The following is a 230,686-nucleotide window of genomic DNA, read 5'->3' on the forward strand; positions in this document are numbered from 1 at the left end:
GAGGTCGGCAAGATCACCAAGTCGACCCCGATGGGATCGCTGGACCACCCGTTCAACCCGGTGTCGTTGGCCCTGGGCGCCGAGGCGACCTTCGTCGGCCGCGCGCTTGACTCCGACCGCAACGGACTGACCGAGGTGCTGCGCGCCGCCGCCGGGCACCGGGGTGCCGCCGTGGTCGAGATCCTGCAGGACTGCCCGATCTTCAACGACGGCTCGTTCGACGCACTGCGCAAGGAAGGCGCCGAGGAGCGGGTCATCAACGTCCGCCACGGTGAGCCAATTGTGTTCGGCGCCAATGGCGAATACTGCGTCGTGAAGTCGGGCTTCGGTCTGGAGGTGGCCAAGACGGCGGACGTGTCGGTCGACGAGATCGTGGTGCACGACGCGCACAGCGACAACTCGGCCTACGCCTTTGCCCTGTCGCGGTTGTCGGACCAGAACCTCGAACACACGGTGCTGGGCATCTTCCGCAACATCAGCCGGCCCACCTATGACGACGCGGCGCGCTCGCAGGTCCAGGCGGCCCAGTCCGCGAAGCCGTTCGATTCCGCCGCGCTGCAGTCGCTGTTGCGCGGGCGCGACACCTGGACCGTCGACTGACGTGGGCGAGCAGATACTCGACACGGATCAGGCCGTGTCGCTAGCGGGAATAGCCCTGGCCGGCGGTGAATCGCGGCGCATGGGCCGCGACAAGGCCACCCTGCCCGGCCCTGGGGGTGCCCCCACGCTCCTCGAGTATGTCGCCGGGGTGCTCGCACAGCGCTGTGAGCCCGTTTTCGTGGTGGCCGCACCGGGGCAACCGTTGCCGACCGTGCAGGCGAAAGTCATCCGCGACGAGGTGCGCGGCCAAGGGCCGCTTCCGGCGACCGGACGAGGGCTGCGGGCGGCCGCGGAGGCGGGCGCCCGGTACGCCTTCGTCTGCGCGGTCGACATGCCGCTTCTGTCTGCGGAATTGATCGACGACCTGGTGCGGCTGGCCACCGAGACCAACGCCGAGATTGTGCTGCCCTGGGACGGCCGCAGCCACTACCTGGCCGCGGTGTACCGCACCGATTTGGCCAAGCGGATCGAGGGCCTGGTCGCCGGTGGCGCCCGCTCGATGCGCGCCTTGATCGACGCCTCGGACGCGCAGCAGATCGTGCTGCCGGAATCGCGCTTCCTGGCGAACGTCAATACGGAGAGCGACCTGCTCGCCCTCGCGCAGTCGCGGGGCTGAAGGTGTAGCGCCGGGTCGATCAGCCTGGCGGACATTCACTTAGCCGCAATTCGGCGCCGCTGGTATCGCGCTGAACACACCGGCACTTGTCACCTCGATAATTTCCGCGATAGTCATTGCGCGATTCCGCATGCAGTCGGTGCCGAGCAATCCTGCAGCGCGGCGGCCGCTAGCGTGATCGGTTGCGGCGGTGGTGATTTGAAGCGATCGCCAGAGCGCTTATCGATTTGCGGGGCGGGCTGCGGTCGGACTTTGTCGAAGAATCCCCCGCCTTATCGACGAAAGGCATTGCAGCCCTTTTGCATCCCTTGATGTGTGAATGAAAAATATTGTCTAGCAAGCGGATACAAACTGATGTGCTTGGTTCGGCAGAAACGAACCGGGGGCGACTCATGATTCGGCGTCGAATTATGCTGCTGGGCAGGGAAAGTCGATACCGTTCGATTTTGCATGGTTTCGGCGTCTGAAGTGCGCAGAAGTTGCGGTACTCTACGCCGGCCCGCAGCGGGGATCCGGATCCGTTGAATGCCTGGAGAATCGGCTCGCTGCACCGGAAATAAACGTGCGCCAGCTCACAAAACACAGGTGATTCGGCTCACCATTCGTTTGGCTGATCCGATCGAGCTTCGATCCCGAAAACGCCGCAATAACCTGGGTAAATGGAGCCGCTGCCGCGGCGTGATCGACCCGTTACCGAAACGAGATACCCGATTTCTCAAGATGACTAACGCGTCGAGGTTCTCTACGGTCCCTGTTAGCCCACAACGGGTTACGGAAGAGTAATCAAATAATTGAATCCACGGACCCGCGTGCGAGCGGCGCCACGGACGGCGAGAGCCCGACCGTGGTCGGTGGGTAATACCCGCTGGGCATACTTGGCCCGCCGCTGCCGTGCCTGACCCAGACGGCACGTTTCAAAGCAGGCAATAACCAGACAGCTTCAGCCCACATCCGTGGGCTTGCTTTGGCGCGCGCACCGCGAAAGGAAGATTCTTGAAGAACGTCCGAAAGACGCTCATTCTCGCCGCGGTCACGGGCACGCTCGTGACCATCCCGTCGGCCACCGCTCACGCGGACGAGGTGCCGGCGGGCTTCGACCCGAACGCGCCGGTCGTCGGCCCCGCTCCGGACGCTCCGGCCCCGGACGCTCCGCCGGCCCCGGACGCTCCGCTGCCGCCGGCTCCGGACGCTCCGCTGCCCCCGGCTCCCGACGCTCCGCCGCCCCCGGCTCCGGACGCTCCGCCGCCGCCGGCTCCCGACGCTCCGGCGCCTGGCCCGGACGTCCCGCCGCCTCCCGTCCACCGGGCGTACAGCGTGAACTGGGATGCCATCGCGCAGTGCGAGTCGGGTGGCAACTGGGGGATCAGCACCGGTAACGGCTTCTCCGGTGGCCTGCAGTTCACCCCGAGCACCTGGCGCGCCAACGGTGGGTCGGGCTCCCCGGCCGGCGCGAGCCGCGAGGAGCAGATCCGGGTCGCCGAGAACGTGCTGCACTCGCAGGGCATCGGCGCTTGGCCGGTCTGCGGGCGCCGCGGCTGAGCCGCAGCCACAATCGACGGCTTCGCTGTCATACATCTAAGAAGTGCCGGGCCTTGTGCCCGGCACTTCTTGGCTCCGGGGGCGCTTGATCGTCCAAACAGCCATAGACGGTCCCGAAGCGATTCTCGGTGGTTCACCGCGTTTCGCGTCGTGTGCGATATTCAGGCGTAGGTCAGCTTCGGACCAGATGGTATAGCCGGTAGCTGGCATCCCCGTCACGCAGCCCTGTCTGGTGCCAGGACCCCTCCGCCGGGGCGCCCTTGCGCATCCGGGACCGCAAGAACGGGATTGGTGAGAGGTTCTCCGACACCGCAGACAGGTAGCGGCTGTTCAAGCCCATGCCGCGAGCGACATCATCACTGATGTCACGCCATGACGCGATCTGCAAGCCTGGCGCAGCGGCTAGGTCCGCCTCCCAGTCGCCACATTCCGCACGCTTGCGAAAATCCGTATACAGAAGCGACCCCTTTGGCGCCAGCACCCGTGATACCTCACTCAGGAAGCGGTCGAAGTGCGGGTAGCAGTGCGACGATTCCACGTTCATCACCACATCGAAGGACCCTTCAGCGAAGGGCAACGCTTCCGCGTCGCCTGGCGTGAAACTCAGCCGGGGCACACCGTGATGGCGGCGGCGACAGAACCGGATTCCCGTGCGGTTGCGATCCAGGCCCTGATATGACGCCGGCCCGAAGGTACGCGCCAAATACGACGCCCCGCCACCGTGCCCGCAGCCGACCTCGAGCACCCGCTTACCGGACAGTTCACCTTGCGCAGCCGTCGCGTGGTAAAGCTGAATCGGGTACCGGTGCTTTTCATCCTCGTCCGAAAGCGGAATGCCCATCGGCGGCTCTTCCTCGTACGCCCAGTTGAAGAACAGCATGTCGTCGTCAGCGCGCCGCGTGAAATACGGGTAGAAGCCCTTCCACCACAACGAGCCCACCCGCTGCATCAAAGCCACCATCGCCCCCCATGTTCGTGTCGAGTGAAGTAGGAGCGCAGCAACCCGACCGCTGGCTAGACCCCCGAAGTATTCAGGGGTACCCAATCCCCTGGAAGACAGTGCGGCGCGGAGGGATCGGCAGGGAGTTCACAGCAGGACAGCAGTTGACGCCGTCGACGAGCTCTTCGTCATCGCCGGCATATCTCTAGCTTCGCGTCATACATCTAAGAAGTCCCGGGCCTTGTGCCCGGCACTTCTTGGCTCCAGGGGGTGTCGCCCACATCGTCGGGTAGCGTCGGGCCCGTGACCGCAACGCCGCGCGAATTCGACATTGTGCTGTATGGGGCGACCGGCTTCGTGGGGAAGCTCACCGCCGAATACCTGGCCAGCTCGGCACCGGACCGGCGGATCGCGTTGGCCGGCAGATCGCCCGACAAATTGCGCGCCGTCCGCGACACGCTGGGCGACCCCGCGCAGTCCTGGCCCATTCTGAACGCCGACGCCTCGTCGCCCTCCACGCTCAATGAGATGGCGCCCCGTACCCAGGTCGTCATCACCACCGTCGGGCCTTATACCCGCTATGGGCTGCCGCTGGTGGCCGCCTGCGCCGCCGCCGGCACCGACTACGCCGACCTGACCGGCGAGGCGATGTTCGTCCGCGAAAGCATCGACCTCTACCACAAGCAGGCCGCGGACACCGGCTCCCGCATCGTGCATGCGTGCGGATTCGATTCGGTCCCTTCGGACCTCAGTGTGTATGCGCTCTACCGGGCGGCGCGGGACGACGGCGCCGGCGAACTCGGCGACACCGACTTGGTGGTCCGGTCTTTTTCCGGCGGCGTGTCCGGGGGAACCGTCGCGTCGATGCTGGAAGTGCTCGATACCGCATCGCGCGATCCGGATGCCCGCCGTCAACTCGCCGACCCGTACACGTTGACCACGGATCGCAGCGCCGAACCCGAAATCGGCCCACAGCCCGATTTGCCGTGGCGCCGTGGTGGTCGGATCGCGCCGGAGCTGACCGGGTTGTGGACGTCGGGCTTTCTGATGGCGCCCTATAACACCCGAATCGTGCGGCGCAGCAACGCATTGCTGGACTGGGCCTACGGGCGCCGGTTGCGTTACAGCGAGAGCATGAGCCTGGGCTCGTCGCCGTTGGCTCCGGTGGCATCGGCTGTGGTGGGCGGGGTCGGCGCGGCGACTTTCGGATTGGGCAGCCGGTATTTCCGGCTGCTGCCGCGCAAACTGGTGGAGCGCATCGTGCCTAAGCCCGGAACCGGCCCGAGCGACGCGGCCCGAGAGCGCGGCTACTACCGGATCGAGACCTTCACCACCACAACCACCGGCGCGCGTTACGTGGCGCGCATGGAGCAGCGTGGCGACCCGGGCTATAAGGCGACGTCGGTGCTGTTGGGGGAGTGCGGCCTCGCTCTGGCGCTGGACCGCGACAAGCTCCCAGATCTGCATGGCGTTCTCACCCCCGCAGCCGCGATGGGCGACGCGCTGCTCGACCGATTTCCCGCCGCGGGTGTGACATTAAAGGTCCAACGACTGGATCAGTGACCCGGCTCACGCATTTGGGCGCTTACAGGAGAGCAAATACCGCTCCCTAGAATTGACGGGTGACCGCCAGCCGCAGCCCCGCCACCGACCTGCCCAAGTCGTGGGATCCGGCCGCGGCCGAAAGCGCCATCTACCGGAAGTGGGTGGACGCCGGGTACTTCGTGGCCGATCCGAACAGCGCCAAGCCCGGGTATTCGATTGTGCTGCCGCCGCCGAACGTGACCGGCAGCCTGCACATGGGCCACGCACTCGAACACACGATGATGGATGCCCTGACCCGCCGCAAGCGGATGCAGGGCTACGAGGTGCTGTGGCAGCCCGGCATGGACCACGCCGGCATCGCGACGCAGAGCGTGGTGGAAAAACAGCTCTCGGTCGACGGCAAGACCAAAGAAGACTTCGGTCGAGAGCTGTTCATCGACAAGGTATGGGACTGGAAGCGGGAGTCCGGCGGCGCCATCGGCGCCCAGATGCGCCGCCTGGGCGACGGCGTGGACTGGAGCCGGGAACGCTTCACCATGGACGAGGGTCTGTCGCGGGCGGTCCGCGCGATCTTCAAGCGCCTCTACGATGCCGGACTGATCTATCGCGCCGAGCGACTGGTCAACTGGTCGCCGGAGCTGCAGACGGCGATCTCGGATATCGAGGTCGACTATCAAGAAGTCGAAGGCGAGCTGGTGTCCTTCCGGTACGGGTCGATGGACGACTCGCAGCCACACATCGTGGTGGCCACCACCCGAATGGAAACGATGCTCGGTGACACCGCGATCGCGGTGCATCCCGACGACGAGCGCTACCGGCACCTGGTGGGTAGCAGCCTGTCGCACCCCTTTGTGGATCGTCAGCTGGTGGTGGTCGCCGACGAGCATGTGGACCCCGAATTCGGTACCGGCGCAGTCAAAGTCACCCCCGCGCACGACCCCAACGACTTCGAGATCGGCCTGCGGCATCAGTTACCGATGATTTCCATCATGGACACCAAAGGCCGAATCGCCGACACCGGAACACAATTCGATGGCATGGACCGGTTCCAGGCCAGGGTCGCGGTGCGCGAGGCGCTGGCGAGCGAGGGCCGGATCGTCGAGGAGAAGCGGCCGTACCTACACAGTGTGGGCCACTCCGAGCGCAGCGGCGAGCCGATCGAGCCCCGGCTGTCGCTGCAGTGGTGGGTTCGGGTGGAATCGCTTGCCAAGGCCGCCGGCGACGCGGTGCGCAACGGGGACACCGTGATTCACCCCGCCAGCCTGGAACCGCGGTGGTTCGGCTGGGTCGACGACATGCATGACTGGTGCATCTCGCGCCAGTTGTGGTGGGGCCACCGCATCCCGATCTGGTACGGCCCCGACGGCGAACAGCGCTGCGTGGGTCCTGACGAGGCACCACCGGAAGGCTGGGAGCAGGACCCCGACGTCCTGGACACCTGGTTCTCCTCGGGCCTGTGGCCGTTCTCCACTCTGGGCTGGCCGGAGAAGACTCCGGAACTCGAAAAGTTCTATCCGACAAGCGTTCTCGTTACCGGTTATGACATCCTGTTTTTCTGGGTAGCCAGGATGATGATGTTCGGCACGTTTGTCGGCGACGACCAGGCCATCACCCTGGACGGCCGTCGCGGTCCGCAGGTGCCGTTCACCGATGTCTTCCTACATGGGCTGATCCGCGACGAGTCCGGCCGCAAGATGAGCAAGTCCAAGGGCAACGTCATCGACCCGCTGGACTGGGTGGAGATCTTCGGGGCCGACGCCTTGCGGTTCACCCTGGCCCGCGGCGCCAGTCCTGGCGGCGACCTGGCGATCGGTGAGGACCACGTCCGGGCGTCGCGCAACTTCTGCACCAAGCTGTTCAACGCCACCCGCTACGCGCTGCTCAACGGCGCGAAGCCGGCCCCGTTGCCCGCGCCGGGCGAGCTTACCGATGCCGACCGATGGATTCTCGGACGACTGGAAGAGGTTCGCGCGGAGGTCGATTCGGCGTTCGACAGCTACGAGTTCAGCCGCGCGTGTGAGGCGCTCTACCACTTCGCGTGGGATGAATTCTGTGACTGGTACGTCGAATTGGCCAAGACCCAACTGGCCGAAGGGCTCACGCACACCACGGCCGTGCTGGCCGCCACGCTGGACACCCTGCTGCGGTTGCTGCATCCGGTGATCCCCTTCATCACCGAGGCCCTGTGGAAGGCACTGACCGGCGACGAGGCCCAACACGAGTCGCTGGTGATCGCCGATTGGCCGCAGCCGTCCGGTATCAGCCTGGATAGGGTTGCCGCGCAGCGGATTACCGACATGCAGAAGCTGGTGACCGAGGTGCGGCGGTTCCGCAGCGACCAGGGACTGGCGGACCGCCAGAAGGTGCCGGCCCGGCTGAGCGGCGTCGACGAATCCGATCTGGACACCCAGGTGAGCGCGGTGACGTCGCTGGCTTGGCTCACCGCCGCGGACCCGGATTTTCGCCCGTCCGCGTCGGTCGAGGTGCGCCTGCGCGGCGGCACCGTCGTCGTCGAACTCGACACCTCGGGCACCATCGACGTCGCGGCCGAACGTCGCCGGCTGGAAAAGGATCTCGCGGCCGCGCAGAAGGAATTGGCTTCGACCGCAGCCAAATTGGACAACGCGGACTTTTTGGCCAAAGCGCCCGAACAGGTCGTCACCAAGATCCGGGACCGTCAGCGTCTGGCCCAGGAGGAAACCGAGCGGATCAACGCGCGGCTAGTCGGGCTGCAGTGAGTGTCCGATGACTGAGCCGTCCGAGTGGCAGGACCCCGATTGGCCGCGGGACGAGGGTCCGAGCGAAATCCCCGACCCGGCCCCCACGCCCGACGAGATCGCATCACTGCTACAGGTCGAGCACCTGCTGGACCAGCGCTGGCCGGAGACCAAGATCGAGCCGAGCCTGACGCGGATCAGCGCGCTGCTCGATCTGCTGGGCTCGCCGCAACTGGCCTACCCGTCGATCCATGTCGCGGGCACCAACGGCAAGACCTCGGTGGCGCGGATGATCGACGCTCTGATCACCGCACTGCACCGGCGCACCGGGCGCACCACCAGCCCGCACCTGCAATCGGCGGTGGAACGCATCTCGATCGACTCCAAGCCGATCAGCCCGGCGCAATACGTGGCCACGTATCGCGAGATCGAGCCGTTCGTACAGATGGTCGACGCGCAGTCGCAAGCTTCACCTTCTGGGGCTGGCCCGCGCCTGAGCAAGTTCGAGGTGCTGACCGCCATGGCGTTCGCCGCGTTCGCGGACGCCCCCGTCGACGTCGCCGTGGTCGAGGTGGGGATGGGCGGACGCTGGGATGCCACCAATGTGATCAACGCCCCCGTCGCGGTCATCACCCCGATCTCCATCGACCACGTCGAATACCTGGGCGACGATCTCGCCGCCATCGCGGGGGAGAAGGCCGGCATCATCACCCGGGCGCCCGAGGGCGCGCCCGACACCGTCGCGGTCATCGGGCGTCAGGCCCCCGAGGCGATGGAAGTGCTGTTGGCCCAAACCGTCGAAGCCGATGCCGCGGTCGCCCGGGAGGATTCGGAGTTCGCCGTCCTGGGACGTCAGGTCGCGATCGGTGGGCAGGTGCTGCAGCTGCAGGGTCTGGGCGGGGTGTATTCCGACGTGTACCTGCCGCTGCACGGCGAACATCAGGCGCACAACGCCGCGCTGGCCCTCGCTGCGGTCGAGGCGTTCTTCGGCGCGGGGGCGCAGCGTCAGCTCGACGTCGAGGCGGTTCGCGCCGGTTTCGCCGCCGTCGCCAGCCCCGGCCGGCTGGAGCGGATGCGCAGCGCACCCACGGTGTTCATCGACGCCGCGCACAATCCCGCCGGTGCGCAGGCGCTGGCGCAGACCCTGGCCGGTGAATTCGACTTCCGCTATCTGGTCGGGGTGCTCAGCGTGCTCGCGGACAAGGACGTCGACGGCATCCTGGCCGCCCTGCAGCCGGTGTTCGACGCTGTCGTGGTGACCCACAACGGATCCCCGCGAGCCATCGACGTCGAATCGCTGGCCCTGGCCGCACGCGAGCGGTTCGGCCCCGACCGGGTCAGCACGGCGGAAAACCTGCGCGATGCCATCGACGTCGCGACGGCGCTGGTGGATGACGCCGCGGCGGACGGCCCGGCCGAAGCCTTCTCCGGCACCGGCATCGTCATCACCGGCTCAGTGGTCACCGCCGGGGCAGCGCGCACCCTGTTCGGTCGTGATCCGCAATGACCGGCGTGCCAGAGAACCCCGAAGAGCAGGCCTCGCCGCCCGCGGACCCGTGGCGGAGCTTCGGCGCGGTGATGGCCCTGACCCTGTTTCTGGAAGCGATCGTGGTGCTGCTCGCCATCCCGGTGGTCGGCGCGGTCGGCGGCGGACTGACGACGGCGTCGCTGGTCTACCTGATCGGGCTGGCCGTCCTGCTGATCCTGATGGCCGGCGTGCAGCGCAAGTCCTGGGCGATCTGGGCCAACCTCGGCGTGCAGGTGATCCTGCTCGCGGGCTTCGCGGTCTACCCCGGGGTGGGTTTCATCGGCGTGCTGTTCGCCGGGCTGTGGGGGTTGATCGCCTACTTCCGGGCCGAGGTCCGGCGCAGGCAGGGATAGGCCGGCAATCCGGGCGGCGTGGACGGCCCGAGCAGGCCCCACCACGGTCATCCGACCCCACGCCTGCCGATTATGTACGCTGTCCGCCGTGACCGAACGGACATTGGTACTGATCAAGCCCGACGCCGTGCAGCGGCAGCTGGTGGGGGAGATCATCGGCCGCATCGAGCGCAAGGGCCTGTCCATCGCCGCGCTGGAGCTGCGGCCCGTCGGCCGCGATCTCGCCGCCCAGCACTACGCGGAACACGACGGCAAGCCCTTCTTCGAGTCGCTGCTGGAGTTCATCACGTCGGGACCGGTGGTGGCGGCCATTGTGCAGGGGCCGCGGGCGATCGCCGCATTCCGGCAGCTCGCAGGCGGTACCGATCCCGTGGAGAAGGCGATCCCCGGCACCATCCGTGGCGATTTCGGGCTGGAAACCCAGTTCAACCTGGTGCACGGGTCCGATTCGGTCGAGTCCGCGAAGCGCGAAATCGCGCTCTGGTTTCCCACCGCTTAGACCTGCGGCGATGGCAGGCGGGAGACGGCACTGAACAACTTCGCCGAATCGGCTGCATCATGTGTGGCTGGGGCGGCGGCGTGATGTGGGATACTGGTCTCGGGTGAACGTCGCCGGACCGGCGTCAGACACTCGAATGAAGACTTAGACAAGCGCGACCAATAGCCCCGTCGCCTTGGTTCGCTGCATGTCAGGCCGTCATTCAGCACGGCGCCGAGTGGGTCTGTGATCCTGGGCCGCTCGGGGCGAGACCATCACAAGCCCGGGAGAAGTAACCCGGGTCCATAGCGAAGCCCTCGCGTGGCCGCGTCGCAATGACGCGCCCGGGGGCTTGAGGAGAATACGTGGTAGACGGTGCACCGACTGCAGACCCATCAGAAGAATCGACTCGGCCCGGAGAGCTGCCGGACCGCTTGAGAGTTCATTCGCTGGCCCGAACGCTGGGGACCACCAGCAAGCGGGTGCTGGACGCGCTGAGCGAACTGGACGGGCGAATCCGCAGCGCACATTCCACCGTGGACCGCGACGACGCGGTGCGGGTACGGGACCTGCTGGCGTCCGCGGAGCCCCCGGCAAGCGCGGAGGACGCCGCGGCCACCGAAGCGAGCGACGCCGACGAACCGGAATCCCGGCTGCTGCTCGAGAGCCCGGACAAGGCCGTCGAGCGCCCGCATTACATGCCGCTGTTCGTCGCGCCACAGCCGATCGATGCCCGAGACGAAGACGCCGGTACCGACGACAGCTCGGAATCCGACGATTCCGACGGCGACGATGACGAGCAGGCCGACCGGCCGTCGAACCGGCGGCGGCGTCGCGGCCGTCGTGGTCGCGGCCGCGGACGCGGTGAACAAGGCGGATCTGAAGGCCAGGGCGACGACGGCGACGACGACGACGACCAACCGCGGGGCAAGAAGGGCGGTCAACCGGACGCGGCAGACTCCGAGGACTCCGACGGTCAGGATTCGGACGACTCCGACGACTCCGACGACTCGGACAACGGTGACGACGGTTCGGCGGACGGCGGCAATCGCCGCCGGCGCCGGCGCCGGCGGCGCAAATCCGGAGCGGGCGACGACAACGACGAGGGGTCGTCGTCGCCGGATGACCCGCCAAACACGGTGGTGCACGAGCGGTCGCCCCGCAACGGCAAGGGCGGCGGCGACGACAGCGCCGGCTCGAACAACGAGATCAAGGGCATCAACGGCTCCACTCGGCTGGAGGCCAAGCGGCAACGCCGCCGGGACGGCCGCGACGCCGGTCGGCGCCGGCCCCCGGTGCTGACCGAGGCCGAATTCCTGGCCCGCCGCGAGGCCGTCGAGCGGGTGATGGTGGTGCGCGACCGGATCCGCACCGAACAGCCGCATCAGGGCTCGCGCTACACCCAGATCGCGGTGCTCGAGGACGGCATCGTCGTCGAGCACTTCGTCACGTCGGCCGCGTCGGCCTCGCTGGTGGGCAACATCTACCTGGGCATCGTGCAAAACGTGCTGCCGTCGATGGAGGCGGCGTTCGTCGACATCGGCCGGGGCCGCAACGGTGTGCTCTACGCCGGTGAGGTCAACTGGGAGGCCGCCGGTCTCGGCGGATCCGATCGCAAGATCGAACAGGCGCTCAAGCCCGGCGACTACGTCGTCGTCCAGGTCAGCAAGGATCCCGTCGGGCACAAGGGTGCGCGGCTCACCACCCAGGTGTCGCTGGCGGGTCGCTACCTGGTCTATGTGCCGGGGGCGTCGTCGACCGGGATCAGCCGCAAGCTGCCCGACACCGAACGCCAGCGGCTCAAGGAGATCCTGCGCGAAGTGGTGCCGTCGGACGCCGGGGTGATCATCCGGACCGCGTCCGAGGGCGTCAAAGAGGAGGACATCCGCGGCGACGTCACCCGGCTGCAGGAGCGCTGGAAACAGATCGAGGCCAAGGCGATCGAGATCAAGGAGAAGGCCGCCGGCGCCGCGGTGGCCCTCTACGAGGAACCCGACGTCCTGGTCAAGGTCATCCGCGACCTGTTCAACGAGGACTTCGCCGGCCTCATCGTCTCCGGTGACGAGGCCTGGACCACCATCAACGACTACGTGAATTCCGTTGCCCCCGATCTGGTTTCGAAGCTGACCAAGTACGAGGCGCCCGCCGGTCCCGAAGGGCAGGCCGGGCCGGATGTTTTCGCGGTGCATCGCATCGATGAACAGCTCGCCAAGGCGATGGAGCGCAAGGTGTGGCTGCCGTCGGGCGGCACCCTGGTGATCGACCGGACCGAGGCCATGACGGTGGTCGACGTCAACACCGGCAAGTTCACCGGGTCCGGGGGCAACCTCGAGCAGACGGTGACCAAGAACAACCTCGAGGCGGCCGAGGAAATCGTGCGTCAGCTGCGGCTGCGCGACATCGGCGGCATCGTGGTCATCGACTTCATCGACATGGTGCTGGAGTCCAACCGCGACCTGGTGCTGCGGCGCTTGACCGAAGCGCTGGCCCGCGACCGCACCCGTCATCAGGTGTCCGAGGTGACGTCGCTCGGTTTGGTCCAGTTGACCCGCAAGCGGTTGGGCACCGGCCTGATCGAAGCCTTCTCCACATCGTGTTCGAACTGCGGCGGGCGCGGAATCCTGCTGCACGCCGATCCGGTGGACTCGGCCTCGTCGAACGGGCGCAAGTCCGAATCCGGCGGTGGTGGCCGCCGGGGCAGGCGCAAGAAGAACAAAACCGAAGAGCAGGTGGTCGCCAAGGTGCCCGCCCACGCTCCCGGCGAGCATCCGATGTTCAAGGCGATGGCCGCCGGCTCCTCCGCGCAGTCCGAGGATGACGAATCCGACGAGACCACCGAAGACACCACCGACGAGCTCGACCAGGAGGCTGCCCGCGCCGGCGACGTCGCCGACGCCGAGGACTTCGACGACACCGACGACGAGGACTCGGACGACGATTCGGACGATGACGACGACCTGGACGACGACGACGAGGACCTCGACGACGAAGAGGACCTCGGCGACGATGACGAGGATCTCGAGCTCGACGACGACGATCTGGACACCGAGGACGAGGATTCGGACGACAACGGGCAGGATTCCGCTGGAGCCGACCAGGCCGTCGCGGGACGCTCCCGGCGCAGACGCGCCGCAGGGAGGCCGGCCGGGCCGCCGATCCACGCGGATTGAGCCGCCTGAGCAGAAGGCCCCGGTGGTGTCCGGTTTGACCCTGTAGCCGCTGGTCACGTACCCTTGGACAGTTGTCGTCAGGCCGGGCGAGGAAAACTTCGGCCGGCGGCAGCGGGACTCCCGGGGAATCGGCGCAGGCCCGCAACCCAGACCCACCACGTGCACCGCGGTTGGTTCGCGCGCGACGCGCAGAGCGGCGGTTAGAGAAGGAGCAGGAGCGACGATGGCGACCTACGCAATCGTGAAGACGGGCGGCAAGCAGTACAAGGTCGCCGTCGGGGACGTGGTCAAGGTCGAGAAGCTCGAATCCGAGCCCGGCTCGAACGTGTCGCTGCCGGTTGCCCTGGTGGTGGACGGCGCCAAGGTGACCACCGATGCGGCCGCGCTGGCCAAGGTCGCGGTGACCGGCGAGGTGCTCGAGCACACCAAGGGCCCCAAGATCCGCATCCACAAGTTCAGGAACAAGACCGGCTACCACAAGCGTCAGGGACACCGTCAGCAGCTGACGGTCCTGAAGGTCACCGGAATCAAGTAGCGAAGGCGACAGACATGGCACACAAGAAGGGCGCTTCCAGCTCGCGCAACGGTCGCGATTCCGCCGCGCAGCGGCTGGGCGTGAAGCGATTCGGCGGCCAGATCGTCAAGGCGGGCGAAATCATCGTCCGGCAGCGCGGCACCAAGTTCCACCCGGGCGTGGGTGTGGGCCGTGGCGGGGACGACACGCTGTTCGCCAAGGAGGCCGGCGCCGTCGAGTTCGGCATCAAGCGCGGCCGCAAGACCGTCAACATCGTGGCGGCCGGACAAGCCACCGACTGAGGTGTGTTTCCGGGTCCAGCCCGGTGATTTCGGCGCCCGGTGGTAGGTGAGAGGACCCACGATGCCTCGGTTCGTCGACCGCGTCGTCATCCACGCGCGCGCCGGTGCCGGAGGTAACGGCTGCGCCTCGGTCCATCGGGAGAAGTTCAAGCCGCTCGGCGGCCCCGACGGTGGCAACGGCGGCCGCGGCGGCAGCATAGTCTTCGTCGTCGATCCGCAGGTGCACACCCTGCTCGACTTCCATTTCCATCCGCACGTCACCGCGCCCTCGGGCAAGCAGGGGATGGGCAACAACCGCGACGGCGCCGCCGGCGCCGACCTGGAAGTCAAAGTGCCCGACGGCACCGTCGTCCTCGACGAAAACGGTCGGCTGCTGGCCGACCTGGTCGGGGCCGGCACCCGCTTTGAAGCCGCCGCGGGCGGTCGCGGCGGGCTGGGCAACGCCGCTCTCGCGTCGCGGGCGCGCAAGGCTCCCGGCTTCGCGCTGCTGGGCGAGCAGGGCCAGACCCGCGACCTCACCCTAGAACTCAAGACCGTCGCCGACGCCGGCCTGATCGGTTTTCCCTCGGCCGGCAAGTCTTCACTGGTGTCGACGATCTCGGCGGCCAAGCCCAAGATCGCCGACTACCCGTTCACCACGCTGGTGCCCAACCTCGGCGTGGTGTCGGCGGGCGAGCACACCTTCACCGTCGCCGATGTGCCCGGCCTGATCCCCGGTGCGTCCGAGGGCCGCGGCCTGGGGCTGGACTTCCTCCGCCACATCGAGCGATGCGCGGTGCTGGTGCACGTCGTCGACTGCGCCACCGCGGAGCCCGGCCGTGATCCGATCTCCGATATCGACGCGTTGGAGGCCGAACTCGCCGCGTATACGCCCACGCTGCAAGGGGATGCGACGTTGGGTGATCTCACCGAGCGGCCCCGCGCGGTGGTACTCAACAAGATCGACGTTCCCGAAGCGCGCGAGCTTGCCGAGTTCGTTCATGACGAGATCGCACAGCGTGGCTGGCCGGTGTTCCTGGTTTCGACTGTCGCGCGAGAAGGTCTGCAGCCGTTGATCTTTGGGTTGTGGAAGGTGATCTCGGAGTACCAGGCCGCACAGCCGGCGATCGTGCCGCGCCGACCGGTGATTCGTCCCGTTCCTGTCGACGACAGCGGTTTCAGCGTGGAGCCCGATCCGGGGCAGCCGGGCGCCTTCGTGGTCAGCGGCGCGCGCCCCGAACGGTGGGTCCGGCAGACGAACTTCGACAACGACGAGGCGGTGGGGTATCTCGCTGATCGGCTGGCGCGCCTGGGTGTCGAAGAGGAGTTGCTGCGGCTGGGTGCTCGGCCGGGTTGCGAGGTGACGATCGGGGACATGACCTTTGATTGGGAGCCGCAAACGCCTGCCGGGCAACAGGTTGCGCTGTCAGGCCGCGGAACCGACGCGCGGTTGGAGCGCACCGATCGCGTCGGCGCCGCCGAGCGCAAGGCCGCCCGGCGCCAGCGGCGCGCCGGCGACGATGCAGAGCGCGGCGATGCTGAGGAGCGGCGCAGAACCACAGAACGCGGTGAGGAGCAGTGAGCGCCCACCGAGAGGCCATTCGCACCGCTCGCAGCCTGGTGGTCAAAGTGGGGACCAACGCGCTGACCACACCGGCGGGCGTGTTCGACGCCGGCCGGCTCGCCGGGCTCGCCGACGCCATCGAGACGCGGATGAAGGCGGGCACCGACGTCGTCATCGTGTCGTCGGGAGCCATCGCGGCCGGCATCGAGCCGCTCGGATTGTCCCGTCGTCCCAGGGATCTGGCGACGAAGCAGGCCGCCGCCAGCGTCGGCCAGGTGGCGCTGGTGAACTCGTGGAGCGCCGCGTTCGCCCGCTATGGCCGCACGGTCGGGCAGGTGCTGCTGAGCGCGCACGACATCTCGATGCGGGCCCAGCACACCAACGCCCAGCGCACGCTGGATCGGCTGCGCGCGCTGCATGCGGTGGCGATCGTCAACGAGAACGACACGGTGGCCACCAACGAGATCCGGTTCGGCGACAACGACCGGCTTTCGGCGCTGGTGGCTCATTTGGTCGGCGCCGAGGCGTTGGTGTTGCTGTCCGACATCGATGGGCTCTACGACTCGGATCCGCGAAAGACCGACGGCGCGAGGTTCATTCCGGAGGTGTCGGGTTCTGCGGATCTGATCGGCGTAATCGCCGGGCCCGGAAGCGATTTGGGTACCGGCGGGATGACCTCGAAGATGTCCTCGGCGCTGCTGGCCGCCGACGCCGGTGTGCCGGTGCTGCTTGCCGCCGCCGCCGACGCCGCGACCGCGCTCACCGACGCCTCGGTCGGCACCGTGTTCGCCGCGCGTCCGGTGCGAATGTCCGCACGCCGGTTCTGGGTGCGATACGCCGCCGAGGCGGCCGGCGCGCTGACCCTGGACGAGGGTGCCGTGCGCGCGGTCGTGCGGCAGCGTCGCTCGCTGCTGCCCGCCGGCATCACCGCGGTGGCCGGGCGGTTCTACGCCGGCGATGTGGTCGAACTGCGCGACCAGGACGCGGTGATGGTGGCCCGTGGCGTGGTCGCTTATGACGCGACGGAACTGACGACCATGATGGGCCGCTCCACCTCTGAGCTGCCCGGCGAGTTGCGCAGGCCCGCGGTGCACGCCGACGATTTGGTGGCAGTGTAGGAGCGCGTTCGTCGGCGCGGGTGACTGGGGTCTGGGTCAGCGCTCCGAGGTTGGCTTGAGATACAGTGCGCCCCAAACGATCTCGGCCAGGGTCGCGGCTAGTTCGGCGTCGTAGTCGGGTGGCTTCGCCGGCAGGTTCTGCTGGCAGGCCCGCTCGACCATCCACGTCAGCGCGCTGGCGGTGGTGACCGCGGCCAGCTCCGGGCGGATCGAGCCGTCCGCCTGGCCGTCCTCGATTACGTGGGTGAGCTGCTCAGAGATGCCGGTCAGCAGTTCGCGATATGTATTCGCCGTCAGCGGGTCGTAGGCGGCCATTTCGTTAAGCGCGACCAGCACCGCCTGATGCCGCCGGTAGGTGGCGATGATGCGGCTCATCGCGGTCCGCACGTCGTCGGGGTCATGGCGCCCGGCGACGCTCCACCAGCTTCGCGCGCCATCGGTCAGATCACCGAACACCTGGCGCGCAAGCCGGCGCAGCAGATGACCCTTGTCCTCGAAGTAGATATAGAAGCTGGCCCGCGAGATGCCGGCCTCGCCCGAGAGCCGATCCACGCTGAGCTCGGTGAAGCTCGCGCCATCGCGCATCAGCCGCTCGGTGGCGTCGAGCAAGCGGCGCTCCATTTGCTCGCGCCGCTGTTGGCGCCCCACGCTGCGACCCTGCGGCTTGCGGGTGAGTGACGGCATGCGCCGAGCATAGCCGAGCTCGAGACATATTGACTAGACATAGTGTCTAGGCATATCGTCACGAGAGTCTGTGACCGGTGTCATACGAGACGGAGGATCGCCACCATGGCCGTGCTGACGGGTAAATCTGGCACCGACAAATCCGGCCGTGCCTACGACGAGGTCGATCTGTCCTCACGCGCGTTCTGGTCCACCACCGCGGCGGATCGGGAACGCTCCTTCGCCGTGCTGCGGGCCGAACGTCCGGTGAGCTGGCATCCGCCGGTCGAGGACTCGTTGATGCCGGATCCGGCCGACCCCGGCTTTTGGGCGGTCACCCGGCGCTCCGACATCGTCGCGGTCAGCCGCAACAACGACGTGTTCCTGTCCGGCCAGGGCGTGATGTTCGAGAGCATTCCGGTGGAGCTGCTCGAGGCGTCGCAGTCTTTCCTGGCGATGGATCCGCCGCGACACACCAAGCTGCGCAAGCTCGCCCACGCCGCGCTCAGCCCGCGGCAGGTCCGCCGTATCGAAGACTCGATCAAGGCCAACGCCTCGACCATCGTCGAGGAGCTGCGATCGGCCGGCAGCGGCGCTGATTTCGTCGACCGCTGCGCCAAGGAACTGCCCATTCGCACCCTGTCGGACATGATGGGGATTCCGGAGTCCGAGCGTGAGCGCATGGCGCACGCCACCGACGCGCTGGTGTCCTGGGGCGACCCGGAATTCCTCAACGGACGTCCAGCGATGGAGGTCCTGGTGGAAAACCAGCTGTATCTGCACCAAGTCGTCGGCAGCCTGGCCACCGAACGTCGCGCGCACCCGGGCGAGGACCTGATCAGCAGCCTGGTCACCGCCGAGGTGGCCGGCGACCGCCTTGAGGACGCGGAGGTGGCCGCTTTCTTCGTCCTGTTGTCGGTGGCGGGCAACGACACCACCCGGCAGACCATCAGCCACACGCTGAGGGCGCTCACCGACTTCCCCGGCGAAAAGGCTTGGCTGTCTGAGGATTTCGACAACCGGATCGGGACGGCCATCGAGGAGTTCATTCGCTGGGCGACGCCGGTCATGACCTTCCGACGCACGGCCGCAACGGATGTCGAGCTGGGCGGCCAACGAATCGCCGCGGGCGAAAAGGTGGTCATGTTCTACCCGTCCGGCAACTGGGACACCGAGGTGTTCGACCACCCGGAACGTTTGAACTTGAGCCGTGACCCCAACCCACACGTCGGCTTCGGCGGCGGCGGACTGCACTTCTGTTTGGGCGCGCACGTGGCACGCGCCCAGCTGCGGGCCATCTTCGGCGAGCTGTTTCGTCAGCTGCCCGACATTCGGGCGGGCGAGCCCACCTACTTGGCCGGCAATTTCGTGTACGCCATCCGCAGCATGCCGTGCACCTTCTAACGCGTTGACAGGGGCGCTAATTCGTCGGCGAGTAGGGTCAGCAACTCCGAGCACCCGCCGTCCACCTTGACGGTGGCCAGGTCGTCGCCGCGGGTACTGCCACGGTTGACGATGGCCACCGGAATGCCCAACGCCGCGGCGTGCCGCACGAACCGGTAGCCGGAGAACACCGTGAGCGACGAGCCGGCGACCAAAAGCGCATCCGCCCGCGCCACCAACTCATACGCTTGCGCCACAACATCTTTGGGAACGCTTTCGCCGAAGTAGACGATGTCCGGCTTCAGCATCCCGCCGCAGCGCTCGCAATCCAGATAGTGGAACGACGCGGTATCGGCGATCACGGCGTCGGCGTCGGGAGCCACCGCCAAACCACCGATCGCTTCGGCGCGCTCGGTGAAGCCGGGGTTGAGCGCCTCGAGCCGCTCGCCCAGGGCGGCGCGCGTCATGGTGGTTCCGCAGTCCAGGCAGATCACCTGCGCGTAGGTGCCGTGCAGGTTGATGACGTTTCGGCTGCCGGCCTTGGTGTGCAGCAGATCGACGTTCTGGGTGATCACGCCGGGGACCACCGACGCGGCCTCGAGCGCGGCGAGCGCCCGGTGGCCCGCGTTGGGCAGCGTGCCGTCCATGTGCCGCCAGCCGACGTGGTTGCGTGCCCAGTACCGCTGTCGAAATACCGGATCGCTGATGAACTGGCGGATCGTCATGGGATTGCTCGGCGGTGAATCGGGCCCGCGGTAGTCGGGAATGCCCGAATCGGTGGAGATGCCCGCTCCGGTCAGCACCGCGACCCGGCGACCGGCCAGCAGAGTGACCAGTTCGGGCGATTCTGCGCAGCCGACGGTCACTTATTCAGAGTAGGAGATCAGTTCAGGCAGTCGGCCGCCGTCGTGAGCTCGGCAGACATGTTCTGCTGCATCATCTTGCACGCCGCCTCGCCCAGATCCGGGTCGATGTGTGCCACGGCATCGGTCGGGATCACGACGGAAAAGTGCCGCACATACGCATCCAGTGCCGTGTAGAGGATGCACTGCTCGGTGACCTGACCGGTGATGATCAACCGCTTGGTTTCCAGCCGGTTGAGCAAGTACGCCAGCGCCGTCGCATAGAACGCGCTGTGGCGGACCTTCGTCATCACGCGGCCTTCGTCCTTCGGCAGGATCGGCTCCACCAGGTCGGGCCGCGCGCCCTCGCATGCGGCGCCGACGATGTCGGAGAACTGCGCGGTGAAATCGCCGTAGTTGTCGTTGACGTATATCAGGTCGACGCCGTCGGATTCGCGGGCCCGGCGAACCAAATCGGTCAATGGCTCGATGATCTTCTCGACATTGGGTATTAGATTCTCAGCGTCGGGATGCTGATAGGTGTTCATCATGTCGACCACCAAGACAGCCGTGTCGCTCATGGCGTCGGGAATACCCGGCAACTCCGAGTTGACACGCATGGGACGACAATGGAAGGGCGATGGACTTCTACAACGCTTACAGCCAGGGCTTCGCCCGCGTCGCCGCATGCACGCACCGCACGGTCATCGGCGACCCGGCCGCGAATGCGGAATCGGTCCTGCGAATGGCCAGGGAGTGCCACGACGACGCCGTCGCCCTGGCCGTCTTCCCGGAACTGACGCTGTCCGGGTACTCCATCGAAGACATCGTGCTGCAGGACCTGTTGCTCGATGATGTCGACAAGGCCATCGCGGAGATCGTCGCGGCCTCGGCCGAGTTGTTGCCGGTGCTGGTCATCGGCGCCCCGCTGCGGCATCGGCACCGGATCTACAACGCCGCCGTAGTCATCCACCGCGGCGAGGTGCTCGGGGTGGCGCCGAAGTCCTACCTGCCCACCTATCGCGAGTTCTACGAGCGCCGCCAGATCGCACCGGGAGACGACGAGCGCGGCACCATCCGCGTCGCCGGCGTGGAGGTGCCGTTCGGTCCTGACCTGCTCTTCGAGGCTTCCGACGTGCCCGGCTTGGTGCTGCACGTGGAGATCTGCGAGGACATGTTCGTGCCGATCCCGCCCAGCGCCGAGGCCGCGCTCGCGGGTGCGACGGTGCTGGGCAACCTCTCCGGCAGTCCGATCACGATCGGCCGCGCCGAGGACCGCTGCCTGCTGGCCCGTTCGGCCTCGTCGCGATGCCTGGCCGCCTACGTGTATTCGGCTGCCGGGGAAGGTGAATCGACCACCGACCTGGCGTGGGACGGTCAGACCATGGTGTTCGAAAACGGTGTGATGCTGGCTCAGTCCGAGCGCTTCCCCAAAGGGGAGCGGCTCAGCATCGCCGACGTCGACATCGAACTGCTGCGCGCGGAACGGCTCCGCATGGGCACCTTCGACGACAATCGGCGCCACCACCGGACGACGACGGACACCTACCGGCGCATCGAGTTCCGGCTGGACCCACCGGGCGGCGACATCGGGCTGCGGCGCGAGGTCGAGCGATTCCCCTTCGTTCCCGCCGATCCGGAACGGCTGGAACAGGATTGCTTCGAGGGTTACAACATCCAGGTCGCCGGTCTCGAACAGCGGCTGCGCGCACTCGATTTCCCCAAGGTGGTCATCGGGATCTCCGGTGGGCTGGATTCCACGCATGCGCTGATCGTCGCCGCACGCGCGATGGATCGCGAACAACGCCCGCGCAGTGACATTTTGGCGTTTACCCTGCCCGGCTTCGCGACCGGCGACCACACCAAGCGCAACGCGGCCGAGCTGTGCCGCACGCTGGGTGTGACGTTCGCCGAGATTGACATTCGCCAGACCGCGGAATTGATGCTCAAGGAGATGGATCACCCGTTCGCCCGGGGCGAGAAGGTGTATGACGTCACCTTCGAAAACGTTCAGGCCGGTTTGCGCACCGACTACCTTTTCCGGCTGGCCAACCAGCGCGGCGGAATCGTCCTGGGCACCGGGGACCTGTCCGAACTCGGGTTGGGCTGGTCGACGTACGGTGTCGGCGACCAGATGTCGCACTACAACGTCAATGGCGGTGTACCCAAAACGCTTGTCCAGCACCTGATCCGCTGGGTCATCTCGTCCGAACAGTTCGAGCCGGAGGTCAGCGAGGTGTTGCAGTCGGTGCTTGACACCGAGATCACCCCGGAGCTGGTTCCCAGCGGCGAGGAAGAAGAGCTGCAGAGCAGCGAGGCGAAAGTGGGTCCGTTTGCGCTGCAGGACTTTTCACTTTTCCACGTGCTGCGCTTCGGATTTCGGCCGTCGAAAATCGCTTTCTTGGCCTGGCATGCCTGGTGCGATCCGAATCACGGCATCTGGCCGCCAGGCTTCCCCGAGGACAAACGGCCGTCCTACTCGCTGAAGGAAATCCGGCACTGGCTGCAGGTTTTCGTGCAGCGGTTCTACTCGTTCAGCCAGTTCAAGCGCTCGGCCCTGCCCAACGGACCCAAGGTGTCGCACGGTGGCTCGCTGTCGCCGCGGGGGGATTGGCGCGCACCGTCCGACATGTCGGCGCGAATCTGGCTCGACGAGATCGAACGCGAAGTCCCCGAGGACTAGCTCGCACACTCGCGGGCCCGCCCGGGAGCACCGAGCGGGCCCTGAGCAAATCGGCCTCAGGCCTTGGCCCGGCGCCAGCCCTGGTACTGCAACTCGGCGAACACCAGCGTGTAAACGCCGGCCGCCAGGTTCAACACCACGCCGGTCGACGTCAACGGGAAGACGTCGGCGAGCACGAGAACGATTGCGGCCACCGTGTACGCCACGTTCGCGATGATGACGCCCATGCCGGCGCGCCGCACCGACGGCAAGGTGGCCAGCCCGAATACCACCACGCCGTACGCGATCAGGAACGCGGCCATGCCGTACTCGAACGCCTTGGTGGTGCCCGAGAGGTCGGCGAGCCAGCCGGCCACCGGGATGCCGGCCAGGCCGACCACCGCGCTGATGGCGGCGTCGGCGCGCATGGCGAGGCGAAGCAAGCCGTCGCGGGTGCCCGTGCGGTCGATCGTGGTAGCGGACATGATGTTCCTTTCTCGATGGCGGACTGCGATCACCACCGACGCTGCTCGCAAACCACTGCCAGATCGACGCCAGCCGCTGCCAAACGCTGCCAACCGCAGGTCAGCGGGGCGACGTCGGCGGGCAGAGCGGCTAAGACGCGTCTCGCAGCGCCTTATCGATCGCCGCGGCGTCCGGTGCGCAATCACCCGCCCCGGCCACCAACGTCGCCAACGCGCCCGCTGCGCAGGCACGCCGCAACGCGAGCCGGCGCTGATCCGGCGAGCCCGGCTTGGATGGCCAATTCGCGGCCAGCACACCGGCGAAGACGTCACCGGCCCCGGTGGTGTCCACCGCATCGACCGCCGGAGCCGACACGGTGTACTCGCCGTCGGCGCCAACGTAACGGGCGCCGCGCGCACCGAGCGTGACCACCAGATGCTCCGGGCGCCAGGGCCATTCGTTGGCCTCTTCTTCGTTCGTGATCACCACGTCCGCGGCGGCCGCCAAGTCGCCCAACGAGTGGGGATCCTGACCGGCCGGCGACGCGTTCACAATGACGACCGCTCCCGCCGACCGCGCGTGTTGCGCCGCAGCGACAGCCGTCTCCACCGAAATCTCTAGCTGGGTCAACATCACGTCGCAGTTCGCGACGACCGCACGGGTCTGGTCGTCGGTCAGTCTGAACCGACCGTTGGCACCCGGCGCGACCACGATCGTGTTCTCGGCGTTCGCGTCGACCATCACGATCGCCGTGCCGCTGGGGCCGGGAATTTCGACGGCGCCGTCCAGCCCGACGCCATTGGCCTCGAGGTGCGCGCGCAATTGCCCGGCGGCCGCGTCATCGCCCACCGCTCCGACGAATTGCACCTGCGCGCCCGCGCGCGCCGCCGCCACCGCCTGGTTGCCGCCTTTGCCGCCGGGGGCGTGCGACAACGACGACGCCAAAACCGTCTCGCCGGGCCGAGGAAGGGCATCGACAGTCAACGACAGATCGAGATTCACACTGCCCACTACACAGACGCCCGCCATGACGCCGACGTTAGTCGCGCCGGAATGGCAAAGCACACCAAAGGACACCGGCACTTCCGGCGCCGAATCGCTTCATGGCAAACCCCGAATAACTCGATGTCCGCGCGATATTCTGCTGCGTTAGGGGTGCTGAAACCCAAGAAAAGGGGTAGGCGATTGACCACGAGCGAGCTCACAGACGCTGAACCCCATATCGATCCAGAGCCGGCTCACCCGGCCGCAAAGCGCACGCGCCGAAGCGCCCTGACCCGATTCCGGTTCGGCATCCAGTCCAAAATTCTGATCACCATGCTGCTGTCGAGCATCCTGGGGGTGGCGGTGATCGGCGCCATTGGGGCGGCGTCCGGGCGCAACGCGCTGCGCCAGGTCGAATCCGAACGCCTGATCGAGATGCGCGAATCCCAGAAGCGAGCTGTGCAAGCGCTGTTTCGTGAGGTGTCGAATTCGCTGATCATCTGGAGTGGCGGGTTCGGCATCAACCAGGCGACGACGGCCCTCACGGCGGACTTCGCTCAACTGAACAATGCGCCGATCTCACCCGCCCAACAACAGTCGCTGGTCGATTACTACGACAACGACATGATCAAACCGATCAAGCAGATCACCGGGGACACCATCGACATCAGGGCCGTCCTGCCAAGTTCCAACGCGCAGAAGTACATTCAGGCCTATTACACCGCCCCGCCCCGGGCGAACCCCGATGCGTTGCCCGTCCTGGACGCCGGCGACGGCAGCGCCTGGTCGGCGTCCAACGCGCGCTTCGACTTCTACATGCGCGGCATCGTCAACCGGTTCGACTATCGCGACGCGCTGTTGTTGGACATGCAGGGCAATGTCGTCTACAGCGTGCGCAAGGGTCCCGACCTCGGAACAAACATTTTGACCGGCCCGTATCGCGAATCGAAGCTGCGGGAGGCATACCAGAAGGCCTTGGCCTCCAACGACGTCGACTTCGTCTGGATCACCGACTTCCAGCAGTATCAGCCGGCACTGGATACGCCCACGGCGTGGGTGGTGTCACCGATCGGCATGAATGGCAGGTTCGAGGGAGTGATGGCGCTGCCGGTGCCGGTCGCGAAGATCAACAAGATCATGACCGCCGACAAGCACTGGGACGCGGGCGGAATGGGACCGGCGACCGAAACGTACCTGGCCGGTCCCGATGATCTGATGCGGTCCGATTCAAGGGATTTCATCGAGGACCCGAAGGATTACCGGCGTTCGGCGATCGACGCCGGCACGCCCCCCGACGTGGTCGACCGCGCGATCCGGCTGGGCACCACCACCCTGGTGCAGCCGGTCGATACCGCCGGTCTTCGCGCCGCCAAACGCGGCGAGACGGGCGTGGTCAGCGCGACCGACTACATGGGCAACAGGGAGCTGGAAGCCTATGCCCCGCTGGCCATCCCCAACTCCGACCTGCACTGGTCGATCCTCGCGACGCGTGACAACTCCGACGCATTCGCTCGCCTCGGCCGGTTCAGCAAGAAGATGGTGATCGCCGTCGCGGCGATGATCTTCGCCATCTGTGTGGCCTCGATGTTGGTAGCGCAGGCCGCGGTGCGACCGGTCCGGCGCCTCGAAGAGGGCACCCGCAAGATCAGCTCCGGGGACTACGAGATCAACATCCCGGTGAAACGACGCGACGAAATCGGTGATCTGACAGCGGCCTTCAACGAGATGAGCCGCAGTCTGGCAATCAAGGAAGAGCTGCTCAACGAGCAGCGCCGGGAAAACGACCGCGTGCTGCTGGCGTTGATGCCCGAATCGGTGTTGCGACGCTATCGTGATGGCGAGGAGACCATCGCCCAAAAACACCAGGATGTCGCCATCATCTATGCCGACATCGTCGGCCTGGACGAGATCTCGAGCGACCTGCCCGAAGACGAGTTGGTCGCCACCGTCGACGACCTCTTCCGGCAATTCGATTCGGCCGCCGAAGCCCTTGGCGTCGAACGGATTCGCACGTTCCACAACGGCTATCTGGCTAGTTGCGGGGTGGTCACCCCCAGGCTGGACAGCATGCATCGCGCCGTCGACTTCGCGCTCGAAATCGGCCGCATCATCGACCGATTCAACACCCAATCGGCGCACCAGCTGGGCCTGCGGGTAGGTGTCAACACCGGCAACGCGGTGAGTGGGCTGGTCGGCCGCTCCAGCCTGGTCTACGACATGTGGGGCGGAGCGGTCAGCTTGGCCTATCAAATGCACAGCGGCGCACCGCAGCCCGGCGTCTATGTCAGCTCGCAGGTGTACGAGGCGATGCGGGACGTCCGGCACTTCACGCCCGCCGGCACCATCTCCGTCGGGGGCGCCGATCAGGCCATCTACCGGTTGCAGGAGCGCTGATGAACCTGTTCAACTCGACGTGGTTCTACTGGGCGATCGGCATCGCGGTCGGGCTGCCCCTCGGGTTGATCGCGCTCACCGAGCTGCACGACGCGCTGCTGCGCAGGAACAGCCCGCTGGCCCGGCAGGTCGGCCTGCTGCGCAACTATGTGCTGCCGCTCGGTGCGCTGTTGCTGTTGCTGGTTCAGGCCTCGCAGATTCCGGCCGGCGACGTTCCGGTGCGTGTCCTCACCACGGTTTTCGGCCTGCTGGTGCTGGTGCTCGTGCTGTCCGGTTTCAACGCGGCGATGTTCGAGGGCGCACCCGAAAACAGCTGGCGCAAAAGGCTGCCCGCCATCTTTCTGGACTGCGCCCGGTTGGCCGTCATCGGTGTCGGTCTGGCGGTGATGTCGTCCTACATCTGGGGTGTGCGCATCGGCGGTATTTTCACCGCGCTGGGCGTCACGTCGGTCGTCATCGGTCTGATGCTGCAGAACTCTGTCGGCCAGATCGTGTCGGGCCTGTTCATGTTGTTCGAGCAGCCGTTCCGCATCGATGAATGGCTGGACACGGGCGCGGTCCGCGGCCGCGTGGTCGAGGTGAACTGGCGCGCCGTGCACATCGACACCGGCAGCGGCATTCGGGTCACGCCGAACTCGGTGCTGGCCAGCAACGCGTTCACGAACCTTTCTCGCCCTCCCGGCGCGCACAAGCTGTCGGTGACGACCACGTTCTCCAGTGCCGACCCGCCGGACCAGGTGTGTGCGCTGCTGTCCCGCATCGCCGGGCGGTTACCCCAGCTCAAGGCGGGCAGCGTGCCGCGGACTGTCCCGGTAGGCGCGACCGAGTACCGCACCACCATCGGTTTGACCTCACCAGCGGACGACGGCGCCGCCAAGGCCACCTTCCTGCGCTGGGCCTGGTATGCGACGCGGCGGGAAGGCCTGCACCTCGATGACGCCGACGACGACTTCTCCACCGCCGAACGTGTAGAGCATGCGTTGCACACGGTCGTGGCGCCGGCGTTGCGGATCGGCGCCGAGGAGCAGCGATCGCTGCGGTCTGCCGCGAGGATCGTCCGCTACGGCGCCGACGAGGTGGTGGAGTACGCCGGCCAGGTCCCCACGACCATGACGTTCCTGGTCTCCGGGCGCGTGCAGTTGACCGCGACCGCCGACGACGGCTCGCTGGTGCCGATCAGCACGCTGGTCGAAGGGTCGTTCCTGGGGCTGACCGCGCTGACCAGGCAACCGAACCTGGCCAGCGCGTACGCGCTCGAGGAGGTCACGGCTCTGGAGATCGATCGGGAACACGTTGAGCACCTCGTGACGCGTGCGCCCTTGTTGCTGCAGAGCTTCGGCAACATCATCGAAGAGCGGCGCAGCAAGGTGCGCAGTGCGCGGCGCGGTGAGCGGGTGAGCTAGTGGCGATCGCGAGCGCGGCGGTGCCGGGCGATGCGGGTCGCCACCATTGGGGTAGTGGCGATCGGGTCGCCTCACCCGCGGTTTTGCCGCCCGATACCCTGGTTTGATGAGTCTGCAAGCACCATCGCTTCCTGACTTGCGCCAGGAGGTGCACAACGCGGCACGCCGCGCCCGCGTTGCCTCACGTGTCCTGGCATTGTTGCCGACGGTTGCCAAGGACCAGGCACTGCGATCCGCGGCCGACGCGATAGCCGCGCACAGCGATCTCATCCTGTCGGCCAATGCCGACGACCTCGACGCCGCCCGGGCCGCCGGCACGCCGTCCGCGATGCTCGACCGGTTGGCGTTGGACTCCAAACGCGTTGAGGCAATCGCCGCCGGCCTGCGCCAGGTCGCCGGGCTGCCCGACCCGGTCGGGGAGGTGTTGCGCGGTTACACGCTGCCCAACGGGTTGCAGTTGCGTCAGCAGCGGGTGCCGCTGGGCGTCGTCGGGATGATCTACGAGGGCCGGCCCAACGTGACCGTCGACGCCTTCGGTTTGGCGTTGAAGTCCGGCAACGCCGTACTGCTGCGCGGAAGTTCGTCGGCGACGCGGTCCAACCAGGCTCTGGTTCAGGTGCTGCGGGCTTCGCTGGTCAGCGAGGACCTGCCCGCCGATGCGGTGCAACTGCTTTCGGCCGATGACCGCTCCACGGTGACGCATCTGATCCAAGCCCGCGGCCTGGTCGACGTGGTGATTCCACGCGGCGGGGCTAGCCTGATCAACGCGGTGGTCCGCGACGCGCACGTGCCCGCCATCGAGACCGGCGTCGGCAACTGTCACGTCTATGTGCACGAAGGCGCCGACTTGGATGTGGCGGAGCGAATCCTGTTGAACTCCAAGACCCGTCGGCCGAGTGTCTGCAACGCCGCGGAGACGCTGCTCGTCGACGTGGCGATCGCCGAAGACGCGCTGCCCCGGCTGTTGACCGTCCTGCAAGACGCCGGCGTGACGGTGCACGGTGGATTCGCGAAGGATGCGCACGAGGACGATTTGCGTCGCGAGTACCTGTCGATGGACATCGCGGTGGCGGTGGTCGACGGCATCGACGCGGCGATCGCTCACATCAACGAGTACGGCACCGGGCACACCGAGGCCATCGTGACCACCAATATGGCTGCGGCGCAAAAGTTTACGGACGGTGTGGATGCGGCAGCGGTGATGGTGAACGCGTCCACGGCGTTCACCGACGGCGAACAGTTCGGTTTCGGCGCCGAGATCGGCATCTCTACCCAGAAACTGCATGCCCGCGGTCCGATGGGACTGCCCGAATTGACCTCGACCAAATGGATTGTGTGGGGAGACGGACAAACTCGTCCGGCCTGATACCCGCGTGGCGAAAGCGTCTTAGGAGAACCGATTGTGAGTGTGCCCGCCCGGTCCAAGCCGTTGTTCGACGACATCGACGACGTGTCGCGGCGGCTGGCCGAGACCGGCTACCTGCCAGACACCGCGACCGCGACGGCCGTGTTCCTGGCCGACCGGCTCGGTAAGCCGTTGTTGGTGGAAGGTCCGGCCGGCGTCGGCAAGACCGAACTCGCCCGCGCCGTCGCGCAAGCCACCGGCTCGGGACTGGTGCGCCTGCAGTGCTACGAGGGCGTCGACGAGGCTCGCGCGCTCTACGAGTGGAACCACGCCAAGCAGATCCTGCGCATCCAGGCCGGTTCCGGGGACTGGGATCAGACCAAGGACGACGTCTTCAGCGAGGAATTCCTGCTGCAGCGCCCGTTGCTGACCGCCATCCGGCGCACCGAGCCGACCGTGCTGCTCATCGACGAGACGGACAAGGCCGATATCGAGATCGAGGGCCTGTTGCTGGAGGTGCTGTCCGACTTCGCGGTGACCGTTCCGGAACTGGGCACCATCACCGCCGAGCGGACGCCGCTGGTGGTGTTGACCTCCAACGCCACCCGCGAGCTCTCCGAGGCGCTCAAGCGTCGCTGCCTGTACTTACACATCGACTTTCCCAGTCCCGACCTGGAACGCCGCATCCTGTTGTCCCGGGTCCCCGAGCTGCCCGCGCATCTGGCCGAGGAGCTCGTTCGCATCATCGGCGTGCTGCGCGGAATGCAACTCAAGAAAGTTCCGTCCATCGCCGAAACCATCGACTGGGGCCGCACGCTGCTCGCGCTGGGCCTGGACACCATTGACGACGCGGTCGTCGCGGCCACGCTCGGGGTGGTGCTCAAACACCAATCCGACCAGCAGCGCGCGACCGGCGAGCTGCGGCTGAACTAGGACGACTGATGGCCACCCGCCGCACCCGCCCCTCCCGGCCGCTCGCCCCGCACGGGCTGCCCGGTCACTTGGTGGGATTCGTGGAAGCGCTTCGCGGGGCCGGGATTTCGGTCGGGCCGTCGGAGACAGTGGATGCGGGCCGGGTGATGGCGACGCTCGGCCTGGGTGACCGGAAGGTGCTGCGGGAGGGCTTGGCGTGCGCGGTGTTGCGGCGGTCCGATCACCGCGAGACCTATGACGCCATGTTCGACCTGTGGTTCCCGGCGGCGCTGGGCGCACGCGCGGTGGTCACCGACGACGAGGCCAACGAATCGCCCGACGACAACGCGCTGCCGCCCGACGATGTCGAGGCGATGCGCCAAATGCTGGTGGACCTGCTGACCGAGAACCCCGATCTCGCCGACATGGACGAGCGCCTGGTCGCGATGATCGCCCGGATCGTTGAGGCCTACGGCAAATACAGCTCCAGTCGCGGCCCGTCGTTCTCGTCGTATCAGGCGCTCAAGGCGATGGCGCTGGACGAGCTCGAGGGCAAGCTGCTGGCGGGGCTGCTCGCCTCGTACGGCGACGAGCCCACTCGCAGCCAGGAGGAGATCGCCAAAGCGCTTGCCGCGCAGCGCATCACCCAATTGCGCAAGATGGTCGATTCCGAGACCAAACGGCGCACGGCGGAGCAGTTGGGTCGCGATCACGTCCAGATGTACGGCATTCCACAGCTTTCCGAGAACGTGGAATTCCTGCGCGCTTCCGGTGAGCAGCTGCGCCAGATGCGCCGGGTGGTCGCTCCGCTGGCCCGAACTCTGGCGACCCGGCTGGCGGCCCGCCGACGGCGCGCCCGGGCCGGGTCGATCGATATGCGCAAGACGTTGCGCAAGTCGATGTCCACCGGCGGGGTTCCGATCGACGTGGTGCTGGCCAAGCCGCGTCCGGCACGCCCGGAGCTGGTGGTGCTGTGCGACGTGTCCGGCTCGGTCGCCGGGTTCAGCCACTTCACCCTGCTCCTGGTACATGCTCTGCGCCAACAATTCTCGCGTGTTCGCGTGTTCGCCTTCATCGACACCACCGACGAGGTGACCCACATGTTCGGCCCGGAAGCCGACTTGGCCGTGGCCATTCAGCGGATCACCCGGGAGTCGGGCGTTTACAGTCGCGACGGCCATTCCGATTACGGCAACGCGTTCGCGTCGTTCATTCAGGCGTTCCCCAATGTGCTGTCACCGCGTACCTCGCTGCTGGTGCTCGGGGACGGCCGCACCAATTACCGCAACCCGGAGACCGAGCTGCTGTCGCACATGGTGACCGCCAGCAGGCATGCCCATTGGCTGAACCCCGAGCCCAAGCACCTCTGGGGCAGCGGCGACTCGGCGGTGCCGCGCTATCAAGACGTCATCCCGATGCACGAGTGCAGGTCGGCCAAGCAGCTGGCCGCGGTGATCGACCAGCTGCTGCCGGTGTAGGCGCGGGCGTCCCGTCGTTATCCGCTCCCGGAGCCCCTTCGCGTTGCCCAGCGTCACGCCAGCGTGACCGCGAGAGCAGAGCGTCACACCAGCGTGACGCACGCAGCGGGCGTTGCGCTCACGCCCGAGGCTGGTGTGGCGCATGTGACCAACGCCTGGGAAATCCGGCCGTAACGCCGGCTCAAGTAAGCTGGCAAATCGTGCAAAAGCAGCTTCGCAGGCTAGGGGTGATGGGTGGGACGTTCGACCCCATCCATTACGGCCACCTGGTTGCCGCGAGTGAGGTCGCCGACCTGTTCGACCTCGACCAAGTGGTGTTCGTGCCCGGCGGGCAGCCGTGGCAGAAGGAGCGGCACGTTTCTGCTGCCGAGGACCGCTACCTGATGACGGTGATCGCCACGGCGTCCAATCCCCGCTTCTCGGTCAGCCGGGTCGACATCGACCGCGCCGGGCCCACCTACACCAAGGACACTCTGCGCGATCTGCACGCCCTCAACCCGGACTCCGAGCTGTACTTCATCACGGGGGCGGACGCGCTGGCCTCGATCCTGTCGTGGCAGGGCTGGGAGACGGCGTTCGAGCTGGCGCGCTTCGTCGGGGTCAGCCGGCCCGGCTACGAGCTGCGGCGCGAACACATCACCGGGGTGCTGGGCGAGCTGCCGGACCATGCGCTGACCCTGGTCGAGATCCCGGCGCTGGCCATCTCTTCGACCGATTGCCGTCGCCGCGCCGCCCAGCGGCGGCCGCTGTGGTACCTGATGCCCGACGGCGTCGTGCAGTACGTCTCCAAACGCCGGCTCTACCGCGACGACGACGGGCCGCCGGTGGTCGTGAACGAAAGTCGCCTGCACACAGGGGAACACCCATGAGCGCCACCGACGAGGCCATCGACATGGCGACGGTCGCCGCCGGCGCCGCCGCCGCGAAGCTGGCCGACGACGTCGTCGTCATCGACGTCTCCGCCCAGCTCGCCATCACGGACTGCTTCGTGATCGCCTCGGCGTCCAACGAGCGGCAGGTCAACGCCATCGTCGACGAGGTCGAGGAGAAGATGCGCAAGGCCGGTTACAAGCCGGCCCGTCGCGAGGGCACCCGGGAAGGCCGCTGGACGCTGCTGGACTATCGCGACATCGTCGTACACATCCAGCACCAGGAAGACCGGGACTTCTATGCCCTGGACCGGTTGTGGAGCGACTGCCCGGTGGTGCCGGTAGACCTGGACGAGGGCCGTGACGACTCCGAAGAGCCGGGCGCGCAATGAGGATACGTCGTCTGATCATGTTGCGGCACGGGCAAACCGAGTTCAACGCCGGCAGCCGGATGCAGGGCCAGCTGGATTCCGAACTCAGTGAACTCGGGCGGGCGCAGGCCGTTGCGGCCGCCGAGGTGCTGGGCAAGCTGCAGCCGTTGCTGATCGCATCGTCGGATCTGCATCGCGCCTATGACACCGCGCTCAGGCTGGGTGAGGTGACCGGCGTGCCGATCCGGGTGGACCAGCGGTTGCGAGAAACCCATCTCGGCGACTGGCAGGGGATGACCCACACCGAGGTCGACGCGCAGGCCCCCGGTGCGCGGCTGGCCTGGCGCGAAGACGCCACCTGGGCGCCGCACGGCGGCGAGAGCAGGGTCGACGTCGCGGCGCGCAGCGTGCCGTTGGTCGCCGAACTGGTTGCCGGCGAGCGGGAATGGGGTGATCCCGACGGGCCGGATCGCCCGGTGGTGCTGGTGGCCCACGGCGGTCTGATCGCCGCGCTGTCGGCCGCGCTGCTGAAGCTTCCGGTCGCCAACTGGCCGATTCTGGGCGGCATGGGCAATGCCAGCTGGGTGCAACTTTCCGGGCACAACGACGATCCCGCCGACGAATTCGACAGCATACGTTGGCGTCTCGATGTGTGGAACGCTTCGGCGCAGGTGTCCAACGATGTCCTCTGAGCAGCGGCCGAAGCCCACACTGCTGATTTTCGCCGACTCGTTGGCCTATTACGGGCCCACCGGGGGCCTTCCCGCAGACGATCCCCGCATTTGGCCGAACATTGTTGCGGCACAACTTGGTTGGGATGTCGAGTTGATTGGACGCATCGGTTGGACGTGCCGCGACATCTGGTGGGCCGCGACCCAGGACCCGCGGGCCTGGGCGGCGCTTCCGCGGGCCGGCGCGGTCATCTTCGCCACCGGCGGCATGGATTCGCTGCCGTCGGTGCTGCCCACCGCGCTGCGCGAGCTGATCCGGTACGTGCGGCCACCCTGGCTGCGGCGCTGGGTACGTGACGGCTATGGCTGGCTGCAACCCAGGCTCTCGCCGATCGCCAGGCCGGCGCTGCCTCCGCACCTGAGTGCTGATTATCTCGAACAGACCCGTGGCGCAATCGATTTCAACCGACCCGGTATCCCGATCGTGGCCTCGCTGCCGTCGGTGCATATCGCCGACACCTACGGCCGCGCCCACCACGGACGTGCGGGGACGGTGGCCGCCATCACCGAATGGGCGCAAAACCACGAGGTGCCCTTGGTCGATCTCAAAGCCGCTGTCGCCGAGCAGATTATGAGTGGCCGGGGAAACCCCGACGGCATTCACTGGAATTTCGAGGCTCACCAGGCGGTCGCGGAGTTGATGCTCAAGGCGCTGGCCGAAGCCGGGGTACCCAACGAGAAACCTCGCGGGTAGCGCTCGTGGCTGTCGTGGTGGTGACCGACTCGTCGGCGCGCGTGCCGGCCGAGCTGCTCGAGAAGTGGGGGATACGCGTCGTTCCGCTGCACATCCTGCTCGACGGCAATGACCTGCGCGATGGTGTCGACGACGTTCCCGACGACATCTACAAGCTGGCGGCCACGACCGCGGCCGCCACTCCGGCCGAACTGGCCGACGTGTACCAGCAGGCACTGGCCGACAGCGGCGCGGACGGGGTGGTGGCCGTCCACATTTCCGCTGCGCTGTCGGGCACCTGCCGGGCCGCCGAACGCACGGCCGCCGATCTCGATCCGAACGTGTGCGTCGTCGACTCCAAGTCAGCCGCGATGGGCACCGGTTTCGTCGCTTTGGCCGCGGCGCGGGCCGCGGCCGACGGTGGCGACGTCGAGACCGTCGCGGCCGCGGCGCGCGCGGCCGTGGACCGCGGACATGCGTTCATCGTCGTGCACCGGCTGGACAACCTGCGCCGCAGCGGACGCATCGGCGGGGCGAAGGCCTGGCTGGGCACCGCGCTTGCGCTCAAGCCCCTGTTGCGGATCGATGACGGCAAACTCGTTCTGGCCCAACGGGTCCGCACGGTGAGCCATGCGACGGAGACGATGATCGACCGCGTCTGTCAAGTCGTCGGGCAGCATGCCGCCGCGCTGGCGGTGCACCATGTCAACAACCCGGACGGCGCACGAGAGGTGGCGACGACGCTGGGCGAACGGCTGCCGGCGTGCGAGCCGGCCATCATCACCGAACTGGGGCCGGTGCTCGCGTTGCATGTCGGCGCGGGCGCCGTCGCGGTGAGCCTAAGCCTCCCAGCGGATTAGGCGCTCACCGGCCGTCGCGCGTTGTCACCCCGCGGGTGCACGACTTGCGGCCACCAGAACCACCGTCCGAGCAGAGTGGCGATCGAGGGCATCAGCAACGTGCGCACGATCAGCGTGTCGAGCAGCAGGCCGATGCACACGGTCGACCCGAACTGACCGAGCACGCGCAGATCGCTGCCCAGCATCGACGCCATGGTGAAGGCGAACACCAGACCCGCGGCCGTCACCACACCACCCGTGCCGGCCATCGATCGGATGATCCCCGTCTTGAGTCCGCGATGGATCTCTTCACGGAACCGGGAGACCAGTAGCAGGTTGTAGTCCGACCCGACGGCCAGCAGGATGATGACCGACAGCGCCATCACGATCCAGTGGATCCGGATGCCGAACAAGTCCTGCCAAATCAACACGGACAGACCGAACGACGCTGCGATCGAGCTGGCCGCCGTGCCGACGATCACCAGCGCGGCCACCACACTTCGAGTCAGCAGCAGCATGATCATGAAGATCAGGGTCAGGGCCGACACCACCGCGATCATCAGGTCGTACTTCTCGCCGTCGGCCATGTCCTTGAAGGTTGCGGCGGTGCCGCCGAGATAGACCCTGGCATCCGACAGCGAGGACTGCTTCAACCCCTCCTGCGCCGCGGTGCGTTCGGCGTCGACCCGCGCGATGCCTTCCGGAGACATCGGGTCGCCCTGATGGGTGATGAAGAACCGCGCCGACTTGCCGTCCGGCGACAGGAACATGCGAAGACCCGTCTGGAAGTCCGGGTTGTCAAACGCTTCTGGCGGCAGGTAGAAGAAGTCGTCGTTCTTGGAGTTGTCGAAGCTTTGCCCCATCACGATGGCGGTGTTGCTCATCGCCTCCATCTGGTTGATCATCGCCTGGAACGTCTGGTAGAGCGTCAGCGTGATGCCCCTGGTGTTCTTCAGCGTGTTGATCAGTATGGGAAACAGTGCATTCAGGTCGTGTGTGGCCTTGGCGGTGTGCGCGATATCGGTGGTGAGGTAGTGGAACTGCTCGGCGAGCTGGTCGAACCCGTCGAACGTGTCGAAGAGGGACCGCAGCCCGATGCACAACGGAATGTCGTAGCAGTGCTTCTCCCAGTAGAAGTACGTGCGCACCGGCCGGAAGGTGTCGTCGAAATCCGCGATGTGGTCGCGCAGGGTGTCGGTGATCTGCGACGTCACCGCCGTGGTCTTCGCGCTGTCGTCGGCGGCGCCCGCCAGGTCTAGCGACACCTCGTACTGGCGCTGCGTGGTGTCGATCTGGGTTTGCAGGTCGTCGGCCATCTTCAGGATGTCGTTCATGCGCTCCTTGAGGAAGCCCATGTTCTGCATCGTGGTCTGGCTTTGGACGCTGTTCTGGAACGGAATCGAGCTGTGCTGGATCGGAATGCCCAGTGGCCGCGTGATGTCCTGGACCATGGCGATGCCGAGGGTGCGCATCTCGTTTTTGGCCACCCGGTCCAACACCAGCATGTCCGCCGGGTTACGCATGTCATGGTCAGATTCGACCATCAACAGGTCGGGGTTCATCCGTGCCTCGGAGAAATGCCGGTTCGCGGCCTCCTGTCCTTGGTTGGACGGGGCCGACAGCGGCAGGTAATGGCGGTCGTTGTAGCTCGTGTGGAAGCTCGGCAGGGCGATCATGCCGACCAGCACGATCGCTGCGCTGACCGCCAAAATCGGTGCGGGCCAACGCACGACGGCGGTGCCGACCCGACGCCACAGCCGACCGCGCTTGGCCTGCCGTTCGAAGAGGTGGAAGCGACTTCCGACGAAGACCACCGCCGGGCCCAGCGTGATGCCGGCCAGCACGACCACCAGCATGCCGATCGCCACGGGCGCGCCCATGGTGTTGAACCACGGCAACCGCGAAAAACTCAGGCAATAGGTCGCGCCCGCAATCGTCAGGCCCGATCCCAAGACGACCGGGGCGACGCCCTTGAATGTGGTGTAGTACGCGGTTTCTCGGTCCTCGCCCGCGGCCAACGCCTCCTGGTATCGGCCGACGAGGAAGATTCCGTAGTCGGTTCCCGCGGCGATCGCCAGCATGGTGAGGATGTTGGCGGCGAAGGTGGTGAGCCCGAATGCGTTGTGGTAGGCGAGAACCGCGACGACCCCGCGCGAACAGGCCAGCGCGACAAAGGTCATGAACAGCTGCACGAGCGTGGTGACGATCGACCGGTAGACCAACAGCAACATGATCGCGATGGCGCCCAGGGTGAACAGCGTGATCTTGGCCAGGCTGGCGTTACCGATGATGTGCATGTCGTCGGACAATGCCGCGGGACCGGTGACGTAGGCCTTGACGCCGGGCGGCGCCTTATTCTCGTCGATGACCTTGCGAACGGCGTCCACCGACTCGTTGGCCAGCGTCGTGCCCTGGTTACCGGCGAGGTTCACCTGCACATAGGCGCTCTTGGCGTCGGCGCTCTGCGCGCCGGCGGCGGTGAGCCGGTCGCCCCAGAAGTCCTGTATGTGCTGAATGTGCTTGGGGTCCTGGCGGAGTTGCCGGATCAGCTTGTCGTAGTACTGGTGCGCGTCCGGGCCCAGCGCGTGCTGACCCTCCAGGACGATCATGACGGTGCTGTTGGAGTCGAACTCGTGGAAGTTGTGGCCCAGGCGCATCATCGCCTTCATCGACGGCGCGTCCAGCGGTGTCATCGGCGCCGAGTGCGCCTCGCCGACCTTCTCCAGGGTGGGAACGATGACGTTCACCAACACGGTGACGGCCACCCAGCCCAAAATGATCGGTATCGCGAAGATGCGAATCGCGTGGGGCAGGTAAGGCCGGTGGCCCCGTTCGGCCTTGGACAGGCGTCCAGTTTTGATCGGGCCGGTGTCGGCGGCGCTCAGGTCGCGCTCGGTCTTGCTGTTCACTTCGCTCATGCGGACTTCACCAGGCAGAAGGTCTGGGCGTTATGGCCATCGGAGTTCTGGTTGTCGCGGACGATGCCGTCCACGGTGATCTTGCAGGTGATCGTGCTGCCGTCGCTCTGCGCCATGATGTTGGCGCTCACCGACGGCAGCGTGGTGGAGATCGTGGTCGACCACGGCAGCGGGGCGTTGTTGACCTGATGCGTGTTGGCGTTTTCGTCCCAGTAGTTGATGTTCGCGGTCGTACCCGGGGAGCCGGAGATTTCGTAAACGACGACCTTCGGGTTGAACTGCACGATGTCGATTCCCTTGCCGGCGTTCGCGTTGAGATCTTCCGAACCGAAGATCCTGTGCAGCCGCGACACGATCAGCGCCGAGGTCGCCAGAACGACCACCAGCACCAGCGGGATCCACCCGTGTTTGAGCGCGCGGGTCAAGAAGCCGGGGCGGGAATCTGAGTCTGGACTAGTCACCACCTGACCGCCTTCCGCAAAGCTCACCAACCGTCGCCGACGACACCACTGTCAACGGAACATTTGCTCGGTTAGGGATACTAACCTTAGTGCACGCAAGCGTTCCTCCCGGGGCCGCCTGTTGTGGCGAACGGCATAGCCGCTAGGGGGCCAGCCGACCGGTGACCGGAGGCAAATCCGCCAGCGTCACGATCCCGGCCGGGGCGGCCACCACCGCCGGGACGGCATTGGTGACCGGCATGGCGGTGTAGATCATTCCCAGTCCCATGAACCCGGGCTCGGTCCAATCCTTGGGCGGCAGGCAGTGCAACACGGTCCGCATGTTGGGCAACCCGAAGACCTGAATGACATGGCCGTGCTCGAGTGGCTTGGGCGGGACGACGTGGCTGCCCATGGTCCAGTTGAACCCGACGCTGACGACGTTGCGGTCGCCGACCCAGCCGCGGTGGTATCCGTAGACGCTGCCGACCGTTCCGGCGGGAATCTTCATGAAGCCCAGATCGGAGTCACCGGTGGCCGCGGTGAAGGTGACGTCGAAGGTCATCTTGTCCAGCTTCGCGCCGATCGCGTCGGCCATCATCGCGGCCGATTCCGCGAAGACCTCGCTTTCCCGCCGCACGTTTTCGGCCAGCCCAGGAGTATCGGGATCTTGCGAAAAACCCATTGCCGTCTGGGTTTCCGCCGATTCGTAGGTCGAGCAGTCGACCGACTCGGTGATCCGGATCTCATCGACGCGCTCGCACGAGGCGGACAAAACCATGCCCACCATATTCGTCATGCCCGGGTGCGCTCCGCTGCCGAAGATCGTCGAATTGCCCTTCTGGCAGGCATCCTCGATGCGTTTGCGGTCCTGCGGCGTCTGCTTGCCGCCGGTGATCCACGCGGCACTGGTGCACACGTTGACTCCCGATTCCAGCAGCCGCACCAACTCATCGATGTTGGGCCACAACGGGTTATAGCAACACGCGTCGGCGCCCAGGGCCAGCAGCGCGTCGATGTCGTTGGTCGCCCGCACCCCGGTCGGCTCCGGCCAGCCCGCCAGATCGGCGGCGTCGACGCCAACCTTGTCGGCGCCATGCGCATACACCCCGGCCAGTTCCAAGTCAGGCCGCCCGATGATGGCGTGCAGGGAACGGCGCCCGATGTTTCCCGTCGTCCACTGGATCACCCGCAGCGGACGGTCTGTGCTTGCCTTGCTGCTCATCGCGGCTCCTTTGCCGTGGGGCGAACTAGTTGCTGATGTCGAATCCCGCGTTGACCTTGGTCGGGCGCACCCGCACCACTAATTCACCTGGAACGGCGTTGCGACGGCCGAATTCTTCGGCGCGGTCGGCACCCATGTAGCGGCGCCCCGTGCGGGTGGCGATGTCCAGCACGTCCTGCACGTCCTCGCTGACCGTGGCCACGCCCTGAACCTGGACGAACGAGTACGGCGGGTGGGGGTCGTCAACGCAGATCACCACTCGCGAATCCCGAGCCAGAGCACGGCCTTTCGACGTGTCGCGCCCGGTGTTGAACGCCAGTTCAGCGCCGTCTTGCCCGACGTCGACCACGAACCACACCGGCGCGACCAGCGGCCGGCCGTCGGCGGCGACGTAGCCCAGCATCCCGGTGCGGGTGCCGGCCGATAGGAACTCGATGACCCTCTGGCTTAATTCCGCGCGCTCGGCCATGCCTTAGAGACGGGCCAAGTCGTAGTCGCCGACATGATCAATCAGGTTGTGCAGGTGCTCGCCCGAGGTGCCCAGGGTGTTTTCGATCGCGGTGAGCCGGGCGGCGTAGTGGCTGACCGGGTATTCCGCCGTCACCCCGATGCCGCCATGCATCTGGACCGACTCCTGCGCGATGTGCCGGCCCGAGCGACCGATCTGCAGTTTGGCCCGCGAGGCGATCAACGGGTCGAGCTTGCCGTCGGCGATCGACATGGCCGCGTACAGGGTCATGCTGCGCGCCATCTCCAGCGACACGTACATGTCCGCGGCGCGCTGTGTGAGCGCCTGGAACTTGTTGAGCGTGACGCCGAATTGCTTGCGGGTCTTGAGGTAATCGGTGGTCAGGCGCAGCGATTCCTCCATTGCCCCAAGCGCTTCGGCGCACAGCGCCGACTGGATGCGCACGACGGCGTCGCGGATGGCACCCGATGCGTCGCCTGCTTCGCCGAGGGGTTCGGCGGCGGTGGAATCCAGGTCGATCTGGGCGCCGCGCTGTCCGTCGAACGTCCGGTACGGGTGCCTGGTCACCGATGCCGCATCGACCAGGAACAGCCCCGTGCCGCCGTTCGGCAGGCCGGCACTGACCACCAAGGTGTCGGCGCAGTCCCCGGCTAGCACCGGGTTCTTGCGTCCGGTCAGCGTCCACGAATCCCCTTGCTGCGCAGCCTTGGTGCTCACCTCGGCGGACGGCTTGCGCTGGCCCGGCTCGAGGTGGGCGGACGCCAGCAGCCGCTGTCCGCCAGCGACCTCCTCGAGCAGTTGCTTCTGCTCAGCGCTGCCCAGCTCGGCGATCAGCGCACCGGGCCCCAGCGCGGCATGCAGCACCGGTTCGGGGGCCAGTCGGCGCCCGATTTCGTGAAGCACCACCATGATCTCGATCTGGCCGGACTCCTCGGGCTCGAAGCCGAGACCCAGAATGCCGGTGTCGGCGAGCTGATTCCACACCTCGCGGCTCCAGCCGAGATCGGAGCCGATGATCTTGTTGCGGCTTTCCGGGTCATAGGTGCGCGACAACAGGTCGCGGGTGGTGTCGCGGAGCAGGGCTTGCTCGTCGCTCAACTGAAAGTCCATGGCTGCCTCACAATCCCAGAATCGTCGACGCGATGATGTTGCGCTGCACCTCGCTGCTACCGCCGTAGATCGACGTCTTGCGATAGTTGAGGTAGTGCGGCGCACTGTGTTGCGCCCAGGGCGGCGACGAAATGTCTTCGCCGTCGGCCGGCAGCGCATCCGGTCCGGCCACCTCGACGAGCAGTTCGGTGGCGACCTGCTGAAGTTGGCTGCCGCGCAGCTTGAGCACCGACGAGGCGGGGTTGGGCTGTCCGTCCGCGGAGTCCGTGACCACTCGCGACTGCGTGAGTTCCAGTGCCAGCAGCTCGTTTTCGGCCTCGGCCAGCCGCGCCGCGAACAGCGGGTCGTCGAGCACCCCGGTAGCCGTGGCGTGCTTCTTCACCTCGGCGAGGCGCACCTTGGTCCGCCCCACGCCGGCGATGCCGGTGCGCTCGTTGCCCAGCAGGAACTTGGCGTACGTCCAGCCCTGGTTCTCTTCTCCGACAAGCTGATTGGCGGGCACCCGGACGTCTTCGAAGAAGACCTCGTTGATCTCTTGTCCGCCGTCGATCGTCTTGATGGGCCGCAGGGTGATGCCCGGCGTATCCATGTCGAACAGCAGGAACGAAATGCCGGCCTGCCGCTTGGGCGCCTGCGGATCGGTGCGGACCAGGCAGAAGATCCAGTCCGCGTATTGGCCGAGCGTGGTCCAGGTCTTCTGGCCGTTGACGACGTAGTTGTCGCCGTCGCGGACCGCGGTGGTACGCAGGGACGCCAGGTCCGAGCCGGCCTCGGGCTCCGAAAAGCCCTGGCACCACCAGATGTCGAGGCTGGCCGTCGGGGGCAGGAAGCGTTGTTTGACCTCCTCCGAACCGAATTCGGCGATCACCGGGCCCACCATTTTGGTGTTGAAGTTCAGCGGCTCGGGCACGCACGCCAGCTGCATCTCGTCGGCCCAGATCTGGTGCTGGGTCGGCGTCCAGTCCTTGCCGCCCCACTCGACTGGCCAGTTCGGTACCGCCAAGCCGTGCTCGTGCAGGATCTTGTGGCTGGTGACGATGTCCTCGTGGATCACTGCCGCCGACCCCTGGCGCACCCGCTCGCGCAGCTCCTCGGGAATCTTGGTGGTGTAGATGTTGCGAAGCTCGTCGCGGAACGCGGCTTCCTCGGGTGTGAGCGCCAGTTGCATCGGCAGCCTCCTGTCGTTTCGGGTGAGGTGTGACCACGCAGCGCCCAGAGCTGCTTTCTGGCGATGCCGGTCGTTCGCTCGACTTCCATCTTGACCCATCCCTCGCGGACTCTGTGCACAGCCTCGGGTTAATCCACAGATCGGCCCGGTGGCGCCGCTGAGCGATGCCGTCGGGGCGGTGCGCGGACCTACCGTCGGCCCATGCGAACAGAACTTCCGGCGGAGCGCCTACAGCGACGGCTCAACGCTGAACCGGAGACCGAAGCGCCCGTCGAGCCCGGCGACGCGCCCTCGGCCTCGACGGAGGAGGCTCGCGATGACGACCAGAATTCGCTGTTGCCGCGGTGGCTCCCCGACGCGTCGCAGGACCGCGGCTGGGTGGCCAGGGTGCGTGCCGACCCCGGACGGGCCGGCGCCATCGGGTTGGCGATCGTGGCGGCGCTGGCGGTGCTGGTCACGGTGTTCACATTGCTGCGCGACCGCCCGGCGCCGGTGATGTCGGCCAAGCTGCCACCGGTGGAGAAGGTCTCGACGGCCGGCCCCAGGTCATCGGCCGGCCCGGGTGCCGCACAGCCGCCGAGTCCCGACCGCCCGGTGGTGGTCAGCGTGGTCGGCCTGGTGCACTCGCCGGGTCTGGTGACCCTCGCACCGGGCGCGCGCATCGCCGATGCGCTGTCGGCCGCCGGCGGCGCCGTGGACGGCGCGGACACCATCGGATTGAACATGGCCCGGCCGGTCGGTGACGGCGAACAGATCGTGGTGGGTCTCGCCCCGGTTCCCGGGCAGCCGACGGCGCTGGGCAGTTCGGTGGCAACCGGAACGACACCCACATCGAAGGCACCGCCATCGGCGCCGGGGTCGGTCAAGCCGAAGCCCGGCCAGACCGTCGACCTGAACACCGCGACCGCTCAGCAACTCGACGATCTTCCCGGGGTCGGACCGGTCACCGCGGCCGCGATCGTGGCGTGGCGGCAATCCAACGGCAAATTCACCAGCGTCGACCAGCTCGCCGAAGTCGAGGGCATCGGGCCGGCGCGGCTGGAGAAGCTGCGCGCCCTCGTCCGTGTCTGACCCCGGTGGTTCATCCCGGACCGGGCGAATCGCCTTCCGAGCATGCCGATGTGCGCCTGGTGCCGGCCGCGTTGACCTGTTGGGTGGTGACCGCCGGCGGGGTCTGGTGGCAGGCCGGCCCGATGCTCGCCTGGTGCTGCGTCGGGTGGATTGCCGCGTCCGGTGCGCTGGCGTGGCGTGCGGCGCACCGGCCCGGCCGGAATGCGCGGCTGCGATCGATCAGCGCCGGCCTCGCGGCGGTCGGTGTGGTGGGGGCGGGGTACGGCTTCGCCATCGCGCTGCGCACCGACGCCGTCGTTCACCACCCGATCACCGCGGCCTTCGGCAGCAGCGCCCAAGTCACGGTCACCCCCACCGAGAGCACGGTGTCGCTGGGCAGCAGCCGGTTGATGTTTCGCGCCACCCTGCAGCGCTTGCGCACCGCCGAAACATCCGGCCGGGTGGTCGTTTTCGCGCGCGCCTCGGACTTCGCCGCCGTGGTGGTAGGCCAGCCGGTGCAGTTCACCGCGCGCATCACCCGGCCGACCCGTCGCGACTTGACGGTCGCGGTGCTCAACGCATCGGGGCGGCCGACCATGGGCGCCGCAAGCGCCGTGCAGCGGGCCGCGCACGGGGTGCGCGACCGATTCGCCGTCGCCGCCCGCGACGCGCTGCCCGGCGAGCAGGCAGCGATGCTGCCCGCGCTGGTGCTAGGCGACACCTCGGCGGTGCCGGGCGACATCAACCGCGATTTTCGCGCGGCCGGCATGACGCACCTGATGGCCGTGTCGGGCGCGAACGTGATGATCGTGTGTGGCGCGGTGCTGTTCTCGGCGCGGTTGATCGGCCCGCGGGCGGCTGTCGCGCTTGCCGCGCTGGCCCTGGTGGCCTTCGTCATCGTCGTGCAGCCCACGGCGAGTGTGTTGCGGGCGGCGGTGATGAGTGCCATCGCGCTGGCGGGCATGTTGTCTTCACGCCGGCGCCAGGCCATTCCGGCCCTGGCCGCCACGGTGCTGGTGCTGCTCGCCGTTGCCCCCGCGCTGGCCGTTGACGTGGGGTTCGCGCTGTCCGTGGTCGCCACCGCCGCGCTGGTCGTCATCGCGCCGGTCTGGTCGCGGCGCCTGGTCGGCAAGGGATGGCCCAAGCCGCTGGCCGATGCGCTGGCCGTCGCCTGGGCCGCGCAGGTGGTGACCGCGCCTCTGGTGGCGGCGATCTCGGGCCGATTCAGTGTGGTTGCCGCGCTCGCGAACCTCGTGGTGGCCGCCGTCATCGCGCCGATCACGGTGTTAGGCACCGCCGCGGCCGCGGTGTGCGGGATATGGCCGGGCGCCGCGCGGCTGCTGATCCGGTTCACCGGTCCCGAGTTGTGGTGGGTGGACCAAGTCGCCCGCTGCGCTGCCAACATGCCGGGCGCGACCTTGCCGGTGCCGCAGGGTGTGCCCGGCACGATGATCGTCGGCGGGGTCACGGTGCTGGCGGTGGTGTTGTGGCGGTGGCGGCCTTTCCGCGTCGTGGGGGCAGTGGCGGCGCTGACCGGGCTGGCCTGGGCGCTGTCCGGGCTGTGGTAGCACGGATTGCTGAGCCGTTGGATCCCCGGGCGGCGCAGTCGGTGGGGCGTGACACCATCGTGGGGTGAGCGAGGTTTCGCCGTTGCACCTGGTCCTGGGAGACGAGGAACTGCTGGTCGAGCGGGCGGTGGCTAACGTTTTGCGGTCGGCGCGCAAACGGGCCGGCACCGACGACGTTCCGGTCAACCGAATGCGCGCCGGCGATGTCAGCACGTATGAGCTCGCCGAGCTGCTGAGTCCGTCATTGTTCGCCGACGAACGCATCGTCGTGCTCGAGGCCGCCGGCGAAGCCGGCAAAGACGCTGCGGCGGTGATCGTTTCGGCCGCGAGTGACATGCCGACGGGCGTGGTGCTGGTCGTGGTGCACTCGGGTGGCGGGCGAGCCAAGGCGCTGGCCACCGAGCTGCAATCCCTGGGCGCCGAGGTGCATGCGTGCGCGCGGATCACCAAACTCAGCGAACGGATCGACTTCGTCCGCAAGGAATTTCGCGGTTTGCGGGTCAAGGCCGACGAGGACACGGTGACCGCGATGCTGGATTCGGTCGGTTCTGATCTGCGGGAGCTGGCTTCTGCCTGCTCCCAGTTGGTGGCCGACACCGGCGGGCTGGTCGACGCCGCTGCGGTGCGCCGCTATCACAGCGGCAGGGCCGAGGTGAAGGGCTTCGACATCGCGGACAAGGCGGTGACCGGCGACATCGAAGGAGCCGCCGAGGCGCTGCGGTGGGCGATGATGCGGGGGGAGCCACTGGTGGTGCTGGCCGATGCGCTTGCTGAGGCGATCCACACGATCGGCCGGGTCGGCCCCCTGTCAGGTGATCCCTACCGGCTCGCGTCACAGCTCGGGATGCCGCCTTGGCGGGTGCAGAAGGCCCAGAAACAGGCGCGGCGTTGGTCGAATGACTCGGTGGCCTCGGCGATGAAGGTGGTGGCGGCGCTCAACGCGAACGTCAAGGGAGCGGTGGTGGACGCCGACTACGCCCTGGAATCCGCGGTAAGGCAGGTTGCCGAGCTGGCCGCCCAGCGCGGTCGCTAGAGGGTGGGCGTCGCTGGCCGGTAAGGCCTCAGATTTTGTTGAGGGCCTGCGCCAGCGCCGACTTCTTGTTCGCCGCCTGGTTCTTGTGGATGACGCCCTTGCTGGCGGCCTTGTCCAGCTTGCGGTTGGTCGACACCAGCAACTCGGCGGCCTTCTCCTTGTCGCCGGCGTGGGCGGCCTCGCGGAAGGCGCGGACAGCGGTACGCAGCGACGACTTCACCGACTTGTTGCGCAGGCGAGCGCGCTCGTTCGTCTTGTTGCGCTTCTGCTGCGACTTGATGTTGGCCACGCTGGAGTTCCTTCTTCGATTAGACGTTTTGTGGGGCGCCGGATATCACCACAGCGATTGCCCAGGTTATCAGTGAGTTACGTTTTCTCCCAAAACGGGAACACGTGGGCTGCCAGAACGTCGACTTGAGGCAGCATCTGAACAGTGAGTCTTACGAACCAGCTTGACGACACCAAGCGGGGTTTTCGCGCTGCCCGTTCTGAACGCATTTTCGGCGGGTACAACGGGTCTTCGGACGCCTACGAGATGGCGTTCGACGAGATGTTCGATGCTCAGGGCGCCGTCCGCGGCCCGTACCGGGGTATCTACGCCGAGCTCGCGCCGTCGGACGCCTCGGAGCTGAGGGCTCGCGCCGAGGCGCTCTCCCGCGCCTTCCTCGACCAGGGGATCACCTTCTCGCTATCGGGCCAGGAGCGGCCGTTTCCGCTGGACCTGGTGCCGCGGGTGATCTCGGCGGCCGACTGGATGCGCCTGGAACGCGGCATCACCCAGCGGGTCAAGGCGCTCGAGATGTACCTCGATGACATCTACGGCGACCAGGAAATACTGAACGACAGTGTCATCCCGCGCCGGCTGATCACCTCTTGTGAACATTTCCACCGCCAGGCGATGGGCATCGTCCCACCCAACGGGGTGCGCATCCACGTCGCCGGCATCGACCTGATCCGCGATGACAAGGGCGTCTGGCGGGTTCTCGAGGACAACCTGCGCTCGCCGTCCGGTGTGTCCTACGTGATGGAGAACCGGCGCACCATGGCGCGCGTCTTTCCCAACCTGTTCGCCACCCACCGGGTGCGTGCGGTCGACGACTACGCCTCGCACCTGCTGCGCGCTTTGCGCAACTCCGCGGCCACCAACGAGGCGGATCCGACCGTGGTGGTGCTGACCCCGGGCGTCTACAACTCGGCCTATTTCGAGCATTCGCTGCTGGCCCGCCAGATGGGCGTCGAGCTGGTCGAAGGGCGCGACCTGTTCTGCCGCGACAACCAGGTGTACATGCGCACCACCGAGGGCGAACGTCAGGTCGACGTCATCTATCGGCGCATCGACGACGCCTTCCTGGACCCGCTGCAGTTCCGCGCCGACTCGGTGCTGGGCGTGGCCGGCCTGGTCAACGCGGCCCGCGCCGGCAACGTCTCCATCTCCAGCGCGATCGGCAACGGCGTCGGGGACGACAAACTCGTCTACACCTACGTCCCCACGATGATCGAGTACTACCTGGGCGAAAAACCCCTGCTGGCCAACGTCGAGACGTTGCGCTGCTGGCTCGACGACGAGCGTGAAGAGGTGCTGGACCGCATCGACGAGCTGGTTCTCAAGCCGGTGGAGGGATCCGGAGGCTATGGCATCGTGTTCGGTCCGGAGGCCTCGGAGAAGGAGCTGGCCGCCGCCGCCAAGAAGGTGCGCGACGATCCCCGGAGCTGGATCGCGCAGCCGATGATGGAGCTGTCGACGGTCCCGACGCAGATCGGCAACACCCTGGCCCCCCGCTACGTCGATCTGCGACCGTTCGCGGTCAACGACGGCAACGACGTGTGGGTGCTGCCCGGCGGGCTGAGCAGGGTGGCCCTGGTCGAGGGGTCGCGGGTGGTCAACTCCAGCCAGGGCGGAGGCTCCAAGGACACGTGGGTGTTGGCGTCGCGGGCGGCGGCCGGCGACCACGAACTCGAGGCGGCGGAGGTGGTGCGTTCGCTGCCCGCCTCGATGCCCGACCCGTTGGAAGAAGCGCAACGGCTGACATCTCAGCAGGCGCAACCCACCGAACTGCCCCAGCGCGAGCAGCTCGAGCAGCAGCAACAACAAAGGGCGGTGCACGATGCTGGCACGTAACGCCGAGGCGCTGTACTGGATCGGCCGTTACGTCGAGCGCGCCGACGACACCGCCCGCATCCTGGACGTGGCGCTGCACCAGTTGCTCGAGGATTCCAGCGTCGACCCGGACCAGGCATCGCGCCTGCTGCTGCGGGTGCTCGGCATCGACCCACCGGATCACCACCTGGACGTGTGGTCCTTGACCGACCTGGTGGCCTACAGCACCAACGCCCAGGGTGGCTGCTCGATCGTCGACGCCATCACCTCGGCACGAGAAAACGCGAAATCGGCGCGCGAGGTGACCTCCAGCGAGATCTGGGAGTGTCTCAACACCACCTATCACGCCCTGCCAGAGCGGGAACGGGCCGCCAAACGCCTTGGGCCGCATGACTTCTTGTCGTTCATCGAGCGTCGTGCTGCGATGTTCGCCGGCCTGGCGGACTCGACGCTGTCCCGCGACGACGGCTACCGGTTCATGGTGCTGGGCCGGGCGATCGAACGGGTCGACATGACGGTGCGGCTGCTGCTGTCGCGTGTCGGTGACAGCGCCTCGTCCCCGGCGTGGGTCACGCTGTTGCGTTCGGCCGGCGCCCACGACACCTACCTGCGCACCTACCGCGGTGTGCTGGACGCGGGCCGGGTGGTCGAATTCATGTTGCTGGACCGGCTGTTTCCGCGTTCGGTGTTCTACTCGCTGCGGCTCGCCGAACACAATCTCGACGAACTGGTCCACAACCGGCAGAGCCGGATCGGGGCCACCGCCGAGGCGCAGCGGCTGCTCGGCCAGGCCCGCAGCGAGTTGGAGTTCGTCCAGCCCGGCGTGCTACTGGAATCGTTGGAAAGCCGGCTGGCCGGGCTGCAGCGGACCTGCCGTGACGTCGGCGAGGCGTTGGCGCTGCAGTACTTTCACGTCACGCCCTGGGTGGCGTGGTCGGATGCGGGGCAGCGCGCCCGGCTGGTCAGCAGGAAGGGGGACGGCTGATGTGGCGGCTGCGGGTGGTGCACACCACCGGATACGCCTACCAGTCGCCGGTGACCGCCTCTTACAACGAGGCTCGCCTGACCCCGCGGTCGAACACCCGGCAGAACGTGATCCTCAACCGCGTCGAAACCATCCCCGCGACGCGGTCCTACCGCTACATCGACTACTGGGGCACCGCGGTCACCGCTTTCGACCTGCACGCGCCGCACACCGATCTCACGGTGATGTCGTCCTCGGTCGTCGAAACCGAGCGGGCCGAGCCACTCTCGACGGATGTGGACTGGAGCGACCTGCAATCGGAGACGGTGATCGATCGCTACGACGACCTGCTTCGCCCCACCGAGCATGCCCCGGCCAGCAAGCGCGTCGCGTCGGTTGGCAAGAAGATCAGCAAAACCCACAAGCCGGCCGAAGCCGTTGTGGCGGCAGCCGATTGGGTACGCAACGAATTGGAATACCTTCCGGGGACCACCAGCGTGCACTCGTCCGGGCTGGACGCGCTGAAGGCGGGCAAGGGTGTCTGCCAGGACTTCGTGCACCTGTCGCTGATGTTGTTGCGCAGCATGGGAATTCCTGCGCATTACGTATCGGGCTATCTGCATCCCAAACGCGATGCCGTGGTCGGGGACACCGTAGACGGGCGAAGCCACGCCTGGATCGAGGCGTGGACGGGCGCGTGGTGGAGCTATGACCCCACCAACGCCACCGAGATCACCGAGCAGTACGTGGGCGTGGGCGCGGGCCGCGACTACGCCGACGTCTCCCCGTTGAAGGGCATCTACTCCGGGGAGGGCGCCACCGACCTCGACGTGATCGTGGAGGTAACTCGGCTCGCCTAGCCGGGGTGATACTCAGGCACGGGGATAGCGTTGCGGGAATGAACGATTCGGCCGGGGTCGCGGCTCGGCGCGACGGGAACCCAAGTCGTAGCGGGTGGCCCCTTGCGCCGCTGTCCCTGGGCTGCATCGCGCTGCTCGTCGGCGGCATCGCCATCGGGGTCGCCGTAGGCGGCGTCATGCCGTTGCCATACGGCCCGCCGGCCGCCGTCACGAACTACGTCCGGGCTCAGCCGGCGGCCGTACGGATCATCGCCGTCGGGACGTTTGTGTCCTCGGTGCCGCTGGCGCTCTACGGTGCGATCGCCGGTGCCCGGTTGCGGCAACTCGGGGCGAGGGCCGGATCCGCGTCGGTCGCGCTGACCGGTGGCGTCCTGGCCGCCGGTGCGCTCGGCCTGGCCGGGCTGCTGGGCTGGACGTTGTCGATACCGGAAGTGGGGGCGAACCAGGCATTGGTGAGGGCGCTTTACTTGCTGGTGTTTCTCACAGGCGGTCCGGCGCACATCGTGGCGTTGGGCCTGCTGGTCGGCGCGATCGCGGCCTCCGGGAGGGCAGTGCTGCCCAAACCGCTCGCCGGGATCGGTTTGGCGACGGCCGTTCTCGCCGAGGCGGCGGCGGTGGTGCTGATCTGGCCGGCGCTAGGCGTCATTTTGCCGGTCGCGCGGGTGCTGGCGCTGACCTGGATGATGGTGGCAAGCTTTGCGTTATCCCCTGCGGCGCAACGAGGTTCGGCAGACCGATAAAGCGGCGGCCGTCACGTGTGTGCGTCGATCTGGACCCGGTGCAAATCGTCACCGAGTTCGATGCGTCCACCGAAATTCGTGGCCGCCAGCGCACGCCATTGTTCTTCCTGGCCGGGCACCGGTGCGGGGACGTAATGCGTCATCACCAGGGTGGCCACCCCGGCCCGGGCCGCGGTCGCCGCCGCTTCCTCCACCGACGAGTGGTAGTCACAGATGTCCTGCAGCCGCTGCTGGGGGATGGTGGCGACGATGTCCTTGCGGATAACGGTGTGCACCAGCGCGTCGGCACCTGCCGCCAGCTCGTCCAGGCCGGCGCACGGGACGGTGTCACCGGCGAGCACCACCGAGGCGCCCTGATATTCGACCCGAAAGCCGATGGTCGGGGACACCGGCCGGTGGTCGGTGGGGGCCGTGCGAATGGTTACCCCGTCGCGATCCCAGACGGGGCCCTCGGTGTATTCGTGGACGTCCACCGCCGGCGGCTCGCTGATGTCCTGGTGGTGGGCGATCCGGTAGCCGATGTCGTGGCGGAACGCGTTCAACGTCGCCGCGACCGCCTCGGCGGTGCCGGGGGGTCCGATGATGGGCAGCGGCGGGGGATTGGGCGTGAAAGTGCTGATCCACCGGGTGATGAGCACGTCGCCGAGGTCTCCGATGTGGTCGCTGTGCAGGTGGGTGAGTAGCAACGCCGACAATCCGGCCGCGCCGACCCCTACTGCGGCGGCGCGCTGCAGCACGCCGCGCCCGCAATCGACCAGGAACGCCTGCCCTCCGGCGCGCACCAGGGTTGAGGGTCCGGCGCGGTTCGGATCGGGGATCGGACTTCCGGTACCCAGCAGCGTGACCTCGATCATGGCCCTATCTTGCAAGCCCCGGCGTGCCCGCAGGGGTCCAATCGCCCGATCAGCGGCGCTTTCACCGATTTGGACACGATCTGTTTGCAGGTTCTCTTGGCGGCTTTCCCGCCGCGCGAGGAAGCCGTAGCCTGATGTGAAGCGGATCACAACCCGGCTGGAGGCCCCATGCGGATAGCGGACGTCTTGCGGAACAAGGGCGCGGCGGTGGTGACCATCAACCCGGACGCGACGGTTCGCGAGCTGCTTGCGGGGCTGAGCGACCAGAACATCGGCGCCATGGTGGTGGTCGGCGACGAGGGTGTGGTGGGCATCGTGTCGGAACGCGACGTGGTGCGCCAGCTGCATACGCACGGCGCCAGCGTGCTGTCTCGCCCGGTATCCAAGATCATGACCTCGATGCTGGCGACCTGCAGCAAGACCGACGAGGTCGACGCCATCAGCGTGTTGATGACCAAGAACCGGGTGCGGCACGTGCCGGTCCTGGACGGCAAGAAGCTGATCGGCATCGTCAGCATCGGTGACGTGGTGAAGACCCGGCTGGAAGAACTCGAGGCAGAGCAGCGGCAGCTGCAGTCCTACATCACCCAGGGCTGAACGAGCGCTTCTCCGGCGCCACTCGCGCGGCGCCACTCGCGGCGCCGCTCGCGCGGCCCACTCGCGCGGCTCCGCTCGCCGGCGTCACTCGCCGAACGTGCACTCACGGCGAAAATCTCGGCGTTTTCTCGCCCTGAATGCACGCTCGGCGGCGCACTAACGCCCTGAGTGCACGCTCGGCGGCGCACTAGCGCCAGGAGTACTCGGCACGCAGCCGCGCGGCGACCACATCGAAGATCTCGCGATCCAGGATGGCTCCTTCACGCCGAATGCCCTCTTCGGGCACGTCGAGCACCCGGTCCAGCCGGACCCAACTTCGTCTGCCCTCGTAATCCCAAGGGCCAGAACCGATTCCAACCCAGTCGTGATCCGCGGCGTGACGCTCCTGGCTGGACACCATCAACCCCAGCAAGACGCTGCGGTCCCGTCCCACCACCAGGACGGGGCGGTCCTTGCCCCGGGTGGGGTCGTCCTCGTAGACCACCCACGTCCAGACGATCTCGCCCGGATCGGCCCGGCCGTCCAGGCTCGGCGCGTACACCAGCTTGCGGGCCCGCTGCGCGGTCGGCAGGCTGGCGTTGGTCACCGGCCGGCCGGTGACGGGCGTATCGGCGGGTGCCGGCGACACCGCGGCGATCACGTTCGCGGTGATCCGCACCGCCTGCTGCAGCTCACGCAGCACGGTTTGGGAATTCTGCACCTGCCGGGCCAGGCGAGGGGCGTTGTTGAACACCAGATTCTCGGCGAACCGCTGAAACGTCTTCCACTGGGATTTCCGGGGGGACGCCATATTCGCAGCATAGACGCGAGGGGCGGGGTGCGATTGTGTCCAAGTAGGTCAGCGCGGCCCGGTCTGGATACGCTGGACATACCCGCGAACCGCCTTAGAAACGGCGGCAAAGCACCCCGTCAAGCTTGCACGCACCAGGAGATTCCCATCAGCAGTTTCGCCGACAAGACCTTCACAGCGCCGGCGCAGATTCGGAACTTCTGCATCATCGCCCACATCGACCACGGCAAGTCCACGCTCGCCGACCGGATGCTCCAGCTCACCGGCGTCGTCGACGAGCGGTCGATGCGCGCCCAGTATCTGGACCGGATGGACATCGAGCGCGAGCGGGGGATCACCATCAAGGCCCAGAACGTGCGCCTGCCGTGGAAAGTCACCGGCGGCCCCGACGCCGGAAAAGATTACGTGCTGCACCTGATCGACACCCCCGGCCACGTCGACTTCACCTACGAGGTGTCGCGCGCGCTGGAGGCATGCGAGGGCGCGGTGCTGCTGGTCGACGCCGCACAGGGCATCGAGGCGCAGACCCTCGCCAACCTCTACTTGGCGCTGGACCGCGACCTGCACATCATTCCGGTGCTGAACAAGATCGACCTGCCGGCGGCCGACCCGGATCGCTACGCCGCCGAGATCGCCCACATCATCGGTTGCGAGCCGGGCGACGTGCTGCGGGTCTCCGGCAAGACCGGAGACGGCGTCGCCGACCTGCTCGATCACGTGGTGCGCGAGGTGCCACCCCCGCAGGGTGAGGCCGACGCGCCGCTGCGCGCCATGATCTTCGACTCCGTCTACGACATCTACCGCGGTGTGGTGACCTACGTCCGGGTGGTCGACGGCAAGATCACCCCGCGCGAGCGCATCGCGATGATGTCCACCGGCGCCACCCACGAACTGCTCGAGGTCGGCATCGTCTCGCCGGAGCCGAAGGCCAGCGACGGCCTGGGCGTGGGGGAAGTGGGTTACCTCATCACCGGCGTCAAAGACGTCCGCCAATCCAAGGTGGGTGACACCGTGACGACGGCACGCCACGGTGCCGCCGAAGCGCTGACCGGATACCGCGAACCCAAGCCGATGGTCTACTCAGGCCTGTATCCGGTGGACGGTTCGGACTACCCGGTTCTGCGCGACGCCCTGGACCGCCTGCAACTCAACGACGCCGCCCTGACCTACGAGCCGGAGACATCGGTGGCGCTGGGCTTTGGATTCCGTTGCGGCTTCTTGGGTCTGCTGCACATGGAGATCACCCGTGAGCGCCTGGAGCGCGAGTTCAATCTGGACCTGATCTCGACGTCGCCCAACGTGGTCTATCGCGTGATCAAGGAGGACAGCACCGAGATCTGGGTGACCAACCCGTCGGACTGGCCGGAGGGCAAGATCCGCGAGGTATACGAGCCGGTGGTCAAGACCACGATCATCGCCCCCAGCGAATTCATCGGCACCATCATGGAACTGTGCCAGTCGCGTCGCGGCGAGCTGGGCGGCATGGATTACCTGTCACCCGAACGGGTCGAGTTGCGCTACACCATGCCGTTGGGCGAGATCATCTTCGACTTCTTCGACTCGCTGAAGTCGCGCACCCGGGGCTACGCCAGCCTCGACTACGAGGAGGCCGGCGAGCAAGAGGCTCAACTGGTCAAGGTCGACATCCTGTTGCAGGGCGAGGCGGTCGACGCGTTCAGCGCGATCGTTCATAAGGACGGGGCATCGGCCTACGGCAACAAGATGACCACCAAGCTCAAAGAGCTCATCCCGCGCCAGCAGTTCGAGGTGCCCGTCCAGGCCGCCATCGGATCGAAAATCATTGCGCGCGAGAACATCCGCGCGATCCGCAAGGACGTGTTGTCCAAGTGCTACGGCGGCGACATCACCCGTAAACGCAAGCTTCTGGAAAAGCAGAAGGAAGGCAAGAAGCGGATGAAGACCATCGGGCGCGTCGATGTGCCACAGGAGGCGTTCGTCGCGGCGCTTTCCGCCGACGCCGCGGGGGACAAGGGCAAGAAATAACCATGCGAATGCGGGGAATGGCGACGGTGCTGATGGCCGTCGCCGCAGTGGCGACGGGCTGCGGTGACGTCGTGGCCGGCACGGCGAAGCCGGCGGCGAACCTGAAGCCGGCACCGCTCAGCGGCGCGACGGTCAAGCAGGTGCTCCTCGACGGCGCGACGCTGTCGCGGATGCTCGATCAGACCTTCGTGGCGCGTGATCCGGCCTCATTCGGCGGGCCCGAAAAGCTTTATCAGGTCAAGCGATCGACAACGCAGGCCGGCTGCCTGGGGGTGACGGCGATGTTGCAGCAGGGCGTGTACCGGTCGGCCGACGTGAAAGATGTTGCGTCGGAGTCGTGGTGGAACAACGGCCAACCGGCGCAGGTGATCGTGGTCGAGGAGGGCGTGGTCACGCTTCCGTCGGCCACGCAGGCCCGGGCGCTGTTCGCTCAGTTCTCGGGGCAGTGGCAGCAGTGCAACGGCATGACGACGTCGGAACAGTCCGGTCCGATCAGCACCACGAACGTCATCAGCGATGTCCGCGCCACCGAATCCACCGTCGCGGCAACCAAAACCGCGACATCCATACTGCCCAACATGCCGCCCCTGCGACCGACCCCGCAGGCACGCGCCATCGGCATCCGGTCGAACTGCCTCGTCGAGGTGCAGGTGGTGTTCTTCGGCGGACGCCGGTCCTCTGACCCGGGATCGGCGGACATCAACTCCAGCGCGATCGACGTGGCGCACGCCCTGATGGACAAAGTCAGCGCGCTGGGCTGACGTCGCGCCGGGGAGGCAAGGAACGAAGTGACAAGCAGCGGGCGCCCGCTGGCCGCTTTGGTTGCGGTGCTGCTGGCGAGCGGGTGCACCAAAACCACTTCTGGCACAGCCACTCTGGCGCCGGACGCGGGGCGGGTGCCGGCCATCAAGCGGGCCTTGTTCGACGGCACCGCGCTGGCAAGGCTGCTCGGTCAGCCGTTTCAGCCCTACCCGCACTACTCGGAGTTCGGGGGCACGGACAAGTTGGGAAGCAACTGGGACAACGGCCAGCCCGCCGACTGCATCGGAGTCGTTCACCTGATGCAGCGGGGCACCTATGGTTCAGCGCCGATCCAAGACACTGCCGCCGAAATGTGGGTGCACAAGGGTGATTCCGTGAAGGTCGACAGCATCCAGGAAGGCATCGTGGCGTTGCGCACGACCGAGGACGCCAGCGCGTTGTTCGCCAAATTCACCGCGCAGTGGCAGAAGTGCGACGGCACCACGCTGACCGTCGAGCCCATCGACATATGGGGTTCGGACGCCATCTCCGACGTACGCGTCCGGGATTCCGTTGTCGCGGCTACCGTTTCGATGGGGTCCGGCCCACACGGGGGTTTGAACGCAATCCCCACCGCGCGGGCCCTCGGCGTCAAGGGGCCTTACCTGGTCGAGGTCACCGTCGACTTCATTCCGATCTATACCCCGGCAGACGCGGGGAACGCCGATATCAACTCGACGGCCGTCGACCTCACCCACGCGCTCATGGACAAGCTCAGCAGCCGCGGCTGACGCGCTGCGGGGTCTGATGGTGGCGACCCGCTTCGCCCGGCTCACGCCGCGCTTGCGATCGCCACGTCACATCGGAGCGTTCGCCGGCTGGAACATCCCGGAGCCGTCGGCTTCCTCCTCGGCGCGAATGACGTGCACCACTGCGTTGATCAGCGCCAGGTGGGTGAACGCCTGCGGGAAGTTGCCCAGCTGCCGGCCGGTGCGCGGCTCGATCTCCTCGGCGTAGAGGTGCAGCGGGCTGGCGTAGGACAGCAGCCGCTCACACAGGCGTTTGGCGCGCCGCACCTCACCGATCTCGACCAGCGCCGACACCAGCCAGAACGAGCAGATCGTGAAGGTGCCCTCCTCGCCGGACAGCCCATCGTCGGTCTCCTCGACCCGGTAGCGCAGCACCAAGCCTTCCTGGGTGAGCTCGTCGGCGATCGCCAAGACGGTGTTGCGCACCCGCGGGTCATCCGGTGGCAGGAACCGCGTCAGCACCACCAACAGCAGCGAGGCGTCCAGCGCGTCACTGCCGTAGCGCTGGGTGAAGACCCCGCGCGAGTCCACGCCGTGTTGCAGGATGTCGTTCTTGATCTCCTCGGCGATCGCCCGCCACTGCTGGGCATAGCTCTTCTCGCCCTGCCGCTCGGCCAGCTTGGCTCCGCGGTCGAGCGCCACCCAGCACATCACCTTCGACGACGTGAAATGCTGCGGTTCCCCGCGCACCTCCCAGATGCCGCGGTCCGGCTCGCGCCAGTGCTTGATCGCCTCCTCCACCTGCTTCTTCAGCACCGGCCACAACGTCTCCGGGACCTGCTCGCGCGACTTGGCGTGCAGGTAGAAGGAATCCAGGATGGAGCCCCAGATATCGTGCTGGATCTGGTCGTAGGCGCCGTTGCCGATTCGCACCGGTCGGGCGTGGTCGTAGCCCGATAGGTGATGCAGCTCTTCTTCGACCAGGCTGCGTTCGCCACCCACGCCGTACATGACCTGCAGCGGGTGCCGCTCGTTGTGGTTGGCGCCGGAGACGTCGGCGATGAAAGCGAAGAAGTCGTCGGCCTCGCGGTCGAGCCCCAGTGTGTACAGGCCCCACAACGCGAACGTCGAGTCGCGCACCCACGCGTAGCGGTAATCCCAATTGCGTTCGCCCTGCGGCGTTTCCGGCAGCGACGTGGTGCTGGCCGCCAGCAGCGCACCGGTGGGCGAATACGTCAGGCCCTTCAGCGTCAGCGCGCTGCGCTGCAGGTACGCCCGCCACGGGTGGTCGGGGAAGTTACCGATGTTGATCCACTGCCGCCAACACTCGGTGGTCTGCCACATTTTCTCGGCGGCCTCTTGGTAGGTCTGCGGCGCCGGGTGCTTGGTCCAGCTCAGCGCGACGAACACGTCGTCGCCCTCTTTCATCCGGGTGCGCGCGCGGGCCTCCCGGCCTTCGAGCCCAATACGCAGATTGCTCGTGAGCCGCATCGTCGGGTGGGCGTCGGGATCCTTGGTGGCGCGCGCGACGGCCTCGCCATACGCGTTGGCCGAGTACTCCCAGGCGGCGCCGACGCGGTGGTAGTCGAACGCCGGCTCGCAGCTCATCATCAATTCGACGGTGCCGCTGACGCAACGCACGGTGCGCAGCAGGATGTGCTCGGCATCCCAGTCCATCGGCGTGCGGCGATGGGTCCGCGACCGCCGCTCCAGGTCGTGCCAGGGCCCCATGACCAGCGCGTCACGCACGATCAGCCACCCGGTGTGGGTCTGCCAGGTGGTCTCCATGATGAGGCTGCCGGGAAGGTAGCGGCGGGCCGAGGGCACCGAGACGCCGTACGGCCCCAGCCGGAAGTGGCCGGCGCTGCGGTCCAAGATCGCGCCGAACACGCTGGGGGAGTCCGGCCGCGGCACGCACAGCCATTCCACCGACCCGGCCGGCGAGATCAGGCAGGTGGTTTCCCAGTCCGACAGGAATGCGTAGTCGGCGATCGGCGGAAACGGATTCCGCAGGGCCGCACTGGGAGCGAGCGGCCCGGCCGTGCGCAAGTCGATCGACGAAGACGCCGCCGACGCGGCCGCGGGAAACGCGTCCTCGGGCGCGGTGTCGGTCGGCTGGTCTTCGGGTTGGGCATGCAGAACCATCTGGACATCATCGCTGCTCAGTGATCGCGCGTCCAACCTTTCGGCGAGGTGGCGTGGCGCGCGCCGGGGCAGTCGTGCGCCGACCTTTCGCGCATTGGTCTTCGGCAGCCGGGCCGAATAAGGTGGGCCCCGTGAACGCGTTCCTCAATTGGTGGGACGGCAACGAGCTTTGGCTTTCGGGGCTTCCTTTCGTAGTGCAGGCCATGGTGGTCATGCCGATCGTGCTGGTGGTGGCCTACGCGGTGGCGGCCGCGTTGGATGGCCTACTCGGCAAGGGTATCGAACTGATGCGCCGCGCCCGCCACGCCGACGGGGCGCCCGAGTAACGCGCATGCCTCGATCACACGTGACGCTGATCCTTGGCATCCTGGTGGCGCTGGTGCTCGTCACGTGGTTGGTCACCCACCTGGTGCACCACTAGGGGCCGTGGCCCGGTCGCCCCCCGTCGCGGTGGCGGCAACGTCAATTCCTGTTAGGCTTCCCGCCATGCGCGTGGCATTCGGCATTCCGGGCTGCTATCCCTTCGTGCACTGTTGTCGCTGACTCCCAAACCCGTACGCGGTCTGGTCTGGAGTTATCGAATTCTCCTGAAGTTCTAGGTGCCTATCCGCAGAAACGGGACCGAAATCCCCTACGTTCCGCATCGGAAGGCCCTCAATGGACATCAGGACCGCAACACAGTGGCGGCCCGTCCTCGCCCTTGCCCTGCTTGCCGGCCTCATCGCCGGATGCCACGGCGGTGCCAGTGATGCCGTCGGTGGCGGCGGGCTGGCCAACGCGCGCACCAGCATCACCCTGGTGGCCTACTCGGTCCCAGAACCGGGGTGGAGCAAGATAATTCCGGCGTTCAATGCCTCCGATGAGGGAAAGGGCGTGCAAGTCGTCACTTCCTATGGGGCATCCGGCGACCAGTCCCGCGGCGTCGTCGACGGCAAGCCGGCCGACGTCGTGAACTTCTCCGTCGAACCCGACATCGCTCGTCTTGTGAAGGCCGGCAAGGTTTCCAAGGACTGGAATGTCGACGCCACCAAGGGAATTCCGTTCGGCTCGGTTGTCACACTGGTGGTGCGAAAGGGCAATCCGAAGAACATCAAGGATTGGGATGACCTGTTGCGGCCGGGCGTCGAGGTCATCACCCCGAGCCCACTGAGTTCCGGATCGGCCAAGTGGAATCTGCTCGCGCCGTACGCCGTCAAGAGCGAAGGGGGCGCCCATAGTGATGCCGGCGTGGATTTCATCAAGAAGCTGGTGACCGAACACGTCAAACTGCGCCCCGGATCTGGGCGCGAAGCCACCGATGTTTTCGTCCAGGGCAGCGGTGATGTATTGATCAGCTACGAGAACGAGGCCATCGCCACGGAGCGGGCGGGAAAGCCGGTCGAACACATCAATCTGGCGCAGACCTTCAAGATCGACAACCCGGTGGCCGTGGTCAACACCAGCCCGCACCTGGACGCCGCCGTCGCCTTCAAGAACTTCCAATACACCGCCGCGGCCCAAAAGGTCTGGGCGCAGGCCGGTTTCCGTCCGGTCGATCCGGCCGTCGCCGCCGATTTCCGAAACCAGTACCCGGTACCGGCGAAACTGTGGACCATCGCCGACCTGGGCGGCTGGACCACGGCGGATCCGCAGCTGTTCGACAAGAACAGCGGCAGCATCACCAAGATCTACACGAAGGCGACCGGATGACGGCCATCACGCCGGACCCGCTGGCGATCCGGCCCGAGCTCAGCGGTGACGCACCACCGGGACCGCTTCCCGGGCGCGGCCGCGGGACCACCGCCCTTCGGGTCGGAGCGGCCACGGTGTGGCTGTCGGTGATCGTGCTGCTGCCGCTGGCGGCCATCGCCTGGCAATCCGCCGGTGGCGGCTGGCACGCCTTCTGGCTCGCGGTCTCCTCGAACGCCGCGGTCGAGTCGTTCCGGGTGACCCTGACGATCTCGGCCGGGGTGACCGTGCTCAACCTGGTCTTCGGCCTGGTCATCGCCTGGGTGCTGGTGCGTGACGACTTTCCGGGCAAGCGGCTGGTCGACGCGATCATCGATCTGCCGTTCGCGCTGCCCACGATCGTCGCCAGCCTGGTGATGCTGGCGTTGTACGGCAACAACAGCCCGGTCGGCCTGCACCTGCAGCACACGTCATGGGGTGTGACGGTGGCGCTGGCCTTCGTCACCCTGCCGTTCGTGGTGCGCGCCGTCCAGCCGGTGCTCTTGGAATTGGATCGCGAAACCGAGGAGGCCGCGGCGTCGCTCGGTGCCAGCGGCCCGAAGATCTTCACCTCCGTGGTGCTGCCGTCGCTGCTGCCCGCGTTGTTGTCCGGTGCGGGCCTGGCATTCTCCCGGGCCATCGGCGAATTCGGATCCGTGGTTCTCATCGGGGGTGCGGTGCCGGGCAAGACCGAAGTGTCGTCGCAGTGGATACGCACCCTGATCGAGAACGACGACCGCACCGGCGCCGCCGCGATATCGATTGTGCTGTTGGCCATTTCGTTTGTCGTGCTGCTCATCCTGCGGATCGTGGGCGGGCACGCGGCCAAGCGAGAGGAGCTGTCCGCATGACATCGTCTGCGGGAGTGCGCTATTGGTTGCGGTTCATCGCCCTCGGATACATCTTCGTCCTGCTGGTCGTCCCGGTGGCGTTGATCCTGTGGCGCACGTTTGCGCCCGGGCTCGGCCAGTTTTACGCCTGGGTGAGCACCCCCGCCGCGATATCGGCGCTGAATCTGACGCTGCTCGTGGTCGCCATCGTGGTGCCCCTCAACGTCGTCTTCGGCATTCCCACGGCATTGGTGCTCGCGCGCAACAGGTTTCGTGGTAAGGGCGTGCTGCAGGCCGTCATCGACCTGCCGTTCGCCGTCTCGCCCGTCATCGTGGGCGTCGCGTTGATCGTGTTGTGGGGGTCGGCCGGTGCGCTGGGGTTCGTGGAGCAAGACCTCGGGTTCAAGATCATCTTCGGCCTGCCCGGAATCGTGCTCGCCAGCATCTTCGTCACGCTTCCTTTCGTGGTTCGCGAAGTCGAGCCGGTGCTGCACGAGCTGGGAACCGACCAGGAGGAGGCGGCGGCCACCCTGGGTTCGGGGTGGTGGCAGACCTTCTGGCGGATCACCTTGCCGTCCATCCGGTGGGGCCTGACCTACGGCATCGTGTTGACTATCGCACGTACGCTCGGGGAATACGGCGCAGTGCTCATGGTGTCCTCGAACCTGCCCGGGAAGTCGCAGACACTGACGCTGCTCGTCTCCGACCGCTACAACCGCGGCGCGGAGTACGGCGCCTATGCGCTGTCCACGCTGCTGATGGGAGTCGCCGTGCTGGTGTTGGTTTTCCAGGTGGTGCTCGACGCGCGCCGCACACGAGCGGCCAGACAGGCATGACGAGGGGAATGACCGTGACCGACGCCGGCTCCAACCGCGACGACCTCGCCATCATCGTGCGTGATGCCAACAAACGCTATGGCGATTACGTCGCCCTGGACCACGTCGACTTCGTCGTGCCCACCGGCTCGCTGACGGCCTTGCTGGGTCCCAGCGGTTCGGGAAAGTCGACCCTGCTGCGTACCATCGCCGGCCTCGACCAGCCCGACACCGGAACCGTCACCATCTACGGCCGCGACGTGACCCGGGTGCCCCCCCAGCGCCGCGGCATCGGATTCGTGTTCCAGCACTACGCGGCGTTCAAGCACTTGACGGTCCGCGACAACGTGGCCTACGGGCTCAAGGTCCGCAAGCGACCCAAGGCCGAGATCAAAGCCAAAGTCGACAATCTGCTGGAAGTGGTTGGACTGAGCGGGCTTGCGGCCCGTTACCCCAACCAGCTGTCCGGCGGTCAGCGCCAGCGGATGGCACTGGCGCGGGCGCTGGCCGTCGATCCGCAGGTGCTGCTGCTCGACGAGCCGTTCGGAGCGCTGGACGCCAAGGTGCGCGAGGACCTGCGAGCGTGGTTGCGGCGCCTGCACGACGAGGTGCACGTGACCACGGTGCTGGTGACCCACGACCAGGCCGAGGCATTGGACGTCGCCGACCGCATCGCGGTGCTCAACCAGGGCCGCATCGAGCAGATCGGTTCACCGACCGACGTCTATGACACCCCGGCGAACGCGTTCGTGATGTCGTTCCTCGGTGCGGTCTCCACCCTGAACGGCACCCTGGTACGCCCGCACGACATCCGGGTGGGTCGCAACCCCCAGATGGCGATCGCCGGCGGGGACGGCACCGCCGATTCCGTCGGGGTGGTGCGCGCCGTCGTCGACCGCGTGGTCACGCTGGGTTTCGAGGTACGGGTCGAGCTGACCAGTGCCGCCACCGGCGGCTTCTTCACCGCCCAGATCACCCGCGGCGACGCCGAGGCGCTGGCCCTGCGCGACGGCGACACCGTCTACGTGCGCGCCACCCGCGTTCCGCCGATCGCCCTTGATTCCGCCGACGCTAGCCGCGCGCACGGGGCCGACGAAGATGACAACACGCTGACGTCGGCGTAACCGCCGAGGTCGCCGGGGTGCACGCGGGAGCTAAGAGGCGTGCAATCCGCATTCCGTCTTGGCGCGTCCCTGCCAGCGACCGCTGCGCGGGTCGGCGCCCGCCAGCGGCTTGGCCGTGCAGGGCTCGCAGCCGATCGATGAATAGCCTTCGTAGATAAGCGGATTGACCAGAACGCCGTGCTCGTCGATGTAGTTCTGCACATCTTCGTCGGTCCACGTCGCCATCGGGTTGACCTTCACCAGCTTGAAGCCCTCGTCGAAGCCGACCACCGGTGCGTTGGCGCGCGTCGCCGTCTCCGACCGGCGCAGCCCCGTCACCCACGCCGAGTACCCGCGCAGCGTCTTGCCGAGCGGCTCGACCTTGCGCAGCCGGCAGCATTCTCCCGGGTCGCGCGCGAACAGATCCTTGCCCCGCAGTTTGTCCTGCTCGGCGACGCTCTGCTCGGGAGTGACGTTGAGCACCCGGATGTCATACACGGACTCGATCGCGTCCCGGGTGCCGATGGTCTCCACGAAGTGATATCCGGTGTCCAGGAACACTACCGGCACACCCGGACGCGCCTTGGCCGCCAGATCGATCAACACGGCCTCCTGCATGCTGGAGGCCACCACATAGTTGCAGGTGGCCCAGCCGCGGGGCCCATTGACGCCGCCGAATGTCTGGTCAGTCCACCGCAACACGTCGGCGGCGGTGGCGCCTTCCAGCTCGGCCGCGCCGCGAGCGGCAAGCGCGCGCAGCTCGGCTTCCGGAAGCCTGGTCGTTCGTTCGCTCATCGCAAATCGTCCTCGTCTGCCCTCATAGCCCACTGTGCGAAACGTTCACCCTCACCGCGATATTTCAGGAAGTTGCGTGTTACCCGCTCGATGTAGTCGCCGAGCTCGTCGCTGGTGACCTTGTGCTGGCGCAGCTTTCGGCCGAACCCGCTGTCCAGGCCCAGGCTTCCGCCCAGGTGCACCTGGAAAGCCTCGACGGAGCCGCCGTTTCCGTCGTCGACCATTTGGCCCTTGAGCCCGATGTCGGCGACCTGAATGCGCGCACACGAATTGGGGCAACCGTTGAGGTTGACGGTGATCGGCACGTCGAGTTGCTCGTTGACGTCCGCGAGGCGGCGCTCCAAGTCGGGCACCAAAGACTGCGCCTTGACCCGGGTTTCGGCGAAGGACAACTTGCAGAACTCAATCCCTGTGCACGCCATCACATTCCGGCGCCAATGTGACGGCTGAGTGTGCATGCCGAGCGCCTCGAGGCCCGCGATCAGCTCGTCGAGCTTGTCGTCGGGCACGTCGAGGATGACCAGCTTCTGGTACGGGGTGAGCCGGATCCGGTCCGACCCGGCCCCCTCGGCGAGGTCGGCCACGGCGGTGAGGATGGTGCCCGACACCCGTCCCGCGATCGAGGCGACGCCCACCGCGTTGAGCCCGTTCTTGAGCCGCTGCACGCCGACGTGGTCGATCGGGCGCTTCAGCGGCTCGGGAGCCGGGCCGTCGATCAGCGGACGCTTGAGGTACTCGGTTTCGAGGACTTCGCGGAATTTCTCGATGCCCCAGTCCTTGATGAGGAACTTCAGCCGCGCCTTGGACCGCAGTCGTCGGTAGCCGTAGTCGCGGAAGATCGAGGTGACCGCGTTCCACACGTCGGGCACGTCTTCGAGCGGCACCCAGGCGCCGACCCGCTGGGCCAGCATCGGGTTGGTCGACAGCCCGCCACCGACCCACAGGTCCAGCCCGGGGCCGTGCTCGGGGTGGTTGACGCCGATGAACGCGATGTCGTTGACCTCGTGCACCACATCCTGCAGGCCCGAGATCGCGGTCTTGTACTTGCGCGGCAGGTCGGCGAAGTCGGGCTGGCCGATGTAGCGGCGCGCGATCTCCTCGATCGCCCAGCTGGGGTCGAGCACTTCGTCGAGCGACTCCCCGGCCAGCGGTGAGCCCAGGATCACCCGGGGGCAGTCACCGCACGCCTCGGCGGTCTGCAGCCCGACCTCGGTCAGCCGCCGCCAGATTTCGGGGACGTTCTGGACCTCGATCCAGTGGTACTGCACATTCTCGCGGTCGGTGATGTCGGCGGTGTCGCGGGCGAATTCGGTGGAGATTTGGCCCACAGTGCGCAGCGCGGCCGCCGAGAGCGCGCCGCCGTCGCAGCGCACCCGCATCATGAAGTACTTCGCCTCCAGCAATTCGGCGTTGTCGTCGCCGGTGAACGTGCCGTCGTAGCCCTGTTCGCGCTGGGTGTAGAGGCCCCACCAGCGGAAGCGCCCGCGCAGGTCGCTCTTGTCGATGCTGTCGAAGCCGTCGCGGGCATAGATCGTCTCGATGCGCTCCCGCACGTCCAGCGGGGCGCCGGCCTGCTTCATCTCTTCGTTCGGGTTCAGCGGCTCACGATTCCCCAGTGCCCATTGGCCCTCGTTACGGGCCTTCGCGGGTCGGGCGGTGGTCATCGGAAGTTCTCTCCTTCAACAAGATCGCCAGCGCGGCCAGCACAGTTCACCGGCACTTTTGGGCGGCGCGGAACCTCGGCCAGCTGGAGACACAGGGGGCTGGGTCTACCACGTCAAGGCAGACAGATACAGCTGCAGACGCGCTTGAGATCAATGTGCCGTCGCGCCACGAGCACCATGTGCGGGCTGGGCTGGGCGACAGTCACGCCACCATTGTGCCATGGATGCCGAAGGGCCGTGCGAGCAGGTCAAATCTCGGCTCACGGTGATTAAAAATACCGTGCAATTCTGGTAAATCGCACTCGCATACCCTTCAATCCGATCCTTCGCTGAGGGCGGCGGGTGCCGCAGCCGAACCGACGGCCCGGGGCCGACACGTTCGTCGTGGGATCATTTGGCATGGCCATTCGCGAGAAGCCGGTCGACCTGCCCGACATCGGGGTGGTCGCCGGGCGGCCGTTTGGGATTTACGTGCATGTCCCGTTCTGCGTAACACGTTGCGGCTACTGCGATTTCAATACTTACACCCCGGCCGAGCTGGGTGGCGTGAATCCGGACGCCTGGCTCAGCGCGCTGGGGGCGGAACTGGAACTGGCCGCCGCGAGATTGCAGGCGCCGCCGGTGAATACGGTGTTCGTCGGTGGCGGGACGCCTTCGCTGCTCGGGGGACCGCGGATGGCGACGCTGCTGGGCATGGTGCGTCAGCACTTCACGTTGGCTCCGGATGTTGAGGTCACCACCGAGGCCAATCCCGAGTCGGCATGGCCCGATTTCTTCGACGCCATCCGAGCGGCCGGCTACACCCGGGTATCGCTGGGGATGCAGTCGGTGGCGCCGCACGTGCTGGGTGTCCTTGACCGCATCCACACGCCGAACCGGTCAGCAGCCGCGGCCCGCGAGGCGCTGGCCGCGGGATTCGGGCATGTCAGCCTCGATTTGATCTACGGGACTCCGGGGGAGTCCGACGACGACCTGTTGCGCTCGGTCGATACCGCCGTCGAGACCGGCGTGGATCACGTGTCCGCCTATGCGCTGGTGGTCGAGGACGGCACCGCTCTGGCTCGGCGAGTCCGGCGCGGCGAACTGGCCGCACCGGATGACGACGTGTTGGCGCATCGCTACGAATTGGTGGATGCGCGGCTGTCGCAGGCGGGACTGTCCTGGTACGAGGTGTCCAACTGGTCGCGGCCCGGCGGTGAGTGCCGGCACAATCTCGGCTATTGGGACGGCGGCCAGTGGTGGGGCGCTGGGCCGGGCGCACACGGGTACGTCGGTACGACGCGTTGGTGGAACGTCAAGCACCCCAACGCTTATGCGGAGAGGTTGGGCGCCGCGGCGCTGCCGGTGGCCGGGTTCGAGCAGCTCGACGCCGACACCTTGCACACCGAGGACGTGTTACTGAAAACCCGGCTGCGTCAAGGCCTTCCAATTGACCTGCTGAGCGCTGCCGAGCGCGGCCGCGCCCAGGGTGTGGTTGCCGACGGGTTGTTGGTGTCCGACGGTGAGAGGCTGGTCCTGACTCCGCGGGGACGGCTGCTGGCCGACGCGGTGGTGCGAACGCTGTTGGCCTAGCGGCGTTGTCCGTGCGGTCAGACGCCGAACCAGTGCTCGAAGGCGCGGGCTATCTCGATGTAAAGCGGGATCCCCACGGTGACGTTGTAGGAGAACGTCAGGCCCAGGGATGCGGCTAGCGGTAGCGTCGGGCTCGCCTCGGGGATCGCCAGGCGCTGCACCGCGGGGACCGCGATGTAGGACGCCGCGCCGCACAGAACGGCGAATAACACGTATGTCCCGGTCTTGAAGTCGGTGTGGGTCAGCGATGCGTAGCTGCAGGCGACGATGATGCCCAGTGTCGCAAAGACATTCGGCGCCACAGGCCGAAGACGATGAAACCGGGACCCGCGCTGCGAAGGTCCTTCAACTTGCGCGACGCCGTCATTCCCATCTCGAGCAGGAATAGACACAGCACGCCCTGGAAGGCCAGCACGAAGAATTTGTCGTCGTCGGCGACGACCTTCTGCCCCTGCAGTCCACTGACCAGGCCGATGATGATGCCGCCCATCAACAGGACGAGGCCGGGATTGAGGAAAACCTCCTGGAACAGCTCCCGGGAAAAAATCGGCACCCGCTTGCCCGTGGTGCGCGCAGGCCTCGGATCGGGCTCCCAATCGGCGTGTTCCAGCTTTTCCAGCGAGAGCTCCAGCTCCTGCTCGATGGCGGCTTCCTCCTGGCTCTCGAGGCTCTGGCCCTGCGGCGGACGCGCGGCGGTGCCGGGCCCGACCCCGACCTTGACGGGCGGTGTGTAGCCGGCCTCGTCGGGCATGTAGCCCGCGGAATCCATGCCCCGATGGCGAAGTCGCGCCACGAAATACAGCGCGACCAAGCAGCCCGGGATCTCCATCACCGCCAGCATCACCGGCATGTAGGCGTTGAAAGCGACGTTCACCGCGGCCAGGACGGCCACGCAGGTGGCGAAGGTGCCCGCTGAATCCGACCCGTAATAGCCGGCGATGGTTGCGCGATCGACTTTTCGGAGGGATTTGAGTCGGCTGAGGCCCAGGTAGGCCAGGCCGCCGATCAGGCAGTTCAGTGCGAAGCCCAGGACCATGAACCCCACGATGGCCCCGACGCTCGATGCGCTGACCTGTGCGAGTTCTTCCCCGCCGTGCCAGCCGATGGCCAGCAACAGATACATGGTCAACCCCTGATAGATGACGTAGGGGAACTCGAACCGCACTTTGAGAATGGGAATCAGGAACCCGAAGTAAAAGAACAGCAGTAGCGGTTTGAACAGGTTATGGGTGAAGTTGTGCCAGAACTCCTGCAGCATCGATGCCTCCGTTGGTTAGAGCGCTGATCTGGGGAAGCACCGTCCGCAAGCGGAGCAACCACGAAACATCGCGACGACCGTCAAGAATTTATCCCCGCCGCTGACTGGTCGCCACTCGAACACGCGCCGGGCAACGACGCCTTCATCGCCTGCCCACGGTCGCCAAAACGCAGGTCAAGACGAAATCAACCCGGCAAGAGTTCTCTTGTTTTCGGCCCTCGGACGCCACCAGTTTGGTGTGAGAATACTGTGCATTTACTGTGGAGTTAATTCGCTCTGCGTTTGGAATTGAGCTAAGAAAAGTCTGGCTGTCGAAGCCGCTTATTGTGCGGCGGCGATGTAAACGACTGGGAAACACTCGGAGTCGCGATCCGCACAGCCGCTCGCATCTGGGCGGGCAGAACTCAGGCAATCGGGGCACTGTTCGGGGGATCGGTTGCGCGTGGCTACATAGGTTAGGCTACATTTACTAACCGTGACCGAGGTCAGCGTCGAGACAAGTTCCGCCGGCTCTGAGTCGCCGTCGATTCCGCTCCCCTTGCATATCGATCCGGCCGATCTTGCGGCCGAGCTCGTCGCGAAACTGTCCGAGCGCGCCGGCGAAGAGTATCTGCTCTACGAGCGCGGCGGTGAATGGGTGCTGGCCACGGGCATACGCGCCATGATCGAGCTGGACAGCGACGAGCTGCGAGTGAGCCGCGACGGCGTGACCCGAAGCCAACAATGGTCGGGCAGGCCCGGGCCGGTTCTCGGCGAGGCCATCGACCGGCTGTTGCTGGAAACCGACCAGCTCTTCGGCTGGATCGCCTTCGAATTCGGCGTGTACCGCTACGGGCTGCAGCAGCGCCTGGCACCGGGAACCGCACTGGCCCGGGTGTTTTGGCCGCGTGGCCGCATCGTGGTGACCCGGGAGGAGGTCCGGCTGTTCGGTGCGTCGGCGAGCCACCGGGACGAAGTGCTGGGCGTGCTGGCCGCCGGAGTGCCCGACGTGCGCGTCGCCTCGGCGGTCGACGTGGGGGCTGACCCGTCCGCCTATCGTGATCGGGTGGCGTCGGCCGTCGGCGAGATCGCCGCGGGCCGCTACCACAAGGTGATCCTTTCCCGGTCCCTCGAAGTGCCTTTCCCGCTTGATTTCCCGTCCACCTATCGGCTGGCCCGACGGCACAACACCCCGGTGCGGTCGTTCCTGCTGCGGCTGGGTGGCATTCGCGCCGTCGGTTATAGCCCCGAACTGGTCGCCGCGGTCCATCGCGACGGGCTCGTGGTAACCGAACCGTTGGCGGGCACCCGTGCGCTCGGCCATGGCGAGGTCCGTGACCGCCAGGCGCGCGACGACCTGGAGTCCAATTCCAAAGAGATTGTCGAGCACGCTATTTCAGTGCGAAGCTCGCTGCAGGAAATGGCCGAGATCGCCGAGCCGGGCACCGCCGTCGTCACCGATTTCATGACGGTGCGGGAACGGGGGAGCGTGCAGCACCTCGGCTCCACGGTCAGCGGTCAGCTGGGTACGGGAAATGACCGGATGGATGCGCTCGAAGCACTGTTCCCGGCCGTCACCGCATCGGGCATTCCGAAAGCGAATGGGGTAGAAGCGATCATGCGCCTCGACGAGGGGCCTCGCGGCCTGTATTCGGGTGCGGTCGTCATGTTTTCAGCCGACGGTGGGCTTGATGCGGCGCTGACGCTGCGGGCAGCCTACGAACACGACCGCAGGACCTGGCTGCGGGCAGGTGCGGGCATCATCGGGGAGTCCACACCCGACCGCGAGTTCGAAGAGACCTGCGAAAAGCTCTCCACACTCGCGCCGTATCTGATTGCGCGCCAAGAGCTTTAGCGTGGCTTGACAGCCACGTGCTCAGGCCGAGGAGCTCGATTCCAGGTAGTCGGCCAAGATGCGGCCGACGAGCGATTCGATACTGGATTCGATCGACGAGGCGAGCGTGGCGGTGACGGTCGCCACGGCTTGCGTTCGGAAGCGCACCAGCATGGTGATCAGCTCGGCGATTTCGGCGTCGGCCGGCAGCGGTTCACCGGGCTTGATGCGATCCAGCACGTGTTCGGCCCCGGCACGCACCAGCATGTCGCTGATCTTGTCGATCTCCGGGACGATCTGCTCGTGGAGGTCGATGAGCTTGTCGATCTCGACGCCATAGCCGCGTATTTCGTTGAAGGCTTCGATGAGCTTCGGGCGGGTGACGGTGGCTTGCGTCCCGTCGATCCGGATCACCTGCAGCGCCACCAGGCGTTCGAACGCGTCGGGGTCGTCGACCAGTCGCCGGGCGTCGGCCAGCGTCATCGTTTCCGGCTTTTCGGTGGTCCAGGCGCCGACGATCGCGGTCTCGAGGCCCAGCACGTCGCCGAGGTTCTTGCCTTCTTCCCACGCGCTGAGCATTTCTCGCACGTGTGCGATGTTGTACCCGCGGTCGAGCATCGAGGTGATGAGCCGCAGCCGGGTCAGGTGGGTGTCGTTGAACAGCGCGATGCGGCCCACTCGCAGGGGTGGCGGCAGCAGCCCGCGGTCGCGGTAGACGCGGATGTTGCGGGTGGTGGTACCGGCCAGCCGGGCCAGGTCGTCGATCCGGTATTCGCCGGAGTTTGCCGTGCCGTGCGGGTGCCGGGCCGCCGCATCGAAGAGCTGTGACACCGCCCCCTCGATGAGTTGGCGGTATTCCCGCGATTGGCGCCGAACCCGTTTGGGTGCGCGCCGCACGTTGTGCAGCACGCTGGCGATGGTGCCGGGTTCGGGCCGCGCGGCGCGTTCGGTGGCCATGTCAGTACGGCATCTCAGGCCGACGCGGTGGCCTGTGCCTTCGCGTGATGTGCCACCGCCTGATAGTCCTGGTACCGGAAATCCCGCATCTGACGAAGATACTGCGTGGCAAACCCGGGGTACATCGAGACGTTGCGTCCGTCCTTGGTCAAATACCAACTGCTGCAACCCGACATCCAGGTCGTCTTGGTTAGCCGCCGCTGAATGCGTTCGTTATAGCGGCGCTGTACGTCCTGGCGAACGTCGAGGTAACGCAGGTCGCCCTCCAGAATGGTCGTGATGCCACGGACGGCGTAGTCGAGTTGCCCTTCGATGTAGACCAGCAGCGAATTGTGACCGGGCCCGGAGTTCGGGCCTGTCATGAAGAACAGGTTCGGGTAACCGTGCGCGCTGGCGCTCTTGTAAGCCTGTGCGCCATCGGCCCATTCGGCGCTCAGCGAACGTCCACCCAAACCGGTGACCGGGAACGGCGGACCCGTCAGATGCACGTCGTAGCCGGTGGCGAACACCAGGCAATCCAAGTGGTGTTCGATGCCATCGCTGGTGCGTAGACCGACCGGGCTGAGCGTCGCGATCGGCCAGTCGATCAGCTTGCAGTTGTCGCGTTGAAGGGCGGGGTAGTAGTCACTGGACACCAGCATCCGCTTGCAGCCGGGGGTGAAGTCCGGCGTCAGCTGGCGGCGCAGCCATGGGTCTTTGACCTGTCGGCGCAGGTGCATCTTGCCCAGCCGGGCGACCACCGAGGTCAACGGCGTGTTCCACACCAACGCCGTCGCGCTTGCCTCGTGCCCCCAATACAGCGCCTGGCGCGCAAGCTGTTGCAACGCAGGCGCTTTGGCGAAGGCCTCCTGTACCGCGGGCGGCGTCGGGAAGTCGAAGCGGGGAAGCACCCAACCCGGCGTGCGCTGGAACACCTTGACGAACTCGGCCTGCTTGACCAGTTCGGGGATGATCTGGATCGCACTGGCACCGGTGCCGATGACCCCCACCCGCTTGCCGGCGAAGTCGTAATCGGAGTCCCAGTGGGCGCTGTGAATCTTGTGGCCCCGGTAGGTCTCGATGCCGCGGATGTCGGGGAAGCTGGAATCCGGCAGCGGGCCGGACGCAAGGATCACCGTGCGGGCCCGAAAGCGCTTGCGGGCGGCCGTGGTTGCGGTCCACACGCCGGCGTCCTCGTCGAAGGACAGCCCGGTGACTTCCTGCCCGAACTGAACGTGGCGACGGATGTCGAATCGGTCGGCCATCTCTTCGAGGTGGTTGCGGATCTCGTCGGCGGGCGAGTAGGTCCGCGACCAGGTCGGATTCTTGACGAACGAGAACGAGTACAGCAGCGACGGAATGTCGCAGCTGGCACCGGGATAGCTTGTGTCGCGCCAGGTTCCGCCGACTCGGTCGCTGCGCTCCAGGATGACGACGTCGTCGACGCCGGCCTGGGCGAGCTTGATCGCCGCGCCCAGACCGCTGAAGCCGGCTCCCACGATGAGCGTCGCGTAGGTGTGTGCCTTTGCCATGGTCATGCCGCCGGCTCGTGAGTGACTTCGCGGACCCAGGTGGGTACCGACGGCAGCAGCGGCCGCGGGTACCGCTCGGACAGCCAGACCATCGAATTGGCCAGCAGGTGGTAGGGGTGGCGGGGATTCGTCACCACTCCGGCGTAGCGCCTCAGGAACCGGTAGGTCGGTACCCGCCTGGCGTGCTCGGCGCGGTCGCCCAGTTCCTTGAATCGCTTGACGGCCCTATAGAGTCGCTCGGGCTCCATGCCCATGGCGACGATCTCGTTGCGGATTCTGTTGATCAGCGGTGCCCCCATCACCGCGCCGATGATGAGGCCCGGGGTTGCGTTGTGGCCGATGAAGTCGATCAGCATTCGTCGGATCTTCGCGTGACCGATCATGTCGAGAACTTCGAAATCGACCACTAGATGGCGTGATTCGTCGTTGTTGATTTTCTCGAAGACCCGATGGCACACCGGGTCGTGTACCTCGTCGAGGAGGAATTTCAGCAGTGCGCCGTCCAGCGCGACTTCCAGCATCGGGATGACGGTGCCGAGCAGTGACAGTGGCATGTCGTCGGCCCAGCGGTCCAGCCAGTCGATCGCCAGTCGGATGTTGACGTTCGGCTCGGGAACCTCGCCGTCCTCGAGCATGCCCCAGCGCTTCATCAGCGCTAGTTCGGCGTTGGCGTGCCGCTGCTCCTCGGCGTGGAAGTAGCGGTAGATCTCGCCGATGGTGGGGGTGGGTGCCTTCTTGGCCAGCGCCGCGAATCCTCTGGCGCCGATGTTTTCGATCCAGCACAGGTCGGCCATGAACGCCTTGAGTTGGGGCCGCTGCTCATCGGTGATCGTGTCGGCACCGGGTGCGTCCCAATCGATGTCGGCGAGCGCCCACTGTCGATCCTTGATCTTGGCGAGCATGGCTTCCATGTCGATGGCCATCAAAACGCTCCTTTGCGTCGGGTGATCAGGGCAGGTTGATTCGGGACACCCGGCCGGCCGCACGCGTATAGGTCTGTGGGGCCAGGCGTTTGATGTTCCAGCCGATTTTGGCGTCGAACTGTGGCATGCAGTACAGCTCGCCGCGGTCGTGGGCGTCCAAGCAGGTGCGTGCGACCTTCTCCGCCGATAATCCGGTCCAGCGCATCAATTTTCCGGCCAGTTCGCTCGACTGCTCGCTGATGCGGCCGGACTCGATGATGTTGGTCTTGACGAAGGTCGGGCACAGCACGGTGACCCGCACCGGCGTGCCGGCCAACTCCGCGGCGAGGGTTTCCGAGAGTGAGAGCACACCGGCCTTGCTGACGTTATAGGCGGCCATGCCGGGCGCCGCACCGAACGCCGCGGCGGAGGCCACATTGATAATGCCCCGCGGCGCGTGCGACGGTTCGGCCTCGCGCAGGATCGGGGTGAACACGTGGCAGCCGTGAATGGGGCCCCACAAGTTGATACCCAGGGTCCACAGCCAGTCGTCCAGCGGCGCTTCGCCGATGGCGGCGCCGCCCGCACCGACGCCGGCGTTGTTGATCACCAGAGTGGGTGGCGCGGCGAACCAGGACTGCGACTGTTCGGCCAACGCTTGTACGTCGTCGAATCGCGATACGTCGCAACGGATTGCGACCGCCTTCGCACCGTGCTCGTTGATCGTGTCCGCCGTCCGCTGCGCGGCCGCTTCGTCTATGTCACTGCACACCACTGCGCCGCCGCGCTTGCCGAGTTCGATGGCGAAGGCGGCACCGATGCCGCTTCCGGCGCCGGTCACCACCGCGGACGCGCCGCGGCTGGTTTTCGACCGATCGAACAGTCTGTCCAGGGGGCCGAACATGGTCAGTGGACCTCCTCGGTGACGGCGCGCGCATCCTGCAGGGCGTGAGCGATGAATCGCGCCACGTAGGCCATGGCCTTGGCGGCCTCGGGCGTCATGCGCGGCAACGCCTGAAAGACGTGCACCTGATGGGGCCAGATCTGCAGTTCGCATCTGCCGCCGGCGGTGCGGATGTCGGCGGCGAGCTGGCGCGCGTCCTCCTGCAGCATTTCGGCGCCACCGGCCTGGACCAGGGTGGGCGGAAGCGCGGCGCCGCGGGCGACGTCGAGCGTCAACCGCTGGTGGGTCAAGTCGGTGCCGCTGTGATAGAGGCCGACCAGGCGGACCGCGTTCGCCGCCCGGGTGGCGGGATCGGGGCGTATCCGTTCACGGGCCAGCGCCAGTTCGAACGTGAGGTCGTACAGGGGGGACAACAGCACCATGGCGGCGGGGTGCTCGACCTCGGACTGCAGCAGCAAGTCCACCGACAGGTGACCGCCCGCCGAATCTCCTGCTATCACAATCTGTTTCGGGGAGACGCCACAGGTATTGACCAGCCAGTCCCAGCCCGCGCGGACGTCGTCGGCAGCGGTGGGGAAGCGATGACGCGGTGCAAGTCGGTAGTCGATGCAGAACACCGGAAGGCCGGTCAGGGCGGATAGCCAGGATGTCAACCGTCGGTGCGTCTTTGGCGAACACACGGCGTATCCGCTGCCGTGGACGTAGTAGATCGCACCCTCGCTGATCGATGAGCGCTCGGTTTCGCTTGTGGGTGTTCGCGGCCCATAGACCCATTCACCCTTGACGCGGCGGCCGTCGGGAAGCCTGACGTCTACCGGCTCGACACGGGTGCCCGCGAGCGACGGCCCGAAGGTCCCCATGATTCTGGCAACGATCTGGCGCGATAACCACAGCCCCCAGGCGCGTTCGGGCGGAATCACGCTGGTGATCGGCCGAAGGGTGTACGTACTTACCGCTGCCGCGCCGCGGGACCTCAACGACCCGCGAGCCGGAACGCCGTCCGTCATACAACGCAGTCAACATCAAATGGTGACATTGGTCAATGGCAGCTTTTGAAGATGCGCGCTGACGGCGATCACAACCTGCTCCGGCAGTGGCGACGCTGGCATCAGCTGACTGCCGAGTTCGCAGCGGCGCAGTTGTTCGAGCGGTCGCCTAAGCAGTAGCGGTCCGATCAATCCTGTTTCGCCTCGTAGCGCAGCAGCACCGTGCCGCCCGGAAAGGTGCGGTTCTCCAAGAGCCGCAGCGAGATCCATGACGGCAGCGTTGGAAAGAACGGGGTGCCGCCGCCCACGGCGGCGGGTGCGACCACGATCCGGTATTCGTCCACCAGTCCGGCCTGCACGATCGGTGCGGCCAGCGTCGCGCCGGCGACCTCCAGCCTGCCGTCGGTTTCGGCTTTCAGCTTCGTCACCACCTCGACCGGGTCGCCGCGTTCCAGGCGGGAGTTCCAGTCGACGGACTCCAGGGTGTGCGAAAACACGACCTTGGGCATGTCGCGCCAGATGCGGGAGTAGTCAACGATCAACGGGCTAGCATTCGCGGCCTCGTCGGCACTGGGCCAGTACGCGGACATCAGTTGGTAGAGCCGCCGCCCGTAGAACGACAGGGCGGTCTCGCGCTCCAAGTCATTCCAGTACTGGTGCAGTTCCTCGCTCGGATCGGCCCAGTCGATGTTGCCTTGTGCATCGGCGATGTACCCGTCCACCGACACGTTGAAGCCATAGATGAGTTTGCCCATCCAGTTCAGACTGCACCGGCGGGCAAATCTCATCGCGACGACACACCAGACATCGATGAATCGTGGATGGCCAGCGTCAGGCGGCATCCTGTTCCGTCTTGTCAGCGCCCGGTTCATTCGGGGCGCTCGACGAGCTCGCCGTCTTCGAACGTGGCGCCGCCACGAACGAGGGTGATCAGGTGCGGCGCATGCCAGCGGGCTGGAGGCACTTGATCAGCTTGTGGGCCATGGCATCCAGCCATCCGCGAGCCCGACCCCTGGGTGCTTTGCTGCGGTTGCGCACGGTCGCGAAGGGGAGCCAGCCTGTCCCGCCCGCGACGGAACAGCCCAAGCCTTTGCCGCCCCTGGCAACTGACCGGTGTTACGGCAGCGCTAGCCGACTAAAGTTTTTTTAAGCGATCCGGTTAAACCGTTCGGCCGAGATTTTCGTGATCAAGGGGTGGGGGATCAAAGGGTGGGGGAAATTAGTGTCATCGCGGGCGTGTCTGGTGCGTTGCCACCGCATCGCTATTCCCAGCGAGAGCTCACCGACCTTTTCCTCAGCATCCCAGGGTTCGACGATTACGAAGACATCATTCGACAGCTACACGCCAGCGCCCAAGTCAACAGTCGGCACCTCGTTCTGCCCAAAGAGCAGTATCTGGCACTGGCCGACTTCGGCCAGGCGAACCGGATCTTTATCAAGAACGCCGTAGACCTCGGGTGCGAGGCGCTGATCGGCGCGCTCAACAAGGCGGGCCTGCAACCCCAAGACCTCGACGCGCTTATTACGACGACGGTCACCGGACTGGCGGTGCCGTCGCTGGATGCTCGCATTGCCGGGCGGCTGGGCCTGCGCGAAGATGTGCGGCGGGTACCGCTGTTCGGCCTGGGCTGCGTGGCCGGCGCGGCCGGGGTAGCACGGCTGCACGACTACCTGCGCGGTACACCCGACGGTGTGGCAGCCCTGATTTCGGTCGAGCTGTGCTCACTTACCTACCCCGGGTACAAGCCGACGCTGGCCGGTTCGGTGGGCAGTGCGCTATTTGCTGACGGGGCTGCGGCGGTGGTCGCCGTCGGCGAGCGTCGCGCTGAAGATGTCGGCGCCGCCGGCCCCGATATCCGCGATTCACGCAGTTGTCTGTACCCCGACTCGCTGCACGACATGGGCTACAACGTGGGCACCGCAGGGTTTGAACTGGTCTTGTCAAAAGACGTCGCGACCGCACTGCAGCAATACATTGGCCAGGACGTCATCACGTTCCTGGCCACGCATGGCTTGACTACCACCGACATCGGCGCCTGGGTCGTCCATCCCGGCGGCCCCAAAATCCTCGAAACGATCAACAAGGCCCTCGACTTATCACCGGATGCCCTCGCACTGAGCTGGCGCTCGCTCGGCGAAGTAGGCAACCTGTCGTCGGCGTCGGTGCTGCACGTGCTGCGCGACACCCTCGCCATACCGCCGCCCAGTAAGAGCGCGGGCATGATGATCGCGATGGGTCCTGGCTTGTGTTCTGAACTCGTGTTGCTGCGCTGGCACTGAGGAGCGGCGTTCCTTGCTCGTTGCGAGGACCAGGTCGCCGCTGCGCTGCCAGCGCTGCGCGCTCTCGTGGCACAGCTTCCGGCCGGACAGGCGTTGCAACGCCGGATCACCGACAAGAACGCTGCTAGCTAGATCATTTCGCCGCCTCAGGTCGCGTCGGCACACCCAGCGGAATTCGATCGGTGGACCGACGGGCGCGCCCTGATCGCCACTGGGTCACCCTTCGCGCCGCCGCACCCAAATTGCGCCAAAGACGTTGTAGCTCAGTGCAATAACGACCAATGCCTTACCCGCCATGGGACCTCGCCGTGACCGCCGTCCCATCGATCCCGCGTCACCGGCGAGACGATGCGGAGCGCCCTTGACTTCATACATGCAGTGTGTATGTTAATACATACTGTATGTATCTGAAGGGTAGGGGCATGAGCACCACAATCGACGCCATGACGGAAGAACGCTGAGTCGTGTTGGATCTTTGTTCGAAGATGCCGGATGCGATGTGGGAGAAAGACAGTCGATGCCCCGGCTGGTCGGTCCAGGACCTCGTGTCACACATGGCATGCAGCTTCTGGCTGGCCGTCGATCCGTCGACGCTGCCCAGCCCGGGCGAAATACCTGCCGAGCGCGCGGCGGATCTCTATGTCGCCTCGCGGCGTTCGATGACTCCCAAAGAGGTTGTGGCCGATTATGAATCGGTCAGCGCGCGAGGGCTGGAGATGCTCGCAGCAATCGAGACTCAGGACATCGATATACCGATAGGCGACGTCGGGACCTATCCGGCATCGATCGTTCCGACCACGTTCGTCTTCGAGTCCTTCATTCACACCCGGTTTGACCTGTTTTCGCCGGATGGGCCATTGGAAGGCGATCCGCCGCCCGTCGACGAGCTGCGGCTTGCCCCCACCCTTGACTGGATCGAAGCGGCGCTGCCGCAACAGAACGTGCACTTACTCAACGACTTACACACCGGAGTAGAAGTGAGCCTCGACGGGCTGTGCGGGCGCACCCTGCACATCGGCGGCCACTGCGATGTCGCTGCGCGTGTCACGTCGGATTCGCAGGCCTTCGTCCGGTGGATCACCCAACGCGGCAGTTGGGAGAGTCTGGGCGTTCAGGCCGAGGGTGACTCGTCATCGCTGGACATTGTTCGCCGGCTCAGGGTGTTCTGAGCTGGGCGCAGACGGCGACGCGACATCGGCCGGTAGCAGAATCGCGGACCTTTCATGCGGTATGCATGAAATGCATACGCAGAAAGGTATGGGTTGATGGCGAACGACGGTCGCCGCACGCAGGCCGAACGTGCGGCCGAGACACGCGATGCGTTGATCGGTGCCGCCCGGCCGTTGTTTGCGTCAGTGGGATTCGCCGACGCATCCCTGGAAACGATCGTCCGCAACGCGGGGGTAACGCGTGGGGCCCTGTACCACCACTTCACTGACAAGACAGAGTTGTTCGCAGCGGTATTCGAGCGGGTGGAGGGTGAGATGGCCGCCCGGATGGGGGAGGCCGTCGCGGCCTCGGGACACTCCGATCCGGTCGAGATCATGCGACTGTGTTCGGGTCTGTGGTTGGACGCGTGCGCCGAACCCGAGATCCAGCGCATCGTCCTGCTCGAGGCGCTGGCGGTCCTGGGATGGGAACGGTGGAGCGACATCGGCCACCGCTACAACATCGGGTTCGTGACCGGACTGCTCACCGACGCCATCGAGTCCGGCGGCATTCCGGAACAGCCCGTCGAGGCGACCGCCCTGACGATCATGGGGGCGCTGCGCGAGGCAACGCTTTATATCGCCCGCGCGAAGGATCAGGGCCAGGCCCGCGCGGACGCCGGTGCGGTGATGGATCGTCTGATCGATGCGTTGCGCGCCAACACTTCTGGCGGGCCCGCGACACGGTGAGCGGATGGTGAGCAGCCGGGAAAGTGCCGGGTTGTCAGCTGCCTGGCTCCACATGGTATCTTCGCCGACGTGAATATCGGCGTGCGCAAGTATTGGCGCTTTATCGTGGCTCCGGGTGGAGCCGGCGAGACAGCGTCTGGTTGACGCAACCGCACGACTGATACCCGGAGCCCAGCAGTGACCATACGGTCGCTGCTTTTCGTTTTTCAGGGCATCGGGAACCAGCGGGCGTGCCCTGGGAGCCAGCAGAGAAAGGCACACACCCTCCATGTCCATCCTCAATTGCGACACGGCGACCATCGATACGTCCGATCATCGGATCGTCTCGTTCCGGGAACTCTCGGCCCCTGCCGTGATCCGCACCGAGCTGCCGTTGACGGCTCGGCGTGCCCAGACCGTCCAACGCGATCGCGAGGAGATCTCGGCGATCCTGGCCGGTGGTGACGACCGGCTATTACTGGTCGTTGGGCCCTGCTCGGTGCACGATCCCGCCGCCGCCCTCGATTACGCACGCCGACTTGCGCCGGTCGCCGCCGAATTCGCGGATCGGCTGAAGATCGTGATGCGGGTCTACTTCGAGAAGCCGCGCACGACTGTCGGCTGGAAGGGACTCATCAACGATCCCAACATGGACGGCAGCTTCGACGTCGAACGTGGGCTCCGCATTGCGCGCGGGCTATTGCTCGACGTCATCGACGTCGGCCTGCCGGTGGGATGTGAATTCCTGGAGCCCACCAGCCCGCAATACATCGCCGACGCGGTCGCCTGGGGCGCGATCGGCGCCCGGACCACCGAGTCGCAGGTTCACCGCCAGTTGGCGTCCGGGCTGTCCATGCCGGTGGGATTCAAGAACGGCACCGACGGCAACGTCCAGGTCGCCATCGACGGTGTCAAAGCCGCTGCGGCAGCACATCATTTCTTCGGTACCGACAACGTCGGTCGCGCGGCCGTCGTCGAGACCAAGGGCAATCCCGACTGCCACGTGATCCTTCGGGGTGGAACCGCCGGGCCCAACTACGACACCGCCTCGGTGACCACCGCCGTCGAACGGCTCAGCAAGGCAGGGCTTTCCACGCGGGTGATGATCGACTGCTCACATGCCAACTCCGCCAAAGACCATGTGCGGCAGGCCGAGGTCACCGCGGAGGTTACCGCACGCATCGCGGCGGGCGAGCGCGGTATCGCCGGCCTCATGCTGGAGAGCTTCCTGGTGGCCGGCGCGCAATCGCTCGGCGGCGAACTGACCTATGGCCAGTCCGTGACCGATCAGTGCATGGACTTCCGAACCACGGCGGGCCTGCTGACCGAGCTGTACGCGGCGATGGGCTGACGCGGGCCGTGGGAGAGCGCGCAAAGCTAGTGTCGCGCGGGTGCCTGTTGCGCCGAAACCCGGCGCGCAATGGCCTTTTTGTCGATCTTGCCGATCGGGGTGGTGGGCAGCGCCGTCATCGCAACCAGAACGTCGGGGCGGGCGTGCGCGGCCACCCCACGCTCGTCGAGATAGCCGTTCAATTCCGGCAGCGATAGCTCGGGGCCACTGAAAACCACGGCCGCACAGATCTTCTCGCCCAGGTAGGAGTCTGGCAGCGCGACCGCGGCCGCCGAGAAGATCGACGGGTGGGTGTGCAGCTGCTCCTCGAGGTCCGCCGCGGAAATCGTTTCTCCGGCACGACAGATCACGTCTTTGACGCGACCGGTGACCACCAGATAGCCGTCGCCGCGTAGCCGCACCACGTCACCGCTGCGGAAGAACCCTTGCGCGTCGAAGCTGCGTTCGTTGTCGCGCTCGGCCCGGAAATAGCCGTTGAACGTGTACGGCCCGCGAACCAGTAGCTCGCCTTCCTCGCCCGGCGGCACCGGCTCGCCCTGCGCATCGACGACGCGCAGTTCGTCGGCGGCCGACAAGGGCCGTCCCTGGGTGTGTTCGGTGAGTTCCGGGGGATCGTCGAGCCGGGTGTAGTTCAGCAGCCCCTCGGCCATCCCGAACACCTGCTGCAGGCCCGGGGTCAGGGCGCTGCGCACCAACCGGGCATCCTCGGGTTCCAACTTCGCGCCACCAACCTGCAAGAGCCGCAACGTCTTTGGTGTCACGGGTTCCCAGTCGCAGGCCTGCGCCCACAGCTTGGCCAACGCCGGCACCAGGGCGGTCACCGTGACGCCGTGGCGGTCGATGGCGGCGAAGGCCGCTTCGGGACTGGGGTCGGTGCCGAAAACGGTGGTGGCGCCGACGGTCATCGCGCCGAGCAGGCCCGGGCAGGCCAGCGGGAAATTGTGGCCGGCCGACAGCAGCGCCAAGTAGACGTCGTCCGAGGTGAGCCCGCAGAGTTCGGCGCTGGCCTTCGCGTTGAAAACGTAGTCGTCGTGGGTGCGGGGAATGAGCTTGGGTGTTCCGGTGGTACCGCCCGAAACCAGTAGCAACGCAGGCGATCCCGGGTCAGGCGGCCGGGGCGGCGTGGACATCGCCGCCTGATCGCGCAGCTGCGCCCATGGGATGAACGGTCCCGGGTCGCCGTCGACGATGACGTGCTTCAGCGCGCCGTGCTCCTCGGACAGCGCGCGCGCCATCGCCCGATAGTCGAAACCCCCTGCGGCGTCTGCGATCAGGAGCCCGGTGGCCTCGCTGACCGCGGCGAAATGCCCGAGTTCGGCGGCCCGGTGCCCGGGCAGGCACATCACCGGGATCGCTCCCGCCCGCAGCAGCCCGAACAGCGCCACCGCGAACTGGCAGCCGTTCGGCAGCTGCAGCAACACTCGGTCGCCCGGCGCAATACCCGCGCGCAGGAGTCCACCGGCCGCGCGGTCAGCCTGGTCGTCGAGGTCCGCATAGGTAATGCCGGCACCGGCCATCGCGTCGCGGACGGCGATTCGGTCGGGCCATTGCTGGGCCGCGTCGCTCAGGATGGTGTCCAAGGGCCGCCCCGTCCAGTAGCCGGCCGCTCGATAGGCGGCGGCCCGATCGGCGGGAAACGGCACGAACCCATCGAGGCCTCCGGCCGGCGGCTGCGGTGTGTTGACGCTCATTGGGTCCTTCAGCAGGGGGCTTCGAAGGGGCTAGTAGCGGGGACGCCGGGAGTAAGGATAGGGTAACCAAAAAATTAGGGCACCTGTGCTAATCAGGGAGGGTCTGTGGTGCACGCCTCGGCACGCTCGGAGGACATCCGGGCGGAGGTGGCCGAACTGCTCGGCGTCGACGTCGATGCAGTCCAGCCGGGTAGCAACCTGATCGGCCAGGGCCTGGACTCCATCCGGATCATGACGCTGGCCGGCCGCTGGCGCCGCCAAGGCATCGCCATCGACTTCGCCACACTTGCCGAAACCCCGACGATCGAAGCCTGGGCCCGCCTGGTCGAAGACGGCGGGCAAGGCGCCGACCAGCAGATCTTTACCGCCGATGCGCCCGGCGACCCATCCGGGGAGGACGAGCCATTCGCCCTGGCCCCCATGCAACACGCGATGTGGGTCGGTCGCCATGACCACCAGCAACTGGGTGGGGTTGCCGGTCATCTCTACGTGGAGTTCGACGGCGGGCCGATCGACGCCGAACGCCTGCGCACAGCGGCCACCGCGCTGGCACGTCGTCACCCGATGCTGCGGGTGCGGTTCCTGCCCGACGGAAACCAGCGCATCCCCCCTGCCGCCGAGAGCGGCGACTTCCCGGTCAGCGTCGAGGACCTGCGCTCGTGGAGCACCGACGAGGTCGAGCAGCGGCTCGCCGCGATCCGCGACGCCAAATCACACCAGCAGCTCGACGGCGCGGTGTTCGAACTGGCGGTGACGCTGCTTCCGGGCGAGCGCTCCCGGCTGCACGTCGACCTCGACATGCAGGCCGCCGACGCGATGAGCTACCGCACCCTGATGGCCGATCTGGCTGCCCTCTACCGCGGCCGCCACCTCCCGGAGCTGAGCTACACCTACCGGCAGTACCGCCAAGCCATCGAGGCCGAGGACGCACAACCGCAGCCGTCGCGCGAGGCCGACCGGGCCTGGTGGGCCCAGCGCCTCGCGGAGCTGCCAGACCCGCCCGCATTGCCGTCGACCGGCGGCCGCGGTGCGAACCGGAGCACCCGGCGCTGGCATTGGCTCGACCCGCAAACCCGCGATGCGCTGTTCGCCCGCGCCCAGGCACGCGGCATCACCCCGGCGATGGCGCTGGCCGCGGGATTCGCCAACACCGTGGCCCGCTGGTCGACCACCTCGCGCTTCCTGCTGAACGTCCCGCTGTTCGGGCGCCAGGCTCTGCACCCGGACGTCGACTCGTTGGTTGGTGACTTCACCTCGTCGTTGCTGCTCGACATCGATCTCGTCGGCGCAGACACCGCCACGACGCGGGCACGGGCGGTGCAGGACGCGATGCGTGCGGCCGCCGCCCACTCCGCCTATCCCGGGCTGTCGGTGTTGCGCGACCTCAGCCGCCATCGCGGCACCCAGGTGCTCGCGCCGGTGGTGTTCACCAGCGCGCTCGGGCTCGGCGAACTATTCAGCCGCGACGTGACCGGCCAATTCGGCACGCCGGGATGGATCATCTCCCAGGGTCCGCAGGTGCTGCTTGACGCGCAGGTCACCGAGTTCGACGGCGGGGTCATGGTGAATTGGGATGTGCGCGAAGGCATCTTCCCCTCGGACGTCATCGACGCCATGTTCGCCTACCACATCGACGAGCTGCACCGGCTGGCCGCCGCCGACGACGCGTGGGACGCGCTGGGCCCCTCGCCGCTGCCCGAGGCGCAGCGTGCGGTGCGGGAGGCGGCCAACGCCCGCACCGCCGAACCCAGCGGAGAAGCGTTGCACGACGGGTTCTTTCGGCAAGCCGAGCAGCGACCCGACGCCCCGGCCGTGTTCGCGAGCAGCGGTGATCTCAGCTACGCGCAACTGCGCGACCAGGCGTGGGCGGTGGCCGCGGCGCTGCGCATCGCCGGCGTCGCGGCCGGCGACACCATCGCGGTGATGGGCCCGAAAACCGCCGAGCAGATTCCGGCGTTGCTGGGCATCCTGTCCGTCGGCGCCGTTTACCTGCCGGTCGGTGTCGACCAGCCGCGTGACCGTGCCGAGCGGATCCTCGAAACCGGTCGGGTGAGCCTGGCGCTGGTGTGCGGTGGACAACGGCTGTCCCTGCCGGTGCCCGAGCTGGTACTCGCCGAGGTGCTTCGCAACCCCTCCGTCGGCGCCGAGATGGCCTCAGCGAGAATCGATCCCGACGAGCTCGCCTATGTGTTGTTCACCTCGGGCTCCACCGGCGAACCCAAAGGCGTTGAGGTCACCCACGACGCGGCGATGAACACGGTGGAATTCATCGGTCGCCACTTCGAGATCGGTCCCGCGGACCGATGCCTGGCACTGTCGACCCTGGAAGGCGACATCTCGGTGATGGACGTGTTCGTCACCTTGCGTACCGGCGGGGCCATCGTGGTGGTCGAGGAAGCCCAGCGGCGCGATCCCGACGCCTGGGCACGGCTGATTAACACCCATAAAGTCACCGTGCTGCATTTCATGCCCGGCTGGCTGGAGATGCTGATCGAAGTCGGAAGCGGGCGCCTCTCCTCGGTGCGGGTGATTCCCACCGGAGGCGACTGGGTGCGCCCCGAGGTGGTACGTCGCCTACGGGCCGAAGCGCCGAACCTGCGCTTCGCGGGCCTCGGCGGTGCGACCGAAACCCCGGTGCACAACACCATTTTCGAGGTAACGGGGGTGCTGCCGGACGATTGGGCGGCCCTGCCCTTCGGCATCCCGCTCCCCAACAACGCCTGCCGCGTCGTCAGCGACACCGGCGCCGACTGCCCCGACTGGGTCCCGGGGGAGCTCTGGGTGTCCGGCCGCGGCGTCGCGCGCGGCTACCGCGGACGTCCCGATCTCACTGCGGAACGCTTCGTCCAGCATGACGGCCGAACCTGGTACCGCACCGGCGATTTGGTGCGTTACTGGCCGGACGGCGTCCTCGAATTCGTCGGCCGCGCCGACCACCGCGTGAAGATCAGCGGGTATCGCGTCGAGCTGGGCGAGATCGAGACCGCGTTGCGGCGCGTGCCCGGGGTGCGGACGGCGGTGGCCGCCTTGATCCCCGTATCCGGGCAATCCGACGTGCTCGCCGCGCAGGTGTGCACCGACGACGCATCTTTGACCGCCGAGCGGATGCGGCGGCGCCTTGGTGAGCTGGTTCCCGCGCACATGGTCCCACGCCACATCACGGTGGTAGAGCGGATCGGTTTCACCGATGCCGGAAAGCTCGACCGGCGGACCGCCGCACGCGAATTGGAGACCGCCGCCTCGCAAGCGCAGCGGCCCGGCCACCGCCGCGCGTCGACACCCTTGGAATCGGCACTGGCGATGATCGTCGGTGATCTGCTCGGCCGCGAAGACGTCGGAGTCGACGACGACTTCTTCGCGCTCGGCAGCGATTCGGTGCTCGCCACCCAGGCGGTGGCGAGGATTCGGGCGTGGCTGGACGCACCGGACATCATCGTCGCCGACATCTTCGCCAACCGAACCGTGTCGGCGCTGGCCGCGGTGCTCAGCGCCGCAGAGAACGACCCCGGCAGGCTGGATCAGGTCGCCGAGCTGTACCTGGAAGTCGTCGGCATGGACGCCGAATCGGTTCTGGCGGCGTCTCGTCCGCCTGCGAAATCGTATACGGCGCAATGACTGTGAATAACTTGATCACCGTGTCTTCCACGTTCCCGTCCTGGATCAAGCTGACCCCTGGCCGCGGCAACGGATCGTCGACCGGTGCCACCGTGATATTTCCGCACGCCGGCGCGGCCGCCGCGAGCTACCGGGTACTGGCGGCGGCGCTGGCCGCCGGTGGCGACACCTACGTCGTGCAGTACCCGCAGCGGGCCGACCGCCTCACCGAACCGGCGCACGACAGCGTGCACGACCTGGCCGTCAGCCTGTTTCGGGCGGCGCCGTGGCCAAGCGTCGCGCCGCTGAAGTTGTTCGGGCACAGCATGGGCGCCGTCGTCGCCTTCGAGTTCGCCCGCGTCGCCGAAGCGTACGGCGCGGCCGTGCAGAAGCTCTGGGTATCGGCCGGTCCGCCGCCCTGCGTCGTCGCCGACATGCCCGAACTGCCGACCAGTGACGACGGACTGTTGGCCGATATCGCCGATCTGGGTGGTACCGACCCCGAACTGCTTGCCGACGAAGAGTTTTCCGAATTGCTGACCACCGCCGTACGCGCCGACTACCGCGCCTTCAACGGGTATGAACCCAGCCCCGATGTCCGCATCGGCGCCGACATTCACGTGCTGGGCGGTCACGACGACCACCGCATCGCCGCCGTCGTGCTCAAGCAGTGGGAAAGGCACACCGCCGGATCGTTCGCGGTGTCGCTGTATGACGGCGGGCACTTCTACGTCTATGACCACGTCGAGGCGGTCGCCGCGCAGGTGAATGCCGGGTGATGCCGATGTCTGACAATGCCTTTGGCGAGGGTCCACACGACGACGGCGCCGATCCCGTCGTGATCGTGGGAATGGGTGTGGAGGCGCCCGGCGGCATCGAAACCGCAGAGGACTACTGGGATCTGCTGGCCCACGGCCGCGAGGCGCTGGGTCCGTTTCCCACCGACCGCGGATGGGCGGTGCGCGAACTGCTCGCCGGCTCGCGCCGCAGCGGCTTCAAAGAAATCCATGACCGCGGCGGCTTCCTCACCGGGGCAACCACATTCGATCCAGAGTTCTTCGGCATCTCGCCCCGCGAGGCCGTCGTGATGGACCCGCAGCAGCGCGTGGCGTTACGGGTGGCCTGGCGTGCGTGCGAAAACAGCGGCATCAATCCCGACGACCTGGCCGGGCACGATGTCGGCTGCTTCGTCGGCGCCTCGGCCACCGGCTACGGACCCGACATGGCCAGGTTCTCCGAACACAGCGGTCATCTGCTGGCCGGCACCGCGCTCAGTGTGATCTCGGGCCGCATCGCCTACACACTGGGATTGACCGGGCCGGCGCTGACCCTGGACTCCTCGTGCGCGTCCGCGCTGGTGGCGTTCCACGTCGCCACCCGCTCCCTGCAGAACGGCGACTGCGACCTGGCCATCGCGGGTGGGGTCAACGTGCTGGGTTCGCCGGGCTTCTTCGTCGAATTCTCCAAACAGCACGCACTCTCCGACGACGGATACTGCCGCCCTTACAGCGCGCAGGCCAGCGGAACCGTGTGGGCCGAGGGAGCGGCGATGTTTGTGCTGCAACGTAAGTCGGCCGCGCTGCGCGCCAGTCGGCGGATCGTCGCCGAGGTGCGGGCCACCGCCATGAATCAGGACGGGCGCAGCGCCGGTCTGAGCGCGCCCAGCGGTGATGCCCAGGTGCGGCTGTTCCGGCGCGCGATCGGCCAGGCCGGGGTCAAACCCGCCGAGGTGGGAATGATCGAGGGGCACGGCACTGGCACGCGCCTCGGTGACCGGACCGAGTTGCGGTCGCTGGCCGAGACGTACGGCGAGACCGAACCCGGCCGCGGGGCGTTGCTGGGTTCGGTGAAATCCAACGTGGGCCACTCGCTGGCCGCGGCGGGTGCGCTGGGGCTGGCCAAGGTGCTGGTATCGGCCGAACACGGCGCCGTACCAGCCACCCTGCACGCCGGCGAAGCGAGCCCCGAAATCGACTGGGACACACAAGGGTTGCGGTTGGCCCAGACGCTGACACCGTGGCCGGCCATCGACGGGCAGCGCACCGCCGCGGCGTCCGCGTTCGGCATCGCGGGCACCAACGCACATCTGATCGTCACCGTCCCCGAGGTCGCATGATGCGGACCCATCGACTGCCGGACGGGCGCGTCCCGGTGCTGCTCAGCGCCCACGACCCAGAGTTGCTCCGGCGGGACGCCTTGGCGATCGCGGACTACCTTGGTCGTGCCGACGACTCGGCAGACCTGACCGCCGAGGTCGCCGCGACCCTGCTGCGGTTGCGCCGCGTGCGACGTCACCGCGCGGTGGTACGAGCGGCGGACAGCGCCGAGCTGGCCGCCGGACTGTCCGCGATCGCTCACGGCGAAGAACACGAGTTGGTGTCGCGCTCCGCCCAGACGACGCCGCCGCGCATCGCGTTCGTGTTCCCGGGCCAGGGCAATCAATGGCAGGCGATGGGAGCAGAGGCCTACCGGCGGCTGCCGGCCTACCGCGAGGCCGCCGACCGGTGCGCACACGCGTTCACATCCGCCGGATTTCCTTCTCCGCTGCCATATCTGGTGAGCGACGACGAGCGCAACTGGTCGCGAACCGAGATTCAGGCGGGGCAGTTCACCCACGCGGTGAGTCTGTCAGAAGCGTGGCGATCCTACGGGGTGCTGCCCGACGTCACCATCGGCCACAGCCTCGGCGAGGTGGCGGCCGCCTATGTGGCCGAAGCGCTTTCGCTACCGGACGCCGTCGCACTGGTGGTTGCGCGCGCGACCGTTGTGGACCAACTGACCGGCCGCTACGCGATGGCGGTGCTCGGGACCGGCCTCGACATCGCGCAGTCGCTGCTGGCCGAGACGCCCGGCTGGCTGGAAGTCTCGGCGGTCAACGGGCCGTCGTCGACCGTGGTCGCCGGCGATCACGAGGCGGTGGTCGCCGCAGTGCGGCTGGCCCAGCAGCGTGGCATCTTCAGCCAGCAACTCTCCGTCGACTATCCCGGACACACCAGTGCGCTTCGACCGCTGCGGACGAGTCTGGCCGAGCTGACGCCGAAGTCGGCGTTCCGGGACGCGCCGGTGAGATTCATCGGCTCCACGCTGGGAACCGAGTTGGGCGACACGACCGATTTCTCCGACTATTGGTATGAAAACCTCTGTGGCACTGTGCGGTTCGACCTCGCCGTGGGATATGCCCGCGCCTGCGGGGTCGACGCGTTCGTCGAGCTTTCGGCGCACCCGTCGCTGCTCTACCCCCTGGGCGGCATCGTCGACGACGAGTCGACCGTCATCGTCGGCTCGGGGCATCGCGACCGATCCATCACCGATTCGCTGTCGGCGAGCATCGCCGCCATCGCGACCGCGGACCCCGGCTGCAAATGGGCCGACGCCGTCCCGATCAGCGGCCGGCCCGCGCTGCGGGGATTCCCGAACGCCCCGATGCGCGCGGTGCACCTGTGGGCGGCACCGGAACGACTGACCGAAGCGGCGCCGGCGCAGCCGCTCACCGCGGCCGTCGAGGACTGGCGGCCGATGACGGCGCCGATCACACCGGTGGCTCCCGCCGTCGACATCGGCTTCTCCGGTGCGGGCGCGCTGACGCAGCGACTCGTCGATGCCGTTGCTGCACACGGCGACTGCCGAGCGGTGTCACCGAATCAAGCGGAAATCCTCGTGGTGGCCGCTGCGGAAATCGACGAACTCGACACGTCCGCCGCAATCGATCGGATCGCGGGCCGGCCCGATGCGGGTCTCCCCGATTATCCCGCGCTCATCGGCCCTCGATGCCGGGCCGTCTGGTTGCTCACCGCCGGCGCCGAACAGATCGACCGGGATGACGCAGGCGTCTCTCCGGCTCAGGCGGCGCTGGCGGGCATGCATCGCAGCGTCGGCTTCGAGTTCGCGGATCAGGCCTTCGGGCACCTGGATCTCGCGCACCGCGATCTCGATCCCGCGACGGCACAGGCCGCCGTCGAGGTGCTGCTCGGCGAGGCGGCCGAGGTCGCGCTGCGGGGCGGCGAATCTCCGCGACGCTACGCCCGGACGTTTCGCGCGTGCCGCGAACCGGTGACTCGGCGACCACTCGAGGCCGCCGCGCTGGAGGACGTGGTGATCACGGGCGGCAGCGGAGCCATCGGGCTACAGTACGCGCGGTATTGCCTGGACCGCGGCGCCCGCACCGTTACCCTGTTGAGCCGCAACGGCGTTGACCCGGCCGTACTGCGTGAGCTCGCCGACCGGCATGACGCCGAGGTCCGCGCCCCGCAGTGCGATATCACCGATCGCGCCGCGCTTGCCGCGGTTGCCGCCAATGCGGGGTCGGGTGCGTCATTACTGATCCACACCGCGGGCATCGCACGAGCGCGCTCGCGTGCGGATCTCACCGGTGCGGACGTCGCGGCGGTCTGCGGGGCCAAGGTCAATGGACTGGCCGCGCTGGTCGATGTGTGGCCGCTGCGGCCGGACTGCCGGATCCTGGCCTGCTCATCGGTATTCGGAGTTTGGGGCGGCTACAGCCACGCGGCGTACGCGGCTTCCAACCGGATGCTCGACGTATTGGCCGCGCAGTTGCGTGCCGCGGGCCGCGACTGCACGGCGATCCGATGGGGCCTGTGGCAGGGCGCCGGGGTAGTGGTGGGTAACGAGATCACCCGCACCGAGCGCTCCGGTCTGGTGGCAATGGAACCGGAGCGGGCGATCGAGGCCAGTCTGTATCGCTACGAGGGCGATCCACTGATTTTCGATGCCGACTTCGAGCGGCTCCGGGTCTTCTTCGAAAGTCAGGGAATGCCAATGCCGTTCGTCGCCGCCCGCACCGGCGACGACGACGACGGCCGCGAAAGCCCGGTTGAGAAGCCACTCGCCGAGATAGTCGGGGCCGAACTGGCCGCGACGTTGCACCTGGGTGATTCGCCATCGATTGACCCTGGCACGTCGCTCATTGACCTGGGTGTGGACTCGTTGCTCGCACTCGACCTGCGTAAGCGGCTGCGCCGCACGCTAGGCAAATCGGTTCCGGTGTCCCGCATGCTCGGCGGCATCACCGTGACCGAGCTGATCGAGGCGTTGCGTGCAGACTCGACCGGCGGGACCGTAATGCCGCCGTCATTCGAGCGCCCCGGCGCCGCCAACGGTGCGCACCACTCAACGCTCGCGATGCTAGAAAGGTTGGACTCCTAGCGTGACAGACACCACCGGCGTCAGCACCCATCTCGACGATGAGCGCCTGGAATTACTGCGCCGCAAGCTCACCGAGCGTGGCCTGGCCAGGACGACGGCCGTGGCGCCGGTGGCGGGCGACGGCGAGCCGCGTATGTCGGTCGGGCAGCACCGGATGTGGTTCGTCCAGTCCGTTGATCCCGACAGCGCGCTGCTCAACATCTGCGTCTCCTACCGCCTGTCCGGCACGGTCGACACCGCGCGATTGCACCATGCGCTCGACGCCGTCGCCGCGCGGCACCCCGTGCTGCATACGACGTATGTCACCGACGGGGAGGGTGACCCACATCCGGTGATCCGCGCGAACCTGCAACCCGAATGGGCCGAGCACGACCTGACCGGGCTGACCGATCAGGCGCGCCGGTTACGGCTGGATGTGCTGGCGCAGCGGGACTTTCGCCGGCCTTTCGATCTGAGCAAGGATTCACCGTTGCGAGTCACGGCGGCGCGCCTGGCCGACGACAAGCTGATGCTGCTGATCACCGCGCACCACATCGCCTGGGACGATGGCTCGTGGACGCCGTTCTTCGCCGATCTGACTCGCGCATACGCCGAACCGGACGTCTTCGCCGATACCCGAGCGCTGGTGGATCATTCGGCGGCCGCGACCGCCATCCGTCAGGCAGACCTGGACTATTGGCGACCACTGATGGCCGACCTGCCGGAGCCGCTCGAGCTTCCCGGGGCCAATGGTTCGGTGGTTCCCACCACTTGGCGCGCGCAGCGCGCGTTCACGCGGTTGTCGGCGGACACCGTCGATCGGGCGGCCGCGCTGGCCCGCGAGACGGGCGCCACTCCGTACCTGGTGTTGATGGCCGCGTTCGCCACGCTCGTGCACCGGTACACCCAATCGACCGACTTCCTGGTGGCGGCGCCGGTCCTCAACCGCGGCGCGGGCACCGAGGATGTGATCGGGTATTACGGCAACACGGTGGTGATTCGGCTGCGGCCGCAACCGCACCAGACGTTCCGCGAGCTGCTGGCCCAAACGCGTGACGGCGCGGTAGGCGCCTTCGCGCATTCGCGGGCCGACCTGGACTGGCTGGTGCGCGAGTCGAATCCGGATCGTCGCCATGGCGCCGACCGGATGACCCGGGTGAGCTTCGGGCAGCGCGAGCCCGACGGCGCCGGCTTCTGCCCGCCCGGCGTGCGTTGCGAACGCGGCGAATTGCGCGGGCATTTCAACCAATTGCCGCTGAGCTTGATGGTCGAGCTGAACCGGACGTTCGACGGCTCGAGCGGCGGCATGCTCGAGGCCGAGTACCTGGTTGAGGTCATGGATCAGCAACTGGTCGAGCAATTGCTGCGTCACTACGCCGCCCTGCTCGACGGCCTGCTGTCCGAGCCCGACGCGAAGCTGTCGGCATGCGCGTTGATGAGCGCCGAAGATGCCGAGTGGCTGCGCGCGGTGTCGACGGGCGAGGAATTCGTCACCCCGGCCAGCACCCTGCCCGAACTGGTCGGGCGCAGGGCGGGGCAGACGCCCGATGCCGTCGCGGTCGTCTACGAGGGTCGCGCCTACAGCTACCTGGAGATCGACGAAGAGTCGAATCGTGTGGCGCACTGGCTCATCGAGCAGGGCATCGGCACCGAGGATCGCGTCGCGGTGCTACTGGACAAGTCACCCGAATTGGTCATCACCGCACTCGGGGTGCTCAAAGCGGGCGGGGTCTATCTGCCGGTGGATCCCACCTACCCGGAGGACCGGCTGACGTTCATCCTCGAGGATGCGGACGCCAAACTGGTTGTGCGCGGACCGGTTACCGACGCGGGGCACTATCCGGCCACCGCGCCCGCCGAGCTCATCCGACCGCTGAGCCCGCAAAACACCGCCTACCTGATCTACACGTCGGGTTCCACCGGGCTGCCCAAAGGCGTTCCGGTGTCGCACGCACCGATCGCCGAGTATTTCGTCTGGTTCGGCGACGAATACCGGGTTGACGACACCGATCGCCTGCTGCAGGTCGCCTCGCCCAGCTTCGATGTGTCGATGGGTGAAATTTTCGGCACGCTGATCATGGGCGCCCGCTTGGTGATTCCGCGTCCCGATGGACTGCGCGATATCGGCTACCTGACCGAACTGCTGGCGCGTGAGGGCATTACGTCGATGCACTTCGTGCCGTCGCTGTTGGGTCTGTTCCTCTCGTTACCCGGCGTGGGCCAGTGGCGGACCCTGCGGCGCGTCCCGATCGGTGGAGAGCCCCTGCCCGGCGAGATCGCCGACAAGTTTCACGCCACCTTCGACGCGTCGCTGTACAACTTCTACGGGCCGACCGAGACGGTGGTGAACTGCACCAGCTATCCGGTGGAGGGCGCCCAGGGCACCCGGGTGGTGCCGATCGGCCGGCCCAAAATCAACACGCAGGTGCATCTGCTCGACAACGCGTTGCAGCCGGTTCCGGTCGGGGTGATCGGTGAAATCTATATCGCCGGAACGCATGTCGCCCATGGCTATCATCGCAGGCCTGCGCTGACGGCCGAGCGTTTCGTCGCCGACCCATTCACGCCGGGCGGCCGGATGTACCGCTCGGGTGACCTGGCCCGCCGCAACGCCAACGGCGACATCGAGTTCGTGGGCCGCGCCGACGAACAGGTGAAGATCCGCGGTTTCCGCATCGAGTTGGGTGAGATCGCTTCAGCCATCTCGGTCGACCCCAGCGTCGGGCAGGCGATCGTGCTGGCGATGGACCTGCCGCAGTTGGGCAAGAGCCTGGTGGGATACGTGACGCCGGCCCAGGGCGCCGGCACGGAAACGGTTGACGTCGAGCGCATCCGGGCCCGGGTTGCCGCGGCGTTGCCGGACTACATGACCCCGGCCGCCTACGTGGTGCTCGACGAAATCCCGATCACCGCACACCAGAAGATCGACCGCGCCGCGCTGCCGCAACCGCACATCGCGGCGGCCACCGAATACCGCGATCCCACCACCCCCACCGAACAGCTTGTGGCGCAACTGTTTTCCGGGCTGCTCGGCCACGAGCGGGTGGGCGCCGACGACTCGTTCTTCGATCTGGGCGGCCACTCGCTGGTCGCCACCAAACTGGTCACCGCCATCCGCGGGGAGTGCGGCGTGGAAATCGGCATCCGCGACGTGTTCGAACTCGCTACGGTCGCAGCGCTGGCCGAGCGGATCGACCAGCTGACTTCGGGTGAACTGACGCCGTCGCGGCCCAGGCTGATCACCACCGCGCACGACGAGCCCATGCCGCTCTCGGCGTCACAGCTCCGCAGCTGGTTCGCCTACCGCGTCGACGGGCCCAGCCGGGTCAACAACATCCCCTTTGCGGCGAAACTGACCGGGCCGTGGGACATCGATGCGCTGATCGCCGCCATCGGCGACGTCGTCGCCAGGCACGAAATTCTGCGCACCAGCTATGTCGAGCTGGACGGTGTGCCGTATCAGGTCGTGGGTCCGGCCGGCGTCGAAATTCCGGTTCGCCGCGAGGTGGGACCCGACGACGCCTGGCTGCAACGACAGCTCGACGTCGAGCGGTGCCATTGCTTCGAGCTGGACGCCGAATTGCCGATCCGGGTCGCGGTGCTGCGCACCGAGAACGCGGGCGAGCACGTGCTGTCGGTGGTCGTGCACCACATCGCTTCCGACCATTGGTCGGCCGGCGTGCTGTTCTCCGACGTGATGACGGGCTACCGGGCCCGGCGCGGGGGAGAAGCGCCGTCCTGGGCCCCGCTTCGGGTGCAGTACGCCGACTACGCGGCGTGGCAGCGGACGTTCCTGGGGGACGCCGGCGGGCAGGAATCCGCGATAGCCGCCGACCAGCGGGAGTATTGGACGCGGCAACTGGCCGGGCTGCCGGAGGACACCGGGCTGCGCCCGGACTTCCCGCGCCAGCCGGTGCCCAGCGGCGACGGGGAATCGGTCGATTTCCACATCGACTCGGCCACCCGCGCCAAGCTCGGTGAGCTGTGCCGCGAGCTGGGCGTCACCGAATTCATGCTGCTGCAAACGGCCGTCGCCGTGGTGTTGCACAAAGCCGGTGGCGGAACCGACATCCCGCTGGGCACCCCGGTCGCCGGCCGCACCGAAGCCGAGTTGGACCAGCTGATCGGGTTTTTCGTCAACATCCTGGTGCTGCGCAACGACCTGGACGGCAACCCGACGTTGCGTGAACTGCTCAAGCGGGCCCGGGAGACCGCGCTGGCCGCCTACGCCCACCAGGACCTGCCGTTCGACCGCGTGGTCGACAGCGTCAGCCCGGTGCGCTCGCTATCGCGTAATCCGCTGTTCCAGGTCGTCGTGCACGTGCGGGATCACCTGTCCGCCACCCGGGTCATCGAGACCGCCGCCGCGGGCAGCGGCGAACGGGACACCGTGTGCACCTCGCTGGACCCCATCTTCGATATGGCGCACGCGGATCTGAGCGTCAACTTCTTCGGCACCGACGGCTCCGGCGACATCGGCTACCACTGCAATCTCATCTACCGCACCGAGCTCTACGCCAGGACCACCATCGAGCGGCTGGCCGGGTGGCTGACCCGGGCGCTCACCGAGTTTGCTGAAGACCTCGATCGGCCTTTGCGGGACGTGCGGCTGATCGATGCCACGGAACAGCAGCGCATTCTGCGGGACTGGAGCCGCGGCGAGCAGCCGCCGCACGACCGGCCGCGCACCATCCCGGAACTGCTGGAACCCAGCCGGGCGTGGGGCACCGGCCGCATCGCGGTGCGCTGCGGCGAGCAGAGCATCGATTACCCTGCGCTGCACCGTCGTTCGGATAACCTGGCCGCGCTGCTCGTCGGGCACGGAGTGGGCCCTGGGTCGCTGGTCGGGCTGTCGACCCGGCGCAGCATCGAGCTGGTGGTGGCGCTGGTGGCCATCATGAAGGCGGGCGCCGGCTACTTTCCCATCGACCCCGGCTATCCGCTGGCGCGAAAGCAATTGATGCTCGACGACGTCACGCCGCCGGTCGTGGTCGCGACGGACGAAGCGGTGGACACCATGCCGCAGGTGCCCGGCATACAGCTGATCTCGCTGGACGATCCCCAGGTACGCGCCGTGGTGAACGGCGATGACGCGGCTCCGCGGTCGGGGGCCTTGCCGCTGCCGCACCCCGACGACCCGATGTATCTGGTGTTCACCTCCGGGTCCACCGGCAAGCCGAAAGGCGCGGTGGGCACGCATCGTTCGATGACCGCCCGGCTGGACTGGCAGCTGCGGCACTACCCGCCGCGAACCGACGACGTGCGACTGGCGCAGGCCTCGATCACCTTCCTCGAGGGCGGCATGGAAATGCTGGCCGGCCTGGCGGTCGGCGCGACCATGATCCTGGCCGACGACGCCGAGCACCGCGATCCAGAGGCCCTCGGGGAGCTGATGAACCGGTATTCGGTCGCTCAGGTCACTGCGGTGCCCAGCCTGGTGTCGGCGTTGGTGGACAGCCGGCCCGCCGCCGTGCGCTCGCTGTCACGGCTGGTGTGCGGTGGCGAACCGGTGAGCGCGGGGCTGCTGCAGCGGCTGGTGTCGGTGTGCGCCGACGAGGACGGCGCCGGCATCGAGTTGCTGAACAACATCGGCTCCACCGAGACCTCCGGCGCGGTGTCGCGGGGGCGGCTGGTCCTGCCGAATCCGCTTGTCGGAAAGCCCGTCCCGGGCGCCGAGGCCTATCTGCTCGACGATGGATTGCGTCCCGTGCCGGTCGGCGTGGTGGGCGAGCTGTACTACGCCGGTGACCAGCTGGCTCGAGGATATTGGAAGCGGGCGGGCCTGACCGCGACGCGGTTCATCGCCAACCCCTATGGTGCAAAGCCCGGTTCGCGGTTGTACCGCAGTGGCGACCTGGCCCGGTGGACCGAGGACGGCCAACTGGAATTCATCGGGCGTTCCGACCACCAGGTGCAGGTGCGCGGTTTCCGCGTCGAGCTCGCCGAGGTCGAGGCGGCGCTGGCCGCAGCCGACGGCGTCGCCGCCGCGGCGGCGCGGACGTGGGAGGTGCACGGCGGCACGTCGCTGGCCGGATATGTTGTGCCGCAACGACCGATCACCGACGATGCCGGCAAGTCGTCCTTCGCGGCGGACGTGCGTGCCGCGATCGCCACCACATTGCCGGGTTACATGCTGCCGTCGTCGCTCACCGTGCTCGACGTCCTCCCGAAAACCGAATCGGGCAAACTCAACCGGCCGGGACTGCCGCGGCCGGCGGTCAGCACCGGCGGCCAGACCGAACCCGCGCGCACGGACACCGAACGGGCGCTGGCCCAGGTCTTCGCGGAGTTGCTGTCTACCACGGAAATCGGGCGATTCGACGACTTCTTCGCGCTCGGCGGCGACAGCATCCTGTCCGTGCAGCTCGCCTCGCGGGCGCGGGCGGCCGGCCTGGCCGTGAGTCCGCGCATGATCTTCGAGAATCCGACGGTGCAGCAGTTGGCCGCGGCGTTGGACGCCGTGGGCGACGAAGGGGCCGACATCGAACAAGGCGCCCAGGTGACCGACACGCGTTTCGAGCCGATGAGTACCTCCGGACTGTCGCCATCGGATCTGGCTGCCGTGACGCAACTTTTCGCGTCGTCGCGCGAAGGCACGACATGACGGCCGCCAAAACCGAGGTCGCGCCCGACATCGACGACGTGATGGCGTTGAGCCCGCTGCAGGAGGGCTTGTATTCGCTGACCACTCTCGCCGAATTCGCCGACGGCGAAGCGGCCGACGACCCGTACGTCATCGGCATCGCGGCGGACATCTCCGGCGAACTCGATGTCGCGCTGCTGCGTGACTGCGCGGAGCAGATGCTGGTGCGCCACCCGAACCTGCGGGCCAGCTTCTTCAGCCGGGGAATCCCGCGACCGGTACAGGTTGTGCCGTCTCGCGTCGAGCTGCCGTGGCGCCTGGTCGCCGCGACACCCGCCGACGTGCCGGCGCTGGAAACCGGCGAGCGCCGACGCCCGTTCGATCTGGAACAAGGGCCGGCGATCCGCTTTCTGTTGATCGAATTGCCAGGCGCGCAATGGCGTTTGGTGCTCACCGCCCATCACATCGTGATCGACGGCTGGTCGTTGCCGGTGTTCGTCAACGAGATGATGATCCTGTATCAGGCCGGCGGTGACCCGTCGGCGCTGCCGGTTGCCCCGCGGCCCTACCGCGACTACATCGGCTGGCTGGCGAATCGCGATCCGGAAACCAGCCACAGAGTGTGGCGCGAGCACCTGGCGGGGATGCCGGGGCCCACCCTGCTCGCCGCATCGCTGGGATCCGTTGAGACCACCGAGGGCCGGCAGACGGCGCTGCCGCGCACCACGGGGCTGCGAATGCCGGCCGATACCACCGCCCGGCTGATCGACGACAGCCGGGCCCGCGGCATCACCGTCAACACCCTGGTGCAAATGGCATGGGCGCTGGTGTTGTCGCGGCTGATCGACACGCAGGATGTGGTTTTCGGCGTCACCGTGTCCGGTCGGCCGCCCGAACTGACCGGCGTCGAAACCATGGTCGGTCTGTTCATCAACACCGTGCCGCTGCGTGTGCGGCTGGACCCGGCAGCGGCGGCCGGCGAGCAATGCCGAGCCGTCCAGCGCGACGCCGCGCTGCTGCGCGAGCACAGTTATCTGGGGCACGCCCAACTGCGGGCCCTCGGCGGGGTCGGGGAAATGTTCGACACCCTGCTGGTCTACGAGAACTTCCCGATGGACGGCCTGACCGCGGGCGGCGAATTCACCGCTGGTGCAGCGACATTTCGCCCGTCCGCCCTGCAAACCCTGTCGCACTTTCCCATCGCCATCGCCGCTCACATGGAAGGCGGCGAGCTGGTGGTGCTGGTCGAAGCGATCGACGGAGCACTGGGTGCCGTCCCCGCCGCCACGCTGGGCCGGCGGGTGCTCACCACCGCCGAGAGGCTGTTGCAGGGCTGGGAGCGTCCGCTGCGCGACGTCAGTGTCCTGCTTGACGATGAGGCGCACCCGCTGGGCGCCGCTGGTACGCCAAAGCCACTGCCGCCGTTGAGCATTCACGCCCGCTTCGCCGACGTTGTGGCCAGGACACCGGACCGCCCGGCGGTCAGCTGGGCGGGTGGCGCGCTGAGCTATCGCGACCTCGACCTGCACAGCACCCGGCTGGCGGCGCGACTCGCACACCGGGGGGTCACGCCCGAAACGCCGGTGGGCATCCGGCTTTCCCGGGGCCCGCGGTACGTCATCGCGATACTCGCCGTGCTCAAGGCCGGCGGCATGTGCGTGCCGATGGAGCCGGGAATGCCCCCCGAACGGGTGAACTCGATCCTGCGTCAATCGGGCGCCCTGATCGTGTTGGACGAAGAGCTCACCGAGTCGCTGCTGGAGCACGGCGAACCGCGCGACGACCACTTCATCGCGGTGGACGTTCCACCCGCCCAGGCCGCGTACGTCGTGTTCACCTCGGGCACCACCGGAGAACCCAAGGGCGTCATCGGAACTCACGGCGCGGTGGGCGCCTACGCCGACGATCATCTGGACCGCGTGTTGCGGCCGGCGGCCGACAAACTGGGCCGGCCGCTGCGGGTCGCCCACGCGTGGTCGTTCGCCTTCGATGCCGCGTGGCAGCCGCTGGTCGGTTTGCTCGACGGGCATCGCGTGCATGTCGTCGACGAACACACCCAGACCGATGCCGAGGCGCTCGTCGCGCTGATCGCCGCGCAGGGAATCGACATGATCGACACCACCCCGTCGATGTTTGCTCAACTGCACGCATTTGGTTTGCTGACCGAGGCGCCACTGACGGTGCTGGCGCTGGGCGGCGAGGCGGTCGGCGGTTCGGCCTGGGCCCGGATCCGCAACACGTGCGAAACGACGTCGATGACGGCCTACAACTGCTACGGGCCGACCGAGACCACGGTCGAGGCGGTGGTCGCGGCCATAGCCGAGCACGACGAACCCTCCATCGGGCGGCCGACCCGGCACACCCGCGGCTACGTGCTGGATTCCGCGCTGCGCCCGGTGCCCTGCGGGGCGACGGGTGAACTGTATCTGGGCGGTGCCCAGCTGGCCCGCGGCTACCTCGGCCGCGCCGCCGAGACCGCGGCCCGCTTTCTCGCCGACCCGTTTGGCCGGGCCGAACGGATGTATCGCACCGGCGACCTGGTGCGCCGGTTGCCCAGCGGCGCACTGCAATACGTGGGCCGCGCCGACGCCCAGGTGAAGATCCGCGGCCACCGCGTCGAACCCGGCGAGATCGCCGCCGCCCTCGAATCGCACCCGGCCGTGCGGCACGCGGGTGTGTTGGTACAGCAGCGCCGGGGCATCGCCCGGCTCACCGCGTACGTGGCCACCGACACGGCCACCGCCCGGCCGGCAACCGCCGAGCTGCGGAGCATGCTCAGCACCCGGCTGCCGCGCTACATGGTTCCACATCGCATCGTCCTGGTCGACGAAATCCCGTTGACCGCCAACGGAAAGCTGGACGAAGCCGCGTTGGCGGCTCTCGATCACGCCGAGTCCGAGGTTGGCGCGGCGACGCCCGAGACCGACACGGAAGCCGCGCTGTCCGAACTGCTCGCCGAGCTGCTCGGGCAACCGCGCATCGACGTCACCGCAGACTTCCTGCAGCTCGGCCTGGACAGCATCATGGCGCTGTCGGTGGTACAAGCGGCCCGTGCACGCGGAATTGCGTTGCGCGCCAGGCTCATCCTCGAGTGCAGCAACGTTCGCGAACTGGCCGAGGCGATCGACTCGGAGACCGCGGCCGCTGCCCAGCAGGTTGACACGGGCACCGGGCCAATGCCGTTGCTGCCCAACGGCCGGTGGCTCTACGAATTCGGCAACCCATGCAGGCTCGCCCAGACCGAAGCCATCCGGCTGCCCGAGACGCTGCACCGCGAGCGGTTGCATGCGGCTTTGGCCGGGATCATCGAGGGCCACGAAGTGCTGCGCACCCGGCTCGACCGGTCCAGCATGACCCTGGTGCCCGTGCCGGCCGCCGATACCGCCGACCTCGTCAACGAGGTTGAGGTGGTTGACGATCTGGCCGGCGCCGTGCCGGCCCACGTCGCCCAGGCCGTCGACCGCCTGGACCCCGAACGCGGAACGCTGCTGTCCGCGGTGTGGTTACGACCGCCGGCGGGAGGCAGCGTTCTGCTGCTGGCCGCGCACGTCGTCGCGCTCGACCCGGCGTCGTGGCGAGTCATCCTCGGCGAACTCGCTGCCGCCCTGACGGCCTCGGCCTCCGGCCACGCGCCCGCACCCGTCCGCGAACACACGAGTTATCGGCGCTGGGCAGCCGCGCTCACCGCGCGGGCACACCGGCTGGACACGGTCGAATTCTGGGCGGCGCAACTGGACGGCGACGATCCTGACCTCGGCGCCCGGCGCGTCGATCCAATCCGCGACCGGGCTCGCAATGTGCTCGTCCGTAACGTCGTCACCGACGCCGAGGTCACCCGCCGGCTGCTGGAATCGGACCTGTCGTTGCCCACGCTCCTGGTCGCCGCGACGGCCGCGACGGTGACGCGCTGGCGCGAGCTGCGCGGCCAAGCCACGCCCCCGCCGCTGCTCGCACTCGAAACCCACGGCCGTGCCGATAGTTTGGTGGACGCGCCGGGTGCACACGCCATCGACACCGGCGACACGGTTGGATTGCTCAGCTCCATCTACCCGGTGCGACTGGACTCGACGGATCCGCACAAGGTGGGGGAGAAGCTGTCGGCCATCCCCGGCGATGGCCTCGACTACGGGCTGTTGCGCTACCTGCGCGACGACACCGCCGAGCGGTTCGCCGCATTTTCGCCCCCGCAACTGCTGCTGAACTATCTCGGCGCCGCCCACACCGGCGGCGGCATGGGGCTGCGGCTCGAGCGCGAGTTACTCGCCGGGACGTCGCCGGTGCCCGAGCCGGAGCTGGCGGTGCGCCACGAGCTCACCATCGCGGCGATGGTGCTGACCTATGACGGCGAGCGGGTTCTCGCGGCGCAGTGGCGCGCCCTGCCCGACGTTCTCGATGACGCGGATATCGCCGCGCTACAGCAACTTTGGATCGATTCGCTGCGGGAGGCGGTGAGATGAGCACACTGGCGATCGTGGGAGCCGGCGCCAAGGCGGTGGCCGTGGCGGCCAAGGCCTTCGCGCTGCGCGAAATGGGCGTCGAGGTTCCCGACGTGGTGGCCGTGGAGCGGATCGGCGTCGCGGCGAACTGGCAGGCCAGCGGCGGCTGGACCGACGGTGCGCACCGGCTGGGCACCAGCCCGGAAAAAGACGTCGGGTTCCCCTACCGGTCGGCGCTGGTGCCGCGCCGCAACGCCGAACTCGACGACCGGATGACCCGCTACAGCTGGCAGTCATATCTGATCGCGACCGCGTCGTTCGCCGAATGGATCGACCGCGGCAGACCGGCGCCGACGCATCGCCGGTGGAGCCAGTACCTGAGTTGGGTTGCCGACCACGTCGGAATGAACGTGGTGCACGGTGACGTCGAACGATTGGCGATCACCGGGGACCGCTGGGCGCTGCACACCCACGAGACGACCGTGCACGCCGATGCGTTGATGATCACCGGTCCCGGCCAGGCCGAAAGGTCCTTGCTCCCCGGCAATCCGCGCATGCTGTCGATTGCCCAATTCTGGGACCGCGCCGCCAATCACGACCGGATCAATGCGGAGCGGGTGGCGGTGATCGGCGGTGGCGAGACGGCCGCGGCGATGCTCTATGAACTGTTCCGCCACCGCGTGTCGAGCATCACCGTGATTTCCCCGCAAGCTACGTTGTTCACTCGCGGCGAGGGGTTTTTCGAGAATTCGCTGTTCTCCGATCCCACCAATTGGCCTGCCCTGACCCTCGCCGAGCGCCGCGACGCGCTGGCCCGCACCGACCGTGGGGTGTTTTCGTCCAACGTGCAGGAAGCTCTGCTGGCCGACGATCGCATCCACCACCTGCGTGGCCGCGTCGCGCACGCGGTGGGCAAGGAGGGGCAGATCCGGTTGACGCTGTCCACCAACCGCGGCAGCGAGAACCTCGAGACGGTACACGGGTTCGATCTCGTGATCGACGGCTCCGGCGCTGACTCCCTTTGGTTCGCACCGTTATTCAGTCAGGACGCGCTGGATCTGCTCGAGCTCGGCCTGGGCGGGCCGCTGACCTCGGAGCGGCTGCAGGAGGCGATGGGTTATGACCTGGCCGTCACGGATGTGACGCCCAAGCTGTTCCTGCCGAACCTGTCAGGACTCACCCAGGGTCCCGGTTTTCCCAACCTGAGTTGCCTTGGCCTGCTGTCCGACCGGGTGCTGGGGTCCACCATCGGCCCGTCCAGGCATTCGGTGAGAACTAGACACGATGAGCGCCAGACCCTTTGACGACGCCGGTCGAATTTTGTGCGGCTACCTTCTTGCGGCACAGCTCGTTTAGCATGTTCGACACGTTGCGACCGTAGCGTCGTCGTAACGTGACCCACCTGAGACACAAATTCCGGACTCACGGTGCACACTTACACCATCTTCATCCATTGGAGACGTGTGACCGCGTGCGGCCGCCCGCAAGGTATCCGCCACGGTCCATGTGCATCGAAGGGGGACCTGTGATATCCGTGAAGTCCATTGCCACGGGCGTGGCGGCCTTGACCGCCATTGGCGGCGCCGCCGCCGGTGTGGCTTCCATCGCCGCACCGATCGGCCTCGATCAGGTGCAACTGGCTGCGGTCGGCGCGCCACTGCCGCAGGACCCGCCGCCGCCACCGGGAGCGCCGGGGCAGCTGCCGACGGCTGACCAATTGGCCAACCTCTGCACCCAAGCAACCGACCCCGGCGTCAACTACCGGGACAAGGCCAACCTCGTTGAAAACGGCATCCCTCAGAACGAGGGCATGGTGGCCGACCACGACCTGCGGAAGGCCTACCGCAACGGGAATTTCCCCGAGCAGTTCAACGTGACCAACATCGCGCCGGCGGGTCCGAACATGGCCCAGGCCGACGTGGGCATCACAGGGCCGAAGTTCGCCGGGCCGGTCAACAAGCACCTGGTGTTCGTCAACCAGAACGGGAACTGGGTCTTGCAACACGACGCGGCGCTTGCCCTGCTGCAGGCGGCGACGGCGACCAACTAAGGCAGATCGGCGTCGAGTAACACCGACGTTTCACACCAAACCCCATGCGCCCCCGGAAGGCGGCGCATGGGGTTTGGCGCTTCGCCCGCGCACTGACTGGTCGCCCCGGCGGCATCAACGCATGTTCTCGCACGGCCGGCGCACAATTCACTGATGGTTTTCCCACATCGGATCGCCGTAACGTATCGGCGCCCCGACGCGAAGTATCAGACGCAAAGGGCACGCTGACACCTCCACGCCGCCACCACATGGGCGGTTCGGACGGCGGATCGTGCGTGCAGACGTGCTCGTTCAAGGGGGAAGCATGAAAACCGTCAAGATCATTGCCACCGGCCTGGCAGCGCTGGCCATCGTCGGCGGCGTCGCCGCAGGCGTGGCCTCGGTCGCGACACCGAGTTCGCTCGCCGCCGGAGTGCGACTCACCACAGGGGACGCGCCGCTTCCGCAAGATCCGTCCGCGCAGCCCGTGACGGCCGCAAACGTGCCCACCCCCGATCAGCTGACCGGCGTGCTCACCACCCTCGCCGACCCCAAGGTCTCCTTCACCAACAAGAGCAACCTGGTGCAGGGCGGCATCAGCGGAATGGCAGCGCATGTCGCCGACAAGAAGCTGCAGAAGGCGGCCAAGAACGGCGACCTGCCGCTGTCGTTCGGTGTCACGAACGTCCAGCCGGCCGCGGACGGTTCGGCGACCGCCGACGTCGCGGTCTCCGGCCCCAAACTGACCTCGCCGGTCACGCAGAACGTCACGTTCGTCAACCAGGGCGGCTGGGTGCTGTCGCGGGCGTCGGCGATGGAGTTGCTGGAGGCCGTCGGTCAGTGATCGGCGCTTAAGGCCCGCAGGTCCAATCTGGCGATGCGCGCCGGATCCGCCAGCACGTCGATGGCGCGGATCCGGCCGTCGCGCACCACGAAACCCATGACGGCAGCCGCACGACCGGCGAGGAATATCACCGCTCCGGCGGCACCGTTCACGGTCGCGCTTCGCACCTCGCGTTCCGGCCCGGCGTAACTGCGGGCCAGCTGGGCCACCGACGACGCCCCCTCCGCGCGGAAGACGGCCGTGGCCGAGCCGAAGTCACCACGCAACACCACGTCGGGATGGAGCACCGCCACCAGGCGGTCGAAGTCGCCGCTGCGCCCCGCCGCGAAGAAGGCGTCGACAACCTCGCGTTGGGCGACCAAGGTGCCGTCGGGAACCGGGTCGGCCTGCTCGATCCGGCGCCGGGCCCGGCTGGCCAGCTTGCGGGCCGCCTCCGGCGTTCGATCGACAATGCCCGCGATCCGATCGAACGGCACGGTGAACACGTCGTGCAGCACGAACGCCAGCCGCTCGGCCGGCGGCAGCGTATCCAGCACCACGAACAGTGCCAGCCCCACCGCGTCGGCCAGCATCGCGCGGTGCTCGGGGTCGAATTCACCAACCGCCTCCACGAGCGGATCCGGCAGGTGACCGATCAGTTCCTCGTGGCCGTGAGTCCGGCGGTCGCGCAACATGTTCAGGCAGATGCGCGCGACCACGGTGGTCAGCCAGGCGTCCAGGTTGGCGATGCGGTCCACGCCGTCCGATTCGGCGCTGCGGTTCAGCCGCAGCCACGCCTCCTGCACCGCATCCTGAGCGTCGTCGACCGAGCCCAGCATGCGGTAGGCGATGGCGCCCAGCTGAGGTCGGGCCGCCTCGAAGCGAGCCGCCAGTGACGGATCCGCCTTCACGGCCGATCGGGCTCGGGCAATGCGCACACCCGATTGGCCGAAAAGCCCGACGACCCGATACCGAGGGCGATGTTGAACCGGGCGCGCATGTTGCCCAGGTTGATGACGTGGGTCAGGCCGACGAGCTGGGGTGTGTCGAAGTGGACACGCAGCGCGTCGAACAGTTCATCGGTCACCTCGACCGGGGTGCGACTCATCGCGGTGGCGTAGTCGAGGATCAGCCGGTCGACGTCGGAGAAGCACACGGCGTTGCGGTAATCCGCCATCGCCAGCAATTCTTCGTCGGTGATGCCCCACTGCCGGGCGATCTGTGAGCCGAGGTCGATGCAGTACTCGCAGCGCACCGTCGTCGCGGCCTTGAGCTCCGCCAGCGCACGGTGGCGGGGACTGAGGATGTCCAGTTTCGACTCGGCCTGCTCCAACTTGCCGTATGCGCTGAGCAGTCGGGGGATGTGCGCATACATCCGCAGCGGCTCCAGCATCCCTGCGGTTTCGAGCCCGGCCATCTGTGCGAGCTTGCGTCTGGTGAAGAAGAACGCGATCTTGGCGCCGAGGCCGGCGTCGCGGTCCGAGACTCCTTGCAGCCGTGGCATGGCGATCCTCCTGGCAAGTTGTGGCGGGAAGCCAACGTCCTTACTAGGTCGACACGCGGCGAGGCCCGAACGTGACACTTATGCGGGCGAGCCCAGCGGTATATCCATATCGAATACCCGGGCGTGCAGCACGGTGCGGTTCCGTAGGGCGGCGCGCACCGCACGGTGCAGGCCGTCTTCGAGATACGTGATGCCCTTCCACCGCACCGCGTGCGGAAACAGATCGCCGTAGAAGGTGGAGTCCTCGGAGAGCAAGCGGTCCAGTGCGAGCACCGTTGTGGTGGTGACCAATTCGTCGAGCCGGATCTGCTGCGGCGGTATCTGGGACCAATCCCTATAGGAGAGGTTGTGCTCGGGATACGGCTTGCCGTCGCGCACGCCCTTGAAGATCATCGGCCGACCTTTCTCGATTCATTGCTGTGGCCCGACCGGTTCATTCTGGAAAGGCTAGCCGGACTGATGCTCGGCAGCACCGGTGCGTTCCGAGAAAGTTTCCAGCAGCCGGCGCGGCCATCGCCGAACCGCTGCTGATCACGGTCGGCATCGGCTCAGCCCGTAAAATGAATCCGGTCGACGCGGTATAGAAGGAGGTGGCGGCCGGTGGGAAGTGCCGATGACCGTCGGTTCGAGGTGTTGCGCGCCATCGTCGCCGACTTCGTCGCCACCAAAGAGCCGATCGGTTCGAAGGCGCTGGTGGACCGACACAACCTGGGCGTCTCGTCCGCCACGGTCCGCAACGACATGGCGGTACTCGAGGCCGAGGGCTACATCACCCAGCCGCACACCAGCTCCGGCCGCGTGCCCACCGAGAAGGGCTACCGCGAATTCGTCGACCGGCTCGACGACGTCAAGCCGCTGTCCTCGGCCGAACGGCGCGCGATTCAAAGCTTCCTCGAGTCCGGCGTCGACCTCGATGACGTTTTGCGGCGGGCGGTCCGGCTGCTGTCGCAACTGACTCGGCAGGTGGCCGTGGTGCAGTACCCGACGCTGTCGTCGTCCACCGTGCGCCACCTCGAAGTGATCGCCCTGACCCCGGCCCGGCTGCTGATGGTCGTCATCACCGACTCCGGCCGCGTCGACCAGAGGGTCGTCGAACTCGGTGACGTCATCGAGGATCACGAACTTTCTCAACTGCGGGAAATGCTCGGCCAGGCGCTGGTGGGCAAGAAGCTGTCGGCCGCCTCCGTCGCGGTGGCCGACCTCGCGGGCCAGCTGAGCAGCCCAGACGGCTTGGGCGACGCCGTCGGCCGATCCGCGACGGTGTTGCTGGAATCGCTGGTCGAACACACCGAAGAGCGCCTGCTGCTGGGCGGCACCGCGAACCTGACCCGTAACGCCGCCGATTTCGGTGGCTCGTTGCGCTCCATCCTGGAAGCGCTCGAGGAGCAGGTCGTGGTGCTGCGGTTGCTGGCCGCCCAGCAGGAAGCCGGTAAGGTGACGGTGCGAATCGGCCACGAGACGGCCGCCGAACAGATATTGGGCACCTCCGTGGTGACCACCGCCTACGGCACCTCCGACACCGTCTACGGGGGAATGGGTGTGCTGGGGCCCACCCGGATGGACTATCCGGGAACTATCGCCAGCGTTGCTGCGGTTGCCCTATATATCGGCGAAGTCCTGGGTGCTCGATGAACGCGCACCTGCAGGGTGGGTAGGCGCGGGGATAGACCAGGTATAGGAGAGTCAAGCGTGGCACGCGATTACTACGGGCTGCTCGGCGTGAGCAGAAACGCCAGCGACGCGGAGATCAAGCGCGCTTACCGCAAGCTCGCCCGCGAACTGCATCCCGATGTCAACCCCGACCAGGCCGCGCAGGCGAAATTCCAGGAGATCAGTGCCGCCTACGAGGTGCTGAGCGACCCCGAGAAGCGGCGGATCGTCGACCTGGGTGGGGACCCGCTGGAGAACGCGGCCGCGGGCGGCGGTTTCGGCGGATTCGGCGGCGGCCTGGGCGATGTCTTCGAGGCTTTCTTCGGCGGCGGCTTCAGCGGCGGCGCGACCTCGCGCGGCCCGATCGGGCGGGTGCGGCCGGGCTCGGACTCGCTGCTGCGGATGCGGCTCGACCTCGAAGAGTGCGCCACCGGTGTGACAAAGCAGGTCACCGTCGACACCGCGGTGCTGTGTGACAGGTGCCAGGGCAAGGGCACCAACGGCGATTCGGCACCGGTGCCCTGCGACACCTGCGGTGGCCGCGGCGAGGTACAGACGGTGCAGCGCTCGCTGTTGGGGCAGGTGATGACGTCGCGACCCTGCCCGACCTGCCGCGGGGTCGGCGTCGTCATTCCCGACCCGTGCCACCAGTGCATGGGCGACGGCCGGGTGCGGGCCCGCCGCGAGATCAGCGTCAAGATCCCGGCCGGCGTCGGCGACGGCATGCGGGTGCGGCTCGCCGCGCAGGGCGAGGTCGGGCCCGGTGGTGGGCCGGCCGGTGACCTGTATGTCGAGGTGCACGAACAGGCCCACGACGTCTTCGTCCGCGAAGGCGACGACCTGCACTGCACGGTGTCGGTGCCGATGGTTGACGCGGCGCTGGGCGTCACGGTCACCGTCGACGCCATTTTGGACGGCGTCAGCGAGATCACCATTCCGCCCGGCACCCAACCGGCTTCGGTCATCACGCTGCGTGGCCACGGCATGCCGCACCTGCGGTCCGGCACCCGGGGCGATCTGCATGTGCACGTCGAGGTGGTAGTGCCGGCCCGGCTGGACCACCGCGACACCGAATTGCTGCGCGAGTTCAAGACGCGCCGCAGCCGCGACGTGCCCGAGGTCCGCTCGACCCACGCCGGCGGAGGCTTGTTCAGCCGGCTCCGCGAAACCTTCACCGGGCGCTAGCCGGCGCCCGGAAGCGCGCACATGGTCGCGACCCTGTTTTACCTCGACGATCTGCCCGAGCCCGGCTCGCTCGCCGTACTGGGCGGTGACGAGGGATTCCACGCCGCCACCGTGCGGCGGATCCGTCCCGGCGAGCGGCTCGTTCTCGGCGACGGCGCCGGAGCCCTGGCCCACTGCGAGGTGGAACATGCCGGGCGCGACGGGTTGCGGGCACGGGTGCTCGAGCGCTGGAGCGTCGCGCCGGGGTCCCCGCCGGTGACGGTGGTGCAGGCGCTGCCGAAGTCGGAGCGTTCGGAGCTGGCCATCGAGCTGGCCACCGAGGCCGGCGCCGACGCGTTCGTGGCGTGGCAGGCCGCCCGATGCGTGGCCAACTGGCAGGGCAATCGGGTCGAAAAGGGCTTGCGCCGATGGCGTGCCGTCGTCCGGTCGGCGGCCCGGCAATCCCGCCGGGCGCACATCCCGCCGGTCGACGGTGTGTTGTCCACCGGGGAGCTGACGCTGCGGATCCGCGACGAGGTGGCCGCCGGAGCGACGGCGCTGGCCTTGCACGAGTCGGCCACCGAACGACTCGCGGATATCGAGCTGGCACAAGCGAAATCGCTGCTGCTGCTGGTCGGTCCAGAAGGCGGGATCGCCGAGGACGAGATGGCGGCGTTGTCCGGCGCGGGCGCGGCGGCGGTGCGGCTCGGTCCCCAGGTGCTGCGGACGTCGACCGCCGCGGCGGTGGCCTTGGGCGCGCTCGGCGTGCTGACCCGGCGCTGGAATCAGCCCGGCGAGGTGCCGGCAAACGGCGTTTCGCAGCAGATTCGCGACACCGGCGCGCCGTCGAGTACGTTGCGCAACACTGACCAAACCGGGCCTTCGGCGTAGACTGAGACGGCCCAACAACCGCCGACAAGCCGAGAAAGCAGGCATCGAGAGCCACGTGACACCCCGCGAGACCAGCGCTGCTGACGCAGCCGGAGCCGTCCCGGACTCTGCTCAGGTTCGCAGCAGCATCGATGTTCCGCCCGATGTCGTGATGGGCTTGTTGGGTTCGGCGGACCAGAACCTGCGGGCCCTGGAGCGCAGCCTGAATGCCGACCTGCACGTGCGCGGCAACGCGGTCACCCTCGCCGGCGAGCCCGCCGACGTCGCGCTCGCCGAGCGGGTGATCTCCGAACTGGTGGCCATCGTTGCGGGCGGTCAGCCGCTGACCCCGGAGGTGGTTCGGCACAGCGTCGCCATGCTGGCCGGCACCGACAACGAGTCACCGGCCGAAGTGCTGACGCTGGACGTGTTGTCGCGGCGCGGGAAGACGATCCGGCCCAAGACGCTCAACCAGAAGCGCTACGTCGACGCCATCGACGCCAACACCATCGTCTTCGGGGTCGGCCCGGCCGGCACCGGCAAGACGTATCTGGCAATGGCCAAGGCGGTCAACGCCCTGCAGACCAAACAGGTCAGCCGCATCATCTTGACCCGCCCCGCCGTGGAAGCCGGTGAGCGCCTTGGCTTTCTGCCCGGCACGCTCAGCGAGAAGATCGATCCGTATCTGCGGCCGTTGTATGACGCCCTGTACGACATGATGGACCCCGAACTGATCCCCAAGCTGATGTCGGCCGGAGTCATCGAGGTGGCGCCGCTGGCGTACATGCGCGGGCGAGCTCAACCGGTGTTCACCAAAGTGTTGACTCCGAACGGTTTTCAACCGATCGGTCAACTGCGGGTAGGGGATTTCGTGATCGGTTCTGATGGCCGACCCACGGAGGTTTTGGGTGTTTATCCGCAGGGCTTCAAGGAAATCTATCGGGTTTCAACGCAAGATGGTTCCTCGACGCTCGCATCCGGTGATCATCTTTGGTCGGTCTACACACGATCAGACAGGCGGCGTAACAGGCCTGCCCGTGTGCTCCAAACGAAGGAGATGATCGGCAACCTTCGTGCCGCTCACTATCACCGCTACGAGTTGCCGCTGTTGAGTTCGCCGGCGAATTTCGAAACCCGACCCGTGCCCCTCGATCCGTATGCTCTGGGTCTGCTGCTAGGTGACGGGTGCCTCACGTGCGCAACGACGCCCTCGTTCGCGACGACGGACCCCGAACTTGCCGAATCCCTCGAACGTCTGATTCCCGGCATCGAAGTACGACGCAAGTCGGCTGTGGATTACATCCTGAACCGGTGTCGTCACGAAATTGCCGGCCGAGAGAACCCAGTTACCAGCGCTCTTCGCCAGCTGGGTCTAGCCGGTAAGCGGTCCTCCACGAAATTTATTCCTCGGGATTACCTCATCAACTCGCCCGATGTGCGGCTGGCTTTGTTGCAAGGGCTCCTTGACTCGGATGGAGGCCCGGTCACCCAGCAGGGACGAACATGCCGGGTCCAATTCACCACGGTGTCGGCTCGGCTCCGCGATGATGTGGTGTTCCTGATTCAGTCACTCGGCGGGGTCGTTTACTGGCGCACCAGACGTGCCGACGGGCGAAAGTCCGGACTTGCTCGAGGTAGGCAGGTGCATCACCGCTCGGACGCATACATCCTGGACCTCCGGCTTCCGGACGGGCTTATGCCATTCCGGCTGGCCCGTAAGGCCGCGAAATATGACCTGACCGGTGGCGGTCGGCCCATACGTTTCGTCGATCGGATCGAACCGGCGGGCACCGAGGAGGCAGTGTGCATCCAGGTCGCAGCCGCAGATTCGCTGTATGTCACCGAAGATTTCTTGCTGACGCATAACACCTTGAACTCCGCGTTCATCGTGCTCGACGAGGCGCAGAACACCACCGCCGAGCAGATGAAGATGTTCCTCACCCGACTCGGCTTCGGCTCGAAGATCGTTGTCACCGGTGACATCACGCAGGTCGACCTTCCGGGCGGCGCCAAGTCGGGCCTGCGCTCGGCGATGGAAATCCTGGACAGCGTGGATGACATCCATGTCGCGGAGCTGACCAGTGTGGATGTGGTCCGCCACCGCCTGGTCTCCGAGATCGTCGACGCCTATGCGAAGTTTGAAGAGCCCGGCCTGACGATGAACCGGGCGTCGCGGCGGGCGGCGGGCTCGCGTGGTCGTCGATGATGGTGCGGTGAGTGGGTTCTATGAGCATTGAGGTATCCAACGAATCGGGTATCGACGTCTCTGAGGCCGAACTGATCAGCGTCGCGCGGTTCGTCATCGCCAAGATGGACGTCAACCCGGCTGCCGAGCTGTCGATGGTGCTGCTGGACACCGCAGCAATGGCCGACCTGCACATGCGCTGGATGGACCTGCCCGGCCCGACCGACGTGATGAGCTTCCCGATGGACGAGCTCGAGCCCGGTGGGCGACCGGACGCCCCCGAGCCGGGTCCCTCGATGCTGGGCGACATCGTGCTGTGCCCGGAATTCGCGGCCGGTCAGGCCGCCTCGGCGGGCCACAGTCTGGGGCACGAGCTGGCGCTGCTGGCCATCCACGGCGTGCTTCATCTGATCGGCTACGACCATGCCGAGCCGGACGAGGAGAAAGAGATGTTCGCCTTGCAGGACCGGCTGCTCGAAGAATGGGTCGCCGATCAGGTCGAGGCCTACCATCAGGACCGCCAACAGGAGCGGGACCGCCAATTGCTCGACGAATCAAGGTATTTCGACAATTGAGGTCACTCAAGATTCTAGCGGCAGCCGCCATCGCGTTCGCACCGTTGCCGGTGTGGGTCACCACCGACACCGAGGCGCGGGCGGCCCCGTGCGCGGGTGCGGGATCGAACCCCGTTGCCTGCGAGCACTGCATGTTCTACGTGAACGCCTACCACACGGCGAACGTGTGCAACGAGGACCGTCACGGCGTGCAAGGGCCCCCGAGCAACGCGCCCTCACCGGTTCCGCACGTCCCCGTTCCGGTTTACGAGCCGCCCCCCCTCCCGTCGCCGGTGGAGGGCCCGCTGGTACTCCCGCCGCCGAATTCCGGTCAGAACCCCGTCCCGGTGGTGGAGATCAATCCGCCTGGCCCGGACGCACCACGCAACGCCCCGGTGGTGGCGCCCCCACGGGGGCTGGATGCGCCGTCGCTGGCGATCGCGGCGGCCAAGGCCGCACCGCCGACGCGAGTCGACCCCGCCAACCCGCCGAAGCCGCCCACCCCGGCTGATTTCAACCAGCAGGTGCAGAACGTCGTGACGTCGCACCGGGACAACGTCGACATCCTCAAGGTTGACGATCAGAAGTTCATCCGGCCGCGCCACTGGGACTATCTCGACTACGACGACGCCTACCGCCGTCCGACGATCTACAACCCGCTCAGTCAGCCGGTTACGTTCCGCTACTTCTACAACGGCGCCTACCAGGAGGCGTATTTGCCGCGCGGAGCGCGCATGGTGCTCGACGCCAGCACCGTCGGCGTCGTCCCGTTCACCGCGGTCAGCGACAGCTACGTCGCGGCGGGCAGCTTCTACGGCGGGGGTTCGATACCGCCGAACGAACCCAACGGCGCGACGGCACCGGACCGCAAGCCGGCGCCGCCGAAGCTCTACGAGAACGTCACGGTGTCCGTTCCCGCCAAGGGCGAGATCGTCGAAGTGGGCCACGTGGCGGTGGTGGGTCACGACGGCGGCCAGCCCGCGGGCGGCCAGGACACCTTCCTGCTCGACGACTCCACGCTGGCCTGGGGGCAAATCGACAACTCCAGCAGCGCCCCCGCCCAGATCAGGGTGATCAAGACCCAGCCGACCCCGGGCGTCGGGCCGACCGACGACGGCAGCTTCTTGGTGTTGCTGGCCGTCCACCACCAGGAGCCCGGCCTGCCCCACCAATCCGGGTGGACCCTGCCGCTGCGCTTCGGCGGGTTTGCGGTAGTGGTGGGCCTGATCGCCTGGCTGCTCAACCGCCGGAATCGCAGCGAGGAGCAAAGAGCTGAGGAGCAGAAGGCTGAGGAGCAAAAGGCTGACACCTAGCGCGCGCCGGTCTGGGCACCGGCAAACCGCCATGCCGCGGGTCAAAGCCACAGGGGAGTCAGTGACCAAGTCGAGGTATGTCAACAATTGACGGGCTGGTCTGAGCTGCTCGGTGCAGTCGCACTGATCGCCCTGGGCGGGCTATTCGCGGCGATCGACGCGGCCATCAGCACGGTGTCGCTGGCCCGGGTTCAGGAGTTGGTGCGCGACGAGCGGCCCGGCGCGGTGGCGTTGTCCAAGGTGATGTCGGAACGGCCGCGCTACATCAACCTGGTGGTGCTGCTGCGGATCGCCTGCGAGATCACGGCGACCGTACTGCTGGTGGTGTTTCTCTACGACAACTTCGGGCTGAAGTGGGGATTGTTCGGCGCGGCCGCCATCATGGTGGTGACCAGCTTCGTCGTCATGGGGGTGGGGCCACGCACCCTCGGCCGGCAGAACGCCTACTCCATCGCGCTGACGACAGTGCTTCCGCTGCAAGCGATCTCGTGGCTGCTGATGCCGATCAGCCGGTTGCTGGTGGTGCTGGGTAACGCGGTGACTCCGGGCCGCGGCCTGCGGAACGGGCCGTTCGCCTCGGAGATCGAACTGCGCGAAGTCGTCGATCTGGCCCAGCAGCGGGGCGTGGTCGCGGCCGAAGAGCGCAGGATGATCCAGTCGGTCTTCGAACTCGGTGACACCCCGGCCCGCGAGGTGATGGTGCCGCGCACCGAGATGATCTGGATCGAAAGCGACAAGTTCGCCAGCCAGGCCATCAACTTGGCGGTGCGCAGCGGCCATTCCCGCATCCCGGTGATCGGCGAGAACGTCGATGACATCGTTGGCGTCGTGTATTTGAAAGACCTTGTCCAGCAGACGGTTCTGTCTGGCGACGGCGGCCGGACCCCGCCGGTGTCGAAGGTGATGCGTCCGGCGGTCTTCGTGCCGGACTCCAAACCTCTGGACTCGCTGCTGCGCGAAATGCAGCGCGACCGCAACCACATGGCTCTTCTCGTCGACGAGTACGGCGCGATCGCCGGCCTGGTCAGTATCGAGGACGTGCTGGAGGAAATCGTCGGTGAGATCGCCGACGAGTACGACGAGGCGGAGACGGCGCCGGTCGAAGACCTGGGCGACAAGCGCTTCCGGGTTTCAGCGCGGTTGCCGATCGAAGACCTGGGCGAGCTGTATGACGTGGAGTTCGACGACGATCTCGACGTCGACACCGTGGGCGGCTTGCTCGCACTGGAATTGGGCCGGGTACCGCTGCCGGGCGCCGAGGTCGTTTCGCACGGCCTGCGGCTACGGGCCGAAGGCGGCGCCGATCACCGCGGGCGGGTGCGGATCAGCACCGTGCTGCTCAGCCCGGTCGACCCAGGCGATTCATCCAATGGCGAGGAACCCGGGCAGCATGACTGAATTCCGTTCCGGCTTCGTATGTTTGGTGGGCCGCCCCAACACCGGGAAATCGACGCTGACGAACGCGCTCGTCGGGAGCAAGGTCGCGATCACCTCGATGCGGCCACAGACCACCCGGCACACCATCCGCGGCATCGTGCATCGAGACGACTTTCAGATCATCCTGGTCGACACGCCGGGCCTGCACCGCCCGCGCACGCTGCTGGGCCAGCGGTTGAACGACCTTGTGCGCGACACCTATTCCGAAGTCGACGTGATCGGGCTGTGCATTCCGGCCGACGAAGCGATCGGTCCGGGGGACCGTTGGATCGTCGAACAGATCCGTTCGACCGCGCCGAGGACGACTCTGGTCGCGATCGTCACCAAGATCGACAAGACGCCCAGAGACCGGGTAGCCGCGCAGCTGGTGGCGGTCAGCGAGTTGGTCGGTGACTCCGCCGAGATTGTCCCGGTGTCGGCGCTGACCGGGGCGCAGGTCGACATCTTGATCGACGTGCTGGCCGCCGCTTTGCCGCCCGGGCCGGCGTACTACCCCGACGGTGAGCTGACCGACGAACCCGAAGAAGTCCTGATGGCCGAGCTCATTCGCGAGGCCGCGCTCGAAGGCGTTCGTGACGAGCTGCCGCACTCGTTGGCGGTGGTCATCGACGAGGTCAATCCGCGGGCGGACCGTGACGACCTGATCGACGTCCACGCCCTGCTCTACGTCGAACGCGACAGCCAGAAGGGGATCGTCATCGGCAAGGGTGGCGCCCGGCTGCGCGAGGTCGGGACCGCCGCGCGCGCCCAGATCGAGAAGCTGCTGGGTACCAAGGTTTACCTCGACCTGCGGGTCAAGGTCGCCAAGAATTGGCAGAGCGACCCCAAACAGCTTGGCCGACTTGGGTTTTAGGGTTCACATCCGACCAGCGCGTGGACCATGTGAGTGTCGGTGCGCACGCTCATGTCGCGGTGACCCGGCGGTGTAAACCCGTAGCGATTCTTGGCCCGACAATCGGCCAGCGCATCGAGCAGGGGAGCGGTCGACTGGTCCATCGCCAACGGATACCCCCGCTGGCGGCGGCTAATTCGCGGCGACACCTGCGAAAACGCGCCCTGGCACGTCAGCCGTTGGTTGCGGAGGCGCCGGGAGCGTCTGTGGTCTGGTCCCACCACGACTGCGGCTGTTGGCTAACCCATCCGCAGACGGCTTCCAGCTCGGCGGCCAGCGAAATCAGCATGCCCTCGCTGTTCGCCGGACCCATCAGCTGCACACCGATCGGCAAGCCGTCGGAGGTGAAGCCGGCCGGAACGTTGATCGACGGCCAGCCCAGGACGTTCCACGGGAACGTCAGCGGGCACGCCGCGATCATGGCGCGGTCGGTGCCGAAGCCGCTCAGCCGGTCGAAGGCGCGCGCCAGTGGCGGCGGTTGGGCGGTGGTCGGCGCCAACACGACGTCGACGATGTCGAAGATCGAACCCACCCGCCGCTGGTCTTCCACTTCGTGGCGGCGCGCACTGCGCAAGATCGCCTGTCCCAGTACGGCGCCCAAGCGCAGATTGGACAGAGTGCGGGGATCCAGCACGACACCGTCGCCCAGCCGCTCCTCCCAGTCCCGCAAGCCCGAGGTGGACCGGGCGAGAAAGTCCCAGGACAGCCGCACGCCGTAGTCCGGGTTGCCGGACACCACGGTATGGCCGAGCAGTTCGAGTTGCTTGCCGACGACTCGTGTCGCGGCCAGGATCTCCGGGTGCAGCTTCGGCCGGAAGCCGGTGAACGGGAAGCGGGTGGACAGCGCGATGTTCAGCGGGCCGGGCGCTTTGCCCACGTAGTCGGACGCGGTAATCCGCGGCGGCTTGTGCCGGTCGCCGTTGACGTTGCCGGACGCGGCGTCGAGCACCAACGCCGCATCGGCCACGGTCCTGGCCAGCACGCCGTTGACCGTGATGCCGTTGAACGCCTCCGGCAACGGCCAGGTCGAGATGCGTCCACGCTGCGGCTTGATGCCCACCAGATGCGTCCACGCCGCCGGGATGCGGATGCTGCCGGCGCCGTCGGAGCCGATCGCGGCGGTGACCAGGCCCGCCGCCACCGCCGCGGCACTGCCGCCCGACGATCCGCCGGGGGTGTGCCGGCGCGACCACGGGTTGCGGGTATGCCCGAAGCCGGGCCCGCTGGTGAACGGCCATTGGCCGAGCTCGCAGGTGTTGGTCTTGCCGACGATGACGGCACCGGCCGCTTTGAGACGGCGCACCACCTCGGCGTCGTGCGTGGCCTTCGGGACCGACCCCTCGGTCCCGAAGGCGGTGGGCACCCCGGCAACGTCGACGTCGTCTTTCACGGCGATCGGGATCCCCAGGAGGGGGGCGGTGTCCCCGGCCGCGCGCCGCCGGTCGGCTTCCGCGGCGTCGGCCAGCGCCGACTCGGTGAGCACCACCCGGAAGGCGTTCAGTGTGGGCTGGCTGGCGTGAATGGCGTGCAGGGAGCGACCCACCAGGGTGGTGGATGTCACCGAGCGGCTGGCCAGCTGATAGAGCAGGTCAGTGAGTGTGGGCAGGCGCCGGTGGCCCGATCCGGAAATGGACCCGGAACCCAACCCCGAAGCGCCGATCACGGGGTACGAGACTAACGGCGCGGATACCCGTAATGTCGCGGCGGGGTGCAAAACTATTGTGATGCGGCTATACCGAGACCGAGCTGTTGTGTTGCGCCAGCACAAGCTCGGCGAAGCCGACCGGATCGTCACCTTGCTTACTCGTGATCATGGACTGGTCCGCGCGGTCGCCAAGGGCGTGCGCCGCACCCGCAGCAAATTCGGTGCCCGGCTGGAGCCGTTCGCGCACATCGACGTGCAACTACATCCCGGCCGCAACCTCGACATCGTCACCCAGGTCGTCTCCATCGACGCGTTCGCCACCGACATCGTCAACGACTACGGCCGTTACACCTGTGGCTGCGCCATGCTGGAAACCGCCGAGCGCCTCGCCGGCGAGGAGCGGGCGCCCGCCCCGGCCCTGCACGGGCTCACGGTGAGCGCGTTGCGGGCGGTGGCCGACGGCCGCCGGTCCAGGGGCCTCCTTCTGGACGCCTACCTGTTGCGCGCGATGGGCATCGCCGGATGGGCACCGGCGCTGGGCGAGTGCGCCCGGTGCGCCACGCCCGGCCCACACCGGGCATTTCACGTCGGCGCCGGCGGTAGCGTCTGCACGCACTGCCGCCCGGCCGGTTCGACGACGCCGCCCCCGGGGGTGCTGGACCTGATGTCCGCGCTCCACGACGGCGATTGGGACTTCGCCGAAAAAACGCCGCAATCGCACCGCAACTACGTCAGCGGCCTGGTGGCCGCGCACCTGCAGTGGCATTTGGAGCGCCAGCTCAAGACGCTGCCGCTCGTGGAACGGACGTATCACGTCGATCGCACCATCGCCGACCAGCGCGCGGCGCTGATCGGGCAGGATATGGACTGTGGCTAAACTCTGGGCCGGCGGCTCGGGTCGAAAGTCCGAGTCCGCCACGGCGTCAGCCGATTTCCCGCAGCTGCCCCCCGCTCCGGACGACTATCCGGTGTTTCCCGACAAGTCGACCTGGCCGGTCGTCTTTCCGGACCTGCCGCCGGCCCCCGACGGGGGGCCGTGCCGGCCACCGCAGCACATCTCCAAGGCGGCACCGCCCAGAATCGAGGCCGCCCGACTGCCCAATCATGTGGCCATCGTGATGGACGGCAACGGCCGCTGGGCCACCCAGCAGGGCCTGACCCGCACCGACGGCCATAAGGCGGGCGAGGCGGTAGTCATCGACATCGTCTGCGGTGCAATCGAACTCGGCATCAAATGGCTCAGCCTTTACGCCTTCTCCACGGAGAACTGGAAGCGTTCCCCCGAGGAGGTCCGCTTCCTGATGGGGTTCAACCGCGACGTGGTGCGCATGCGCCGCGTGAATCTGAAGACCATCGGGGTCAAGATCCGGTGGGTGGGTTCGCGGCCGCGCCTGTGGCGCAGCGTGATCAAGGAGTTGGCCATCGCGGAGGATATGACGAAGGACAACGACGTCATCACCGTGAACTACTGCGTCAACTACGGCGGGCGCGCCGAAATCGCCGACGCCACAAAGGAAATCGCGCGCCTGGCGGCCGCGGGCAGACTGAACCCCGAGCGCATCACCGAGTCAACCGTGACGCAGCACCTGCAGCGACCCGACATTCCCGACGTGGACTTGTTTTTGCGAACCTCGGGGGAGCACCGGTCCAGCAACTTCATGCTGTGGCAGGCGGCCTACGCCGAGTACGTATTTCAGGACAAGCTGTGGCCCGACTACGACCGCCGCGACCTATGGGCGGCGTGTGAGGAATACGCTTCTCGTAACCGCAGATTCGGGAGCGCATAATGCCGTCGTTGCAGGAACGCCTGGCTTCGATACTCGGCGACGTCCTTCCCCTCGAGGAGGAGCCGGACGGCGCGGTGACGGTGCGCCACGACGGCACCATCGCCTCGTTGCGCGTGGTGAACATCGCCGAGGGCCTCGATTTGGTGTCGCTCACCCAGATCCTGGCGTGGGATCTGCCGCTCACCAAGAAGGTCGGCGAGCAGGTGGCCGCGCAGGCGCGCGACAGCAATTTCGGCAGCGTGACCCTGATCGAGAAGCTCAATGAGAAGGCTGTGCAACGTAATTCGAGCAAGCGCGCGTCGAAAACCGCCGACGTGATGCTGCGCTACAACTTTCCCGGCGGCGGCCTGACCGACGATGCCCTGCGGACGCTGATCCTGTTGGTGCTGGACACCGGCGCCGGGATACGCCGGACACTGATGGCGTAGTCGGCTATCGGCCGTTGCAATCCGAACAGGTACCGAAGATTTCGATCGTGTGGCTGACGTTTGAGAAACCATGTTTGGCGGCCACTTCCGCCGCCCACTCCTCGACCTCGTGATCGCCCACCTCGATGGTGGCGCCGCAGCTGCGGCAGACCAGGTGGTGGTGATGGTGCTCGGAACACCTGCGGTAGACCGACTCACCGGTGTCGGTGCGCAGCGTGTCGATCATTCCGGCCGTGGCCATCGACTGCAGCGTCCGGTAAACGGTGGTCAGGCCGATGTTCTCGCCGCGGCGGCGCAGCTCGTCATGCAGCTCTTGGGCCGAGCGGAACTCGTCGAGCGTCTCCAGCAGCGTGGAGATGGCCGCACGCTGCCGGGTGGAGCGGACGCTGACCCCGCTCATTGGCGCCACTCCTTCTCATTGCTTCGCGCTGCATCGTCGCTGGCGCGGGTCATTGGCGCGGTTCCTCACTGGCGTGCGCGACGGCGTCCACCACGATGTGCGCGAGGTGATGATCGGCGAGCCGATACAGCACCTCGCGGCCGGATCGCTCCCCGGCGACCACGCCGGCGGCCTTGAGAATCTTCAGATGCTGGCTGACCAGCGGCTGGGGCACGCCGAGCGCATCGACCAGCTCGTGGACGCAGCGATGGGACTCGCGCAATTGCAACACGATGGCGATACGCACGGGCGCTGCCAACGCACGCAACAGCTCACCGGCGGCATCGAGGATGTCCCGCGGCGGCGGCACGGGGTAGGCGGCCGAACCGGAGTGCCCACCGGCGCCGAGCGCGTCGGGGTCGTGGCCGACCACGCCCAGGTCGGCGTCGCCGTCGTCGGCGGCCGGCATCGAGGCAGAAGGTGACGGGGACGTCATCATGGGAGCGGCATCACCTCGAGAAGTGCCAGGTAGTGGGAAAAGTATCCGCCATTGAATGTCGTTATCGGCTGCCATCCACTGTCACATGCATGATGACGCATGTCAAAGACCGTCGCGTCGATCGTTACCATGACTGATGCTCTGCGCACCGGGGTTGATCCCCGCGTGTGCCCATCCAACCCCGGAAAGGGAGTGCACCGCCCCGTGGCGTCCGTCATCGACACCGTAGTGAACCTGGCCAAACGGCGCGGCTTCGTGTTTCCCTCCGGGGAGATCTACGGCGGCACCCGGTCGGCGTGGGACTACGGTCCGCTGGGGGTGGAGTTCAAGGAGAACATCAAGCGGCAGTGGTGGCGCTCGGTGGTCAGCGGTCGCGACGACGTCGTGGGCCTGGATTCATCGATCATCTTGCCGCGGCAGGTGTGGGTCGCCTCCGGCCACGTCGAGGTCTTCCACGACCCGCTGGTCGAGTCGTTGATCACCCACAAGCGCTATCGCGCCGACCATCTCATCGAGGCCTACGAGGCCAAACACGGGCACCCGCCGCCCAACGGCCTAGCCGATATCCGCGACCCAGAGACCGGCGAGCCGGGTCAGTGGACCGAGCCCCGCGAGTTCAACATGATGCTCAAGACCTACCTGGGTCCGATCGAGACCGAGGAAGGCCTGCACTATTTGCGCCCGGAGACCGCGCAGGGCATCTTCGTCAACTTCGCCAACGTGGTGACGACCGCGCGCAAGAAGCCGCCGTTCGGTATCGGCCAGATCGGCAAGAGTTTTCGCAACGAGATCACCCCGGGCAACTTCATTTTCCGGACCCGTGAGTTCGAACAAATGGAAATGGAGTTCTTCGTCGAGCCATCGACCGCGAAGGAATGGCATCAATACTGGATCGATGCCCGGCTGCAATGGTATGTCGAGCTGGGCATCGACCCGGAGAACTTGCGGTTATTTGAACATCCGGCCGACAAGCTGTCGCACTACTCCGATCGCACCGTCGATATCGAGTACAAGTTCGGTTTCGCCGGTAATCCCTGGGGCGAGCTGGAAGGTGTCGCCAACCGCACCGATTTCGACTTGTCGACGCACGCAAAGCATTCCGGCGTGGACCTGTCGTTCTACGACCAGGTCACCGACACCCGGTACACGCCGTATGTCATCGAGCCGGCCGCCGGCCTGACGCGGTCGTTCATGGCGTTCTTGATCGACGCGTACGTGGAGGACGAAGCCCCGAATGCCAAGGGCAAGATGGAGAAACGCACGGTGCTGCGGCTCGACCCGCGCCTGTCTCCGGTCAAGGCTGCGGTGCTTCCGCTGTCCCGCCACGCCGACTTGAGCCCCAAAGCGCGAGACTTAGCCGCCGAGTTACGCAAATCGTGGAATATCGATTTCGACGATGCCGGCGCGATCGGGCGACGTTACCGGCGCCAGGACGAGATCGGCACACCGTTCTGCGTGACGGTGGATTTCGACTCACTCGAGGACAACGCCGTGACCGTGCGCCAGCGCGACGACATGTCCCAGGAACGGGTCGCGATGAATGCCGTCTCCGAGTATTTGGCGGTGCGCCTCAAGGGCTGTTGATCGTGTCGTCTTTGACGATTTCTGTTCGGCGCAACGGGTCGTCGCGCCAGCGTGGCGATGCGTCGTCACTGGCGCCGGGTGTCGCGAAATAAGGTTGTATAAGATTCGGCCTTTCCCGCATGGGTGCCTTAAGATCCCCTACTGGGCAAAAGTTTGGTGGCTAATGGCCGCGGGTGGACATCGAGCCGCCCAGGGCAGCGGCCGTTGACTCGGTCGGTTGGGGTTTGCGATTGATTCCCGCGTTTGTGTTCTTCCCTCCCGAGATCAACTCGGCCTTGATAGTTGGCGGTCCGGGGGCCGGACCCCTGTTCGAGGCGGCCTCGGCGTGGGATGGGCTGGCCGCCGAGCTGTCCTCCTCGGCATCGTCGTTCAACACCGTGATTTCGGATCTGGCCAGCGGTCCCTGGCTGGGCCCGTCGTCGACGTCGATGACCGCGGCCGCGGCCCCGTACGTGGAATGGCTGCTCCTTGCTGCGGCACAGGCAGAGGTGGCGGCACTGCAGGCCCGGATGGCGGCCCTGGCTTACGAGGGGGCTCTGGTGGCGACGGTGCCGCTGCCGGCGGTGCTGGCGAACCGGACCCGGCTGCTCGTCTTGATAGCGACGAACTTTTTGGGCGTGAACACCGCGGCGATCGCGCAGACCGAGCTCGAGTATGTCGAGATGTGGGCGCAGGATGTGGCCGCGATGTTGGGCTATCAGGCCGGGGCGCAATCAATGGCCCAGGCATTGCCGAATTTCGGCGTGCCACCCGCGGCCCTCGGGGAGGGCGCACCGTCCGCGGATGTGGCGGACCTGGCCGGATTGGTGACCGCACCCCTGAATTTTGCGTCGCAGTTCTTCCAGGGCTTGTCCTCGCTGGGCACCGCGTTCACCTCCCAGCTGCAGTCGGTGTTTTCGGCGCTCTCGCCGGCAATCTCGTCCTTGACGTCGCTGCTTTCGTCGACGCCGGTGGCCGGATTGACGACCGCCGCGCAGGCCGCGGCCTACCCGGCAACCGCGTTGATGACGCCCATGGCGACGCTCGCGCAAAGCGCCGGCCCGGCGGCGGCACCCACGCCGACGCCGTCGCCGGCGCCGGCGTTTGCCGGTGCCACCAGCGTCCCCCTCAGCGCGCCCCATAGCGCGGGTAGCGCGTTAACCGACCTGCAGCCGTTGGCCGGTGGGGGGTTGGGCGCCCTGGGCGTTGCGACGGCGGGGCTGGGCGGCGCGCGATTCGTCGGGGCGTTGTCGGTGCCCGCCGAGTGGGAAGGGTCGATGCCGGCTTACATCGCCGCTCCTGCGATGTCGGGTGTGGGCTCTGGCGCGCCGGTTGGGGCGGCAGCCGCGGGGTCGGGCAACGGCGCGCCGATGGCGGCGATGCCCGTGGACGAGAAGCGCCCCAAGGGTGAGGACCGCGGGACCAGGGCGCAGGTGGTGAGGTCTCGTCCCAAAGTGGTTCCACGCGGCCGGGGCGGATAACGCGACGGTGCTGCTGTTGCAGGCGTGGATATTGTGCAAAGCGGCGAGAATATGCATTCTTGGATTTGTCAACATGCGCCGCAACGTGCATTGCGTCGCGACGCGGAAATCGTCTGACGTTCCTAGCAAAATCGGCAACTCCGCTTTTTTCCTTCTGTTTGTCTTACGATGTGAGCCGGTGGGTGTGAATTCGATTCGCCACAGCGCCCGAACGCTCTGATCGGCTGTGGAAGGGGGCAGGGGTGCTTTTGCCTCTCCGTTCGCCGTTGCCGGATGACACGGTGTCGGCAGTTCGCGGTGAGTCCGGCATGCTCGGCGGTCTGTCGGTCCCGCTCAGGTGGGGCGTCGTCGTCCCGCCAGACGACTACGACCATTGGGCGCCGAAGCCGGAAATCGACCCCGAACCTCCCGAAGATACGCCCGACGATGGCCGCCCGGCTGCGGCTACAGAAGGAGCGCGCAGCGGGCGGGAGGGCGACACGATGCCGCGGAAACCGGGCGTGATACCGCATTCCCCGGCAGCTGGTTGAGACCGGAGAAAACCCAAAGCCGTTGCGAGCGCCGATGTCCGGCGCTGCTCAGAAGCGGCCGCCGCCACCCATGAAGCCGCCGCCGGACGCACTTGGGCTGCCGCCGAACGAGGTCGGGCTCCAGCCGCCGAATCCACCCCGCATCCCTCCGGCCAGGACGTTGCCGATGATGATGCCGCCGAGCATCGCACCCATGTCGCTGCCGCCGCGGCCCAGGTAGGCGCGCTGCGCCAGTTGCACGTCGTCGTTGGCCAGGGACTGCGCCGTGGCAGCCAGCGTCGACGCCGCATTCGCGTGCGCGATCGCCTCGGTCGGGAGTGTTGATCGTTTGTCTTGTGCGGCTTGGAGGTGCCGCTTGGCTTCGGCCAGCCGGGTGCGCGCCTCGGGACCGATGCTGCCCCGACGCGTGTCGACGTAGTCCGACACCGCACGCACTCGCGACTGCGCGGTGAACAACGCCTGCTCCAATGACCGGTTCAGCTGTTCGGCGGCGGCCTGCTCCTGGGCCAGCGTGGCGAGTAGCCCATTGAGGTTCGCGTCGGCCTTGGTCAGCTGTCCGAATTCACCCAGCGGATCGTCCGAAGCACCGGCTCGTGCGCTTTCGACGGCCCTGATGGCCGCGTCGCGCGCCGCGGCCAGATCGCTGGCGTGCGCGGTTTTGAGGTTCGATGTCTTGTGCCGCAGTTCGTCTGCGCGCGTGATGTCGTTCTGGATGTCGGTCATCGCCGACGGCAGCCGGTCGATGGCGTGCTGGATGTCGCCCGCCGCGTGGTCGACCGCGTCGAGCAACGCGCGCGCTTGGCCGAGCGCCGACTCGGCGGCGCGCACGGCGTCGACCAGAGGGGATTGCTGTCCGCTGACGGCGTGGGCGGCAAGCTCACGCGCAGCGCCGATGTTGCGGTCGGCGAACGCCAACCTCTCCTTGGCGGTCGTGACATTGCCGGACACCGAAGTCAGCGCGGCAGCGCTGAACTCCTTGTGCAGTGCGGCAAGTCGTTGTTCGGCCGGCGCGACGCGGGTGGTGAGTTCCACGTACTGCTGCGTCAACGAGTCCAGGCGGGCGGGGGCGTTGATCACCAAATCGCGCAACTTCTCGAACGCCTCGGTTTGCGACTCCAGTTCGCGGTCGGCGCGCGCCGCCGAGACGACCACCCGGGTGAGCAGGTCGCGGCGCTGCGCGGGGGTTTCGGGCATTGCGTCGTCGAGCTGCTGCCGGATCGTGAATGCTTGAGACAGAGCCGCTTTGGCGTTCGTCACCGCCTGCGTGAATGGGCGGGTGCGGTCTTCACCGAATTCGGCGACCGCCAGGTCCAATTCATTGGCGCTGGTGCGTATCGCGTTGTCGACGTCCACCACCAGTTCGCGGGAGAGATCGTCGAGTGCCTGCGGCGGCACCTCGGCCAGCGCGGTGGCGTCGGTGGGATCGACGCGGCGTGCCGCGGCCAACGCCGCGGCGCGCCGGCGCCTGCCGCGATGACGCATGACCAGCAACAGGACTGTCAGCGCGAGCAGAATGCCCGCCAACACGGCCAGCAGGGCCACTCGGCCCGACGATCCCGGCGAGGTGTCCAACCCGTTGGCCGCCGCAACGGCGGCACCGCTCCAATCGCCGTTGTGCAGGTCGGGCTCGATGCTGTTGCGCCGCAACTTGTCGACCTGATTCGAGTTGACGCTCTTGATCGTGGACGGCACCAGGAAGGCGTACTGACGGCTCACGGTGCCGACGGCCAGCAGCGCGTCGTAGTCGCCCAGGTCGCTACTGCTCAGGGTGCGGCGTGCCCAGTCTGCGGCGGGCTGCCCGGAGAAGTCGTCGACGTAGACCACCCACAGCCGGACGTGGCGGTCGGTGTACAGCTTGTTCAGGGCGGTGTTGACCGCGCTGCGCCCGGAATCCGACAGCGCGCCCGCGCGGTCGGTGATGTAGTCGGCCAACCGGAATGGGGGCTGCGCGCCGGCGGTCGGCGCCGGCAGCAACCCGCCGCTGAGGCCGACGGTGAGGATCGTCGCGATCACGGCGATCAGGCGAGCGGTGCGCATAGGGTCAATCTAGCCCCGCGACGATGCAGGCCAGTAGGCCTGAGTCGAGCCGGACTCCGGCAGGCAATCCCTGGCAGACTGTGCCTCGGTGACCGGGAATCAGCACGACCCATACGACGACTTCGACCGTCAGCGACGGGTGGCCGAAGCGCCGAAGACTGCCGGTCTGCCGGGTACCGAGGGTCAGCACCGCACCGACTTCGCCCGCGATCGCGCGCGGGTTCTGCACAGCGCCGCATTGCGTCGATTGGCCGACAAGACCCAGGTGGTCGGGCCCCGGGAAGGTGACACACCGCGCACCCGGCTGACGCACTCGCTCGAGGTGGCCCAGATCGGGCGGGGGATGGCGATCGGGCTGGGCTGCGACCTCGACCTGGTCGAGCTGGCGGGGCTGGCCCACGACATCGGCCACCCGCCGTACGGCCACAACGGTGAACACGCGCTGGATGAGGTCGCAACGGAGTATGGCGGCTTCGAGGGCAATGCACAGAACTTTCGGATCCTGACCAGCCTCGAGCCCAAAGTCCTTGATGCGCAAGGCAATAGCGCGGGGCTGAATTTGACGCGCGCATCGCTGGATGCGGTCACCAAGTATCCGTGGTTCCGCGGCGAGGGGCGGCGCAAGTTCGGGTTCTACGACGACGACCGTGAGCCGGCCGCCTGGGCCCGGGCGGGTGCTCCGGAGGGCCGGATGTGCCTGGAGGCGCAGGTGATGGACTGGGCCGACGATGTGGCGTATTCGGTGCACGACGTCGAGGACGGTGTGGTGTCTCAACGCATCGACCTGCGGGTGCTTGCCGACGATGACGAGGCCGCCGCATTGGCCGCGCTGGGGGAGACCGAATTTTCGCGAGTGCGCGCCGACGACCTCATGGCGGCCGCGCGGCGGCTCTCCGCTTTGCCGGTGGTCGCGGCCGTCGGCAAGTACGACGCCACGCTGGCGGCGTCGGTCGCGCTCAAGCGGTTGACCAGTGAATTGGTCGGTAGGTTCGCCTCGGCCGCCATCGCCACCACCCGCGCGGCGGCCGGTGCCGGACCGCTGGTGCGCTACCGGGCCCAGCTGCAGGTTCCCGACCTGGTACGTGCCGAGGTCGCCTTACTGAAAATCCTGGCGCTGCAATTCATCATGTCCGATCCGCGGCATCAGGAAACCCAGGCCGGACAGCGTGAACGCATCCACCGGGTGGCGCACTGGCTGTATGCCGGGGCGCCACGAACGCTCGACCCGGTCTTTGCTGCGTCCTTCAACACCGCTGCCGACGACGCCGGCCGGTGGCGGGTCATCGTCGATCAGATCGCGTCGTACACCGAGGGCCGGCTCGAACGCATCGACGTCCGCCAGGTGCGGCCGTAGTGGCCGGTGGGCATCAAGTCGTCCGGTCCGGGAATCAGCAGACCCGCCGCGAGTTAGGCTGCCCGGCATGAAGAAATTCAGCGGCTCGCCCTTGGTGGCCTCGTTCTTGATGGGACTTCCCGTCATCGCCATGACTGCCTGCAGTTCACCGCAGCACGCGAGCACCCAACCGGGCACCACGCCTCCGGTGAAAAGTGGCGCTCCGGCGTCGTCCGGTGAGACGACCACCCCGGCACCCGCCGGCGGCTCGCTCAACGCGGAACTGAAGACGCCCGACGGCCGCTCGGCGGCCACCGCGACCTTCGACTTCACCGGCGGCTATGTCACCGTCACCGTCAAGACGGTGGCGCCCGGCATCCTGACGCCGGGCATCCACGGCCTGCACGTGCACGAGATCGGCAAGTGCGAGCCGAACTCGGTGGCGCCCACCGGCGGTGCGCCCGGCAACTTCCTGTCCGCCGGCGGTCATTACCAGGCCCCCGGCCACACCGGTAAGCCCGAAAGCGGCGACCTCGCGTCGCTCGAGGTCCGCCAGGATGGCTCGGCATACCTGGTCACCACCACCGATTCGTTCAACCGGGACGATCTGCTGGCGGGCAACAAGACCGCGCTGATGCTGCACGGCGCCCAGGACACCGAGAACGCGATGGATCGGGTCGCCTGCGGTGTCATCGGTACCGGCTAGCATTCGCCGTCGCGCCTTAGACTGAGCCGATGTCAAGCCCGGCAGGTTCACGCGCCGAGGGCGATGGCCGTTCCCGGGGTCGCGGCCGGATTCCCGACCGCGATATCGCGGCCATCCGCGAACGGGTGCGCATCGACGAAGTCATCGGCGATTACGTCCAATTGCGGCGCGCCGGCGCCGATTCGCTCAAAGGCCTGTGCCCATTTCACGACGAGAAGTCGCCGTCGTTTCACGTCCGCCCCAACCACGGCCACTTTCACTGCTTCGGCTGTGGCGAGGGGGGCGACGTCTACGCGTTCATCCAGAAGATCGAACACGTCAGCTTCGTCGAGGCCGTCGAGCTGCTGGCCGACCGGATCGGCCACACCATCAATTACTCCGGCTCAGCAACCAGCGTCCAGCGCGACCGCGGTAGCCGCAGCCGGCTCGTCGCGGCCAACGCCGCGGCAGCGGAATTCTATGCGGCGGCGCTGGAATCCGACGAGGCCGCTCCGGCCCGGCAGTACCTGGCCGAGCGGAACTTCGACGCCGGCGCGGCCCGTCACTTCGGTTGCGGCTTTGCACCGTCGGGCTGGGATTCGCTGACAAAACACTTGGTGCGCAAGGGTTTTGAGTTCAAAGAACTGGAAGCGGCCGGCCTGTCGAGGCAGGGACGCCGAGGACCGATGGACCGCTTTCACCGCCGGTTGTTGTGGCCCATCCGGAGTTCCGCCGGCGAGGTGATCGGCTTCGGTGCCCGGCGGTTGTTCGACGACGATCCGATGGAAGCCAAGTACATCAACACGCCCGAGACGCTGCTGTACAAGAAGTCCAACGTGATGTTCGGCATCGACCTGGCCAAACGCGACATCGCCAAGGGGCACCAGGCGGTCGTCGTCGAGGGCTACACCGACGTGATGGCGATGCATCTGAGCGGGGTCACCACCGCCGTCGCCTCGTGCGGCACCGCGTTCGGCGACGAGCATCTGTCCATGCTGCGCCGACTGATGATGGACGACAGCTTCTTTCGCGGCGAACTGATCTACGTGTTCGACGGTGACGCGGCCGGGCGGGCCGCCGCGCTGAAGGCCTTCGGCGGCGAGCAAAACCTGGCGGGGCAGTCGTTCGTGGCCGTCGCGCCGGACGGCATGGACCCGTGCGATCTGCGGCTGAAGTCCGGCGACGGCGCGCTGCGCGACCTGGTGGCGCGGCGAACGCCGCTGTTCGAATTCGCGATTCGTTCCGCGCTCGCCGAGATGGATCTGGACAGCGCCGAGGGCCGTGTCGCCGCGCTGCGCCGCTGCGTGCCGATGGTGAGCCAGATCAAGGACCCCACCCTGCGCGACGAGTACGCCCGTCAGCTCGCGGGCTGGGTCGGCTGGGACGACGTCGCGCAGGTCATCGACCGGGTGCGCAGCCAGGCGAAGTCCACCAACACCCAGGCCCGCGGCGGTTCTGCGCCCAGGGCTTCCCGCCGCGTGGCCGAGCCGGCGCCGGACGCAACCCAGGCCGCCGCCGCCAGCCGTCCAGACCCGCGCGACCCCACCCTGTGGCCACAACGGGAGGCGCTCAAGGCGGCCCTGCAGTACCCGGCGTTCGCGGGGCCGGTGTTCGACACGCTGACCGTCGAAAGTTTCACCCATCCCGGGTACGCGGCCATCCGCGCGGCCATCGAGACCGCGGGCGGTACGTCGAGCGGTGTCACGGGCGCGCAGTGGATCGAGGCGGTGCGTGATCAGGCCTCGTCGCCCCTGACGGCCGGCCTCGCCAGCGAGCTGGGCGTCGAGGCCATCCAGGTCGACGAGGAGAAGCTGCCGCGCTACATCGGCGGTGTCCTGGCCCGGCTGCAAGAGGTGTGGATGGGCCGCCAGATCGCCGAAGTCAAGTCAAAGCTGCAGCGCATGTCCCCGATCGACCAGGGCGACGAGTACCACGCCCTATTCGGCGACCTGGTGGCGATGGAGTCCTACCGTCGCAGCCTGCTGGAGCAGGCTAGCGGCGGCGATTAGACGGTGCCAGCGCGGCGTCGGCCGAGCCGGCGACGTCACGTTCCATGATGGCCGTCTGGTCGTCGATCTCCGTCAGCGTGACAAAACCGGCGTCGGGGGAGATCCGATTGGCGACCCTGCGCCGTCCCCCTTCGATCATCGACTTGGCCACCGGACTGCTGGTCAGCGCGCGATAAGTGCCGACCAGCTGCTCGTACCGGCGACGCCCGGCCTTCGAGCCCAGCACGTAACCCAGTCCAAGCACCACGACATACCGGATCAAAACGTTCCTCCCGACGATCGATGGCTTCCATCCTGCCTCACCGGCGGCCGACGCGCTGCGCCGCGCAGGCGATCGAGGCGGTCCACGCTAGTTGGGTGCGGTCGTGCCAGTACGCTAGAGTCGTCCCGCGATCGGGTTAGTCCCCTGTAGCTCAATTGGCAGAGCATTCGGCTGTTAACCGAAGGGTTCCTGGTTCGAGTCCAGGCGGGGGAGCATTTCTCAGCCGACGGCGGCCTGATGCGCCGTCTGCCCCGGGGTGGGCAACAAGCCCAGATGCTCGCGCAACGTGTGGCCGCGGTATTCGGTACGGAAGCTGCCCCGCTCCTGCAGCAGCGGGACCACCCTGTCTACGAACTCGTCGAGGCCGTGCGGCGTCAGGTGCGGCACCAGGATGAAGCCGTCGCAGGCATCCGACTGCACATAGCGATCGATCTCCTCGGCCACCTGCGCCGGAGTCCCGACGAACTGCTGGCGGCTGGTCACTTCGATGATCAACTCGCGGATCGACAGGTGCTCGGCTTCGGCTCGGGCGCGCCAGGTTTCGGCGACCTTCCGGGGGTCGCCGTGCCGGACCCGCCCCCGGGTGATGTTCGGGTTCTCCACGGGCTCGACGGCCGGCAGCGGCCCGTCGGGGTCGTAAGACGAAAGGTCCACACCCCACACCTGCTCGAGGAACGCGATCGCGGTCGGACCGCTGACCTGCTGCTCGCGGATATGACGGGCGTTGTCCTGCGCATCGGCGGGGGTGTCGCCCAGCGCGAACGTCGCGCCGGGCAGCACCTTGAGCTGGTTGGGGTCCCGCCCATAGGCCGCGGCACGGCCCTTCACGTCGGCGTAGTAGCGCTGGCCCGCCTCGAGCGACCCGTGCAGCGTGAACAGGGCGTCGGCGTGCTTGGCGCCGAAGTCGCGACCGTCGTCGGAGTCGCCGGCCTGCAGGAGCACCGGATGGCCTTGCGGTCCGGCGGGCAGCGAGGCGACGCCGCGGACGCGGAATTGCGGACCGTCGTGTTCGATGCTTCCGATGAGGGCCGGATCCGCATAGACTCCGGCGTCGACGTCGGCGGCCACTGCCTCGGGCGCCCAGCTGTCCCAGAACCGCCGCGCCACGGCGATGAACTCCTCGGCTCTGCGATAGCGGTCAGCATGGGCGAGAAACCCGCCGCGCCGGAAGTTCTCCCCGGTGAACGCATCCGAGGAGGTGACCATGTTCCAGGCCGACCGCCCGTCGGACAGGTGGTCCAGCGTCGCGAATTGCCTTGCCACCTCGTAGGGTTCGTTGAACGTGGTGTTGATGGTGCCGGCGAGGCCGAGGTGGTCGGTGACCGCGGCGAGCGCGGCCAGCACCGTGAAGGTGTCCGGCCTGCCGACGACGTCGAGGTCGTGAATTTTGCCGCGATGCTCACGCAGCCGCAGGCCCTCGGCTAGGAAGAAGAAGTCGAACAGTCCCCGTTCGGCTGACTTCGCCAGGTGCACAAACGATTCGAACGCGATTTGGCTACCCGCGCTCGGATCGGACCACACCGTGGTGTTGTTCACCCCTGGAAAGTGCGCACCCAAATGAATCTGCTTGCGGCGCCCAGCTTCTCGAACGATCATCCGGTCAATCCCCATCGTTTCGCGATCAGTTCATGCGAGCGCAACCGGTCGACATGCCGGTGCGTCACGGAGGTGATCACCAGTTCGTCGGCATCGGTGACCCGGCGCAGCAGGTCGAGCCGATCGGCGACCTCGTCCGGATTGCCGACGAATTGTGTTGCGGTGCGGTCTGCCACCAACGCCTGCTCGTCCTCGGTCAAGGGTTGGCAGAAGTCGGGATCCGGGTAGGGGATGGCGCCGTGCCCACTGCGGATGGAATGCACCCAGCGACCGTAACCGGACGCGAGGTGGCGTGCGGTCGCGCTGTCCTCGGCGACCACGACGTCGGCCGAGACCACGACATACGGCTCGGATAGCCGGGCGGACGGTCGGAATGCGTTGCGGTACGCGGTGATCGCATCGATCGCGGTGCCCGGGGTGATGTGGTAACTCGCGACGAACGGAAGCCCACGCGCACCGGCCACTTCGGCGCTCTGGCCCTTGGTGCTGCCGAAGATCCATGGCGTCAACTGGGCGTGCTCGCCCGGGACGACGTGCAGTTCATGGCCATTGACGGTATAGGTGCCGTCCAGCATCGCCTCGATGTCTGCCAGCTGGTCGGCGAAGTCCGGGGGTTGCGCGCACGGTTGAGCGAGGACGGAGCCCTGAGCCCGGATCCGGTCGCTTTTCATCAGCGGCGTCTGGTCGAAGGGCGCGGGGATCACAACCCCGGCTACCTCACGCCAGGGCGTGGGCGCACGTTCGGATACGGCCGGAGACGAGGTGGCCGCCTCTTGGCGCCGCTGCCCGGACCGGCCCAGCCCCATGTCGATGCGGCCGGGATAAAGCGCGTCGAGGATGCCGAAGCTCTCCACCACGGCAACTGCCGTCGTGTGGCCCACCTGTACCGCCGCCGACCCGACGTGGATTCGTTCTGTGGCCGCGGCGATTTGGCCGATCAGCGTCACGGGTGACGAGCTGGCCACCGCGACGAAGTGGTGCTCGGCGAGCCAGTAGCGCCGGTAGCCCCAGCGCTCGGCGTGCTGGGCCAGGTCGATGGTGTTGCGCAGTGCCGTCGCGGCGTCGCTGCCGGCGCTGATGGGTGCGAGGTCGAGGATCGACAGGGGAGTGACGGTCATGACGGGACCGCCGCGTAGCGGTTCGGCGCCGGCGCCAGACCCAGGCGTTCGCGCAGTGTTTCGCCGTCGCGGTAGCCGCTGCGGAACCGGCCGGCGTGCTGCAGTCGCGGCACCAGGTCGTCGACGATTGCGGGCAGGTCGACGGCGTTGATCGCGGGCCGCAGCCGCACCCCGTCTACCCCGGCGTCCTGCCAGGCGAGCAGGAGCTCCGCCAGATCGCTTGTGTTGCCGGTGAATACGTGCGCGTCGGACGAGAGGGCCGCCGCCGGTGCCAACGGGTCGTCGGCCAGCGACACCACCAGATCGGCGTAGACCAGGATCCTCCGGCCCGCGGCGCGCTGCGCGAGGCCGACCTCGGCCACGATCGCACGCAGCGAGCGCTCGTCGCGCGGGGTGATGAAGACCAGGTCAGCGTTCGCGGCGGCGAAATGGTAGTCGGCGTGTGCCAGCGCCGTCACCACCGGTTGGCCCTGAGGCGGCCGCGGGGTGATCGACGGTCCCTTGACCGAGAAGTATTTTCCGGCGAAGTCAATGTAATGCAGCTTGTCGCGGTCTATGTAGCGGCCGGTTGCAACGTCACGGATGACGGCGTCGTCCTCCCAGCTGTCCCAGAGACGGCGCACCACCTCGACGGCGTCGGACGCTTCGTCGAACAGTGCGTCGCCGTCGGGGGCGGGCCGCCTGCCGAACAGCGCCGCTTCGTGCGCCGTCGGGCTTACCCGAATCTGCCAGCCAGCGCGGCCATGCGAGATATGGTCCAGTGTCGCAATCGCTTTCGAGACGTGGAACGGCTCGGTGTGTGTGACCGTCGCGACGGGAATCAAGCCGATGTGTCGGGTGGCCGGCGCGATCCGGGCGGCCACCAGCGTGGCATCGGCGCGTCCCGCCAGGCGCCGCGGGGAGATTTCGGCACGGTGCCCGGGTTGTGCGTCCAGGCTGTCGTCGATGGTGAGGAAGTCCAGCAGTCCACGTTCGGCGGTGGCGGCCAGCGCGGCCCAATAGCGACCGCTGAGTTGGCCGCCACCGGTCGCGTTGTGCGCGAACGCGTATCGCCACGCCTGGGGGTGCCAACCGTAGCCATCCAGCCCCACCGCCAGATGCAGCTCGGTCATGGGTGCTCCTGGAAAGTCACACCGTCACGCAGCGTGGTCATAACTCACTGTGCAACGCTGCGGGCGGCGATGCATTCCACGGGCGCGTTATGTTCAGCGTGAGTAATACTTCGCCGAGCTCAAGGACGCCGAACGCGGCGAGCACGGTTCGGTGCAGGCTGGCCAATACCGCCCATCAGACCGTGTTGAGCTGAGCCATCTTTCAGATGGAGAAATCCTCGCCATGCCAGACACCGGCTTCCGGCGGCCTGATGACGTGATTGGTTTGGGAGCCGTCCGCTTGGGCTTCGAGTCGGGTCACGCGGGTCAGCAGCGATTGCAGGCTGACGCCGACGAGGTCCGGCATCATCGAGTCGTCCGGGCTGCCTGGACGGCTGCGGCTGATGACCTGTCCGGGCACCCCGATGACCACGGAGCTCGACGGAACCTCCTTGACCACCACGGCATTGGCGCCGATGCGGCTGTCGTCGCCGACTTTGATCGCGCCCAGAATCTTGGCTCCGGCGCCGATGATCACCCGGTCACCGATGGTGGGGTGTCGTTTTCCGGTGTCCCTGCCGCTGCCGCCGAGCGTGACGCCGTGGTAGAGGGTCACGTCCTCGCCCACCTCGGCGGTCTCACCGATCACCACACCGGTCGCGTGGTCGATGAACAGGCCGGGGCCCAGGACGGCACCGGGATGGATTTCGACGCCGGTCAGAATCCGGGTGATTTCGGCGGTGATACGCGCGGCCAGCTTTGCACCGCGCCGCCACAGCCAGTGGTTGATGCGGTGGCACCAGATGGCGTGCACGCCCGGGTAGGCGAAGACCACCTGCAGCGTGGTCGGAGCGGCCGGATCGCGCTCCTTGGCCGCCCGGATGTCCCGTCGTATGGCTTCGAGCACGATTAATCTGCCAGGTCGGCGAACAACGGCGTGCTGAGGTACCGCTCGCCGAAGTCGGGTAGCACCACGACGACGAGCTTCCCAGCGTTCTCGGGCCTGCGGGCCACCTGCAGCGCGGCGACCACCGCCGCCCCCGAAGAGATTCCGACCAGCAATCCCTCCTCGGCGGCCAGCCGCCGGGCCAGGGTCATGGACTCCTCGTTGCCGACGGCGATCACCTCATCGACCAGATCCATCGCGAGCACGGGCGGGACGAACCCGGCGCCCAGGCCCTGGATGGGGTGCGGCCCTTTCTGCCCGCCGGACAGCACCGGCGACCCGGCCGGCTCCACGGCGACGAATTGTGCTGAAGGCTTGCGTTCCTTGATCACCTGCGCCACGCCGGTGATGGTGCCGCCGGTGCCCACACCGGCGACGAAGATGTCGACCTTGCCGTCGGTGTCGCGCCACACTTCCTCCGCGGTGGTGGCGCGGTGGATCGCGGGGTTGGCCTTGTTCTCGAATTGCTGTGGCACGAAATACCGTTGGTCGCTTTTGGCCAGTTCCTCGGCCTTGGCGATAGCGCCCGGCATGCCCTCGGAGCCGGGCGTCAAGACGATCTCGGCGCCCAAGGCGCGCAACAACATTCGTCGCTCGACGCTCATGGTCTCGGGCATGGTCAGCACGCAGCGGTAGCCACGGGCCGCGGCCACCAGCGCCAGGGCGATGCCGGTGTTCCCGCTCGTCGGCTCGAGAATGATCGTGTCCGGCTTGATGAGGCCCGCCTGTTCGGCCGCGTCGATCATCGCGACGCCGATGCGGTCCTTGACGCTGTTGCCCGGGTTGAAGTACTCCAGCTTGGCGACGACGTCGGCGACCGCACCTTCGGTGACCCGGTTGAGCCGGACCAGCGGGGTGTTACCGATCAGTTGCGTGACGTTCTCCGCGATGCTCATCTACCTATTGTCTCCAACGACGTAGGACCAGGCCTGGGCCTGCCAGCTAATATCGAACTCTATGTTCATCTCGGCGGGGATGGCTAGCGCCACCGGGTTGATGCGCTGCTACGCCTCGCCCGTGAGCACGCGTCCGCGCAGATCGCAAACTGTTTCCGCGCCGCCGGGGACCCGAGGAATTCAACAACAACAGCAACAGCAGTCCACGGCAAGGTAGCGCGACGGGACAAAGCGCGGTTGTGCGGGGCGTTGCATGTCACCACTATAGGGCATCGGGCCTGGTCGGTCGTTTGGCTCGGCCCGGCTATAGACCTCTGGCCAGGACTTATTCCGTCTTCATGCGGCGCGGGCCCCGGCGGCGGTGGGCGGGAGGTCACCTGGTCGCGACGCCGCCCAGGGGCCGTCGCGTAGACAGCGGGACGCCCCGTTGCGCAGCCGTTTGCCGAACGCGGCCAGCCGGGCGGAGAGCGCGACGCGGTTGCGCGCCGACCCTTAGGCTGCTGCGCCCCAGCCGAATACGCGTGACGTCAGCAACACGATGCCGAGCGAGACGGTGGCGACGACGGTGAGCCCGATGACCGCGACCACGAGCGGACGCCAACCGGTGCGCGCGATCTGACGCATATCGGTGTTGAGCCCCACGCCGGCAAAGGTCAGCAGAAACGCCCATTTCGACACGTTGGCGAGGTTGGCGGTTTGGCCCTTGGTCAGCCAGCCCGCGGTGGCGATCGCCGACACCACCAGGAAACCGAGCACGAATTTCGGGAACTTGTTCCAGATGAACGCGGCCTTGGCCGTGGCGCCCCGCGCGATTTCGTCGGCTTGCCCCCGAGCCGCCCAAAACAGCGCGAAGCCCAGCACCACGAACCCGATCAGCGCGTTGCGGGTCGACTTCACCAGCACCGCGATCTTGCCGGCATGGTCGGAGTAAAGGTATCCGGTGGCGGTGGTTTCGGCGGTGTTGTCCACGGAAAGCCCTGCCCACAAACCGAATTCGTGGTCGCTCAGACCGATCGCATGTCCTAGGGGCGGCAACACGAACAGTGACACCGCTCCCAGTGCCAGGATCGCGGCGATCGCGTAGCTGACGTCGGAGTTGCGGGCCCGGATCGCGCCCTTGGCCGCCACGATTGCCGACACCCCGCAGATGGACGTGCCGATGGCCAACAGCGAGCCCAGCTTGCCCGATAACCCGAACGCGCGGGCCACCACGATGATGATCGTTCCGGCGATGGTCATGTCCACCAGGATCTGCACCAGGCTGATTCCGCCGAGTTTGGCGATGTCGCCCAGCACGAATCGCGAGCCGAGCGCCACGATCCCGGCCTTGAGCCAGAATTCGTAGGTCAGCACACCGGGACGAAAGATCCGGTGCAGGCCAATGGTGTTGGTGATGAGCAGCCCAATCACGATCGCCCACAACACGTATTCGATGTCGGGCACGGTCCAGTGCTCGTGCTTGGCCAGGGCGTTCCACCAGATCTGGGCGTACTTGCCCAACACCCCGACGCCGATCAGGAGCAGGACGCCGGGTACATAGTCGAGCGGACGGGTGCTGGTGAACGTGGCTTCGGCCGACGTCTCGTCGGGCCGCATTTGAACGGTGCTCACGGCGGTCACCAGGGAATCTTCGGGAGCACGTCGGCCACGGCCAACGCGACGATCACGCCCGCCACCGCGGTCGCCCACCAGTCCACCGACACCGAACCGAGCCGGGCGGCCCAGTCCGGGCCCGGCCGGGCGTCGGGGTCGTCGATTGGCACGTCTTCACCCACGATGATCTCTCCTCAGCGCCGATGGCGGCGTCCGTCGGCGGCACCCGTTGAGTGTGGTGTCCGCCGCCGCTGAATCCAAGTGATTGGCTCGGGCTGAATTTAGCTATGCCGCTCGATCAGGTTGGCAGGCCGAGCTTCTCGGCGTCGGCACGGTAGCGGTCCACCCATTCGTCGGAGCGTTGGTCGGCCTGGCGCTCCAACACCGGATCGGGCGCCAGCTGTGGGTCCAGCCCCAGAGCCTCGAGAATGGATCCCACCACCTGGGTCAGGTTGCGCCACAACACCGGATACGAAATGTCCATGGGCTTGATGTCTTCTTCGGCGAACCAGTTTCGCCAGCCCTCTTCTTGCGCGCGCAGCATGCTGACCACGTGGGCGATCGCCCCGGCGTGATAGGTGGCGCGCGCGTCGCGCACCGGGTCGGGCCTGCCTCGCCAGACCCGCGTCTGCACGGCTCGCCAGAACGACACCGCCTGTGAGATCACATCGGGCCGGTAGACGTGGATCAGCAGCGGCTGCTCGCCCACCACATCGGTGATCGCCGCCAACAGGCCCTCGCCGCTTCGATCCGGCAGGTTCTTGGCACGGGCCAGCAGCAGCGGCGTCTGATTCCACATCAGCTTGCCGCCCCACACCCCGTTCGGTGTGCGTCCGACCGTACGAATGTAGGCACGCCAGATCTCGGGGGGTGCCAGGTCCGGCGTCCCGACGTCCAGCGGATCGAGCAGGCTCAGGATCGACTCGTCCTCGACGCCCGCGAACCACTCCCGCGGCTGCGGGGACTGGCTGGTGGAGGGGAGGTATTGAAAAAACTCCTGTGGCTCGCCGGCCACGCCGGTGGCGCGCAGCGACTCGACGAGCAGTGTGCTGCCGCTGCGCTGCGACGCCAACACCAGATATGACGACGGCCTACTTGTCACCGGCAGAGTGTATCCAGAACCTTCAATCCTTAGCCGGGGTAGCGCGATTACGGTCAGGCTGACGCAAACCCTTGTATCGAAACGGACTTACCCGAACTGTGGCGTTCGGCGACGACAGCCGAACGGGACGGTGGCCGTGGATGCTCATCTGGTTTCGGAGCGGACGGAACGCCGCGCACGCGGTGAATGCCGTGGATCCTGGAAAAGTGCTGCGCCACTGATTATTTCGGCCGGATGCCCGGAATCTCCCGAAGGGCTGTCCCACCGCCTGCGTGCCCCACCGATCGTGCGCAGGTCCGACCGCCGGCCGCTGCTGGCCGGCCGCCGCATCGGGCCCGGTGCGAACCATCACGCAGGCTAACGGCCTGCCGATCTCCGTGGGCGATAGCAATATCGACCGAGGCTCGGGGCGCGTTACCCAGATTTCCTCGTGTTGATTGCAAACCTGACGCCGAGCGTCGGTTTGCTTGTACATTGCCTCATCTAGTGCGCTCGAACAGAAGCGGCGCAGGTAAACAGTGCCGTTGCGCTTTTAGGGCCGGCGAATTACGAACGCATAAGCGCTGTTACGAAAATGGGGGTCGGGTTGAGCCAACGACCGCCATTGGGTTGGGTAAGCGGCGTGAACGCGGCGACCCTCGCGAAGCCCATGAATGCGCTGGGCCAATTCTTTCTGCTCAGCGCCGAGGCATTGGTGGCGGCGGTGCGCGGGCCCTGGGCGTGGCGTGAAGTCCTCGAGCAGATTTGGTTCGTCGCCCGCGTTTCCATCTTTCCGACCATCATGTTGTCCATTCCGTACACGGTGCTCATCGTGTTCGTCCTCAACATCCTGCTCGTGGAAATCGGTGCGGGCGATCTCTCGGGTGCCGGTGCGGGGCTGGCCTCGGTGACCCAGGTCGGACCCGTCGTCACGGCGATGGTCGTCTCGGGTGCCGGGTCGACGGCCATGTGCGCGGACCTGGGTGCGCGCACCATTCGCGAGGAAATCGACGCGATGAAGGTGATCGGCGTCAATCCTGTTCAGGCGCTGGTGGTTCCGCGCATCATCGCGGCGACGTTCGTTGCGGTCCTGCTGTACTCGGTGGTGGCGGTGACCGGGTTGACCGGCAGCTACATCTTCGTGGTATTCGTCCAGCACGTCACGCCCGGTGCGTTCATCGCCGGAATGACATTGGTCACCGGGCTGCCGCAGGTGGTGATCTCGCTGATCAAGGCGACCCTGTTCGGGCTGTCGGCCGGACTGATCGCCTGCTACAAGGGCTTGTCGGTGGGCGGTGGCCCGACCGGCGTCGGTAACGCGGTGAACGAGACCGTCGTCTTCTCGTTCATGGCTTTGTTCTTCATCAACATTTTGACCACCGCGCTCGGGGTGAAGGTGACGGCCAAATGACCGATGCAGCGCGCGAGCCGTCGTGGTTCGTCACCCTCGGCCCCCGGCTGACGGATTCCACCCGCAAGCTGGGCGAGCAGACCGCGTTCTACGGGCGATCGCTGACCGCCACCGTCGATGCGATACGGCGTTACCCGGGAGAACTGCTGCGGCTGATCGCCGAGATGGGCATGGGCACAGGCGCATTGGCCGTCATCGGGGGCACGGTCGGCATCATCGGCTTTCTCACACTGACCACCGGCGCCCTCGTCGCGGTGCAGGGCTACGACACGCTGTCCAACATCGGCGTCGAAGCGTTGACCGGGTTCCTCTCGGCGTTCTTGAACGTCCGGATGATCGCACCCTGCACCGCCGGTCTGGCGCTGGCCGCCACGATCGGTGCCGGAGCGACCGCGCAACTGGGCGCGATGCGCATCAACGAGGAGATCGACGCGCTGGAAGTCATGGGCATCCGTGCGGTCACCTATCTGGCGTCCACCCGGATCATTGCCGGCATCCTGGTCGTCATTCCGCTCTACGCCGTCGCGGTCCTGATGTCGTTCGTCGCGGCGAAGTTCCTCACCATCTACGTGTACGGGCAGTCGCGCGGCGTCTACGAGCATTACTTCGCAACCTTTTTGCGCCCCACCGACCTGTTCTGGTCGTTCTTGGCGGCGCTCACCATGGCGGCCGGCGTGATGGTGGTGCACACCTACTATGGCTTCACCGCTACAGGTGGCCCGGCGGGCGTCGGGGAAGCGGTTGGGCGGTCTGTGCGGTCATCGATGATCGTCACGGCGTTCGTGTGCCTGATGATCTCGCTGTCCGTCTATGGGCAGTCCGGCAACTTCAACCTGTCGGGATGACCGGATGAGCAATCACAGGGTCGACGGGTCATCCCAGCGAAACAGGACCCGCAGCAGCAAGATTGACCCGATATGGTGGGCTCCCACGCTGTTCATCCTGATCGGCGGTCTGATCGCGCTGACCGCCGCCTCGTTCTCGGGAAAACTCCAAACTTTCGTCCCGCTCACGCTGGTGTCGGACCGTGCCGGGCTGGTGATGGAGGACGGAGCCAAAGTTAAGCTGCGCGGTGTCCAGGTCGGCCAGGTCGCGTCGATCGGCACCGACGTGAAAACGGCTCGGCTGCAGCTGAAGATACAACCGGACGCCTTCAGGTATCTGCCGAGCAACCTCGAGGCCGAGATCAAGTCGACCACCGCGTTCGGCTCCAAATACGTCGATCTGATCGTTCCCGACCATCCCAGCGCCACGTCGCTGAAGCCCGGCGCGCTGCTGCGCTCACGCAATGTCACCGTGGAAGTCAACACGGTGTTCGAGAATCTGCAGTCGGTGGTCCAGGCCCTCGACCCGGCCAAGCTGAACTCGATTTTGTCGGCATTCGCGCAATCGGTGCGCGGCAAGGGCGATCGAATCGGACAGGCGATCACCGATGCGAATAACGTACTTCTCGCAGTCAATCCGCGCATGGACACCATCGGCAAGGACTGGCGGTTGTTCGGCAAAACCACCGCCATCTATTCCGATGCGGCACAGAACATCTTGTCCATCCTGGATTCCGCGACGACGACCAGCACGACCATCACGGACGACCAGCGCTCGCTGGACTCGTTGTTGCTGTCGGCGATCGGCTTCAGCCAGACCGGGATCAACGTGATCGGCCGCAACGAATCGAACATCGTGCGGTCCATGAACCTGCTCGACCCGACCATGGCCCTGTTGGCGAAATACTCGCCGACCTACACGTGCCTTTTCCAGGGTGCGCAATGGTACGTCGACCACGGTGGCCGAGACGCGCTGGGCGGCAATGGCTATTCCGTGATCCTGGATTCTGCCCTGCTTTTCGGCGACGACCCATACCGCTTTCCGAAGCACTTGCCGAAGGTCAACGCGACCGGTGGCCCGGGCGGCAGGCCCAGCTGCGGTTCGCTACCCGATCCCAGCGCGAACTTTCCGGTGCGCGCGCTGGTCACCGATACCGGCTGGGGGGCGGCCCCGAACGAGATCCGCACCAACGTGGCCGCGGGTAATCCGTGGTGGGCCAACTGGTTCCCGACCACCAAGAACCCGCCGGAAGCGCCGCGCTACTTCTGGCGCGGGGGACAGCCGCCGCCATGAGAAGAAAGCTCTCCAGCATCATCCTGCGGGTCGGGATCTTCACCGCGGTCTGCCTGCTGTTCACCTTCGCGCTGATCGCGGTGTTCGGTCAGTTGCGCTTCGAGGACCGCACGGACTACCGCGCGAACTTCACCAACATCTCCGGCCTGAAGTCCGGCAACTTCGTGCGCATCGCCGGGGTGGAAGTCGGCAAGGTCGGCAATCTCGATCTGCATCGGGACGGCACCGTCACCGTCGATTTCGCTGTGGACAAGGGCGTGCGCCTCAGCGAGGGCACCAAGGCCGTCGTGCGCTATGAGAATCTGATCGGTGATCGCTACCTCGCTCTCGAGGAGACCCCGGGCTCGCCGCGCCGGCTGCCGCCCGGGGCGACCATTCCGCTGGCACGGACATCGCCCGCGCTCGACCTCGACGCACTGATAGGTGGTTTCCGCCCGTTGTTCCGCGCGCTGGACCCCGATCAGGTCAACGCCCTGTCCGGCCAACTGCTGCAGATCTTCCAGGGGCAGGGCGGAACCCTGGCATCGGTGCTGTCGCAAACCTCCATCTTGACCTCGACCCTGGCCGGGCGCAGCGAGCTGATCGGCCAGCTGATCACCAACCTGAACACCGTCCTGCACACCTTCGCCACGCGCGACCACGAGTTCTCCGATGGCGTGGACAAGCTGGCCCAGCTGGTAGACGGTCTGGCGCAGCGAAGGAACGACATCTCCACCGGCCTCGCCTACATCAATGCGGCGGCGGGCTCGATCACCGATCTGCTCGCCCAGTCCCGCCAGCCGATCAAAGACGTTGTGCACGAGACGGATCGGGTGTCAGGTCAGGTTCTCTCCGACAAAGAGTACGTCGACAAACTCCTCAAGGATCTCCCGGACATCTACCAAGTGCTCGCCCGGCAGGGCCTGAACGGCGACTACTTCGGCTTCTATTTCTGCGAGGTATTGCTCAAGCTGAACGGTAAGGGCGGCAACCCGATCTTCGTCAAACTGTTGGGTCAGCCCAGTGGGCGGTGCACGCCGCAATGAACAGACGACCCAAGGTGAAATCGGCAGGCCGGCAAAGCCCATTCGTGCTGGGTGTGATGGGAACCGTCATCCTGGCCTGCGTGACCGTCGTCGCCTTCCAGTACAACAAACTGCCGTTCATCAAGAACACCGACGACTACGCGGCATACTTCTCCGAGGCCGGTGGCATCAAACCTGGTAATACCGTTCGGGTTTCGGGCATGGGCGTCGGCCGGGTCTCCGACCTTCGCCTGGAGGGCACCAAGGTCCGGATCGGCTTCACCGTGCGCAAGGGTGTCGAGTTGGGCGACCGCACCGAGGCGGCGATCAAAACCGAAACGATCCTGGGTGCCAAGATGCTCGAGCTGACTCCGCGTGGCAACGGGCAACTGTCGGGCACCATCCCACTGGAACGCACCACCTCGCCGTATGAACTGCCCGACGCGCTGGGCGATTTGACGACCACCATCAGCGGCCTGGATACCGCCCAACTGTCCTCGGCCCTCACGACGTTGGCCAACACGCTCAGAGAGACCCCGTCCAACGTCCGGCCCGCGTTGGAGGGTGTCGCCCGGTTCTCCGACACCCTCAACGGTCGCGACGCGCAGCTGCGCAGCCTCCTGGGCAATGCCAACAAGGTGTCGACGGTGCTGGGCAAGCGCAGCCAGCAGATCGCCGGCCTGGTCGCGAACTCCAACGCTTTGTTGGCCGCGCTACTCGACGAGCGAGATTCGCTGGACGCCCTGATGAACAACCTCACGGCGGTTTCGCACCAGATCTCCGGTCTGGTCAACGACAACCGGACCCAGCTCAAGCCCGCCCTCGACAAACTCAACGGTGTGCTGGAGATCCTCGACAACCGCAAGGAAGACATTCAGAAGACGCTGCCCAAGTTCAAGCGCTATGCGATGTCCTTCGGCGAATGCCTGGGATCTGGACCGTTTTTCAAGGCCTACGTGGCCAACCTGGTCCCCGGCCAGATCGGTGGCCCGATACTCGATGCGGACATGTACGACCGGTTCTTGGACCCCAACCAGAAGCTGCCGTCGGAGGCGGTCGACCCGCCCACCGGCACCCCGCCCGTGCCGCCGGAGAACGCTCCGGTGCCGCTGTGGTCCCAGCCGCCGTCACCCCCGCCGTCCACCCCGCCCGTCCGCACCATTCCGCCGCCCTCGCCGCACGATTTCGATTCGCCATGAACATCAGTCGAGGAGCCCTGCGCACAGCAACCGCCGCCAGCCTGATCCTGACGCTGGCCGTGGCGTCGTTCCTGGTCGGCAACAAGCTGTGGAAGGACGTCGAAAAGAATACGTATTCTGCCTATTTCGCGGAGGCCAATGGCTTGTTCGTCGGCGACGAGATCCGCATCCTCGGGGTCGCCGTCGGCGTGGTCGACAAGATCGAGCCCCAGCCGGCCAGCTCCAAGGTGACGTTCTCGGTCGACAAGCAGTATTCGATTCCGGCAGGTGCCCGCGCCGCCATCCTGTCGCCGTCGCTGGTGACCTCGCGGGCAATTCAGCTGGTCCCGGCGTACTCCGGCGGCCCCAAGTTGAGCGCCGGCTCCTCGATCCCACTGAGCCGCACCGCGGTTCCGGTGGAATGGGATGACTTCCGCAAGCAGCTGGAGAAGCTGACCGATGCGCTGCAGCCCAGCACGCCGGGCGGCGTCAACTCCGTCGGCGAGTTCATCGACTCGACGGCCGACAATGTGCGCGGCCAGGGAGACACCGCTCGCGACACCGTGATCAAGCTGTCCGAGGCGATCTCGGCGCTCGGTGACCACGCCGACGACATTTTCAGCACCGTCCGCAACCTGCAGCTCCTGGTGTCCGCACTGTATTCCAGCAGCGATCTGCTGGCCTCGTTCAACCAGAACCTGGCGAGCGTGACGACGCTGCTGTCGAACACTCCCAACGAAGTCGGCAACGCGCTGAAGTCGCTGGACACCGCGCTCACGGATGTGCGTGACTTCCTGGCCGAGAACCGTGAAGCGGCGGGTGTCACGTTCGACCGGTTGGGTTCCATCACAACGGCACTCAACGACAGCCGTGGCGATATCAAACAGATCCTGCACATCGCGCCGACGGTGTTCCAGAATTTCCTGAACATCTACCAGCCTGCGCAGAGCGCGATGACCGGCATCTTGGCGCTGAACAACTTCGCCGATATCCCGCAGTTCATCTGCAGCTCGATCGAGGCGGCGTCGCGGGCCCGCCTGGCCCGGGTGTCGAAACTGTGCCTGCAGTACCTCAACCCGATCATCAAAAACCGCATCTACAACTACATCCCGGCGGGAATCAACCCGTTCGTCGGAACGCAGGCCCGGCCCAGCGAGATCACCTACAGCGAGGACTGGCTGCGGCCCGGATACACGCCCCCGGCCGGCGCGCCCGCGCCGCCCGATGGTTCCCCGCCGCCGCCCCCGGAGCAGCCGGCGCTCGCCGACCAGCCGTCACCCGCCGACCAGACGCCGCCCGCCGAGGCGCCGCCCGCGAACACGACGTCCAACTCGATCCAGGTGCTGCAGAACCTGATGCTTCCGACGGGGCCATCATGAGGCGCGCGCTAGCCATTGCCCTCGGCCTGGTATGCGTTGCGGCCCTGTCGGGGTGCGGCTGGCGCGGCCTGAATTCGTTCAGGCTGCCCGGCACCGCGGGCGGGGGTCCGGGCTCGTACACGATTCAGGCACAGATGCCTGATGTGGTCACCATCCAGGAGAACACCCGGGTCCGGGTCGACGACGTCAACGTCGGCAATGTCACCAAGATCGAGCTACAAGATTGGCATGCGTTGGTAACCATGCGGATCAATGGCGATGTGCACCTGCCGGCCAATTCGACCGCCAAGCTCGGACAGACCAGCCTGCTCGGTTCGATGCACATCGAGCTGGCGCCGCCCAAGGACGAGCGGCCGGTCGGCCAACTCAGAGCGGGGTCGGTCATCCCGCTGTCGCGCGCGAGTCTGTATCCCACCACCGAGCAGACGTTGGCGTCGGTGTCAATCCTGCTCAACGGAGGGGGGATCGGCCAGCTGCAGGAGATCACGCAGGCGGTGGCCAAGGCGTTCGCCGGCCGTGAGAACGACATGCGCAGCCTGCTGAATCAAATCGACGAGTTCATCGCCCGCACCAACGACCAGACCGACGACATCATCGCCGCCGCCGAGAACCTCAACGCTCTGGCAGGCCAGGCCGCCGCCAACGACGGCGTCGTCGACAAAGCGTTGACGTCCGTGCCCAAAGCGCTGGACGTGTTGGCCAGGGAGCGCGCGAAGATCGCCGACACGATCGATCAGGTCGGCAAGTTCAGCGCGATCGCCGCCGACACCATTCACCAGAGCAGGGAATCGCTGGTGAACAATCTGCGCAACATCGCACCCGTGCTGCGGTCGCTCGCCGACGCCGGGCCCTCCCTCACCAAAGGATTGGACGGGCTGGCGACCTACCCGTGGCCGGCATCCACCGTGCGGAACTGGTTCCGCGGCGACTACGCCAACCTCACGCTGGTCGTCGATTTGACGTTGAGCCGCATCGATCAAGGGCTGTTCACCGGGTCGCGATGGGAAGGCAACCTCACCCAGCTCGAACTCCAGTGGGGCCGCACCATCGGCATGCAGCCGAGCCCGGTCACCGGGGGCAACCCACTGACCTATCCGTACCATTTCGGGGGATACTGAATGCTGCGGTTGAATCGGCGGACGTGGATCCAGTTGTCGATACTGACGCTGGTAACCATTGTGTCCTGTGGCGCAATGGCATTCAACTTCATGAAGCTGCCCGCCACGTTGTTCGGAATCGGGGAGTACAAGGTCACGGTTGACCTGCCGCAATCGGGTGGCCTCTACGAGACGTCGGTGGTCACCTACCGCGGCACCGACGTGGGACAGGTGAAGTCGGTCGGCGTCACCGCGACCGGGGTGCGCGCCGTGCTGGCTTTGAGGTCGGGGGTCAAAGTGCCCTCCGAGGTGCAGGCGTCGGTGCACAGCCGGTCGGCGATCGGCGAGCAGTACATCGAGCTCACGCCGCAGCCGGGCAAGGACGGCCAACCTTCCCGGGCACTGCGTGACGGCGACGTCATCACCGCCGGGCATGTCGACGTTCCCGTCGACATCGGGCGCCTGCTCGACATGACCAACCGTGCGCTGCAAGCAATTCCGCGGGACAACCTGCGCACGGTGATCGACGAGACCAACCGCGCGGTCGGCGGCCTCGGACCGGAACTGTCCCGCATCGTCGATGGGTCGACCGCGCTGGCCGTCGCGGGCGGCCGGACCATCGACCCGCTTGCCGCCCTGATCGACCAGTCGCCGCCGGTACTCAACTCTCAGGTGCGGACCTCGGATGCGATCGCCGCGTGGGCCGGTCACACCGCGGCGGTCATGGCGCAGTTCAAGGCGCAGGATGCCGCGGTACGAGATCTGTTGACGCAAGGCACTTCCGGCATCGAGGAAGGTCGCGCGATGCTGGATCGCGTGGCGCCGGCACTGCCGGTGCTGTTCGCCAATCTGGTGAGCCTCGGCGACATCGCCGTCGTCTACCGCCACGACATCGAACAGCTCCTGGTGTTGCTGCCGCAGGGCATCGCGGCCATGGCGGCGATCATCGTGCCGAGCTCGAACACCAAGCAGGAGTACCGGGGCGCCCAGCTGGACTTCAACCTCAACCTCAACCTGCCGCCGCCATGCACGACGGGATACCTGCCGCCGGCGCAGCGGCGCTCACCGGCCAGCGTCGATGCGCCGGACCGGCCGGCCGCGGACCTGTTTTGCCGGGTACCGCAGGACTCGGAGTTCAATGTCCGTGGCGTGCGCAACATTCCATGTGAGAGCAAGCCGTGGAAGCGGGCGCCCACCGTCGAACTGTGCGAAAGCGATGAGGAGTACGTGCCGCTCAACGACGGCTACAACTGGAAAGGCGACCCCAATGCCACCACCAGCGGTCAGGGCGTCCCGCTATACCCGCCGGGCCAGGATCCGCGGCTACCACCGCCGCGGGGCACCGCGCCACCGCCCGCGCCCGTAGCGGTGGCGACCTACGACCCCGCCACCGGTGAATACATCGGCCCGGACGGGCGTCACTACACCGAGTCGGACCTGGCGCACCCCCGCGCCAAGAGCTGGCAATCACTTCTCGTCCCGCAACCCTAGAGTTTGAAGGAGCACCATGGCGGACAAACCCCCGGCGGATGAAAACGTCGACGAATCAACGGAACTCGAGGCCGCCGAGGACCTCGACGCGGCCGAAACCGAAGGGGCTGAAAAGCTTTACACCGCAGACGGTGACGGTCTCCAGGGGCCAGCCGCGGGCCGGCTCGCGCGGTGGCGCGAGTCTATCCGAGGGCAGCGGCTTTCGCGCACCGGATCGGCCCTGGTGGCCGGCAGCCTCATTGTGGCGACCCTGGCCGGCCTGAGTGGGTGGCTCGGCTACCGCGCCTTTCAGAAGCACGAGACCCAGGCGCGGCAGAACTTGTACGTCGCCACCGCCCGTCAGGGCGCGGTGAACCTCACCACGATCAACTACACCCAGGTCGACGCCGACGTGCAGCGAATCCTCGACCTGGCCACCGGTGCGTTCCGGGACGACTTCGAGCAGCGGGCCAAGCCGTTCGAAGAGGTCGTCAAGGCGGCGCAATCGAAATCAGAAGGGACGGTTACCGATGCCGGACTGGAATCCCAACGCGGCGACTCCGCCCAGGTCCTGGTGGCGGTCGCGGTGAAGTCGCGCACCGCCGGGGGCGAGGAGGCGCCGCGGGAATGGCGCATGCGAATCGAGGTCCGATCGGTCGGCGATGACGCCAAAGTCTCCAACGTGGTGTTCGTGCCATGACGACATTGAAGGACGACGTGAACGTCGACACAGCAGCCGAGGAACCCGACTCGGCAACCGAAGTGGCGCAACAGGAATCGGATGCCGCCGAGTCGTCCGCCGAGGTGCGGCCCGAGCCCAAGAGCGCAAAACGCCACATCGCGTGGTCACGGGTCTTCGCCTACGGGATCTTGCCGGCGCTCGCATTGGCGTTGACGGTTGGCGCGGGGTACCTCAAGTGGTCGGCGGGGGCAGCCGGCCATCTCGCACAAGCCCGGACCGAATCGGTGCAGGCAGCCCGCGACGACACGGTCGCGTTGCTGACCTATCACGCCGACACGGTGGACAAGGATCTCGCCGCGGCGCGCGAACGGCTGACCGGCGAGTTCAAGGACGCCTACGGCGAGCTTACCCGCCAGGTCGTGGTGCCCGGTGCAAAAGAGAAACACATCTCTTCGGTGGCCAAAGCCAATGCGGCAGCCAGTGTTTCGGCGACCGAGAACCACGCCGTGGCCCTGGTTTATGTCGACCAGACGGTGACCATCGGTGCGGGCGCTCCCACCGACACCCAGCCCGTCGTGCGGGTGACCCTGGACAAGGTCGACGGCCGGTGGCTGGTGTCGCGTTTCGAGCCCACGTAATCCGGGGGTCGGCCATGGAACTATCGGTGCGCCGTTGCGCGGCCGCCGGCGTTATCCTCCTGGGTACGGCCGTTGTTGCGGTTCCGGTCGCGCGGGCCGACAACAAGCGGCTCAACAGCGCGGTCGTCTCCGCCGTCTACACCCTGCAGCACCAGGCGGGCTGCACGAATGACGTCATCAGGAACAATGCCCTCACCCTGGCCGCCGAATGGCACGCCGAAGACATGATGAACAATCGAAACATCAACGGCGACATCGGTTCCGACGGCTCCACGCCGCAGGACCGCGCCAACGCCGCCGGCTTTCGCGGCAGGGCCGCCGAAACGGTGGCCATCAACCCGGCGATCGCCATCAACAGCCTGGAACTGGTCAACCAGTGGTACTACAATCCCGACGACATGGCGATCATCCGCGACTGCGCCAACACCACCATCGGGGTGTGGTCGGACAACAGCATTGACCGCACCGTCGTGGTGGCGGTGTACGGGCAGCCGGACGCGCCCAAGCGTTGAGCGGCGACCGCCTAGTGACTGCCCAGTCGAGACAGAACCGTCTCGGCATCCAGCGTTGCTCCGCGGTTGTACGGCAATTTGGAGAGCATCGTCGCCATCGCGCAGGTGTTGGATAGCGCGGCGTAGGTCAAGCCCCCGCCGATGCCGGCGGCCAGCCATTTGAGTCGCGGGACGACGATGCTTCCGAGGACGGACGAAAGCACGACCGATCCCGCGACGAGGCGTACCTGGCGCTCGAGGTCCCATCGCTGGGCGCCACGATCGACCGAAAAGCCTTGGCTCTCCCAGTCCAGGATTCCGTTCTGCAGCACGCGGCCGCCGTTCAATCCCGCGGTCCGCAAGAGGTTTTGGGCCTTGGTGGAGCGTTGTCCGGAACGGCATACCAGGACGGCTTCCCGATCGCCACCCAATAGCCGAGCGACCTCACGGGAGTGTGCGTCCAGTACGTCAAGGGGCACGTTATAGGACCCGGGTATGTGTGACGTCTCGAACTCCGCGGGTGTCCGAACGTCGACGATGCGCAGAGCGGTAGAAGATTCGAGCCGCTCGTGCAGCTCGGCCGACGTGATGGCGTCAGCGGTCGGTGCGCTCATGGCGTTTCCTCTCGTCGTGGGCGCCGCTGCACCCGTGATGGCAGGCCCTTTCAATCACTGACCTGGGTGATGTCCAGTTTTTCGGCGTTGTCGTAGTCGTCGTCGATGAGCACGACGCGGCGTCGATGCCGGTCGAGCAGAGCCGCCGCGATCGACGCCCGGTATCCGCTGGCACAGTGGATCCACAGCTCGCGGTTTTCGGGGAGTTCGTCGAGGCGCTCCGGCAGCTCGTGCAGCGCGATGTTGACCGCATCGCGCACGTGGCTGTCGTCGAATTCGTGTGGCTGGCGAACATCGACCACCGTGACCGCGCGTGTGTCGAGGGCGTCGACGAGGTCCTCGAAGGATGCGACCCGGTAACTGGCCAGCGTCGCGCCGCCGGCCAGCGCGCGTATGTCGCCGGTGGCGCTGCCGGTGAGGCGATCGACGCCGATGCGGGCGAGCTCGCGCTGAGCGTCGGCGACTTGCCCGGCGTCTTCACCGATCAACGTCAGCGGTGCGCCCCAGCTGTACAGCCACCCGAGGTAGTTCACGAAAGACCCCGACAGCTCGAATCCGTAGCTGCCGGGCAGGTGCCCCGCTGCGAACGCCGTTCGGTTGCGAAGGTCGACCACCCATTCGCCGGCATCGATCCGGTGCCGAAGCTCTTGCGCGTCCACCGGTTTGGGCCGGGAAGAGGTCCGCAGCTTCGGGGCCGGCCCTGTTGATGACGCCCATGTGCGCGTAGTAGGCGGGATACGCAGCAAGACCGGCCAGCAGCTCGCCGACGTATTCCTGTTCGTCCTTGGTCAGCGCCGGATTACTCAGGCGTTGTTCGCCGATGGTGGAGGCGTCACCGTCGGGCGGCGTCGCCGAACAGAAACTACCGAATCCGTGGGTGGGGTAGATTGCGGTCTCCGAAGGCAGCTCAGCAGCGAGGCGTCGCACCGAATGGTATTGCCGCCGAGCCAATTCCTCGGTGTGGTCGTCGCCGACCAGGTCCGTTCTGCCGGTGCTACCAAACAGCAGCGACCCGCCCGTGAAGACGCCGACGGTGTCCCCGGAATCCCCGCGCAGCACATAGCTGACGTGATGGTGGGTGTGTCCCGGGGTGAACAACGCTTGCAGATGAATTCCGCCGGTGTCTATCCGGTCGCCATCCTCAACTGCGCGGCGGTCAAAGTGGACGTCTTCGCCTGCGGGAACGACGTATTGGGCGCCGGTAGCTTTGGCCAGTGCCAGGCCGCCGGTCACATAGTCGCTGTGGATGTGGGTTTCCAGCACATGGGTGATGCGCAGGTCTTTAGTCAGCGCGAGCACCCGATCGATGTCTCGTTGCGGATCCACCGCGACGGCAACCTCTCCGTCGCTGATGAGATAGCTGCGGTCGCCCAAGCCCGACGTTTCGATGATCGCCACGTTCACCATGGTTTCGAAACCTTTGATGGGTACGCGGCGGCGTGGCGGCGGCTTCGACTCGTGGCAATCGGCATGTTTTCTAGTACCCGGAACGCGGATTGCTCGCCGTCTGTCGAGCCGGCGACGACCCCGGCAGGAGGACAGGTGGATCGGGTCAGCGCAGCTCGGCGCACCCGAAAGCTATGGCGGCGAAGCAGTAAGGGATTTCAACCTCGGTGATTTTTTGCGTCGGCCGCGTCGCGCGGCAATGTCGACGCCTTGAGGTGAGAAGCGTCGTTATCCGCTGGCGAGCGATTCGTCCTCGGCGGTCTCGCAGACGCATACGTGGGCATCCTGTCGCCACGGCCCGAATTGCGTACCGCGCTTGCGCAGCAGGTGCTGCTTGTAGACCTTGTCGCGCTGACCCTGGGAGAACGCGAAATCCAGGTTGACGGGCAGGCCCGCCCAGTCGCAGTGGTCACCGACGGGTTCCCCGGCGATGCCGGCGTACCGCAGTCGGCATTGCAGCGGGCAGCCGTTCGTGAAGACCCGATCGGGTCCATCAGACTCCCGAGCCACGATGACGTCACTCCTTCAGGCGCGCGACCTTGTGACTGAATCGTGCGACGCGGAGGTTTCGGCGGCGGGTGTGCGATGTTTCCGCTGTGTTACGGCTTCGCCTGCGGTGGGGCGGGTCGGTGCTAGTAGACGTCGCGGTGGTAGCGCTTGTCGGCGCTCAACGATTGGACGTAATCCTTCGCCGCGGCCGGGTCGAGCTTGCCGAATTCGGCCGCGATCTCGCAGAGCGCCCGGTCGACGTCCTTGGCCATGGGATCCGCGGTGCCGCAGACGTACAGTTGGGCGCCGTCCTGCAACCAGCTCCACAGCTGCGCTCCGCGCTTGCGCATCAGGTGCTGCACGTAGACCTTGTGCTGCTGGTCCCGCGAGAACGCCAGGTCCAGCTCGGTGAGGAACCCGTCGTCACGCATCTGCTCGAGTTCGTCGCGGTAGTAGAAGTCGGTGGCGGCGTGCTGCTCACCGAAGAACAGCCAGTTGGGTCCGGTGTGGCCGAGCGCGCGTCGTTCCTGCAGAAAACCGCGGAATGGCGCGATGCCGGTCCCGGGGCCGATCATGATCATCGGCGTGTCCGAGTCGCTCGGAGGCCGGAAGTTGCTCGACTGCTGCAGATACACAGCCACTCGGTCGCCGGGTGAGCGATCGGCCAGGTAGGTCGAGCACACCCCGCGGCGTGGCACGCCCTGGAAGTTGAAGCGCACCGGGGAGACCGTCAGGTGAACTTCTCCAGGGCACGCTTTGGGGCTTGACGAGATCGAGTACAGCCGCGGCTGTAGGCGTTTGAGGACGCGCAGCCATTCGTGGGCCGACGCCGAAACCGGCAGCTTCGACAGCAGGTCGATGGACTGGCGACCCCATGTCCAATCCGCCAGTGCCCGTTTGTTTTCCGGCTTGAGCATCTCCGCGAGTGTGGAGTCACCGGTGCGCTCCTGCACGAAGCGCACCAGGTCCCGGCTGATGTGGGCGATCTCGATGCGCTCGGTGAGCGCGGAACGCAACGACATCAGACCATGCTCGCCGACCTCGACCGGGGTCTGCCCGTTCAGCCCGGTGACCGACAGCCATTCGTCGACCAACTCGTCGCTGTTGCGCGGCCACACGCCGAGCGCGTCACCGGCCTCGTAGGTCACGGAATCTTCCGGCATGTCGAAAACCAAGTGCCGCACGTCTTTTGTCGATTGCGGCTGACTCAGCACGACGTTGCGCATCATGCCGGTGATCAGCGGATGCTTTTTGGTATAGGTGCCGGCTGCGGGAGCACCCGGTCGTGATGGCGCCGCCACCGCCGAAGCGCGGGCCGGCGCCGTCGCAGCCCCCTCTCCGCCCACCGACGTGGGCGTCTTGGTCAGGGCGTCGATGACGTCGCCCAGCCACTTCCACGCGGCGTCGTCGTAGTCGGGTTCGCAGTCCACCCGATCGGCGATGCGGGCCGCGCCCAATTCGGCGAGGCGCGCGTCCAGTTTGCGTCCGTGACCACAGAAATCGTCGTAGTTGGAGTCGCCCAGCGCGAGTACGGCATAGCGGGTCCCGGTGAGTCGCGGTGCGTTGTCCGACGTCAGCGTCCGCCAGAGGCCGGCGCCGTTGTCGGGCGCTTCGCCGTCGCCGGTGGTGCTGGTGACGAGCAACAACTCCCGCGTCGTCGCCAACTCGCCGGCCGGGAAGTCGTCCATGCTGTGCAACGCGACCGGAAGTTCGGCGGCGCCCAACCGCGCGGCGATCTCGGCGGCGAGTTCCTCTGCATTCCCGGTCTGTGACGCCCACAGCACCACGACGGGAGCTCGCTCGGCCGCGCGTTTGGCAGGGGCCGGCGCGTCGGGCGGTCGCTGGGTGCCCGGCGGTGAAGTCGCTTGGCCACCGTCTGCGACCGCCATCGGCTCGGGCCCATCGATGCGCGAGAACAGCCCCGCCAGCAGGCCGTCCACCCAAAGCCGGGTGCTGGAATCGAAGGGCGCGGTCAGCGGCAGGGTCGGAACCCCGCCGGCGCTACGACCCGCGGTCGAGCGAAGCCCGGACAGCATACCGGCAAGGTATGAGCGGCCGAGCTCGTTGAATTTCGGCTTGGGTTGTGTTGCCACACCAAGTAATTCGCCGAGGGCGTCGACTCGTGACACGCTGATTTCTCGTACCTCCGGGGGCGCGGGTTCTGGTGTGTCGCTGGGGGTCGGGGTCTCGATGTCCGAAACGGGTTGTGACACTGCGACCTTCGTCAGCGTGACGGCGCACGCCTTGAATTCCGGTTGGCTCGAGATCGGATCGACCGCATCGTTGGTGACGGCGTTGATCGACAGGTATTCGCCGAAGGCGTCGTTCCAGTGGAAGGGCGCGAAGCAGTTGCCGGGCCGCACCCGGTCGCTGATGACGGCGGGCAGCACCGCACGGCCTCGCCGGGAGGCGATTTCGACCGGCTCGTCGTCGGCGATCTGTAGGCGGGCGGCGTCGTCGGGGTGGATCTCGACGAACGGTCCGGGGTTGAGCTTGTTGAGTTTGGCCACCTTGCCGGTCTTGGTCATGGTGTGCCATTGGTGCGGCAGGCGACCGGTGTTCAGCACGAAGGGGTAGTCGTCGTCGGGCATCTCGTCCGGCAGCAGGTGCGGGCGGGCGAAGAACACCGCACGGCCCGTCGCCGTGGGGAAGGCCAGCCGTGGCACGCTGCCATCCTCGCGGACCAGCCGCGTCTGGCTGACGCCGTCGTTGAGATAGCGGATCGGATTGCGGTCGCCCTCATCTTCGGAGGCGCACGGCCACTGCAGCGGGCCCTCACGCAGCCGCTCGTGGCTGACGCCGCGCAGGTCGTAACCGGTCTTCGGGTTGGAGAACCGCTTGATCTCGTCGAAGATTTCCGCGGCGGAGTCGTAGCTGAACGCGTCCGAAAAGCCCATCTCGCAGGCGATCCGGGCGATGATCTGCCAGTCGGGCAAGGCTTGCCCGGGCGGCTGCACCGCCGGCTGGAACAGCGTCATGTTGCGTTCGCAATTGACCATGACCCCTTCGGACTCCGTCCACAGGGCCGCCGGTAACAACACGTCGGCGTAGGCGTTCGTTTCGGTGTCGAAGAACGCGTCCTGGGCCATCACCAATTCGACGCGTTCCAGGCCCGCCAGTACGGTCTTTCGATTGGCAACCGAGGCAACGGGATTGGTGCAGACTATCCAGCACGCCTTGATCTGCCCGTCGGCCATCCGGGAGAACATGTCGATGGTGCCGCTGCCGACCTCGGTGCGCAGCGTGCCGCGGGGGATGCCCCACAGCTTTTCGACGAACTCGCGGTCGTCGTCGGATGCCACCGAACGCTGCCCGGGCAGCCCCGGCCCCATGTAACCCATCTCGCGACCGCCCATCGCGTTGGGCTGGCCGGTGAGCGAGAAGGGTCCGCTCCCTGGCTTGCAGATCGCGCCGGTGGCCAGGTGCAGGTTGCAGATGGCGTTGGTGTTCCAGGTGCCGTGGGTGCTCTGGTTGAGGCCCATCGTCCAGCAGCTCATGAAGTTCTCGGCTTCGCCGATCATCTGAGCCGCCTTGCGGATGTCCTCCTCGGGTATCCCGGTCACCGCGCTCACCGTCTCGGGGGAGTACTGCTCGAGGAAAGTGGGCATCGCCTCCCAGCCCTCGGTGAAGTCGGCGATGAAGTCTGCGTCTATGTGCCCGTTCTCGACGATCAGGTGCAGCAACCCGTTGAGCAGCGCCAAATCGGATCCCGGCGCGATCTGCAGGAACAGATCGGCCTTGTCGGCGGTCGCGGTGCGGCGCGGGTCGACGACAATCAGCTTTGCGCCGGCCTTGACCCGGTCCATCATGCGCAGGAACAGGATGGGATGGCAGTCGGCCATGTTGGCGCCGATGACGAAAAAGACATCGGCACGCTCGAAGTCCTGGTACGACCCGGGCGGTCCGTCCGCTCCCAATGAGAGCTTGTAACCGGAACCCGCGCTGGCCATGCACAGCCGCGAGTTCGACTCGATCTGGTTGGTACCGATGAACCCTTTGGTCAGCTTGTTCGCCAAGTACTGCGCCTCGATGGACATCTGGCCGGACACGTACATCGCGAAAGCGTCCGCGCCGTGTTCATCGATGATCGCGCGTAACCGTTTCGCGCACTGGGTGATTGCCTGGTCCATGCCGACGGGCTCGAAAGGTTCGCCGCGGTCGGCCCGCGCATGCGCCGAATCCATCCGGCCGGGCGCGCGCAGCATGTCCGAGGTGGTGGCGCCCTTGGTGCACAAGCGGCCGAAGTTGGCGGGATGTTCTTTGTTCCCAACCGACTTGGCGACGTGATCGCGGCCGGTTTCCGGCTCCGTTGTGATCTGCAACACCATGCCACAGCCGACGCCGCAGTAAGCGCACACGGTGTTCACGGCGTTGTCAGGCGCCATGGACTCCCTAGCCACGCTTACGTCCCTCCGTCAGGTGCGTACGGGTTAGCTCCGTATCGGGTGAGTTCATTGTGGAGCAGGCATGTTTCGGCATCGCGCCCCGAAATTTCCCCCGGTTTACTTCTTCCTCTCAACGGCCAACGCGCCGGTGTGAAATCGCCGGAGGAATTTACGGCTAAGAGCCGTATCAGCGCAGGTCATCGTCGACCGCCTGTCCCGCTCGAGGTTAGTGCGCACGTCCCTCGAAACGCTTCTCAGAACAGGGTTTTTGACCAAACCGATGGGACATTCACAGTCTTCGCTAAGCTCACCGCGTGCGTCAGCTGATTGTGATCTTCCTGGTTTTGCTGGCCTCCGGCTGCGGCTGGAAGCCGGCCGCGCCGCCGCAGGCCCGGCCCGACACGTGCAAGGACTCCGACGGACCTACGGCCGACACGGTGCGCCGGGCCATCACCGCGGTTCCCGTTGCCGTCCCGGGCACCATCTGGGTCGAGATGGGCAGGGGGCACACGCGAAACTGCCGGCTGTACTGGGTGCAGATCATCCCGACGATCGCCAGCGAATCAACTCCGCAACAGCTGATCTTCTTCGACCACAACAGGCCGCTGGGCAGTCCGACCTCGAACCCGAAGCCGTACACAACGGTGCTGCCGCCCTCGGATGACACCGTCACCGTTCAATACCAGTGGCAGAAGGGAAACGACCAGCTGTGCTGTCCCACCGGCATCGGGACGGTCAAGTTCCGGATCGGCCCGGATGGCAAGCTGCAAACCCTCGGCAAGGTTCCGAACCAATAAGGTTTCTCGGGCCCGGCCGACCCTTGAGGAGATCGCCGAGTGGCCCGTCAGTTGGTGATGGCCTCGGCCAGGTTCTCCGGGTGCAGCATCTCGACGTAACGTAGCCGCTCCGGGACCCCGAACCCGTCGACAAGCGTCTCGGCGTGCGGGCGCAGCGCGCGGCACCGGTCGTTGATTCCCCGGGTGACGGCTTTGGCGCGCTCGGTGGACAGGTAGCGGTGCTCGATGTACCAGGCCTTGTCGTCCTCGATGACTGATAGTGCGTACAGGTCGCACAAGATGCCGAGCAGTTCGCGGGCCTGCTCGTCGGGGCACGCCTCGATCCCGGCGACGAAGGCTTCCAGGATGACGCGATCGATGTGCGCGCTGGCCGCGTGCAACACGTGATCCTGCACCGAGTTGAACGCGTCGAATGCCGGCATCTCTTTGGATTTGGCCTGTAGCCGCCGGGCCACCGACGCCAGCAGGTACTCCTCGCGGTCCTCGAACATCTTGATCTGGGTGCCGCGGTTGAAGAGGCTGCCCTCTTCCTCGCTGTCTTGGCGGGAATCCACGATGGTCTGGATGATCGCTTCTGCCGCAGTACGTTTCACGACGCGTTCACCAACGGTGTTGGCTGCGAAGCGAACCCATTCGACCGGGCTCATGCTCTTGATGTCGTCGGCGTAGGCCGTGAGCAATTCCTTGGCCACCAGTTGGGTCAGCACGTGGTTGTCGCCCTCGAACGTGGTGAACACGTCGGTGTCACCCCGAAGCCCGATCAGCCTGTTCTCGGCCATGTAGCCCGCGCCACCACATGCCTCGCGGGACTCCTGGATCGCGCGACTGGCATGCCACGTGTTGGCCGCCTTCAGACCGGCGGCACGCGCTTCGAGTTCGCGCTGCTCGTCGGCGTCGGGCGCGTCAGCGCTCTGCACGTCATGACACTTGCCGACCAATTCGTTCTGCGCGAACTGCAACGCGTAGGACTTCGCGATCAACGGGAACAGCCGCCGCTGGTGCACCAAGTAGTCCATGATCAGCACTTCGGACTCGTCATCGGGTGAGCTGAACTGCCTGCGCTGCAACGCATACCGGGTGGCGATATCCAGCGCCACGCGTCCGGCGGCGCCGGCGCTGCCGCCCACCGTGATCCGGCCGCGGACCAGGGTGCCAAGCATGGTGAAGAACCGACGGTTCGGGTTGTCGATCGGCGAACTGTAAGTGCCGTCTTCGGCGACGTCGCCGTATTTGTTCAGCAGGTTGACGCGCGGGACGCGGACCTGATCGAACACGATGCGGCCGTTGTCGACCCCGGGCAGCCCGCCCTTGTATTCGCAGTCCGACGTGGTGACCCCGGGCAGGTCGTTGCCGTCCTCGTCCCGGATCGGGACCAGGACGCAGTGCACACCGTGATTGACCGGCTTGCCATCCTCGGTTGTGATCAGCTGCGCGAAAACCGCTGCCATGGTTGCAGTTTCGGCGGCGCCGCCGATGTAGTCCTTGCGGGCCGACGGGGTGGGGGAGTCGATGACGAACTCTTGGGTCTCAGGGTCGTACGTCGCGGTGGTCTCGAGCGACTGCACGTCACTGCCGTGTCCGGTCTCCGTCATCGCGAAACAACCGCGCAACTCCAGGCTGATGATCTTGGGCACGTACATCTCGTGGTGGCGCTCCGTGCCCAGGTTCTCCACCGCCCCGCCGAACAGCCCCCACTGCACGCCGGCCTTCACCATCAGCGACAGGTCGGACATCGCCAGCATCTCGATCATCGTGATCGCCGCACCGACGTCGCCGGTGCCGCCATGTTCTTTCTTGAAACTGTCGGCGGCCGCGCCGAAGGCCGCCATGATTCGCATCTGCTCCGCCACCTTGGTACGGGCGATCACCGTGTTCGGTGTGTAGTGCGGGCGGAACAGGTCCTCGGTGAGCGTGTCCCGCATCCGGTTTCTGACGTCGCGCCAACGCCCGTCCAAGGCATTGCGCAGATAGTCGGCAGTGGTAGTCGTTTCAGGCGCCATGATCCGACACTAATGGGCAGTTCGCGTCGCGGCGAACAACGGCGCCCGAACTCAGCGCCGCGGTTGAGGGGCTTCCCGGGGTCCGGGCGACGGGTTGCGGTTCTCGCCGAGGGGCGACCGCAGTCGGTAGAGCGTGAACCCGGCCGCGATGACGCCGAACAGGACAAGCATCCCCATGTCGAACACCCACCAGCCGCTGTAGTGGGTCCACGTCACGGCGTCGGCGGCCAGCGAGTCGACCCTGCGCAGATTCGCGGTGGAAGCCGTGGCCGCGAAACCCCATTGGGCCGGGACGAACCAGCTGATCTGCTGCAGGCCCCAGACACTCACCAGTTGCACCAGGCTCCCGTTGAACAGCGCAGATGCCAGGATCACCGGCACCACCAGGGGCAGAACCTCCCGCAGCGACTTCCCCAGCGACGACAGCGCGAGCCCGACGACGGCGGACACGATCGCGGTGACGGCCACGCTCACGTACAGCTCGACCGTGGCGTTGTGCAACAAGGCGGCGCTTGGCGCCGGCTCACCCTTGACCGCGATGACGATCGCCACCACGACGGCCGTCCAGAGGGCCGCGGCCAGGGCGTACACGATGATCTTGGCGGTCAGGTATGCCGGTGCGGTCAGTCCGACCTCTTGCTCGCGCCGAAAGATGCGGTGTTCACAGACCAGCGCCCTGATGGTCAGCGCCGTGCCGATGATGACCGCGGCGACGTTGAGGGCGGCCAGGATTTCGATGGCCTCGTGCGTGTTGGCGCTGCCCGGGTCGGGTCGCGTCAGGCCGGATTGGCCCGGAATCAGCAGCGCCAACCCCGCCAACACGAACGGCAGGATCGCCAGGAACGCGAAGTAGCTGCGATCGCCGAGAAGCAGGCGGACCTCGCGCCGGGCCACCAGCCGGATCTGCCGGTTCCTGGACGGCCCGGGCGGCGGCGGAGCGGGTGCCGCGACTTCCGGTGGGGTGGCCGGTGCCGCCGTCTGCTGCCTCGCACGGAAGGCGAGGTGGGCTGCGTCGGAATCGACGCCGACCTGCGAAACCACTCTCGTCCAGTCGGTGGTGCCCATCGCGGACTCGATCTGCAACGGCGTTCCCAGATAGGCCGCCTTGCCCGCCGCGGTGAGCACCAACACCTGGTCGCACGCGTTGACATCGGCGAGGGACGCGCGATTCGAGATCGCGACTACGATGGCGCATCCGATGTCGGCCTGGTGCCGCAGGATCGCCATGAGCTGACGTTGTTGGGCCGGATCCAGTCCGGCGGTCGGTTCGTCGACCACGAGCAGGCTAGGCCGGGTGACGAGCTCGACCGCCAGCGCGGCGCACCGACGCAGCTCGGGCGTCAGTTTTTGGATTCTGGTGTCCCGGTGCGACGTCAGCCCGAGTTCGTCGAGAACCTGGCTGACCACGCGGTCGCGTTGCTCGGGCAAGGTGTCGGGGGGCAGTCGAATTTCGGCGGCATATTCCACGGTCTGCGCGACCGTGAGCTGCCTGTGCAAACGATCATCGCGCGCGACCACCCCGACCCGAGTCCGCATGGACTTCGGCTCTGCGTGGATGTCGTGATCGTCCACGGTGACGCGCCCGGAGCTGGGTGCTCTGGTGCCGGCCAGCAGCGCGAGCAGCGCGGAATTCCGCGCGGCCGACGGCCCGATGACCGCGGTCATGGAACCGGGACGCGCCCTGAATGAGATGCCCGACAGGGTCTCGTGCCCGTCGATCGTCAACCCCAGCTGATAGGCGCTCATCCCGGTGGTTCGTGACGCGGTCTGCAGCGGCAGGCGATAGGTGGAGTCGGGTTCCGCGGTGCGGAACGACGGCCGCTGTGCGCGGAGCTTGCTGGTCACCATCCGCTCGATCAGGCTTGGGCCCTTGTGCGGGTCCTGTTCCGCGGCGGGCGGACCCATGGGCGCAATCGGTGGCGGGGCCGCGGGCGCCGCGGGCGGGGGGACCGCACCGGGCGGCGGTGGCGGCGGGCTGGGCTGGAAAGGCTGCTGGGCGGCCGGCGGCGGCGGCGCGGCGACGGGCATGCGCTGGGTGGCGCTCTGGGTGGGTATCCGCGGGTCGGGCGCGTTCGGAGCACCCGGCGGGCTTGGTGGAAACGGAGGCGCCTGCGGTGTGTGCGGCGGGGGATACGCCGGGCCGCCGGGCGGGGGAGGTCCGGGTGGTGTGGCCGCGGGCGCGGTTTGAAAGACCAGCCGCGGACCGTGCTGGGGATCCCCGATGGCGATCCCCAATCCGTCCCGGATCTCGAGGCTGGCCAGGCGGGATCCGCCGGCGAAGATGCCGCGGCGACTCAGATCGATAGCCACCCACTGGGTTCCGGTGAACCGCAGGATCACGTCGACTCGGGGCGCTGGCGGCGACTGCGGGGGATCGTCGAGCCGCTCCAGCGGAATGTCGCAACCCGGGCCGTAGCCCACGATCACGTCACGACCCGGGCTGAAGACATACCTCGTCGGCCCGGCCCACACGGTCAGCGAGGCCGGATGTGCCGAAGCCTCGGTCGGCATGGCCGCCACCTTTCATCACCGGTCAGCTGGATTGGTCTCGCGCTTCAGGACTGCCACACCCTCAGGCGCCGGTCGCCGCGCTCGCTTAACTGTCTACCCTCGTCCGAGCTCCGCCGTGGTGCGCCGGCCCGCGAGGGAGGTGCCACGCGCGGCGTTGTCGAGCAGCCCGCGCAGCACGTCGACCGCTTGCACCAGCACCTGGCGGTCCGCGGGGTCGAGCAGAGCCAATTGCGGTTCGATCGCTGCGGCGCGGTCGGCCCGAACCGCGTTGAGCGTGCGCCTGCCCTCGGCCGTGATGCGGATCCGGACCGCACGCGCGTCTCCCGGGTCGACCATCCGGGTGACCAGGCCCGCCTCCTCGAGGCGACGCACCTGCGTCGTCATCGTCGGTTGCGAACAGTGGTCGACGCCGGCCAGGTCACCGATTCGGGCTTCGCCGTGAGCTTCGATGGTGGCCAGCAGCCTGGCCTGCGCCGCAGGCAGTGGCATGTGGATGCGTTGGGTGGCCATGCGGTTGAGCCGCGCGACGACGGCGAGCAGATCGGCTCCCAGCCCCTGCGCTCCCTCGAGCTTTGCGGCATCGACGACGTTGTCCATGCATCCATGGTTGCATAGCTTTGCTAAGCGAGGCCAAAACGGCGACCCATGTCGCGTCGTGCGCAGATCACACGATGTATTGGCGGGGCATAGCGCTGCGGCCTGGCAGAATCGTTGAAGTGAAAACCCCACCCCCGGTCCGTTTGCGTGATCGGGGTGGACCCCTACAACCGACCGAGTTGGCACAGGCCTCGGTCATGGGTGCTCTGTGCGCGGTGATCGCCATCATCGCCACGGTGATCCCGTTCGCTCAGGGCTTGGCGCTGCTGGGCACGGTGCCCATGGCGCTGTTGGCTTACCGCTACCGGCTTCGAGTGCTCCTCGCCGCGACGGTCGCTGCCGGCATGATCACTTTTCTCATCTCCGGCCTCGGTAGCTTGGCGGCCGTCCTCAACTGCGTCTATATCGGCGGGTTGACCGGGCTGGTCAAACGCAAGGGCCGGGGCGCACCGACAGTGGTTGTCACGTCGTTTGTCGCCGGAGCCGTCGTCGGCGGCGTAACCGTCGGAATGCTGACAGTGCTAACTCGACTGCGGCACCTCATTTTTCAAGTCATGACCGCGAATGTCGATGGCGTCAAGGCATTCTTGGTGCGAGTACACCTGCAGGGAGTCGCCGCCGGTGTGCAGCGGGGCTTTACCTGGGGGCTGCATTACTGGCCGTGGTTGATGCTCGGCTATCTCACCTACGGGGTGATGATCTCGTCGTTGATCGGGTGGTGGGTACTTTCGCGGCTGTTGGAGCGCATGCACAACATTCCCGACGTGCACAAGCTGGACACCCCTGACAGCGCTGGATTGTCGGATGCCGCGATCGGTCCTGTGCCTGTGCGGTTGGTCGACGTGCGGTTCCGTTACCCCGGCGCGAGCCAAGACGCCTTGCGCGAGATGAGCCTGGACCTCCGGGTCGGCGAGCATGTCGCCGTCGTCGGCGCGAACGGTTCGGGGAAAACGACCTTGACGCTGATTCTGGCGGGCCGGGAACCGACGTCGGGCGCCGTGTATCGCCCTGGCGCAGTGGGTTTGGGGAGAGTCGGTGGCACGTCGCTCGTGCTTCAGCACCCCCAGACCCAGATTCTGGGCACCAGAGTGGCAGACGATGTGGTGTGGGGCCTGCCACCGGGCACCAAAGTCGACGTGAACCAGTTGCTGAGCGAGGTCGGCCTCGAGCGGCTCGCCGAGCGCGACACCGGCAGCCTGTCCGGCGGCGAGTTGCAGCGGCTGGCGCTGGCCGCCGCACTCGCCCGGGAGCCCTCGCTGTTGATCGCCGACGAGTTCACCAGCATGATCGACCAGCCGGGCCGCGAACTCTTGTTAGATGTCCTGTCGGGTCTACCCGAGCGGCACCGCACGGCCCTGGTGCACATCACGCACTTCGACAATGAGGCCGCATCGGCCGACCGCACGATCAATCTCAGCGAGTCATCCGATAACAGCGGCATGGTCGAGATCGCGCCAGCGCCGGTGCCGACCGGCGCCGCCACCCCCGGTTCCAACAAACCGGTCCTCGAGGTGGTGGGGGTCGGACACGAATACCACAGCGGTACGCCGTGGGCGAAGACGGCGTTGCGCGATATCAACTTCACGGTGGAGCAAGGTGATGGGCTGCTCATCCACGGCGGCAACGGCTCTGGCAAGTCGACTCTGGCGTGGATCATGGCCGGGCTGACTGTGCCCACCGAGGGCGTCTGCCTCATCGACGGCGAACCCACGCATCGGCACGTCGGCGCGGTGGCTTTGTCGTTCCAGGCCGCCAGGCTGCAGTTGATGCGCAGCCACGTCGACCGGGAACTGGCTTCAGTCGCGGGCTTTTCGCACCGCGACCACGATCGCGTGGCCGCCGCGCTGATCGCTGTCGGACTGGACCCGGCACTCGCCCAGCGGCGCATCGATCAGCTCAGTGGTGGACAAATGCGCCGCGTGGTGCTGGCCGGACTGCTGGCGTGTTCGCCCCGGGTCTTGATTCTCGACGAACCGTTGGCAGGGCTGGATGCCAGCAGCCAGCGCGGTCTTTTGCGAGTGCTTGCGAATTTGCGCCGTACCCGCGGCGTGACGTTAGTGGTCATTTCGCACGACTTCGTCGGGCTTGACGAGGTTTGTCCGCGCACTATCCGGTTGCGCGACGGTGCGCTGGAAACGGTGTCTACCACTGCCGCGGCGGGAGGCCTAGCGTGACGACAACCTCGACCGCGGCGACCAATGTGAATCGGCGGCGTTCCCCATCGGTCGTCCTGCTGGTCCCCGTTCCCGGACGATCGGCCATTCACGACCTGTGGGCCGGCACCAAGTTGCTGGTTGTGTTTGGCGTTTCGGTGCTTCTGACGTTTTACCCGGGATGGACGACGATCGCGTTGGTGGCGGCCCTGCTGGCGGCGGCGGTCTGGATTGCACGAATCCCGCGTGGTGCGCTGCCGCCGATTCCGCGGTGGCTGTGGGCCCTTCTCGCGTTGGGCTTTGTGACCGCGGCGCTGGCCGGCGGCAGCCCCACGGTGCCGATGGGCGGCGTGCTCATCGGGCTCGGTGGAGCGCTGCAATTCCTCAGGATCACCGCCCTGTCGATCGTGCTGCTGGGCCTCGGGGCGATGGTGTCGTGGACCACGAACGTTGCCGAAATCGCGCCTGCGGTAGCGACGTTGGGTCGTCCGCTGAGAGTGCTGCGCATTCCGGTTGACGAATGGGCGGTGGCCCTGGCTCTCGCGCTGCGCGCCTTCCCGATGCTGATCGACGAATTTCATGTGCTCTACGCCGCGCGGTTGTTGCGGCCCAACCGAATACCCTCAGGTCGCAGGGCACGGTTAAGGCAGCAGCGCCGGGGCGTGATCGACCTGATGGCCGCAGCGGTCGTCGTGACCCTGCGTCGGGCTGACGAGATGGGCGACGCTATCACCGCCCGCGGCGGCATCGGTCAGCTGTCCGCCAGCCCGGCACGGCCGAAACTGGCCGACTGGTTGACACTCGCCATCACCGTTGCCGTCTGCGTCGCCGCGGTAGTGATCGAGACGGTGCTTCCGCAAGTGGGCTGATCGCTGATTGCGTCATTTGGTGAAAGCGCCCCACGGTCCGACGCAGTTGCGGCAGGCTGCTTCATAATCAGCTGATCCGGCCACAGGAGGGGCGCTTGCCAGCCACGTCGATCAGCCTGAAAGAACAGATGCTGCGGCGGCGCCCGGTGGTGGGTGCGCACGCCGCGCACGGGGCCGCGGATCACCTCAAGCGCGGCATCGGAACGTTTCAGCTGACCATGTTCGGGGTTGGCTCGACGGTCGGCACCGGCATCTTCTTCGTCATGTCGCAGGCGGTCCCCGAAGCGGGGCCGGGCGTGATCGTCTCCTTCCTTCTCGCTGGTATCGCCGCTGGGCTCGCGGCCCTCTGTTACGCCGAATTGGCCTCGGCGGTGCCGGTTTCCGGGTCGTCGTATTCGTATGCGTACACCACGCTGGGAGAGGTCGTGGCCGTGGGCGTGGCGGCCTGCCTGCTACTGGAATACGGGGTGGCGACCGCGGCGGTCGCGGTCAACTGGAGCGGCTATCTGAATAAATTGCTGAGCAATGTCCTGGGATTCCAGCTGCCGCAAGCCCTGTCGGCCGCGCCGTGGGACACCCAACCCGGATACGTGAACGTGCCTGCGGTCCTGCTGATCGCCATGTGCGCGTTGTTGCTCATCCGCGGCGCCAGCGAATCGGCCAAGGTCAACGCGATCATGGTGATGATCAAACTCGGCGTATTGGTCGTGTTCGCCGTCGTCGCCTTCACGGCGTTCGACGCGAGCCATCTCCGTGACTTCGCGCCCTTCGGCGTTTCCGGTATCGGTTCGGCCGCCGGCACCATTTTCTTCTCCTACATCGGCCTCGACGCCGTGTCCACCGCGGGCGACGAGGTGAACAACCCGCAGAAAACCATGCCGCGCGCGCTGATCGGCGCGCTGCTGACCGTCACCGGCGCCTACGTCCTCGTCGCGGTCGCCGCACTGGGCACCCAGCCGTGGCAGGACTTCGCCGGCCAGCAGGAAGCCGGGCTGGCCACGATTCTTGACAACGTCACCCACGGCGGTTGGGCCGGCACGATTCTGGCTGCGGGAGCGGTCATTTCGATCTTCAGCGTCACGTTGGTCACCATGTACGGCCTCACCCGCATCCTGTTCGCGATGGGCCGTGACGGGCTACTGCCCGCCAGGTTCGCGACGGTGAACGCACGCACCATGACCCCGGTGACCAACACGGTGATCGTCGCCATCGTGGCCTCGACCCTGGCCGCCTTCATCCCGCTGCAGAAGCTCGCCGACATGGTGTCGATCGGCACGCTCACCGCGTTCGTCGTCGTATCCGTCGGAGTAATCATCTTGCGGGTGCGCGAGCCTGATCTGCCACGAGGATTCAAGGTCCCGGCTTATCCCGTCACACCGATTCTTTCGGTGGCGGCCTGCGGCTACATCCTCGCCAGCCTGCACTGGTACACCTGGGTCGCATTCACCGGCTGGGTGGTGCTGGCGTTGATTTTTTATTTCGTGTGGGGTCGCCACCACAGCGCGCTCAACGACGAGGTGGTCGAGTCCTCATCGGACGATGTCCGGTAACCAGAACTCACTGGCGCGCCGCGGCGGCGTTGGCCGCCGCCTGAGCCCGCTGCAATATCGCCGCGACATCGCCGCGGCCCAAGAACATTTCGTCGAAGTACGGTTGCAACGCGTCGTTGCCGGCGGCGAAGCCTGCCCCTCCGGGGGCGGGGATGCGCGGACCGTTCAGCACGGCGAAGAAGGGCGTGACGTCGACACCCCGGGTGGCCCAATACCGGAAGTAGACAGGCTGGGCGGTGGGCACCGCGGGGATTGCCGCGCCGTAGCGCCCCAGGTATTCGTTGCCCTGTTTACTGCCCATCCAGGCCAACACCTGGCGCACGGCGTCGGGGTGCTTCGTCGCCGCATTGCCCGCCGCCGCAATGCCATTGGTGACGCTGACCCGTCCCGCGGGGCCGGCGGGCATCATCGCCACACCCCAATGGAAGCGGGCATCGCGCGCGACCGGCGCCAGGTTGTAGGTGCCGGATTGAAAGAGAGCCATTCTGCCGGCCAAAAACTGATTGCGGGAAAAGTCGCCGTTGTCGTTGGTGTCGGCGGCGGGTGGCGCGACGTGGTCGCGGTTGATCAGGTCGACCAGATACCGGAAGGCCGTCACTGCGGCGGGGTTGTCGAAGGCGAAAGAGTCGCCCCGCTGGAACACGCCGCCGGCCGAACCGATGTAGTTCAGGTAGATGCCCTGGGGATCGTTGGCCGCGTTGTAGGCCCACCGTCGCACCCGCCTCGCGTCGAAATATGGTGTGTCGCCTCGGTTTCCATCGGCGTCGACGGTGAGCCGGCTCAGCAGTGGACGCAAAGTGTCACCGTCGCCGGGGCTCCACCGCAGGGTATTCAGCTGGGCCGGATCGACGCCCGCGGCGGCGAGAAGATCTGCGTTGTAGTACAACGCGATTCCAGCGTCGGTCAGCTGCGGCACGCCCCACAGCGTGCCGTTTCGAGTGAACTGCTCGACTACCGGCCGCTCCCACTCCGAATCGGCCTTGGACCCAAGCACTTCGCCGATGTTCAGGAGCCGGCCACTGTCGGCATACGCCGCGAGGTAGGCGTTGGACAGCCAGAAAATGTCGTCGGCGCTGCCACCGGCCACATCGGTGCGCAGGGTGTTGAAGTAGGTCGAGTACGCCACCAGGTTCAGGTGTACCTCGATGCCGGGATGGGCGCGGTTGAAGGCCTCGAAGGATTGTCGATAGGCCGCACCGAGCTGGTCGCCCCAGACGCGGACCGTGACGACAGTCTTGCCACCATGCGGCTGCGCGGAGTAATCCAGCAGCACCGCCATCGCGGCCAGCAGCACCGCCACCAGCGCGATCGATCCCGCGACCAGTGTGGAAAAGCGCGGCCGCATCACCGTGCGCACCCAGATTGCCATGGGGGTCGTGAATTCGCGGAACGAACAGCCACGGCGGCAATCTCGCCGCATCGGCGCCTCACTTGAGTCCCGATACGACGATTGAGGCGACGATATGGCGCTGGAAGACCACGAACAGTACGATCAGCGGGGCCATCGCGACCGTGGTTGCCGCCATCACCAACGTCCATTGGGAATTGAACCGCGACTGCAGGTCGGCGGTCGCGACGGTGAGCACGCGCCACTTGTGGCCGCTGGTGATCACCAACGGCCACATGAAGTTGTTCCACTGCGAAACCACGGTGATCAACGCCAGTGCTGCCAGGACAGCGCGACTGGACGGAATCACCACGTGCACAATCACGTCCAAGGTTTTCGCGCCGTCCAGTCGAGCGGCGTTGATCAGATCGTTCGGGATGATCCGAAAGTGCTCACGCAGCAAGAAGATCGCGTACGGCGAGCCGAACATGAACGGCAGCACCAAGGCCCAAAACGTGTTGCGCAGACCGAGCTGAGCCATCATGAGATACATCGGCACCACCGTGACCGTCCCCGGCACCATCAGCGTCGCGATGTACACCCAGAACAGCGCGTCACGGCCGGGGAACTGCAAACGGGCGAAGGCATATGCGGCCAGCACCGAAAAGGTCAACTGGCCCACCAGAATCACCGCCGTCATCAAGGCGGTCACCGCCGCCGCGCGGCCGAACCCCGCCCCGCCCAGGTTGGCGAAATTCGACAGCGTGGGTGGCCGCGGCAGCTGCAACGGGCTGCCCGTGACGAACTGGTGTGCAGAGGTGAACGACGTCATCAGTCCAAGCGCGAACGGCGCCAAGGTGATCAACGCGCCCAGCGACAGTCCGGCATAAATCACCGCATTGGACGTGATCCGGCTAGGTGAGGTCATAGCTGATCCGTCTCCGGAAATACAGATGCTGTACCAGGGTGACGCCGATCAGGATCACGAACAGCACCACCGCCATCGCCGACGCGCGGCCGATGGCCGCCGAACCGAAAGCCTCGGCGTAGATGCGATGGGCCACCAGGTCGGTGCTGCCGGCCGGTCCGCCGCCGGTGAGCGCGTACACCATGTCGAAAACCTGTGCCGTGCTGACGATCCCGGTCACTAACACGAAGAAGGTCGTCGGTCGCAGCATGGGCATGGTGATGCGCCAGAACCGCTGCCATGCGGTGGCGCCGTCGGTGCGTGCGGCGGCGTGGACGTCCTCGGGAATCGCCAGCAGGCCCGCCAGAAACGACAACGAGACGTAGCCGACGTTGGTCCACACCACCACGGCCGATACCAGCGGCAGCGCAAAGCTGGGATCCGACAGCCATTCGATGCTGTGCCCCAGCACAGTGCTGACGGCGCCGTCCGTGGGAGCCAGGATCCAGCGCCATAGCACCGCGATGGCCAGCGGCGCGCAAATCCACGGGAGCACGAACAGGGTGCGAAACAGATTGGTGCCGCGAAGCTGCCGCGCCAGCATGGTCGCGGCCAGCAGTCCCAAGACGGTCTGCGCCGGCACCACGATCGCCACGAAGATGACCGTGACGATCAGGGAGTTGCCGAATCCGGCGTCGGTCAGGACCGAGCGCCAGTTGGACAGGCCGACGAAGTGCAGCGGGCCGAGGAGATCCCAGCGGCACAGGCTCAGCCAAAGCACGACCAGGATGGGCAGCAGCAAAAAGGCGAGCACGCCGAACAGGCTGGGCGCCAGCAGCGCGTAGCCCAGCGCGGTAGATCGAGGGTGAATCCCGCGTACCGCGCTGGCCATGGGGTAATTAAAGCGGGCGCTGGCGGGGTTTGGGCTGACCGGTCGTTACGGTGGAAGCGTGACACCGAACCGGGGGATCGATGCCGACTTCCTGGAGCTGCCGCGCCACGATTTGGCCGAAGCCGCGCTCTCGGCGGCCACAGCGGCCGGGGCGACGCACGCCGACCTGCGGGTTCATCGCATCATCACCGAGATCATCCAGCTGCGCGACGGCGAGCTGGAGACCGCGGTGATCAATCGCGAGGTGGGCCTGGCGGTGCGATTGATCGTCGACGGCACCTGGGGATTCGCCTCGCACGCGGAGCTGGTGCCGTCGGTGGCCGCCGAGACGGCTCGGCGCGCAGTGCACGTCGCGACCACGCTGGCGACGCTGAGCAGCGAGTGCGTCGAGCTGGCGCCCGAACCGGTCTACGCGGACGCGGCCTGGGTGTCGGACTACCGAATCGATCCGTTCGACATCTCGACGACCGACAAGATCGCCGTGCTGGAGGACTACTCCGGTCGGCTGCTGAGCGCCGACGGCGTCAACCACGTGTCGGCGGTGCTGACCGCCGTCAAGGAGCAGACGTTTTACGCCGACACCTTCGGATCCTCGATCACCCAGCAGCGGGTGCGGGTATTGCCCTCGCTGGAGGCGGTGACCGTCGACCCCGCGGCCGGCAGCTTCGATTCGATGCGGACGCTGGTGCCGCCGATGGGGCGGGGCTGGGAGGCCGTGGCCGGCGACGAGGTGTGGAACTGGAGCGACGAGCTGGCGCAGCTGCCGTCATTGCTGGCCGAAAAAATCAAGGCGCCCAGCGTTATTCCAGGGCGCAAAGACCTGGTGATCGACCCGACCAACCTGTGGCTGACGATTCATGAATCAATCGGGCACGCAACCGAATACGATCGTGCGATCGGCTACGAGGCCGCCTACGCGGGAACGTCGTTCGCCACGCCGGACAAGCTGGGCACCATGCGGTACGGGTCGCCGGTGATGAACGTGACGGCGGATCGCACCGTCCAATTCGGCTTGGCCACCATCGGTTACGACGATGAAGGCGTGGCCGCGCAAAGCTGGGATCTGGTGCGTGACGGGATCTTCACCGGCTACCAGCTTGACCGGGTGTTCGCCCAGCGGCTGGGCCGGCCGCGCTCCAATGGATGCTCGTACGCCGACTCGCCGCATCATGTGCCGATCCAGCGGATGGCCAACGTGTCGCTGCAGCCCGCCCCCGACGACATCAGCACCGACGACTTGATCGGCCGGGTCGAGGACGGCATCTACATCGTCGGTGACAAGTCATGGTCAATCGACATGCAGCGCTACAACTTCCAGTTCACCGGCCAGCGTTTCTTCGCGATCCGTGACGGCCGGCTGGACGGTCAGTTGCGTGACGTCGCGTATCAGGCCACCACGACCGAGTTCTGGAATTCGATGGAGGCGGTGGGGGGCCCGTCGACCTGGCGCCTGGGTGGCGCGTTCAACTGCGGCAAGGCTCAGCCGGGCCAGATCGCGGCGGTCAGCCACGGCTGCCCGTCGGCACTGTTCCGCGGCGTCAACGTGCTCAATACCCGCACCGAGGGCGGCCGATGATCCGCGCCGGCGACGATGCAGAGTGGAGCGATGCTGAGGAGCGGCGCCGATGATCACTGCGCAGCATGTCGTCAACATCGTGCTCGATGAGGCGGCCAAGCTCGGCCGCGCCGACGAGACCATGGTGCTGGTCACCGATAAGGTCGAAGCGACACTGCGGTGGGCGGGCAATTCGATGACTACCAACGGGGTTTCGGTCAGCCGCAGCGTGACGGTGATTTCGGTGGTGCGGCGCGGGTCCACTGCGCGCATCGGCACGGTCGTGTCCGCCGAGGCCGATCCACGAGTGCTGCCCGGGCTGGTTGCGGCATCGCAGGAGGCGGCTAGCGCCGCGCCAGAGGCTGGCGATGCCGCGCCGCTGCTCGCCGATACCGGCGTGCCCGTCGATTGGGACGCGCCGGTGCCGGGCACCGGGCCCCTGGTTTTCTCCGACGTCGCCGACTCGCTGAGCCGTGGCTTCCGCGGCGATGACCGACTTTATGGCTTTGCCCACCATAGTGTTTCGACGACATTCCTGGCGTCGTCGACCGGATTGCGCCGACGTTTCACCCAGCCCACCGGTGCGGTGGAGATCAACGCCAAACGCGGCGATGCCAGCGCCTGGGCTGGCGTCGGAACACCTGACTTCGTCGATGTGCCAACGGATTCGCTGCTCGAGCAGCTCTCGATGCGACTGGGCTGGGCGCAGCGCAGTGTCGAGTTACCGGCGGGCCGCTACGAAACGATCATGCCGCCGTCGACGGTGGCCGACATGATGATCTACATGGCCTGGTCGATGGCGGGCCGCGGCGCCCAGGAGGGCCGGACCGCGTTCTCGGCGCCCGGCGGCGGAACCCGGGTGGGGGAGCGGCTCACCGACCTGCCGCTGACGCTTTTTTCCGATCCCATGGCTCCCGGCCTCGCCTGCACGCCGTTCGTCGCGGTCAGCAGTTCCTCGGAGACGGTGTCGGTGTTCGACAACGGGGCGGAGATCAACCAGGTGGACTGGATCCGCGACGGGGTGATCAACGCGCTGGCTTATCCGCGGGCCACGGCCGCCAAATACGATGCCGACGTTGCAATCGCTGCCGACAATCTCGTGATGACCGGGGGAACGGCCAGTCAGGACGACATGATCGCGGCCACCGAGCGCGGCCTGCTGCTGACCACGCTGTGGTACATCCGCGTCGTCGACCCCACCACGCTGTTGTTCACCGGGCTGACCCGCGACGGCGTCTACCTCATCGAGGACGGCAAGGTGACCGCTGCGGTCAACAACTTCCGGTTCAACGAGAGTCCGCTCGACCTCCTGCGACGGGCCACCGAGGCCGGCGTCAGCGAGAAGACCCTGCCGCGCGAATGGGGCGATTGGGCCACCCGGGCGGCCATGCCGTCGCTGCGGATACCCGATTTCCACATGTCATCGGTGAGCCAGGCCCAGTAATTCTTTGCCGCCCGGCAGCGCACGTTCTAGCGTGTGACGAATGGCGGCTCCGGTTTCTGTTCGCGAAGACCAGCTCACCCGGTTGGTGTCGTTATGCCCCGGTGATGGTCGCACCGCGGCGCTGGTTCGGCGGGTGTGCGCACAGACGATGTCGCTGTCGCCGTTGCCCGCGAGCGTCGAGGTGGGCGAGCCGCAATCGGAAGCCGAGGCCGCCGTCACCGTGTTCGCCGAACAATTCAGCGCCGACGTCTCGTCGGTGACCGCCGAGCAGCGGACGCGGTTGTGGAAGCAGCTAGGGGACCGCACCTTTGGCGTCGTCGTGCAGATGTACCTCGCCGACTTCATTCCCCGGGTACGGGCCGGGCTGGAAGCGCTCGGGGTCGGTGCGCAGTATCTGGGCTGGGTTGCCGAACCGATCAGCTGGGATCACACCACCGAACCGGCGGATCCGGTGTTCAACGACTTTTTAATCGCGGTGGCGCGAATGCGTGCGCTCGACCCCGTGACCTCCGAGCTGGTTCGGCTGCGCGGGGCGGCGCAGCACAATTGCCGCTTGTGCAACTCGCTTCGCGAGGGCGGCGCGCTTGATGCCGGCGGTTCGGAAAAGCTGTACGAGGAGATCGAGCGCTTCGAGTCGTCGAGTTTGCTCGACGACCGCGCTAAAGCAGCGCTGCGCTATGCCGATGCGTTAATTTGGACCCCTGCGCACCTCGCCGCCGATGATGTCGCCGAGGTGCGCTCCCGGTTCTCCGAGGCCGAAGCCGTGGAACTCACCTTCGACATCATGCGCAATGCCAGCAACAAAATAGCCGTGTCGTTGGGCGCTGACGCGCCGCGCGTCGAGAACGGCACAGAACGGTACTTGCTCGACGCCGACGGCCAGACGGTGTTCAGCTGACATTTGCGGATGCGGGCTGGGCGGAGCCGAGCTTTAAGGCTCTTAGCTGTCGGCGCCCCTGACGCCGAGCAGCAGCCGTTTGTCGCGCTTCCGGCGCGGCTTGGCGGCCAGGCCCGCGGTCAGACATCCCGGGCCGAGGGCACCAAATGTTAACCATCCATACACTGACTCGCAAGTGTCCGTTTCCGCTGTATGCGGGGGCCATTCGCTACTTTTAGCCCGGTCGCCGACACTGAAACGACACCGAAAAGTGGCGGTAACCAGATGGCAGCGTGGCCCGAGCACGATTGCCACCGACCGTGCGTCATTGGCCGGCGGTCGTAGGGCTTGTTCAGCTTGGGGTTGCGCCGGAAGCGACTGCGTTCTCGCGCAGAGGGAGGTTCGGAAATGACCAGCACCCGTACACGTTCGCGCGTTCGAGTGTCGTCGGTGTGGGCTGCCGGTGTTGCGTTGGGCGCCTCGATGCTCGGCGGGGCTGTGCTGTCCGCTCCGTTAGCCTCGGCTACCTGCAATTTGAGTCCGGCCGACGATCAGTACATCAAACTGTTGGCGCAGAACAAGATGGTGCACAACGCCGACTACAGCGATTGCCATGAGGCCGCCGAGGGCCGTTGGTTCGCCGATCAGGTGCGGGCCAACCCCAATCCATTCGGCGAGGGCCAGGAGCTGATCAACATGATCACCCGCACCACGCCGATGACCCAGGAGCAGGCGGAGTGGGAGGTCGAGTCGGCCATTTACGTCTACGCGCCCGAACTGATTCCCAAGATCAAAGATCAAGCGGCGAAAGCAAACTGGCCGGCCGAGTCTTAGGCATCCCAGCGTCGTTGCGGCGCAATGGTTTTGTGTTTCAGAACGTCAGCGGCCGTGAGGGCTTTGCTCTCCGGCCGCTTTCGTTTGTCAGCATTGGCTAACTCAGGACTGCCATGATGCACCGTTGATCAACGGCGTCAGCAAGCCGTGTGGCACTGCTGCTTTTGGGCTTCATATCGTTGCCGCATTGAGCCCGAAGAATTTCTCGCACAGTAAGTTTTGGCTGATTGCTGTTCACCCGTTGTTCGTAGGAATCGTCGTTTGCCGCGCTGATCGGCGGTGGTATCCGCTCTCTGCCGCGAGAGAAAAAGTAGCAAATTTCCACGACAAGGGGGTCCGCAGAAGTGACAACGACACGATTGCGCGTGCAGGTGCTGACGGTGGGGGCCGCCGGTTTTGCGCTGGGGGCCGCGATGTTCGGTGGCGCTGCGGTGTCAGCGCCGCGGGCTGCGGCGGCCTGTAATTTGAGTCCGGCAGACGATCAGTACATCAAACTGTTGGCGCAGAACAAGATGGTGCACAACGCCGACTACAGCGATTGCCACGAGGCCGCCGAGGGCCGCTGGTTCGCCGATCAGGTTCGGGCCAACCCCAATCCGTTCGGTGAGGGCCAAGAGCTGATCAACATGATCACCAGAACCACCCCCATGACCCAGGCGCAGGCGGAGTGGGAGGTCGAGTCGGCGATTTTCGTCTACGCGCCAGAGCTGATTCCCAAGATCAAGGCTCAAGCCGGGCAGGCAGGGCCGGCTCCCTCATAGCCGCGCGGGATATGAGGCGGGTCGCCCGCTGGGCGCCTCAGTCCTTAAGGATGTGCCGCCGCCCGACGGACGTTGGTTCCGGTCTTCCGCTACGGTTTCCTACGGAACTACTCCGTCGGGGGCGGTAGCTCAGTTGGTTAGAGCCGCGGACTCATAATCCGTTGGTCGCGGGTTCGAGCCCCGCCCGCCCCACCGAAAAGGTGTATGACCTCGGGTGATGCGTGACACTTCGTCTTCGGCTGATAGGTGACAGTGTTTTGGCTGATGCTTGACAGTTACTTCGGCTGATCCTTGACACTCCCTAGACGAGTGAGTTAACCGTCGCCGAGCAGGTTGGCGGTAATCAGCGATGCGTTGTCGGTGTCGCAGGGGACCGGTCGCACCGGTCGGTGGGTTGTCAGCATAAGTGCCCCGCGGTGTTGGAGTTGCGGCGCTCGCAACCCCACTGGCTCAACTTCTTCGTTCTGCCGCCCAAAGTCACTGAGTGGAATTGACTTTGGTCAACACCAGCGCCGCTTCGTTGTACGGAAACAGGCGGTAGAAGACACCAGATGGCCCCGTGACGAGCGTTGCGGCCGCAGCCTTACTTAGGAGGCGGGGGTTGGCTAGCGCGGTACTCTTGCCGCGCTTGTGCAGCACTGCCTGTCCACCGGCGAATACATTCTTCAACCAGTCCGACTTCAGCCCATACCCGATGAGAAAGACGAAGCCTTCGCGGATGGGAAAAACTAACAGCGGCGTTCGATAACGCCTGCCTGATTTGCGTCCGACATGTTCGAGTGTGCACAGGCCTGGAAGCCACGGCGCGATCGACCGAGCTGCTGGATTGGTGACTTGGCTGTTGAAGTCTGCGACCGCCCTTGGCACCCGCATCATTCCCCCTCGTTCACGACCAACCTGGTGATGTGCCGACTCACGCGGACGCAGGAACGAGGGCGCTGATGTCCTCGCCTTGAAGAAGCCGCACCGTCAGATTCAGGTCGAAATAGTCGGTCCAGCGAGTGATTCTCCCATCGTCATCGACGACGAAGGTCCCCATCACTGGGATGGCCGGCTTGCTTCCGTCGGGAGCCTGAATATAGTCCAGGCGTTCGGTGAGCACCACGCAACCATCGCTCGCGAGGTTGACGATTTCGAAGGCGTAGGCGTCCGGAAACATCGCGAACTGGGCGGCCATGTTCTCTACGATGGCGTCCGGTCCAGTGAAGGCGGGCATTCCCACGTTCTGATAAACGGCGCCTTCGGCGAGGAGAGGACGCAACGCTTCGGCGTCCCGCTGCTCCATCAAGGTACAAAAGTTGCGAACTACGTCGGCTGGTGACGACATGAGTGAATCCCTTCACGGCGTTGAGGTGGCTGACACTGTTTCGGCTGAGACGTGACGGACATTTCGGTTGGTCCTTCACACTTCCTGAGAGTCAGTGATCGTGAATGATCACCCCGCGGATGTTGCGGCCGGCGAGCATGTCGTCGTAGGCCTCATTGATGTCGTCGAGCTTGTACTCGGTGGTGACGGCTTCGTCGAGCAACAGCTTGCCGCTTCGATAGAGGCTGATCAGTCGAGGGATGTCGGCCCGCGGGTTGGCTTCGCCGTACAGGCTGCCCAGCAGGCGTTTCTGGAACAGCGTGAACAACGTCAGCGGCAGCGTCGGCGTCACATCGGACATCGATGCCAGGGCGGTGGCCACCACGGCACCGCCCTTCCGCACCGCGTTGAGCGCGTCGTTGATCATCGCGCCTTCGAGCACGCCTGGCGTGAGGATGGCCGAGTCGGCCATGACTCCGCGCGTAATCTCGCCAACTAACTGCGTTGCTTCCTCCATCGAGGCGGCAAAGTGAGTGGCCCCGAACTGAAACGCTTTGTCGCGCTTGCTCGGCTCGATATCAACCACGACGATTTGCTCCGCCCCTGCCAGCCGCGCGCCCTGAATGGCGCCGCTGCCGATCCCGCCACAACCGACAACAACGACCACGTCGCCGGGACTGACGTTCGCGGTATTGACGGCCGAACCCCAGCCGGTGGTGACGCCGCAGCCGAGCAGACACACGCGCGACAACGGCACATCCTTGTCGATCTTGACGACGGAGGCCTCCGACAACACGCCCCACTGCGCAAAACTACCGACGCCGGAAAGTGCTCCGATGCCCTGGCCGCGGGCTCGGCGCCGGAAGGTACCGTCGGCCTGGACCCCCGCCAGGATGATCGCCCCGTAATCGCAAAGGTTCTGACGGCCCGTGGCGCACCAGCGGCAGCGACCGCACGCCGGCAGGAACGACGTGACCACATGGTCGCCCACCGCTAGATCGCGCACTCCCGGACCAACCTCTTGGACGATGCCCGCCCCTTCGTGTCCACCTATCAAGGGAAAACTCACCCCGAACATGTCGCCGGTGCGGATGTGGTGGTCGGAATGGCAAAGGCCGGTGGCTTCGAACTGGACGAGTAGCTCGCCTTCCTGTGGCGGATCGAGTTCGATCTCTTCCACCGACCACCGCTCGTTCAGCCCCCACAGAACTGCACCATTGCTCTTCATGGCGACTCCTTGATGATATGTATGGCACGCTCGGGGCAGTTCGCGATGGCATTGTGCGCCCGGTCTTCCCATCCGGGAGGAATATTTTCGACGGTGACGAATGCGATTCCGTCGTCGTCGATATCGAAGATCTCCGGATATGGTGCGTAACAACGGCTGTGGCCTTGACACATTTCCGCGTCGACACGAAGCTTCACCGTTCAGTCCAATCCGCCCGGTCGGTTCCCGATGACGCCGTGCTCTGTCAGCGCCGCTATCGATGCGGCGTCGAGGCCGAGTAGGTCGCCGAGGATGCTCGCGTTGTGCTGCCCTAAGGTCGGCGCTGCTGACCGATACCACGTCTCAACGCTGCGGTACTTGAAGGGAATCGCCGGCACGTGATGCCGTCCCACGATGGGATGGTCCAGGCTTTCGAAGAAGCCCCGTGCGGCAAGCTGAGGGTGCATCGAACCCACCCTGGCGTCTGCCAAATCCGCAGCCGGAACACCATATTCAACGAGCAACTCTGCCGCGGCCGCGGAATCCTGGTTGCCGGCCCATTGCTCGAGATGCTTATCGATCACATCGTGTGCCCGCAACCGCCCATCGTGGGTGTCCAACGTGGGGTCACTCGCCCAATCCGGTTCACACAGAGCCGACTTCAGTCGTCGCCACTGCTCATCCGTGGCGACCGAAATCGCCAGCCACCGCTCGGTCCCCTCGCATTGATAGAGCCCTTGTGGGGCGGCGTCGCGGCTCCGATTTCCCAGTCGCGATATCAGGTTCCCGTAGGCGGTGGATTCGACAACCTGCTCGGCGGCTGCGTTGAGCGCGGCCTCAACCATTGAGACTTCGATGAACGAGCCGCGGCCCGTTTGATCCCGTTGGCGGAGGCCGGTGAGCATGGCGAATGCGGAGTGCATTCCTGCCAGTGGGTCACACGGGCCGCGGGGGATTCGCGGCTGGTCGTACTCGTGGCCGGTCACCCAAGCCATTCCGGTCATCTGTTCCATCGTTTGCGCGAAACCCACGTTGTTGCGCCATGGTCCGTCGAGTCCGAACGCAGGCATCCGGACCATCACGATTCGGGGGTTCTGCTCACTGACGGCCTCCCACGTGATGGCGAAATTGTCGAAGACGCGGGGCGAGAAGTTCTCGACCAGAACGTCCGAACATCTGACGAGTCCGAACAACAGTTCCCGCCCGTCGGGAGAGGACAGGTCGAGGGTGAGCCCCCGCTTATTGGCGTTGGTCGCCAGGTACATCCCCGACCGCTCCCACCACTGAGCTTGATCGGCGAACGCTGCGGCCGCCATCCGTGCGCCATCAGGATGGTCCGTCGACTCCAGGTGAATGACCTCAGCGCCGAGCGCGGCGAGAATGTGGGTGGAGGAGGGGCCCGCCCACCACGCTGTCGCGTCGAGAATCCGTACCCCTTCCAAAGGAAGTCGCGGTGCACGGTCGGCGGCGGTCGCAATCCTGCTGTGGGTGGGCGCTTTTGCCATTTCGCCGAGGAAAGGAGCACCGGCTGTTGGGGCGGGTCGTCGGCCATTGATCTGGTAGGGCGCCAACGGGTGGGTGAAGCTGCCGTCGGCATACGTGCCCCACACACCGCGCGCCGCGAACTGAGGGTGGTCCAACACGGTCTGGCCATTGTTTACCGGTGAGACCGGGATCCGCAGATCGGAGGCCAACGCGACGATCTCCTCTGTGGAATGTTGCGTCGTCCATTCCCGCACAATCTGATTCCACTCCTCCCGCCGTTCCCACCGCGTCGTGGCGAGGGCCCACGCCGGGTCATCGTCGAGCAGGTCCAGTCGGCCGATCATCGCCAGGAACGACTCGAATTGTTGGCGGGTATTGGTGTTAAAGCCCACCCATCCGTCCGCGGTCGGTTCGATGGAAGGGGTTTCCACCTGTCGGGCCGGCACGGGCAAAGGGGGACGACCGGCCAACTCGTGGTAGAGGTCGGCGAATCCGCTGGCGCTGAGGTGGCACGTCTCCAGCAACGAGCAGTCGATGATTTCACCAGCACCGCCGAGTTGAACCCGCCGCAATGCGCCAAGCGCCCCAACGGCGGCGTAGCTGGCCATGACCCATTCGAATACTCGACCACCCGCTTGAATGGGTGGTTGGTCCGGACGGCCTCGCAACGCCAGGGTTCCGCTCTCGGCCTGGATCGTGAACTCCGTCGAGGGTCGGTCTCGGTAGGGTCCGGTCAATCCGTACGGAGTCAATGCCACGATCACCAGGTGTGGCGCGCGCCGTAGGAGGGCCTCGCGGTCGAGTGCCCCAGGGCCGAGAGAATCGACGAACACATCGGCGGAAACGATCAGCGCCTCTAGGTCGGTCAGCGAAGTGCCAAGGACTGAACGCTTGCCGGCGTTCAAGAATTTGAACAGCGCGCCGGCGTCGCTTTGCGCGCCAAACGTTCTGCGGCGGAACGGATCCCCGCCTGGATCCTCTATCTTAATGACCTCTGCTCCGAGGTCGGCGAACAACTTGGTGCAGTACGGGCCCGAAATTTCCGTCGCCCACTCGACGACACGAACCCCACGCAGAGCGGTCATCGTGCTGCTTTCCGCGTCAATGTCGGCTGAAGTGAGTTAGCCACCCGGATAAGTGCACACACGCCACTTCCTGTCTTCACGCTCGTGCCGATCGAGCAGGGTGTTCTGCGTCCGCATGGCTGCGGCTTGGTTGGCAACGACGCTAGCGACGGGAAAGCTGACGTGTCAAGTGTGACTCGATAACACTGGCCGCGGTTGAGTCGTTGGGGCTTTCAGTCGGCCGCACGCACCTTGGGGGACCGTTGGACCCGCCCGCTGCGTTTGGCGGGCGGCTTCGTAGTCGACGTGCTTACCCCTTTGGCGAGGATTTGCGATCCCAGTTCGATCTGCGCGCGGATATCTGACTCGGCCGTACCAAACCAGCGCGGTCCGAGGCTCGTTGTGAAGATGATGAAATTGGCCAGCAGCTCGGCGAACAGGTCGGCGTCCACGTCGGCGCGGATCTGCCCCGCGGCCTGGTAGTGGCGAACGCCTTCCGCGATCACGGCAGTACGGCGTGCGTGATTGGGTTGCAGCACCCGCAGCGAGAAGTCGGGATCTGACAACGCCCGACCGGAGATGTCCCAGCCGGGAACGCCGCTGTCCCGGTCATCGATCCTTAATCTCGCAAAGAAAAGCCGCTCGATATAGTCCTCGAAGCGCGTAGGCAGGTCCGCCACGACTTGCTCTTCTGCCTCACTGACCAGGTCCGCGATCTGGCGAGAAACGACTTGCTCGAAGATGCCTCGCTTGTCTACGAAGTAGTGGAACAGCATCGCTTCCGAGCAGTCCGCGCGACGGGCGATCTCCTTCGTCGCCGCGGCCGCGTATCCCGCTTCGGCAAACACCTCAGCGGCGGCTTCAAGGAGGGCTCGTTGTTTGCCGTCCTTGTCGCGAACCCGCCGCCGCGCGCCTGTGGTCATCACACATACTTTAGCGAGCAGCCGCCGGCTGAGGGAAAGCCTGCACGTGTGCCGCCCCTTCGCGCGCACTGCGCGGGCGCGTCGATCCTAACCGCTTTCAGGTAGTTATCGAGTGCGACTTGACTCCCCGGGGTCGACGATTTACTGTGCTGCCAAAGCAGATTTCGGCGTGTGCGAGAAATCCGAGGGCCGGTGCAGATGGCACGTGGACGGCACGATTGCGGCGTGCGTGGAATGTGGCCGGCCCCTCGGTGGTGGCTGTCTGGCCGGGCTGACCGCTGGCGGTGTCTCGAGATCGGCGGGGGCGGAAAGGACTACTCATGGTGAGCAAATCACCGGAGGAACACGCCCGGAACCTCGACCTTCGTCACGAGGATTTCAACGATCAAGAATTCCTCTACGAGGTCTACTCGGTGATGCGGGAGAACGGGCCGTTCAGTCACCAGGACGTGCCATTCCTGGGCCCCACGCCGGGGGGCGCGTGGGTCGCCACCCGCTACGACGACTGTTATGAGATCTTGCGTGATTGGCGCAGCTTCTCCAGCAAGCCCATGGGGCTGCAGGGCAACCCGATGTCGTTCGGCGACATCGTGATCACCCTGGATCCGCCACGGCAGCAACAACTTCGCAAGGTCCTCAACCCCTATTTTTCGCCGGGCCGGATGAAGGAGCTGGAACCCCAGGTGCGTGCGGTCACCGATGGGTTGATCGACAACTTCATCGAACTGGGCCGCGGCGATCTCGCCGACATCGCATGGCAGCAACCTGGGATCGTGTTCTTCCGGTATGTACTCGGCATGCCCGTCGAGGACGTGCCGCTCTACATCGAGACGGCCGACCTCGCGATCAATGGTGAGAGCGAAGAGGTCCGAAACGGTTCGATGACTAATCTGTACCTCCGCGTACGCGAGGAGATCGACAAGCGTCGTAGTGAACCGCCGCGTGACGACCTGATCGACGTCCTACTCGCCGCCGAGATCGACGGCGAGAAATTGAGCTTCGACGACGTTGTCGCCAATGTGATGCTGCTGGTGCAAGCGGGGCTCGAAACGACCTCTAGTGCAATGTCGTTCGCCTTCTTCTATCTGGGCACCCATTCCGCGGACCGCGACCGACTCGTACGCGAAGCCGGGTTGATGCCCGCGGCGATAGAGGAATTCATCCGGTTCGCCGGTTCGGTCCACGGACTGCATCGCTCAGTCGCCGAAGAGGTTGAACTAAGCGACCACAAATTCTGTCCCGGTGAGACGGTCGTCGTGAACTATGCGGCCGCCAACCGCGACGCGCGCGAGTTCGACGAGCCGAACAAGTGCATTCTCGACCGGCAGACAAACCGCCACCTCGGGTTCGGAGCCGGAGTCCATCGCTGTCTGGGCTCCAATCTCGCCCGGCTCGAGTTTCGGGTGGGCGTCGAACAGACCCTGAATCGGATACCCGACTACGCCATCCCCACTGGGGCAAAAGTCGATTTTCACGGGAATTCGGTCACCCGGGGCTACCGCGCCCTGCCCGTCGTCTTCACGCCGGGTGCCCGCATCGGCCGGTAAAAGGCGGCAGGCGACCGCCGAGATCGTCTCGCAGCCAACGTAATAGCGGAATCAGGGAGGAACCGTGGACAAGCAAGATCTTCAATGGATGATCTCCGTCGATGACCACATCATCGAGCCACCAAACCTATGGGTCGACCGCGCGTCGGCCGCCGACCGCGATCGAGTGCCACATGTCGAGCGCATCGACGGCGTCGATACGTGGGTCTACGAGCAAGCGCGCGCGTCGGTGCTGGGCATCTTGGTTGCGGCTCACCAAAGGCCGGCCGAGTATTCCCCGCTGCCAGTGAATTACGACGATATGCCCCGCGCATACTTCGACCCGGTGGCCCGCATCCCTGACATGGACGAGGATCATGTGATCGCGGGACTGAACTTTCCGTTTTTCCCCCGGTTCTGTGGTCAGATGTTCGCCCACCTCGGTGACCGCGACCTGGGTCTCAAGTGCGTTCGGGCGTACAACGACTTCGTCATAGATGAGTGGTGCGCGGCGGCGCCCGGTCGCTACATCCCGATGGTCATCGTCCCGTTGTGGGATACCCGACTCGCAGTCGAGGAGACACTGCGGTGCGCCGGCAAGGGCGCCAAAGCCATCGCCTTCTCGGAAAACTTGCACCCGCTGGGATTTCCGTCCATCCACTCGGGAGCATGGGACGATTTCTTCGCAGTGGTAAACGAGACGAAAATGCCGCTGTGCACACACATCGGCTCGTCGTCGGTTAGTCCCACTACGTCGCCTGACGCACCTTTCGGGGTTCAGGCGGTCAACATCAACCTCAATCTCGCGAACTCAACCACGGATTGGTTGTTCTCGGGAAAGCTGCAGAAGTACCCCGACCTGAAGATCGTGCTGGCCGAGGGCGGCATCGGCTGGATCCCCTACCTCATCGAGCGTGCAGAACATGTCGCCACCGACTACCAGTACCTGCGCGCCAACAACTGGGCGGTTGATCCGGCCACGATGCGCTTGACCCCGGTGCCCACCGACCCCGAGATTTTTCCGGAGTCACCGCGCCAGCTCTTCCGCGACCACATGTACGGCTGCTTCATCGAGGACGACTTCGGGGCGGCGAATCTCGACTCCATCGGCGTCGACAATGTGATGATCGAAACGGATTATCCGCACACCGACAGCCTGTGGCCCAACTCCCTTCAGGCCGCTCACAAGGCACTCGACGGCCGGTCCGACCTCGACAAGTACAAGGTGCTGCAAGGTAATGCTCGGCGGGTCTTCGACTTTGAGCCCGCCCCGTATCCGACGCTGACGTAGTCAACGGCTCGTTTGATGCGGGAGTACCAGAGCTTCATCGACGGTAAGTGGTTGAGCGACAACGCCATCGGCACCATCGATGTTATCGATCCGTCCAATGAAGAGTTGATCGGCCGAGTCGTCGACGCTGGACCAAAGCAGGCGGCCATGGCGATCGAGGCCGCCAGGCGGGCTTTCGACGAAGGTCCATGGCCATGGATGTCCGTGCGGGAACGGGCGAAGATCATCAAGCGATTCGCTGAGATCCTCGATGAGCGCAAAGCGGAGCTTCGGGAGCTAGTCGTCGCCGAGATCGGCTCGACCGGCTTCATCACGGACCTGATTCAGGTTGGCGGTGCCATCGAGGCCGCCCACTACTACGGCGAGTTCGTCGAACATGATGTGACGTGGGTGGAGACACCGGGCGGCCCCGTGGTTTCGCCGACCGGCCTGGGCGGCGTGACGGTGGTCCGCGAACCGGTCGGGGTGGTCGGCGTCATCACGCCGTTCAACTTTCCTTTCTCGATCAACATTCAGAAGTGTCTTGCCGCGTTGGCCGTCGGTTGCACTGTGGTGCTCAAGCCCCACCCATGGACTCCGATGAACGCCCTGGAGTTGGCCAAGGTGGGCGAGCAAGCTGGCCTTCCGCCCGGTGTGTTCAATGTGGTTGCGGGCGGTGCGGACGTGGGAGAGGAGCTGTGTACCCACAAAGGCGTTGACATGATTGGGTTCACCGGTTCGACGGCGACCGGGCGGCGCATCCGGGAGCTTTCGGCGGCAACGATGAAACGCGCGCAGCTGGAATTAGGCGGCAAGAGTGCGCACATCGTCCTCGACGATGTCACCGAAAGTGACGTTGCCGGAATAGGTTTCGGGCAAGTGCTCATGCATGCCGGACAAGCATGCACCGTCACGTCGCGACTTCTGTTGCCCGAGCACCTGCTCGAAGCGTATGTCGAGGGCCTCAAAGCCATGGCTCCGATGATCACGGTCGGCGACCCGCGTGATCCCGCCACTGTCGTCGGGCCGCTGATCAGGGATCAGCAGCGTCAACGAGTTGAAGCCTTCGTTCAGGCCGGGGTGCAGGAAGGCGCGCGGCTAGTGGCCGGCGGCAAACGTCCCGACCATCTGGAACGCGGCTTCTATTACGAGCCAACGGTATTCGTCGACTGCCGCAGCGACATGCGTTTATGTCAGGAGGAGGTGTTCGGGCCTGTACTGGCGGTGGTGACCTACAGCTCCGAAGACGAGGCCATCCGCGTTGCGAACGACTCGATCTACGGTCTGGCGGGTCTGGTGATGACCCGCAATGCGGCAAGGGGATTCAACGTCGCCAGGCAGATCCGAACCGGCACCATCATGGTGCAGACTGTCGCACCCGGTGTCGATCTAGGAGCCAATCCGGGTGGTGGGCAGGGCCCCGGCTGGTCTCTACCGGCGCGCGGCATGTTCAACGGCGGGGGGCCGTTCGGCGGCGTCAAGCAAAGCGGACTCGGCCGAGAGCAGGGGCGCTGGGGCTTTGAGGAATACACCGAGTTGAAATCGATCACAATGATGTAGCGCAGCACTGCGCCTTCGACGACGCGGCGTGGGTCCGCGTAGGGACTCCGGGCTGGAAAGGTCGCGTATGGAACTGCTGAAGGATGTCCGCGTCCTCGAAGTGTCACTGTTCTCGGCGGATGCGCTGGGCGGGCATCTGGCTGACCTGGGCGCAGAGGTGATCAAGGTGGAGCCGCCTGGCGGCGGCGGTTTCCGCGGTGCGGCGGTTTCCGGCGGCGAACTGCAGGACTCGCACTGGAATCGCGGCAAAAAGAGTGTGGCGATAAACCTGAAAACGCCTGAGGGTCAACACGCGTTTCGCCGCCTGGCCGCGACATCGGCGGTGGTGATCGACGGACTACGCTACGGAACCGCGCACCGGCTCGGTTTCAGCTACGACGACATCGCCGCAGTCAACCCGACAGTTGTGTACTGCGTGCTCAACGGCATGGGCAGCTATGGGCCCTACACCCGATTAGCCACACACGGGCTTTCCTTCGACTGTTTCGCCGGCTTAAGCCCGCCGATCATCGATGCGGATGGAACGCCACGCCTTTCGGGGGCGGCGACAGGGACGACAGGCGTTCTGGCGGGACCGCTGTATGCAGCGATGGGCGTACTCGCCGCGCTGCACGCCGCCGGGCGCGATGGCAAGCCGCAGTACGTCGAAGTAGCGCAGGTCGATGCTGCGATCAACTGGAACTTTCAACACCTCACAGCGCTGGCGAACGGTCAACCCACCTACGGTGAGGGAATCCGCGCTTCGCTTCGTTACCAGTACTACGAAACGAACGACCGCAACTACGTGGTGTTCAACGCGCTGGAGGACAAGTTCTGGCTGAGGTTCTGCGAGTCACTCGAGAGGATGGATCTCTATGAACCGGGGCGCCGGAAGCCGGGGGAGGATGTCGAAGCAGAGGCCCGGCTGCGCGAGGAGTTAACGGCAATTTTTGCGAGCCGCACGCGCAGGGAATGGACCGACTTTTTTATCGCGACCGATATCGCTGGTGCGCCAGCGTTTTTGGGAGCAGACCTGTTCGACGACGACCACGCGAAGGCTCGCCGACTCGTCTACGAGCAGGCTCAGCCGGACGGGACGTCGCAGCAATTGATTGGCACCTGCATCAAGACAAAACCCGACGAACGATTTGCACCGCCAGCAGCGCCGCGCGTTGGGCAGCATACGGAAGAGTTACTCAGCGCCCTGGCGGGCTACGACGCGGCCGAAATGGAGCGCCTTCGTTCGTCGGGTGCAATCTGAACACCGGCGCCTCCCTCGCTCACGGTTCATATATGAGGAGGTTCGGTGGGCGCCGGTTCATTCCAAGGCGTTTCGGCGTCTGTGGCGACCGTTGGAGCCGCTCATCCCCACCAGAACGACGTGGCGATCGCCACGTAGAGCGCGACGAGCACTGCTCCCTCAAACCAGGTCGACTCGCCGTCGAAGGTCACCAGCACCGCGACCAGCGCCGACATGACCATCGACGCCAACAGCAGTGGCGAGAACACCAGATCGAAACCGGGCTGGCCGAGCCATACCGCCGCCAGGCAGACGATCGGGGCGATGGTGAGTGCGATCTGGACCGGCGACTGGAGTACCACCTGAACCGCGTAGTCCATCTGGTTCTTGGCCGCCAGCTGAATGCCGACGAAATTCTCCACCGCGTTGCCGGCAATGGCCACGATCACCAGACCGGCGAACACCTCGTTGATGCCCGCGGCATGCATCGCTGGCTCTAGGGCGGCGACGAACCATTCCGATACAAAGGCCGCACCGATACCGGCGACGGCCAGCATGCCGATGGCCATCGCCAACGGCCACTCGCCGTGTGCCGTCGCGACGCTGGCAGCTTCGGCCGAATCGGGGCTGGCCACAATGGGAGAGGTCGCTCTCGAGGGTTTATCACCAGCTTGCAGCGCCGAATCGGCGGCCCGCTTTCCGAGCGTGGCGGGCAGCGAGAGTGCGAACAGCGCGAGCATGACGATGGAGACGACGACCGACACCGCCCGTTCGTGGTGTTGCGCCGGGGTGTGTATCGCAGCGGTCAGCGAGGGGACGGCCAAGATGAACACCGCGAGGGTGAACATCAGTCCGAGGGTGCGTCCGTCGTCGGCGGCGAAGCGCTGGCGGCCGTGCTTGATGCCGCCGGCCACGAATGCCAGCCCGAGCACCAGCAGGGCGTTGGACAGAATCGAGCCGACGATGGTGGCCTTCACCACGCCGGAAAGGCCTGCCTTGAGTGCGAACAGGATGACGAACAACTCGGGCAGGTTTCCCAGCGCCGTCTGCAGTATCCCAGTGGCGTTGGGCCCGAGCCGGTCTCCGACCGCCTCCACCGAACGGCCGACCAGAGATGCCAGTGTGGCCAACGCCAGTGCGGAGATCGCGAACGTCAGCAATGAATTCGCGTGGGTGAAGTTGAGAACCCCGGCTGCCATGGACGCGATCACGGTGATGGTGATCATGATGCGGTCGCGCCGGGTCAGCAGCGGTAGCCGTTCGGGATGGGTGGTCGTCACGCGCCTCTCCTCTGATCGCGCTGAAGTTTTCCACACCGAATGGTTCGCGCCGAAACCGCGCTGGTGCCGCTGCGGCGACCTCGACTTACCCCCGCCCTGTTTCGCCGAAGGCCCCCGGCGCGTCTTCTGCGGGGTTTTCGACCAAACAGACTGTTCGAAGAGCGGAAGCGGTGCCAAACTTCGGTGGTGTCCGTCGAGCTGCCGCCTCTTGTACTCCTGCATGGCGGAACCTGGTCTGGCGATCAATGGCGGGACATTGCGCCGCTGCTGTCCACCCACCACGACGTATACACACCGTCAGCCCTCGGTCATCGCGGCGGGCCGGTTGTGCAGCGGCGACCCGTCACGATCTGGGACGTGATCGATGAGTCAGAACGCTATCTCGACAAACACGGATTGGACCGCCCACATTTAGCGGGCCACTCGATGGGTGGCTTCACGGCGCTCGAATTGGCGCGCCGTGGCCGGGCCGCATCCGTCTGTGCATTTTCACCGGGTGGATTGTGGTCAGACGATCTGCGGGCCCAGGTCGCGAAGAGGGTGCGACGGCAGATAGCGATGGGCCGCTTGATGGGTCCCCTTAACCGGCTTCTGATGAAATCGCCGGGTATGCGCCGACGCTCATTGACCGATTTGACGCTGCACGGAGATCGACTCAGCTACGAGCGAACCATCGAAATCAACGAAGCGTCCTTTGCATGCACCATCACTGACGACATCTTCAACAACGCTGACGAGAAGGTCGCACCGATGGACCCCCTGCCGTGCCCAATCACCATCGCCTGGGCCGAAAACGACAGGATTCTTCCACTCGAGCTGTGCGAACCCATCGTCCGCGACTGCCTGCCCCGCGCGACTTTCACCATCTTGCCCGGCCTCGGGCACACTCCGACGGTCGATGATCCCGAGCTGGTCGCGAGCACCATCCTCGCCGTCACGTGCGCCGCAAAGGCGTAGCCATCGAGGTTGCCTTGAGCATTCGCCTGGCCTGAAGCCGTCGACGGGATCTGTTGTGCGACAACTGACCACCGCCGCAGTCACGATTGGGCACCGCCGCGATCGCGATCCGTCCGTTTCGAGACGCCGTCGTCATCACTGGACCGACAGCTTGAGAATCCGAAAGTGCAGGCCGTCGTTCAGGTACACGTTGCCCTTGCCGTCGACGGCCGCACTGGCAGGATCCTTGATGTTGTTGAACGGCAACACGATTGGAGCGAGAGCAACGTGCACGTTGTCAGCGACTTCCATCGTTACGCCGGCAGGGTGATTCATCAACTTTCCGAACGGCAGAACAATTTGGGGCGCATAGCTTCTGGGATGGGACGGTTGCGTAGTGCTTATAGGCGTCGCGGCGGTCGGCGCGCCGGGGTCGCCGCTGGCACATCCCGCCGCGGCAATCCCGATCCCGCGGTTAGGGCGATTAGGCGAGCCGGTTGTCTCATTTCAGAACTTCCTACCGCTGCCCCGGGTAGGGCACCGCGCTGACGACGCCACCGCCGTTGACGGTCTCGCCGAGCAGCACCGTCGAGGTTCCGGCCGAGGGGTTGTAGTCGATAAGTGACTGGCCGCCTCCACACCCGGCCCTGGCTTGAAGGTCGAGGTCGCCCCCGTTGACGCCGACCACCACGACGCTGCGGCTCTTCACGCCGGGCACCGAGACCTGCGACGTTGTGCCGTCGTCGTTGAGCTTGGCGACGAACACGACGCCGCACGCCCCCGTGGCCTGCAGGAACGTCCCCGCCGGGAGCCGCCACGCGTTCAGGTCACCGTAGTCGGGCCCGTGCCCGTCGTTGGGCGCGGTCAGAGCCGTCGGTGTCCCGCCGTCGATAGGCACCAACCACAGCTGCGACCCGGTGGAGGTACCGCAATGGGCGAGGGCAACACCGGTGTCCCACCAGCGCACAGGCCTGCAGTCCTTCTGCCCCGCGATCGGCAGGGTGTTGCCGGCAACCCCGTCGTTGCCCATCAAAGCCAGGCCGGAGTGTGTGCCCAGCACCAGCTGCGTGCCATCGGGGGTCGAGAGGTACCCGTCAACGTCTTGGCCCAGCGGGTACGTCAGCTGGTGGTTACCCGCGAGGTCGACGCGTTCGAGCGATGCAGGCCCCGACAGGTCCGACCTGTCCAGCAGGATCGCCTTGCCGTCCGGGCGTGTGTAGCGAGGGGACGCGTGGCTACCGTCGATGGCGAACGTTGTTCTCTCGCCGCTGCGCAGGTCGACCTCTGTGACGGTGTTGTGGCCCTTCTGCTCGCTGAGGACCAGGGCGCGTGTCCCGTCGCCCGACCAGTCGACCAACCTCGAACGCGAACCCTGGCCCGGCGGCGGGAAGGTGGTGATCGGGTAACGGCCACCCGCAGGATCGACGAGGTACAGCGTCGTGGTGGCCGTCTCCCAGGTTGGTGACCCGGGGGGAGGCGCTTCACCGGGATGCAAGCCCGGAACCGGGCTCCACACCGCGAGCATCCAACCCGGGCCAACTTGCGACCAGGAAACGGTCGTCAGCGGAGCCTCGACGCCGTGGGCCGCCATCGCTGGCGGGCTATCGGGCTCGGTGTGTGCGGTCGGCGGCGGGGCGATTGCCGCCGCGAACGTAGCAATGGCCAGCGGGAGCGTCGCCAGCCCAATCCGTCGCCGGAAACCCGTGCGCGGACTGACGTTACGAAGGTCGCGGTCTCCCGGGTGTGCGCGATGCGTTGGGTTGAGCATTTCGTGTCCTTCGAAAAACATGGCCGGACCTGGGCTCCGGCGTGGCTGGCTATGTGCTGGGGGCTGCGTTGCCCGGTCACGTAGAGGCTGCGCCGCATGCCTTGCGTGTTTCTTGCGCCGGGCTTGTGCCGGCCGGGCGACCCGCATCCGACGGCTTCCTCAGCAAACGGGTGCGTGGGCGGGCCGTGAGCGAGATACTGCGTCGGTACCCGAAGCAATCAAGGGGATGGTGGTGGACTCGCGCGTCGGTATGACGTTCGGTAAGTACAACCTCACGCGCCTGCTCGGCAAGGGCGGGGGCGGGGCGGTCTATGAGGCCTTTGACACGGGCAAACAGCGAACCGTTGCGGTGAAGATCCTGGCCGACGAGCTTTCAACCAACCCCACGTTTCGCACACGATTTCAGCGGGAGTCGCAGGCGGCGGCAATTCTGCAGGAACCACATGTCATTCCGATCCACGACTGGGGCGAGATCGACGGCAGTCTGTACATCGAAATGCGGCTGGTGCAGGGGCAGACCCTTCAGGAATTGATCGCGAACGGTCCGCTGACGCCCGCACGCGCGGTGGCCATCATCAGTCAGGTCGCCGCCGCACTGGATGCCGCACACGGCGAGGGATTGATCCATCGAGACATCAAGCCGCAGAACATCATCGTCACCGCCGCCGACTTTGTATATCTCGTCGACTTCGGAATAGCCGAGGGCCGAGGCGATCCTCGGCTGACGACGGTGGGAACTCAGATCGGCACGTTGAATTACATGGCGCCCGAACGATTTCGCAACGAAGTGGCCACACCCGCGGTCGACGTCTACTCGCTGGCGTGCGTGTTGTACGAGTCGCTCACCGCAGACGCCCCGTTTGCCGGAGACAGCCTCGAGCATGTGGTCGCCGCCCACCTAGCTCTGCCACCCCCGCGACCCAGCGCGACCAATCCGCGAATTCCCGCCGCGCTCGACGACGTCGTCGCCCGCGGCATGGCCAAACATCCCGACGACCGGTACGGATCGGCGGGCGCCCTCGCCCGTGCGGCCCAACGCGCGTTGGGGAGCGGTGGCGAAACCACCGGTCCCACAGCGGCACCGGATGAAGCATGGAATTACTTCGACGGCACCCGGCCGCTCGCCGCGGGAGCCCGATCGGGCCGCACTGCCGCGGAGCCTCGCAGCCAAGGCAGGCGCCGGTGGGTGCTGCCGAGCGTGATCGCGATATCGGCGGCTCTGGTGCTGGCCGGCATCGGTTTGGACATCGGCCTGTTCACCAACGGGCCGAGCGCCCAGCGGGAGACCCCCGCGCGTGCTTCGCTGCCTCCGCTGGTGACCGGCCCCGACCTGAGCGCCCTGCACCAGTCCTGCGATCAGGGCTTTTCGTTGCAGAATGCCACGGGTTTCGGCACCCACGCCGGCCGCGGGACCCCCGAAACCTCATGCCTTTTCGCCAACAGCGTTTTGACCACCTACTGGGCGGAATACGGCAACGCCAGCCCGCTACCCCGGGCCGTCTCGGCGCCGGGTGCCGTCGACTGCACAACGGTGTCCGGTGCGCTGTGCAACGGCTCCAACTTTCTCATGCACTGCCAGCAGCAACCGGGGGACAGCTGGATCACCTGCGTCGGCGGGAGCAGCGCGCGTGTGTACCTGTGGTGAGGGAATGGCGAACGGATTGCGATCGCTATGACGCTCAGCGCGTTGCGGTTTGGGCTCTTGGGGCCGTTACAGATGAGCGCCGACGGTACCGACCTACCGTTGGGCGCGGCGAAACAGCGAGCGGTGCTGGCCTTGCTGTTGATCAACCGCAACCGCACCGTTGCGGTTGATTCGTTGATCGAGGCTGCGTGGCAACAAGGCCCGCCGCCCGAAGCACGAGCGAGCCTGCATGCGCATGTGTCCAGGATCCGCCGATTGATCAGCGGTGCGGGCGCCGACCCCGCCGCGATCCTGGCCAGCATCCAGCCGGGCTATCGGCTTAGCGTGGCCGAAAAGGATTGCGATTTAGGCCGTTTCACGACCGAAAGCAAAGCAGGAATTGAGGCGGCGGCCGCCGGACGGTTCGAACAGGCCAGTGGTCACTTGTCGGCCGCGCTGGCCGAATGGCGCGGACCGGTGCTCGAGGATCTGCGTGACTTCCCGTTCGTGGACGCCTTCGACGCCGCTCTGATGGAGGACAAGTTGGTGGCACTCACCGCGCGGGCGGAGGCCGAAATGGCTTGCGGTCGAGCCCGTTCGATTATCGGTGAGCTCGAATCCCTGGCGACCGAGCATCCATACCGAGAGCCGCTGTGGGCGCAACTGATCACCGCCTACTATCTGACGGAACGCCAATACGACGCGCTTGATACCTACGCGCGGCTCAAGGCTGCGCTCGCAGACGATTTGGGCATTGACCCCGGCCCCACATTGCAGCGTCTTCATCAACGGATCCTTCGCCAAGAGCCGCTAAACGTCGAACAGGCTGCGCGCGCAACAGCCAAACGCGCTGCGGTGACTCGTCGGCGCTCCGCCGAGCCTGCGCACGACTCCGACGTCGCACACCTGCGCGACACCGAAGGAAGACGTTATCCGCTGCGAGGAACAGTAACCAGGATCGGCCGCCTCCCCGAGAATGACATCGTTCTCGACGATGACACCGTCAGTCGCTACCACGCGGTGATTGTCGACACCGGAAATACTTTCGTGCTTACCGATCTCCGGTCAGCCAACGGTGTCGACGTCGGGGAGCAGCGGATTCGCGCCAGCGCGACGCTGGCCGATGGCGACCAGATCTGCATCTGCGGCCACGGATTCACCTTCGAGATCGCGCGGTAGTCGACTATCGCAATTTTCGTGGCCATCCGTTGCGCCGGTACTGCCCGCCAAAGTCAGGGCAGCTTCTCGCGGCGGTCCGGCTCAATCCGGGTGTTCTGCCGGATCAGCGATCGTGCCTGATGCAGGTGTTTGGCCGCCCACCTGCGATACGTGCGTCGAGCCCACGACAGCCGCTCCTGCGAACGCTCGGTACGGCGCACCAGTTCGAGTTCGACATGGTCGAGCTCGCCCGCCCCGATCTCAACTCGCTCCCGACCGTGGATGAACTCCAACACCAGCGCATCGGGATCCAGCAGTTCGCGCTCCCAGGCCTCGTGGTCATCGACGTCCGCGATTCCCATCGCATCGGCCGCGTTGCGCAGCACCTCGCCGAGTTCGCCGTCCAGCAGTTGACGAAACGCGTCGGCGCCCTGCCGCGGATTGGCAATCATCCACGAGTGGTACGCGTCGGGCACCCGGTATAGCGTGGCGTCGGCCTCGTTGGCGATGTCGCGAGCGTGCGGGAAAGGCACAATCATGTCTTTTTCGGCGTGGACAACCATCGTGGGCATCCCCTCGTCGCGCATGGTGTGCAGCATCGGCGTGTAATCACCCGACTCGATGATGGCCTTGATCGTCCGGACGGCTCCAATGGGATAACGCAGGTTCGGCACCGCTACCGCCGCAAGCACGCGAAAGTACCCGAGCTGCTCCGCGGCCGAGAGCTGCGTCGGGTCGCCCAGCGTGTCGCGAACGGCGGTGTAGGCCGCACCCAACGCCTTCGTGGGCGACTTCACCAGTTCCGGGATGGTCGTGTCGAACCGCCCGCCGGCCGCCGGGTCGAACAGCACGGCGGCGAGTACCCGCTCGGGCGCCCGCGCGGCCAGCTGGATTGTCATTCGCCCACCCATCGAATGGCCGACGAACACTGCTTGCCCGATGCCGAGCGCGTCCAACGTCCGTAATACCGAATCGGCGCGATCGCTGAAGCCGCAGGCGTCGCCGGGCAGTCGCCCGGTGTCGCCGTGCCCGGCGGCATCGACGGCGACGACCAGAAATCCCATACCGGCGATGCGGCTGAGCATCCGTAGATATGCCTTACGACTCAGCAGAAGTCCGTGCATGAACAGCAACGGCACTCCGCGGCCGCCGACTGAAAGCCCGATCCGGCGCCCGTCATCGAGTTCCACGACGTGATGACTCAGGCGGATGCGGCTTGATGATGTCTGCGTCATGGCCACGGCGGAGTTCCCGGCCGGCCGGGCGTTGAAACGGCGTCTCGAGGCGTCGGTCCCGGTGTCGACCAGCACGCCTCGCGCTTGCGGGCGCCGCGGCAGGGGTACTCGGCTGAACAAGATGACGCAAATGTCCCATCGAAGCACGGACGACATCGACCCTTGCGTGCGCGTTTACGGGGCGCGGGTCCACAATCTGCGGGGTGTCGACGTGGTAGCGCCGCGTGACGCGCTGGTCGCGTTCACCGGGATCTCCGGTTCCGGCAAATCGTCGTTGGCCTTCGGGACCATCTATGCCGAGGCGCAGCGCCGTTACTTCGAATCGGTCGCTCCGTACGCCCGTCGCCTGCTGTTGCCGACCGGCGCGCCAAAGGTAGACGACATCACCGGTCTCCCGCCCGCGGTAGCGCTGCAGCAGCGCCGTGGTTCGGCGACGTCGCGGTCGACGGTCGGCACCGTGACCACCTTGTCCAACCTGCTGAGGATGCTGTTCTCCCGCGCCGGGACCTATCCCCGAGGCGCCACGGAACGACTGGACTCCGATGCGTTCTCGCCGAACACCGCGGTCGGTGCGTGCCCGGAATGCCATGGGCTGGGACGGATTCATCGGGTGACCGAAGAGACACTGGTGCCGGACCCCTCGCTGACCATTCGTGAAGGTGCGGTGGCCGCATGGCCGGGCGCTTGGCAGGGCCAGAACCTCCGCGACATCCTCGTCACGCTGGGCTACGACATCGACAAGCCATGGCGGAAACTGCCTAAGCGGCAACGCAATTGGATCCTGTTCACCGATGAGCAGCCAACGGTCGAGATCGATCCCAGCCAGCATCCCGTGCAGGCCGACTATTACTACAACGGCACGTTCTCCAGCGCCGAACGCCACGTCCGCCACACCTTGGCCAACTCGCATAGCGCGATGATGCGTCGTCGCGTACTGCAATTCGTCGACAGCGTCGAGTGCCCCGTATGCGACGGTTCCGGGCTGCGGCCCGAGGCGCTGAGGGTGACTTTCGCCGGCCGCACCATCGCCGACTACACGGCGATGCCGCTGGCCGAGCTTGCTGACGCGTTGCGCCCGACGGCTTCTCGGACCGATGCCGCCGCCGCTTACGAGTCAACGCAATCCGGTGAGCTGACAGAAGTGGCGACCATGATCGCCGCCGACCTGGTCGCACGCCTGCAGGTACTCATCGATCTTGGCCTCGGTTATCTCACTCTTAGTCGCCGCACTCCGACGGTGTCGCCCGGCGAACTGCAGCGGTTGCGGCTGGCCACTCAGCTGCGTGCCGGCCTGTTCGGCGTGCTTTATGTGCTCGACGAGCCGTCGGCCGGACTGCACCCCGCCGACGCCGAACCGCTACTCGAGGTGCTCGATCGCCTTCGGCGCGCGGGCAATTCGCTCTTCGTGGTGGAGCACGAGATGGACGTGGTGCGCCGTGCCGACTGGATCGTCGACGTCGGGCCCGGGGCGGGGGAGCTTGGCGGCGGCGTGCTCTACAGCGGGCCGGTGCCGGGTCTGGCCGACGTCGAAGGGTCGGTCACCCGCCGGTACCTATTCGACGGGGCCAGGCCGCAGTCGCGCGAAGCCCGCACCCAGTCGGGGCAGCTGCGGCTGCGCGGGATCTGCTTCCACAATTTGACAGACCTCGACGTGGACCTACCGCTCGGTGTGTACACCGCGGTCACCGGAGTGTCCGGTTCGGGCAAGTCGACGCTCGTCGTCAAGGTCCTCGGCGATGTCGTGAAAAGCCATCTCGGCACGGGACGGGTTGTGGAGCCGACCGAATCCGATGACGACGAAACGGACAACGGGATCATCGATCTCGATCACGACGCGAGCGTCGGAGTGACGGCCGAGGGGACCGAAAATATCAACCGGTTGGTATCGGTCGACCAGCGCCCGATCGGACGCACCCCGCGGTCGACGCTGGCGACCTACACCGGCTTGTTCGACGCCGTCCGCCGCGAATTCGCCGCGACTCCAAAGGCGCGTCGCCGCGGTTGGACAGCGGGCAGGTTTTCCTTCAATGTGGCCGAGGGCCGCTGCCCGACCTGTCAGGGGGAGGGGTTTGTCTCGGTCGAATTGTTGTTCCTGCCAGGCACATACGCAACCTGCCCGGCCTGTCACGGAGCGCGTTACTCCGACGAGACGCTCGAGGTGCGCTACCGCGACCGTACGATCGCCGACGTGCTCGCGATGACCGTCGACGAGGCTTCGGAATTTTTTGCCGACGTCGCCAACGCAGCGCGGAGCCTGACGACGTTGCAAGAGGTCGGGCTGGGGTATCTCCGTCTGGGACAACCCGCGACCGAGCTGTCGGGTGGCGAGGCGCAGCGAATCAAGCTCGCCTCCGAACTGCAGCGGCCCCGGCGAGGGCACACCCTCTACGTCCTCGACGAGCCGACCACCGGGCTGCACCCTGCCGATGTGGACCTGCTCGATCGTCAACTGCACCGCCTGGTCGATGCGGGCAATACCGTCGTGGTGGCCGAACACGACATGCGGATGGTCGCCGGTGCGGACTGGGTGATCGACCTGGGACCGGGAGCCGGCAGCGACGGCGGTCGGGTCGTTGCGGTGGGGCCGCCGAAGAAGGTGGCGCGTGCGAAATACAGTCGTACGGCGCCCTATCTGGCGAAAGCGGTTGGTGCTGTTCGAGACTCGGTGAGTCCGAGTCACATCCGCGAATAGCGGCTCAGGGCGAAGCTGTACAGGCCGTAGGCGGCAAATCCGCATCCTGCCAGAAGGATCAGCCCTGTGCCGAACGGGGCCTCACGTAACGTCTTCACCGCGCCGTCCAGACCCGTCGCCTTCGATGGGTCGGCGCGGATGGAGGCGACGACGACCAGGAGGCCGGCCCCGGCCAACACCGTGCCTTCGGCGACGTACCCACAAAAGCCTAACGCGGTGATCGCGCGCCCCGGCGAAACGGTGAGATCATTGCAGAACCGCCGTGATGCTCCCTTCCAGGCGAAGTAACCACCGATTATGACGATCACCAGGCCGACCGCGACGAGGACCACTTTGCCCTGCGCAGACTGCATCAACCGCGCGCTGAGCCCGGCGTTTTGCACTGCGCTCGATTTGCGCCTCCCCAGTGCGAACTGCATCGCGGTGACTGCGACCGCCGTATACACAATGGCGAGGCCAAAGGCCTTGAGCCGGTTGATCGGTCGAAAATCTCGGGGATCACGCCGACGTTCGGCCGGGTGGAGGCCGACAACGGTCTCCGCAAGCCGCCATAGCGTCAGGGGAACCAGCGCTACCGCGACTGCCCACAGCGCGATGAAACCGCCAGTGGTGTCGGCGATAGTTCTCAAGGCACCGGTCTGATCAGCATCGGCCTTGCCTCCTAGCGCAACGCGGACGACGAGGTAAGCGATCAACAGGTGCATCAGCCCACTGATGACATACCCGACGCGCGCCGCAATCTGTGGGGCCCGCTCAGATGTAGCGCGTCGCACGACATCAGTGGGATTGATCCCCCCGCCCTTGTCGCTGGCGCTCCCCGGCAGCTCATTCCGGGCTTCATTCGCGCCGCTCATCAGCGTGTCCTTATCTTTGGATGCCAGTGATGCGCCGAGTGGCGACTACCCCTTTTCCTGCTGAGCCACGCGCGCGCTGGTCCTTAAGCTTCCAGGCCCCGTCGTCACAGCTTGGTCAGATTGCCAATCGTTTGAAACTCAGAGTCTTGGTAGGGTCGCCCGTCGGGTTGAATCAAGTCCTGAAACCAGAGCTGCGGAACCGCCGTGTACGGGTGGTCCCAGGAGTCCCACGGAAAGTAGGTTTGGGTCTTACCGGCCACCAGCCCCCAGTTGATCGCACCGACGTTGTGCCGCTTGGCGACTGGCAGAACGCCGTCCACGGTGCTGCCCGCTGTCCGAGCGAGGTACTCGGTGCAAAGGATGGGGCGTCCCATCGGGGACAGTTCGGCGATCCGGTCCTCGAAGCCCGCCGGTTTGTCGTAAGAGTGGAAGGTGATCACGTCGGAGTTGTTCAGTTGAATGTTTGCGATTTCGCTTCGCCTCGAAGGATCTCCCCACACTCCGTCCCACACGGCACTGGTCAATGGTTGACTCGGATCAACCGAACGTGCCCACCCGAACACCAGCGAGAGCATGTCGGCCACGCGGTCCAGCTTGTCTGTTCGCTCTACCTTTCGGTACACACGGGCGGGATTGTCGGGCTCGTTCCATAGGTCCCATCCCAAAACACGCTCATCAGTGCGGAATTGGTTCAAGACGCCCGTGACATAGTCTCGCAGGGTGCGACGGTAGTCGAGGTCATCGAGCCGCTCCGCGCCAGGGCTTTGTACCCAGCCGGAGTTGTGAATTCCTGGTTTGGGTGCGCGCTGCGGTCCGGCTTTCGGGAACGGATCCCAACACGAGTCGAAGAAGACAAACAGTGGTTTGATCCTGTGGCGGGCCGCTATGGCCACAAACTCCGCCAGACGTTTTTGGAAGCCTCGCGCGTCCTGCGCCCACAGCTGATCGTGGAGGAAGACTCGCGCAGCGTTGAGCCCATGTGTCTGGGCCCAGCCGAGCTCGATATCGATGCGCCGGGGGTCGAAGGTGTCGGACTGAAACATCTCGAGCTGGTTGATGGCGTTCGAGGTGATGTAGTTGGCGCCGACGAGCCATCCCTGCGCCTGGTACCAGCGATTGGCCCGGTCCGACGACCATGGAGTTTGGACTGCGGCGGCGCGCGGCGTCGGGGTGAGCGTAGTGCCCGCCGCGACTAGCAGCGGTATCTTCAGCACCGTTCGACGCCTCACGTAGTGACGATAGGAGATCCGTTTCGGCGCTGTTGTGAAAACTGCTTAAGTCTGTGTCAGCGGCGGCTGGTCGAGCTCGTCGAACCTTGCGATCGCGGTGTCGAGGTCTTGCTCGTCGAAGACTTCGGAGCGGCTGAGAAGGTCACCTTCGACCGTGTAGATGTCGATCATCCGCCATTCGGCGTCGAAACCCTCATCCGAAATTCCTCTGACTGTTTGGGTGACGACGGCCCCGCGTTCGCTCAGCCGGTGCACGGTCTCGATGTAGATGCTGATGCTCGGAATGAGGTCCCACACGGCGCGAAGAGATGCGCCCAAATCAACCGTTTCGCTCGTTACGAGTGATCGACGGTCGAGCATGACCCAGTCGGGCGTTGTGGCAGGAAGTTCGTGCCGGTTGAACCCGGCATATGTTCGCGCGATCACCGACCATGTGTGAGCGTGGTCCGCAGCTTCCCCGGCGAGGTAGCGCGCTTCCAGTTCTTGGAAGGCGGCGTCGATGTCGTCAGGATCGAAGCTCACGCTGTAGTCAATTAGGCCGTCGTGGCCTACTTCCACTATCTGCAACATCTCGACGGCGGTTGGTAGATCCCCATAATCGGTGTCGCGGTAACAGACGCGTGCCAACATTAGGCGAGATCCCCTGATGGCAAGCGGCTCCGCCGTCATCTGCACATTGTCAGGCGCGGTCTGGAACAACGCCTGCACGGACTTTCGCTGTTGGGCCGCGCCCTCGAAATCATCGCGGAGGCCTATTCGGCGGTCTTCATACCGTATGTCAGTAGCGCCTAGGGCAAGGTAACCCTCCATATCGCGGCGGTTGAACATTTCGGCCAACCGTGCCCAAGTCCGGGATGCAGCGTTGTCAATCGGCACTGGCCGACCGAGCTCGTCGAACTTCGCAAGCGCGGCATGGAGATCTGCATCGTCGAAGATCTCAAAGCGGCTGATCTTGTCGCCTTCGAACGTGAAAATGCTTACGTTTCGCCAGTCGGCATCGAAGCCTTCGTGTGAGCTGCCCCGCGCCCTGTGGATGACGACCGCTCCTATGTTGCTCAACCGATGAACGGCTTCGACTTGGAAGGCAAGGTCCGGCGTTAGGTCCCAGGCGGCGCCGATGTAGGCGAACGCGTCACCGGGCGCAAATGCCAATAACCGCCGGTGATCCAAGTTCACCAAGTTCGGTGTCGTTGCGGGTATTTCGCGTTGGTTGAGCGCGTCGTATGACTGCTTGACGAGCGACCACGTGGCGGCGTGGGTGGCGGCTTCACCAGCGAGGTAGCGAGCGTCGAGCTCGTCGATGGCGGCGTCGATGTTGTCGGGGTCGAACATGACGTGCGTCGCGATCCGCTCGTCGGTGTCGAGCTCGACGACGCTAAGCATTTCAACGCGGAAATCTCCCTCCTCTTCGTTGGGGTTCGGTGCAGAGATACGGGTCAGGGCGAGGCGCTCTCCGCGAATCGCAATGGCGGTCGACGTTACGTCTGTTAAGGCATCGGCTAGAGCTCGGATATTTGCGATTACGACATCGCGCCCTTCCCAGACACCGATGTTCACGACGCGGCGGCGATCGCCTACGACGCTATCGACGGCCAGTATCTCGGCCGCCGCAGCCCAATTGCGCGCCCGCGTGTGGGCGAAGAAGCGGGCATTCGCCCGACTCGCCGCGTTCTGTGGACGACGCGTTTCCGGGCTCAGCTCGTCGAAACGGGCGAGGGCGGCATCAAGATCTGCCTCGTCGAACATCTCGAACCGACAGACCATGTCGCCGTCGAAAGCAAAAAGGGCAATCTCGCGCAACTCGAAATCGAAGCCCTCACGTGAGGTCCCAGTGACTACCTCTGTGACGACCGCCCCGAGGCTGCTAAGCCGGTGCACGGCTTCGAGATGACCCTTGACGTTTGGGGCGACGTCATAGGTGGCGCGTATGTAGGGGACCGCGTCGCCAGGAGCGAACGCTCTAATCCGGCGATGATCAAGGTTCACTATGTCCTTCGTCGCCGGAGGGACTTCGTGTCGATTGTAGGCGGCTTGGACCTGCGTCATAGCCGTCCACGTTTGTGCGTGGGTGGACGCTTCACCGGCGACGTAGCGAGCGTCGAGTTCATCGAAGGCGGCATCGATGTCATCGAGGTCGAACGTGACGACCACCGAGATCCGCTCAGTGTCGTCGATCTCGACGACCTGTAGGACGTCATGGAACTGGAAGGCCTCGGGTCGAGCGTCGTTGCGCGGGTGGACTAAGCGTAGGACGAGGCGCTTTCCGCGGGTGGCGATGACGGTCGACGAAATTTTCGCGGCGCCGATATCGGCGACGGCTTGCATGTTCGCGATTTCGGCATGGCGACCGCGCCGGACACCGGCGTTGGTCACTACTCGACGATCGTCGTCGAGTACGTCGTCAACCATCGTTTCGGCCATGGCTTCCCAGTCGCGGGCAGCGTAGGACCGTTCAAAGCGCTCGACCACTTGGCTCGCTGCGTTTTGGAGCCGTGGTGCTCGCGGGTGGAGCTCATCAAATCGGGCGAGCGCGGCGTCAAGATCTGCCTCGCCAAAGATTTCGTAACGGTTGATTCGGTCGTCGTCGAGCGTAAGAACTTCAATCATCCGCCACTCTGCGTCAAAGCCCTCAGGTGTGGTTCCTTCTAGCGTGTGGGTGACGACCGCTCCGTGTTCGCTTAGGCGATGCACCGCATCGATGCAGGACCTGATGTTCGGCGTGAGGTCCCACGCGGAGCGAGCCAGTGTGGCCAAATCGGCCGCCTCGATTCTCTGCGCCGGTCGATGATCGACGAGCACCGAATCCGGTGTCATAGCAGGGAGTTCGTGTCGGCTCATGCTGGTATACGCCCCTGCGATGATCGACCACGTGTGCGCGTGGGCGGACGCTTCGCCGGCGACGTAGCGCGTGTCGAGTTCATCGAAGGCGGCGTCAATGTCGTCATTATCGAATAGCACCGCAATCACAATGCGCTCGTCGGCGTCGGTCCCGACCACGCGGAGTACCGGGTTGAAGAACGCCCCAGGCTGCTGGTCGGGGTCGGATAACTGGACACGATGCAGCGCGAGACGCTCCCCGCGGGTAGCGATGACAGTCGGCGTGACATCCGTGATCCCGAGTTCGGCAGTCACGCGCAGATTTTCCAGCTCGGCGTCGCGGCCGCGGCGGATCCCATGGCCGACGAGACGACGTCCGTCCTCGTCGACGATGTCGTGGGCTATTGTCTCGGCCACTGCGGTCCAATTGCGAGCCATGAAGTGCTTCCACATGCGCGCGTAGGTTCGGCTTGCCGCGTTTTCCAAACGCGTCGTCGGCGGGTGCAATTCCTCAAAGCGTGCAAGCGCCAGATCGAGGTCTGCCTCGTCGAAGACTTCAGCGCGGCTGAGCAAACCACCTTCGACTATCTGAACTTCGATCATTCGGAACTCGGCGTCAACGCCGTCGTTCGACGTTCCCTTGTGCGCCTGGGTGTAGACGCCTCCGAATTCATCCAGCCGATGCACCGCCTCGACGTAGACGCGGTAGTCCGAAAAGAGGTCGAAAACTGCACGAATAGATGCGGCCAGATCGGCCCCTTCGATCGATACGAGCGGGCGATGATCGACGTAACCGGGATTGGATGTCATGGCGGGAAGTTCGTGCCGATTGACCGCGGCCTGGATACCCGTAATCACCGACCACGTCTTCGCGTATGGTGCCGCCTCGCCGGCGACGTAGCGGGCTTCCAGCTCAGCGAACGCCGCGTCGAAGTCGTCGAGCTCCAATGCGATGCGTGCCGCGATCCGCCCACGGGCGTCGATCTCAACGATCCCGAGCACCTCGGCAACAACCGCCTCGGACTGCTCGTCGCGGATAGAGAAGCAATCACGACTGAGGGCAAGGTGCTCGCCACGTGTCGCGATAACCGTTGATGTGACTGACGAAAGCCCAAAGTCGGCTGACGCCCGCATGCCTGCGATCGTGGCATCTCGACCGTGTCGTGCCCCCGCGTTTACCACTCGACGGCGATCGTCGTTGAAAATGTCCTCGGCGAGCACCTCCGACAAGGCGTCCCAGTCGCGGGCGACCCAATGCGTCAAACAGCTTTCGAACACTTGGCTTGCCGTGTTTTCGAGCCGCCGCGCCTGCGGGTGAAGTTCGTCGAACCTCGCGAGCGCGATGTCGCGCGGTGCATGCGGTTGCAGTTCCTCGAAGCGGGTGAGCGCGGCATCGAGGGCTGCTTCATCGAATATTTCACAGCGCTTCCATCGGTCGCCTTCGACAGTCATGATCTCGTTCATCCGCCACTCGACGGTGAACCCTTCTGGCGAGGTCCCATGCGCCCTCAAGGTGACCACGGCTCCGTCATTGGATAGCCGATGCACAGCCTCGACGTAGATGCCGAAGTCTGGCGTGACCTCCCAAACGGCGTTCAAAGCTGCGGGCAGATCACTGCCCTCGAAAGTGGGGAGCCGCCGATGATCGACGGCCACCCAGTCCGGTGTCGTCGGCGGTACTTCACGCCGGATGAGCCCGGTGAACCACTGCGTGATGATCGACCACGTCTGTGCGCACGGTGCGGCTTCACCGGCGAGGTAGCGCGCGTCGAGCTCCTTGAAGGCGGCGTCCATGTCATCGAGGTCGAACAAGATGCGGGCGGCGACCCGGTTGTCGGCGTTGATTTCGACCAAACAGAGCGCCTCGTTGCGGAACGACTCTGGCCCTTGGTCTTCAACCGGAAGAAGGACATGAGAAAGGGCCAGCTGCTCACCACGTGTTGCTACCGCCGTAGCCGTGATGAACTCAACCCCGACGTCCGCGATCGCCCGCATGTCCGCGATTTCGGCATCTCGACCGTGACGGATGCCGGCGTTCACCACTGGACGGCGATCCTCTGAACAGATGTCGTCGGCCACCAGCTCCGCCAGGGCAATCCAGTCGCGGGCAGCGAAGTTCGTGAAGACCCGCTCAAGCACTTGGCTTGCCGCGTTATGCAGGCGAGGAAGATGCGGATGCAACTCCTCAAAGCGGGCGAGCGCCGCGTCAAGGTCAGCCTCGTCGAAGATTTCGCAACGGTCGATGCGGTCGCCTTCGACAGTTAAAAGTTGGATCTGTCGCCATTCGGCGTCAAAGCCTCGTGATGAAGTGCCATGCTGCACATGGGTGATGACGGCTCCGAGCTTGCTGAGCTGATGCACCGCTTCGACGTGAATGTGAAGCTCTGGGGTTACGTCCCAGATGGCACGGATAGACGCGAGCATGGTGCTGGACGCGAACGGTGTGCCTCGCCGGCGGTCTACGGTGATCCAGTCTGTCGCAGGGAGTTCGCGCCGATTAAACGCGGCATAGATACCTGCTATGACCGACCATGTGTCCGCGTGCGCGGTCGCTTCGCCTGCGAGGTAGCGGGTTTCGAGTTCGCCGACGGCGGATTCGAAGTCGTCGAGGTCGAACGCGCTGCGCGCTGCGATCCGTTCGTCGGCGGTGATCTCTACAAGGTTGAGGAATTCGATGTGGAATGCGCCGGATTGCTGGTCTTCACTCGAGACACAGGTCCGGCAGAGGACAAGTCGTTCGCCTCGGGTCGCGATGACCGTCGCCGTACTCGTCGTGGCCCCAATGTCGGCGAAGGCCCGCATGTTCGCAATTTCGATGTCTCGACCGCGTCTGACCTCGGCGCTCACGACCCGTCGGTGGTCGTCGACAGACGTATCGTCGGTCAGCAGCTCGGACATGGCGGCCCAGTCGCGTGCGGCGAAGTACTTGCGGAAGCGCTCGTACGCTCGACTTGCCGCGTTTTCCAGGCGCGGTGCCGATCGGCTGAGTTGATCGAACTTCGCGAGTGCGGCTTCGAGGTCCGCCTCGTCGAATACCTCAGCCCGGCTCAGCATCCCACCATCGACGGTCATGATTTCGACGCCGCGCCATTCGGCGGCGAAACCCTCGTGCGAGGTTCCGTATCCAGCCCAGGTGAAAACCGCGCCGAGGTCGTTCACCCGGTGTGGTGTCTCGATGTAGACGTTGAGGTTTATGTCGAGGTCCCATCCGGCACGGATGTACTCGACACCTTCGCCGGGTGCAAATGATGCCACTCGGCGGTGGTCGATACTCACCACGTCCGGTGCAACCGCGGCGACTTCGCGCCGATTGTGCGCAACCAAGGCGCCGGTGATCACCGACCACGTCGGCGCGTGGGCGGCCCCTTCGCCGGCGAGGTACCGGGCATCGAGTTCGGCGACGGCTGCCTCGAAGTCGTCGAGGTCGAACACGACACTCCCGGCGATCCGATTGTCGGTATCGGTCTCGACGATGTTCAGGGCGTCATTTTGAATCGCGTCGGGGTCGTGGCCCGACACCCGAACACGTATGAGTGCGAGGTGCTCACCGCGGACCGCCAGGGCGCCGACAACCGTCATCGCAAAGCCGACGCCAATGGTCGCCTGAGTATCTTTTATGTTCGCATCTCGACCATGCAAGATTCCGGCGTTGACCACCCGACGGCGATCGTCGACGCAGACGTTCTCGGCCGATATTTGTGCCACGGATTGCCAGTCGTCGGCCGCAATGTAGGCGAAAAGGCGCTCCCAGACACGCGTTGCCGCGTTCTCCAATCGCGGTGTCGGCCGGCTGAGCTGATCGAATTTCGTGTTCGCGGCATCAAGATCTGCTTCATCGAATACTTCGCAGCGGTCGAACGAGTCGCCATCAATGGTGAGAAGCATGACCTCTCGCCACTCAGCCTCAAAGCCCTCCCGCGAAGTCCAACGTCCGTTGTGAGTGACGACCGCTCCGAGATCACTCAGCCTGTGCACGGCCTCGACATAGAAATGAATGTTTTGGTCGAGCTCCCACCCAGCATGGAGATAAGCGATCATGTTGCCAGGCGCGGAAGCTGCCCCGCGCCGATGGTCTTTGTCCTCGAAATCGACAGTCGTGACAGGGAGTTCGCGTCGGTTGATCGCCGCGTATGCGCTCAAGATGGCAGACCATGTCCGCGAGTAATGTGCCGCTTCTCCCGCGAGGTAGCGTGCATCGAGCTCCTCGACAGCGGCCTCGAAGTCGTCGAGGTCGAATGTGATCACTACCGCGATCCGTTCGTCCGAATCGATCTGGACGACTTGCAAGACATCGTTTTGGATCGCAGCGGGATCGTGTCCCGCAGCGCGAACACGCGCCAAAGCCAGACGGTCGCCGCGGATGGCCCTGACATCTACGACCGTTATGGTGAAGCCGATGTCGGCCGCCGCCCGCATTTCCCCGACTCCAGCGTCGCGACCGTGTCGGAGTCCGCCGTTCACCACTCGACGACGATCATCAATCAACTCATCCTCGGCCACCATCGCGATAATCGCCGCCCAATCGCGGACTTCGAAGTACTGCCACATGCGCTCGTAGGTTCGGGTTGCTGAGTTTTCGAGCCTAGGCATCGGTCGGCTGAGTTCGTCGAACTTGGCAATCGCGACGTCGAGATCTGCATCATCGAACAGCTCGCACCGGTCGATGCTGTCGCCTTCGACCATCAGGAGGAAAACCTCGCGCCACTCGGCATCAAAACCGTGTTGCGAGCTGCCAATCATCGCATTAGTTACCACTGCTCCGCGACTAGTCAGCCGATGCACCGTCTCAATATGGATGCGAGATTGCGGCGCTACATCCCAGGTGGCGTGGATGTATGAAATCATTTCGCCGGGTGCGAACGATCTTGCTTGCCGGTGATCGATGTTCACCCAGTCTGGCGTCGTCGGTGGAAGTTCGTGTCGGCTTATGGCGGCGTACGCCTCGGTAATCGTCGACCACGTGTGCCGGTACGCGGCCGCTTCGCCGGCGAGATAGCGCGCATCAATTTCTGCGATCGCGGCGTCGAAGTCGTCGAGGTCGAAATGGGTCCTGGCAAGTATGATTCCGTCGCAGTCGACCTCAATAATTGACAGTGCCTCAACGATCACCCTGTCGGCACCGGTTGCCTCCGGCCGAGCGTCGTGCCCCTCGAACCGTAAGCGGCTCAGGCACAGGCGATCTCCTCGCACAGCCAGGGGCGTTGGAATGATACTGGTTGCGCCGAGGGCGGCGATCGCCCGGATACTTGCGACCTCTGTTGCGCGGTCGTTGCTCGTTTGGCGAAATCCTCGGCGGCGGTCGTCAATGCGGATATCTTCGGCGAACAGTGCTGTCATCTCATCCCAGGACCGACTAGCGAAGCACGCTATAGCCCGATCATCGGCTCGACTAGCGCCGTTCTCGAGCCGCCGCTTTGGTTGTTCCTGCTCGAATCGGGCGTGGATGGCGTCGAGTTCGGCGATCGCGGCGTCGATGTCATCGACATCGAACCACATCTGCAACGCGATTCGCCCGTCCTCATCGAGGCCGTATAGCTGGAGAATTTCATCGCGCGGCGCCCCAGGACTGACGTCGGCACTGCTTATCACCAATCGAGCTAAAGCCAGGCGCTCGCCTCGCACGGCGACAACGACTTGGTTGAACCGTAGGTCGTCCGTCTGGATAGCGCGTCTGCTTTGATGCGCCCAATCGGCCGAGGGCAGGTCGCTCTGCCTGAAGCCGACGATCTTCCGGCGACTCTCCACGAGACCGTCGGGTGCATAGAGCTCCTCGACCACGTCCCAGGCCTCGCTATGAAGGGCAGCTATCACGCGTTGGCCCACGCGTACGCACGCATTCTCGAGCTGGACAACCGGAGCATCGGCCGGAGCCGGACTCACTGGAACGGTCGGCATCTCACGCTGGCCGAGAACGAGACGCGCCTTTTCGACAAGCGCGGCGGCTCCCTTTCGTTCCCACAGACTCACCGCTTGCTCGACGGCGGCTCGCGCCGCCGAGACGTCACCGGCGGCGGCCAAAACCGTTGCCAGCGCCAGACATGCGTCGCCGTGGTCGACCAACGCGTCGGTGCGCTCGGCCAGACTGACAGCGGCCTCGGCCATCTTGCGTGCCTCAACGTGATTGTTGCCGCGGGAGAGCAGCTGCGCCCGCAGGGTGCGCCATGCGATCGAGGGCTTGAGCGCGTGGCCGGCGAGACGCTCACTTTCCGTGCACAACTCGGCGGCCTCGGCGTCTCGGCCGAGCAGGAGACACGCGCGACCGAGCAGGGCGGCCGTCTCGGCGGTGTCGGCGTCCAGGCCCATGCGGCGAAAACCGTTGTAGGCCTTACGCAGCGGGGGCTCGGCAGCAGCAGGATCGTCGACGACCAACTCGACAATGCCGGCGAACTGCTCGACTTCTAAAAGCGCATGGCGCAGACCGAGGTCGGTGACGGTGCGCCGGGCCGAGTCGATCATCCGTCGTGCCGCGGCGCCGCGGCCACGGAAGGCCTCCAACACCGCCTGGCATCGCGTCGAGGTCGCCTCGACCGCAGGCGAATCGGTTGTTATCCGCAGTAGCCGCACCACGTCAAGACACCGACCGCCTGCACGCGGAACAGGATTGGGACCCCACAATGCGGCGAGCGGAGCGCCCGCCAGCACCGCGTTGACCCGCCGGTGTTCACGCGCGCGGCGCGCCGCGGTGAGAGCTTCGTCCAGGGCGATTTCGCAATCGGCGATTCGCCCGAGCCGCGCCAGACACGCGGCGCGCACGGTGTGCGCTTTGGCTTCTCCCGCGGCATCGTCCAATCCGGCCAGCTTTTCCGCGGCCGCGCCTAGCGCGGCTTCGACCTCGTCCAATCGCTCTGGGTGAATCAGCATCGACAGCTCGCCGTCGAAACACGTCGCCCATGCAGCCAGTCGGGCCGAATCGATTGTCGCTGCCTGTAATTGCGCGACAGCCCCCGCCGCCGATGTCACATCGCCTGCGGCCAGCAGAGCCTCGCAGCGCGCGACCAATAATTCCGCGGCCTGGTCGTTGCGGTCGGGTAGTTCGTCGTCGAGCTCCTCGAGTGCATGCAGTGCCCTGTCGTAGAGTTCCGCGGCACCTTCGTAGCCGAGTCGTGCCATCGCCTGGTCGGCGGCGCGCCGGCAGTACTCGACGGCCTTGGCCGCGTTTCCCGCCCATGCGCATTCGAAGTAGTGGTGCGCCAATTCGGCCAACAGCTCGTCGTCGGCCCCGGGCTCGGTCTCCAGCGTCGCGGCGATGCGCTGGTGCAACCGCATGCGGCGCACCGACGCCAGCTCGGCGAGCAGCGACCGTCGCACGATGGCATGGTTGAACCGGTATCGACCGCCGGGCTCCTCGATGACGATGCCGGCCTTGCAGGCCTCGTCGAAAGCGTCAACGAGATCCTGCTCGACCACCCGCTCCACAAGGTCCACGGCGAACCGGCTGCCGACGACGGCGGCCGCGGCAAGTGCCTTGTTGGTCTCTGCCGAAAGCCGAGAGAGTCGGCGGCTCACGGTTTCCCGGACCCCTTGCGGCAAGGTAGTCGGATCCCAGACCCCGCCACTTTCATCGACATGGCGTAGCGCCTCGATGAGGAAGAACGGGTTGCCACCGGTGACCGACGCCAATGCCCGCGCGAGCTCTTCGTCGTCGTAGCCGGCCTCGGTGACGTACGCGGTCACGTCCCCCTCGTCAAGACCACTGAGCTGCAGGCGATTAGCGGTGCCGGAATCGGCGCTGCGATGAAGGTCGGCGAGCATGGCCGCCAACGGATGCGAGCGGTCGAGGTCGGTGCTGCGGTACGTCCCGACGATCTGTACGCGTGCCTGGTCGCCGAAGCGCAGGAGATGACGCAGCAAGAGCAGCGTGGGTTTGGCGGCCCAGTGCAGGTCGTCGAGAACAACGACGACGGGTGCGCTCGCGGAAGCGACCGCCAGCAGCGCCACGACCGCGTCGAAAAGTGCGTAGCGCTCGGTGTCCGGATCGGCGGCGGTTGGCGCGGTCAGATCAGGTAGGACATCGGTAAGCCCGGGAACCAATGCGAGTAGTGCTTCAACACCGCGCAATCCGCGCAGCCGTGTGGCGCCGATGCACGGCACGAGCGAACGCAGTGCCTCCGCGAAGGGTTGGTACGGCGCCCCGAGATCCTCGTCGCAGCGGCCGTAAAGCACAACCGCGCCTTGCTGATAGGCCCGCCCCGACCACTCGCCCGCCAGACGCGTCTTACCCACGCCGGGTTCGCCGGCGATCAGAACCGCGTGCATCCCGCCTTCGAGCGCGGTCTCCCAAACGGACACAAGGCTTTCGAGTTCATCGTTGCGCCCGACAAACGGACCGGGACCAATCAGTACCGCGGGAAGGCCGGGCCGCTCGACGGGTGCATCGGCCGTCTGTTCCGCAGAACTGTCCTCGGTGGTTTGCAAGCGAAGCTCGAAGACGTGCTCTGGGCGTGCCAAGTTTTTGAGCTGACGCATTCCCAAGTCGGCGAATACGACATCGTCGGGCAGTGAGTCGATAACGAGTTCGGCGGTCGCGCCGGAGCAGAGAATCTGGCCACCCACCGCCAGCGAACGCAGGCGCGCAGCGCGGTTGACTGCCCGACCGAAGTAGTCGCCGTCGCGAAGCTCGACCTCGCCGGTATGCAGCGCGATGCGAATGCGCATGGGTTCGCGCAGCGCCCATGGTTCTTTAGCAATCGCATCCTGTAGCTCCAGCGCTGCCGTGGCCGCCGCCGACGGCCGATCGAAGACCGAGAAGGTGGCGTCGCCCTCGCCGCGGGTCTTGATCAGCCTTCCGCCGCGGGATGTGACGACTTGTTCGGCAAGCTCGTCGTGGCGCGCGAGCGCGAGCGCCATGGCTTCGGCATCGGCCTCCCAGGCGGCGGTCGAGCCCTCGATGTCGGTGAGCAGGAAGGTCACGGCGCGTGTCACCGTCGTAAGCTGTTGTCCTACCGGGACTTCCAGCGATGCGTCCTGCGCTACGATCGCGGCTTCCAGCCGCCGAAGCTCCGGCCCCGGGTCGACGCCCAGCTCGTCGGCCAGCAGTGAGCGTGCTCGTTGGTAAGCGGCCAGCGCTTCGCCCTGCCTGCCGGCGCGGTAGAGGGCGAGCATCAGCTGGCCCCAACGCCTTTCGCGGAGGGGCGCGTCGGACACCGCCGCCTCGAGCTCGCCGATGATCTCCGCGGCCCGCCCGGTCGCCAATAGGGCATCGGCGCGATCCTCGACCAGCGCGGCGTGGCCCTCTATCCAGCGTGTCTTCTCGGATACTCCGCGGCGGGTATCGGGCAGCTCGGGGATTCCGCGCCAGAGGGTCAGCGCTTCGTCGAAGCGGGCTACCGCTTGGATGCTGTCGCCGGCGGCTGCGGCGTCACGGCCCATCTTGGTGGCCAGCTTGTAGCGCGAAGCATCGCTATCGGATTGTGTGAGGACCCAGCCGGTTCCCGCGGTCAAGACGAAGCCGTCATCCAGCGCGCGCCGCAGCGACGAGATGTGAGTCTGGAGCGCCTTGGCGGCGGTGCGCGGGGGATCGTCGCCCCACAGGAGCTCGAGCAGGGTTTCGGCCGACACGATCGAAGAACCGTGGAGCCCGAGCATGGTCAGGATCGCGCGGGGTTTGGCGCCCGGGATTGCGACCGGGGCGCCGTCCCGCCGCACCTGGAGAGGTCCCAAAACCCCCAGTTCCACCGCATGAAGCGTACTCACGTTCCGATAGTCACGGAGGGGAATCAACACACGGTCAAGGCCGAGTAAAGGCGTTTGCCGCCGGTGAACGGCAACCCTTTAGTCCGCGCGGGCGCTACTGAGCGCTTGAGGCATCGTCGGCCCGCCGCTGACCGCTCTGCCGGTGCTCAGATTATTTGGACGACCGCTTGTTCGAAGTACTGGTTATACGCGAGGTAGACAGGCTTTTTCCCGGTTCGGTCCAGGAACTCCTGGAATGCCTTGAATTCGTGTTCCGCGGCTTCGGGGTAATTGTAGAATTCGTCGAAAACTATTACCGTGCCCGACACAATATTTTCGACGAGCTGATCGAAGATTTCCTTTGCGGAGGTGTAGATATCGCAATCAACGTGTAGAAACGCGATGGGCGAAGATTTCAGGATCTCAGATTTGAACTGTGGAAGGGTGTCGCGAAACATGCCTTTCACCAGGCTCACATTGTGCAGAACCGGTGGCATCCACCCCTCGGTGTTGACCCGAAAAGTACCTTGGGGGACGGTGAGATCGGTGCGAGCCCATTCTTCCGGAAGCCCGTCAAAGGAATCGAACCCCCAGATGCGTTGCTCTGGATTGAGCGCGGCAATGAAATTGATGGTCCTTCCGGTGCACACCCCCATCTCCAAGTACGCGCCGCGCAGCGTGACGGCATCAGAACCGAACTTGAGCACGGCCGCATCGGTGTCCAAAGCCTTTGCATCGGCAAAGTATTCCGTCACCATTGCCCGAGCCGTCGGCGAATCTCGATAGTCCTTGTCCATCGGGTAAAAGTTGAGAACTTGGTGCCCTTTGTGCCACTCGTCGCTCGCCGACGGCATCTTCACCAAGCGGTCCCAGTCGAACCCGTTAGTGTGCGTCAGTTCTGGGGTCATCTGCGGTGTCGTGTTGCGTCGAGTGGCCGTGAGGGCGGACCGGACACGCCAACATCAACCGACAGGAATGACGCCGGGACGGACGGAAATTTCATGCGCTCAGCCTCCTCGCCGGATGACACAGCACGATTAGTCGGCAGCGTAGAGGGTTGGCGCGTAATTGACGATGGATTGCGGGGATTGCGCGCCCGGCGCCGGAGCGCACCCGTCGCGTTATGACTGAAGTGTCACCTGTGACTGGCGTGACCGATGAGTTATTGCCTAGGCCCGCCATCGCGGCACCCCTCGCCGCGCGGGCGTCGACGTGACGCAGTCTTGCGGCGACATTGTACGGAAACACCAAGAATTAAGATTCCGCCGCGACCGCGCGCACAGTACTGTTTATGTGCCAGCGTCTCCGTGAGGGAGAGGGATCGTGGGATCGCAGAAAGTCGTCGGTAGTCGGCCGGATCGGCTTCCATTGGTCGCACGGTCATCCGCGGTGCCCGCGACAATCCTCCAACTAGGCACTCGGTATCCGGGGGCCGCGGTGTTGCTGGCGGTGCCGCTGGCGGTCGCCGGCATCTGGGGGATGGTCACTTGCCCTTCCTTGGCCCTGCCGCTGGTGTTGCTGGCCGGCGTGGCCCTGGTGTTATTTGATTTCCTGGCCGGGCCGTACCGGGCGGTTGAGCAGAAGGCGCGGGTCGCGGCCGGCCCGCAGAAGCGCAACCTTCAGCCGCGCGCCAGCCAACTCACCACCCAGACCAAGCCCAAACCGTCGCGACGGGAGTTGAAAGCCGAAGCGCGGGCGCAGAAAGAAGTGGCGCGGGCGCAGAAAGAAGCCGCGGCGGCCGAGGCGTTCGCCGACGAAGCCGAGGCTGAAGCGCAAGCACAAGTTGCTGCCGCGGAGGCGCTGGCCGCCGAGGCCGAGGCTGATGCGCAGGCACAAGCCGCGGCTGCCGAGGCGCTAGCTGCCGAAGCCGAGGCGGTGGCTCAGGCAGAAGCCGCGGCGGCCCAAGCGCTGGCCGCCGAAGCCGAGGCGGTGGCGGCCGAGGCGCGGGCGCGGGCAGACGCGGCCGCGGCCGAAGCCTTGGCGGCTGAAGCCGAAGCGCTGGCCGCGGAGGCCGAAGCGCTGGCCGCCGAAGCGCGCGCGCAGGAAGAGGCCGCGGCTGCCGAAGCGCTGGCCGCCGAACCCGAAGCGGTGGCCGCCGAGGCCCGGGCGCAGGCAGAGGCCGCCGAAGCGCAAGCGCTGGCCGCCGAGGCGCGGGTGCGAGAACGGGCGCACGCCGAAGCCGCGGCGGCCGAAGCGCTGGCCGCCGAGGCGCGCAAGCGCGCAGAGGCCGCGGAAGCCGAAGCGCTGGCCGCCGAAGCTCGCAAGCAGGCCAAAGCCGCCGAAGCTCTGGCGCTGGCCGCCGAAGCTCGCAAGCAGGCCAAAGCCGCCGAACCGGAAGCGTTGGCCGCCGAGGCGCGGGCGCAGGCGGAAGCCGAAGAAATCGAAGCGCTGGCCGCCGAGGCGCGGGTGCGAGAGCGGGCGCGCGCAGAAGCCGCCGAAGCCGAAGCTCGCGCCATCGAGGCGCGGAAGCAGGCGGAGGCGGCGGAAGCCGAGGCCTTGGCCGCCGCGGCGCGGAAGCGGGCTGAAGCTGCCGAAACTCAGGCCCAGGCCGCCGAAGCGCGGGAACGGGCAAAATTGGCCGAAGCCGAAGCGCTGGCCGCCGAGGCGCGGGCGCGCGCTGAAGCCGCCGAAACCCAGGCGCTGGCCGCGGAGGCGCGGGCACGCGAGCGGGCGCGCGCGGAAGCCGCCGACGCCGAAGCGGTGGCCGCCGAGGGGCGGGCGCGCGCGGAAGCCGCCGAAACCCGAGCTCGGGCGGCCGAGATCTGGGCGGGAGCGCAAGCCGCCGAGGCGCAAGCGGTGGCCGCCGAGGCGCGGGCGCGCGCAATCCGGCTGCGCCTCGAGGCTGAAGCCAAGGCGAAACGGCAACGCGACAAACCGTAAGCGGACAACCCGCCGTGTCGTTCCACGGCATCTGGGTATCCCAGCGGGCGTATGTCTACAGCACGAACACAACCGGATCAGCGCGAAATCGATAGCGTCCGGGGGACCGTCGATGCCATCTCCCAGGCATTCGCAGCCAAGATCGTCGGGCAGCGCGAGCTACGGGAGTCGCTGCTGATCGGCCTGCTCGCCGGCGGCCACATCCTGCTCGAAAGCGTTCCGGGTTTGGCCAAGACCACCGCCGCGAAGGTGCTTGCCGAGTCGATTCGGGGCCGCTTTCAGCGCATTCAGTGCACGCCCGACCTGCTGCCCAGCGACATCATCGGCACTCAAATCTACGACTCGGCGACCAACTCTTTCGTCACCCAACTAGGACCGGTGCACGCCAACATCGTGCTGCTCGACGAGATCAACCGATCGAGCGCCAAGACACAGAGCGCAATGCTCGAGGCGATGGAGGAGCGGCAGACCACGATCGCCGGACAAGTTCACCCCCTTGCGGATCCATTTCTGGTCATCGCCACTCAGAATCCCGTCGACCAGGAAGGCACCTACCCGCTTTCCGAGGCGCAGACCGATCGCTTCCTGCTCAAGGAAATCGTGCGCTACCCCTCCGCGCAGGAAGAGGTAGAGGTCATGGCGCGGATCGACGCCGGTATCTACGACAAGGCACGGCCCACTGCGCCGGTGGTCAGTCTTGAGGACGTGGTGCGCGTCCAGGAGGTGGTGCGCCACGTTCACATGGACCGTGCGCTGATGCTCTACGCCAGTCAACTGGTCGACGTGACGCGCCACCCCGCACGGGCGTTGCCCACGCAGATCGCGCGGCTGGTCGAGTACGGCGCCAGCCCACGTGCCACCATCGCGTTCTGCAAGGCCGCCCGGGCGCAGGCGGTGCTGGCCGGGCGTGCGCACGTGCTGCCCGAGGACATCGCCAAGCTCGCACACCGGGTGCTGCGGCACCGGCTCATCCTCGGCTTCGAAGCGGCCAGTGCCGACATCACCGCCGAGGTCGTGGTCGATGCCGCGCTACGGGCTGTCCGGGTTCCCTGAGGCGCCGAAAGGCCAATCGTGGGTAAGGACCTGAACCGGGCAAAGGCGCACTTCGGCACCGACACCCGCGGTCTGCTAGAAGGCGGCCGCTACGCGCTATTGCATACGCGCAGCATGGAATTCGACGATCTTCGCCCCTACGTTCCCGGCGACGACGTGCGAGACATCGACTGGAAGGCTTCCGCCCGTTCTGGCGGCGTGCTCATCAAACGATTCGTGTCCGAAAAGCATCACAAGATCCTGCTTGTCGCCGACGCCGGCCGCAACATGTCGGCGCTGGCCCCGAGCGGAGAGTGCAAACGCGATGTCGCCGCGCACGTTATGGGCGCGGTGGGGTTGATCGGATTACGACGGTCCGACCAGATCGGCATGGTCTTCGGCGATCGTCGCGGCTGCGTGAACATTCCGCAGCGGCGCGGCGAATCGCACATCGAGGGCCTGCTGCACCGCTGGTACCAGCACACCACGGCCCGTCCCGGGCGCAGCGAGGTCACCGCCCAACTCGAGTACGTCGCAACGCATTACCGACATACCATGCTCATCATCGTGGTGTCCGACGAGCCAGACGTCGACGATCGGCTGGGCGAAGTGCTCACCAGGCTGGCGGGGCGCCACGACATCATGTGGGCGATGGTGTCGGACATGCCTGCGGTGGGTCCCGACGACCTCGACGGGTACGACGTGAACACCGGTCGTTTCGTCCTGAACGGAGCCGACCTCGGCCCACGGGTCGTCACCGCGTACCGCCGCGCCGAGCAGAAGCGCCGCGAGCGCCTCGATGCGTTCCTGACCGCTCACGCCATCGCGCACGCGACGATCGGCGGCAGTACGGACATCCGGCGTGAGCTCGTTCGCCTGACCGAGGTGGCCGCCCGTGCCGGATGACCTGCTGCGCCATGTGTTCGGTCCGCAGCCGTACTCGTCATACTGGCTGTGGTTGGCCATCCTATTGGTTCTGGCTGTGATCGGTTGGTACGTAGGCGTTTTCGTGTGGACGCTGCCGTCACATCGGTTGCGGCGCATCCCGGCCGTACGGCGAATGCACGCCCGGCTGATCCGCAACCGATTCGCCCGCTGCGTGCAGCGCATCGCCGGCGAGCACGAGGTCGGGCGACTGTCGGCTCCGGCGGCGTGCGCCGCAATCAGCCGGGCGGTGCGCAGTTTTCTGCATCAAGCGACCGGCACGCGCGCCCAGTACCTTCAGATCGGTGCGATGGTCGACGGGGACTTGGCCCCGGCCGCGGCGCTGCTCACCCGGCTCGGTGACGCACAATTCAACGCCGAGTCGCGCATCGATGTCGCCGACGTGAGTAGCCGGGCGCAGGAGCTGATCCGCTCGTGGACTTGAAGTGGTGGCCAGTAGCTGCCATCGGAGCGGCCTGCTTGGTCGTGATTGTCGCGCTGGCGGCGTTGCTTCCGATGACCGCCGCTCGGAGACGGCTGCGACCATTGGCCAACGTCGCACGGCTTACCCGGCTGCCCGAGTACGCGAAAGTCGCTCGGCTGCGCTCGCTCTCGACGATTGTGACGTTGGTCGTGCTGACGGTCATGTTCGGCGCCGCGACCTGGGCCGCGGCCCGTCCCACCGTGGCGAGCAAGGATTTCGACGCTGCTCACCCCGAGGACATCATGCTGTGCGTCGGGCAGCCGGTGACCGATGCGACGACGACTGAGCTGCTCGACTACTTCGCGCGACAAGCCCTCGCGTCCCCGCAACGCCAACGCATCGGCCTGACATCGGCCAACCGCCGTTTGGTGCCGCTGACGCGCGACCATCAGTACGCAGCCGAGCGGTTCGGCGACTATACCGGCGCCCATGAGACGCAGTCGGCATCGTTCGCCCCGCCGGTGTCCTACACCGACTACGCCGCAAGCGTCAACGACGTTCTCGCGCTGTGCCTCTCGGGGTTTCCGTCCGACGAGCAGCACAGCAGTGACCGGCGCTCGGTCATCTATCTCGGTCCGTCGGATCTTCGCGCAACCGGGGAGCAGCGTGCCGCTTTGTTCACCGATGGCAGTGTCCGGGCCCTGGCCGAGCGCGCCGGGGCCCAAGTGAATGTGATCGACACCGCCCCGTCACCCGCGAGCGGCGCGCTGGTCGCGCTTAGCGAGCGGACCGGTGGCCGGTACGCCGTGCCGACCGCGAAGTCAGTAGCGGCGATTCTCAACGATATTCGCGCCCACACACCGTCGGCGCGCCGCGCCGACGGCACCATCCTCACAGCGGACCTCCGCGATGCGCCGGTGGTACCACTGGTGATCGCCTTAGTGTCGGCGGCAGTGCTGTCGGTGGCCCTGTTGGTGTTGCGCCGATGACATTTCAGCCCGTGCTGCCCTGGCCGATCCTGGCTGTCGTTGCTGGTGCACTATTGCTGGCGCGCCTGGTGGCGCTGCGCCAGGCGCTCCTGTCGGCCGGACGCCGAAAGCGGGCCGCGCTGCGGTGGACCGGGGTGACGTTCGCGGTGCTGCTGCTCATCGCTGCGACCACTCGTCCGGCACTTCTCGATGACGGAAACCGCCAGGGCGCAACGGCCGTCGCCGGAGCGAACCTCAACGTGTTTCTCGTCGTCGATCAGTCGGCCAATTCGAGCGTCGAGGACTATGGCAATGGTCTACCGCGGATCTCCGGCATGCGCGAGGACATCGCGGCGTTGATCAAGCAGTACCCGGCGGCCCGGTACGCCCTGGTCGGCTTCGCCTCAAAGGCCTCACTGGATTGGCCGCTATCCCAAGATGTTTGGAGCCTGCGCCCAACCATCGCCGCGCTCGGCTCCCAGCCGGTCAGTCCCGACGCCAACGCGGGAGCGGCGGACAATGTGCTGCGATACCAGCTGATCGAGGCGACACAGCAATACTCAGGTTCGCGGAACGCGGTGTTCTACCTCGGATCGGGTGCGCCGGGATCGCGCGCGCCGCAGGGCGACTTCAACGTCATGCGGGGGTCGGTGGCCGGCGGAGCGGTGCTGGGCTACGGCCGCTCCGACGCGATCGATGAGGGCGAGTTGCACAGAATCGCAGCACAACTCGGCGTTCCGTACTTACACCGCGATCTCGGACAGCCCCTGCAACCGGACCTGCCCGACACACCGCATAGCCGGGCGGACGCCCTGAACCGGACCGAGCTGTACTGGCTACCCGCGCTGCTTGCCGCCGGGCTGCTGCTCGCCGAGATCTACCTGTCCGTCCGCGAGTTTCGTCGTGGCCGCATCGCGCGACGGGACTTGGCGTCATGACGCGCGGGCCGGCGCGACTGCGGCTACGACGACGGCTCCTGGCCTACTCGGGCCCCGTCGTCGCCATCGCGCTGCTGGTCGCGATCAAGCTGTTTTCGGTTGTGTTACTCGGTAATTCGGCAGGCCACGCCTTCACCAGAGGCGACGCAAGCGCGGTACGGGCCGATGCGGCGATCCTCGGAGTCGCCAATGTGGTGGAAGCGGCGCGGGCGCCGTTCGCCGAAGGCACAGCCGCCGTGCTCGACCGCCGACTAGAGGATGCGGACGCCCACTTCACCGACGCGGTGGCGCGCAGCGGCACCGTCGGCTCCTGTCCGGCGCGGGTCAACCTCGAATTGGTCCGCGAGACGCAGGGCGACCGGGCCGCAGCGGCAGGGGACCGCGCACGCGCCGACGAACGCTACGCGAGTGCGTTGGCGGTCGTCGATGCCGCGCCTCGAGGGTGCTTCGCCGCCAACACCGACCCGGACCCGCAGCGGCACCTGATCCGCGATGACGCCGCAAACCGCTTGGCGGCCAAGAGGACTGCGCTGACTGCCACGCCGCCGGCGCCACCGCCCCCGCCACCACCGCCACCGGCCGCGCTGCCTCCACCGCCACCGCCCCTCGCTGTCATCACGGGCGACGGCCGGGAAGTGCCCCCACGCCGGCTCGATCCCACGGGCGGCGATCCGCTCGACAAGCTGCAACAGGTGCTGCGGGACGCCGCAGGCGCCGCACCCCCGGGCGACTCGCCCTAAGGGTCTGTCAAGCTTTCGATGTGAACGACCTTCTCGGGCCGCCGTGCCCGTGCGGCAGCGACAGAAGCTATCGCGCCTGTTGCGGGCCGCTTCACCACGGCGAGACACAGGCCCAGACGGCCGAGGAATTGATGCGATCCCGCTACTCGGCCTTCGCCTACGGTCATTCGGATTACCTGTTTCGCACGTGGCACCCGCGAACCCGCCCGGCGGACGTGACCGCCGACCCGGACATCGCCTGGATCGGCTTGCGGGTGATCGCCACCCTTGCCGGCGGGCCAAACGATGATTGCGGAGAAGTGGAATTCACCGCCGACTACGAGTCCGGGGGCCGCGCGGGCATCCTGCATGAGCGCAGTCGCTTCGAGCGCCGCGCCGGTCGATGGTTCTACCTCGACGCCGCCGCGGAAGATCTGTAGCGACGCTCAACCCTAATCGGCCTTGGAGCGAGTGACGGGATTTGAACCCGTGTATACGGCTTTGCAGGCCGCTGCCTAGCCGCTCAGCCACACCCGCACAACTCGTAACCATGCCAGCGCACGTCGGCGTAGCCCAGAGTTTCCCTCGGCGCGATCATTTCGTGCACCGCCGGCGGTCACCGCGCTGCTAGCCGATTAGAGGCCGATGTAGACCGCTTTGGTATTGAAGTAGGCCTCGATACCCTTGCGGCCGCGCTCGCCGCCCCACCCCGACTGCTTGTGACCGCTGATCGGCATCGACGGGTCCGCCGCAAGCGAGGAGTTCACCCAAATCTGGCCCGCGCGAAGCTCGTTGACGACGCGGTGGGCGCGGGACAGGTTCTCAGTCCAGATGGAGCCGGCGAGCCCGTAGTGCGTGTCGTTCGCGGCGGCGATCACCTCGTCCTCGTCGTCGAAGGGGATCACACAGCCGACCGGCCCGAAGATCTCCTCCTTGATGAGCCGCATGTCCGGCGTGGTGTTGGTGATAATCGTCGCCTCATAGAAGTAGCCCTTGCGGTCCATCGGCTTACCCCCGGTGATCACCTGCGCTCCACCGGCCACGCCGTCGTTGACAATGCCTTCGACGCGCTTGCGCTGCTTGTCGCTAATCAGCGGTCCCAGAACGGAATCGGGGTCATCGCTGCCGCCCATCGGCAGCATCTTCGCGAATCCGGCGAGGCCCTCGACCACCTTGTCGTAGATGCCGCGCTGGACATACATCCGCGAGGTGCAGGAGCAGTTCTGGCCGGAGCCGGCGAGCAGGCCCATGCCGGCCCCCATGATCGCCTTGTCGAGGTTGGCGTCGTCGAACATGATCAGCGGTGACTTACCGCCGAGCTCGAGCGTCAGTCGCTTGAGGTTACCCGCGGCCGCCTTCACGATCAGCCGCCCGACCTCCGTCGACCCGGTGAAGGAGATCTTGTCGACGTCCGGATGCGCGGTGAGCGCGGCACCCGTGGTCTCGCCGTAGCCGGTGATGACATTCAGGACACCGTCGGGCAGACCGGCCTCGCGGAAGATCTCTTCCAACTTCAGCGCGGTGAGCGGCGTCTCCTCGGCGGGCTTGAGAACCGCGCTGCACCCCGCCGCGAGCGCGGGCGCAACCTTGAGCATCGCGACGAAAAATGGCCCGTTCCAAGGGATGATGAGGCCGACGACGCCGACCGGCTCGAGCTGGGTGAAGGTGTGGTAGGTCTCCCAGGTGCCGAGCAGGCCGTCGGACACAAGATTGGCCGACTCGCCGTGAATCTTGCCGACCCAACCGGCGTAGTACTTCAGCATGTCTACCGACACCGGGATGATGTGGCCGGCGGCCGTCAGGTTCATACCGTTGTCTTGGGCCTCGAGCGCGGCCAGTTCGTCTTTGCGTTCCTCGATGATGCGCGCGGCGCGGAAGAGGACGTTCGCGCGGTGCGACGCCGGCGCCTTGCGCCACACGCCCGACTCGAAGGTCTCGCGTGCCCGGGCCACCGCTGCGTCGACGGCCGCCTGGTCCGAATCGGGGACCTCCGCGATCTGCTCCTCGTTCGACGGGTTGAAGACCGCAATGGTGTTACTCAATGTCCCTCAGGGCCCCTTCACTCGGAAATCGCTGTCGTCGCGCGACAGAGGTTACGCGCTTAACCAGAGGGTGTCCAGTGTGTGCGGGGATCATGCCGAATGGAAGACGCAGGCGGATTCTGCTGGTCACCGCGGTGCTGGTAAGGAATGCTCAATCCGCTGGCCGGGGTGTTCAAGCTACGCCCGCGCCGCCTCGGATTGGCGGCTAGATTACGCATATGCGGGTTTTTCGCCTGTTCGGCGTCGTCCTGACAATTCTCACAGCGGTGCTGCTTTGGGCAAGCCCCGCTGGCGCGCAGCCGCCTTCCAAGCTCACCGACCACATCACCGACAACACCGGGGTGTTATCGGGTTCCGACCGGGCAGCGGTCAGCGATGCCCTCGACCGCCTCAACCGCGACCGCCACATCCAACTGTGGGTGGTCTACGTCGACAACTTCTCCAGGTTCAAGCCCGACAACTGGGCCGACCGAACCCGCAGTGCAAGTGGGATGGGCGACCACGATGCGCTGCTGGCGGTGGCCACGAACACAAAGTCGTACGCGTTCGACGTGCCGCCGCAGATCCTCACCGCCGCCGAGTCGAACAAACTGCGTACTACCCAGATTGAACCGGTACTGGGTGCTAAAGACTGGAGCGGCGCCGCGGTCGCCGCGGCCGACGGCTTGGACAAGTCGGCGAGCTCGTCCAAGCCGGCAAGTTCGTCGAAACCGCTCTGGCCGCTGATCGCGATCGGCGTTGTCGTGGTCGTGCTTATCCTCGTGTTTTTCTTGCTACTGGTGCTATGGCGGGCACGCCGGCGCCGACGCGCCGCCCGGAGTGATGGGCAGCTGGACATAGGCGCGGGTGATCATCCTGCGCAGCAGGCGTTGTCCACCGCCGACGCGAGGGTGCGTCAAATCTCCGACTACGTCGCCAGATATCGCTCCAACATCGGCTCCGAGGCCCAGGCGCGGCTCGACGAGGCGAAACGGCATCTGGCCGCGGCACACGGCACGGAAACGGGGAACGGCACCGACGCAATCGCGTATGCCAACAGGGCATCGACATTGGCCGCTCAGGCACAGACGCTGGCCAACGCCGACGTCCTCGAAGCGCACCGCACGCCACGACGACGAGGCAATACGTCTACCCGGTGATCGGCGGGATCAACTCGGACTGCACCCCGCGAGCGCTTTCGGAGGTCAGTCTGTGCGCGGGGCGACGCAGGGCCTCGATGGTGCCGTCCATGTGCGCGATAACGCCGCCGCCGGTAGGAATTCCGAGGCCGGCGACCGATTCGTCAAGCGTCTGAATCGCTCGCGTCAGCCGCGCCCACCCGGCTCGCTCGTCGTGCGCGTCGACAATCAGGGGAACGAGATCGAACACACCGAGCAACTCCGTCCCCTCTGTGTCGTGTGTTTCGACGATGCCATAACGCCCGAGCTGAACCGCTCCGGCCGAAATACCAACCAGTACAGCACCTTTGGCGTACCGGTCCAGGATCACGCCTTTCATGCCGGTTTCCTCGAACGTAGTCCAGCCGAGCCGCACATCGCCGCCCGCGAGGACGATCAACTGGGCACGATCGAGGAACGCGCGATCGTCCGGGCCAAACGACGAGTCGATCATGCGGCGATCGCTGATTCCCACGGCATCCACTGCCGCTTCGAAGATTTCGTAGAACTCGCGATTATCGCCGTTGGAGGCGCCGATGTACGCCGCGGTCAGCTGTGCGTTCCGCGCCAATCCATCGAGGGCGCATTCAAGCAGCAGCTTGTCGTCACGTTTCCAGAACAGCAGCTGGCTGTCCGCCAGCAGAACGAGCGGTTGGGGTTGGGGCGCCGTCACTTTGCCTGGTCTTCGCCGGTGAGCTCGTCGAACCTCGCGAGTGCTGCCTCGAGGTCCGCCTCGTCGAAGACCTCGATACAGTTGAGCCTGTCGCCGTCAACCATCAAAATGCTGACCTCTTGCCATTCGGCTTCGAAACCGTCGGGCGACCTTCCGGTCGCCGCGTGAGTGACGACGGCGCCGCGCTGGCTCAACCGATGCACCGTAACTATGCGGATGGTGAGGTCGGGCGTTTGGTCCAGCGCGCTGCGGAGGAATTTCATCAGCTGGCCGGGCGTCATCGATGCCCCGCGACGATGGTCGATGTCGACGAAATCCGCTGTCGTCGAGGGAAGTTCGCCCCGGTTGAGGGCGGCATAATTCTCGACAATGGCTGACCACGTGCGGGCCTGCGCGGCGGCTTCACCGGCCAGGTAGCGGTTTTCGAGGTCCTCAAACGCCGCGTCAATGTCCTCGACATCGAAGGCGACCTGCGACGCAATACGTGCCTCGCCGTCGATTTCGGCGAGGACGAGCATGCCGACGCTGAACTCCCCTTGCCGCACATCGCGGTTGGGCGAACAGATGCGAGTGAGGGCGAGTCGCTCTCCCCGGGTCGCGATGACCGCCCACGTTGCGGGCGCCGCGTCGGCGAGGGCTCGTAGGTTGGCGAGTACGGCGTCGCGACCGTCCCAGAACCCGGAACTCGTCACGCGACGACGATCGTCGACGAAACTGTCGTCGGTCAGTATCCGGGCTAAAGCCACCCAATTGCGGTCGCGGAAGTAGACATAGTAGAGGTCAAGTACCCGGCTTGCCGCGTTTTCGGTTTGCCGCGGCGTCTGCGCTTCCAGTTGATCAAAGCGCGCCAGCGCGGAATCGAGGTCTGCCTCGTCGAAAACCTCGATGCGGTTGATCAGGTCGCCTTCCAGAGTCAGAAGGGTAGCCTCGTGCCACTCGGCGTCGAAGCCGTCCGGCGAAGTCCCATGCGTCGACTGTGTGACGACCGCTCCGAGATTGCTCAGCCGATGTATCGCATCGACGTAGATCTTGGCTTGCGGCATCACCTGCCAGGTGGCGTGAATGTACGGAACCAGGTCGCCCGGTGAAAACGCTCGTCCGCGGCGGTGGTCTAGATTCACCCAATCCGGCGTCGTCGAGGGGAGTTGGTGTTCGTTGAACGCGGTGAAAGATCGCAACAGCGTCGACCACGTATGCTTATGAGCGGCCGCTTCTCCTGCCAGGTAACGTGTTTCGAGCTCTTCGACCGCGGCGTCGATGTCTTCTGGGTCGAATGCAACGAGGGCCGTGATCCGCGCTTCGCCTGAGATCTCGACTACTTGTAGGTAATCGACGTAGAACGCTTCGGACTCTGCGTGGCTGCGTGAGTACCTGGCACGAGTGAGGGCAAGACGCGTCCCGCGGATGGCAACGGCGACCGATTTCGCATGTGTGACCTCGACGGCGGCGACGGCACGCAGGTCTTCGACTAGAGCCTCCTGACCGCGCCGGACCCCGCCCCCTACCACGCGTCGGCGGTCGTCGCTGAACAGATCCTCGGAAAGAATCTCGGTCATTGCGGCCCAGTCGCATCCCTCGTAGTACGCCAACAGGTGCTCGTATACGCGCGTGGCCGCGTTTTCCAGCCGCTGCGCCGGCCGGCTGAGTTCCTCGAACCGCGCGATCGCGGCGTCGAGATCTGCCTCATCGAAGACCTCGACACGGGTGTAGAGGTCACCTTCGAGTATGCCGATAACGATTGCCCGCCACTCAGCGTCGAAACCCTCCTGCGAGGTCCCATGCGCAGCCTGTGTGATGACCGCCCCTTTGTCAGTCATCCGGTGCACCGCCTCGATGTAGACGCTGATGTCCGGCATGAGGTCCCACAAGCTAGGAAGGTATCCGGCCAGGCCCTCTGACTCGGTCGTCAAGACCGCTCGATGGTCGATGAGGACCGATTCCGGTGTCATGCCTGGAAGTTCGTGTCGATTGACCCTGGAATAGCCCCGAGTGATTACCGTCCAAGTGCGCAGGTATGCGGCAGCCTCGCCGGAGAGGTAGCGGGCGTCGAGTTCCGCTAAGGCAGCGTCGATGTCGTCGGTGTCGAATATGACCATCGCAACGATCCGCTCGCCGGCGTCGATCTCAACGACGCCGAGCCACTCGGCGCCGACCTCGCCGAGCATGTCTCGGTTGAAGGCACGCGCATGGACGAGGGCAAGCCGCTCTCCGCGGGTCGCAAAGAGGCTCAGCGATATGGTCTTTGCGCCGACCTCTACGGCGGCTCGCAGGTCCGCGATGTGCACATCTCGACCCCGACGAACTCCTGCGTTCACTACACGACGACGATCTTCTACGACAATGTCGTCGGCCAGTAGCTCTGCCATGGCGCCCCAGTCTGGGGCCGAGAAATAAGCTTGGTATCGGTCGAGTATTGGGCTTGCCGAGTTTTCGAGCTGTGGCGCCAGCGGTTGCAGTTCCTCAAAGCGGGCAAGCGCGGTGTCGACGTCTGCCTCTTCGTACATCTCGCAGCGGCTGACGAGGTCGCCATCGACTATGAATAGGGCGGTCTCTCGCCAAACGGCGTCGAAGCCGTCTTGTGAGGTCCCGTGCCCCGAATACGAGACGACCGCACCGTGACTCGTCAGCCGATGCACAAAATCGATGCGAATTTTGATGTCAGGCGCGACGTCGAAGGTGGCACGGATGTAAGGCGCCAATTCGCCCGCCGCAAAAGAGATGGCGCGTCGATGGTCAACATTCACCCAATCCCGCGTTGTCGAAGGTACCTCGTGCCGGTTGAGTGCGGCGTAGCCAGCAGCGATCGCCGACCATGTGCGAGAGTAGGCGGCCGCCTCACCGGCGAGGTAGCGAGCGTCGAGTTCTTCGAAGGCGGCGTCGATGTCATCGACATCGAACACTATGGACGCCGTGACTCGATTGTCGTCGTTGGTCTCCCCGATGCCGAGCGCCGCAGCCTGGAATGCCTCGGGCTCCTGCTCCTGGCTCGCAAAGGCGAAACGAAACAGTGCGAGATGCGCTCCGCGGGTCGCAACCACGGTTGCCCTAACATCGCTCATCCAGACGTCGCTGGTGGCAAGCCAATTCGCCATCTCGGCGTCACGGCCGTGTCGCGTCCCGGCGTTCAAGACTCGACGGCGATCTTCTGAGAAGAAGTCGTCGGCGAGTAGTTCCGCCATGGCATTCCAGTCGCGGCTCGAAAAGTGCGCCAGGAATTGCTCGATCACCCGGGTTGTGACGTTGGACAGGCGCGATGCCGGCCGGCTGAGCTCGTCGAATCGCGCGTTCGCGGCGTCTAAATCGTTCTCGTCAAACACTTCACAGCGACTTAGCCGGTCGCCATCGACGATGAGAAGCATCATCATGCGCCATTCGACGTCTAGGCCGTCGGGCGAGGATCCGTGTGGACAATTGGTGATCAACGCTCCAAAACGGCTCAGTCTATGTACTTGTTCGATGTGCACGTGAAAATTTGGGGTGAGATCGAAGATGCTGTGAACGGCCGATGTCATGTCGTCCGCGGCGAATAGGGTGCCTCGCCGAGGGTCGATGGTCACCCAGTCCTCTGGGGGAAATTCATGCCGGTTGAACGTCGCGTGCACGCCTGCCACCGCCGCCCACGTATCCGCATAAGTGGCTGCTTCGCCTGCCATGTAACGGATCTCGAGTTCGTTGAAGGCGGCGTCGATGTCGTCGGGGTCGAAAAGAACCCGCGCAGTCATCCGATTATCGGCGTCGACCTCGGTGATGCCGAGCATCTCGGTCTGGAATGCGTCCGGCCGCTGGTCTCGTCCCGAGAGGCGGATACGCACTAGGGCGAGGCACTGTCCGCGGATGGCGATTGCGGTCGACGTACTCTTCGTGGTCCCGAGGTCGGCGGTCGCCCGCATGTCCGTGATTTTGGCGTCCCGACCGTGTCGGATTCCGGCGTTCACCACGCGGCGGCGATCGTCGGCACAAATGTCGTCGGCCAATATTTCGCGCATCGCGGCCCAGTCGCGGGCCGCGAAGCATGTCTGGAAGCGCTCGTCCACGCGGCTGGCGGCGTTTTCCAGCCGCCGCGGCAGCGGGTGCAGTTCCTCGAACCTGACGATCGCGGCGTCGAGGTCGGCGTCGTCGAAAACTTCCAGGACGTCGATCAGGTCACCCTCAACAGTAAGCAGGCTGACTACTCGCCACTCGGCATGAAAGCCATCATCCGAGGTTTCGTGCGTCACCGAGGTAACCACAGCGCCAAGGTCGTTAAGCCGATGCACTGCCTCGACGAAACTTCTTAGGCCATGCGTGGCGTCCCAATTAGCAATTAACACCGACGTTTCACCTGGCGCAAAGGACACTCCTCGCCGGTGATCGATGTTCGACCAATCAGCTGTCGTCAGCGGGTGCTCGTGCCGATTGAGTACGGCGTACGCCTCGCTAATCACCGCCCAAGTATGGGCATGATCGGCGGCTTCGCCTGAAATATAGCGAGTTTCGAATTCCGCGATAGCGCTGTCGAAATCGTCAACGTCGAACACGACGCGTGCCACGATCCGCTCGTCCGCGTCGATCTCGACAACCTCGAGGGCATCGGTATGGAAGCCCTCGGGACGCTGGTCGCGGCCCCACGTCCGGATTCGGCTGAAGACGAGGCGCTGACCGCGGATAGCGATGACATCCGAGGTTGCGTTGGTAACGCCGATCGCCACAAGCGCCCGAGCCTCGGCAAGCATGGCTTCGCGGCCGTGCCGCAATCCCATGCCGACGACGCGCCGACGATCGTCGTGCGAAACGTCGTCGGCCAGTCCTTGTGCGAGAGCTGGCCAGTCGCGGGCCGCGAACCTCTCCTGGATGCGTTTGTTCGCGCGGCTTGCCGCATTTTCCAGTTGCGGCGCCGGTCGGGTCAGCTGCTCGAACCTCGCGATCGCGTCGTCGAGAACCGATTCGTCGAAAACTTCAGTGCGGTTGATCATGTCGCCATCGACCGTGAACACGGCG

Annotated in this window: 178 protein-coding genes, 3 tRNA genes and 6 pseudogenes (2 of these 187 only partly in view); 115 read left to right on the forward strand and 72 right to left on the reverse strand. The window is 66.2% G+C overall.

Annotated features, from left to right (window positions below):
• From AC5Y30_RS00470 to AC5Y30_RS00480, 3 genes are all read left to right on the forward strand, one after another.
• Positions 1 to 600, forward strand: the 3' portion of a protein-coding gene (locus AC5Y30_RS00470; protein WP_499915360.1) for a 2-oxoacid:ferredoxin oxidoreductase subunit beta. The gene continues 525 nt to the left of window position 1, outside the view; the window shows 600 of its 1,125 coding nt (coding positions 526-1,125); the start codon falls outside the window, past its left edge; the stop codon is at positions 598 to 600.
• A gap of 1 nt (position 601) precedes the next feature.
• Positions 602 to 1,216, forward strand: coding sequence for a molybdenum cofactor guanylyltransferase (mobA, locus tag AC5Y30_RS00475; protein WP_499915362.1), 615 nt, complete (start codon positions 602 to 604; stop codon positions 1,214 to 1,216).
• A gap of 993 nt (positions 1,217 to 2,209) precedes the next feature.
• On the forward strand, positions 2,210 to 2,755 hold the full coding sequence (locus AC5Y30_RS00480; protein ID WP_499915364.1) for a transglycosylase family protein: 546 nt from the start codon (positions 2,210 to 2,212) through the stop codon (positions 2,753 to 2,755).
• 172 nt (positions 2,756 to 2,927) lie between these two features.
• Here the strand turns inward: AC5Y30_RS00480 and AC5Y30_RS00485 are convergent, their stop codons facing one another.
• Positions 2,928 to 3,716, reverse strand: coding sequence for a phthiotriol/phenolphthiotriol dimycocerosates methyltransferase (locus AC5Y30_RS00485; protein ID WP_499915366.1), 789 nt, complete (start codon positions 3,714 to 3,716; stop codon positions 2,928 to 2,930).
• Positions 3,717 to 3,998: 282 nt separating this feature from the next.
• Here AC5Y30_RS00485 and AC5Y30_RS00490 point away from each other — a divergent pair, with 282 nt between their 5' ends.
• From AC5Y30_RS00490 to proB, 10 genes are all read left to right on the forward strand, one after another.
• Positions 3,999 to 5,258, forward strand: coding sequence for a saccharopine dehydrogenase family protein (locus tag AC5Y30_RS00490; RefSeq protein ID WP_499915368.1), 1,260 nt, complete (start codon positions 3,999 to 4,001; stop codon positions 5,256 to 5,258).
• 59 nt (positions 5,259 to 5,317) lie between these two features.
• Complete coding sequence (locus AC5Y30_RS00495; RefSeq protein ID WP_499915369.1) at positions 5,318 to 7,978, forward strand: valine--tRNA ligase; 2,661 nt, start codon at positions 5,318 to 5,320, stop codon at positions 7,976 to 7,978.
• 7 nt (positions 7,979 to 7,985) lie between these two features.
• Positions 7,986 to 9,464, forward strand: a complete 1,479-nt coding sequence (folC, locus tag AC5Y30_RS00500) for a bifunctional tetrahydrofolate synthase/dihydrofolate synthase (RefSeq protein ID WP_499915371.1) — start codon at positions 7,986 to 7,988, stop codon at positions 9,462 to 9,464.
• Entirely contained in the window at positions 9,461 to 9,838 is a 378-nt protein-coding gene (locus AC5Y30_RS00505) for a DUF4233 domain-containing protein (protein WP_499915373.1), read from the forward strand. The genes folC and AC5Y30_RS00505 overlap by 4 nt, the downstream gene beginning before the upstream one ends.
• A gap of 88 nt (positions 9,839 to 9,926) precedes the next feature.
• Positions 9,927 to 10,337 (forward strand): nucleoside-diphosphate kinase, encoded by a 411-nt coding sequence (ndk, locus tag AC5Y30_RS00510; protein WP_499915375.1) that lies wholly within the window; start codon positions 9,927 to 9,929, stop codon positions 10,335 to 10,337.
• A 344-nt stretch (positions 10,338 to 10,681) separates the two neighbouring features.
• Positions 10,682 to 13,486: a ribonuclease E gene (rne, locus tag AC5Y30_RS00515; RefSeq protein ID WP_499915377.1), complete on the forward strand. Its 2,805-nt coding sequence runs from the start codon at positions 10,682 to 10,684 to the stop codon at positions 13,484 to 13,486.
• A 223-nt stretch (positions 13,487 to 13,709) separates the two neighbouring features.
• The gene (gene rplU / locus AC5Y30_RS00520; RefSeq protein ID WP_007769829.1) at positions 13,710 to 14,021 is read left to right on the forward strand and encodes a 50S ribosomal protein L21; all 312 of its coding nucleotides are present in this window, start codon (positions 13,710 to 13,712) and stop codon (positions 14,019 to 14,021) included.
• A gap of 14 nt (positions 14,022 to 14,035) precedes the next feature.
• The gene (rpmA, locus tag AC5Y30_RS00525; protein WP_067350730.1) at positions 14,036 to 14,302 is read left to right on the forward strand and encodes a 50S ribosomal protein L27; all 267 of its coding nucleotides are present in this window, start codon (positions 14,036 to 14,038) and stop codon (positions 14,300 to 14,302) included.
• 61 nt (positions 14,303 to 14,363) lie between these two features.
• Positions 14,364 to 15,863 (forward strand): GTPase ObgE, encoded by a 1,500-nt coding sequence (gene obgE, locus AC5Y30_RS00530; protein WP_499915380.1) that lies wholly within the window; start codon positions 14,364 to 14,366, stop codon positions 15,861 to 15,863.
• The gene (gene proB / locus AC5Y30_RS00535) at positions 15,860 to 16,963 is read left to right on the forward strand and encodes a glutamate 5-kinase (RefSeq protein WP_499915382.1); all 1,104 of its coding nucleotides are present in this window, start codon (positions 15,860 to 15,862) and stop codon (positions 16,961 to 16,963) included. Before obgE ends, proB begins: the two co-directional genes overlap by 4 nt.
• 36 nt (positions 16,964 to 16,999) lie before the next feature.
• Here proB and AC5Y30_RS00540 read toward each other — a convergent pair whose 3' ends face one another.
• Positions 17,000 to 17,647, reverse strand: coding sequence for a TetR/AcrR family transcriptional regulator (locus AC5Y30_RS00540; protein WP_499915384.1), 648 nt, complete (start codon positions 17,645 to 17,647; stop codon positions 17,000 to 17,002).
• A 105-nt stretch (positions 17,648 to 17,752) separates the two neighbouring features.
• Between AC5Y30_RS00540 and AC5Y30_RS00545 the strand changes: the two genes are divergently transcribed.
• Positions 17,753 to 19,030 carry a cytochrome P450 gene (locus tag AC5Y30_RS00545; protein ID WP_499915386.1) on the forward strand — a complete coding sequence of 426 codons (1,278 nt, stop codon included), beginning with the start codon at positions 17,753 to 17,755 and terminating at the stop codon, positions 19,028 to 19,030.
• Here AC5Y30_RS00545 and AC5Y30_RS00550 read toward each other — a convergent pair.
• A complete protein-coding gene (locus AC5Y30_RS00550; protein WP_499915388.1) occupies positions 19,027 to 19,875 on the reverse strand; it encodes an NAD-dependent protein deacetylase in 849 nt (282 codons plus the stop codon). The genes AC5Y30_RS00545 and AC5Y30_RS00550 overlap by 4 nt on opposite strands.
• Positions 19,876 to 19,892: 17 nt before the next feature.
• Positions 19,893 to 20,432: a cysteine hydrolase family protein gene (locus AC5Y30_RS00555; protein ID WP_499916689.1), complete on the reverse strand. Its 540-nt coding sequence runs from the start codon at positions 20,430 to 20,432 to the stop codon at positions 19,893 to 19,895.
• Positions 20,433 to 20,491: 59 nt separating this feature from the next.
• Here AC5Y30_RS00555 and AC5Y30_RS00560 point away from each other — a divergent pair, with 59 nt between their 5' ends.
• On the forward strand, positions 20,492 to 22,534 hold the full coding sequence (locus AC5Y30_RS00560) for an NAD(+) synthase (protein WP_499915390.1): 2,043 nt from the start codon (positions 20,492 to 20,494) through the stop codon (positions 22,532 to 22,534).
• A 56-nt stretch (positions 22,535 to 22,590) separates the two neighbouring features.
• On the opposite strand, the gene AC5Y30_RS00565 is transcribed toward AC5Y30_RS00560, so the two are convergent.
• Both AC5Y30_RS00565 and AC5Y30_RS00570 read right to left on the reverse strand, forming a co-directional pair.
• Positions 22,591 to 22,998, reverse strand: a complete 408-nt coding sequence (locus AC5Y30_RS00565) for a hypothetical protein (RefSeq protein ID WP_499915392.1) — start codon at positions 22,996 to 22,998, stop codon at positions 22,591 to 22,593.
• Between the two features lie 130 nt (positions 22,999 to 23,128).
• Complete coding sequence (locus AC5Y30_RS00570) at positions 23,129 to 24,007, reverse strand: ribokinase (RefSeq protein WP_499915394.1); 879 nt, start codon at positions 24,005 to 24,007, stop codon at positions 23,129 to 23,131.
• A gap of 156 nt (positions 24,008 to 24,163) precedes the next feature.
• On the opposite strand from AC5Y30_RS00570, the gene AC5Y30_RS00575 reads away from it, so the two are divergent.
• The 10 genes from AC5Y30_RS00575 (at position 24,164) to AC5Y30_RS00620 (ending at position 34,998) form a co-directional block, all read left to right on the forward strand.
• Positions 24,164 to 26,356: an adenylate/guanylate cyclase domain-containing protein gene (locus AC5Y30_RS00575; RefSeq protein WP_499915396.1), complete on the forward strand. Its 2,193-nt coding sequence runs from the start codon at positions 24,164 to 24,166 to the stop codon at positions 26,354 to 26,356.
• Positions 26,356 to 27,759, forward strand: a complete 1,404-nt coding sequence (locus AC5Y30_RS00580) for a mechanosensitive ion channel domain-containing protein (protein ID WP_499915398.1) — start codon at positions 26,356 to 26,358, stop codon at positions 27,757 to 27,759. The genes AC5Y30_RS00575 and AC5Y30_RS00580 overlap by 1 nt, the downstream gene beginning before the upstream one ends.
• A 106-nt stretch (positions 27,760 to 27,865) precedes the next feature.
• Positions 27,866 to 29,125 (forward strand): glutamate-5-semialdehyde dehydrogenase, encoded by a 1,260-nt coding sequence (locus AC5Y30_RS00585; protein ID WP_499915400.1) that lies wholly within the window; start codon positions 27,866 to 27,868, stop codon positions 29,123 to 29,125.
• A gap of 36 nt (positions 29,126 to 29,161) precedes the next feature.
• Positions 29,162 to 30,037, forward strand: a complete 876-nt coding sequence (locus tag AC5Y30_RS00590) for an AAA family ATPase (protein WP_067129062.1) — start codon at positions 29,162 to 29,164, stop codon at positions 30,035 to 30,037.
• Positions 30,038 to 30,045: 8 nt separating this feature from the next.
• Positions 30,046 to 31,494 (forward strand): vWA domain-containing protein, encoded by a 1,449-nt coding sequence (locus AC5Y30_RS00595; protein WP_499915403.1) that lies wholly within the window; start codon positions 30,046 to 30,048, stop codon positions 31,492 to 31,494.
• A gap of 200 nt (positions 31,495 to 31,694) precedes the next feature.
• A complete protein-coding gene (gene nadD, locus AC5Y30_RS00600) occupies positions 31,695 to 32,363 on the forward strand; it encodes a nicotinate-nucleotide adenylyltransferase (protein WP_499915405.1) in 669 nt (222 codons plus the stop codon).
• Positions 32,360 to 32,755, forward strand: coding sequence for a ribosome silencing factor (rsfS, locus tag AC5Y30_RS00605; protein ID WP_499915407.1), 396 nt, complete (start codon positions 32,360 to 32,362; stop codon positions 32,753 to 32,755). Before nadD ends, rsfS begins: the two co-directional genes overlap by 4 nt.
• Positions 32,752 to 33,426, forward strand: a complete 675-nt coding sequence (gene gpgP / locus AC5Y30_RS00610) for a glucosyl-3-phosphoglycerate phosphatase (protein ID WP_499915409.1) — start codon at positions 32,752 to 32,754, stop codon at positions 33,424 to 33,426. The genes rsfS and gpgP overlap by 4 nt, the downstream gene beginning before the upstream one ends.
• Positions 33,416 to 34,159 (forward strand): diglucosylglycerate octanoyltransferase, encoded by a 744-nt coding sequence (gene octT / locus AC5Y30_RS00615; protein ID WP_499915411.1) that lies wholly within the window; start codon positions 33,416 to 33,418, stop codon positions 34,157 to 34,159. The genes gpgP and octT overlap by 11 nt, the downstream gene beginning before the upstream one ends.
• A gap of 5 nt (positions 34,160 to 34,164) precedes the next feature.
• Positions 34,165 to 34,998 (forward strand): DegV family protein, encoded by an 834-nt coding sequence (locus tag AC5Y30_RS00620; RefSeq protein ID WP_499915413.1) that lies wholly within the window; start codon positions 34,165 to 34,167, stop codon positions 34,996 to 34,998.
• Here AC5Y30_RS00620 and AC5Y30_RS00625 read toward each other — a convergent pair.
• From AC5Y30_RS00625 to AC5Y30_RS00650, 6 genes are all read right to left on the reverse strand, one after another.
• The gene (locus AC5Y30_RS00625) at positions 34,995 to 37,895 is read right to left on the reverse strand and encodes an MMPL/RND family transporter (protein ID WP_499915414.1); all 2,901 of its coding nucleotides are present in this window, start codon (positions 37,893 to 37,895) and stop codon (positions 34,995 to 34,997) included. The two genes, AC5Y30_RS00620 and AC5Y30_RS00625, sit on opposite strands and share 4 nt — an antisense overlap.
• Positions 37,892 to 38,320, reverse strand: a complete 429-nt coding sequence (locus AC5Y30_RS00630; protein WP_499916691.1) for an MmpS family transport accessory protein — start codon at positions 38,318 to 38,320, stop codon at positions 37,892 to 37,894. The genes AC5Y30_RS00625 and AC5Y30_RS00630 overlap by 4 nt, the downstream gene beginning before the upstream one ends.
• 178 nt (positions 38,321 to 38,498) lie before the next feature.
• Positions 38,499 to 39,560: an NAD(P)H-dependent amine dehydrogenase family protein gene (locus AC5Y30_RS00635; protein ID WP_499915416.1), complete on the reverse strand. Its 1,062-nt coding sequence runs from the start codon at positions 39,558 to 39,560 to the stop codon at positions 38,499 to 38,501.
• Between the two features lie 25 nt (positions 39,561 to 39,585).
• Positions 39,586 to 40,029, reverse strand: a complete 444-nt coding sequence (locus AC5Y30_RS00640; protein WP_499915417.1) for a PPOX class F420-dependent oxidoreductase — start codon at positions 40,027 to 40,029, stop codon at positions 39,586 to 39,588.
• A 3-nt stretch (positions 40,030 to 40,032) separates the two neighbouring features.
• Entirely contained in the window at positions 40,033 to 41,139 is a 1,107-nt protein-coding gene (locus AC5Y30_RS00645; protein WP_499915419.1) for an acyl-CoA dehydrogenase family protein, read from the reverse strand.
• A gap of 7 nt (positions 41,140 to 41,146) precedes the next feature.
• Entirely contained in the window at positions 41,147 to 42,307 is a 1,161-nt protein-coding gene (locus AC5Y30_RS00650) for an acyl-CoA dehydrogenase family protein (RefSeq protein WP_499915421.1), read from the reverse strand.
• A 201-nt stretch (positions 42,308 to 42,508) separates the two neighbouring features.
• On the opposite strand from AC5Y30_RS00650, the gene AC5Y30_RS00655 reads away from it, so the two are divergent.
• The 3 genes from AC5Y30_RS00655 (at position 42,509) to holA (ending at position 45,958) form a co-directional block, all read left to right on the forward strand.
• Positions 42,509 to 43,378 (forward strand): ComEA family DNA-binding protein, encoded by an 870-nt coding sequence (locus tag AC5Y30_RS00655; RefSeq protein ID WP_499915423.1) that lies wholly within the window; start codon positions 42,509 to 42,511, stop codon positions 43,376 to 43,378.
• Between the two features lie 50 nt (positions 43,379 to 43,428).
• Positions 43,429 to 44,925 carry a ComEC/Rec2 family competence protein gene (locus tag AC5Y30_RS00660; protein ID WP_499915425.1) on the forward strand — a complete coding sequence of 499 codons (1,497 nt, stop codon included), beginning with the start codon at positions 43,429 to 43,431 and terminating at the stop codon, positions 44,923 to 44,925.
• A 64-nt stretch (positions 44,926 to 44,989) separates the two neighbouring features.
• The gene (gene holA, locus AC5Y30_RS00665) at positions 44,990 to 45,958 is read left to right on the forward strand and encodes a DNA polymerase III subunit delta (RefSeq protein WP_499915427.1); all 969 of its coding nucleotides are present in this window, start codon (positions 44,990 to 44,992) and stop codon (positions 45,956 to 45,958) included.
• Positions 45,959 to 45,986: 28 nt separating this feature from the next.
• Here holA and rpsT read toward each other — a convergent pair whose 3' ends face one another.
• Positions 45,987 to 46,247, reverse strand: coding sequence for a 30S ribosomal protein S20 (gene rpsT, locus AC5Y30_RS00670; RefSeq protein WP_007769864.1), 261 nt, complete (start codon positions 46,245 to 46,247; stop codon positions 45,987 to 45,989).
• Positions 46,248 to 46,391: 144 nt separating this feature from the next.
• On the opposite strand from rpsT, the gene AC5Y30_RS00675 reads away from it, so the two are divergent.
• Genes AC5Y30_RS00675 through AC5Y30_RS00690 form a run of 4 tightly spaced genes read left to right on the forward strand, consistent with a single transcriptional unit; the run spans position 46,392 to position 50,620 of the window.
• Positions 46,392 to 48,077 carry a circularly permuted type 2 ATP-grasp protein gene (locus tag AC5Y30_RS00675; protein ID WP_499915430.1) on the forward strand — a complete coding sequence of 562 codons (1,686 nt, stop codon included), beginning with the start codon at positions 46,392 to 46,394 and terminating at the stop codon, positions 48,075 to 48,077.
• Complete coding sequence (locus AC5Y30_RS00680; protein ID WP_499915432.1) at positions 48,064 to 49,041, forward strand: alpha-E domain-containing protein; 978 nt, start codon at positions 48,064 to 48,066, stop codon at positions 49,039 to 49,041. The genes AC5Y30_RS00675 and AC5Y30_RS00680 overlap by 14 nt, the downstream gene beginning before the upstream one ends.
• Positions 49,041 to 49,880, forward strand: a complete 840-nt coding sequence (locus AC5Y30_RS00685) for a transglutaminase family protein (RefSeq protein WP_499915434.1) — start codon at positions 49,041 to 49,043, stop codon at positions 49,878 to 49,880. Before AC5Y30_RS00680 ends, AC5Y30_RS00685 begins: the two co-directional genes overlap by 1 nt.
• 38 nt (positions 49,881 to 49,918) lie before the next feature.
• Positions 49,919 to 50,620 (forward strand): hypothetical protein, encoded by a 702-nt coding sequence (locus AC5Y30_RS00690; RefSeq protein ID WP_499915436.1) that lies wholly within the window; start codon positions 49,919 to 49,921, stop codon positions 50,618 to 50,620.
• 11 nt (positions 50,621 to 50,631) lie between these two features.
• On the opposite strand, the gene AC5Y30_RS00695 is transcribed toward AC5Y30_RS00690, so the two are convergent.
• Positions 50,632 to 51,474 carry a ribonuclease Z gene (locus AC5Y30_RS00695; protein ID WP_499915438.1) on the reverse strand — a complete coding sequence of 281 codons (843 nt, stop codon included), beginning with the start codon at positions 51,472 to 51,474 and terminating at the stop codon, positions 50,632 to 50,634.
• A gap of 168 nt (positions 51,475 to 51,642) precedes the next feature.
• On the opposite strand from AC5Y30_RS00695, the gene AC5Y30_RS00700 reads away from it, so the two are divergent.
• Entirely contained in the window at positions 51,643 to 52,071 is a 429-nt protein-coding gene (locus AC5Y30_RS00700; protein ID WP_499915440.1) for a CBS domain-containing protein, read from the forward strand.
• A gap of 187 nt (positions 52,072 to 52,258) precedes the next feature.
• Here the strand turns inward: AC5Y30_RS00700 and AC5Y30_RS00705 are convergent, their stop codons facing one another.
• Positions 52,259 to 52,861, reverse strand: a complete 603-nt coding sequence (locus AC5Y30_RS00705) for a type II toxin-antitoxin system PemK/MazF family toxin (RefSeq protein ID WP_499915442.1) — start codon at positions 52,859 to 52,861, stop codon at positions 52,259 to 52,261.
• On the opposite strand from AC5Y30_RS00705, the pseudogene lepA reads away from it, so the two are divergent.
• From lepA to AC5Y30_RS00720, 3 genes and pseudogenes are all read left to right on the forward strand, one after another.
• Positions 52,843 to 54,865, forward strand: a pseudogene (lepA, locus tag AC5Y30_RS00710) (translation elongation factor 4). The gene AC5Y30_RS00705 and the pseudogene lepA overlap by 19 nt on opposite strands.
• A 2-nt stretch (positions 54,866 to 54,867) precedes the next feature.
• Positions 54,868 to 55,626: a sensor domain-containing protein gene (locus AC5Y30_RS00715; protein WP_499915444.1), complete on the forward strand. Its 759-nt coding sequence runs from the start codon at positions 54,868 to 54,870 to the stop codon at positions 55,624 to 55,626.
• Positions 55,627 to 55,653: 27 nt separating this feature from the next.
• The gene (locus AC5Y30_RS00720; RefSeq protein WP_499915446.1) at positions 55,654 to 56,397 is read left to right on the forward strand and encodes a sensor domain-containing protein; all 744 of its coding nucleotides are present in this window, start codon (positions 55,654 to 55,656) and stop codon (positions 56,395 to 56,397) included.
• A 66-nt stretch (positions 56,398 to 56,463) separates the two neighbouring features.
• Here the strand turns inward: AC5Y30_RS00720 and AC5Y30_RS00725 are convergent, their stop codons facing one another.
• Positions 56,464 to 58,500, reverse strand: a complete 2,037-nt coding sequence (locus tag AC5Y30_RS00725) for a glycoside hydrolase family 15 protein (protein ID WP_499915448.1) — start codon at positions 58,498 to 58,500, stop codon at positions 56,464 to 56,466.
• A 122-nt stretch (positions 58,501 to 58,622) separates the two neighbouring features.
• Between AC5Y30_RS00725 and AC5Y30_RS00730 the strand changes: the two genes are divergently transcribed.
• From AC5Y30_RS00730 to AC5Y30_RS00750, 5 genes are all read left to right on the forward strand, one after another.
• Entirely contained in the window at positions 58,623 to 58,826 is a 204-nt protein-coding gene (locus AC5Y30_RS00730) for a hypothetical protein (protein ID WP_499915450.1), read from the forward strand.
• Between the two features lie 331 nt (positions 58,827 to 59,157).
• Positions 59,158 to 60,189, forward strand: a complete 1,032-nt coding sequence (locus AC5Y30_RS00735; RefSeq protein ID WP_499915452.1) for a sulfate ABC transporter substrate-binding protein — start codon at positions 59,158 to 59,160, stop codon at positions 60,187 to 60,189.
• The gene (cysT, locus tag AC5Y30_RS00740; protein ID WP_499915454.1) at positions 60,186 to 61,058 is read left to right on the forward strand and encodes a sulfate ABC transporter permease subunit CysT; all 873 of its coding nucleotides are present in this window, start codon (positions 60,186 to 60,188) and stop codon (positions 61,056 to 61,058) included. The genes AC5Y30_RS00735 and cysT overlap by 4 nt, the downstream gene beginning before the upstream one ends.
• Entirely contained in the window at positions 61,055 to 61,873 is an 819-nt protein-coding gene (gene cysW / locus AC5Y30_RS00745; protein ID WP_499915456.1) for a sulfate ABC transporter permease subunit CysW, read from the forward strand. The genes cysT and cysW overlap by 4 nt, the downstream gene beginning before the upstream one ends.
• 8 nt (positions 61,874 to 61,881) lie before the next feature.
• On the forward strand, positions 61,882 to 62,976 hold the full coding sequence (locus tag AC5Y30_RS00750) for a sulfate/molybdate ABC transporter ATP-binding protein (RefSeq protein ID WP_499915458.1): 1,095 nt from the start codon (positions 61,882 to 61,884) through the stop codon (positions 62,974 to 62,976).
• A 30-nt stretch (positions 62,977 to 63,006) separates the two neighbouring features.
• Here AC5Y30_RS00750 and AC5Y30_RS00755 read toward each other — a convergent pair whose 3' ends face one another.
• The 3 genes from AC5Y30_RS00755 to AC5Y30_RS00765 all read right to left on the reverse strand — a co-directional run bounded on the left by AC5Y30_RS00755 (position 63,007) and on the right by AC5Y30_RS00765 (position 65,593).
• Positions 63,007 to 63,750, reverse strand: coding sequence for a phosphoadenylyl-sulfate reductase (locus tag AC5Y30_RS00755; RefSeq protein WP_499915460.1), 744 nt, complete (start codon positions 63,748 to 63,750; stop codon positions 63,007 to 63,009).
• Positions 63,747 to 65,414, reverse strand: a complete 1,668-nt coding sequence (locus AC5Y30_RS00760; protein WP_499915461.1) for a nitrite/sulfite reductase — start codon at positions 65,412 to 65,414, stop codon at positions 63,747 to 63,749. Before AC5Y30_RS00760 ends, AC5Y30_RS00755 begins: the two co-directional genes overlap by 4 nt.
• A gap of 113 nt (positions 65,415 to 65,527) precedes the next feature.
• A complete protein-coding gene (locus AC5Y30_RS00765) occupies positions 65,528 to 65,593 on the reverse strand; it encodes an Ms4527A family Cys-rich leader peptide (RefSeq protein WP_353852123.1) in 66 nt (21 codons plus the stop codon).
• 220 nt (positions 65,594 to 65,813) lie between these two features.
• Here AC5Y30_RS00765 and hemW point away from each other — a divergent pair, with 220 nt between their 5' ends.
• On the forward strand, positions 65,814 to 66,986 hold the full coding sequence (hemW, locus tag AC5Y30_RS00770; RefSeq protein WP_499915462.1) for a radical SAM family heme chaperone HemW: 1,173 nt from the start codon (positions 65,814 to 65,816) through the stop codon (positions 66,984 to 66,986).
• Positions 66,987 to 67,003: 17 nt separating this feature from the next.
• On the opposite strand, the pseudogene AC5Y30_RS00775 reads toward hemW, so the two are convergent.
• A pseudogene (locus AC5Y30_RS00775) lies at positions 67,004 to 68,244 on the reverse strand (sodium-dependent bicarbonate transport family permease).
• Positions 68,245 to 68,719: 475 nt separating this feature from the next.
• Here AC5Y30_RS00775 and AC5Y30_RS00780 point away from each other — a divergent pair.
• A complete protein-coding gene (locus AC5Y30_RS00780; protein ID WP_499915464.1) occupies positions 68,720 to 70,078 on the forward strand; it encodes a salicylate synthase in 1,359 nt (452 codons plus the stop codon).
• A 21-nt stretch (positions 70,079 to 70,099) separates the two neighbouring features.
• Here AC5Y30_RS00780 and AC5Y30_RS00785 read toward each other — a convergent pair whose 3' ends face one another.
• From AC5Y30_RS00785 to AC5Y30_RS00810, 6 genes are all read right to left on the reverse strand, one after another.
• The gene (locus AC5Y30_RS00785) at positions 70,100 to 71,014 is read right to left on the reverse strand and encodes a MerR family transcriptional regulator (protein WP_499915465.1); all 915 of its coding nucleotides are present in this window, start codon (positions 71,012 to 71,014) and stop codon (positions 70,100 to 70,102) included.
• Positions 71,015 to 71,028: 14 nt separating this feature from the next.
• Positions 71,029 to 72,531 carry a flavin-containing monooxygenase gene (locus AC5Y30_RS00790; RefSeq protein WP_499915466.1) on the reverse strand — a complete coding sequence of 501 codons (1,503 nt, stop codon included), beginning with the start codon at positions 72,529 to 72,531 and terminating at the stop codon, positions 71,029 to 71,031.
• A complete protein-coding gene (locus AC5Y30_RS00795; protein ID WP_499915468.1) occupies positions 72,528 to 73,448 on the reverse strand; it encodes a ferritin-like domain-containing protein in 921 nt (306 codons plus the stop codon). The genes AC5Y30_RS00790 and AC5Y30_RS00795 overlap by 4 nt, the downstream gene beginning before the upstream one ends.
• A 25-nt stretch (positions 73,449 to 73,473) precedes the next feature.
• A complete protein-coding gene (locus tag AC5Y30_RS00800; RefSeq protein ID WP_499915470.1) occupies positions 73,474 to 74,331 on the reverse strand; it encodes an SDR family NAD(P)-dependent oxidoreductase in 858 nt (285 codons plus the stop codon).
• A 2-nt stretch (positions 74,332 to 74,333) separates the two neighbouring features.
• The gene (locus AC5Y30_RS00805) at positions 74,334 to 75,338 is read right to left on the reverse strand and encodes an alpha/beta hydrolase (RefSeq protein ID WP_499915472.1); all 1,005 of its coding nucleotides are present in this window, start codon (positions 75,336 to 75,338) and stop codon (positions 74,334 to 74,336) included.
• Positions 75,339 to 75,505: 167 nt separating this feature from the next.
• On the reverse strand, positions 75,506 to 76,072 hold the full coding sequence (locus AC5Y30_RS00810; protein ID WP_499915474.1) for a dihydrofolate reductase family protein: 567 nt from the start codon (positions 76,070 to 76,072) through the stop codon (positions 75,506 to 75,508).
• Positions 76,073 to 76,535: 463 nt separating this feature from the next.
• On the opposite strand from AC5Y30_RS00810, the gene AC5Y30_RS00815 reads away from it, so the two are divergent.
• From AC5Y30_RS00815 to AC5Y30_RS00835, 5 genes are all read left to right on the forward strand, one after another.
• Positions 76,536 to 77,597, forward strand: coding sequence for a type III polyketide synthase (locus AC5Y30_RS00815; protein WP_499916693.1), 1,062 nt, complete (start codon positions 76,536 to 76,538; stop codon positions 77,595 to 77,597).
• Positions 77,598 to 77,732: 135 nt separating this feature from the next.
• A complete protein-coding gene (locus tag AC5Y30_RS00820; protein ID WP_499916695.1) occupies positions 77,733 to 77,909 on the forward strand; it encodes a malic enzyme-like NAD(P)-binding protein in 177 nt (58 codons plus the stop codon).
• Between the two features lie 152 nt (positions 77,910 to 78,061).
• Positions 78,062 to 78,766, forward strand: coding sequence for a maleylpyruvate isomerase N-terminal domain-containing protein (locus AC5Y30_RS00825; RefSeq protein WP_499915476.1), 705 nt, complete (start codon positions 78,062 to 78,064; stop codon positions 78,764 to 78,766).
• A 96-nt stretch (positions 78,767 to 78,862) separates the two neighbouring features.
• Positions 78,863 to 79,495 carry a TetR/AcrR family transcriptional regulator gene (locus tag AC5Y30_RS00830; protein ID WP_499915478.1) on the forward strand — a complete coding sequence of 211 codons (633 nt, stop codon included), beginning with the start codon at positions 78,863 to 78,865 and terminating at the stop codon, positions 79,493 to 79,495.
• A gap of 268 nt (positions 79,496 to 79,763) precedes the next feature.
• The gene (locus tag AC5Y30_RS00835; RefSeq protein WP_499915480.1) at positions 79,764 to 80,825 is read left to right on the forward strand and encodes a 3-deoxy-7-phosphoheptulonate synthase; all 1,062 of its coding nucleotides are present in this window, start codon (positions 79,764 to 79,766) and stop codon (positions 80,823 to 80,825) included.
• 26 nt (positions 80,826 to 80,851) lie between these two features.
• Here AC5Y30_RS00835 and AC5Y30_RS00840 read toward each other — a convergent pair whose 3' ends face one another.
• Positions 80,852 to 82,516: a (2,3-dihydroxybenzoyl)adenylate synthase gene (locus AC5Y30_RS00840; protein ID WP_499915482.1), complete on the reverse strand. Its 1,665-nt coding sequence runs from the start codon at positions 82,514 to 82,516 to the stop codon at positions 80,852 to 80,854.
• Between the two features lie 105 nt (positions 82,517 to 82,621).
• Here AC5Y30_RS00840 and AC5Y30_RS00845 point away from each other — a divergent pair, with 105 nt between their 5' ends.
• From AC5Y30_RS00845 to AC5Y30_RS00885, 9 genes are all read left to right on the forward strand, one after another.
• Positions 82,622 to 86,131 carry a non-ribosomal peptide synthetase gene (locus AC5Y30_RS00845; protein WP_499915484.1) on the forward strand — a complete coding sequence of 1,170 codons (3,510 nt, stop codon included), beginning with the start codon at positions 82,622 to 82,624 and terminating at the stop codon, positions 86,129 to 86,131.
• On the forward strand, positions 86,128 to 86,889 hold the full coding sequence (locus tag AC5Y30_RS00850; RefSeq protein WP_499915485.1) for a thioesterase II family protein: 762 nt from the start codon (positions 86,128 to 86,130) through the stop codon (positions 86,887 to 86,889). The genes AC5Y30_RS00845 and AC5Y30_RS00850 overlap by 4 nt, the downstream gene beginning before the upstream one ends.
• On the forward strand, positions 86,886 to 88,226 hold the full coding sequence (locus AC5Y30_RS00855; RefSeq protein WP_499915487.1) for a beta-ketoacyl [acyl carrier protein] synthase domain-containing protein: 1,341 nt from the start codon (positions 86,886 to 86,888) through the stop codon (positions 88,224 to 88,226). Before AC5Y30_RS00850 ends, AC5Y30_RS00855 begins: the two co-directional genes overlap by 4 nt.
• A complete protein-coding gene (gene mbtD / locus AC5Y30_RS00860; protein WP_499915488.1) occupies positions 88,226 to 91,273 on the forward strand; it encodes a mycobactin polyketide synthase MbtD in 3,048 nt (1,015 codons plus the stop codon). The genes AC5Y30_RS00855 and mbtD overlap by 1 nt, the downstream gene beginning before the upstream one ends.
• Before the next feature lies 1 nt (position 91,274).
• On the forward strand, positions 91,275 to 97,856 hold the full coding sequence (locus AC5Y30_RS00865; RefSeq protein WP_499915490.1) for an amino acid adenylation domain-containing protein: 6,582 nt from the start codon (positions 91,275 to 91,277) through the stop codon (positions 97,854 to 97,856).
• Positions 97,853 to 102,292 carry an amino acid adenylation domain-containing protein gene (locus tag AC5Y30_RS00870; protein ID WP_499915491.1) on the forward strand — a complete coding sequence of 1,480 codons (4,440 nt, stop codon included), beginning with the start codon at positions 97,853 to 97,855 and terminating at the stop codon, positions 102,290 to 102,292. Before AC5Y30_RS00865 ends, AC5Y30_RS00870 begins: the two co-directional genes overlap by 4 nt.
• Positions 102,289 to 103,575, forward strand: coding sequence for an NADPH-dependent L-lysine N(6)-monooxygenase MbtG (gene mbtG, locus AC5Y30_RS00875; RefSeq protein ID WP_499915493.1), 1,287 nt, complete (start codon positions 102,289 to 102,291; stop codon positions 103,573 to 103,575). The genes AC5Y30_RS00870 and mbtG overlap by 4 nt, the downstream gene beginning before the upstream one ends.
• 221 nt (positions 103,576 to 103,796) lie before the next feature.
• A complete protein-coding gene (locus AC5Y30_RS00880) occupies positions 103,797 to 104,321 on the forward strand; it encodes an MTB12 family secreted protein (protein ID WP_499915495.1) in 525 nt (174 codons plus the stop codon).
• 304 nt (positions 104,322 to 104,625) lie between these two features.
• Positions 104,626 to 105,144, forward strand: a complete 519-nt coding sequence (locus AC5Y30_RS00885) for an MTB12 family secreted protein (RefSeq protein WP_499915497.1) — start codon at positions 104,626 to 104,628, stop codon at positions 105,142 to 105,144.
• Here AC5Y30_RS00885 and AC5Y30_RS00890 read toward each other — a convergent pair.
• From AC5Y30_RS00890 to AC5Y30_RS00900, 3 genes are all read right to left on the reverse strand, one after another.
• Positions 105,138 to 106,034 carry a sigma-70 family RNA polymerase sigma factor gene (locus AC5Y30_RS00890; protein WP_499915499.1) on the reverse strand — a complete coding sequence of 299 codons (897 nt, stop codon included), beginning with the start codon at positions 106,032 to 106,034 and terminating at the stop codon, positions 105,138 to 105,140. The two genes, AC5Y30_RS00885 and AC5Y30_RS00890, sit on opposite strands and share 7 nt — an antisense overlap.
• Positions 106,031 to 106,627: a carboxymuconolactone decarboxylase family protein gene (locus tag AC5Y30_RS00895; protein WP_499915501.1), complete on the reverse strand. Its 597-nt coding sequence runs from the start codon at positions 106,625 to 106,627 to the stop codon at positions 106,031 to 106,033. The genes AC5Y30_RS00890 and AC5Y30_RS00895 overlap by 4 nt, the downstream gene beginning before the upstream one ends.
• A 78-nt stretch (positions 106,628 to 106,705) precedes the next feature.
• Complete coding sequence (locus tag AC5Y30_RS00900) at positions 106,706 to 107,020, reverse strand: type II toxin-antitoxin system VapB family antitoxin (protein ID WP_499915503.1); 315 nt, start codon at positions 107,018 to 107,020, stop codon at positions 106,706 to 106,708.
• Between the two features lie 207 nt (positions 107,021 to 107,227).
• Between AC5Y30_RS00900 and hrcA the strand changes: the two genes are divergently transcribed.
• The 10 genes and pseudogenes from hrcA to era all read left to right on the forward strand — a co-directional run bounded on the left by hrcA (position 107,228) and on the right by era (position 116,653).
• Positions 107,228 to 108,259, forward strand: coding sequence for a heat-inducible transcriptional repressor HrcA (gene hrcA / locus AC5Y30_RS00905; protein ID WP_499915505.1), 1,032 nt, complete (start codon positions 107,228 to 107,230; stop codon positions 108,257 to 108,259).
• 57 nt (positions 108,260 to 108,316) lie between these two features.
• The gene (gene dnaJ, locus AC5Y30_RS00910) at positions 108,317 to 109,462 is read left to right on the forward strand and encodes a molecular chaperone DnaJ (protein ID WP_499915507.1); all 1,146 of its coding nucleotides are present in this window, start codon (positions 108,317 to 108,319) and stop codon (positions 109,460 to 109,462) included.
• Between the two features lie 21 nt (positions 109,463 to 109,483).
• The gene (locus AC5Y30_RS00915; protein WP_499915509.1) at positions 109,484 to 110,332 is read left to right on the forward strand and encodes a 16S rRNA (uracil(1498)-N(3))-methyltransferase; all 849 of its coding nucleotides are present in this window, start codon (positions 109,484 to 109,486) and stop codon (positions 110,330 to 110,332) included.
• 55 nt (positions 110,333 to 110,387) lie between these two features.
• Positions 110,388 to 111,107 (forward strand): annotated as a pseudogene (locus tag AC5Y30_RS00920) (PhoH family protein); the annotation flags it as partial.
• A gap of 261 nt (positions 111,108 to 111,368) precedes the next feature.
• Positions 111,369 to 111,917, forward strand: a pseudogene (locus AC5Y30_RS00925) (LAGLIDADG family homing endonuclease); the annotation flags it as partial.
• A gap of 261 nt (positions 111,918 to 112,178) precedes the next feature.
• Positions 112,179 to 112,517 (forward strand): annotated as a pseudogene (locus AC5Y30_RS00930) (PhoH family protein); the annotation flags it as partial.
• Between the two features lie 20 nt (positions 112,518 to 112,537).
• The gene (ybeY, locus tag AC5Y30_RS00935; RefSeq protein WP_499915511.1) at positions 112,538 to 113,071 is read left to right on the forward strand and encodes an rRNA maturation RNase YbeY; all 534 of its coding nucleotides are present in this window, start codon (positions 112,538 to 112,540) and stop codon (positions 113,069 to 113,071) included.
• Positions 113,068 to 114,363 carry a hypothetical protein gene (locus AC5Y30_RS00940; RefSeq protein ID WP_499915513.1) on the forward strand — a complete coding sequence of 432 codons (1,296 nt, stop codon included), beginning with the start codon at positions 113,068 to 113,070 and terminating at the stop codon, positions 114,361 to 114,363. Before ybeY ends, AC5Y30_RS00940 begins: the two co-directional genes overlap by 4 nt.
• Positions 114,364 to 114,450: 87 nt before the next feature.
• Positions 114,451 to 115,761, forward strand: coding sequence for a hemolysin family protein (locus AC5Y30_RS00945; RefSeq protein ID WP_499915514.1), 1,311 nt, complete (start codon positions 114,451 to 114,453; stop codon positions 115,759 to 115,761).
• On the forward strand, positions 115,754 to 116,653 hold the full coding sequence (era, locus tag AC5Y30_RS00950) for a GTPase Era (protein WP_499915516.1): 900 nt from the start codon (positions 115,754 to 115,756) through the stop codon (positions 116,651 to 116,653). Before AC5Y30_RS00945 ends, era begins: the two co-directional genes overlap by 8 nt.
• Here the strand turns inward: era and AC5Y30_RS00955 are convergent.
• Positions 116,650 to 116,796, reverse strand: a complete 147-nt coding sequence (locus tag AC5Y30_RS00955; RefSeq protein ID WP_499916795.1) for a hypothetical protein — start codon at positions 116,794 to 116,796, stop codon at positions 116,650 to 116,652. The genes era and AC5Y30_RS00955 overlap by 4 nt on opposite strands.
• A 68-nt stretch (positions 116,797 to 116,864) precedes the next feature.
• On the reverse strand, positions 116,865 to 118,355 hold the full coding sequence (locus AC5Y30_RS00960) for an amidase (RefSeq protein ID WP_499915518.1): 1,491 nt from the start codon (positions 118,353 to 118,355) through the stop codon (positions 116,865 to 116,867).
• Between the two features lie 61 nt (positions 118,356 to 118,416).
• Between AC5Y30_RS00960 and recO the strand changes: the two genes are divergently transcribed.
• The 3 genes from recO to AC5Y30_RS00975 are packed head-to-tail and all read left to right on the forward strand — an operon-like array spanning position 118,417 to position 120,552.
• The gene (gene recO / locus AC5Y30_RS00965) at positions 118,417 to 119,214 is read left to right on the forward strand and encodes a DNA repair protein RecO (RefSeq protein WP_499915520.1); all 798 of its coding nucleotides are present in this window, start codon (positions 118,417 to 118,419) and stop codon (positions 119,212 to 119,214) included.
• On the forward strand, positions 119,207 to 120,124 hold the full coding sequence (locus AC5Y30_RS00970) for a decaprenyl diphosphate synthase (RefSeq protein WP_499915521.1): 918 nt from the start codon (positions 119,207 to 119,209) through the stop codon (positions 120,122 to 120,124). The genes recO and AC5Y30_RS00970 overlap by 8 nt, the downstream gene beginning before the upstream one ends.
• Positions 120,124 to 120,552 carry a hypothetical protein gene (locus AC5Y30_RS00975; protein ID WP_499915522.1) on the forward strand — a complete coding sequence of 143 codons (429 nt, stop codon included), beginning with the start codon at positions 120,124 to 120,126 and terminating at the stop codon, positions 120,550 to 120,552. Before AC5Y30_RS00970 ends, AC5Y30_RS00975 begins: the two co-directional genes overlap by 1 nt.
• A 4-nt stretch (positions 120,553 to 120,556) precedes the next feature.
• Here AC5Y30_RS00975 and AC5Y30_RS00980 read toward each other — a convergent pair whose 3' ends face one another.
• On the reverse strand, positions 120,557 to 120,952 hold the full coding sequence (locus tag AC5Y30_RS00980; protein ID WP_499915524.1) for a Fur family transcriptional regulator: 396 nt from the start codon (positions 120,950 to 120,952) through the stop codon (positions 120,557 to 120,559).
• A 49-nt stretch (positions 120,953 to 121,001) separates the two neighbouring features.
• Complete coding sequence (locus AC5Y30_RS00985) at positions 121,002 to 121,430, reverse strand: ArsR/SmtB family transcription factor (RefSeq protein WP_499915525.1); 429 nt, start codon at positions 121,428 to 121,430, stop codon at positions 121,002 to 121,004.
• 192 nt (positions 121,431 to 121,622) lie between these two features.
• On the opposite strand from AC5Y30_RS00985, the gene AC5Y30_RS00990 reads away from it, so the two are divergent.
• The 3 genes from AC5Y30_RS00990 (at position 121,623) to AC5Y30_RS01000 (ending at position 125,004) form a co-directional block, all read left to right on the forward strand.
• Positions 121,623 to 123,014, forward strand: coding sequence for a glycine--tRNA ligase (locus AC5Y30_RS00990; protein WP_499916697.1), 1,392 nt, complete (start codon positions 121,623 to 121,625; stop codon positions 123,012 to 123,014).
• Between the two features lie 230 nt (positions 123,015 to 123,244).
• Positions 123,245 to 124,474 carry a PPE family protein gene (locus AC5Y30_RS00995; RefSeq protein WP_499915526.1) on the forward strand — a complete coding sequence of 410 codons (1,230 nt, stop codon included), beginning with the start codon at positions 123,245 to 123,247 and terminating at the stop codon, positions 124,472 to 124,474.
• A 242-nt stretch (positions 124,475 to 124,716) separates the two neighbouring features.
• Positions 124,717 to 125,004: a hypothetical protein gene (locus AC5Y30_RS01000; protein ID WP_499915527.1), complete on the forward strand. Its 288-nt coding sequence runs from the start codon at positions 124,717 to 124,719 to the stop codon at positions 125,002 to 125,004.
• A 48-nt stretch (positions 125,005 to 125,052) separates the two neighbouring features.
• Here the strand turns inward: AC5Y30_RS01000 and AC5Y30_RS01005 are convergent, their stop codons facing one another.
• Positions 125,053 to 127,041, reverse strand: a complete 1,989-nt coding sequence (locus tag AC5Y30_RS01005; protein WP_499915529.1) for a TPM domain-containing protein — start codon at positions 127,039 to 127,041, stop codon at positions 125,053 to 125,055.
• An 88-nt stretch (positions 127,042 to 127,129) separates the two neighbouring features.
• Here AC5Y30_RS01005 and AC5Y30_RS01010 point away from each other — a divergent pair, with 88 nt between their 5' ends.
• The 3 genes from AC5Y30_RS01010 (at position 127,130) to dnaG (ending at position 131,068) form a co-directional block, all read left to right on the forward strand.
• The gene (locus AC5Y30_RS01010; protein WP_499915530.1) at positions 127,130 to 128,395 is read left to right on the forward strand and encodes a deoxyguanosinetriphosphate triphosphohydrolase; all 1,266 of its coding nucleotides are present in this window, start codon (positions 127,130 to 127,132) and stop codon (positions 128,393 to 128,395) included.
• 67 nt (positions 128,396 to 128,462) lie between these two features.
• Positions 128,463 to 129,080 carry a superoxide dismutase[Cu-Zn] gene (gene sodC / locus AC5Y30_RS01015; protein ID WP_499915531.1) on the forward strand — a complete coding sequence of 206 codons (618 nt, stop codon included), beginning with the start codon at positions 128,463 to 128,465 and terminating at the stop codon, positions 129,078 to 129,080.
• A gap of 29 nt (positions 129,081 to 129,109) precedes the next feature.
• Positions 129,110 to 131,068, forward strand: a complete 1,959-nt coding sequence (gene dnaG, locus AC5Y30_RS01020; RefSeq protein WP_499915533.1) for a DNA primase — start codon at positions 129,110 to 129,112, stop codon at positions 131,066 to 131,068.
• Here dnaG and AC5Y30_RS01025 read toward each other — a convergent pair.
• Entirely contained in the window at positions 131,052 to 131,330 is a 279-nt protein-coding gene (locus tag AC5Y30_RS01025) for a hypothetical protein (protein WP_499915535.1), read from the reverse strand. The two genes, dnaG and AC5Y30_RS01025, sit on opposite strands and share 17 nt — an antisense overlap.
• Before the next feature lie 140 nt (positions 131,331 to 131,470).
• Here AC5Y30_RS01025 and AC5Y30_RS01030 point away from each other — a divergent pair.
• Positions 131,471 to 131,543: transfer RNA gene (locus tag AC5Y30_RS01030), tRNA-Asn, on the forward strand.
• A 6-nt stretch (positions 131,544 to 131,549) separates the two neighbouring features.
• Here AC5Y30_RS01030 and AC5Y30_RS01035 read toward each other — a convergent pair.
• From AC5Y30_RS01035 to stf0, 8 genes are all read right to left on the reverse strand, one after another.
• On the reverse strand, positions 131,550 to 132,926 hold the full coding sequence (locus tag AC5Y30_RS01035) for an NtaA/DmoA family FMN-dependent monooxygenase (protein ID WP_499915536.1): 1,377 nt from the start codon (positions 132,924 to 132,926) through the stop codon (positions 131,550 to 131,552).
• Entirely contained in the window at positions 132,923 to 134,044 is a 1,122-nt protein-coding gene (locus AC5Y30_RS01040) for an LLM class flavin-dependent oxidoreductase (RefSeq protein ID WP_499915538.1), read from the reverse strand. The genes AC5Y30_RS01035 and AC5Y30_RS01040 overlap by 4 nt, the downstream gene beginning before the upstream one ends.
• Positions 134,041 to 135,156 carry an LLM class flavin-dependent oxidoreductase gene (locus AC5Y30_RS01045; protein ID WP_499915539.1) on the reverse strand — a complete coding sequence of 372 codons (1,116 nt, stop codon included), beginning with the start codon at positions 135,154 to 135,156 and terminating at the stop codon, positions 134,041 to 134,043. Before AC5Y30_RS01045 ends, AC5Y30_RS01040 begins: the two co-directional genes overlap by 4 nt.
• Before the next feature lie 202 nt (positions 135,157 to 135,358).
• Positions 135,359 to 136,042, reverse strand: a complete 684-nt coding sequence (gene cysE / locus AC5Y30_RS01050) for a serine O-acetyltransferase (protein ID WP_499915540.1) — start codon at positions 136,040 to 136,042, stop codon at positions 135,359 to 135,361.
• 2 nt (positions 136,043 to 136,044) lie between these two features.
• Complete coding sequence (cysK, locus tag AC5Y30_RS01055) at positions 136,045 to 136,977, reverse strand: cysteine synthase A (protein WP_499915542.1); 933 nt, start codon at positions 136,975 to 136,977, stop codon at positions 136,045 to 136,047.
• A 492-nt stretch (positions 136,978 to 137,469) separates the two neighbouring features.
• Positions 137,470 to 138,573 (reverse strand): YeiH family protein, encoded by a 1,104-nt coding sequence (locus AC5Y30_RS01060; protein WP_499916699.1) that lies wholly within the window; start codon positions 138,571 to 138,573, stop codon positions 137,470 to 137,472.
• A 20-nt stretch (positions 138,574 to 138,593) separates the two neighbouring features.
• Entirely contained in the window at positions 138,594 to 138,752 is a 159-nt protein-coding gene (locus AC5Y30_RS01065) for a hypothetical protein (protein WP_499916797.1), read from the reverse strand.
• Positions 138,753 to 138,868: 116 nt separating this feature from the next.
• The gene (gene stf0 / locus AC5Y30_RS01070) at positions 138,869 to 139,672 is read right to left on the reverse strand and encodes a trehalose 2-sulfotransferase (protein ID WP_499915543.1); all 804 of its coding nucleotides are present in this window, start codon (positions 139,670 to 139,672) and stop codon (positions 138,869 to 138,871) included.
• A 622-nt stretch (positions 139,673 to 140,294) separates the two neighbouring features.
• Here stf0 and AC5Y30_RS01075 point away from each other — a divergent pair.
• From AC5Y30_RS01075 to AC5Y30_RS01125, 11 genes are read left to right on the forward strand one after another with little or no spacing between them, the layout of a single operon-like run.
• Complete coding sequence (locus tag AC5Y30_RS01075; protein WP_499915545.1) at positions 140,295 to 141,062, forward strand: MlaE family ABC transporter permease; 768 nt, start codon at positions 140,295 to 140,297, stop codon at positions 141,060 to 141,062.
• On the forward strand, positions 141,059 to 141,907 hold the full coding sequence (locus tag AC5Y30_RS01080) for an ABC transporter permease (protein ID WP_499915546.1): 849 nt from the start codon (positions 141,059 to 141,061) through the stop codon (positions 141,905 to 141,907). Before AC5Y30_RS01075 ends, AC5Y30_RS01080 begins: the two co-directional genes overlap by 4 nt.
• Before the next feature lie 4 nt (positions 141,908 to 141,911).
• A complete protein-coding gene (locus AC5Y30_RS01085) occupies positions 141,912 to 143,180 on the forward strand; it encodes an MCE family protein (protein ID WP_499915547.1) in 1,269 nt (422 codons plus the stop codon).
• A complete protein-coding gene (locus tag AC5Y30_RS01090; protein WP_499915549.1) occupies positions 143,177 to 144,205 on the forward strand; it encodes an MCE family protein in 1,029 nt (342 codons plus the stop codon). The genes AC5Y30_RS01085 and AC5Y30_RS01090 overlap by 4 nt, the downstream gene beginning before the upstream one ends.
• On the forward strand, positions 144,202 to 145,383 hold the full coding sequence (locus AC5Y30_RS01095; RefSeq protein WP_499915550.1) for an MCE family protein: 1,182 nt from the start codon (positions 144,202 to 144,204) through the stop codon (positions 145,381 to 145,383). The genes AC5Y30_RS01090 and AC5Y30_RS01095 overlap by 4 nt, the downstream gene beginning before the upstream one ends.
• Complete coding sequence (locus AC5Y30_RS01100; RefSeq protein ID WP_499915551.1) at positions 145,380 to 146,741, forward strand: MCE family protein; 1,362 nt, start codon at positions 145,380 to 145,382, stop codon at positions 146,739 to 146,741. Before AC5Y30_RS01095 ends, AC5Y30_RS01100 begins: the two co-directional genes overlap by 4 nt.
• On the forward strand, positions 146,738 to 147,859 hold the full coding sequence (locus tag AC5Y30_RS01105; protein WP_499915553.1) for an MCE family protein: 1,122 nt from the start codon (positions 146,738 to 146,740) through the stop codon (positions 147,857 to 147,859). The genes AC5Y30_RS01100 and AC5Y30_RS01105 overlap by 4 nt, the downstream gene beginning before the upstream one ends.
• Positions 147,860 to 149,329 (forward strand): MCE family protein, encoded by a 1,470-nt coding sequence (locus AC5Y30_RS01110; RefSeq protein WP_499915554.1) that lies wholly within the window; start codon positions 147,860 to 147,862, stop codon positions 149,327 to 149,329. It begins immediately after the preceding gene.
• Positions 149,330 to 149,345: 16 nt separating this feature from the next.
• Positions 149,346 to 150,008, forward strand: coding sequence for an Rv1363c family protein (locus AC5Y30_RS01115; protein WP_499915556.1), 663 nt, complete (start codon positions 149,346 to 149,348; stop codon positions 150,006 to 150,008).
• Entirely contained in the window at positions 150,005 to 150,628 is a 624-nt protein-coding gene (locus AC5Y30_RS01120; protein WP_499915558.1) for an Rv1363c family protein, read from the forward strand. The genes AC5Y30_RS01115 and AC5Y30_RS01120 overlap by 4 nt, the downstream gene beginning before the upstream one ends.
• 14 nt (positions 150,629 to 150,642) lie before the next feature.
• The gene (locus tag AC5Y30_RS01125; RefSeq protein ID WP_499915559.1) at positions 150,643 to 151,140 is read left to right on the forward strand and encodes a CAP domain-containing protein; all 498 of its coding nucleotides are present in this window, start codon (positions 150,643 to 150,645) and stop codon (positions 151,138 to 151,140) included.
• A gap of 11 nt (positions 151,141 to 151,151) precedes the next feature.
• Here the strand turns inward: AC5Y30_RS01125 and AC5Y30_RS01130 are convergent, their stop codons facing one another.
• From AC5Y30_RS01130 to AC5Y30_RS01145, 4 genes and pseudogenes are all read right to left on the reverse strand, one after another.
• A complete protein-coding gene (locus AC5Y30_RS01130; RefSeq protein WP_499915561.1) occupies positions 151,152 to 151,733 on the reverse strand; it encodes a rhodanese-like domain-containing protein in 582 nt (193 codons plus the stop codon).
• Positions 151,734 to 151,783: 50 nt separating this feature from the next.
• Positions 151,784 to 153,137, reverse strand: a pseudogene (locus tag AC5Y30_RS01135) (MBL fold metallo-hydrolase).
• Positions 153,138 to 153,407: 270 nt separating this feature from the next.
• Positions 153,408 to 153,689 (reverse strand): hypothetical protein, encoded by a 282-nt coding sequence (locus AC5Y30_RS01140; RefSeq protein WP_499915562.1) that lies wholly within the window; start codon positions 153,687 to 153,689, stop codon positions 153,408 to 153,410.
• Between the two features lie 122 nt (positions 153,690 to 153,811).
• Positions 153,812 to 158,053: a bifunctional nitrate reductase/sulfite reductase flavoprotein subunit alpha gene (locus tag AC5Y30_RS01145; RefSeq protein ID WP_499915563.1), complete on the reverse strand. Its 4,242-nt coding sequence runs from the start codon at positions 158,051 to 158,053 to the stop codon at positions 153,812 to 153,814.
• A 329-nt stretch (positions 158,054 to 158,382) separates the two neighbouring features.
• Between AC5Y30_RS01145 and AC5Y30_RS01150 the strand changes: the two genes are divergently transcribed.
• Positions 158,383 to 158,850, forward strand: a complete 468-nt coding sequence (locus AC5Y30_RS01150) for an LppP/LprE family lipoprotein (protein ID WP_499916701.1) — start codon at positions 158,383 to 158,385, stop codon at positions 158,848 to 158,850.
• Positions 158,851 to 158,897: 47 nt separating this feature from the next.
• On the opposite strand, the gene AC5Y30_RS01155 is transcribed toward AC5Y30_RS01150, so the two are convergent.
• From AC5Y30_RS01155 to AC5Y30_RS01165, 3 genes are all read right to left on the reverse strand, one after another.
• Positions 158,898 to 160,850 carry an acyl-CoA dehydrogenase family protein gene (locus tag AC5Y30_RS01155; RefSeq protein WP_499915565.1) on the reverse strand — a complete coding sequence of 651 codons (1,953 nt, stop codon included), beginning with the start codon at positions 160,848 to 160,850 and terminating at the stop codon, positions 158,898 to 158,900.
• A 51-nt stretch (positions 160,851 to 160,901) separates the two neighbouring features.
• Entirely contained in the window at positions 160,902 to 163,361 is a 2,460-nt protein-coding gene (locus AC5Y30_RS01160; protein ID WP_499915566.1) for an ATP-binding cassette domain-containing protein, read from the reverse strand.
• Between the two features lie 93 nt (positions 163,362 to 163,454).
• Entirely contained in the window at positions 163,455 to 163,958 is a 504-nt protein-coding gene (locus tag AC5Y30_RS01165) for a MarR family winged helix-turn-helix transcriptional regulator (protein ID WP_499915567.1), read from the reverse strand.
• Between the two features lie 74 nt (positions 163,959 to 164,032).
• Here AC5Y30_RS01165 and AC5Y30_RS01170 point away from each other — a divergent pair, with 74 nt between their 5' ends.
• From AC5Y30_RS01170 to AC5Y30_RS01180, 3 genes are all read left to right on the forward strand, one after another.
• Positions 164,033 to 166,132: an ABC transporter ATP-binding protein gene (locus tag AC5Y30_RS01170; RefSeq protein WP_499915569.1), complete on the forward strand. Its 2,100-nt coding sequence runs from the start codon at positions 164,033 to 164,035 to the stop codon at positions 166,130 to 166,132.
• Positions 166,129 to 166,980: a CbiQ family ECF transporter T component gene (locus AC5Y30_RS01175; protein WP_499915570.1), complete on the forward strand. Its 852-nt coding sequence runs from the start codon at positions 166,129 to 166,131 to the stop codon at positions 166,978 to 166,980. Before AC5Y30_RS01170 ends, AC5Y30_RS01175 begins: the two co-directional genes overlap by 4 nt.
• Before the next feature lie 95 nt (positions 166,981 to 167,075).
• Positions 167,076 to 168,530, forward strand: coding sequence for an amino acid permease (locus tag AC5Y30_RS01180; RefSeq protein WP_499915572.1), 1,455 nt, complete (start codon positions 167,076 to 167,078; stop codon positions 168,528 to 168,530).
• Positions 168,531 to 168,537: 7 nt separating this feature from the next.
• On the opposite strand, the gene AC5Y30_RS01185 is transcribed toward AC5Y30_RS01180, so the two are convergent.
• The 3 genes from AC5Y30_RS01185 to AC5Y30_RS01195 all read right to left on the reverse strand — a co-directional run bounded on the left by AC5Y30_RS01185 (position 168,538) and on the right by AC5Y30_RS01195 (position 171,656).
• On the reverse strand, positions 168,538 to 169,878 hold the full coding sequence (locus AC5Y30_RS01185; RefSeq protein ID WP_499916703.1) for an ABC transporter substrate-binding protein: 1,341 nt from the start codon (positions 169,876 to 169,878) through the stop codon (positions 168,538 to 168,540).
• Positions 169,879 to 169,957: 79 nt separating this feature from the next.
• The gene (locus tag AC5Y30_RS01190) at positions 169,958 to 170,785 is read right to left on the reverse strand and encodes a carbohydrate ABC transporter permease (RefSeq protein ID WP_499915573.1); all 828 of its coding nucleotides are present in this window, start codon (positions 170,783 to 170,785) and stop codon (positions 169,958 to 169,960) included.
• Positions 170,772 to 171,656, reverse strand: coding sequence for a carbohydrate ABC transporter permease (locus AC5Y30_RS01195; protein WP_499915575.1), 885 nt, complete (start codon positions 171,654 to 171,656; stop codon positions 170,772 to 170,774). The genes AC5Y30_RS01190 and AC5Y30_RS01195 overlap by 14 nt, the downstream gene beginning before the upstream one ends.
• A 58-nt stretch (positions 171,657 to 171,714) precedes the next feature.
• Between AC5Y30_RS01195 and AC5Y30_RS01200 the strand changes: the two genes are divergently transcribed.
• From AC5Y30_RS01200 to AC5Y30_RS01225, 6 genes are all read left to right on the forward strand, one after another.
• On the forward strand, positions 171,715 to 173,232 hold the full coding sequence (locus tag AC5Y30_RS01200) for a TldD/PmbA family protein (protein ID WP_499915576.1): 1,518 nt from the start codon (positions 171,715 to 171,717) through the stop codon (positions 173,230 to 173,232).
• 49 nt (positions 173,233 to 173,281) lie between these two features.
• Positions 173,282 to 174,655: a metallopeptidase TldD-related protein gene (locus AC5Y30_RS01205; protein WP_499915577.1), complete on the forward strand. Its 1,374-nt coding sequence runs from the start codon at positions 173,282 to 173,284 to the stop codon at positions 174,653 to 174,655.
• A gap of 40 nt (positions 174,656 to 174,695) precedes the next feature.
• Entirely contained in the window at positions 174,696 to 175,553 is an 858-nt protein-coding gene (locus AC5Y30_RS01210; RefSeq protein WP_499915579.1) for a carboxymuconolactone decarboxylase family protein, read from the forward strand.
• A 387-nt stretch (positions 175,554 to 175,940) separates the two neighbouring features.
• The gene (locus AC5Y30_RS01215; RefSeq protein WP_499915580.1) at positions 175,941 to 176,366 is read left to right on the forward strand and encodes a hypothetical protein; all 426 of its coding nucleotides are present in this window, start codon (positions 175,941 to 175,943) and stop codon (positions 176,364 to 176,366) included.
• A gap of 380 nt (positions 176,367 to 176,746) precedes the next feature.
• Positions 176,747 to 177,127, forward strand: a complete 381-nt coding sequence (locus AC5Y30_RS01220) for a hypothetical protein (protein ID WP_499916705.1) — start codon at positions 176,747 to 176,749, stop codon at positions 177,125 to 177,127.
• Positions 177,128 to 177,245: 118 nt separating this feature from the next.
• Positions 177,246 to 177,319, forward strand: a tRNA-Ile gene (locus AC5Y30_RS01225).
• A 285-nt stretch (positions 177,320 to 177,604) separates the two neighbouring features.
• On the opposite strand, the gene AC5Y30_RS01230 is transcribed toward AC5Y30_RS01225, so the two are convergent.
• From AC5Y30_RS01230 to AC5Y30_RS01255, 6 genes are all read right to left on the reverse strand, one after another.
• Positions 177,605 to 178,000 carry a nitroreductase family deazaflavin-dependent oxidoreductase gene (locus AC5Y30_RS01230; protein ID WP_499916707.1) on the reverse strand — a complete coding sequence of 132 codons (396 nt, stop codon included), beginning with the start codon at positions 177,998 to 178,000 and terminating at the stop codon, positions 177,605 to 177,607.
• 40 nt (positions 178,001 to 178,040) lie between these two features.
• Entirely contained in the window at positions 178,041 to 178,454 is a 414-nt protein-coding gene (locus tag AC5Y30_RS01235) for a limonene-1,2-epoxide hydrolase family protein (RefSeq protein WP_499915582.1), read from the reverse strand.
• Positions 178,455 to 178,545: 91 nt separating this feature from the next.
• Positions 178,546 to 179,661 carry an NDMA-dependent alcohol dehydrogenase gene (locus AC5Y30_RS01240; RefSeq protein ID WP_499915583.1) on the reverse strand — a complete coding sequence of 372 codons (1,116 nt, stop codon included), beginning with the start codon at positions 179,659 to 179,661 and terminating at the stop codon, positions 178,546 to 178,548.
• On the reverse strand, positions 179,658 to 179,858 hold the full coding sequence (locus AC5Y30_RS01245; protein ID WP_499915584.1) for a ferredoxin: 201 nt from the start codon (positions 179,856 to 179,858) through the stop codon (positions 179,658 to 179,660). The genes AC5Y30_RS01240 and AC5Y30_RS01245 overlap by 4 nt, the downstream gene beginning before the upstream one ends.
• A 3-nt stretch (positions 179,859 to 179,861) precedes the next feature.
• Positions 179,862 to 182,210 carry a CaiB/BaiF CoA transferase family protein gene (locus AC5Y30_RS01250; RefSeq protein ID WP_499915586.1) on the reverse strand — a complete coding sequence of 783 codons (2,349 nt, stop codon included), beginning with the start codon at positions 182,208 to 182,210 and terminating at the stop codon, positions 179,862 to 179,864.
• Between the two features lie 212 nt (positions 182,211 to 182,422).
• The gene (locus AC5Y30_RS01255; RefSeq protein WP_499915587.1) at positions 182,423 to 183,112 is read right to left on the reverse strand and encodes a TetR/AcrR family transcriptional regulator; all 690 of its coding nucleotides are present in this window, start codon (positions 183,110 to 183,112) and stop codon (positions 182,423 to 182,425) included.
• Between the two features lie 320 nt (positions 183,113 to 183,432).
• Between AC5Y30_RS01255 and AC5Y30_RS01260 the strand changes: the two genes are divergently transcribed.
• The 4 genes from AC5Y30_RS01260 (at position 183,433) to AC5Y30_RS01275 (ending at position 188,708) form a co-directional block, all read left to right on the forward strand.
• A complete protein-coding gene (locus tag AC5Y30_RS01260) occupies positions 183,433 to 184,659 on the forward strand; it encodes a cytochrome P450 (RefSeq protein WP_499915589.1) in 1,227 nt (408 codons plus the stop codon).
• A 64-nt stretch (positions 184,660 to 184,723) separates the two neighbouring features.
• Positions 184,724 to 185,929, forward strand: coding sequence for an amidohydrolase family protein (locus AC5Y30_RS01265; protein WP_499915591.1), 1,206 nt, complete (start codon positions 184,724 to 184,726; stop codon positions 185,927 to 185,929).
• A gap of 15 nt (positions 185,930 to 185,944) precedes the next feature.
• Entirely contained in the window at positions 185,945 to 187,468 is a 1,524-nt protein-coding gene (locus tag AC5Y30_RS01270; protein ID WP_499915593.1) for an aldehyde dehydrogenase family protein, read from the forward strand.
• Positions 187,469 to 187,535: 67 nt separating this feature from the next.
• The gene (locus AC5Y30_RS01275) at positions 187,536 to 188,708 is read left to right on the forward strand and encodes a CaiB/BaiF CoA transferase family protein (protein ID WP_499915595.1); all 1,173 of its coding nucleotides are present in this window, start codon (positions 187,536 to 187,538) and stop codon (positions 188,706 to 188,708) included.
• A 101-nt stretch (positions 188,709 to 188,809) separates the two neighbouring features.
• On the opposite strand, the gene cax is transcribed toward AC5Y30_RS01275, so the two are convergent.
• A complete protein-coding gene (gene cax, locus AC5Y30_RS01280; protein WP_499915598.1) occupies positions 188,810 to 189,967 on the reverse strand; it encodes a calcium/proton exchanger in 1,158 nt (385 codons plus the stop codon).
• A gap of 186 nt (positions 189,968 to 190,153) precedes the next feature.
• Between cax and AC5Y30_RS01285 the strand changes: the two genes are divergently transcribed.
• On the forward strand, positions 190,154 to 190,924 hold the full coding sequence (locus AC5Y30_RS01285; RefSeq protein ID WP_499915600.1) for an alpha/beta fold hydrolase: 771 nt from the start codon (positions 190,154 to 190,156) through the stop codon (positions 190,922 to 190,924).
• Between the two features lie 135 nt (positions 190,925 to 191,059).
• Here AC5Y30_RS01285 and AC5Y30_RS01290 read toward each other — a convergent pair whose 3' ends face one another.
• On the reverse strand, positions 191,060 to 191,239 hold the full coding sequence (locus tag AC5Y30_RS01290) for a hypothetical protein (RefSeq protein WP_499915601.1): 180 nt from the start codon (positions 191,237 to 191,239) through the stop codon (positions 191,060 to 191,062).
• Positions 191,240 to 191,420: 181 nt separating this feature from the next.
• On the reverse strand, positions 191,421 to 192,671 hold the full coding sequence (locus tag AC5Y30_RS01295) for a hypothetical protein (RefSeq protein ID WP_499915603.1): 1,251 nt from the start codon (positions 192,669 to 192,671) through the stop codon (positions 191,421 to 191,423).
• 226 nt (positions 192,672 to 192,897) lie between these two features.
• Here AC5Y30_RS01295 and AC5Y30_RS01300 point away from each other — a divergent pair, with 226 nt between their 5' ends.
• Together AC5Y30_RS01300 and AC5Y30_RS01305 are read left to right on the forward strand one after the other, a co-directional pair.
• A complete protein-coding gene (locus AC5Y30_RS01300; protein ID WP_499915605.1) occupies positions 192,898 to 194,316 on the forward strand; it encodes a serine/threonine-protein kinase in 1,419 nt (472 codons plus the stop codon).
• 27 nt (positions 194,317 to 194,343) lie between these two features.
• Positions 194,344 to 195,474, forward strand: a complete 1,131-nt coding sequence (locus AC5Y30_RS01305) for a BTAD domain-containing putative transcriptional regulator (protein ID WP_499915607.1) — start codon at positions 194,344 to 194,346, stop codon at positions 195,472 to 195,474.
• A gap of 53 nt (positions 195,475 to 195,527) precedes the next feature.
• Here the strand turns inward: AC5Y30_RS01305 and AC5Y30_RS01310 are convergent, their stop codons facing one another.
• Positions 195,528 to 196,688 (reverse strand): alpha/beta fold hydrolase, encoded by a 1,161-nt coding sequence (locus AC5Y30_RS01310; protein ID WP_499916709.1) that lies wholly within the window; start codon positions 196,686 to 196,688, stop codon positions 195,528 to 195,530.
• Between the two features lie 121 nt (positions 196,689 to 196,809).
• Here AC5Y30_RS01310 and AC5Y30_RS01315 point away from each other — a divergent pair, with 121 nt between their 5' ends.
• A complete protein-coding gene (locus AC5Y30_RS01315; RefSeq protein WP_499915609.1) occupies positions 196,810 to 199,380 on the forward strand; it encodes an excinuclease ABC subunit UvrA in 2,571 nt (856 codons plus the stop codon).
• Here the strand turns inward: AC5Y30_RS01315 and AC5Y30_RS01320 are convergent.
• From AC5Y30_RS01320 to AC5Y30_RS01335, 4 genes are all read right to left on the reverse strand, one after another.
• Complete coding sequence (locus AC5Y30_RS01320) at positions 199,365 to 200,234, reverse strand: DUF1206 domain-containing protein (protein WP_499915612.1); 870 nt, start codon at positions 200,232 to 200,234, stop codon at positions 199,365 to 199,367. The genes AC5Y30_RS01315 and AC5Y30_RS01320 overlap by 16 nt on opposite strands.
• Before the next feature lie 104 nt (positions 200,235 to 200,338).
• A complete protein-coding gene (locus AC5Y30_RS01325) occupies positions 200,339 to 201,463 on the reverse strand; it encodes a glycoside hydrolase 5 family protein (protein ID WP_499915614.1) in 1,125 nt (374 codons plus the stop codon).
• Positions 201,464 to 201,508: 45 nt separating this feature from the next.
• Positions 201,509 to 213,955 carry a BTAD domain-containing putative transcriptional regulator gene (locus tag AC5Y30_RS01330; protein ID WP_499915616.1) on the reverse strand — a complete coding sequence of 4,149 codons (12,447 nt, stop codon included), beginning with the start codon at positions 213,953 to 213,955 and terminating at the stop codon, positions 201,509 to 201,511.
• 164 nt (positions 213,956 to 214,119) lie between these two features.
• Positions 214,120 to 214,860, reverse strand: coding sequence for a TylF/MycF/NovP-related O-methyltransferase (locus AC5Y30_RS01335; RefSeq protein WP_499915618.1), 741 nt, complete (start codon positions 214,858 to 214,860; stop codon positions 214,120 to 214,122).
• Between the two features lie 604 nt (positions 214,861 to 215,464).
• Between AC5Y30_RS01335 and AC5Y30_RS01340 the strand changes: the two genes are divergently transcribed.
• The 8 genes from AC5Y30_RS01340 to AC5Y30_RS01375 are packed head-to-tail and all read left to right on the forward strand — an operon-like array spanning position 215,465 to position 222,277.
• The gene (locus AC5Y30_RS01340) at positions 215,465 to 216,832 is read left to right on the forward strand and encodes a hypothetical protein (protein WP_499915620.1); all 1,368 of its coding nucleotides are present in this window, start codon (positions 215,465 to 215,467) and stop codon (positions 216,830 to 216,832) included.
• A 51-nt stretch (positions 216,833 to 216,883) separates the two neighbouring features.
• On the forward strand, positions 216,884 to 217,885 hold the full coding sequence (locus AC5Y30_RS01345) for an AAA family ATPase (RefSeq protein ID WP_499915622.1): 1,002 nt from the start codon (positions 216,884 to 216,886) through the stop codon (positions 217,883 to 217,885).
• Between the two features lie 18 nt (positions 217,886 to 217,903).
• Positions 217,904 to 218,770, forward strand: coding sequence for a DUF58 domain-containing protein (locus tag AC5Y30_RS01350; RefSeq protein ID WP_499915624.1), 867 nt, complete (start codon positions 217,904 to 217,906; stop codon positions 218,768 to 218,770).
• Positions 218,760 to 219,233, forward strand: coding sequence for a hypothetical protein (locus tag AC5Y30_RS01355; RefSeq protein WP_499915626.1), 474 nt, complete (start codon positions 218,760 to 218,762; stop codon positions 219,231 to 219,233). Before AC5Y30_RS01350 ends, AC5Y30_RS01355 begins: the two co-directional genes overlap by 11 nt.
• Before the next feature lie 41 nt (positions 219,234 to 219,274).
• Positions 219,275 to 220,201, forward strand: coding sequence for a vWA domain-containing protein (locus AC5Y30_RS01360; protein ID WP_499916711.1), 927 nt, complete (start codon positions 219,275 to 219,277; stop codon positions 220,199 to 220,201).
• Positions 220,198 to 221,118, forward strand: a complete 921-nt coding sequence (locus AC5Y30_RS01365) for a vWA domain-containing protein (RefSeq protein ID WP_499915628.1) — start codon at positions 220,198 to 220,200, stop codon at positions 221,116 to 221,118. The genes AC5Y30_RS01360 and AC5Y30_RS01365 overlap by 4 nt, the downstream gene beginning before the upstream one ends.
• Positions 221,115 to 221,858, forward strand: coding sequence for a hypothetical protein (locus AC5Y30_RS01370; protein ID WP_499915630.1), 744 nt, complete (start codon positions 221,115 to 221,117; stop codon positions 221,856 to 221,858). Before AC5Y30_RS01365 ends, AC5Y30_RS01370 begins: the two co-directional genes overlap by 4 nt.
• Positions 221,859 to 221,878: 20 nt before the next feature.
• On the forward strand, positions 221,879 to 222,277 hold the full coding sequence (locus AC5Y30_RS01375; RefSeq protein ID WP_499915632.1) for a YchJ family protein: 399 nt from the start codon (positions 221,879 to 221,881) through the stop codon (positions 222,275 to 222,277).
• Between the two features lie 23 nt (positions 222,278 to 222,300).
• On the opposite strand, the gene AC5Y30_RS01380 is transcribed toward AC5Y30_RS01375, so the two are convergent.
• Positions 222,301 to 222,374: transfer RNA gene (locus AC5Y30_RS01380), tRNA-Cys, on the reverse strand.
• Positions 222,375 to 222,472: 98 nt separating this feature from the next.
• On the reverse strand, positions 222,473 to 223,879 hold the full coding sequence (locus AC5Y30_RS01385; RefSeq protein WP_499915633.1) for an aldehyde dehydrogenase family protein: 1,407 nt from the start codon (positions 223,877 to 223,879) through the stop codon (positions 222,473 to 222,475).
• A gap of 218 nt (positions 223,880 to 224,097) precedes the next feature.
• Here AC5Y30_RS01385 and AC5Y30_RS01390 point away from each other — a divergent pair, with 218 nt between their 5' ends.
• On the forward strand, positions 224,098 to 225,018 hold the full coding sequence (locus tag AC5Y30_RS01390) for a TPM domain-containing protein (protein ID WP_499915635.1): 921 nt from the start codon (positions 224,098 to 224,100) through the stop codon (positions 225,016 to 225,018).
• Here AC5Y30_RS01390 and AC5Y30_RS01395 read toward each other — a convergent pair.
• Together AC5Y30_RS01395 and AC5Y30_RS01400 are read right to left on the reverse strand one after the other, a co-directional pair.
• Positions 225,008 to 225,709, reverse strand: coding sequence for a Type 1 glutamine amidotransferase-like domain-containing protein (locus tag AC5Y30_RS01395; RefSeq protein WP_499915637.1), 702 nt, complete (start codon positions 225,707 to 225,709; stop codon positions 225,008 to 225,010). The genes AC5Y30_RS01390 and AC5Y30_RS01395 overlap by 11 nt on opposite strands.
• Positions 225,706 to 230,686, reverse strand: the 3' portion of a protein-coding gene (locus tag AC5Y30_RS01400) for a BTAD domain-containing putative transcriptional regulator (protein ID WP_499916713.1). 5,747 nt of this gene lie beyond the right edge of the window; the window shows 4,981 of its 10,728 coding nt (coding positions 5,748-10,728); the start codon falls outside the window, past its right edge — the gene reads right to left on this strand; it ends in the stop codon at positions 225,706 to 225,708. Before AC5Y30_RS01400 ends, AC5Y30_RS01395 begins: the two co-directional genes overlap by 4 nt.

The organism is Mycobacterium sp. NGS27 (assembly GCF_059813005.1).

Excerpts from the sequence above, each read along its gene's own strand:
- AC5Y30_RS00485 (WP_499915366.1), bottom strand. The coding sequence starts at position 3,716 with ATGGTGGCTTTGATGCAGCGGGTGGGCTCGTTGTGGTGGAAGGGCTTC.
- folC (WP_499915371.1), top strand. The coding sequence starts at position 7,986 with ATGACTGAGCCGTCCGAGTGGCAGGACCCCGATTGGCCGCGGGACGAG.
- AC5Y30_RS00505 (WP_499915373.1), top strand. The coding sequence starts at position 9,461 with ATGACCGGCGTGCCAGAGAACCCCGAAGAGCAGGCCTCGCCGCCCGCG.
- rplU (WP_007769829.1), top strand. The coding sequence starts at position 13,710 with ATGGCGACCTACGCAATCGTGAAGACGGGCGGCAAGCAGTACAAGGTC.
- rpmA (WP_067350730.1), top strand. The coding sequence starts at position 14,036 with ATGGCACACAAGAAGGGCGCTTCCAGCTCGCGCAACGGTCGCGATTCC.
- obgE (WP_499915380.1), top strand. The coding sequence starts at position 14,364 with ATGCCTCGGTTCGTCGACCGCGTCGTCATCCACGCGCGCGCCGGTGCC.
- AC5Y30_RS00540 (WP_499915384.1), bottom strand. The coding sequence starts at position 17,647 with ATGCCGTCACTCACCCGCAAGCCGCAGGGTCGCAGCGTGGGGCGCCAA.
- AC5Y30_RS00545 (WP_499915386.1), top strand. The coding sequence starts at position 17,753 with ATGGCCGTGCTGACGGGTAAATCTGGCACCGACAAATCCGGCCGTGCC.
- AC5Y30_RS00555 (WP_499916689.1), bottom strand. The coding sequence starts at position 20,432 with ATGAGCGACACGGCTGTCTTGGTGGTCGACATGATGAACACCTATCAG.
- AC5Y30_RS00560 (WP_499915390.1), top strand. The coding sequence starts at position 20,492 with ATGGACTTCTACAACGCTTACAGCCAGGGCTTCGCCCGCGTCGCCGCA.
- AC5Y30_RS00565 (WP_499915392.1), bottom strand. The coding sequence starts at position 22,998 with ATGTCCGCTACCACGATCGACCGCACGGGCACCCGCGACGGCTTGCTT.
- AC5Y30_RS00570 (WP_499915394.1), bottom strand. The coding sequence starts at position 24,007 with ATGGCGGGCGTCTGTGTAGTGGGCAGTGTGAATCTCGATCTGTCGTTG.
- AC5Y30_RS00580 (WP_499915398.1), top strand. The coding sequence starts at position 26,356 with ATGAACCTGTTCAACTCGACGTGGTTCTACTGGGCGATCGGCATCGCG.
- AC5Y30_RS00585 (WP_499915400.1), top strand. The coding sequence starts at position 27,866 with ATGAGTCTGCAAGCACCATCGCTTCCTGACTTGCGCCAGGAGGTGCAC.
- AC5Y30_RS00595 (WP_499915403.1), top strand. The coding sequence starts at position 30,046 with ATGGCCACCCGCCGCACCCGCCCCTCCCGGCCGCTCGCCCCGCACGGG.
- rsfS (WP_499915407.1), top strand. The coding sequence starts at position 32,360 with ATGAGCGCCACCGACGAGGCCATCGACATGGCGACGGTCGCCGCCGGC.
- gpgP (WP_499915409.1), top strand. The coding sequence starts at position 32,752 with ATGAGGATACGTCGTCTGATCATGTTGCGGCACGGGCAAACCGAGTTC.
- octT (WP_499915411.1), top strand. The coding sequence starts at position 33,416 with ATGTCCTCTGAGCAGCGGCCGAAGCCCACACTGCTGATTTTCGCCGAC.
- AC5Y30_RS00625 (WP_499915414.1), bottom strand. The coding sequence starts at position 37,895 with ATGAGCGAAGTGAACAGCAAGACCGAGCGCGACCTGAGCGCCGCCGAC.
- AC5Y30_RS00635 (WP_499915416.1), bottom strand. The coding sequence starts at position 39,560 with ATGAGCAGCAAGGCAAGCACAGACCGTCCGCTGCGGGTGATCCAGTGG.
- AC5Y30_RS00640 (WP_499915417.1), bottom strand. The coding sequence starts at position 40,029 with ATGGCCGAGCGCGCGGAATTAAGCCAGAGGGTCATCGAGTTCCTATCG.
- AC5Y30_RS00645 (WP_499915419.1), bottom strand. The coding sequence starts at position 41,139 with ATGGACTTTCAGTTGAGCGACGAGCAAGCCCTGCTCCGCGACACCACC.
- AC5Y30_RS00650 (WP_499915421.1), bottom strand. The coding sequence starts at position 42,307 with ATGCAACTGGCGCTCACACCCGAGGAAGCCGCGTTCCGCGACGAGCTT.
- AC5Y30_RS00655 (WP_499915423.1), top strand. The coding sequence starts at position 42,509 with ATGCGAACAGAACTTCCGGCGGAGCGCCTACAGCGACGGCTCAACGCT.
- AC5Y30_RS00680 (WP_499915432.1), top strand. The coding sequence starts at position 48,064 with ATGCTGGCACGTAACGCCGAGGCGCTGTACTGGATCGGCCGTTACGTC.
- AC5Y30_RS00685 (WP_499915434.1), top strand. The coding sequence starts at position 49,041 with ATGTGGCGGCTGCGGGTGGTGCACACCACCGGATACGCCTACCAGTCG.
- AC5Y30_RS00690 (WP_499915436.1), top strand. The coding sequence starts at position 49,919 with ATGAACGATTCGGCCGGGGTCGCGGCTCGGCGCGACGGGAACCCAAGT.
- AC5Y30_RS00695 (WP_499915438.1), bottom strand. The coding sequence starts at position 51,474 with ATGATCGAGGTCACGCTGCTGGGTACCGGAAGTCCGATCCCCGATCCG.
- AC5Y30_RS00700 (WP_499915440.1), top strand. The coding sequence starts at position 51,643 with ATGCGGATAGCGGACGTCTTGCGGAACAAGGGCGCGGCGGTGGTGACC.
- AC5Y30_RS00705 (WP_499915442.1), bottom strand. The coding sequence starts at position 52,861 with ATGGCGTCCCCCCGGAAATCCCAGTGGAAGACGTTTCAGCGGTTCGCC.
- AC5Y30_RS00715 (WP_499915444.1), top strand. The coding sequence starts at position 54,868 with ATGCGAATGCGGGGAATGGCGACGGTGCTGATGGCCGTCGCCGCAGTG.
- AC5Y30_RS00725 (WP_499915448.1), bottom strand. The coding sequence starts at position 58,500 with ATGGTTCTGCATGCCCAACCCGAAGACCAGCCGACCGACACCGCGCCC.
- AC5Y30_RS00735 (WP_499915452.1), top strand. The coding sequence starts at position 59,158 with ATGGACATCAGGACCGCAACACAGTGGCGGCCCGTCCTCGCCCTTGCC.
- cysT (WP_499915454.1), top strand. The coding sequence starts at position 60,186 with ATGACGGCCATCACGCCGGACCCGCTGGCGATCCGGCCCGAGCTCAGC.
- cysW (WP_499915456.1), top strand. The coding sequence starts at position 61,055 with ATGACATCGTCTGCGGGAGTGCGCTATTGGTTGCGGTTCATCGCCCTC.
- AC5Y30_RS00750 (WP_499915458.1), top strand. The coding sequence starts at position 61,882 with ATGACCGTGACCGACGCCGGCTCCAACCGCGACGACCTCGCCATCATC.
- AC5Y30_RS00755 (WP_499915460.1), bottom strand. The coding sequence starts at position 63,750 with ATGAGCGAACGAACGACCAGGCTTCCGGAAGCCGAGCTGCGCGCGCTT.
- AC5Y30_RS00760 (WP_499915461.1), bottom strand. The coding sequence starts at position 65,414 with ATGACCACCGCCCGACCCGCGAAGGCCCGTAACGAGGGCCAATGGGCA.
- hemW (WP_499915462.1), top strand. The coding sequence starts at position 65,814 with ATGGCCATTCGCGAGAAGCCGGTCGACCTGCCCGACATCGGGGTGGTC.
- AC5Y30_RS00785 (WP_499915465.1), bottom strand. The coding sequence starts at position 71,014 with ATGGCCACCGAACGCGCCGCGCGGCCCGAACCCGGCACCATCGCCAGC.
- AC5Y30_RS00790 (WP_499915466.1), bottom strand. The coding sequence starts at position 72,531 with ATGACCATGGCAAAGGCACACACCTACGCGACGCTCATCGTGGGAGCC.
- AC5Y30_RS00795 (WP_499915468.1), bottom strand. The coding sequence starts at position 73,448 with ATGGCCATCGACATGGAAGCCATGCTCGCCAAGATCAAGGATCGACAG.
- AC5Y30_RS00800 (WP_499915470.1), bottom strand. The coding sequence starts at position 74,331 with ATGTTCGGCCCCCTGGACAGACTGTTCGATCGGTCGAAAACCAGCCGC.
- AC5Y30_RS00805 (WP_499915472.1), bottom strand. The coding sequence starts at position 75,338 with ATGACGGACGGCGTTCCGGCTCGCGGGTCGTTGAGGTCCCGCGGCGCG.
- AC5Y30_RS00810 (WP_499915474.1), bottom strand. The coding sequence starts at position 76,072 with ATGGGCAAACTCATCTATGGCTTCAACGTGTCGGTGGACGGGTACATC.
- AC5Y30_RS00830 (WP_499915478.1), top strand. The coding sequence starts at position 78,863 with ATGGCGAACGACGGTCGCCGCACGCAGGCCGAACGTGCGGCCGAGACA.
- AC5Y30_RS00835 (WP_499915480.1), top strand. The coding sequence starts at position 79,764 with ATGTCCATCCTCAATTGCGACACGGCGACCATCGATACGTCCGATCAT.
- AC5Y30_RS00840 (WP_499915482.1), bottom strand. The coding sequence starts at position 82,516 with ATGAGCGTCAACACACCGCAGCCGCCGGCCGGAGGCCTCGATGGGTTC.
- AC5Y30_RS00850 (WP_499915485.1), top strand. The coding sequence starts at position 86,128 with ATGACTGTGAATAACTTGATCACCGTGTCTTCCACGTTCCCGTCCTGG.
- mbtD (WP_499915488.1), top strand. The coding sequence starts at position 88,226 with ATGCGGACCCATCGACTGCCGGACGGGCGCGTCCCGGTGCTGCTCAGC.
- AC5Y30_RS00870 (WP_499915491.1), top strand. The coding sequence starts at position 97,853 with ATGACGGCCGCCAAAACCGAGGTCGCGCCCGACATCGACGACGTGATG.
- mbtG (WP_499915493.1), top strand. The coding sequence starts at position 102,289 with ATGAGCACACTGGCGATCGTGGGAGCCGGCGCCAAGGCGGTGGCCGTG.
- AC5Y30_RS00885 (WP_499915497.1), top strand. The coding sequence starts at position 104,626 with ATGAAAACCGTCAAGATCATTGCCACCGGCCTGGCAGCGCTGGCCATC.
- AC5Y30_RS00895 (WP_499915501.1), bottom strand. The coding sequence starts at position 106,627 with ATGCCACGGCTGCAAGGAGTCTCGGACCGCGACGCCGGCCTCGGCGCC.
- AC5Y30_RS00900 (WP_499915503.1), bottom strand. The coding sequence starts at position 107,020 with ATGATCTTCAAGGGCGTGCGCGACGGCAAGCCGTATCCCGAGCACAAC.
- AC5Y30_RS00915 (WP_499915509.1), top strand. The coding sequence starts at position 109,484 with ATGGTCGCGACCCTGTTTTACCTCGACGATCTGCCCGAGCCCGGCTCG.
- ybeY (WP_499915511.1), top strand. The coding sequence starts at position 112,538 with ATGAGCATTGAGGTATCCAACGAATCGGGTATCGACGTCTCTGAGGCC.
- era (WP_499915516.1), top strand. The coding sequence starts at position 115,754 with ATGACTGAATTCCGTTCCGGCTTCGTATGTTTGGTGGGCCGCCCCAAC.
- AC5Y30_RS00955 (WP_499916795.1), bottom strand. The coding sequence starts at position 116,796 with ATGGACCAGTCGACCGCTCCCCTGCTCGATGCGCTGGCCGATTGTCGG.
- recO (WP_499915520.1), top strand. The coding sequence starts at position 118,417 with ATGCGGCTATACCGAGACCGAGCTGTTGTGTTGCGCCAGCACAAGCTC.
- AC5Y30_RS00975 (WP_499915522.1), top strand. The coding sequence starts at position 120,124 with ATGCCGTCGTTGCAGGAACGCCTGGCTTCGATACTCGGCGACGTCCTT.
- AC5Y30_RS00980 (WP_499915524.1), bottom strand. The coding sequence starts at position 120,952 with ATGAGCGGGGTCAGCGTCCGCTCCACCCGGCAGCGTGCGGCCATCTCC.
- AC5Y30_RS00985 (WP_499915525.1), bottom strand. The coding sequence starts at position 121,430 with ATGATGACGTCCCCGTCACCTTCTGCCTCGATGCCGGCCGCCGACGAC.
- AC5Y30_RS01005 (WP_499915529.1), bottom strand. The coding sequence starts at position 127,041 with ATGCGCACCGCTCGCCTGATCGCCGTGATCGCGACGATCCTCACCGTC.
- sodC (WP_499915531.1), top strand. The coding sequence starts at position 128,463 with ATGAAGAAATTCAGCGGCTCGCCCTTGGTGGCCTCGTTCTTGATGGGA.
- dnaG (WP_499915533.1), top strand. The coding sequence starts at position 129,110 with ATGTCAAGCCCGGCAGGTTCACGCGCCGAGGGCGATGGCCGTTCCCGG.
- AC5Y30_RS01035 (WP_499915536.1), bottom strand. The coding sequence starts at position 132,926 with ATGATCGTTCGAGAAGCTGGGCGCCGCAAGCAGATTCATTTGGGTGCG.
- AC5Y30_RS01040 (WP_499915538.1), bottom strand. The coding sequence starts at position 134,044 with ATGACCGTCACTCCCCTGTCGATCCTCGACCTCGCACCCATCAGCGCC.
- AC5Y30_RS01045 (WP_499915539.1), bottom strand. The coding sequence starts at position 135,156 with ATGACCGAGCTGCATCTGGCGGTGGGGCTGGATGGCTACGGTTGGCAC.
- cysK (WP_499915542.1), bottom strand. The coding sequence starts at position 136,977 with ATGAGCATCGCGGAGAACGTCACGCAACTGATCGGTAACACCCCGCTG.
- AC5Y30_RS01060 (WP_499916699.1), bottom strand. The coding sequence starts at position 138,573 with ATGCGGCCCGACGAGACGTCGGCCGAAGCCACGTTCACCAGCACCCGT.
- AC5Y30_RS01080 (WP_499915546.1), top strand. The coding sequence starts at position 141,059 with ATGACCGATGCAGCGCGCGAGCCGTCGTGGTTCGTCACCCTCGGCCCC.
- AC5Y30_RS01085 (WP_499915547.1), top strand. The coding sequence starts at position 141,912 with ATGAGCAATCACAGGGTCGACGGGTCATCCCAGCGAAACAGGACCCGC.
- AC5Y30_RS01090 (WP_499915549.1), top strand. The coding sequence starts at position 143,177 with ATGAGAAGAAAGCTCTCCAGCATCATCCTGCGGGTCGGGATCTTCACC.
- AC5Y30_RS01095 (WP_499915550.1), top strand. The coding sequence starts at position 144,202 with ATGAACAGACGACCCAAGGTGAAATCGGCAGGCCGGCAAAGCCCATTC.
- AC5Y30_RS01100 (WP_499915551.1), top strand. The coding sequence starts at position 145,380 with ATGAACATCAGTCGAGGAGCCCTGCGCACAGCAACCGCCGCCAGCCTG.
- AC5Y30_RS01105 (WP_499915553.1), top strand. The coding sequence starts at position 146,738 with ATGAGGCGCGCGCTAGCCATTGCCCTCGGCCTGGTATGCGTTGCGGCC.
- AC5Y30_RS01110 (WP_499915554.1), top strand. The coding sequence starts at position 147,860 with ATGCTGCGGTTGAATCGGCGGACGTGGATCCAGTTGTCGATACTGACG.
- AC5Y30_RS01115 (WP_499915556.1), top strand. The coding sequence starts at position 149,346 with ATGGCGGACAAACCCCCGGCGGATGAAAACGTCGACGAATCAACGGAA.
- AC5Y30_RS01120 (WP_499915558.1), top strand. The coding sequence starts at position 150,005 with ATGACGACATTGAAGGACGACGTGAACGTCGACACAGCAGCCGAGGAA.
- AC5Y30_RS01125 (WP_499915559.1), top strand. The coding sequence starts at position 150,643 with ATGGAACTATCGGTGCGCCGTTGCGCGGCCGCCGGCGTTATCCTCCTG.
- AC5Y30_RS01130 (WP_499915561.1), bottom strand. The coding sequence starts at position 151,733 with ATGAGCGCACCGACCGCTGACGCCATCACGTCGGCCGAGCTGCACGAG.
- AC5Y30_RS01145 (WP_499915563.1), bottom strand. The coding sequence starts at position 158,053 with ATGGCGCCTGACAACGCCGTGAACACCGTGTGCGCTTACTGCGGCGTC.
- AC5Y30_RS01155 (WP_499915565.1), bottom strand. The coding sequence starts at position 160,850 with ATGGCGCCTGAAACGACTACCACTGCCGACTATCTGCGCAATGCCTTG.
- AC5Y30_RS01160 (WP_499915566.1), bottom strand. The coding sequence starts at position 163,361 with ATGCCGACCGAGGCTTCGGCACATCCGGCCTCGCTGACCGTGTGGGCC.
- AC5Y30_RS01165 (WP_499915567.1), bottom strand. The coding sequence starts at position 163,958 with ATGGACAACGTCGTCGATGCCGCAAAGCTCGAGGGAGCGCAGGGGCTG.
- AC5Y30_RS01170 (WP_499915569.1), top strand. The coding sequence starts at position 164,033 with ATGTATTGGCGGGGCATAGCGCTGCGGCCTGGCAGAATCGTTGAAGTG.
- AC5Y30_RS01190 (WP_499915573.1), bottom strand. The coding sequence starts at position 170,785 with ATGACCTCACCTAGCCGGATCACGTCCAATGCGGTGATTTATGCCGGA.
- AC5Y30_RS01195 (WP_499915575.1), bottom strand. The coding sequence starts at position 171,656 with ATGGCCAGCGCGGTACGCGGGATTCACCCTCGATCTACCGCGCTGGGC.
- AC5Y30_RS01205 (WP_499915577.1), top strand. The coding sequence starts at position 173,282 with ATGATCACTGCGCAGCATGTCGTCAACATCGTGCTCGATGAGGCGGCC.
- AC5Y30_RS01210 (WP_499915579.1), top strand. The coding sequence starts at position 174,696 with ATGGCGGCTCCGGTTTCTGTTCGCGAAGACCAGCTCACCCGGTTGGTG.
- AC5Y30_RS01215 (WP_499915580.1), top strand. The coding sequence starts at position 175,941 with ATGACCAGCACCCGTACACGTTCGCGCGTTCGAGTGTCGTCGGTGTGG.
- AC5Y30_RS01230 (WP_499916707.1), bottom strand. The coding sequence starts at position 178,000 with ATGCGGGTGCCAAGGGCGGTCGCAGACTTCAACAGCCAAGTCACCAAT.
- AC5Y30_RS01235 (WP_499915582.1), bottom strand. The coding sequence starts at position 178,454 with ATGTCGTCACCAGCCGACGTAGTTCGCAACTTTTGTACCTTGATGGAG.
- AC5Y30_RS01240 (WP_499915583.1), bottom strand. The coding sequence starts at position 179,661 with ATGAAGAGCAATGGTGCAGTTCTGTGGGGGCTGAACGAGCGGTGGTCG.
- AC5Y30_RS01250 (WP_499915586.1), bottom strand. The coding sequence starts at position 182,210 with ATGACCGCTCTGCGTGGGGTTCGTGTCGTCGAGTGGGCGACGGAAATT.
- AC5Y30_RS01255 (WP_499915587.1), bottom strand. The coding sequence starts at position 183,112 with ATGACCACAGGCGCGCGGCGGCGGGTTCGCGACAAGGACGGCAAACAA.
- AC5Y30_RS01260 (WP_499915589.1), top strand. The coding sequence starts at position 183,433 with ATGGTGAGCAAATCACCGGAGGAACACGCCCGGAACCTCGACCTTCGT.
- AC5Y30_RS01270 (WP_499915593.1), top strand. The coding sequence starts at position 185,945 with ATGCGGGAGTACCAGAGCTTCATCGACGGTAAGTGGTTGAGCGACAAC.
- AC5Y30_RS01275 (WP_499915595.1), top strand. The coding sequence starts at position 187,536 with ATGGAACTGCTGAAGGATGTCCGCGTCCTCGAAGTGTCACTGTTCTCG.
- AC5Y30_RS01290 (WP_499915601.1), bottom strand. The coding sequence starts at position 191,239 with ATGAATCACCCTGCCGGCGTAACGATGGAAGTCGCTGACAACGTGCAC.
- AC5Y30_RS01295 (WP_499915603.1), bottom strand. The coding sequence starts at position 192,671 with ATGCTCAACCCAACGCATCGCGCACACCCGGGAGACCGCGACCTTCGT.
- AC5Y30_RS01300 (WP_499915605.1), top strand. The coding sequence starts at position 192,898 with ATGGTGGTGGACTCGCGCGTCGGTATGACGTTCGGTAAGTACAACCTC.
- AC5Y30_RS01305 (WP_499915607.1), top strand. The coding sequence starts at position 194,344 with ATGACGCTCAGCGCGTTGCGGTTTGGGCTCTTGGGGCCGTTACAGATG.
- AC5Y30_RS01310 (WP_499916709.1), bottom strand. The coding sequence starts at position 196,688 with ATGACGCAGACATCATCAAGCCGCATCCGCCTGAGTCATCACGTCGTG.
- AC5Y30_RS01315 (WP_499915609.1), top strand. The coding sequence starts at position 196,810 with ATGACGCAAATGTCCCATCGAAGCACGGACGACATCGACCCTTGCGTG.
- AC5Y30_RS01320 (WP_499915612.1), bottom strand. The coding sequence starts at position 200,234 with ATGAGCGGCGCGAATGAAGCCCGGAATGAGCTGCCGGGGAGCGCCAGC.
- AC5Y30_RS01335 (WP_499915618.1), bottom strand. The coding sequence starts at position 214,860 with ATGACCCCAGAACTGACGCACACTAACGGGTTCGACTGGGACCGCTTG.
- AC5Y30_RS01345 (WP_499915622.1), top strand. The coding sequence starts at position 216,884 with ATGTCTACAGCACGAACACAACCGGATCAGCGCGAAATCGATAGCGTC.
- AC5Y30_RS01365 (WP_499915628.1), top strand. The coding sequence starts at position 220,198 with ATGACATTTCAGCCCGTGCTGCCCTGGCCGATCCTGGCTGTCGTTGCT.
- AC5Y30_RS01370 (WP_499915630.1), top strand. The coding sequence starts at position 221,115 with ATGACGCGCGGGCCGGCGCGACTGCGGCTACGACGACGGCTCCTGGCC.
- AC5Y30_RS01390 (WP_499915635.1), top strand. The coding sequence starts at position 224,098 with ATGCGGGTTTTTCGCCTGTTCGGCGTCGTCCTGACAATTCTCACAGCG.